Source organism: Paenibacillus periandrae (assembly GCF_022458865.1).
GTDB classification, from domain to species: domain Bacteria; phylum Bacillota; class Bacilli; order Paenibacillales; family NBRC-103111; genus Paenibacillus_S; species Paenibacillus_S periandrae.
Window position 1 is genome coordinate 57,672 of the sequence record NZ_JAJNMU010000005.1, and the last position, 230,686, is coordinate 288,357.

Annotated in this window: 208 protein-coding genes and 1 riboswitch (2 of these 209 only partly in view); of the genes, 69 read left to right on the forward strand and 139 right to left on the reverse strand. The window is 47.7% G+C overall.

Going from position 1 to position 230,686, the window contains the following annotated elements; all coding sequences use genetic code 11:
• The 8 genes from LRL21_RS09305 to LRL21_RS09340 form a co-directional block, all read right to left on the reverse strand.
• Positions 1–844, reverse strand: the 5' portion of a protein-coding gene (locus LRL21_RS09305; protein ID WP_240415500.1) for an EAL domain-containing protein. The gene continues 347 nt to the left of window position 1, outside the view; the window shows 844 of its 1,191 coding nt (coding positions 1–844); its start codon is at positions 842–844; its stop codon lies beyond the left edge, outside the window.
• Between the two features lie 231 nt (positions 845–1,075).
• Positions 1,076–1,939 (reverse strand): transglutaminase family protein, encoded by an 864-nt coding sequence (locus LRL21_RS09310; protein ID WP_240415501.1) that lies wholly within the window; start codon positions 1,937–1,939, stop codon positions 1,076–1,078.
• The gene (locus LRL21_RS09315; protein ID WP_240415502.1) at positions 1,936–2,895 is read right to left on the reverse strand and encodes an alpha-E domain-containing protein; all 960 of its coding nucleotides are present in this window, start codon (positions 2,893–2,895) and stop codon (positions 1,936–1,938) included. Before LRL21_RS09315 ends, LRL21_RS09310 begins: the two co-directional genes overlap by 4 nt.
• A 63-nt stretch (positions 2,896–2,958) precedes the next feature.
• Positions 2,959–4,416, reverse strand: coding sequence for a circularly permuted type 2 ATP-grasp protein (locus LRL21_RS09320; protein WP_240415503.1), 1,458 nt, complete (start codon positions 4,414–4,416; stop codon positions 2,959–2,961).
• A 317-nt stretch (positions 4,417–4,733) separates the two neighbouring features.
• Positions 4,734–6,944, reverse strand: a complete 2,211-nt coding sequence (locus LRL21_RS09325) for a methyl-accepting chemotaxis protein (RefSeq protein ID WP_240415504.1) — start codon at positions 6,942–6,944, stop codon at positions 4,734–4,736.
• A 250-nt stretch (positions 6,945–7,194) separates the two neighbouring features.
• Positions 7,195–8,790 (reverse strand): UDP-glucose--hexose-1-phosphate uridylyltransferase, encoded by a 1,596-nt coding sequence (locus LRL21_RS09330; RefSeq protein ID WP_240415505.1) that lies wholly within the window; start codon positions 8,788–8,790, stop codon positions 7,195–7,197.
• A gap of 32 nt (positions 8,791–8,822) precedes the next feature.
• Positions 8,823–9,809 carry a UDP-glucose 4-epimerase GalE gene (gene galE / locus LRL21_RS09335; protein WP_240415506.1) on the reverse strand — a complete coding sequence of 329 codons (987 nt, stop codon included), beginning with the start codon at positions 9,807–9,809 and terminating at the stop codon, positions 8,823–8,825.
• 248 nt (positions 9,810–10,057) lie between these two features.
• Positions 10,058–11,230, reverse strand: coding sequence for a galactokinase (locus LRL21_RS09340; protein ID WP_240415803.1), 1,173 nt, complete (start codon positions 11,228–11,230; stop codon positions 10,058–10,060).
• 304 nt (positions 11,231–11,534) lie between these two features.
• On the opposite strand from LRL21_RS09340, the gene LRL21_RS09345 reads away from it, so the two are divergent.
• Entirely contained in the window at positions 11,535–12,404 is an 870-nt protein-coding gene (locus LRL21_RS09345) for an AraC family transcriptional regulator (RefSeq protein WP_240415507.1), read from the forward strand.
• A 41-nt stretch (positions 12,405–12,445) separates the two neighbouring features.
• On the opposite strand, the gene LRL21_RS09350 is transcribed toward LRL21_RS09345, so the two are convergent.
• Entirely contained in the window at positions 12,446–14,512 is a 2,067-nt protein-coding gene (locus tag LRL21_RS09350) for a sensor histidine kinase (protein ID WP_240415508.1), read from the reverse strand.
• A gap of 148 nt (positions 14,513–14,660) precedes the next feature.
• Between LRL21_RS09350 and LRL21_RS09355 the strand changes: the two genes are divergently transcribed.
• The gene (locus LRL21_RS09355; protein WP_240415509.1) at positions 14,661–15,359 is read left to right on the forward strand and encodes a response regulator transcription factor; all 699 of its coding nucleotides are present in this window, start codon (positions 14,661–14,663) and stop codon (positions 15,357–15,359) included.
• A gap of 64 nt (positions 15,360–15,423) precedes the next feature.
• Here the strand turns inward: LRL21_RS09355 and rluF are convergent, their stop codons facing one another.
• Positions 15,424–16,125: a 23S rRNA pseudouridine(2604) synthase RluF gene (gene rluF, locus LRL21_RS09360; protein ID WP_240415510.1), complete on the reverse strand. Its 702-nt coding sequence runs from the start codon at positions 16,123–16,125 to the stop codon at positions 15,424–15,426.
• Positions 16,126–16,349: 224 nt separating this feature from the next.
• On the opposite strand from rluF, the gene LRL21_RS09365 reads away from it, so the two are divergent.
• The gene (locus LRL21_RS09365) at positions 16,350–18,308 is read left to right on the forward strand and encodes a transglycosylase domain-containing protein (protein ID WP_240415511.1); all 1,959 of its coding nucleotides are present in this window, start codon (positions 16,350–16,352) and stop codon (positions 18,306–18,308) included.
• On the opposite strand, the gene LRL21_RS09370 is transcribed toward LRL21_RS09365, so the two are convergent.
• Complete coding sequence (locus tag LRL21_RS09370; RefSeq protein WP_240415512.1) at positions 18,241–19,590, reverse strand: histidine--tRNA ligase; 1,350 nt, start codon at positions 19,588–19,590, stop codon at positions 18,241–18,243. The genes LRL21_RS09365 and LRL21_RS09370 overlap by 68 nt on opposite strands.
• A gap of 27 nt (positions 19,591–19,617) precedes the next feature.
• On the opposite strand from LRL21_RS09370, the gene LRL21_RS09375 reads away from it, so the two are divergent.
• Positions 19,618–19,758 (forward strand): hypothetical protein, encoded by a 141-nt coding sequence (locus LRL21_RS09375; RefSeq protein ID WP_240415513.1) that lies wholly within the window; start codon positions 19,618–19,620, stop codon positions 19,756–19,758.
• Between the two features lie 223 nt (positions 19,759–19,981).
• Here LRL21_RS09375 and LRL21_RS09380 read toward each other — a convergent pair whose 3' ends face one another.
• The 8 genes from LRL21_RS09380 to LRL21_RS09415 form a co-directional block, all read right to left on the reverse strand.
• Positions 19,982–20,941 carry a YitT family protein gene (locus LRL21_RS09380; RefSeq protein WP_240415514.1) on the reverse strand — a complete coding sequence of 320 codons (960 nt, stop codon included), beginning with the start codon at positions 20,939–20,941 and terminating at the stop codon, positions 19,982–19,984.
• Between the two features lie 84 nt (positions 20,942–21,025).
• Positions 21,026–22,252, reverse strand: a complete 1,227-nt coding sequence (locus tag LRL21_RS09385) for a cation:proton antiporter (protein WP_240415515.1) — start codon at positions 22,250–22,252, stop codon at positions 21,026–21,028.
• Positions 22,253–22,255: 3 nt separating this feature from the next.
• Positions 22,256–22,750, reverse strand: a complete 495-nt coding sequence (locus tag LRL21_RS09390; RefSeq protein ID WP_240415516.1) for a cation:proton antiporter regulatory subunit — start codon at positions 22,748–22,750, stop codon at positions 22,256–22,258.
• Positions 22,751–23,530: 780 nt separating this feature from the next.
• The gene (locus LRL21_RS09395) at positions 23,531–24,592 is read right to left on the reverse strand and encodes a hypothetical protein (protein WP_240415517.1); all 1,062 of its coding nucleotides are present in this window, start codon (positions 24,590–24,592) and stop codon (positions 23,531–23,533) included.
• A 202-nt stretch (positions 24,593–24,794) separates the two neighbouring features.
• Positions 24,795–25,817: a hypothetical protein gene (locus LRL21_RS09400; RefSeq protein WP_240415518.1), complete on the reverse strand. Its 1,023-nt coding sequence runs from the start codon at positions 25,815–25,817 to the stop codon at positions 24,795–24,797.
• Positions 25,818–25,964: 147 nt separating this feature from the next.
• Positions 25,965–26,507 (reverse strand): hypothetical protein, encoded by a 543-nt coding sequence (locus LRL21_RS09405; protein WP_240415519.1) that lies wholly within the window; start codon positions 26,505–26,507, stop codon positions 25,965–25,967.
• Between the two features lie 86 nt (positions 26,508–26,593).
• Positions 26,594–27,124 (reverse strand): DNA-deoxyinosine glycosylase, encoded by a 531-nt coding sequence (locus tag LRL21_RS09410; protein WP_240415520.1) that lies wholly within the window; start codon positions 27,122–27,124, stop codon positions 26,594–26,596.
• A gap of 70 nt (positions 27,125–27,194) precedes the next feature.
• Complete coding sequence (locus LRL21_RS09415; RefSeq protein WP_240415521.1) at positions 27,195–28,076, reverse strand: DMT family transporter; 882 nt, start codon at positions 28,074–28,076, stop codon at positions 27,195–27,197.
• 210 nt (positions 28,077–28,286) lie between these two features.
• Between LRL21_RS09415 and LRL21_RS09420 the strand changes: the two genes are divergently transcribed.
• Positions 28,287–28,490: a hypothetical protein gene (locus tag LRL21_RS09420; protein WP_240415522.1), complete on the forward strand. Its 204-nt coding sequence runs from the start codon at positions 28,287–28,289 to the stop codon at positions 28,488–28,490.
• Positions 28,491–28,613: 123 nt separating this feature from the next.
• Here the strand turns inward: LRL21_RS09420 and LRL21_RS09425 are convergent, their stop codons facing one another.
• The 4 genes from LRL21_RS09425 to LRL21_RS09440 all read right to left on the reverse strand — a co-directional run bounded on the left by LRL21_RS09425 (position 28,614) and on the right by LRL21_RS09440 (position 33,597).
• On the reverse strand, positions 28,614–29,432 hold the full coding sequence (locus LRL21_RS09425; protein WP_240415804.1) for an SDR family oxidoreductase: 819 nt from the start codon (positions 29,430–29,432) through the stop codon (positions 28,614–28,616).
• Between the two features lie 21 nt (positions 29,433–29,453).
• Positions 29,454–30,638, reverse strand: coding sequence for a glucose-1-phosphate adenylyltransferase (locus LRL21_RS09430; protein ID WP_275900673.1), 1,185 nt, complete (start codon positions 30,636–30,638; stop codon positions 29,454–29,456).
• 86 nt (positions 30,639–30,724) lie between these two features.
• Complete coding sequence (locus tag LRL21_RS09435) at positions 30,725–31,795, reverse strand: AI-2E family transporter (protein WP_240415524.1); 1,071 nt, start codon at positions 31,793–31,795, stop codon at positions 30,725–30,727.
• 53 nt (positions 31,796–31,848) lie between these two features.
• Entirely contained in the window at positions 31,849–33,597 is a 1,749-nt protein-coding gene (locus LRL21_RS09440; protein ID WP_240415525.1) for an alpha-glycosidase, read from the reverse strand.
• 300 nt (positions 33,598–33,897) lie between these two features.
• Here LRL21_RS09440 and LRL21_RS09445 point away from each other — a divergent pair, with 300 nt between their 5' ends.
• Positions 33,898–34,581 (forward strand): endonuclease domain-containing protein, encoded by a 684-nt coding sequence (locus LRL21_RS09445; protein WP_240415526.1) that lies wholly within the window; start codon positions 33,898–33,900, stop codon positions 34,579–34,581.
• Positions 34,582–34,944: 363 nt separating this feature from the next.
• Here the strand turns inward: LRL21_RS09445 and LRL21_RS46205 are convergent, their stop codons facing one another.
• The 7 genes from LRL21_RS46205 to cls form a co-directional block, all read right to left on the reverse strand.
• Entirely contained in the window at positions 34,945–36,927 is a 1,983-nt protein-coding gene (locus tag LRL21_RS46205) for a methyl-accepting chemotaxis protein (RefSeq protein WP_240415527.1), read from the reverse strand.
• 226 nt (positions 36,928–37,153) lie between these two features.
• On the reverse strand, positions 37,154–38,359 hold the full coding sequence (locus LRL21_RS09455) for a class I SAM-dependent methyltransferase (RefSeq protein ID WP_240415805.1): 1,206 nt from the start codon (positions 38,357–38,359) through the stop codon (positions 37,154–37,156).
• A 126-nt stretch (positions 38,360–38,485) separates the two neighbouring features.
• Entirely contained in the window at positions 38,486–39,760 is a 1,275-nt protein-coding gene (locus LRL21_RS09460; RefSeq protein ID WP_240415529.1) for a PQQ-dependent sugar dehydrogenase, read from the reverse strand.
• A gap of 77 nt (positions 39,761–39,837) precedes the next feature.
• Complete coding sequence (locus tag LRL21_RS09465; protein WP_240415531.1) at positions 39,838–40,977, reverse strand: glycoside hydrolase family 88 protein; 1,140 nt, start codon at positions 40,975–40,977, stop codon at positions 39,838–39,840.
• A 153-nt stretch (positions 40,978–41,130) separates the two neighbouring features.
• Complete coding sequence (locus tag LRL21_RS09470) at positions 41,131–41,595, reverse strand: Dps family protein (protein ID WP_240415533.1); 465 nt, start codon at positions 41,593–41,595, stop codon at positions 41,131–41,133.
• Positions 41,596–41,713: 118 nt separating this feature from the next.
• Complete coding sequence (locus tag LRL21_RS09475) at positions 41,714–42,373, reverse strand: serine/threonine protein kinase (RefSeq protein WP_240415535.1); 660 nt, start codon at positions 42,371–42,373, stop codon at positions 41,714–41,716.
• Between the two features lie 35 nt (positions 42,374–42,408).
• Positions 42,409–43,881, reverse strand: a complete 1,473-nt coding sequence (gene cls, locus LRL21_RS09480) for a cardiolipin synthase (protein WP_240415536.1) — start codon at positions 43,879–43,881, stop codon at positions 42,409–42,411.
• A gap of 268 nt (positions 43,882–44,149) precedes the next feature.
• Between cls and LRL21_RS09485 the strand changes: the two genes are divergently transcribed.
• Positions 44,150–47,995 carry a S8 family serine peptidase gene (locus LRL21_RS09485; protein WP_240415538.1) on the forward strand — a complete coding sequence of 1,282 codons (3,846 nt, stop codon included), beginning with the start codon at positions 44,150–44,152 and terminating at the stop codon, positions 47,993–47,995.
• A 134-nt stretch (positions 47,996–48,129) separates the two neighbouring features.
• Here LRL21_RS09485 and LRL21_RS09490 read toward each other — a convergent pair whose 3' ends face one another.
• The gene (locus tag LRL21_RS09490) at positions 48,130–49,272 is read right to left on the reverse strand and encodes a glycerate kinase family protein (RefSeq protein ID WP_240415540.1); all 1,143 of its coding nucleotides are present in this window, start codon (positions 49,270–49,272) and stop codon (positions 48,130–48,132) included.
• Positions 49,273–49,451: 179 nt separating this feature from the next.
• Between LRL21_RS09490 and LRL21_RS09495 the strand changes: the two genes are divergently transcribed.
• Positions 49,452–50,549 carry a CdaR family transcriptional regulator gene (locus LRL21_RS09495; protein ID WP_240415542.1) on the forward strand — a complete coding sequence of 366 codons (1,098 nt, stop codon included), beginning with the start codon at positions 49,452–49,454 and terminating at the stop codon, positions 50,547–50,549.
• A gap of 167 nt (positions 50,550–50,716) precedes the next feature.
• Here the strand turns inward: LRL21_RS09495 and LRL21_RS09500 are convergent, their stop codons facing one another.
• Both LRL21_RS09500 and LRL21_RS09505 read right to left on the reverse strand, forming a co-directional pair.
• Positions 50,717–52,369 (reverse strand): glutamine--tRNA ligase/YqeY domain fusion protein, encoded by a 1,653-nt coding sequence (locus LRL21_RS09500; RefSeq protein WP_240415806.1) that lies wholly within the window; start codon positions 52,367–52,369, stop codon positions 50,717–50,719.
• Between the two features lie 88 nt (positions 52,370–52,457).
• Complete coding sequence (locus LRL21_RS09505) at positions 52,458–53,063, reverse strand: histidine phosphatase family protein (protein WP_240415544.1); 606 nt, start codon at positions 53,061–53,063, stop codon at positions 52,458–52,460.
• Between the two features lie 204 nt (positions 53,064–53,267).
• On the opposite strand from LRL21_RS09505, the gene LRL21_RS09510 reads away from it, so the two are divergent.
• The 5 genes from LRL21_RS09510 to LRL21_RS09530 all read left to right on the forward strand — a co-directional run bounded on the left by LRL21_RS09510 (position 53,268) and on the right by LRL21_RS09530 (position 60,476).
• Entirely contained in the window at positions 53,268–54,221 is a 954-nt protein-coding gene (locus tag LRL21_RS09510; RefSeq protein ID WP_240415545.1) for a carbohydrate ABC transporter permease, read from the forward strand.
• Between the two features lie 4 nt (positions 54,222–54,225).
• Entirely contained in the window at positions 54,226–55,056 is an 831-nt protein-coding gene (locus LRL21_RS09515; protein WP_240415546.1) for a carbohydrate ABC transporter permease, read from the forward strand.
• Positions 55,057–55,121: 65 nt separating this feature from the next.
• The gene (locus LRL21_RS09520) at positions 55,122–56,501 is read left to right on the forward strand and encodes an ABC transporter substrate-binding protein (RefSeq protein WP_240415547.1); all 1,380 of its coding nucleotides are present in this window, start codon (positions 55,122–55,124) and stop codon (positions 56,499–56,501) included.
• 209 nt (positions 56,502–56,710) lie between these two features.
• Complete coding sequence (locus LRL21_RS09525) at positions 56,711–58,495, forward strand: cache domain-containing sensor histidine kinase (RefSeq protein WP_240415548.1); 1,785 nt, start codon at positions 56,711–56,713, stop codon at positions 58,493–58,495.
• A gap of 400 nt (positions 58,496–58,895) precedes the next feature.
• Positions 58,896–60,476 carry a response regulator gene (locus LRL21_RS09530; RefSeq protein ID WP_240415550.1) on the forward strand — a complete coding sequence of 527 codons (1,581 nt, stop codon included), beginning with the start codon at positions 58,896–58,898 and terminating at the stop codon, positions 60,474–60,476.
• A gap of 133 nt (positions 60,477–60,609) precedes the next feature.
• Here the strand turns inward: LRL21_RS09530 and murI are convergent, their stop codons facing one another.
• Complete coding sequence (murI, locus tag LRL21_RS09535; protein WP_240415552.1) at positions 60,610–61,389, reverse strand: glutamate racemase; 780 nt, start codon at positions 61,387–61,389, stop codon at positions 60,610–60,612.
• Positions 61,390–61,535: 146 nt separating this feature from the next.
• On the reverse strand, positions 61,536–62,261 hold the full coding sequence (locus LRL21_RS09540; RefSeq protein ID WP_240415554.1) for a 3D domain-containing protein: 726 nt from the start codon (positions 62,259–62,261) through the stop codon (positions 61,536–61,538).
• 489 nt (positions 62,262–62,750) lie between these two features.
• On the opposite strand from LRL21_RS09540, the gene LRL21_RS09545 reads away from it, so the two are divergent.
• On the forward strand, positions 62,751–64,223 hold the full coding sequence (locus LRL21_RS09545; protein ID WP_240415556.1) for a PAS domain-containing sensor histidine kinase: 1,473 nt from the start codon (positions 62,751–62,753) through the stop codon (positions 64,221–64,223).
• Positions 64,224–64,392: 169 nt separating this feature from the next.
• Here LRL21_RS09545 and LRL21_RS09550 read toward each other — a convergent pair whose 3' ends face one another.
• Both LRL21_RS09550 and LRL21_RS09555 read right to left on the reverse strand, forming a co-directional pair.
• The gene (locus tag LRL21_RS09550) at positions 64,393–65,295 is read right to left on the reverse strand and encodes an aldo/keto reductase (RefSeq protein WP_240415557.1); all 903 of its coding nucleotides are present in this window, start codon (positions 65,293–65,295) and stop codon (positions 64,393–64,395) included.
• 24 nt (positions 65,296–65,319) lie between these two features.
• Complete coding sequence (locus tag LRL21_RS09555) at positions 65,320–66,522, reverse strand: MFS transporter (RefSeq protein WP_240415558.1); 1,203 nt, start codon at positions 66,520–66,522, stop codon at positions 65,320–65,322.
• A gap of 419 nt (positions 66,523–66,941) precedes the next feature.
• On the opposite strand from LRL21_RS09555, the gene LRL21_RS09560 reads away from it, so the two are divergent.
• The gene (locus tag LRL21_RS09560) at positions 66,942–68,492 is read left to right on the forward strand and encodes an MDR family MFS transporter (RefSeq protein WP_240415559.1); all 1,551 of its coding nucleotides are present in this window, start codon (positions 66,942–66,944) and stop codon (positions 68,490–68,492) included.
• 27 nt (positions 68,493–68,519) lie between these two features.
• On the opposite strand, the gene LRL21_RS45590 is transcribed toward LRL21_RS09560, so the two are convergent.
• Positions 68,520–69,941 (reverse strand): M23 family metallopeptidase, encoded by a 1,422-nt coding sequence (locus tag LRL21_RS45590; protein WP_275900674.1) that lies wholly within the window; start codon positions 69,939–69,941, stop codon positions 68,520–68,522.
• Positions 69,942–70,217: 276 nt separating this feature from the next.
• On the opposite strand from LRL21_RS45590, the gene LRL21_RS09570 reads away from it, so the two are divergent.
• Complete coding sequence (locus LRL21_RS09570) at positions 70,218–71,474, forward strand: NAD(P)/FAD-dependent oxidoreductase (RefSeq protein WP_240415560.1); 1,257 nt, start codon at positions 70,218–70,220, stop codon at positions 71,472–71,474.
• A 262-nt stretch (positions 71,475–71,736) separates the two neighbouring features.
• Here the strand turns inward: LRL21_RS09570 and LRL21_RS09575 are convergent, their stop codons facing one another.
• Entirely contained in the window at positions 71,737–73,068 is a 1,332-nt protein-coding gene (locus LRL21_RS09575; RefSeq protein ID WP_240415561.1) for a sensor histidine kinase, read from the reverse strand.
• Position 73,069: 1 nt separating this feature from the next.
• Positions 73,070–73,756 carry a response regulator transcription factor gene (locus LRL21_RS09580; protein WP_240415562.1) on the reverse strand — a complete coding sequence of 229 codons (687 nt, stop codon included), beginning with the start codon at positions 73,754–73,756 and terminating at the stop codon, positions 73,070–73,072.
• A 358-nt stretch (positions 73,757–74,114) separates the two neighbouring features.
• On the opposite strand from LRL21_RS09580, the gene LRL21_RS09585 reads away from it, so the two are divergent.
• The 4 genes from LRL21_RS09585 (at position 74,115) to LRL21_RS09600 (ending at position 78,645) form a co-directional block, all read left to right on the forward strand.
• Positions 74,115–75,155 carry a DJ-1/PfpI family protein gene (locus LRL21_RS09585; RefSeq protein WP_240415563.1) on the forward strand — a complete coding sequence of 347 codons (1,041 nt, stop codon included), beginning with the start codon at positions 74,115–74,117 and terminating at the stop codon, positions 75,153–75,155.
• Between the two features lie 46 nt (positions 75,156–75,201).
• A complete protein-coding gene (locus tag LRL21_RS09590; RefSeq protein ID WP_240415564.1) occupies positions 75,202–75,834 on the forward strand; it encodes a DUF2306 domain-containing protein in 633 nt (210 codons plus the stop codon).
• A gap of 98 nt (positions 75,835–75,932) precedes the next feature.
• Positions 75,933–76,745 carry a DJ-1/PfpI family protein gene (locus LRL21_RS09595; RefSeq protein WP_338044602.1) on the forward strand — a complete coding sequence of 271 codons (813 nt, stop codon included), beginning with the start codon at positions 75,933–75,935 and terminating at the stop codon, positions 76,743–76,745.
• A gap of 346 nt (positions 76,746–77,091) precedes the next feature.
• Complete coding sequence (locus LRL21_RS09600; RefSeq protein ID WP_240415565.1) at positions 77,092–78,645, forward strand: diguanylate cyclase; 1,554 nt, start codon at positions 77,092–77,094, stop codon at positions 78,643–78,645.
• Between the two features lie 19 nt (positions 78,646–78,664).
• Here the strand turns inward: LRL21_RS09600 and LRL21_RS09605 are convergent, their stop codons facing one another.
• The 3 genes from LRL21_RS09605 to LRL21_RS09615 all read right to left on the reverse strand — a co-directional run bounded on the left by LRL21_RS09605 (position 78,665) and on the right by LRL21_RS09615 (position 82,320).
• On the reverse strand, positions 78,665–79,744 hold the full coding sequence (locus tag LRL21_RS09605) for a HAMP domain-containing sensor histidine kinase (protein WP_240415566.1): 1,080 nt from the start codon (positions 79,742–79,744) through the stop codon (positions 78,665–78,667).
• Complete coding sequence (locus LRL21_RS09610) at positions 79,741–80,418, reverse strand: response regulator transcription factor (RefSeq protein ID WP_240415567.1); 678 nt, start codon at positions 80,416–80,418, stop codon at positions 79,741–79,743. The genes LRL21_RS09605 and LRL21_RS09610 overlap by 4 nt, the downstream gene beginning before the upstream one ends.
• Before the next feature lie 153 nt (positions 80,419–80,571).
• The gene (locus LRL21_RS09615) at positions 80,572–82,320 is read right to left on the reverse strand and encodes an ABC transporter ATP-binding protein (protein ID WP_240415808.1); all 1,749 of its coding nucleotides are present in this window, start codon (positions 82,318–82,320) and stop codon (positions 80,572–80,574) included.
• A 197-nt stretch (positions 82,321–82,517) separates the two neighbouring features.
• On the opposite strand from LRL21_RS09615, the gene LRL21_RS09620 reads away from it, so the two are divergent.
• Positions 82,518–82,733: a CsbD family protein gene (locus tag LRL21_RS09620; protein ID WP_240415568.1), complete on the forward strand. Its 216-nt coding sequence runs from the start codon at positions 82,518–82,520 to the stop codon at positions 82,731–82,733.
• 120 nt (positions 82,734–82,853) lie between these two features.
• Here the strand turns inward: LRL21_RS09620 and LRL21_RS09625 are convergent, their stop codons facing one another.
• The 5 genes from LRL21_RS09625 to LRL21_RS09645 all read right to left on the reverse strand — a co-directional run bounded on the left by LRL21_RS09625 (position 82,854) and on the right by LRL21_RS09645 (position 90,437).
• Positions 82,854–83,084 carry a cold-shock protein gene (locus LRL21_RS09625; protein ID WP_240415569.1) on the reverse strand — a complete coding sequence of 77 codons (231 nt, stop codon included), beginning with the start codon at positions 83,082–83,084 and terminating at the stop codon, positions 82,854–82,856.
• A 75-nt stretch (positions 83,085–83,159) separates the two neighbouring features.
• Positions 83,160–83,363, reverse strand: a complete 204-nt coding sequence (locus LRL21_RS09630; protein ID WP_076235817.1) for a cold-shock protein — start codon at positions 83,361–83,363, stop codon at positions 83,160–83,162.
• A 351-nt stretch (positions 83,364–83,714) separates the two neighbouring features.
• Positions 83,715–85,964: an ABC transporter ATP-binding protein gene (locus tag LRL21_RS09635; protein WP_240415570.1), complete on the reverse strand. Its 2,250-nt coding sequence runs from the start codon at positions 85,962–85,964 to the stop codon at positions 83,715–83,717.
• Between the two features lie 5 nt (positions 85,965–85,969).
• The gene (locus LRL21_RS09640) at positions 85,970–87,724 is read right to left on the reverse strand and encodes an ABC transporter ATP-binding protein (protein ID WP_240415571.1); all 1,755 of its coding nucleotides are present in this window, start codon (positions 87,722–87,724) and stop codon (positions 85,970–85,972) included.
• Positions 87,725–88,124: 400 nt separating this feature from the next.
• On the reverse strand, positions 88,125–90,437 hold the full coding sequence (locus tag LRL21_RS09645; protein WP_240415809.1) for an ATP-dependent DNA helicase: 2,313 nt from the start codon (positions 90,435–90,437) through the stop codon (positions 88,125–88,127).
• A gap of 271 nt (positions 90,438–90,708) precedes the next feature.
• Here LRL21_RS09645 and LRL21_RS09650 point away from each other — a divergent pair, with 271 nt between their 5' ends.
• A complete protein-coding gene (locus LRL21_RS09650) occupies positions 90,709–91,059 on the forward strand; it encodes a hypothetical protein (RefSeq protein ID WP_240415572.1) in 351 nt (116 codons plus the stop codon).
• Between the two features lie 28 nt (positions 91,060–91,087).
• A complete protein-coding gene (secD, locus tag LRL21_RS09655) occupies positions 91,088–93,241 on the forward strand; it encodes a protein translocase subunit SecD (RefSeq protein ID WP_240415573.1) in 2,154 nt (717 codons plus the stop codon).
• A 172-nt stretch (positions 93,242–93,413) separates the two neighbouring features.
• On the opposite strand, the gene LRL21_RS09660 is transcribed toward secD, so the two are convergent.
• The 6 genes from LRL21_RS09660 to LRL21_RS09685 all read right to left on the reverse strand — a co-directional run bounded on the left by LRL21_RS09660 (position 93,414) and on the right by LRL21_RS09685 (position 97,938).
• Positions 93,414–93,986: a peroxiredoxin gene (locus LRL21_RS09660; protein ID WP_240415574.1), complete on the reverse strand. Its 573-nt coding sequence runs from the start codon at positions 93,984–93,986 to the stop codon at positions 93,414–93,416.
• Positions 93,987–94,051: 65 nt separating this feature from the next.
• Positions 94,052–94,297, reverse strand: a complete 246-nt coding sequence (locus tag LRL21_RS09665; RefSeq protein ID WP_240415575.1) for a glutaredoxin family protein — start codon at positions 94,295–94,297, stop codon at positions 94,052–94,054.
• A gap of 145 nt (positions 94,298–94,442) precedes the next feature.
• Positions 94,443–95,198 (reverse strand): winged helix-turn-helix domain-containing protein, encoded by a 756-nt coding sequence (locus LRL21_RS09670; RefSeq protein ID WP_240415576.1) that lies wholly within the window; start codon positions 95,196–95,198, stop codon positions 94,443–94,445.
• Entirely contained in the window at positions 95,168–95,572 is a 405-nt protein-coding gene (locus LRL21_RS09675) for a Fur family transcriptional regulator (protein WP_240415577.1), read from the reverse strand. The genes LRL21_RS09670 and LRL21_RS09675 overlap by 31 nt, the downstream gene beginning before the upstream one ends.
• A 224-nt stretch (positions 95,573–95,796) precedes the next feature.
• Positions 95,797–96,639 (reverse strand): aldo/keto reductase, encoded by an 843-nt coding sequence (locus LRL21_RS09680; RefSeq protein ID WP_240415578.1) that lies wholly within the window; start codon positions 96,637–96,639, stop codon positions 95,797–95,799.
• A 78-nt stretch (positions 96,640–96,717) separates the two neighbouring features.
• Positions 96,718–97,938: an MFS transporter gene (locus LRL21_RS09685; RefSeq protein WP_240415579.1), complete on the reverse strand. Its 1,221-nt coding sequence runs from the start codon at positions 97,936–97,938 to the stop codon at positions 96,718–96,720.
• A gap of 158 nt (positions 97,939–98,096) precedes the next feature.
• Here LRL21_RS09685 and LRL21_RS09690 point away from each other — a divergent pair, with 158 nt between their 5' ends.
• Positions 98,097–98,459 carry a winged helix-turn-helix transcriptional regulator gene (locus LRL21_RS09690; protein WP_076235835.1) on the forward strand — a complete coding sequence of 121 codons (363 nt, stop codon included), beginning with the start codon at positions 98,097–98,099 and terminating at the stop codon, positions 98,457–98,459.
• A gap of 81 nt (positions 98,460–98,540) precedes the next feature.
• Here LRL21_RS09690 and LRL21_RS09695 read toward each other — a convergent pair whose 3' ends face one another.
• The 4 genes from LRL21_RS09695 to LRL21_RS09710 form a co-directional block, all read right to left on the reverse strand.
• Positions 98,541–99,305, reverse strand: coding sequence for a TPM domain-containing protein (locus LRL21_RS09695; RefSeq protein WP_240415580.1), 765 nt, complete (start codon positions 99,303–99,305; stop codon positions 98,541–98,543).
• Between the two features lie 155 nt (positions 99,306–99,460).
• Positions 99,461–100,273 carry a hydroxyethylthiazole kinase gene (gene thiM, locus LRL21_RS09700; protein ID WP_240415810.1) on the reverse strand — a complete coding sequence of 271 codons (813 nt, stop codon included), beginning with the start codon at positions 100,271–100,273 and terminating at the stop codon, positions 99,461–99,463.
• Between the two features lie 22 nt (positions 100,274–100,295).
• Positions 100,296–101,597, reverse strand: a complete 1,302-nt coding sequence (locus tag LRL21_RS09705; protein WP_240415581.1) for a DUF3999 domain-containing protein — start codon at positions 101,595–101,597, stop codon at positions 100,296–100,298.
• Positions 101,560–104,136 (reverse strand): DUF2339 domain-containing protein, encoded by a 2,577-nt coding sequence (locus LRL21_RS09710; RefSeq protein WP_240415582.1) that lies wholly within the window; start codon positions 104,134–104,136, stop codon positions 101,560–101,562. The genes LRL21_RS09705 and LRL21_RS09710 overlap by 38 nt, the downstream gene beginning before the upstream one ends.
• Positions 104,137–104,500: 364 nt before the next feature.
• On the opposite strand from LRL21_RS09710, the gene LRL21_RS09715 reads away from it, so the two are divergent.
• From LRL21_RS09715 to LRL21_RS09725, 3 genes are all read left to right on the forward strand, one after another.
• Positions 104,501–105,127 (forward strand): IS607 family transposase, encoded by a 627-nt coding sequence (locus LRL21_RS09715; RefSeq protein ID WP_338044604.1) that lies wholly within the window; start codon positions 104,501–104,503, stop codon positions 105,125–105,127.
• Positions 105,105–106,220 (forward strand): RNA-guided endonuclease InsQ/TnpB family protein, encoded by a 1,116-nt coding sequence (locus tag LRL21_RS09720; protein WP_240415583.1) that lies wholly within the window; start codon positions 105,105–105,107, stop codon positions 106,218–106,220. Before LRL21_RS09715 ends, LRL21_RS09720 begins: the two co-directional genes overlap by 23 nt.
• A 181-nt stretch (positions 106,221–106,401) precedes the next feature.
• Positions 106,402–106,713: a hypothetical protein gene (locus LRL21_RS09725; protein ID WP_240415584.1), complete on the forward strand. Its 312-nt coding sequence runs from the start codon at positions 106,402–106,404 to the stop codon at positions 106,711–106,713.
• Positions 106,714–106,733: 20 nt separating this feature from the next.
• Here the strand turns inward: LRL21_RS09725 and LRL21_RS09730 are convergent, their stop codons facing one another.
• Genes LRL21_RS09730 through LRL21_RS09740 form a run of 3 tightly spaced genes read right to left on the reverse strand, consistent with a single transcriptional unit; the run spans position 106,734 to position 110,433 of the window.
• Entirely contained in the window at positions 106,734–107,468 is a 735-nt protein-coding gene (locus LRL21_RS09730) for an SDR family NAD(P)-dependent oxidoreductase (protein ID WP_240415585.1), read from the reverse strand.
• A complete protein-coding gene (locus LRL21_RS09735) occupies positions 107,468–108,382 on the reverse strand; it encodes a DMT family transporter (RefSeq protein WP_240415586.1) in 915 nt (304 codons plus the stop codon). Before LRL21_RS09735 ends, LRL21_RS09730 begins: the two co-directional genes overlap by 1 nt.
• Positions 108,383–108,435: 53 nt before the next feature.
• Positions 108,436–110,433: a GTP-binding protein gene (locus LRL21_RS09740; protein WP_240415587.1), complete on the reverse strand. Its 1,998-nt coding sequence runs from the start codon at positions 110,431–110,433 to the stop codon at positions 108,436–108,438.
• A 188-nt stretch (positions 110,434–110,621) separates the two neighbouring features.
• Here LRL21_RS09740 and LRL21_RS09745 point away from each other — a divergent pair, with 188 nt between their 5' ends.
• The gene (locus LRL21_RS09745; RefSeq protein WP_240415588.1) at positions 110,622–111,437 is read left to right on the forward strand and encodes a DUF6492 family protein; all 816 of its coding nucleotides are present in this window, start codon (positions 110,622–110,624) and stop codon (positions 111,435–111,437) included.
• Positions 111,438–112,050: 613 nt separating this feature from the next.
• On the opposite strand, the gene LRL21_RS09750 is transcribed toward LRL21_RS09745, so the two are convergent.
• On the reverse strand, positions 112,051–112,254 hold the full coding sequence (locus LRL21_RS09750; RefSeq protein WP_076235850.1) for a sporulation protein Cse60: 204 nt from the start codon (positions 112,252–112,254) through the stop codon (positions 112,051–112,053).
• 380 nt (positions 112,255–112,634) lie between these two features.
• Here LRL21_RS09750 and LRL21_RS09755 point away from each other — a divergent pair, with 380 nt between their 5' ends.
• Entirely contained in the window at positions 112,635–113,081 is a 447-nt protein-coding gene (locus tag LRL21_RS09755; RefSeq protein ID WP_240415589.1) for a GreA/GreB family elongation factor, read from the forward strand.
• A gap of 60 nt (positions 113,082–113,141) precedes the next feature.
• Here LRL21_RS09755 and LRL21_RS09760 read toward each other — a convergent pair whose 3' ends face one another.
• The 3 genes from LRL21_RS09760 to LRL21_RS09770 form a co-directional block, all read right to left on the reverse strand.
• Positions 113,142–114,032 (reverse strand): GNAT family N-acetyltransferase, encoded by an 891-nt coding sequence (locus tag LRL21_RS09760; RefSeq protein WP_240415590.1) that lies wholly within the window; start codon positions 114,030–114,032, stop codon positions 113,142–113,144.
• Positions 114,033–114,388: 356 nt separating this feature from the next.
• Complete coding sequence (locus LRL21_RS09765; RefSeq protein ID WP_240415812.1) at positions 114,389–115,066, reverse strand: LrgB family protein; 678 nt, start codon at positions 115,064–115,066, stop codon at positions 114,389–114,391.
• 5 nt (positions 115,067–115,071) lie between these two features.
• A complete protein-coding gene (locus LRL21_RS09770; RefSeq protein WP_240415591.1) occupies positions 115,072–115,440 on the reverse strand; it encodes a CidA/LrgA family holin-like protein in 369 nt (122 codons plus the stop codon).
• A gap of 143 nt (positions 115,441–115,583) precedes the next feature.
• Between LRL21_RS09770 and cidR the strand changes: the two genes are divergently transcribed.
• Positions 115,584–116,462: a cidABC operon transcriptional activator CidR gene (gene cidR / locus LRL21_RS09775; protein ID WP_240415592.1), complete on the forward strand. Its 879-nt coding sequence runs from the start codon at positions 115,584–115,586 to the stop codon at positions 116,460–116,462.
• Between the two features lie 120 nt (positions 116,463–116,582).
• Positions 116,583–118,043 carry an alpha-amylase gene (locus LRL21_RS09780; RefSeq protein WP_240415593.1) on the forward strand — a complete coding sequence of 487 codons (1,461 nt, stop codon included), beginning with the start codon at positions 116,583–116,585 and terminating at the stop codon, positions 118,041–118,043.
• Positions 118,044–118,136: 93 nt separating this feature from the next.
• Here the strand turns inward: LRL21_RS09780 and desA are convergent, their stop codons facing one another.
• The gene (gene desA, locus LRL21_RS09785; RefSeq protein WP_240415594.1) at positions 118,137–119,159 is read right to left on the reverse strand and encodes a Delta(5) desaturase DesA; all 1,023 of its coding nucleotides are present in this window, start codon (positions 119,157–119,159) and stop codon (positions 118,137–118,139) included.
• A 401-nt stretch (positions 119,160–119,560) separates the two neighbouring features.
• The gene (locus tag LRL21_RS09790; protein ID WP_240415595.1) at positions 119,561–119,722 is read right to left on the reverse strand and encodes a hypothetical protein; all 162 of its coding nucleotides are present in this window, start codon (positions 119,720–119,722) and stop codon (positions 119,561–119,563) included.
• A 110-nt stretch (positions 119,723–119,832) separates the two neighbouring features.
• Between LRL21_RS09790 and gdhA the strand changes: the two genes are divergently transcribed.
• Positions 119,833–121,209 carry an NADP-specific glutamate dehydrogenase gene (gene gdhA, locus LRL21_RS09795; RefSeq protein ID WP_420832435.1) on the forward strand — a complete coding sequence of 459 codons (1,377 nt, stop codon included), beginning with the start codon at positions 119,833–119,835 and terminating at the stop codon, positions 121,207–121,209.
• A 94-nt stretch (positions 121,210–121,303) separates the two neighbouring features.
• Here gdhA and LRL21_RS09800 read toward each other — a convergent pair whose 3' ends face one another.
• The 15 genes from LRL21_RS09800 to LRL21_RS09870 form a co-directional block, all read right to left on the reverse strand.
• The gene (locus LRL21_RS09800; protein ID WP_240415597.1) at positions 121,304–123,082 is read right to left on the reverse strand and encodes a CotH kinase family protein; all 1,779 of its coding nucleotides are present in this window, start codon (positions 123,080–123,082) and stop codon (positions 121,304–121,306) included.
• Positions 123,083–123,107: 25 nt separating this feature from the next.
• A complete protein-coding gene (locus LRL21_RS09805; RefSeq protein ID WP_240415598.1) occupies positions 123,108–123,848 on the reverse strand; it encodes a DUF4956 domain-containing protein in 741 nt (246 codons plus the stop codon).
• A gap of 2 nt (positions 123,849–123,850) precedes the next feature.
• The gene (locus LRL21_RS09810) at positions 123,851–124,564 is read right to left on the reverse strand and encodes a polyphosphate polymerase domain-containing protein (RefSeq protein WP_240415599.1); all 714 of its coding nucleotides are present in this window, start codon (positions 124,562–124,564) and stop codon (positions 123,851–123,853) included.
• Between the two features lie 215 nt (positions 124,565–124,779).
• Positions 124,780–125,949 (reverse strand): enolase C-terminal domain-like protein, encoded by a 1,170-nt coding sequence (locus tag LRL21_RS09815; protein ID WP_240415600.1) that lies wholly within the window; start codon positions 125,947–125,949, stop codon positions 124,780–124,782.
• A 58-nt stretch (positions 125,950–126,007) separates the two neighbouring features.
• Positions 126,008–128,314, reverse strand: coding sequence for a helix-turn-helix domain-containing protein (locus tag LRL21_RS09820; RefSeq protein WP_240415601.1), 2,307 nt, complete (start codon positions 128,312–128,314; stop codon positions 126,008–126,010).
• 117 nt (positions 128,315–128,431) lie between these two features.
• Positions 128,432–129,955, reverse strand: a complete 1,524-nt coding sequence (locus tag LRL21_RS09825) for an extracellular solute-binding protein (RefSeq protein ID WP_240415602.1) — start codon at positions 129,953–129,955, stop codon at positions 128,432–128,434.
• Positions 129,956–129,987: 32 nt separating this feature from the next.
• Entirely contained in the window at positions 129,988–130,866 is an 879-nt protein-coding gene (locus LRL21_RS09830; protein ID WP_240415603.1) for a carbohydrate ABC transporter permease, read from the reverse strand.
• Positions 130,867–130,914: 48 nt separating this feature from the next.
• Positions 130,915–131,832 carry an ABC transporter permease gene (locus LRL21_RS09835; protein ID WP_240415813.1) on the reverse strand — a complete coding sequence of 306 codons (918 nt, stop codon included), beginning with the start codon at positions 131,830–131,832 and terminating at the stop codon, positions 130,915–130,917.
• 249 nt (positions 131,833–132,081) lie between these two features.
• On the reverse strand, positions 132,082–132,621 hold the full coding sequence (locus LRL21_RS09840; RefSeq protein ID WP_240415604.1) for an NAD(P)H-dependent oxidoreductase: 540 nt from the start codon (positions 132,619–132,621) through the stop codon (positions 132,082–132,084).
• Positions 132,622–132,827: 206 nt separating this feature from the next.
• On the reverse strand, positions 132,828–133,235 hold the full coding sequence (locus LRL21_RS09845) for a winged helix-turn-helix transcriptional regulator (protein ID WP_240415605.1): 408 nt from the start codon (positions 133,233–133,235) through the stop codon (positions 132,828–132,830).
• A gap of 166 nt (positions 133,236–133,401) precedes the next feature.
• A complete protein-coding gene (locus tag LRL21_RS09850; protein ID WP_240415606.1) occupies positions 133,402–134,013 on the reverse strand; it encodes an alpha/beta hydrolase in 612 nt (203 codons plus the stop codon).
• Complete coding sequence (locus LRL21_RS09855) at positions 134,013–134,960, reverse strand: ring-cleaving dioxygenase (protein WP_240415607.1); 948 nt, start codon at positions 134,958–134,960, stop codon at positions 134,013–134,015. Before LRL21_RS09855 ends, LRL21_RS09850 begins: the two co-directional genes overlap by 1 nt.
• 57 nt (positions 134,961–135,017) lie before the next feature.
• Positions 135,018–135,644 carry a nitroreductase family protein gene (locus LRL21_RS09860; RefSeq protein WP_240415608.1) on the reverse strand — a complete coding sequence of 209 codons (627 nt, stop codon included), beginning with the start codon at positions 135,642–135,644 and terminating at the stop codon, positions 135,018–135,020.
• A gap of 160 nt (positions 135,645–135,804) precedes the next feature.
• Positions 135,805–136,248 carry a MarR family winged helix-turn-helix transcriptional regulator gene (locus LRL21_RS09865; RefSeq protein ID WP_275900677.1) on the reverse strand — a complete coding sequence of 148 codons (444 nt, stop codon included), beginning with the start codon at positions 136,246–136,248 and terminating at the stop codon, positions 135,805–135,807.
• A 183-nt stretch (positions 136,249–136,431) separates the two neighbouring features.
• The gene (locus LRL21_RS09870) at positions 136,432–136,887 is read right to left on the reverse strand and encodes a GNAT family N-acetyltransferase (protein WP_240415609.1); all 456 of its coding nucleotides are present in this window, start codon (positions 136,885–136,887) and stop codon (positions 136,432–136,434) included.
• A gap of 189 nt (positions 136,888–137,076) precedes the next feature.
• Here LRL21_RS09870 and LRL21_RS09875 point away from each other — a divergent pair, with 189 nt between their 5' ends.
• From LRL21_RS09875 to LRL21_RS09885, 3 genes are all read left to right on the forward strand, one after another.
• Positions 137,077–137,529, forward strand: coding sequence for a MarR family winged helix-turn-helix transcriptional regulator (locus LRL21_RS09875; protein ID WP_240415610.1), 453 nt, complete (start codon positions 137,077–137,079; stop codon positions 137,527–137,529).
• A 78-nt stretch (positions 137,530–137,607) separates the two neighbouring features.
• Positions 137,608–138,030 (forward strand): Rrf2 family transcriptional regulator, encoded by a 423-nt coding sequence (locus tag LRL21_RS09880; protein ID WP_240415611.1) that lies wholly within the window; start codon positions 137,608–137,610, stop codon positions 138,028–138,030.
• Between the two features lie 104 nt (positions 138,031–138,134).
• Entirely contained in the window at positions 138,135–139,031 is an 897-nt protein-coding gene (locus LRL21_RS09885) for an SDR family oxidoreductase (RefSeq protein WP_240415612.1), read from the forward strand.
• Between the two features lie 156 nt (positions 139,032–139,187).
• Here the strand turns inward: LRL21_RS09885 and LRL21_RS09890 are convergent, their stop codons facing one another.
• The 5 genes from LRL21_RS09890 to LRL21_RS09910 form a co-directional block, all read right to left on the reverse strand.
• Entirely contained in the window at positions 139,188–140,168 is a 981-nt protein-coding gene (locus LRL21_RS09890) for an ABC transporter permease (RefSeq protein ID WP_240415613.1), read from the reverse strand.
• Positions 140,161–141,072 carry an ABC transporter ATP-binding protein gene (locus LRL21_RS09895; protein WP_240415614.1) on the reverse strand — a complete coding sequence of 304 codons (912 nt, stop codon included), beginning with the start codon at positions 141,070–141,072 and terminating at the stop codon, positions 140,161–140,163. The genes LRL21_RS09890 and LRL21_RS09895 overlap by 8 nt, the downstream gene beginning before the upstream one ends.
• A gap of 11 nt (positions 141,073–141,083) precedes the next feature.
• Positions 141,084–141,890, reverse strand: coding sequence for a GDSL-type esterase/lipase family protein (locus LRL21_RS09900; RefSeq protein ID WP_240415615.1), 807 nt, complete (start codon positions 141,888–141,890; stop codon positions 141,084–141,086).
• Positions 141,891–141,995: 105 nt separating this feature from the next.
• Positions 141,996–142,472, reverse strand: a complete 477-nt coding sequence (locus LRL21_RS09905; protein ID WP_240415616.1) for an NUDIX domain-containing protein — start codon at positions 142,470–142,472, stop codon at positions 141,996–141,998.
• An 87-nt stretch (positions 142,473–142,559) separates the two neighbouring features.
• Positions 142,560–142,668, reverse strand: a riboswitch (SAM riboswitch).
• An 81-nt stretch (positions 142,669–142,749) separates the two neighbouring features.
• The gene (locus LRL21_RS09910; RefSeq protein WP_240415617.1) at positions 142,750–143,289 is read right to left on the reverse strand and encodes a class I SAM-dependent methyltransferase; all 540 of its coding nucleotides are present in this window, start codon (positions 143,287–143,289) and stop codon (positions 142,750–142,752) included.
• A gap of 224 nt (positions 143,290–143,513) precedes the next feature.
• Between LRL21_RS09910 and blaI the strand changes: the two genes are divergently transcribed.
• Together blaI and LRL21_RS09920 are read left to right on the forward strand one after the other, a co-directional pair.
• Positions 143,514–143,888, forward strand: a complete 375-nt coding sequence (blaI, locus tag LRL21_RS09915; protein WP_240415618.1) for a penicillinase repressor BlaI — start codon at positions 143,514–143,516, stop codon at positions 143,886–143,888.
• Between the two features lie 75 nt (positions 143,889–143,963).
• Positions 143,964–145,538, forward strand: a complete 1,575-nt coding sequence (locus tag LRL21_RS09920) for a M56 family metallopeptidase (RefSeq protein ID WP_240415619.1) — start codon at positions 143,964–143,966, stop codon at positions 145,536–145,538.
• Between the two features lie 208 nt (positions 145,539–145,746).
• Here LRL21_RS09920 and LRL21_RS09925 read toward each other — a convergent pair whose 3' ends face one another.
• The 7 genes from LRL21_RS09925 to LRL21_RS09955 form a co-directional block, all read right to left on the reverse strand.
• Entirely contained in the window at positions 145,747–146,793 is a 1,047-nt protein-coding gene (locus LRL21_RS09925) for an alpha/beta hydrolase family protein (protein ID WP_240415620.1), read from the reverse strand.
• Positions 146,790–148,418: a response regulator transcription factor gene (locus LRL21_RS09930; RefSeq protein ID WP_240415621.1), complete on the reverse strand. Its 1,629-nt coding sequence runs from the start codon at positions 148,416–148,418 to the stop codon at positions 146,790–146,792. The genes LRL21_RS09925 and LRL21_RS09930 overlap by 4 nt, the downstream gene beginning before the upstream one ends.
• On the reverse strand, positions 148,411–150,225 hold the full coding sequence (locus LRL21_RS09935; RefSeq protein ID WP_240415622.1) for a sensor histidine kinase: 1,815 nt from the start codon (positions 150,223–150,225) through the stop codon (positions 148,411–148,413). Before LRL21_RS09935 ends, LRL21_RS09930 begins: the two co-directional genes overlap by 8 nt.
• Before the next feature lie 73 nt (positions 150,226–150,298).
• Complete coding sequence (locus LRL21_RS09940; protein ID WP_240415623.1) at positions 150,299–151,639, reverse strand: ABC transporter substrate-binding protein; 1,341 nt, start codon at positions 151,637–151,639, stop codon at positions 150,299–150,301.
• A 27-nt stretch (positions 151,640–151,666) separates the two neighbouring features.
• The gene (locus LRL21_RS09945; protein WP_240415624.1) at positions 151,667–152,497 is read right to left on the reverse strand and encodes a carbohydrate ABC transporter permease; all 831 of its coding nucleotides are present in this window, start codon (positions 152,495–152,497) and stop codon (positions 151,667–151,669) included.
• Positions 152,498–152,509: 12 nt separating this feature from the next.
• A complete protein-coding gene (locus LRL21_RS09950) occupies positions 152,510–153,367 on the reverse strand; it encodes a carbohydrate ABC transporter permease (RefSeq protein ID WP_240415815.1) in 858 nt (285 codons plus the stop codon).
• A 279-nt stretch (positions 153,368–153,646) separates the two neighbouring features.
• Positions 153,647–155,092 (reverse strand): DEAD/DEAH box helicase, encoded by a 1,446-nt coding sequence (locus LRL21_RS09955; RefSeq protein ID WP_240415625.1) that lies wholly within the window; start codon positions 155,090–155,092, stop codon positions 153,647–153,649.
• Between the two features lie 258 nt (positions 155,093–155,350).
• On the opposite strand from LRL21_RS09955, the gene LRL21_RS09960 reads away from it, so the two are divergent.
• From LRL21_RS09960 to LRL21_RS09970, 3 genes are all read left to right on the forward strand, one after another.
• The gene (locus LRL21_RS09960) at positions 155,351–155,590 is read left to right on the forward strand and encodes an AbrB/MazE/SpoVT family DNA-binding domain-containing protein (protein WP_240415626.1); all 240 of its coding nucleotides are present in this window, start codon (positions 155,351–155,353) and stop codon (positions 155,588–155,590) included.
• Positions 155,584–155,919: an endoribonuclease MazF gene (gene mazF / locus LRL21_RS09965; protein WP_240415627.1), complete on the forward strand. Its 336-nt coding sequence runs from the start codon at positions 155,584–155,586 to the stop codon at positions 155,917–155,919. The genes LRL21_RS09960 and mazF overlap by 7 nt, the downstream gene beginning before the upstream one ends.
• Before the next feature lie 139 nt (positions 155,920–156,058).
• Positions 156,059–156,820 (forward strand): DeoR/GlpR family DNA-binding transcription regulator, encoded by a 762-nt coding sequence (locus LRL21_RS09970; protein WP_240415628.1) that lies wholly within the window; start codon positions 156,059–156,061, stop codon positions 156,818–156,820.
• A gap of 135 nt (positions 156,821–156,955) precedes the next feature.
• Here LRL21_RS09970 and LRL21_RS09975 read toward each other — a convergent pair whose 3' ends face one another.
• From LRL21_RS09975 to LRL21_RS10005, 7 genes are all read right to left on the reverse strand, one after another.
• The gene (locus LRL21_RS09975; RefSeq protein ID WP_240415629.1) at positions 156,956–157,807 is read right to left on the reverse strand and encodes a glycerophosphodiester phosphodiesterase; all 852 of its coding nucleotides are present in this window, start codon (positions 157,805–157,807) and stop codon (positions 156,956–156,958) included.
• A gap of 150 nt (positions 157,808–157,957) precedes the next feature.
• Positions 157,958–159,286: an ABC transporter substrate-binding protein gene (locus LRL21_RS09980; protein ID WP_240415630.1), complete on the reverse strand. Its 1,329-nt coding sequence runs from the start codon at positions 159,284–159,286 to the stop codon at positions 157,958–157,960.
• Positions 159,287–159,348: 62 nt separating this feature from the next.
• Positions 159,349–160,179, reverse strand: coding sequence for a carbohydrate ABC transporter permease (locus tag LRL21_RS09985; protein WP_240415631.1), 831 nt, complete (start codon positions 160,177–160,179; stop codon positions 159,349–159,351).
• Positions 160,180–160,218: 39 nt separating this feature from the next.
• A complete protein-coding gene (locus tag LRL21_RS09990; protein WP_240415632.1) occupies positions 160,219–161,097 on the reverse strand; it encodes a carbohydrate ABC transporter permease in 879 nt (292 codons plus the stop codon).
• Positions 161,090–162,142 carry an ABC transporter ATP-binding protein gene (locus tag LRL21_RS09995; RefSeq protein WP_240415633.1) on the reverse strand — a complete coding sequence of 351 codons (1,053 nt, stop codon included), beginning with the start codon at positions 162,140–162,142 and terminating at the stop codon, positions 161,090–161,092. The genes LRL21_RS09990 and LRL21_RS09995 overlap by 8 nt, the downstream gene beginning before the upstream one ends.
• Before the next feature lie 31 nt (positions 162,143–162,173).
• Positions 162,174–162,935 carry a DeoR/GlpR family DNA-binding transcription regulator gene (locus LRL21_RS10000; protein WP_240415634.1) on the reverse strand — a complete coding sequence of 254 codons (762 nt, stop codon included), beginning with the start codon at positions 162,933–162,935 and terminating at the stop codon, positions 162,174–162,176.
• Positions 162,936–163,159: 224 nt separating this feature from the next.
• Positions 163,160–164,371 (reverse strand): sn-glycerol-1-phosphate dehydrogenase, encoded by a 1,212-nt coding sequence (locus LRL21_RS10005; RefSeq protein ID WP_240415635.1) that lies wholly within the window; start codon positions 164,369–164,371, stop codon positions 163,160–163,162.
• 411 nt (positions 164,372–164,782) lie between these two features.
• On the opposite strand from LRL21_RS10005, the gene LRL21_RS10010 reads away from it, so the two are divergent.
• The 6 genes from LRL21_RS10010 (at position 164,783) to LRL21_RS10035 (ending at position 170,892) form a co-directional block, all read left to right on the forward strand.
• Positions 164,783–165,799, forward strand: coding sequence for an LLM class flavin-dependent oxidoreductase (locus tag LRL21_RS10010; protein WP_240415636.1), 1,017 nt, complete (start codon positions 164,783–164,785; stop codon positions 165,797–165,799).
• Between the two features lie 50 nt (positions 165,800–165,849).
• Complete coding sequence (locus LRL21_RS10015; protein ID WP_240415637.1) at positions 165,850–166,872, forward strand: helix-turn-helix transcriptional regulator; 1,023 nt, start codon at positions 165,850–165,852, stop codon at positions 166,870–166,872.
• A gap of 93 nt (positions 166,873–166,965) precedes the next feature.
• Positions 166,966–167,958 carry an ABC transporter substrate-binding protein gene (locus LRL21_RS10020; RefSeq protein WP_240415638.1) on the forward strand — a complete coding sequence of 331 codons (993 nt, stop codon included), beginning with the start codon at positions 166,966–166,968 and terminating at the stop codon, positions 167,956–167,958.
• A gap of 3 nt (positions 167,959–167,961) precedes the next feature.
• Positions 167,962–168,981, forward strand: coding sequence for a FecCD family ABC transporter permease (locus LRL21_RS10025; protein WP_240415639.1), 1,020 nt, complete (start codon positions 167,962–167,964; stop codon positions 168,979–168,981).
• On the forward strand, positions 168,981–169,961 hold the full coding sequence (locus tag LRL21_RS10030; RefSeq protein WP_240415640.1) for a FecCD family ABC transporter permease: 981 nt from the start codon (positions 168,981–168,983) through the stop codon (positions 169,959–169,961). Before LRL21_RS10025 ends, LRL21_RS10030 begins: the two co-directional genes overlap by 1 nt.
• A 205-nt stretch (positions 169,962–170,166) precedes the next feature.
• Positions 170,167–170,892 (forward strand): DsbA family oxidoreductase, encoded by a 726-nt coding sequence (locus LRL21_RS10035; RefSeq protein ID WP_240415641.1) that lies wholly within the window; start codon positions 170,167–170,169, stop codon positions 170,890–170,892.
• A gap of 247 nt (positions 170,893–171,139) precedes the next feature.
• Here LRL21_RS10035 and LRL21_RS10040 read toward each other — a convergent pair whose 3' ends face one another.
• On the reverse strand, positions 171,140–171,466 hold the full coding sequence (locus LRL21_RS10040) for an MGMT family protein (RefSeq protein ID WP_240415642.1): 327 nt from the start codon (positions 171,464–171,466) through the stop codon (positions 171,140–171,142).
• 177 nt (positions 171,467–171,643) lie between these two features.
• On the opposite strand from LRL21_RS10040, the gene LRL21_RS10045 reads away from it, so the two are divergent.
• A complete protein-coding gene (locus LRL21_RS10045; protein ID WP_240415643.1) occupies positions 171,644–172,321 on the forward strand; it encodes a class I SAM-dependent methyltransferase in 678 nt (225 codons plus the stop codon).
• Between the two features lie 102 nt (positions 172,322–172,423).
• On the opposite strand, the gene LRL21_RS10050 is transcribed toward LRL21_RS10045, so the two are convergent.
• From LRL21_RS10050 to LRL21_RS10095, 10 genes are all read right to left on the reverse strand, one after another.
• Positions 172,424–174,775 carry a glycosyl hydrolase family 95 catalytic domain-containing protein gene (locus tag LRL21_RS10050; protein ID WP_240415644.1) on the reverse strand — a complete coding sequence of 784 codons (2,352 nt, stop codon included), beginning with the start codon at positions 174,773–174,775 and terminating at the stop codon, positions 172,424–172,426.
• Positions 174,776–174,805: 30 nt separating this feature from the next.
• Positions 174,806–176,419 (reverse strand): extracellular solute-binding protein, encoded by a 1,614-nt coding sequence (locus LRL21_RS10055; RefSeq protein WP_240415645.1) that lies wholly within the window; start codon positions 176,417–176,419, stop codon positions 174,806–174,808.
• 166 nt (positions 176,420–176,585) lie between these two features.
• Positions 176,586–177,554 carry a helix-turn-helix transcriptional regulator gene (locus LRL21_RS46210; RefSeq protein WP_240415646.1) on the reverse strand — a complete coding sequence of 323 codons (969 nt, stop codon included), beginning with the start codon at positions 177,552–177,554 and terminating at the stop codon, positions 176,586–176,588.
• A 14-nt stretch (positions 177,555–177,568) separates the two neighbouring features.
• Complete coding sequence (locus LRL21_RS10065) at positions 177,569–178,897, reverse strand: cache domain-containing protein (protein ID WP_240415647.1); 1,329 nt, start codon at positions 178,895–178,897, stop codon at positions 177,569–177,571.
• 229 nt (positions 178,898–179,126) lie between these two features.
• The gene (locus tag LRL21_RS10070; protein WP_240415648.1) at positions 179,127–180,782 is read right to left on the reverse strand and encodes an ABC transporter substrate-binding protein; all 1,656 of its coding nucleotides are present in this window, start codon (positions 180,780–180,782) and stop codon (positions 179,127–179,129) included.
• Between the two features lie 17 nt (positions 180,783–180,799).
• Positions 180,800–181,693 (reverse strand): carbohydrate ABC transporter permease, encoded by an 894-nt coding sequence (locus LRL21_RS10075; RefSeq protein WP_240415649.1) that lies wholly within the window; start codon positions 181,691–181,693, stop codon positions 180,800–180,802.
• Positions 181,694–181,708: 15 nt separating this feature from the next.
• A complete protein-coding gene (locus tag LRL21_RS10080) occupies positions 181,709–182,683 on the reverse strand; it encodes an ABC transporter permease (protein WP_240415650.1) in 975 nt (324 codons plus the stop codon).
• A 125-nt stretch (positions 182,684–182,808) separates the two neighbouring features.
• Positions 182,809–184,614: a cache domain-containing sensor histidine kinase gene (locus LRL21_RS10085; RefSeq protein WP_240415651.1), complete on the reverse strand. Its 1,806-nt coding sequence runs from the start codon at positions 184,612–184,614 to the stop codon at positions 182,809–182,811.
• The gene (locus LRL21_RS10090) at positions 184,614–185,636 is read right to left on the reverse strand and encodes a response regulator transcription factor (protein WP_240415652.1); all 1,023 of its coding nucleotides are present in this window, start codon (positions 185,634–185,636) and stop codon (positions 184,614–184,616) included. The genes LRL21_RS10085 and LRL21_RS10090 overlap by 1 nt, the downstream gene beginning before the upstream one ends.
• A 152-nt stretch (positions 185,637–185,788) precedes the next feature.
• A complete protein-coding gene (locus LRL21_RS10095) occupies positions 185,789–188,116 on the reverse strand; it encodes a chondroitinase-B domain-containing protein (RefSeq protein WP_240415653.1) in 2,328 nt (775 codons plus the stop codon).
• A gap of 285 nt (positions 188,117–188,401) precedes the next feature.
• On the opposite strand from LRL21_RS10095, the gene LRL21_RS10100 reads away from it, so the two are divergent.
• Together LRL21_RS10100 and LRL21_RS10105 are read left to right on the forward strand one after the other, a co-directional pair.
• Positions 188,402–189,358, forward strand: a complete 957-nt coding sequence (locus tag LRL21_RS10100; RefSeq protein WP_240415654.1) for an ATP-binding protein — start codon at positions 188,402–188,404, stop codon at positions 189,356–189,358.
• 14 nt (positions 189,359–189,372) lie between these two features.
• Entirely contained in the window at positions 189,373–190,263 is an 891-nt protein-coding gene (locus tag LRL21_RS10105) for a tetratricopeptide repeat protein (RefSeq protein ID WP_240415655.1), read from the forward strand.
• A 185-nt stretch (positions 190,264–190,448) separates the two neighbouring features.
• Here the strand turns inward: LRL21_RS10105 and LRL21_RS10110 are convergent, their stop codons facing one another.
• The 18 genes from LRL21_RS10110 to LRL21_RS10190 form a co-directional block, all read right to left on the reverse strand.
• A complete protein-coding gene (locus LRL21_RS10110; RefSeq protein WP_240415656.1) occupies positions 190,449–190,655 on the reverse strand; it encodes a hypothetical protein in 207 nt (68 codons plus the stop codon).
• A 32-nt stretch (positions 190,656–190,687) separates the two neighbouring features.
• On the reverse strand, positions 190,688–190,819 hold the full coding sequence (locus tag LRL21_RS45600; protein WP_275900678.1) for a hypothetical protein: 132 nt from the start codon (positions 190,817–190,819) through the stop codon (positions 190,688–190,690).
• Between the two features lie 17 nt (positions 190,820–190,836).
• Positions 190,837–191,532 carry a hypothetical protein gene (locus tag LRL21_RS10115; protein ID WP_240415657.1) on the reverse strand — a complete coding sequence of 232 codons (696 nt, stop codon included), beginning with the start codon at positions 191,530–191,532 and terminating at the stop codon, positions 190,837–190,839.
• A gap of 16 nt (positions 191,533–191,548) precedes the next feature.
• Positions 191,549–192,157 carry a hypothetical protein gene (locus tag LRL21_RS10120; RefSeq protein ID WP_240415658.1) on the reverse strand — a complete coding sequence of 203 codons (609 nt, stop codon included), beginning with the start codon at positions 192,155–192,157 and terminating at the stop codon, positions 191,549–191,551.
• 39 nt (positions 192,158–192,196) lie between these two features.
• On the reverse strand, positions 192,197–194,533 hold the full coding sequence (locus LRL21_RS10125) for a hypothetical protein (protein WP_240415659.1): 2,337 nt from the start codon (positions 194,531–194,533) through the stop codon (positions 192,197–192,199).
• 18 nt (positions 194,534–194,551) lie between these two features.
• Positions 194,552–195,115: a YmfQ family protein gene (locus tag LRL21_RS10130; RefSeq protein ID WP_240415660.1), complete on the reverse strand. Its 564-nt coding sequence runs from the start codon at positions 195,113–195,115 to the stop codon at positions 194,552–194,554.
• Positions 195,108–196,169, reverse strand: coding sequence for a baseplate J/gp47 family protein (locus tag LRL21_RS10135; RefSeq protein ID WP_240415661.1), 1,062 nt, complete (start codon positions 196,167–196,169; stop codon positions 195,108–195,110). The genes LRL21_RS10130 and LRL21_RS10135 overlap by 8 nt, the downstream gene beginning before the upstream one ends.
• A complete protein-coding gene (locus LRL21_RS10140) occupies positions 196,162–196,572 on the reverse strand; it encodes a DUF2634 domain-containing protein (protein ID WP_240415662.1) in 411 nt (136 codons plus the stop codon). Before LRL21_RS10140 ends, LRL21_RS10135 begins: the two co-directional genes overlap by 8 nt.
• Complete coding sequence (locus LRL21_RS10145) at positions 196,569–196,937, reverse strand: DUF2577 domain-containing protein (RefSeq protein WP_240415663.1); 369 nt, start codon at positions 196,935–196,937, stop codon at positions 196,569–196,571. Before LRL21_RS10145 ends, LRL21_RS10140 begins: the two co-directional genes overlap by 4 nt.
• Positions 196,937–197,890 (reverse strand): XkdQ/YqbQ family protein, encoded by a 954-nt coding sequence (locus LRL21_RS10150; protein ID WP_338044605.1) that lies wholly within the window; start codon positions 197,888–197,890, stop codon positions 196,937–196,939. The genes LRL21_RS10145 and LRL21_RS10150 overlap by 1 nt, the downstream gene beginning before the upstream one ends.
• A gap of 4 nt (positions 197,891–197,894) precedes the next feature.
• The gene (locus tag LRL21_RS10155) at positions 197,895–198,620 is read right to left on the reverse strand and encodes a LysM peptidoglycan-binding domain-containing protein (RefSeq protein WP_240415665.1); all 726 of its coding nucleotides are present in this window, start codon (positions 198,618–198,620) and stop codon (positions 197,895–197,897) included.
• Positions 198,617–201,118 (reverse strand): hypothetical protein, encoded by a 2,502-nt coding sequence (locus LRL21_RS10160; protein ID WP_240415666.1) that lies wholly within the window; start codon positions 201,116–201,118, stop codon positions 198,617–198,619. The genes LRL21_RS10155 and LRL21_RS10160 overlap by 4 nt, the downstream gene beginning before the upstream one ends.
• A 242-nt stretch (positions 201,119–201,360) precedes the next feature.
• Positions 201,361–201,783, reverse strand: coding sequence for a phage tail assembly chaperone (locus LRL21_RS10165; protein ID WP_240415667.1), 423 nt, complete (start codon positions 201,781–201,783; stop codon positions 201,361–201,363).
• An 18-nt stretch (positions 201,784–201,801) separates the two neighbouring features.
• A complete protein-coding gene (locus LRL21_RS10170) occupies positions 201,802–202,278 on the reverse strand; it encodes a phage tail tube protein (protein ID WP_240415668.1) in 477 nt (158 codons plus the stop codon).
• 1 nt (position 202,279) lies between these two features.
• Positions 202,280–203,596, reverse strand: coding sequence for a phage tail sheath family protein (locus LRL21_RS10175; RefSeq protein WP_240415669.1), 1,317 nt, complete (start codon positions 203,594–203,596; stop codon positions 202,280–202,282).
• Positions 203,597–203,806, reverse strand: coding sequence for a hypothetical protein (locus LRL21_RS10180; RefSeq protein ID WP_240415670.1), 210 nt, complete (start codon positions 203,804–203,806; stop codon positions 203,597–203,599). It lies immediately after the preceding gene.
• Complete coding sequence (locus tag LRL21_RS10185) at positions 203,803–204,243, reverse strand: phage tail terminator family protein (RefSeq protein WP_240415671.1); 441 nt, start codon at positions 204,241–204,243, stop codon at positions 203,803–203,805. Before LRL21_RS10185 ends, LRL21_RS10180 begins: the two co-directional genes overlap by 4 nt.
• Entirely contained in the window at positions 204,240–204,641 is a 402-nt protein-coding gene (locus tag LRL21_RS10190) for an HK97 gp10 family phage protein (protein ID WP_240415672.1), read from the reverse strand. Before LRL21_RS10190 ends, LRL21_RS10185 begins: the two co-directional genes overlap by 4 nt.
• Before the next feature lie 565 nt (positions 204,642–205,206).
• Between LRL21_RS10190 and LRL21_RS10195 the strand changes: the two genes are divergently transcribed.
• Positions 205,207–205,650 carry a DUF1641 domain-containing protein gene (locus tag LRL21_RS10195; RefSeq protein WP_240415673.1) on the forward strand — a complete coding sequence of 148 codons (444 nt, stop codon included), beginning with the start codon at positions 205,207–205,209 and terminating at the stop codon, positions 205,648–205,650.
• A gap of 27 nt (positions 205,651–205,677) precedes the next feature.
• Positions 205,678–206,856: an NAD(P)/FAD-dependent oxidoreductase gene (locus LRL21_RS10200; protein WP_240415674.1), complete on the forward strand. Its 1,179-nt coding sequence runs from the start codon at positions 205,678–205,680 to the stop codon at positions 206,854–206,856.
• A 56-nt stretch (positions 206,857–206,912) separates the two neighbouring features.
• On the opposite strand, the gene LRL21_RS10205 is transcribed toward LRL21_RS10200, so the two are convergent.
• On the reverse strand, positions 206,913–207,812 hold the full coding sequence (locus tag LRL21_RS10205; RefSeq protein WP_240415675.1) for an NAD(P)-dependent oxidoreductase: 900 nt from the start codon (positions 207,810–207,812) through the stop codon (positions 206,913–206,915).
• Between the two features lie 21 nt (positions 207,813–207,833).
• Entirely contained in the window at positions 207,834–208,274 is a 441-nt protein-coding gene (locus LRL21_RS10210; RefSeq protein ID WP_240415676.1) for a DUF3052 domain-containing protein, read from the reverse strand.
• Between the two features lie 208 nt (positions 208,275–208,482).
• Between LRL21_RS10210 and LRL21_RS10215 the strand changes: the two genes are divergently transcribed.
• From LRL21_RS10215 to LRL21_RS10240, 6 genes are all read left to right on the forward strand, one after another.
• Positions 208,483–210,228 (forward strand): cache domain-containing sensor histidine kinase, encoded by a 1,746-nt coding sequence (locus LRL21_RS10215; RefSeq protein WP_240415677.1) that lies wholly within the window; start codon positions 208,483–208,485, stop codon positions 210,226–210,228.
• 1 nt (position 210,229) lies between these two features.
• The gene (locus LRL21_RS10220; RefSeq protein WP_240415678.1) at positions 210,230–210,988 is read left to right on the forward strand and encodes a response regulator transcription factor; all 759 of its coding nucleotides are present in this window, start codon (positions 210,230–210,232) and stop codon (positions 210,986–210,988) included.
• A 123-nt stretch (positions 210,989–211,111) separates the two neighbouring features.
• Positions 211,112–212,461, forward strand: coding sequence for an ABC transporter substrate-binding protein (locus LRL21_RS10225; protein ID WP_240415679.1), 1,350 nt, complete (start codon positions 211,112–211,114; stop codon positions 212,459–212,461).
• 119 nt (positions 212,462–212,580) lie between these two features.
• Complete coding sequence (locus LRL21_RS10230; protein WP_240415680.1) at positions 212,581–213,453, forward strand: carbohydrate ABC transporter permease; 873 nt, start codon at positions 212,581–212,583, stop codon at positions 213,451–213,453.
• Positions 213,443–214,285 (forward strand): carbohydrate ABC transporter permease, encoded by an 843-nt coding sequence (locus LRL21_RS10235; RefSeq protein ID WP_240415681.1) that lies wholly within the window; start codon positions 213,443–213,445, stop codon positions 214,283–214,285. Before LRL21_RS10230 ends, LRL21_RS10235 begins: the two co-directional genes overlap by 11 nt.
• 90 nt (positions 214,286–214,375) lie before the next feature.
• Complete coding sequence (locus LRL21_RS10240; RefSeq protein ID WP_240415682.1) at positions 214,376–214,660, forward strand: hypothetical protein; 285 nt, start codon at positions 214,376–214,378, stop codon at positions 214,658–214,660.
• A gap of 40 nt (positions 214,661–214,700) precedes the next feature.
• Here LRL21_RS10240 and LRL21_RS10245 read toward each other — a convergent pair whose 3' ends face one another.
• Positions 214,701–215,903, reverse strand: coding sequence for an MFS transporter (locus tag LRL21_RS10245; protein WP_240415683.1), 1,203 nt, complete (start codon positions 215,901–215,903; stop codon positions 214,701–214,703).
• A gap of 229 nt (positions 215,904–216,132) precedes the next feature.
• Here LRL21_RS10245 and LRL21_RS10250 point away from each other — a divergent pair, with 229 nt between their 5' ends.
• The 4 genes from LRL21_RS10250 (at position 216,133) to LRL21_RS10265 (ending at position 218,690) form a co-directional block, all read left to right on the forward strand.
• Complete coding sequence (locus tag LRL21_RS10250) at positions 216,133–216,711, forward strand: TetR/AcrR family transcriptional regulator (protein WP_240415684.1); 579 nt, start codon at positions 216,133–216,135, stop codon at positions 216,709–216,711.
• Between the two features lie 391 nt (positions 216,712–217,102).
• Positions 217,103–217,741 (forward strand): NAD(P)H-dependent oxidoreductase, encoded by a 639-nt coding sequence (locus LRL21_RS10255; protein WP_240415685.1) that lies wholly within the window; start codon positions 217,103–217,105, stop codon positions 217,739–217,741.
• Positions 217,742–217,851: 110 nt separating this feature from the next.
• Positions 217,852–218,226 carry an ArsR/SmtB family transcription factor gene (locus tag LRL21_RS10260; protein ID WP_275900680.1) on the forward strand — a complete coding sequence of 125 codons (375 nt, stop codon included), beginning with the start codon at positions 217,852–217,854 and terminating at the stop codon, positions 218,224–218,226.
• A gap of 14 nt (positions 218,227–218,240) precedes the next feature.
• On the forward strand, positions 218,241–218,690 hold the full coding sequence (locus tag LRL21_RS10265) for an SRPBCC family protein (RefSeq protein WP_240415686.1): 450 nt from the start codon (positions 218,241–218,243) through the stop codon (positions 218,688–218,690).
• Between the two features lie 170 nt (positions 218,691–218,860).
• Here LRL21_RS10265 and LRL21_RS10270 read toward each other — a convergent pair whose 3' ends face one another.
• The 3 genes from LRL21_RS10270 to LRL21_RS10280 are packed head-to-tail and all read right to left on the reverse strand — an operon-like array spanning position 218,861 to position 220,736.
• Positions 218,861–219,634, reverse strand: a complete 774-nt coding sequence (locus tag LRL21_RS10270; RefSeq protein WP_240415687.1) for a DODA-type extradiol aromatic ring-opening family dioxygenase — start codon at positions 219,632–219,634, stop codon at positions 218,861–218,863.
• Complete coding sequence (locus LRL21_RS10275) at positions 219,631–220,302, reverse strand: alpha/beta hydrolase (RefSeq protein ID WP_240415688.1); 672 nt, start codon at positions 220,300–220,302, stop codon at positions 219,631–219,633. The genes LRL21_RS10270 and LRL21_RS10275 overlap by 4 nt, the downstream gene beginning before the upstream one ends.
• Before the next feature lie 47 nt (positions 220,303–220,349).
• Positions 220,350–220,736: a DoxX family protein gene (locus LRL21_RS10280; protein ID WP_240415817.1), complete on the reverse strand. Its 387-nt coding sequence runs from the start codon at positions 220,734–220,736 to the stop codon at positions 220,350–220,352.
• 305 nt (positions 220,737–221,041) lie between these two features.
• Between LRL21_RS10280 and LRL21_RS10285 the strand changes: the two genes are divergently transcribed.
• Both LRL21_RS10285 and LRL21_RS10290 read left to right on the forward strand, forming a co-directional pair.
• Complete coding sequence (locus LRL21_RS10285) at positions 221,042–221,578, forward strand: helix-turn-helix domain-containing protein (RefSeq protein ID WP_240415689.1); 537 nt, start codon at positions 221,042–221,044, stop codon at positions 221,576–221,578.
• Positions 221,579–221,657: 79 nt separating this feature from the next.
• Positions 221,658–222,194 (forward strand): hypothetical protein, encoded by a 537-nt coding sequence (locus tag LRL21_RS10290; RefSeq protein WP_240415690.1) that lies wholly within the window; start codon positions 221,658–221,660, stop codon positions 222,192–222,194.
• 52 nt (positions 222,195–222,246) lie between these two features.
• On the opposite strand, the gene LRL21_RS10295 is transcribed toward LRL21_RS10290, so the two are convergent.
• Positions 222,247–222,756 (reverse strand): GNAT family N-acetyltransferase, encoded by a 510-nt coding sequence (locus tag LRL21_RS10295; RefSeq protein WP_240415691.1) that lies wholly within the window; start codon positions 222,754–222,756, stop codon positions 222,247–222,249.
• 169 nt (positions 222,757–222,925) lie between these two features.
• Here LRL21_RS10295 and LRL21_RS10300 point away from each other — a divergent pair, with 169 nt between their 5' ends.
• From LRL21_RS10300 to LRL21_RS10325, 6 genes are all read left to right on the forward strand, one after another.
• A complete protein-coding gene (locus tag LRL21_RS10300) occupies positions 222,926–223,498 on the forward strand; it encodes a dihydrofolate reductase family protein (protein WP_240415692.1) in 573 nt (190 codons plus the stop codon).
• Between the two features lie 334 nt (positions 223,499–223,832).
• The gene (locus LRL21_RS10305) at positions 223,833–224,423 is read left to right on the forward strand and encodes a CD3073 family putative ECF transporter S component (RefSeq protein WP_240415693.1); all 591 of its coding nucleotides are present in this window, start codon (positions 223,833–223,835) and stop codon (positions 224,421–224,423) included.
• On the forward strand, positions 224,410–224,940 hold the full coding sequence (locus LRL21_RS10310) for a CD3072 family TudS-related putative desulfidase (RefSeq protein ID WP_240415694.1): 531 nt from the start codon (positions 224,410–224,412) through the stop codon (positions 224,938–224,940). The genes LRL21_RS10305 and LRL21_RS10310 overlap by 14 nt, the downstream gene beginning before the upstream one ends.
• Before the next feature lie 19 nt (positions 224,941–224,959).
• On the forward strand, positions 224,960–225,772 hold the full coding sequence (locus LRL21_RS10315) for an ATP-binding cassette domain-containing protein (RefSeq protein WP_240415818.1): 813 nt from the start codon (positions 224,960–224,962) through the stop codon (positions 225,770–225,772).
• The gene (locus LRL21_RS10320; RefSeq protein ID WP_240415695.1) at positions 225,769–226,668 is read left to right on the forward strand and encodes an ATP-binding cassette domain-containing protein; all 900 of its coding nucleotides are present in this window, start codon (positions 225,769–225,771) and stop codon (positions 226,666–226,668) included. The genes LRL21_RS10315 and LRL21_RS10320 overlap by 4 nt, the downstream gene beginning before the upstream one ends.
• Positions 226,656–227,450 (forward strand): energy-coupling factor transporter transmembrane component T family protein, encoded by a 795-nt coding sequence (locus LRL21_RS10325; protein WP_240415696.1) that lies wholly within the window; start codon positions 226,656–226,658, stop codon positions 227,448–227,450. The genes LRL21_RS10320 and LRL21_RS10325 overlap by 13 nt, the downstream gene beginning before the upstream one ends.
• A gap of 96 nt (positions 227,451–227,546) precedes the next feature.
• On the opposite strand, the gene LRL21_RS10330 is transcribed toward LRL21_RS10325, so the two are convergent.
• Positions 227,547–230,222: a YhgE/Pip domain-containing protein gene (locus LRL21_RS10330; RefSeq protein ID WP_240415697.1), complete on the reverse strand. Its 2,676-nt coding sequence runs from the start codon at positions 230,220–230,222 to the stop codon at positions 227,547–227,549.
• 282 nt (positions 230,223–230,504) lie between these two features.
• Positions 230,505–230,686, reverse strand: the end of a protein-coding gene (locus LRL21_RS10335; RefSeq protein ID WP_240415698.1) for a DinB family protein. It continues 364 nt past the right edge of the window; only the last 182 of its 546 coding nucleotides appear in the window; its start codon lies beyond the right edge, outside the window; the stop codon is at positions 230,505–230,507.

Genomic DNA, 230,686 nt, shown 5'->3' on the forward strand with positions numbered 1-230,686 from the left:
AATTCACCAGATCGTTCAGACTTTCCTGTACGGCAAACAGCTCGCGATATCGGGTGATTTCGTGCTCCGTATAGATCCTTATTTCTTCCTTCAGCAGCATCTCGTAAGCATCAGCAGACTGAAAATCGGCACGGGCTTCAGAAAACAAAAAGCCTTGTACGTATCTGGCGCCTGCCTTTAATGAATGGTATAAATCCTGCTTCGTTTCCACACCCTCAATAAGCAGCGAAGAACCCATTTGTGAAGACAAAATGGAGAATGAGTTCAATAACGCTTTATATCCGTCATGAAGACCGCTTTTTTTTAACAGCTTTAAATCAATCTTCAGTATGTTCGGTTTAAAGGACGCTATTCTGTCATAGTTGCTGTAACCGCTACCGATATCATCAATGGCAATCCGACAGCCCTGCTTACGGTACACATCAATAATTTCCGATAATTCATCGAGCTTTCCGTGAAATTCTTCCTCCGTCACCTCGATTACCACACGCGAAGGATCCAGGCCGTACTTTTCGACCAGCTGCAGCGTAGGAAGTATACCTGACTTCTTATATATTTTATAAATCCAGGATGGCTTCAAATTGATAAATAACAAAGATTCCCCTTCCGATTGGGCTAATGTCGATATTGCTTTTTCCCGCAGCATCCGATCTATCTGTAAATGGGTTGCGTCGTCGACATTCGGGTTTTGAAAAAAAGGCCCTAAGCTATGTACTTTACCTGCTTGAACTCTACGCCCGAGCGCCTCGTAGCCTATAATTTTTCTGGTTTGCAAGGAAAGAATGGGCTGAAAAAAAGGTCTCAGTTCATCTTCTTCTATTAAAAAGGAATTGGTTTGCAGCAACGCCATTCACCTCCTGCTGCCTCATGCGTTAGTTAAATGATACCATTCCTGACATCATTATAAAGCTATTGTAAGACAGATTGGACAAAGTGGCAATTCTTTATTGATATTCGTGATATATAATTACATAGCTACCAATAAACCGCCCTGGACCAAATCGTCTGGGCGGCTTTTATCGAGTTTCTATGCGATTGGCTTGCTGCACCTGGAGTCATTGGGCTATATGAACTCCTACCCTTCCAGTAGACGCACATCGACCGTAACCTTCAGCTTTTGCTTAGCTGTACCGCGGTACACACCCTTCACAGGAACAATATCCTTGTAATCGCGTCCATGCCCAAGCTTCACATACCGCCAATCGACTTCCGCATTATTGGTCGGATCAAAGCCCAACCATCCCGTCCCCGGCACATGTACCTCGACCCATGCATGGGAAGCCTGCTCAAAATCAGCACTGCCTCCCTGCAGGTCACCCACAAAATGATAGCCGCTCACATAGCGGGCCGGCACCCCGATACTGCGGCATACCGCAATCATCAGATGTGTGTAATCCTGACATACCCCACGACGCAGCCGTAGCGTATCGCTGATCTGTGTATTAACATTGGTCGCATCAGGATCGTAAATGAAGTCACCATACATACCCGACATGAGAGCTAGCGCCCATGCGTAGAAGCCTTCCTCGTCAACGGGATATTTAGCTGCATAAGCGAGAAGATCCTCGTTAATTTCCGTATAGGAGGTCGGCTGTAAAAACTCAATGTAGCGGTTTTGCAGATGATCACTTTGCAGCAGCTCCAGCTGTCCCTTATACGGCAGCCCAAACTTGGCAATCGAGCTTTGATCCTGTGTCACCACAACCGCCTTTGTCTTGATCACCATTTCCCGATGAGGCTTGTTGATCGAGAACGAATGCACCCGATTACCAAAGTAATCCTCATACGTAAACAAGGAAGCGCTCGGTTCCGTGCTGACCTCATGATGATAACAGGATTGTCGATAATTGGTCCGCGGCGTTAACCGCAGCTCATTGACACTGTCCATGACCGGCTCCAGGTAGGAATAGCGGGTGACATGGTTGATTTCGATCTTCATGCACCAACCTCCTCCAGTTGAAAAAAGGCAGCCGCCATCGTCCCTCCCAGTCCCAGACAGGAGCTCGTTAAATGGCTCAAAATAGCGGATACCCGCTCAGGCACAAAATCCTCATCATCCAAACAAGCCAACTCCGCCTTCAGCTTGCCAACCTGACGGATCGCTTTCTCATGAGGAAGATGCTGTCCGTAGCCTTCCAGCTGGATGCCCTTCAAGTGCTTCTCCAGCTCCGTAAAAGAAAATTGAATCGATCGCGGAAAGCTGATGCTGTTAATCATAAACTCCATAATATGCCGCTCCGACATGCCGTCTGCATAAAATCGCCGAAAGGCCTGATAGCCGCTAACCGATTTCAGCACTGCGAGCATGCTGGGGTATGGAGCAGCCGCTTCAACCGACAGGGTGCCTGTCACCGATTGCAGAATACGAACCGTATTCTCCGTACGTTCTAGCAGCCGCCCGCTCTCGATGAAATGCCATTCATTTTGCCGCTGCATGACGGAATGCTCAACACCTTGAAACATCGCCATGCGCTCTTTAATTTGTCTATAAAAAACATGGGGTGAATCTTTCATAATATCGTCCACCTGCTTCTCGCCGAGCCACAAGTAAAATGCATTAAGCACATCCCACATCTCGCTTGGCAGCTTTTCCCTCAGAGTTCGCAAATTATTTCTCGAATGGGCAACACAAGAAAATAAAGAATTCGGGTACCCTCGATCCAAGGTAATAAAGGAAAGCACATCTCTTTCGGTGAAGGCCTCAAATTGCTGCTCATACGCATAACGCGCACCGAGTGCATCAATAAGCCTTGCCCACTTATGCTCCTCGTCCTGAAAGTCTGCAGTTTGTTGAATGTGATAATGCACGTCGATCAACCGAGCGTGGTTCTCCGCCCTTTCCACATAACGGCCTACCCAAAATAAAGCTTCTGCATTACGATTGAGCATAGACATCACCCTTCATCCTTGTCTATTTTTTTAGAGATGTTGTTCAAAAAGTCCCCTTATGATCTTACACTAAGAGAGTACCCAGGTATCCTTGCAGCCTCCGCCTTGAGATGAGTTTACGACCAATGAGCCTTCCTTTAATGCAACTCTAGTCAGTCCACCAGGAATAATATGGGTGCCGTCGCTGCCCACCAGCACAAATGCACGTAAATCGATATGGCGCGGTACCATCTTGCCGTCGAGCATGACAGGTGCACGGGAGAGCTGCATCGTCGGCTGTGCAATGTAACGACCGGGGTCACGTTGGATTTGTTCGGTAAATGCGGCAAGCTCCTGCTCGCTGGCAGAAGGCCCAATCAGCATCCCATAGCCGCCGGACAGCGACGTCTCCTTCACCACCATCTCATGCAGCCGATCAAGCACATAAGCCCTCTCATCAGGACGATCCAGCAAATACGTAGGCACATTGGATAAAATCGGTTCTTCATTTAAATAGTAGCGAATCATATCCGGCACATAAATATAGATCGCCTTGTCATCTGCTATGCCCGTTCCAGGAGCATTGGCAATAGCGATATTACCCGCGCGATAGGCATTCATAATACCAGCGACACCCAGCACGGAATCAGCCTGAAAAGCTAGCGGATCGAGATAATCGTCATCAATACGCCGGTACAGCACATCCACCTGTTGCAAGCCCTTCATGCTGCGAATGTAAATTTTGTGATCAATCGAAACCAGATCACGCCCCTCTACCAGATGAATCCCCATTTGCTGTGCAAGGAAGGTGTGCTCGTAGTAAGCAGAATTAAATTCACCAGGCGTTAATAAGGCAATAACCGGATCCGACTTGTGGGACGGAGCCAAGCTTCGCAAGGAGGACAGAAAATGATTCAGACTGTGCTCGACATCGCGGATTGACGAAGAAAAAGCTAATTCAGGAAACAGCTGGTTCATCACGGAACGGCTTTTGTATAAATAAGAAAAGCCCGAGGGTGAACGTAAATTATCCTCCAGCACGTAATAGCCGCCATCAGCGTTCCGAATCAGATCAATCCCGGATGTGGTGATATATACACCTCCAGGCACATCCACATTCATCATTTCCGGCCGGAAATATCGATTCGTCACGATCATTTTCCTTGGAATGATGCCGTCTGCTATAATCTCCTGCTTATGGTACATATCATAAAGGAACATGTTCAGCGCTTTGACTCTTTGCAGTAGCCCTGCTTCCAGAACGGCCCATTCATCGCTCGGGATAATCCGCGGAATCATATCAAACGGAATCGTTCGTTCGAGCGGAAGTGTTTGCTCTGGCTGATACAGCGTAAATGTGATTCCTTCCTCCAGCATGCGCCGATCCATCGCCTTCTGTCTGGAAGCAAGCTCATCCTCTTTCATACGCGAAAAACAATTAAACGCTTGTGAGTAGTGGGAACGCACTGCAGATTCATGCTGAAACATCTCATCGTAAAAGGATTCCAGCGGATACGGAGTATGGTGAGACCGATTGGCTAGCGTCATGCGATGTCCCGGTTTTGCTCAGCCATGAATTGACCTACAAAACCAGTCCCCCCTCTCAAATTTTTAATAAATGACAGTATAAATAACATATAAAGATAGATTAATCACTAATTTCCGAATATTTAACAGGTTTATACAGTTTATCATACGCTTAGAGCTAAATTATGTCAATATACATAACATTAAATTAACAGATTTTTTACCTTGATTTGTATTACTTTACATGTGCCTTCGCAGAAAAAAAGCATGCCCGCTTATCCCGATTGTCAGGAATAAGCGGCATGCCCGCGTATCTTACACATGTAGCCAATGCTACCCTATTTACGTCGAGTCTCTGTAAGACGAAATTGATTAACCAGCTGCTGGAGGAAATCGGTAATGACCTCCACATAGTTAGAGGTATGGCGAACGTTAACAATATCCATCAACAGCTCCTGTACCTTACCTTCCACCTCTGTCGATATTTTGCGATTTTCCATGCTGACGTTGGCGATTTTCTCCATTAGCCCTACCACTTCATCAACTACCTGTGTTTTTTGCTCATCTTCAGCATTGGCACCACTCAATATTTGCGAAGCCGCCGCAACAAGCTGCGTACCTTCTTGCACTACCAGCGTACCTTCCTCCATCGAGGCAAAGGCTTCCTTCGCATTTTTGTATATGAGCTGAACCGTTTCATTAATCTCCTCTGTAGATTGGCGTGTCCGATCGGCCAGCTTACGAATTTCCCCGGCCACAACCGCGAAGCCCTTGCCATGCTCCCCTACTCGCGCCGCTTCAATAGAAGCATTCAGCGATAGCAGATTGGTTTGGCTGGAAATTTCCTCAATGACCTGCAGAACGCTGCGAATTTGCTGAGTCGTTTCCATGAACGTCACGATAGTTCGGTTCGTTTCCGCTACTTTATTGGAAATTTGCCCCATCTTCTCGCCAATTCGCTCTACTTCCGTATGAGCAACAGTAATTTGCTCAGAGGCTTTGATTTCCAGAGCCCGCAAGGTTCCCTGCATATCCCCGACAACATCCTTGGCAATATCGATATCCTTCAGCTGGCGGCGAATACTTCGAATCATGTCATGAATAATCCCGCTCATACGCTCGGTAGAGCCTTCCGTACTGACGGTCGATTGATGCAATACTTGCTGACTCGACAGCACTTCTGTGGCCGCGCGCTTCACCTGCAGCATGATCCCCTCCAGAGAGTCGATCATGTTATTGATCCACATAGCCAGCTCCTTGGTCTCATCATGCGCAAATTGCCCGTGATCAAGCCGTTGTGTCAGATCACCCTTGCCTTCAGCGTTGATGCGAATAAATTGGCTGATTTTTTGCAAATTATCCACGACTGGACTGGCCGCCTTCTTGTGCAGTGTAGCCATGACGATACAGCCGTACAATAAGTTAAACACAGCCATAATACCAGCAGCTGCGAGCGTCGGCAGCTGTCCAAATAACACGGTTATCAGCACTGTCGACAGAGCTGCATATCCAATAAGCAGCGGAACCTGCAGCCGGATCATTTTCCAGCGAACACTGCGAATCCGGTAAACTTCCTCCAAATCCCCTTCGCACATCATTCCCCACACATCCGGACAATGCGGAAGCTGAAAGGTCACGCCTTTTCCTATGACAGGGATGTGCCTATAATCGGAGTATCCAGGGAACGCCACAAACAAATTGCTGCCATTGGCGATTGTGTTGGCTACGCCGGGATGCAGCTTGCCCGTGGCCGGGTCCGTGAACATTATTTCCAGCTCCGTATGCTCCTTAACTGAAACCGTACCCCAATTCGTTGTAACACCATCCTTCAAATTCTCTCCATGGGTAAATGTGCGATCTTCAAAGCGACTTCGAGACAGCGCTGTACCCGGTGCAATCCGTTTATTCAAACCTGGACGCGCCATAAATATGTAATTATCTCCGGAATCCGGGTAGACATGTCCTGATTCCCGCTGTATCAGGTCGCCGATTACATCATTGGGAACTCTGCCACATAACGCCCCCATCCAAATCCCCCCTTTGATGATGGGGACGATATACAAGAGCGTCATTTTGTCATGGAAAGCAGAGGTGCTTGGACCGATCTCCAAGGTCAACGGATCAGCAAACGGTCCATATAGACATTTACTGCCTGTTTGCGTATATTCAAGACCTGCCGAAATCACGCTGCCCGCACCATATCGGACACCTGTATGTGCAGAATGTGATGAAAATACCACTGTTGCTTGCTCATCCAGCAAAAAGATTTCGGATAAATCCATTGCTCTGCTGCGAGCTGCCGCAAACAGCTTGTCCATCGACAAAGCCCATCGCTCCACAGATTGGGTCCGATCTTCATCTATAAGCTTCATTTGCTCCAGCAGCCGTTCCAGATGAGACCAATATTCGACTGTCCAGCTTGTTAACAGCTCTTTACGCGTGTGAGCTATGCCTTCAAATATATCCTCCACATCCGCTTTTAACTCCCGATTCAATCGATAGGACCACCAGAGCGGCAAACCATTTTTAAATCCCAGCCAATCAAACATAAGCCTCTCCCCCGTCCTTTGAAATCTACGCGACTTAAGTGTTAACAATTATAACACATAGGCTGGATAGATGTGAGACCTATTTCCTATTTTCAACCATTTTTATATGTATTTTCGTGTAATTTGTGAGGTATAATACCGTGATCGGAGTCAAAAAATGCTCAAAACACGTACAATATGCAGAAACATGCAAAAAAAGCACCCTCCCTATACAGGAAGAGTGCTTCTACTATCATTGTAACTTCTAATATCATTGAAAACCTAACGTCGCAAGGAAGGCTTTAAAGCCCTTTAGTCCTGCTTCGTCACGCTTATATACCCCTGCATCCCTCAGCACTGCGGCGAACTTGTCACCTACAGCTGTTTGCAGCACCTGCTTGGCCGTATCTGCAGGCATCGCCGTTCCATGAGTCTCCAGCAATTCACGAATCCAAGCACAGTGCTTATACAGCAAATGCTCTGGATATTCGGTTATCTGTTCATCAAAGGCAAGCTCACCGGTCAATATGTGTTCCAACAGTGCGAGCTCCTCCTGTAGCCGTCCCGGCAGTACTGCGAGTCCCATCACTTCGATTAACCCGATATTTTCTTTTTTGACATGATGAAGCTCCTTGTGAGGATGGAAGATTCCGTCCGGATGCTCGTCACTGGTTCTGTTATTGCGGAGCACCAGGTCAAGCTCATATTCGTTACGCTCATTATTTCGTGCGATAGGCGTCACCGTATTATGGGGAATCGGGTTGTCTTGTTCAGTCTCAGTAAAGGCGATAATGTCATGATTCGGATCGCTGTAACCCTTCCATTCGTTCAGAATTGTATCTGCAAGCTTAAGGAGCAGCAGCTTGTTATGACCCGATATGCGAATCACTGACATTGGCCATTTCACGATTCCGAGCCGCACGTTAGGGTATTCAGGATGGGTGAAGCTGTGCTCGACCGGCGCCTTTTCCATCGCAAACCGATGTCTGCCTCCCTGAAAATGATCATGGTTCAGAATAGAGCCGCCAACGATAGGCAAGTCCGCATTGGAACCAATAAAGTAATGAGGAAATTGATCAATAAAATCGAACAGTCGGTAAAAGGTCGCCATCGACATTTTCATAGGCCGATGCTCTTGATCAAAAATAATGCTGTGCTCATTGTAATACACATATGGCGAGTACTGAAAGTACCAAGGGTCTCCGTCGAGCTTGAGCGGAATCACACGCAAATTTTGACGGGCCGGATGATTCAGCCTTCCGGGATAACCGACATTATCGATACAAAGCAGGCACTTCGGGTAATCACTTTGCGGCACATTTTTGAGCATTGCAATTTCCTTCGGATCCTTCTCCGGTTTTGACAAGTTAATTGTAATTTCCAGATCTCCATATTCGGTTGGCGATAGCCAATATTGATTACGGGCAATACGGTCCACACGAATATAGTTGGAATCGATACATTGTTTGTAAAAAGCGGCTGTTGCCTGCGTGGCGCCATTCAGCTTGGCTGTCTTCCAGAAGGCACTTGCCACCTGCGATTGGCGTGGCATCAGAAAACCCATGATGCGGGCGTCCAGCAGATCGCGCAGCGTTGTGTTGTTATCCGCTATAATTCCGGCAGCAGCAGCATAATCCAGCAGCGGCTCCAGCAGCTCCACGACTTTGGTAGTCGTCGTCGGCTCTACTTCGCCACTGTAAGGCTCATCCAGACGCAGCAGCTCCAGCAGTGAATTACGCGCAGCGTAGCAATCGAGCGGCTCCAGTAGCTCCTCCCTGACAGCAAAGCCCAGCAGCTGCTCCACTGCATAAGCCACCGCTTGAAGATCTTGTTTAGTTCCTTGCTTTACTTGAATCTGTTCTTCCACAGTCTATTTCCTCCTGTTTCTCTATGCCGACTTTATTTCGCGTAGCCGCCAGGATGGTTTTGATGCCAGGTCCATGCTGTTTCTATGATCTGCTTGAGTTGATCGTGCTTCGGCTTCCAACCGAGCTCAGCACGAGCGCGCTCCGATGAGGCTACAAGCGCAGCCGGATCACCGGAACGACGCGCTTCGACAACAGCCGGAATCGGATGACCGGTCACTTCACGAGCAATATCGATGACTTCCTTAACCGAGAACCCTGTACCATTACCGAGATTATATACACTGCTCTCTCCGCCATTGCGCAGCTTTTCTACCGCCAATATGTGGGCGTCAGCCAAGTCTGTTACATGAATATAATCACGGATACACGTACCATCAGAGGTAGCGTAATCATCACCAAATATCGAAATATGTGGACGTTGGCCCAGAGCCACCTGCAAAATAATCGGAATCAGATGTGTCTCCGGCGTGTGGTCCTCGCCAATACGGCCGCTCGCATGAGCACCAGCCGCGTTAAAGTAGCGCAGGGACACAAATTTAATTTGATGAGCTGTGTCAAACCATCGCATCATTTTTTCCATAGCCAGCTTCGTCTCGCCGTACGTATTCGTCGGAAGGGTACGGTCGCTTTCGAGGATAGGTACATTTTCCGGCTCTCCGTAGGTTGCCGCAGTCGAGGAAAAGACGATTTTTTTGACGCCGTATTCGTTCATTTTCTCAAGCAGACATAATGTACCGAATACATTGTTTTGATAATATTTTGCCGGGTTCTGCATGCTTTCGCCCACTAAAGAATGAGCGGCGAAATGGATGACGGCCTCGATCTGATTGTCCCGGAACACAGTGTCCATAAACGCTGCGTCACGAATATCTCCTTCATACAGCTTGCCACCCAAAACCGCTTCCCGGTGTCCCTGCTGCAAATTGTCGACCACGACTACTTCTTCGTTACGTGCAAGCAGCTCGGCTACGGCATGGGATCCGATGTAGCCGGCTCCGCCTGTTACTAATATCGCCATTATAGTTCCTCCTTAAAATTAAGTGAAAAAAATTATCCTATAAGGGCAGATGAATTCGAGCCGCTGTGCGGACGAAGTATGCCTACGATCGCTGTTGTTCATGGATTTCTTGATTGTATAAGATATTTAGAGGGAGAAATCCATGAACAATGGCGAACGCTTCGCTTATCCAGAACAGATCGTCCGCTCCGCTTTTGATTCATCTGCTGCGCAAGTGTTACTACAAAGAAATAACTAACTACGAGTCATCACTCCGTAATTTCTTTTACGCCATCGCCAATCGTACATACGTAGAAATCGGCAATCAAGCCGGTTTTTTCCTTATAATTCTTGCCTACCTGGTCAATAAAGGTATCCACGCTATCCTCATGCACAAGAGAAACTGTACAACCGCCGAAGCCCGCCCCGGTCATTCTTGAACCGAGCACACCTGGCACCTTCAACGCTTCCTCGACCATCGTATCCAGCTCCAGGCCAGTCACTTCATACAGATCGCGAAGCGAATTGTGGGAGCCAATCATCAGCTGCCCAAAGGCTTCCAGATCACCCTTCTCCAGCACTTTCATCGATTCCAGTACACGATGAATTTCTTCAACTACATGCTGCGCACGTCTGCGTACGGTTTCATCGGTAATCAGGTGCTGGTACTCATTAAATTGCTCCAGCGTCAGTTGACCCAGCAGCGTCAGCTGAGGGAACTGGCCTTGCAAATCAGCAACCGCCTGCTCGCATTGAGAGCGCCTTTCGTTATACGCTGAATCGACAAGCCCACGTTTTTTGTTCGTGTTTCCGATAACCAGCTTATAGGCACCACTGTCAAACGGCACATGCTTGTACTCCAACGTATCGCACATTAACAGAATGGCGTGATCCTGCTTACCCATAGCTACGGCAAATTGATCCATAATCCCGCAGTTTACACCCATAAATTGATTTTCCGCTCTCTGGGACAGCAGCGCGATCTTCACTTTATCCGTCGGTTGGCCTTCCAGTGTTAACAAGGCATACGCGGTAACAACCTCAATCGAGGCGGATGAGGATAGGCCAGAGCCATTCGGGATTGCACCGCTATATAAAATATCATAGCCGCCAATCTCAATTCCCTGCTGCTGCAATTGGTCAATAATCCCCTTTGGATAGTTGATCCAGTCGTCTGCCTTGTCGAATACAATACCTTGAATGGAAATATGTTTGTGTTCAGGGAAATTCGTTGACGCAAAACCGAGCTGTCCATCCTGTCTTTTGCGAACCAGCATCGTCGTTCCGAAAGTAAGTGCAGCAGGAAATACGTAACCGCCGTTATAATCCGTATGCTCGCCTATGAGATTAACTCTGCCAGGAGCACGGAATACTCGGATAGCTTCATCGTCTTCACCGAATTTTTCAACAAATATACGTTTCAATGCTTGTAAGTCTGCCATCATTACACCGCCTGTATCATATTGAGTACTTGTTGGTTCACTGCTGTCTGCTACCTCTTTAGTATACGTCTGCGCTTTCTTTTTCACTATGGAGGGATGTTAGTAGGGCATGGAAAAATGTTAGATTATTGCGCGTGTGCTAATGCTTTGGATGAGCAACTATTGTAAAATGAAAATAAAGCAGATATTCTCAGCAGCAGATCGGTACCGACCTGGACGTACTGTGCACATCGACATATCGATCAGAGCCATCCACCCTATCCTATATTGCTGTGTCCTAATCCATGAAGCGAGGGGTAACCAAATGACCAGTCCAATCAAACGTACGGAAAGCTACTATGTTGTTTCCAATCCGCAGCCTTCCGAGCAGGAAAATTTGGCGGTGCTGTTTACTGGCAGCAGTCAAACCAAGCCTGGACATAAGCCAGGACCCAAGGTCGTGGACTATTACCTGCTGCATTACATTCAATCAGGCTGCGGTACCTATACCTGTCAGGGACATACGTACCAGCTTGGACAGGGCGACAGCTTCCTGATTGAGCCCGGCAAGCTGATCAGCTACGTGGCAGATGAAGCAGAGCCTTGGCATTACCGCTGGCTGGCTTTTGAAGGGAGTCAAGCAGCCCCCTTGCTCGAGAGCATTGGGCTATCCTCACAGCAGCCTGTTGTCCATACCGGCGGTAAGCGCCATATCGCGGTGATCTATCATCAAGTACAGGCTGCCTTCCAAGCCAGAGTAGCTCACGCCGGACTGAAGGCGGTTGGGTATCTTCATCTGCTATTGGCCGAATATGCACAGGCACTGCAGCCCAAGCAGCAAAGCGATCTTCATTTAACCGGCAGTGGCGAGCAGATCGCCCAGCAGGCGCTGCACTACTTATCCAGCCAATATGCAGAGCCCATAACGATTGAACTGATGGCAGAGACGCTTGGCTACAATCGCGCTTATTTGTCGACATTGTTCAAGAAGCATACGGGTCTGACACCGGTCACCTTTTTACTGCGGCTGCGAATTGACAAGGCTCGTTTGCTGCTGCGCGAGCGCAAGGAGCTCACTGTCGAGCAGATTGCATCCTCTGTCGGCTTCCAGGACCCGCTCTATTTCTCCAAGCAATTCAAGCGGCTGTATGGGATGTCGCCAACCGATTACCGGGATGCGATGAATCGGCTGTAATCCGCGAAGGCATTGGAACCTGCTCCAAACAGCCTTATCGGCTAGTAGGTCTCATCTGGAGAGAGGGCGCTCGCGGGATCAGCTTCTCTCAGAGGCAGCACCAGGCATATTTGCGCTCCTTGTCCAGGCAGGCTCTCCGCCCAGATGCTGCCCCCATGAAACTCAACGATTTCCTTGGCAATCGCAAGCCCCAGGCCACTGCCGCCTGCCGCAGAATTGCGTGACTTGTCTTTTTTATAAAATCGATCAAATACATAAGGCAAATCATCCTGTGCGATTCCGCTTCCCGTATCCTGAACCATCAGCAGAAGGTCATGCTCATTCTCCTGCAGCAGCAGCTGAATGAGACCTCCGGCCGAGGTGTGCTTAATAGCGTTATGCACCAGATTTGTAAACACCTGGTCCATTCGATTCACATCGAGCATCATCACCCTCGACGATAGTTCTGGCGCATTCGTACTGGTGGACCGGAACTCGAACTGCAAACCCGCGTTATGAACCTCCACGATATAACGTTCACTATAATAAGAAATAAACTGCGCAATAGTCAGCTCCTGCATAAAAAAGTCAATTTGCCGCGCTTCCAGCTTGGACAGCTGGAACAAATCGCCAATCAATCGATTCAAGCCCAGAATCCGACCCAAAATGAGCTTCAAGTATTTGTCCTGCTGCTCGGCTCCAACCACGACACGATCAATCAATGCCTCTACATAGCCTTGAATCAGCGTCATCGGCGTGCCCAGATCATGGGAAATGTTGCTTAAGAGATGGCGGCGTGACGTTTCGAGCCGTGCCAGATCTTCATTCGTCCGGGCCAAGGTGAGATTCGACTGCTCCAGCTCCGCAGTACGCTCCTTAATCCGATATTCCAGCCTCATGTTCAGGTCACGAAGCTCACGGGACAAGGTTTCCACAGAAGCAAATGCCTGAACCGACTTCATGCTGATGACAAAGGAGGCCATAAAAATGACACAGAACAGACCCACCGGTGATACGCCACCGAAATCAATCCATTGATCATACTTAGCTGCATCTATAGCTGCCATGACCATATAGACGATGACACCTGATAAAATAAGGCGAGCACCCTCTCTTTTTGCCGCAAAAGCTCTAATTAAAGTAACGACCAGACAAATGATCACTGCAGCATTCAACCACTGATAGACCATGACCATGGAGGTAAACACATGTGGAGGTGCCAGAAGTGTAGCTGCAGTAAAGATCGCACAGCTGTAGAGGGTAAATTGAACAATAGCTCTGCTGGTTTCCTTACGATATAATGAATAACAGAATACGAGTGCGGCAGCTGTGCTCAAATAAAAGCATACATATTCCAAACGCATGCTCATCACCCAATCCAGACGGGGAAACAGCTTGAACATGGCGCCTTCTCCCACCAGCATCGTGTGAACACCTACCAGCAGACAAAACAAACCCAGATATAAGGGGCTTTTTTCCTTCACACGGATCAAAAATAGACCCAAATTATAAAATCCCATTAAGAGCAGGCTGCCAACCAGCAGCATATCGATTCCCATCAGCCGATCATGACGGGCTACCATTTGTTTGGCTTCACCTAATATGAGCTCGCTCTCAATGCCTCCATACCGATGATCAAAATTCGATACCTGAATCACGATATCCAGCTTATCTGCACCTGCCTGTGGAAAAAGCACAAGCTGCGGGTAATTCACCGGGGTTGAGGCATCCCGATTGACGCCAACCCTTCCGCCATAAGCAACGAATTTCCCATTTATCCACATTCGATAAGCTGTGCGGATCATCGGCAGCTCCACGGCAAGCACGCGGGATGACGGGTTCAGCTGTACCTGAAGGCGGAAAGTAGCATACCCCATTCCCGATATCCGTTCTCCATCCACCTCCTGACCGTTCCATGCTTGTGGAAGCTCGATCCATTGAATCGGACGTTCCTGATCTTGGAGTGCAGCGATCTGGTTAGGATTTAGAAGCTGATCCCAATAAAATTCCCATTGCCCATTTAACGAAGCTACACGGTTGCTGTCAAAATTCCACTCTCGTAAATTTTGTACACCTTGAACAGCCTCCCACCCACTGATATTGCTTGGAGACGATGAAGGCTTATCCACTTCGCAGCCGCTAGTACATAATAAAAGGATGGCACAAAGGACAAGAGTCCATATATAATAAAGATAATATTTAGGAATCCATACCACTTACTTTCCGTAAAATTTGAAATCACAGAAGGGCAGCTACGGTATATACAAGGAGGAGCTAATGGCAGGAGAAAAAATTTTACTCGTCGATGACGAGCCTGAAATCGTTGAGTTGATACAAATGTATCTGGTCAAAGAAGGCTATAAAGTGCAAAGCACACACAATGGTCCAAGCGTATTTGAGTATATGGATCAATTTGCTCCGGACCTGGTTATATTGGATATTTTGCTTCCAGGCATGGATGGTATCGAGATTTGTCGACAGCTCCGCCAGACCAGCAACGTTCCGATTTTATTCATTTCCTGTAAAAAAGAAGATGCTGACATTATTCTTGGTCTCGGCACCGGTGGCGACGATTATATGACCAAGCCCTTCAGTCCCAGCCAGCTGGTAGCCCGTGTCAAAGCCCATCTGCGACGCAAGCAGCTTTCGGATCAGCAAAAAGAGGATTCACAACAGCTAAGCTTTCCCGGCCTCGAAATTGATCTGCTCACCCGCAATGTATGGACAAGCGGGACGCTCGCACCCATATCATCCAAGGAATTTGATCTGCTGGCGCTTCTAGCCAAAAAGCCGAATAAAGTCATCCCGATTGAGCATCTCTACAAAAAAACATGGGGTATGGACAGCAACGGCGATACCCGAACACTGCTTGTACATATCAGCAACCTTCGCAAGAAAATTGAACCCAATCCTGCCGAGCCTACTTACGTTCAAACCGTGCGCGGCGTTGGCTATAAATTCAACAGCAATTTGTAAATGCTGCGGCTATATAAACGATTAGCTCTATACATACCAGAACTGCTTATAGCTGCATACAAATTTATTTTCGGTCATAGGCAATACGCTGCAGCAGTTCATCCATTTCCTGCTTCGTTAGGTCACGCCACTGCCCTACCCCGATCCCTTCAAGTAGGATGTTCATAATCCGAACCCGTTTCAATTTTCTAACCTCATAACCCAACGCCGAGCACATCCGACGAATTTGCCGATTCAAGCCCTGCTTCAATATAATCCGGAAGGTTCTTGTCTCCAACTGGTTTATGGTACAAGGATTCGTCATGGTGCCCAGTATCCTCACGCCACCAGCCATTCCTTGTAAGAACATCGTGCTGATCGGCTTGTCTACTGTCACGATATACTCTTTTTCGTGGTCGTTTTCTGCACGCAAAATTTTATTGACGATATCTCCGTCATTCGTAAGCAGAATCAGGCCCTCTGAATCCTTATCCAACCGACCGATTGGGAAAATCCGTTCCGGGTGCCCGACAAAATCGACGATATTGCCCTTGATATGCAGTTCTGTCGTACATGTAATCCCTACCGGCTTGTTCAAGGCGATATACACAGGCGGCTTCTTGGCAAGCACTGGACGCCCGTCCACACATACCTGATCACCCTCCTGGACCTGACTGCCCAGCTCGGCCAGCTTGCCGTTGATCGTAACACGCTGCTCTTCAACCAGCTTATCTACGGCACGACGCGAGCAAAAGCCTGTTTCACTAATAAATTTATTAATTCTCATCTATGTCACTCCACTTGTTAATAAACTCCATCCATTATACCACGTCCCCCTCTCCGAGCAATAAACTCCTAAGGCTAAGAGATCTTTGACTTGCATCGATTGTGTCCAGCGAAATGAAACGTGCTAAAAAATCGTCGTTGCTGCGAATAACTTAGTAATGGAGCTAACAGCCGTAAAACTATACAGAATTCGACAATGCTTTAAACAGAATGCGGGGGAATACTATGCAATCATTGTCGACACACGAGCAGAAGAAGCCACGGTCTGGCCTTCAACGTTCACGATGGCGGCGAATCAGCTTATGGATCACAGGCTCTATATTATTGGGAGGGCTGCTGTTAACAGGCGCAGGTATGTTATGGGTGAATCAGCTCGATATTAGCAAGCTGGAGCATCCGCTCCCTGAGCCGACACTGATCATGGACCGAAATGCCCAGCCTGCTTCTCAGCTATCCTCATCGCGTATTGAACCCGTGCCATTGAAGCAAATACCGTTAGAGCTGCGTAATGCAGTGATTGCGGTTGAAGACCGACGCTTCTATGAGCATTCCGGTGTTGATCTATGGTCAATTACCCGAGCGCTATGGCGGGACCTGATATCCGGGTCGATGAAGGAGGGCGGCAGCACGCTGACTCAGCAGCTGGCCAAAAATCTGTTCCTGCAATCGGATAAAACGATCAGCCGCAAGCTGAAGGAAGCCGCCTATGCGCTCAAAATCAATATGACCTACAGCAAGGATGAAATCTTGGAACTGTATTTGAATAGCATTTATTTCGGCGAGGGGCGTTGGGGCGTTCAGGGTGCCGCTCAGGAATATTTCGCCAAGCCGGTCAGCCAGCTGAATCTGGTGGAATCGGCTCTGTTGGCGGCACTGCCAAAAGCACCCACAACCTATTCACCTGCCAAAAACAAAGATAAGGCGCTCGAACGCCGCAATCTGGTGCTGCTTCTCATGAAGGAACAGCAATTTATTACGACTGCCACTTACAACCAAGCGATCGTTAAGCCCATTACACTTCAACAGCAAAATGAAGAATCCTTGAAGGGAAAATATCCCTCATATGTGGATTACGTCATCGAAGAGGCCGCTGAGCTGTATGGATTTACAGAAGAACAAGTTCTAACATCGGGCTTGCGGATTTACACGGATCTCGATCCAGTGATCCAGCAAACGACTGAAGAGATTTATGGGCAGCATTCCCTGTTCCCTGAAAGCAGGACAGACCAAATGATACAGAGCGGCGCCGTTATTATGGATCATCGGACAGGCGGCATACGTGCACTGATCGGCACACGCGGACCGCAGGTATACCGCGGCTTCAATCATGCCACCCAGCTGCGCCGCCAGCCAGGCTCGTCCTTCAAGCCGTTGGCCGTATACGGACCTGCCCTCGAACGCGGCTACACCTCGAGCTCCGTCCTGTATGACGGTAAGCTGGATATTGGCGGTTACCGACCACGAGACTGGGACGGACAGACACGCGGACAGGTTACCTTGAAGGAGGCTATTCTACGTTCATGGAACATTCCCGCTGTCTGGCTGCTGAACCAAATCGGTATTGAAGCCGGCTTGGACTTCGTACAAAGGGCAGGCATTCCGCTGACGGCGGCCGACCGCAGCTTAAGCTTGGCCCTCGGCGGCTTGTCCGAGGGCGTATCACCCCTGCAGATGGCGCAGGCCTACGGCGGCATCGCCAATCTCGGCGTGATGCAGAAGGCTCACGCCATCTTGAAAATTACGACCAAGGATGGGCATACCTTGGTCGAGGCCGTGCCACAGTCGGTCGTATTGACGCGGCCGACTGTGGCTTATGACCTGACTTTACTGCTGCAGGAAGCAGTCAAGTCAGGAACCGGTTCGGCCGCCGCGATCGGGCGGCCCGCCGCAGGCAAGACGGGCACCACACAGCTGCCCGACACGCCGGAGTTCAGCGGCATCGGCGCCAATGGCGCCAAGGACGCTTGGTTTGTTGGCTTCACGCCGGAGCTGACAACGGCGATCTGGCTTGGCTATGATCAGACAGACCGCGATCATTATCTGGTCACCTCGGGAGGGGCCGTGCCTGCCGCGCTGTTCAATCGGATCATGAGCAGAGTGCTGCGCGACGCGCCGGTTACTCCTTTTCCGATTCCGGGCGTCTCGCGTAATCCGTCTGCTGAACCGGCATTACGATCACGGTAGATGTCTCCCGAATCGTCAGGACAGCCGTTTCAATCGGCATGGCACTCTCGGTCATTTCATTCATATCCTTTAAACGAACCTGACCTTGGACTGCCTCAGCTTCACCTATCAAAATGACGTACCGGATTCCTTTGGACGCTGCGGAGGTTAGCGACTTTTTCAGCTTACGCCCGCTGGCGTCCACACGTGTACGAATCTCTGCGGAACGCAGCTTCGTGGCTGCTTGCAGGGCAAGAGGTGTTTGCTCACTTCCTATAGGCAGGACGAGCACATAACTGGGTGCGACAGGCATTTCCTTTTCCAGCAGCAACTCCATAATCGATTCCATACCAAAGGAAAGACCTACAGCCGGATAACGAAGATCTTCCCGGCCGACAAGGTGTCCGATAATATCATCATAACGCCCGCCACCACCGAGGCTGGAGCCATACAAACCGGTTTTATCAAAAATCTCATACACTGTGCCTGTATAAAACGATAAGCCCCGTGATAAAAAAGGGTCAAATCTGCAGCTGAGTCCTAATCCGGTCTGATCAATAAGCGCTTGAAGCGCAGCAGCCTCCTCAGCGCCACGACTAGCCCCGAGGTCAAATTGTGCGATTAGCTGCCCCAAGGTGGGGTTATCCATACTGATCAATCCGATGATGTTGCTTGTGACACCGTCATCCAAGCCCTTCGTGCTCAACTCTGCCTGAACGCCTTCTCGACCAATCTTGGCGATTTTATCCAATGTCAGCATCACGGATAATCGTTCATCGCCAGAAGCCACGCCCAAACAAGCCAGCAGCTCACTCAGAAACTGCCGATTGTTCCAGGTAATCACCACATCCATGCCCAATTGCCTAAAAACCGTTGCCGCAAGCTGCATCAGCTCCGCCTCTGCCTCCGGACCCTGAATACCAACTACGTCTGCATCACACTGAATAAACTCTCGCAAGCGCCCTCGTTTAACGGGACCATCCCGGAATACTTTGCCGATCTCATACCTTTTAAAAGGGTATTCAAGTCCTGGGTTCAAAGCGACTACCTTGGCAAATGGAATCGTGAGATCATAGCGGAGTCCCAGCTGCCGATTGCCCTGATCACTCAATTGATACATTTCTTTGAGAATTTCATCGCCTCCCGCATATTTGGATGTTAGCAGCTCCTGCTCATTCAAAACGGGGGTTTCCATGGAATCAAAGTCATACAGCTCAAAGTTGGTTTCAATCACCGACTGCACCTTTTTGCGAAGTGCCTGCTCCGCACCTACATAATCAAACGTTCCTTTTACATTTTGCATACAGAAATCACGTCTCCTTCATTCGTTATGGAAAAGAAAACAAAAAAACGCGCAGGACCTCTGGTCCCGCGCGCCTTGTATGTCGCAGGGAGGCCAACGCGATTAGCGTTAGCCCTCCCTGTTATCGTAACAGGTGTGCTAACGCTGCTTGTGATGATGAAGTTTTGAGATCCGGCATGTATACATAGACATAGGTATTCTCTCCTTCAACGTATTGAGATTGATTATAGCGGAGTCGCTTATTTTATGCAACTGTAAGCAAATAGGTGTGCTGCAATGAATGCAGGAATACCTTTTCTGGCTTCAGCCATTTGTCTGGGGCCAGAAAAAGTGCTCCTGCTCGATTTACCTGGTTTTCTATCCAAGCTATCCTGATGAGCATGTGCTTTGTTTACTGTTTATTGTCCAATTTCTTCATTACATTACCCGCTTGGCTTACTCGGCCAGCACCCACCGCGATACTGGCAGCTGGATCTATATTTTTAATAATCGCCTTCAGCCTCATCACATCCAGGAAATGGACGGTATACATCAGAAATTGGGGAGGTCGCGTGGTTGGCTCCCACATCGGCTTTGCGCCAATCCCTTGAGCCGGGCTTACACTACTTACCTTCAGCTCTACAGGATCATCGAGCTTATGGAAACGGAGCTGGATTGCCCTTTCAATTTCTTCACCGCAGCTGCTCATGATGCATAGTGTTCGGTAAGGAAGCAGCCCATGGTTGCCACGAATCGAGACATGCAGCATTTCAAACGCCAGTATATAGGCAATAATGGAGTACATCGCCTGCTGCCAACCAAATATGAAGCCCGCTGCTGTTAAGATGCTGCAATTCATCATCATGATCACATTTTCCGGGGATAACAATCCACGATGTCTTGCCAAATATCTTTCATTCATTTCAAGGGTATCCAAGGTGCCCCCGTAGCGGACAACCATGCCGATCCCCAGCCCCAAACACACACCTCCACATACCGCAGCCGACAGACTGTTATCCAACAATGCCGGTACAGGATGAAGAAAGATCGAGCTTAGTGAAAGCACGATGATCCCAAGAAGAGTCATGATCGTAAACTCCAATCGGATATGACGGTAAGCCAGAACAATGAATGGCAAATTAAACAGGAACAACAGTAAGCCAATCCGCATTTCCGTCATATGGGACATTAGCGCCGAAATTCCAGTCATGCCGCCAACGACGATTTTATTAGGTATGAGGAAAAGCTCCAGCCCAACAGAGGCCAGAATACCTCCCAGGATCACAATCAGGATATGACTCCCCCGGTGGCGAGATTTCGCCGACTTGCCTCTAGCAGCAAACTGTACCTGGTTGATCGCAGCACGTAACATGTTTAGTTCCTCCTCTTTCACTTTGAAATCCAGGCCATGACAGCCGGTTCCGAGCTAGCGTTTCAGAACATCAATTTACATAGCTTAATCCTGGACTGCCTTGCTGATTTTCTTTTTGGGCCTCTCCTTGAACTTAAATATTTTGTCGAGAAATTTATAGATATGCTTGCTCTCTTTGGACAATAACGGCCCTAAAATCGCCATAATGAGAACGTAAAGTGCGGCGAAGGATTGGAGAACCGGCATTAATCCGCCTGCTTTGGCCAAATTAGCCATGATGATCGAGAATTCTCCACGTCCCATAATCGTGAATCCAATATTCAGCGAGGATTTAACGGATAACCCGGCATTCATCCCAGCCAGCATCCCCGCAGTGAAATTACCAATCAGGGTGATCAGCACCGCGGCAAGCGACAGCCAGCTGGCCCCGCCTAATGCCATAGGATCGATCGTTAATCCGAAGCTGAAGAAGAAAATGGCACCGAAGAAATCCCTGAAGGGCATGATCAGGTGTTCAATCCGTTTGGCATGGTCGGTCTCTGCCATAACAAGGCCAATTAATAGCGCTCCGATGGCTTCAGCGACGTGAATCGTCTCAGAAAAGCCGGCGACCAGAAACAGCATGGAAAAGATCACCAAACCGAACAACTCATTGGACCTAATGTTCAGCACCCGATTCAAAAGCGGAACCGCCTTGCGTCCGACAAACAGGACAAGAAGCATGAAGCCCAGTGCAATTGCAGCAGTCAGCAGTACCCCTCCAAAGCTGGAGGAATTGCTCAGCACCAGACCTGACAGGATGGAAATGTAGACGGCAAGGAATACATCCTCGAACATCGTAATGCCCAGTACCATCTCCGTCTCAGGGTTAGCGGTCCGCTTCAGATCAACCAGTACCTTGGCCACAATCGCGCTCGACGAAATCGTCGTAATCCCGGCTATGACAAGCACCTCGGCCCACGGGTATCCAGCAATCCAACCGAGCATCAGGCCTAACATAAAATTGATCCCGATATAAATCGATCCGCCCTTCACAATCGATTTTCCAGATTTGATCAGACGCCCCACTGAAAACTCAAGGCCCAGATAAAAGAGCAGAAACAGCACGCCAATCCGGCCCATGAATTCAATTAACGGTGTGCTTTGAATAAAGCGGAAGTCAAAATGCCACAGCTCCAGCGCATGGGGGCCCACCGCCATCCCGATCAGAATGTAAAAGGGGATAACCGAAAAGCGCAAACGGGCTGATAATAGACCAGCCATCGCTATGAGTGCAATCGCAAGACCTACCTCGAGTATCATATGATCCATATATCAACCACTTCCATTCAATAAAATTTGTTTGATCAATCTTTGCTGCTGTCTTTCTCCGACCACCACAAGCGTAGCTTCATTCTGAATAACGAGCTCTGGACCCGGGCTTACGTGTTTCGTATGATTTTTCTCAATGACTGCAATAATCATTGCACCTGATTTTTGGCGCACATCCAGGCCTCCAATAGATTGGCCAATACTTTTGTAATGAGATTCGATTTTGTACCATTCAATTATCAGCTCGTCAAACGCCATTTCAACCGTCTCCAGCATTTTTGGGATATACGTCATACCTCCTACAATAGCGGCGACTTGCCTGGCTTCGTCATCATCTAACGTGATTGTGGAAATCGTTTCATCGGGATCATCGTGTTCAAAATGATACATTTCCCGTCTGCCGTCATCATGAATAATAATGACCAGCTTTTCCCCACCACGTGTATGGATTTCAAATTTTCTACCTATCCCTGGTAAATTGGATTCTTTAACGTTCATGCTTGAATAACCTCCTGTTTTTCATACCTGTTGATACACAAACCAAATAACCTCCGAGAAACCTTTCTTTTTTCGGAATACCTGAACTTCATTCATTTTTAGCAATAGCAAATAGAGCTCGGAAATATAGAACGTACGTTCTTATTTAAGCGTGACAAATACACTATGCACAAAGGTGAAATTTTCAGACGGCAAGTGAGGTATTTACTGACACGAAAGTGGAGGTGAATCTAATGGGGGTCATAAACAAACGTTTCAGTAATATAAAAATACAGGGTTTAAAGTTCAAGCGGGGTAAAGGAATACGATTTAAAATAAGGTGAAGAACAACAAATAAAATCGGGAGGGATTGCGATGTAACCATAAGCTTATGCAAAAGCGAAGAATGCTTTCGGGTGGCCAACTTGGGTTTATTTCCCTGATTGGCAGCTGCGGTTTCGGGAATGGACTCATACGTTGTATATTCTTCATGCAGACTTGTTGGAGGGGACAGCATCAATGCAATAGCCAATACTATATATCTCAATAATCGTGCTGCTCTATAAACATTGATCATCATATCCCCCCTTAAATTTATATACTGTTACAATTCCGATTACTATTAGTGTACCATATTTCGCTGATGATCTCAAACCGCTGACAGAAAAAATAACTGACCAAAGGCCGATACTTGTCCCATTGTATATATTCTTGAACAGCGGTTGTATAGCATGTTGTTCAGCAATTATGTATATTTAAATGCAAGAAAAAGGGCGGAATTCCGCCCTTGTCCTTTTCATGTTATTCCTGCGTTTTTGCTTCAACGGGAGTGCGGTTTCCGTGTCCCTTCTCCATTTGCGCTTTAAGCTCATCTACAGTTATGCCTTTCTCTGCTGCCAGTTTTTCCAGCTTCGCCTGACGCTCCTGCTCGATTTGAGCTTTCAGCTCATCAACAGTAATACCTTTCTCTGCAGCCTGCTTTTCCAGCTGTGCCTGGCGCTCCTGCTCGAATTGTGCCTTCAAGGCTTCGACGGTTATTCCTTTATCAGCCGCTAGCTTCTCTAAATTCTGGCCGCCTCCAAATCCGCCTTTGCCTCCGTCCTTATTACCGCCTCTGGTCCCACGCTCTTGCTCCAGCTGTGCTTTCAATTCATCCACCGTGATGCCTTTTTCAGCTGCTTGCTTTTCCAGCTTCGTCTGACGCTCCTGCTCGAATTGTGCCTTCAAGGCTTCGACCGTAATGCCTTTTTCAGCTGCTAGCTTCTCCAGATCCTGACCGCCAAAACCACCAGGGAATCCACCTTTATTATCGCCTCTGGCAGCACGCTCCTGCTCCTGCTGAGCCTTAAGCTCATCCACCGTGATGCCTTTTTCTGCCGCCAGCTTTTCCAGCTTCGTCTGACGCTCCTGCTCGAATTGTGCCTTCAAGGCTTCGACCGTAATGCCTTTTTCAGCTGCCAGCTTCTCCAGATCCTGACCGCCACCAAAGCCATCAGGGAATCCGCCTTTGCCTCCGTCTTTATTACCGCCTCTGGTTCCACGCTCCTGCTCCAGCTGTGCTTTCAGTTCATCGACAGTAATGCCTTTTTCAGCTGCTTGCTTTTCCAGCTTGGCCTGACGCTCCTGCTCCAATTGTGTCTTCAAGGCTTCAACCGTGATCCCTTTCTCTGCCGCCTGCTTCTCCAAGCTTGCGCCACCTCGGAACCCGCCTTTACCGACATCATCTTTGTTTACTGTATAGGGCTTGGCTACTCCCGGATTCGGATTCGTTGTAGTAAGGTCAGCGGCAAAAGCCGATCCCATTGCGCTCAATGCCAGCATAGCTCCAAGTGTGGTTGCAACCAATTTTTTGTTAAGTTTCATCGTATATTCCTCCATAAGTTTGTATTTGTTGTTTACAAGATCATCTTACCGCGCCTACCTGAATTCACCCTGAGTGAAAACTGTGAGTATCCTGAAATTGCATAAAATGAATATAATCGTTTTGTCCCATATGAAAAGCCCCCAATCGCACATCGCAGAAACTGCGCAGGATTGGAGGCGTTGTATGACCGCTTATTGTTATCTAATCTCGTTCAAAGTGCTTACCATGATCTTTGCCTTTATTAAAATCCTTACCTTTCGCTTTATCTTTATCCTTAAATTTTTCGTTATCTTTATTCTTTTCGTTGTCCTTGTCGTCCTCTTTATCCTGGTTCGAAAGGATTGGCTTCGACTTGTCAGCAGCAGAGCTTTGCTTCCACTTCACATCCAGCTTCCAATCCACCTTGTCATCCTTCACCTGAAACTGCTCGGCAATTTTTTTCTTCAAAAGCGCTTCAAAAGCTGGCTGCTGCTGCGGCAGTCCTTTGACTAGCTGTTGTATAAACGCCTCCGCCGAAGTACCCGTCAAATGTATGCCTGAAAGATCCTTGCCCTGGATAATAACATCGTTTGCTTTTGCAGACGGATCTCCACCCTGACGTTTAACTCGGAGAATCAAATCGCGACTTTTCCATTCGATTGATAGTTTGTCCAGATAAGCTTCATTGCCCTTCGACGTTACCGCAGCATTAGCTGCCCCTGGCGTCGCTGCCACGCCCGACGGTGTCGGACTCCCGCTTGCCGCACCTGCCGCTGGGGACGATGCCCCACTACTCGAATCCGGCTTGAAAGCTGCGTCTGGGGGCACAGTCGATTCAGCAGCAGGCGGAGGTGCCACACCCGCATTCCCATCTGCCCCCGTCCCAGCACCAACTGTTCCTGCAGATGGCTGCGAGGCTGCAAATTGAGGTGAGGTTGCTTTGATATACGCCGCCTGCTCCTTTGCATTCAATATGATTTCTAGCCCATCGCCGGCCTGAAGCTGCTCTGGTGCTGACTTTTCCATATTCCGATATACCCAGACCGTGGATGATAACGGATATACTGACTCATTTCCCCCTGCAGTGACTACCAGCTTTTTGCCCCCAGGCTCCAACCGAACAAAGCTGCCCTTCGTTTCTTGTGATACCTCTGCCGATACCTCTTGTCCGCCCCAAGCCGTGAATCCATAAATGACCAGTGTTATGCCTAAACAGGCAGCTAAGACCCATGCTAGTTTTCTCATCGTTATCCTCCTTAGGAGTGTCGCATCATTTTACGACGTAAGCTTCATCTTGTATCCCCTGTTAAGGTGTACTATAAGATTCGCAGCGCGATGGGAAATTAAGGGCCAAAACTTAGACAAAACGCTCGGTTGTTCAGCAGCGGGTCCCTAATCTACAGCTTCCCAGCGGTGGGCAAAAGCTTGCAGCTTGGGGTGTAGGGACTCCGATGAAGCGAGCTTGAAATCGATGCAGAGCCGCAGCCTTTTAATCCAGAATTCAAAGCTATCAAAGCTCGCTGCCGTATTCGCCATGTCCACCGTCATATACACAAAGTAAGGTCCCGCATACTTCTCTTCCAAAAATCGGAAGGCCGTGTCCATCGGAGTGTATTTTTTGCGGCGCCCCTCCCAGCGATCAATCGCCGTATCAACGGGCAGCTCCATATGATCCAGAAGCTCCTCCAGCTCATCTGCCCTACGGTAAAAGGGTGCAGCCCCCGGTTCGCCCATACGTCGCAAGGTTTCTTCATGCAGCGGATAGAATACCAGCTTTTTCATTTCTATTCGTGACGCCAAGCTTACAATTCGCACAAGCTGTTGAGTGCCACAATCTGCAAAGCTATCGTATACCCACATGGTCCCTCGTGGACCTTGCCGCTCCTTCTCTGGCTCATACCCGAATGGCACGATACTTGGCTGTTTGACCATCATGACTCCTCCTGAGCGTGTTCCCTTCAAGGAACGATTATTCATAAGCATTCGTTCAAGAAAAAAAACCGTGTAATGAAGCTTATATCTTAAGCATCCCCCAATCTACGCCAATCCACCAGCTTGTCCTGCAAAGACATGGCTCTGGCCGGACTTGATGAGGGTAAAGTATCATACTTTATGTTGGTGCCGATCTCTCGCTTCAACAGCTGTGGGAGCACCTGCTTGCGATATAGCTGCTCAGCCGTCTTGCCATTAAAGAACACCCACTCTATGGTCGGGTATTCGTTCAGCAGCAGGACAAAATCATTGGCCTCCGGCTTCCGTATATCCGCATCAAGACTGCCCTCCCGCTCACAGCCCGCCAGAACATCCCACAGTCCTACACCCTGCTCCAGCGCAAAATCCAACCGATCCCTGTATGCAGCTGCTGCCGGTCTGCCCCCACCCCAAATGGCGTAGAGCAGCGGCCAAAAGTGATTGCGAGGATGCCCATAATACTCCTGCTTGCTCAAGGATACTTCACCTGGCATCGAGCCCAGTATCAGTGTGCGACTCGATGCATGAATTACTGGCGGCAGCCCCTGCAGCCGATACTCCGCATGACCTGCAGTTTCCATGCTATGACCTCCTTACTTTGATCGCTATGAGCTGTACGGCACCGACAGGCGCCTACTGCATCTGGCTTTTTTAAGCTTCCAGCTCTTTGATCCGCGCCCGCTTCATCGGCCAATTAAGCAGCACAATTCCGCCAATAAACATCCCGGCTCCGCTCAAAATATACAATGTAATCCGATCGTGGAAAAATAAATAGGACCATGCAATCGTAAATAGTATACTGCTATTGCTTACAAGGATAGCGATAGTAAAGCTCACCCTTTTCAAGGCCTGTGCAAACCAGTTAAAGCTTAAGCCTGTGATTAAGCCTAAACCGATCAATGCTATGATCCCCCAACCGTTAACCGGTCCCGTCATATGCGCTTGAAAAGGCAGCGGTAACGCCATGAGCACAGAACACCAGAAAAAGACGGAAAAATTCATTTTTCCTGTATCCATGGACTGGATCAGCATCTTTTGACTGAGCACATGCAAGGCGCTTCCGACGGCTGATAGCATGTACAATACCGTGACCAGTCCGTTACTTGTCAGCACCTCGCCTATCGGCAAGCCATTCCAGCTAATCGTCACCACCCCGGCTACACATAAGCCTGCAGCCATCCAACCGCGCCCGGACACGTATTCCTTGAACACCAAGGCCGATATGATTAGCAGCAGCACTGTTTGCAGTGGACCAACCAATATATTGCCGTAAGAGGAACCCATCGATAATGCCATATTTTCAAAAAAATAATTGCAGCATTTGCCGATAACGCCTATCCAAATCCATTTCATTCCGATATCCAGACTAAGCCTGCGATGTCTCAGCAGCAGCCATATCCCCAAAAAGACAATCCCAATCCCGAAGCGGGCAAACGTAATCGTCGTGCTGTCTACCATCGAAGCTGCTGTTTTTACCAAAATCCCTACAAAACTCCATGACAGTGTAGCCAATATAAGCAGAAAATACCCCATGATGACATCCGATCCTTTAATATTTAACTACAAGCCCCATCCCATGAGGCTTATATATTGTAGCATAGCTGTATTTGAGGTTAAACGGCTTCGTCATCTTTGGTTTTCAAAAAAATTTCAAAAAATTCATAAATGGAGTGATCCAAATCCCGACTTTATACGAATACCAATCAAAGCCAGCATGAGCAACGCGACCAACGGGGGGAAGATATGAATAAATATTACATCGTTTATCGAAAAAAAATTTTAGCGGGACCCTTAAGCAAGGAAGATGCCATCAACAAGCTATTTGAAATGAGCGCAACCTTTAAAGGTCTGAGGGTCCGTTCCTTTTTTGGAAAAAACCAGCCATTGTCGCAAACAGAGGACTCGATGGTGGATGTCACAGACGAGCTTCTAAACCGTATGGAATAGACTACAACCATCGAAAACAAGGATATAGAAACAAAAAACAACCCCCCTGATGACCGACAGCGCACTTGGTGTGCCGCTTGCCTGATCATCAGGGGGATTTCTGTTTATTCGACTCGCCGCCGCTTATCCGTGGATCAATGATTCCGCTCCATCAATATAAATCTCGGTACCGGTAATATGTGAGGAGTCGTGGGATGCCAGGAACAACGCCAGCTGCGCTACTTGCTCGGCTGACCCCGATTTATGGGCTAAGGGCTGGTCGCCTTCGGGATATTGCACAGGAATTTGGACTTCCTTTAGTTCCGGCTTTTTAAATGTATTATCGTCAATCGAAGTTTCAATGGCACCCGGGCAGATGGCGTTGACACGGATTTTATAACGCGCCAGCTCCAATGCAGCCATTTTCATAAAAGCTACCTGTCCCGCCTTACTGGAAGCATAAGCGCTGAATCCAATATTCGAAAATACACGATTACCATTGATCGAACTGTTAATCAGAATACTGCCGCCGCTTTCTTTCAAATAAGGTATCGCATATTTGACAGTCAGAAATGTACCTCTGAGATTGATATCGATGGTTTGCTGCCAATCCTCAACCTCCATATGCTCAATCGAAGTCATAGCGCCGTTAATTCCCGCGTTCGCAAACACAATATCCAAACGACCGTACGTATGCAAAGCCTCCTTATAGGACGCCTCAACATTGTTGGCCTGGGACACATCCGTATGTATAACGGCAGCTTCACCGCCTGCCGCTATGATCTCATCACGGACTTTATTGGCGTTGTCCAACGTGCGATCGAACAGGCATATTTTGGCACCATGACGTGCCATCAATAAGGCACTGCCCTTACCGATCCCGGATCCGCCTCCCGTTATTACAGCTACCTTGCCCTGCAGCCTCTGCTGTATGCTTTGCTCTAGTGCGTCGTTCGCATTCATCATGCACAAATCCCTCCACTATTAGGTTTGTTGAATGTTAAGAACCGTTGAAGGGGCGAACGCACTCCCTTCGATAACGGCATGTGGTGCAATGACTTCGATTTTACCTATACTGCCTTCGATTCGAGTCCCATCCTTGATAATGGCTCCTTCTCCAATAATAGCATAAGCTATATGGACATCACGGCCTATTTTCACATTAGGCATTAGCACGCTATTCGCGACCACACTGCTTTCAGCCACCTGGACGCCATAGAACACGACTGTGCGCTGTACGTCGCCAAGCACCGCATTGTTCCAATGGGAAAGTGAGGAATCGTGCTCGTCTGTCCGTGATATCGGAGAACGTCCGCTTCCCATATATTGGTCGCGGCTGTAGGTCTGCCATGCATGAGGATCAGGCTCGAGATGCGGCTCCATATCCTGCTCCAATAGATCCATGTGGGCTTCCCACAAACTATCTACCGTACCCACGTCACGCCAATAGCCTTCAAAAGGATAGGCATATAACTTGCCTCCCAGACGAAGCATATGCGGAATAATATCCTTGCCAAAATCATGACTCGACTTCGGATTTTCCGAATCCTCAATAAGCATCTTTCGCAAATACGACCATTTGAATATATAAATACCCATCGAAGCAAGAGTGCTCTGAGGCTTGGTCGGCTTCTCAACAAAATTCACGATACGCTTACTCTCATCTACCCCGACGATACCGAAGCGATGGGCTTCAGCGAGAGGCACCTCCATGACCGACACCGTAGCATCAGCCCCACTAGCAATATGGACGTCTCTTAGCTTGCGATAATCCATCGAATAAATATGGTCGCCGGATAAAATCAATACATCGTCCGGGTTGTGATCGTCGATAAAGCTCAGGTTTTTGTAAATAGCATCGGCTGTTCCCAGATAACCGCACGGGTCCTCCGGAGACGCCGCCAGCAAAGAAACACCATCCGCATCGGAGCCGTATAAGCCCCAAGGCTCGCCACCGCCTATATGCGTATGCAGTGATTCGGACGCATATTGCGTTAGAACCCCAACGGTATGAATGCCGGAATTGGCACAGTTGCTTAAAGGGAAATCGATAATGCGATATTCACCCCCAAAGGGAACGGCAGGCTTAGCCAAATTATTCGTCAAAGGAGAAAGTCTGCGCCCTTCACCTCCTGCAAGAAGCATGGCAATGCAATCTTTTTTAGACATCAATAATCCCTCCCTGTCATAGGTTGTATGTTCTATTAAACGCTCCTGCGCCTAATTGAAACCGCCGACAGCCTTAAACCGACTTGTTATTCATAGCGAAAAACGAATAGACGATTGATCCTGAGCAAGACAATTTTCACCACCATGTAAACCGGAATTGCTAGTAGCATACCCAGAATACCTGCCAAATTCTCACCAACCAGCAGTAATAATACAATCGTCAACGGATGCACATCCATCCGTTTCCCAAATACATGTGGAGCCAGCAGTGTATCGTCCAGCTGTTGGGCGACAATAATGAGCAGAGCTACCCACATCATCATCGGATACGATTGCGTAAAGGCCACGATCAATGCAGGTACCGCGCCAATAATCGGGCCAATGAACGGAATCAGATTGGTGACAGCCACGATGATTGCGAGAAGCAGCGGATACGGCAGTCCTATGACCAGAAAGCCCACATAAATCACAGCACCGAGACAGACACTGATAATAATACGCCCCATAATATAACCGCTCAGCACGCCGTCGATTTCCTCAAGCGTTTCCCGAGCTACATGTGTATACCCCTTGGGCAGCATGGCTATTACGTTCTCCATCGCTTTGTGTCCACCAATCAACAAATAATACAAAATAATCGGAATCGTTGTTATCAGCAGTAAAATGCTGGTCATAAAGCTCATCATATTGCTTAAATAGTTAGTTGCATACGTAATCGCATTGTTGACATATTCCGCAATTTTGGTAGAGAGATCGCCATGATCTTTTGTGAAGTAAGCGGCAAGCAGCCGATTTTGCTGCAGTTTTTCAATCTGCGCTTTGGTGCTCTCGACCAATTCAGGCACATTCATAATAAAATTTTGGATCTGGGCTTGCAGCATCGGGCCGAATGCAACAACAAACAGCACGGTCAGGCTCGTAATGACAAAATAAATCAACAAGGTGCCTACCGCGCGATTAATGCCTTTTTTCTCCAAAAAGTTAACGAGCGGCCGGATCATATAGTACAAAAATCCCGAGATCAAAATCGGCACAAACAAAGTTTGGAACATCATCAGCAGCGGACTAAACAGATAACCGACCCGATCCATCAAATTAAAGATGATTAAAACCAGAATAATACCGATACACAACCGAAAAAATTTATTTTGCAGCATGATGACCACTCCCGTGCAGTTGTTAAAAAAAGTAACCGATCCTACTGTCAGCATTACTGCAGGGAGCGATATAAAATTCGGTAGCCGAATTCCTCAAGCTGAATAAACATCCGCCCATCCTTTGTCCGCACAGGCTCGCCCGTCAGCCCATCAACCCAATCGTTCGTTTCCATCGGGTGACTCAATATCGTCTTGTCTCCTGTATTGTTCATCCATACCGTAAAATGCACCCGATGGTTTAAGCGTTCATAAATAATGCGACGATCACCATGCTCCGCTCTCAAAAACCGGAAGCTTCCGGATACGAGCACCTCATGCTTACGGCGCAGCGCAATCAGCAGCTTATAAAAGTCGAACAGCTCGCGATCCTGCTTGGCCTCATCCCATTCCATACATTTGCGGCAATCCGGATCCTCTCCGCCAGTTAGTCCAATCTCATCTCCATAAAAAATGCACGGTGTCCCCATAAATGTCAGCAAAAATACGACGCACAGCTTTAATCTTCGCTTATTGAATCCGACACGGTCCATCACCCGAGGGGTATCGTGGCTGCACAGTAAATTGAAAATCACCTCGTTTGTCTGCTGCGGGTAACGAATCAACAGTCCGCTGATACTGGTTGCGAAGTCAAAACCATCCATTCGCGAATCAGAGAAAAATTCCAGCAGCTTATTGGAAAACGGATAATTCATCACCGAATCAAATTGGTCGCCGAGCAGCCATTTCAGAGAATCGTTCCACACCTCGCCAACAATATAGGCGTTCGGATTAGCAGCCTTCACGACATCACGAAACTCCCTCCAAAAATAATGGTCGATTTCATTCGCCACATCCAGACGCCATCCGTCGATACCGACCTCCTTGACCCAATATTCAGCGACCTCCAGCAAATACTTTTTTACAGCAGGATTGGACGTATTCAGCTTAGGCATATGTCCATAAAAGCCGAATGTGTCATAGCTCGGAATGCCGTCCTTTGTAGCAAGCGGATAGCTGTTAATGTGAAACCAGCTGGCATATTGCGATTTCATCCCTTTTTTCAATACATCCTGAAAAGGAGGGAACTGTTCACTGCAGTGATTGAACACGGCGTCCAGCATGACCTTGATCCCTTTAAGGTGGCAGGCTTGGACCAGCTCACGGAGCAGCGCATTGGTTCCAAAATGGGGGTCTACCTTTTTGTAATCCACAATATCGTATTTATGATTAGAGGGCGCTTCAAATACAGGCGTCAAATACAGTGCTGTAATACCCAAATCCTGCAAATAATCGAGATGGTCCATGATTCCCTGAAGATCACCGCCAAATGAGTTCTCATAAGTCGGTTTACCCCCCCACCGTTCGGTGTGAGCCGGATTAATCGATGGGTTTCCGTTTGCAAATCGCTCCGGAAAGATCTGATAAAATACTGCTCTCTTCGCCCATTCCGGAACGGTATGCAGGTCGATTTCATGGATATAGGGGATATCATAGTAGCCTCCGGTCGGCATAGGCCTGTAGCTCAATACACCATTTTCCGTCAGCCACACCGTCTCAGACCCCGCCCGGATGCGAAAACAATAGGAAACGCGCTTGTTATAAGGCTTGATACTAGCCTCCCAGTAATCAAACATTTTGTCTGCCCCCGTTTTCTTAAGGGGATATTCCCGATAAAACCGGTTCCAGTTATACTTATCGCCCGTCTCCGCTGTCACTTCCTCCACATCATCCCGTTTCGTTCGAACTCGAACGTGGATGGTATCCTTGTCATAAGCGTAGGCCCAGTTATTTTGGGCAATGTGGTAAAAGCCTTCAAGCAGCATCCAACCATCTCCCCATTTTCCCCATTAGCTTGCAGCTATGCATTTACCTTCTCCTTAACCATTTCGGAATTCGCTTAAACAAGCGGCTTTTTCTGACATGGGGACAAGAGGAAGGATGGAAATATGAGTTCATTTAACGTTATCGAAATATTTTGGGCGACAATTATAAAATCTGGTAAAATAATAATCATGAATATGGTTGTGAAGCACACGCCGCTTATCAGGTCAGCATTGGCTGCTTGAAAAGCGGTTTTTATTTTGGGTATTGAATAGAACCAATAGGGAAAGGGGCCGAAAGCTATGAATCCGGATTTTATCGAAGCTTACCATGCTTTTTTGAGAGAACATGCGGGATCCCGACAGGGTGAAAGATTACGTCGACTTACTGAAGGACATGGATTCGCAGAGAAACTTTTTGTCGAGCAGGTTTGGTGGCCTGCATTTGGTAATTTTGATAACCTTCATCCCGAATATGAAATCAGTGATTTTCGCGATGGTTCCCGTTTCCTAGACTTTGCACTGCTTCGCAATAGCGTTCGTCTAGCTATTGAAATTGATGGGTTTGGCCCCCATTCGCAAAAAATAAGCCGTTCCCAATTTTCTGATCAGTGGATGCGTCAAAATCATCTGATTATCGACGGCTGGAAGGTATTGCGATTTTCTTATGATGATGTCAAGGATCGACCACGAATGTGTGAGCAACTGATCCAGCAATTTATGGGTAAGTGGTTTGGGCTCAAGCCTGTGTACCACAAACGCATTTCCAGTGAAGAAAAGGAAATTATTCGGCTGGCAGTGCGCCTTCATCGTTTGCTTACACCTAAAGATGTATGTATAGAGCTCGATATCGAACAACAAAAAGCAAGAAAACTATTGCACGGACTTATAGAAAAGGGGCTGCTGCTGCCGGGTGGAATGGGACGTAAACGGATTGCCTGCTATCAACTGTCAAAGACTTTACATATGGAGGAGTTGGGCTTATAAACTCATGAATGCTGAGGATGAAGCTCTTGTGATTGAAAGTCTCTAAAGCTAGTGTTTTGGTACGATGTTTTTCATCATTAGACAGGTCTATTTGCTGCTTCGAGTGACTAATACGATGTTTTTCATCGCAACAGCCCTGTAAATCGGAGTTTTGCTACTTTTTAATGCTTGATACGATGTTTTTCATCTTTAGAAATATCTATTTGCTGCTTTGAGTGACTAATACGATGTTTTTCATCGTTAAAGGTTCAAAACATGAAACAAGAGGACATGACGATGTTTGACATCGTTATATCCTCTTTGCTGGAAACAAATATCACTTCATTTACGCTTCTACCAATGCTTATCGCTATTTATTCCAACTTACACTTTGAATCGATCCGCTGTCCCTTTCAGCTGACCAGCAGCCTCCATAAGTGTTACGGAACGGTCGCTCGTTTCTTCTGAATCCTTCAATTGATGTACGGACGCATCCGCAAGCTGCTGCGCCTGATCTGCTGCCGATCCTGCAATACGCGCTATTTCTTCGATCCCAGCCGTAACTTCCTCCGTGCCCGCCGACATCTGCTCGGCCGCCGCTGATACTTCCTCCATCTGCGTCGATACCAGGTGCACCGAATTCAGCATGCGCAACAATGCCTGCTGCAGCTGCCTAACCTCGTTAACACCGTCCTCAACGTCCGCTCCACCCCGCTGCATCGCTTGTACGGCTGCTGTCATCGAGGCCTGGATATCCGTGATACGTTCGTTAATTTGCTGTGCAGATGCTTCCGATTGATCCGCCAGCTTTCTAACCTCACTGGCTACAACTGCAAAGCCCTTGCCCTGCTCACCTGCCCTCGCCGCTTCGATAGCCGCATTTAGCGCCAGTAAACCGGTCTGTGAAGCGATCCCGGAGATGACCTGCGCCATGCCTCCCACCGCCTGCATATCTTGCTCCAGCTTTTCAATCGAAAAGCCCACTTCCTGCGCGGATTGGCTCAAAGTCATCATCTGGTTGACGGCTTGCTCGGCCGCGCGGCTGCCCTGCTCCGCTTCTCGTACCAATTCCTGCGTCGCCTCCGTCACATCGGCCGAAGCCTCGGCAATACGCTGGATCCCGATAGCCATCTCTTCCATCGCACGAGCGCTGTCCTCCGCACTGGTCGCTTGATGCCCAGCACCCATTGTGAGCTCCTGGACTGTCTGAGACATTAGCTGTGCATTGGTGTTCGAGCGTTCGGCACTGCTCGTCAAGTCACTGGAGATCGTGCCGACCTGGTTAGACATCCTGCCTATCGTTCTCATCATCATCTGCAAATGAAAAATAAAGCGGTTAATTTCCTCAGCCAGCCTGTCCATTTCATCTTTACCACGAACCGGAATGCGATAGGTCAAATCCGCCTCCTGGGAGTTCAGATTGATCGCAGCCCGTAGCATAAACTTTAACTTCCGGGATACGATGGCTCCCGATAAGATGAATAATAGGATCAATACGCCTATGTATAATGCTGCCAGCTCGAGCCCTGATTTTAAACGCTGCTTGTTAATAAATGCGTCAGAGCCTTCCTTGGATAAGTCAACACGAACCGCTCCCCAGTGCTTGCCGTCAATGGTTAACGGATAAGCCAGGTCCCATCGTTCAAAAACCTTCTGTTCGACGACCTGCGAATATTTTTGCAGCAGCGGTTTGGTTGTATCTTGATAGGAAGCCGCCGAGTAGCCGACAATATCGTTGAATACGCGATTGCCCCGATATTTTTGACTTGTAAGTCCTGTAGCTCCCCATGCATCCTTAGAATCCTCACCTGTAAGACTCAGCTTCGTATTATGAGTCGCCACATAGCCATTAAAGTCGGGATTGGCTGAATAGGCTATCGGTACCACAAAAACCACACTTTCATCGACCAAAAAGCCATCGATAACCCGCTTCCAATGATCATCTGTATATTCATCGTATGCGCTTGTATACTTAAGCTCATATTGAGCGAGCGGAATCATCCGTCCGTCAAAAAGCTTTTGCTTCACGTCGCCGTAGGCGGGATCCTTGGAGCGCTTCTCAGCTTCCTTTTGACTTTCCGGCACGACCTGAAGCTTGTCATTAAACAAATTTTTCTTCAATTCCTCGCCAGTGAGCTTTTTGCCGCTTTTTAAAATTACCCCGTCCCTGATATCATCCTCAGCAATACTTTGCAATGCTTTGGAGAGAGAAATCACCATGGCGCTCCCTTTTTCAAAAAGCTGTGCTTCTGAATCGACACGAATCTTATTCCACTCATAAGCATAAATAGCCCCAATCAATATAAGCAGAATCACACCTGTAAATAACATAAATCGTGCAGTTAATGAATGAGTCCACTTGAGCACAGTAACACCTCCACAATGAGCTATAATATTTAATATTATACAATGATATATGCTAAAAGACCTAATACAAGGAATAACTATGTGTTTTTTAGATGAACATTCGACAAATTATTTTTTAATGGACATAGAGTCACACTTCAAACATTGCAAAAAGAGACTCCTTACATAACTAGAGCCTCTTTGTCTTATATTTTCAAATACGCGTTCCTATAGGATTGGCTATAAGCTACTCCCCAATTATACCTGAGACAGCTAACAACGGCTGCAGCTCCTTGCTCATCGCTTTTTCCAGATAAGGCTCTGCGCTTAGCAGGCTGCGAAATTCCATATAGCTGCGGGCTGCTGCAGCCAGTTCACCAGCCTTTGGTGAGGCTGCTTTGACTGCCCGGATCAATATATTTTTGGGCGTATGCTCCATATCGATAAACTCAAGCAGCTGTGTTTTATAACCCAGCAGATCAAGCAGGCTGGCACGAATCGCGTCGGTTGCGAGCGCCGAGAATCGTTCCTTCAGGATGCCATGCTGCAGCAGTGGAGCCAATACTGGAGCCTCCACCTGTCGAAACAATTCATGCTGACAGCAAGGCACTGACATAATAACACCTGCTTGCCAGCGGATGGCTTTCTCCAGCGCAGCATCGGTAGCCGTATCGCAGGCATGCAAGGTGACGACCATATCCACTTGCTCCAACCCGTCATACTGGGCGATATCTCCAACGAGAAACTGGAGGCCCTCATAGCCGAAGCGTTCTGCCAAATCGCTGCAATGACGGATGACATCCTCCTTGAGATCCAGTCCGATCACGCGAAGATCGAAGCCCTGTATCTCCTTCAAGTAGTGGTACAGGGCAAAGGTCAAATAGGATTTCCCGCAGCCAAAATCAATAATGTTCAATGTTCGGTCTGTTGGCAGATGCGGAACAATATCAGCGATCAGCTCAACAAATCGATTAATTTGCCGAAATTTATCGTACTTGGGCGCAAGTACCTTGCCTGAGGCATTCATGATCCCAAGCTCAACTAGAAATGGCACAGGTGTGCCTTCCTCAAGCAAATAATTTTTTTTGCGATTGTGGGTAAGCTCGGTTGCCTGCTTCTTCGTGGGCGGCTTGGTCAAGATACCCAGCTTCCCCTTCTTGCTGATCAGCACCTGATAATCGGCATCCTTAGTCTGAAGCAGCCCCTGCCGAAATGCCTCTGACAGCAATCGCTGAATCTGAGAGGCTGCAGCGGCGGGCAGCACGTTGTCATGCAGCACTTTATTGCCACAATACGAGCTGAACTGATAATGCAGCTCTCCTTTTAAGATGAGCGGCTTCACCGTCACCTTGCTGCAATCGGAGGGGTTATTAGGGCGTGGCTGACTAAAGGTGCCTTGAATCAGCGATTGCTTGGTTATGACCTCGTCAACAAGTGTTTCCATGGATAACATATATATCAATTCTCCGTTCATTCTCGTCTTCCATTACTTCCATATATATCCGTTCTTTCCGTTCTTCAGTGCTTCACTTCACTCGCTGTGTCCGACCGTCTATTCAAACTTAACCGCTAATGAATCCTATTGGAAGTTGGGCTTCAACCGGATAATTTGGTCATCCTCAGCACCTGGGGTACCGCGACCGTCGCGATTGTTCGTCATGATATAGATCGAGCCATCAGGCCCCTCCATCACATTGCGAATACGACCCAGCACATTCTTGAGCAGTGGCTCCAGCTGTTGAATCGATTGCTGGTCATTGCCTAGTACGACCCGCAGCAATTGAGTCCCACGCAGGTTGGCTGCAAGCAGATTTCCTTTCCAGGGTCCCTTGGTAACAAAAGTAATACCAGATGGCGCCCACGTTTCATTTCCACTGTGAACAAGCGGCGACTTGAGTGTTCCCGGACCGAGCTTGCTCTTGTCCTTGGCCGCAATCTCAGACTCGTCGCCCTCGATAAGCGGCCAGCCGTAATTCGCTCCGGGCTCAATCAAGTTAAACTCGTCATGAGCTGACTGTCCATGCTCTGTACTGAACAGCTTGCCTGTCACCGCATGCCAAGCCAGACCTTGCGGGTTGCGATGTCCCAATGAATACACGGGAGAATCGGGGAACGGATTATCCCTGGGGATCGTGCCGTCCGGGCCGATGCGCAATATTTTTCCGCCCAACTGGCTTAGATCCTGGGCAATCGAGGATTGACCGGCATCCCCGCTGGTGATGTACAGCATACCGTCCGGGCCTATTTTGACTCGCCCACCATCGTGCGTTCTGGCACCAGGCAGCTTGTCGATAATAACTTTATCGAGCTGCAGTTGATTGCTGCCTTCGACCATGCGCAGCACCTGATTGCGGGTTTCTCCGCCTTCCTCGTAGGTGTGGTAGACGTACATAGCATGATTAGTCGCAAAGTCCTTGTCCAGAACCAGTCCGAGCAGTCCCGATTCGCCTTCCTGAAGAAAAGGCTTTTCGAACCGATAAACAGGCTGCTCCACGAGCTTGCCCTTATCAATGACACGGATAACGCCTCCGCGTTCGGTAAAAAAGATCCGGCCATCCGGTGCGATATCCATATCCCAAGGCACATTCAGCTTGGAAGCCACTACCTCCTGCGTGTAAGGAATTGCCGTATTGACAGCTCCAGCTTGCTGCTGCGACCCTTGTTTGGGTTGCGATGTAGTGGAACCTGCACTACCACCCGTTCCTGCTGCAGGCACCGACGTCGATGGGGCTGTCACGGCAGGCGGATTGGATTGCGTGTCGATGGAGGCTCCACTGCAGCCCGTTATCAATGTAATGACCGTAGACATCGCAGCGGTGATCATCCATTCGTTCAAGCTATTAAGTCCACTCATGATTCGTCATTCCTCCCTTTAAGCCAGGAATAAAAACGTTGGAATCAGCAATGTCCATGCTGTCCTCTGTCTCCCATTTACCAGAAAAGGTCACGCTGCCCTGCCAGCCGCGCTACACCCTCGGCAAAATAATAGTCGCCGTAGATAAGCGGCACGTTGATATTTTTCCCTTCCGGGAAATGTGAGGTGCCTTGAACAATAAGTCCTTCCTCGGTTTCCGAATCCCATGCTCCGTAATTCACATATAAGGAGTGAAGGATGCGCTCCCCAGCCTTACGGTAAAGTGCCGATTCCTGACCGCCTACTTGATCACCAAGCAGCAGCAAACCGCAGGCCGCGCAAGCGCCAGCAGAAGTATCGCGGTAAGCAGGTACACCCTCCGGCAAGCGGAAATCCCAATGAGGCACATGGTCTTCCGGCAAGTTGGCCAAAAAGAAATGCGCCGCACGTTTGGCCGCATTCAAATAATTCTCATCAGACGTATACTGATAGCTCAAGCTCATACCGTAGATCGCCCAAGCCGTGCCGCGCGACCACCCTGAATCTGGTGCATAACCTTGCCCACCTTTTACTTCCAGCTTCTCTCCGGTTTCCGGATCAAATATGACGATATGATTCACGGATCCATCCGGGCGAATGAAATGCTCTAGCGCCGTATTGGCGTGACGTACCGCTACATGCTTATAGCGGGGGTCACCACTGACTGCTGCCGCCCAATGCAGCAGCGGCAGGTTCATCATGCAGTCGATAATCGCCCACCCGGCATTCTGCTCACCTTCACGCCATGGATTCCAGGCACGTATGTAGTTACCTTGTACGTTAAAACGGGCTGCGAGCAGATTGGCTGCAAGCAGGGCACGGCGTTTGGAATCCTCCGCACCAAGCAGCTTATAGCGGGCCAGACTTGTAAGTGTCCACATGAAACCGATATCATGATCGAGCTTGTAATAATCTGTGACCACCTGATCCAATTGCCACTCGCAGGACTCGGCCAGCTGTTTTAGAGCCTCATCCTTCGTATCGCGGTATACAAGCCACAGCAGTCCCGGCCAGAATCCAGCCGTCCACCAGGAAGCGGGCTCCAGCTTATACACACCATCCACACTAGCATGCGGAAATCCGTCACCAATCCGGCTGCTTGTTCGCTTCACCTTATTAACGGTCTGATTCCAGGCTTCCTGTACCCATTCCGTTTGCTGGTGTTCCGTTGCTGTCATCTTCCTTCAACTCCCTGTTCATCTATCATTTAGTTCCATTGTAATCGCTGCTCCGGTCAATCGCAAACACATCACTTACTTATCGTTAGCGTATGTACAGCAAAAGGAGCACTGCCACAGCAGTGCTCCTTCCTTTCGTAAATAATGTCATTGTTAGGAATTACCCAGAAAAGCCTCCAGCATCCACGTATGCTTCTCCAGACTGGCATGAATCGAGAGCAGTAAATCTCCGGTCGTTTCGTCGCCGGCCTTCTCTGCGATTTCCATTCCTTCCTTCAACTGGTTGTTGATCAAATTGAAATCCGCTACAACTGCACGAACCATATCTTCAGCCTTCTCATTGCCCTGTGCCTCTTTGATATCGGATTCCTTCAAGAATCCCGCCATTGTAGCCAGCGGCTGACCGTGTAAAGTTAGCAAACGCTCAGCAATCGCATCAAAATGCAGCGTCGTTTCATTATATAGCTCTTCGAGTTTAATATGCAGAGTGAAAAAGTTAGGTCCTTTAACGTACCAATGGAAATTGTGCAATTTGATATACAGCACACCAAAGTTCGCCACCTGATGATTCAATACTTTTTCCAATTGACTAGCTGGAGCTTTTACTGCATTAGCCATAATTGCCACTCTCCTCTAATAGTTTATGTACATTTCTGAACTGAACTCTCTCTTTCTATATAACCTTGAAAAGCCCAAATGAAACGCCTGTTGCTAGTATCCCCTATTTTCTAGTATGTTATGTGCCTTTTCCCGAGCCTGTTCCAAAGCGGCTGCTTTTACCCAGCCAGCGATAGCTTTTTCTGATCATATTGAGGACATGCTCAGGTATAGGCAGCTTATGAAAGACAGGAAAATAAAACCGGTTATAGGCCGTTTTGACATCATCCCACATCCTGCAGGGGTCCTCCTTCAGAAAATCCGATACATCGACGACTTTACCGCGGCCATGGTCCAGCATCACGTTTTTACCATGCACATCATGTGGATGTAAGCCACGTTCACGGGCATAATCGAGTGCCGAATCGATATCCCTGATGGCCTGCTTCGGAATATGAATACCGCGCAGCAGACAATTATAAAAGGTAAAGCCCCTCAAACGCTTCAATACCAAATAACGCTCACCCGTATGCAGACACTCCGAGTAAGCAGGATGCGAGCCCAGCCTGCGGTACACCTCTGCCTCTTCTTCAATCCCCGGACGACCCGGTGCATACACCTTGACTACCCATTCCTCATAATCTGGATGTCTGACAACAGCTGCATAATTACCTGCACCCAACAGTACCCAAGGAGGCGGGACCTGACGGACAACGATAGGATTCAACGGGTCCACACTTTCAATATTCAGGTGCGGTACTAGCCTGCGCTCCACCTGCTCAAGCAAATCCTCTAACATGGGCGACGATTCCTCCCTCTTCGTGTATCCAAATTTCATAAAATTGGCGACAACAATCTGGCTACCGATTCAGCGGCACGGAGCAGCTTATTTCGGCAATCATAGCTTTCGCAGGTCATCAAGGTGCAGTCCTGCATATCCCGTTCGAACGTTACCTCGAGCCTTGAGGCCACATCTGTTCCGTACAGGAAAGCCGTTATTTCGAAATTGAGCTCAAAGCTGCGATTGTCCATATTGGCTGTTCCCACTGCGGCTGCTTCTCCATCCACAACGATCGTTTTGGCATGCAAAAAGCCCTTTTCGTACATATAGCATTTGGCGCCCGCTCTCAGCAAGTCACCAATATGCGCATAGGATGCCCACTGGACCAGCCGATGGTCTCCTTTTTTGGGAATCATAATCCGCACATCAATACCCGACAGTGCTGCAATTCGCAGCGCATTCAGCATACCCTCATCAGGAACAAAATAAGGGGTTTGCACATAAATTCGTTTTTTTGCCTGAAAGATCATCTTGATATAGCCATTTTTGATCTGCTGCTTATCTGAATTGGGACCGCTGGACACAACCTGAACCGCAGTACGTGCCACGTCCCTCATCTCCGGGAACAGCACCGGCTCGAAGGAGAGCGTCTGATTGGAAGCGACATCCCAATCGCGCATGAATTGAATTTGCAGACGATGCACCGCGTCCCCGTATATCATCAAATGGGTGTCCCGCCAGTAACCAATCTTTGTGTTCAAGCCCAAATATTCATCTCCAATATTAAAACCGCCGATAAAACCGATCTTCCCGTCCACAATGGCAATTTTACGATGGTTCCGGTAATTGAATCGAAAGTTCAGGTACGGAATTTTAGATGGAAAAAAAGAATATACACTCCCGCCTGCTTCCCTCAGCGGCAACAGCAGCTTGCGACTGATGTCTAGCGATCCGATATCATCATACAGCAGCCGTACCTCCACGCCTTCCTTCGCTTTGCGTGTTAATGCTTCAATCAGCCTTCGTCCGGTATCGTCATTGCCAACCTTGTAATAAAGCAGATGGATATGCTGCTGTGCCTGATCAATTTTGTCCAACAGCATCTCAAACTTGCGTTTGCCATCAGTCAGCAGTGTGACCTCATTGTTCTGGGTCAATGGCGAAACACTGCTTAGCAGGTTCATATAAATTAAATGACGGAAGTTCGACACCACAGGATCGTGGTACAAATAGGTTTCATTTTCAATGGCTGCCCTCTGGTCCTCCAATTCCTCGCGAACCCAGCGCTCCATTCTCGGTTTCAGCCTGTACACCTTTTGCCGCGCAAGGTTCTGTCCAATAAAAATATAAATAATACAGCCAATCAAAGGCAGCAGCAGCAATAGCATAAGCCACGCCCAGGTAACGCCCACGTTGCGTCTTTCCAGAAAAATAATGACCGCAGCAAATAACAGGTTAATGACAGGAATCCAGTTGTTAATAAATTTCCATACAGGAACGACCCAATCCTCTATATTTGGCAACATCGCACCCCCATCATTGGTCTAATCCAACTATATACTTCTAAAGATACCATACCTAGTGTAGGAAAACGAAAGCTGACGATCTGGTCAGACGCACAAAGATTTTAAGCATGCATAGCTACCTCTTCCGAACTGCAACGAGCAGCCACGATCCGACAATTTTCAGCTTATTTAAACACAAAGGCAGGATTCTATTGTCATCTATAGAAATTACCTATATATACCTTTATTTGTAAGGTAAAACTTACAGTTCAGCCGAGGAGGCGTTATTTTGAAGAAGATATTAAATGTCGCGTTATCGGCACTCCTGCTATTGGGCATTTGGAGTATCCCACCTGCTCATGCTCAATCGTATGATACAGAGACGACTTCCAGCTTGGCATGGGCTGCAGACAGCACGACAGCACAATCATCCCTGCGATCATCAAGCGATTTGAATGCCAGCTCCATGTATACGGCCTTCACCGATAAAGCAGCAATGCTGCCAGACCAAGTAATCGTGAAGTATAAAAAAGGAAGCGCATCTGCCCATTCCCAGGTATCACAGCAGATTTCGACTCAATCCATGGAAACCGATGTCAGTATCGGTGCGGTCAGGTTGGAATTGCCTGCCGGCTCTGATGTATGGCAGACGATCAAAGAGCTGCATGGCAATCCTGATGTGGAATATGCGCAGCCCGTGTATGTGTACAGGCTATCAGCACCCAGCGTCTCTGCTGTTGTGTATGCCAATGATCTGCTGCCCCAGCAGTGGGGCATCAAGGCAGCCCATCTTGACCCGCTGTGGGAAAAGGTATCAGCAGAGAAACGCAAGAACATAATAATTGCCATTGTCGACTCCGGAGTAGATGTGAACCACCCCGATCTTAAAGACAGCCTTGAGCGGGGAGCTAACTTCGTTAACCCGTCCCTCCCGACAGCGAACGCGAATGATGATAACGGTCATGGCACTCATGTAGCAGGAATTGCTGCTGCCATAACGAATAATGGCATTGGAATTGCAGGAGTTGCGGGTGGTGTCCGCATCCTTCCGATTAAAGTAACCAATGCCAACGGTACAGGCAACTCCCGTTCGATTGGACTCGGCATTATCGAAGCTGCCGATCGCGGAGCGAGTGTTATTAATTTAAGCCTGGGCGGCGATAGCATCGATCCTTATTTGCAGGATGCCATTCAGTACGCACAGAAAAAAGGTGCGATTGTCGTAGCTGCCTCCGGTAATGAAAGTAATCATGCAACTGGCGTTCATGCTCCAGTCGCTTATCCGGCTGCTTATCCCGGTGTAATCAGTGTCGGTGCGATTGATGAACCTGACTCTGACGATATTACGAATAACAACACAGGAGCCTATAGGTATGCATACTTCACCAATACAGGTCCCGAGCTTAAGGTTGTCGCACCAGGCGTAAACATATACAGCACAGTACCCGGTGGAGCCTACGATATGAAAAGCGGTACCTCCATGGCAACTCCCTATGTCACCGGCTTAGCAGCTATGCTGAAGGCGGCTAATCCAATGTTGAATGCTGATCAAATTCAAACCATTATTATAAATACCGCAACCGACTTGGGTGTGCCTGGCAGGGATGATATTTATGGTAATGGATTGATTGATGGTATGCGTGCGTTCACTGCACCCAGACTTGAACTGAAGTACCTTCAGCCATCACAGCCAACTGTGGCCACCAACACCTATACGTACATGCCCGTTACCATCAATGCTATCGATTACAATGGTAATGTGAATGCCACGATTCAATCTGCCTCAGCAGGCAGCGTACTGTTGAAAGTAAACCAGTACGATTCAAGCACCGGGCAATGGACTCCAGCTATACCTTCGCTTGACCGCGAGGTTTCACTATCTGGAGGCACCGCCTTCATCGGGCTAGAGCTGCCACTGAATAACCAGTTGTACAGCGTGAGCGCCGTGCAGCAATCAGCAGCAAGCAATCAGCTGTATGTGCCATCGAGTCCGCTTTATTCCAAGGCCATGCTGCCTTCCGGAGATAGCAGCCTTAAAGCGCTCAGCTTGAATCAGGGACAATTTGCTTTATCCCCTGCATTTCAGGCAGAACGTAGCTATTATGAAATACCTGATCAGGAAAATGCAGTAACGTCCGTACAGATCAGTGCAGCCGCAAACTCAACTGCCGCCAAAATCAGCATCAACGGTCAAGCATTAGGTGCAGCAGAGGGCTCAAGCACCGTAACTCTTAAGGAGGGCTACAACACGATTACGATTACGGTGACAGCGGAAAATCTCACGACCCAAAACTACACCGTGTCCATTTACCGGAAATACTTGCCTTCAAATAACTATATCAGCTCCATCTATTATGATTCTGGGTCTATGACTCCACAGTTCAGCAGAGATACTCTTAATTACACACTTTATGTCGATAACTCGGTTACGAGCATCGGCTTTGGAGCTCTTTTGGAAAATAAGGCCGCCAGCATGGTCATCGACAGCACGCCAGTTGCCAGTGGTCTCATCGTCAGGAACACCAAACCGTTCCAGGTCGGAAGCAATTCACGTCAAGTTAAAGTGACAGCTCCTGACGGTACGACACGTACTTATACGTTCAATATTATCCGATTGAGCGGAACCTTGGGCAGTATGCTGAAACGTGTCGTGCTGGACGGCGGGATTCCGATCAGCCCTACATTTAATCCGGAGCAAACCAGCTACCAGGCTGCGGTCAGCTCAACCGCAACCCAAGCTACTGTCGTGCTGGAGCCGATGGTGTCTACCGCTACGGTGAAATTGAACGATACCGTTATGGCTGCAGGCAATTCTGGAGTTGTACAGTTGAACTCTGGTGATACGACATTCACAATTACCGTATCTGCGGTGACAGGCGAGAACAAAACCTATACGTTCTCCCTGATTCGTCCTGTATCAACAAGCACAGGCATCCCAGGTGGTGGTTCAAGCGGGGGTCCTAGCGGTTTTGGCACCATCCCTACAATGGGTGGAACAACTACCACTACCGACACGAGTGCGTCTGCTGTCGTCGTAGTGAAGGCTCACAATGAACAATTGAAAAAGGAGCTTGAGTCTTCATCGTCAACCCAAATCACGATTGATGCCAAAACATCTAATACGGGTACTGGGCTGCAGATTGAATTCGATGCCTCTATCCTGATGCTCGCCGCCGAAAAAAATAAATCGATCTTTATCGATATCGGACGCCAGGTGTTCGAGCTTCCGGCCGGAGCTGTTCCTGCGACTGACGGCAGTGCTGTCGTTACATTCAGTGTACTCCCGACCTCGGGGACGACTGCTTTAAGCAAGAAACCGAATCAGGCGAGAGACATTTCTTCGGTCTATGATTTCAGCCTGACTCTTGGCGCTCTGCCGATTCATGTCTTTGCCAAACCACTCTCCATCCAATGGAAGGTTGATCTTCCTCAGGACGTACAGCTGCCCAAGCTTGGGGTGTTCACCTTTATTGAAGCCAAGCAAAGCTGGGATTACGTAGGCGGGAAGGCTGCAGCTGATGGGAGCTTAACTTTCTCTACGAATCATTTTTCACAATATGTGGTATTGGAAAACAATAAAACGTTCACAGACATGACCACACATTGGGCGAAAAGCGAGGTTGAGCTGCTGGCTTCAAAAACTATTGTAACGGGAATTACCGACCAAACATTCGGCCCGGAGCATAAGCTGACCCGTGCCGAATTCGCAGCGCTGCTCGTCAGAACGCTTGGCCTCCAAACGTCAAAGAGCGCGGGGACGTTTCAGGATGTGAAGTCTGGTGACTGGTTCAACGATGTGGTTTATCAGGCTTATGACGCCGGAATCATTGAAGGCTTGGATGCCACGACCTTTGCACCTAATCAGCTCATTTCCCGCGAGCAGATGGCGGTGATGATCATCAGAGCCTACAGCAAAGGGACGGGTAAACCGGTGAGTGAAATCACTTCTACACAGGAGGTCAAGTTCACCGACGACAACCAAACTGGCAGTTGGGCGCGGAGCAGTGTTCAACTTGCTAGTGGGGTGGGTCTTTTGAGTGGATTTCCAGATGGAACGTTTAAACCTTCAGACACAGCCAGTCGTGCTGAAGCCGCAGTTGTTATCAAGCGTCTGCTTGATTTAACAGGCAAATAGTCTGTAAATAAGCCCCCACTATGCACATCGTAATAGGGTGATATAAAATGACCTCCAAATCCCATTATCACAGTGGTTTTGGAGGTCGTTTTTACTTATTACGGAAATTATATGAGGTATGATACGTAGGGCTGCTAATCCTTTTGTGCAGATGCATGGAAGGTACGAACCACCTGCTCCGCAGTTAGCTCCAGCAACTCTGACGCACGGCCCATGGCTTCCTGCAGGGTCATCGGTCCGGTCACGATACTGTGAACGCTCATAATACCTACCTCATACAAAGCCTCGATCCCCCGGCCTACCGAGCCCGCCAGACAAATGGTCGGAACACCTAATTTGTGCGCTTCCTGCGCGATACCCATGGGTGTTTTCCCGGAAGCTGTCTGAAAATCAATTTGCCCCTCGCCGGTAATAACCAAATCAGCAGCCTGTAAATGGTCTCGCAGATGCGAGTATTCGATGACAATATCGATACCCCGTTTGATCGAGGCAGGAAAAAACGCGAGGAATGCGCCGCTAATGCCGCCAGCCGCTCCGGCTCCAGGTAATTGATGCACACGCTTGCCCGTTTTGATTGCAATGATATCGGCCCATGCCGTCAGATTCAGCTCCAGCTGCTCCACCATTTCAGGGCTGGCGCCTTTTTGTGGCCCGAATACACGCGAGGCACCGTTCGGCCCGATAAACGGATTTTGCACATCGGATGCGATCAAAAAACGAGATTCAGCTATTCTGGGGTCCCAATTGCTATCATCGATCGAGGCAATCCGGTCCAGAGCACCGCCGCCATAGCCTACAGAATTGCCTTCTGAGTCCAACAGCCGCATGCCAAGAGCCTGCAGCATTCCGGCACCACCATCATTTGTAGCACTGCCTCCAAGCGCAAGCAGAAAGCTGCGGCATCCGGCATCTAGGGCATGACGAATCAGCTCGCCGGTACCATAAGTTGTCGCCAGAAGCGGGTTACGCTCCTCTGATGGGATCAGATAAAGCCCGGAGGCTGTCGCCATTTCGATAACGGCGGTCTGATCCGGCTCCAATAATCCATACTCGGCTGACACCGGAGCTCCGAGAGGTCCTGTAACCGTGGCTGGCATTTTGACGCCTCCGGCTGCGGCAATAAGGCAATCCAGCGTACCCTCCCCACCATCAGCTACAGGTACCAGAATGGTTTGTGCATGCGGCATATATCTTTTGATGCCACGTTCTATCGCCTGGGCCGCGTTACTCGCACTAATGCTGCCTTTGAACGAATCAGGGGCAATAATAATTTTCATCGGATGATCCACCTTCCTACAGATTTAAGTCTATAATACATATATGGAATACTACAATTCGAATTTCAGCTGCCTGCTTTCATTCTCATTATAAAGGATGGGAAATTAGAAATATTCAGTTACAAACGATAAAAAAAGTTTCATATCCAGGCTTTTTTTTGTGCATAGGAGGTTGGACGTTGCTAACTCGTGAAATGGCTGAGCATATTGTCCGGGAGACAATGGAACGGCTGCATCGAAACATCAATATTATGGATACGGATGGACGAATTATCGCCTCTGGCGACCTGTCAAGGCTGGGAGAACGGCATATGGGAGCTATTGAGGCCATTCGCTCCGGCAAACCGTTATTGATTAATGAAGCGAATAAAGAGCTATGGAAGGGCAGCCAGTGCGGGATTAATATACCGGTTTGGTTTCACCAGCATATCGTTGGAGTTATCGGCATTACAGGACAAGCGGATGAGGTTTCCGAGCTTGGAGCATTGGTCAAAATGACGACAGAGCTGATGCTGAATCAAGCCTTCCTGTTGTCCGAGAAGGAATGGCGCAACCGCACGAAGGAAATCGTAATTGAGGCGTTAATCCAGGCGGATTTTGATGCCCATAAAGTGGACGAGCGCTTACAGCTGCTGCGCCTACAGCTGCAACCACCGTTTACTGTGATTATCGTGCGAACGGAGCTGACCTTGTCCTATAATGACCCACTTGCCGCAGCCATCGAGGATCGGCTTGGTAGTGCACAAACTCTGGTTGGCGTATTGGACACGCATCGGCTGTTTATTCTGCTCTCTGCGATGAATGAAACCCGCTTGAATGCCATGCTGGAAAGGCTCTCTACCGAATTGAAGCCGTCCAGACAGCAAATTCAAATCGGCTGTTCCTTACAGGTATCCAAGCTCGCTGCTGTTCACATCGCTTATCAGGAAGCAGAGGCGGCTCTGAGGCATGGCAGTCCTGCGGCTCCATGGAATAGCTATGCGGGAATGGAGCCGCAAACCATTGTTCACACTTCTGATGCTGACGTGAAGCAAAGGTTCGTGGACCGGATTTTCCCCGATATATCCGAGCAATCGGTACGAACGCTCCAGGTTTTTTTTGATTGCAATTTGAATATCCAGGAAGCCGCACAAGCCTTATTCGTACACCGAAACACCTTGATCTATCGACTCAAACGGATCAAAGAGCTGACCGGATACGACCCGCAGAACTTTCAGGACGCCACGGCGCTCCAGATGGCGATATGGATCTATGATGCAAAGAAAACAAAGGAATAGACTCGTTTGTGTGAACGGCATCATTGTGCCCCATTACGACACCGAGCGCCACACAACCTTTGTTAATCCGCGGCTGCACGATTACAATAAAAACCGACGATCATCCGTTAAGGGACCGTCGGTTCATATCCATACCTATACGCCAGCTAAATCTGGCTTCACTCAACCTAAACGACAAACGAACTTTTGAGCGATACAATCCGGTTAAACACAGGCTTGCCCGGTTCCGAGCGTTTCGTATCGACGTTGAAGTATCCATGCCGGAAAAATTGGAATTTGTCCTGCGGCTGCGCTGAGCTCATATTGGACTCTACAAAGCCTTGGAGCACTTCCAGAGAGTTGGGGTTGATATGCTCCATGAACGAATCGCTGTCGCCTTTTTCCTCATCCAAAATAAGCGGCTCATACAGACGGAATTCAGCAGGCAGCGCCTGACTGGCTTCGACCCAATGAATCGTCCCCTTGACCTTGCGTCCGGTAAACCCGCTGCCGCTCTTCGTCTCGATATCGTAGGTGCAGTGAATTTCTGTCACATTGCCCTGCTCATCCTTAACAAAATCGTGGCATTTGATAAAATATGCATTTTTCAGGCGCACTTCATTGCCGGGAAACAGCCGGAAATATTTGTTCGGCGGTGTCTCCATAAAATCGTCCTGCTCGATATAGATTTCCCGTGAGAACGGAACCTCGCGATTGCCCATCTCCGGATTCTCCGAATTGTTTTCCGCCTCCAGCATCTCGACCTGACCTTCCGGGTAGTTCGTGATGATCACCTTCAGAGGACGCAGCACCGCCATCGTTCTTGGCGATTTGAGCTTCAAATCCTCACGTATAAAATGCTCCAGCATCCGCTCATCTACCGTGCTGTTGCTTTTGGCTACGCCCGCTTCGCGTACAAAGCTGCGAATCGCCTCCGGTGTATAGCCCTTGCGGCGCAAACCGCTAATGGTAGGCATCCGCGGATCGTCCCAGCCGTCCACAATCTTTTCATCGACCAGCTGCTTCAGGAATCTTTTGCTCATGACCGTATTTGTAATATTGAGCCGCGCGAATTCATACTGCTTCGGTTGATGCTCCATTTCGCATTCCGCAATGACCCAATCATAGAACGGACGTTGATCCTCAAATTCCAGCGTACAGATTGAATGGGTCACACCCTCTATCGCATCCTCAAGTGGATGAGCAAAAGCATACATCGGGTAAATACACCAGGTATCCCCCGTATTGTGATGGGTTGTGTGGGAAATACGATATAGCGCAGGGTCTCGCAAATTGATGTTAGGCGAGCTCATGTCGATTTTGGCACGCAAAATTTTATCGCCGTCCTTAAACTCACCGCTCCGCATACGGGCAAACAGATCAAGGTTCTCTTCCACGCTGCGGTCACGATGCGGACTGTTTTGCCCCGGCTGTGTCAAGCTTCCGCGGGTTAAACGGATTTCCTCCGCCGATTGGTCATCGATATATGCCTTTCCTTTACGGATCAGCAGCACAGCCCGCTCATACATCTCTTCAAAATAATCGGAAGCAAAAAACAACCCGTCCCACTCAAAGCCGAGCCAGCGGACATCCTCCTTGATCGCTTCCACATATTCAGTATCCTCTTTAAGAGGATTCGTATCGTCAAAACGAAGGTTCGTGCGACCCTTGAAATCGTCAGCCAGCTCAAAATTAAGGCAGATCGATTTGGCATGTCCTATGTGCAAATAACCGTTCGGCTCCGGCGGAAAACGTGTCACGACATGGTTGACTTTACCGGATTGCAAGTCGTCAATGACAATGTTTTTAATAAAATGGGATGAAACAGACGGATTCTCCAATACAATCAACCTTTCTCATGCAGTAGTTTAGTTTTATACCCTATCATACACAAAAACGCCGAGAAATATAATGCTTGAATCTATGAATCTATGAATTTATTGGGGAAATCTGTGGATTGACAGGCCATAAGCGACTTACGGCCACCAGCTGCTGCTGTTCATCCAAGACCATTTTATAAATATCAGGCTTCGAGATCTGCTTCCAAAACGCCAAGCCATAAGCTTCTTTGTCCCAATAACTCAGCAGAATCGTCATGATATTTCCGTGGGTACCGATGGCAATTCGCTTCCCTTGATGACGATCCAGCACACGCTGCAAGGCTTCCATTCCCCGCCGCTGTGCCTCATGATTCGATTCCCCGCCAGGCAGCGCATAATCATGATCGGAAAAGGCACGCTCTATGGCAGCCATAAAATCGTGATCCTCAATAACGTGATCCAAACTCGCCAGCGGTCGCTCACGCAAATTTTCTTCCAGCTCAATCGTCAAGCCAAGCTTCGCCGCAGCACCCTCCACTGTTTGAACCGCGCGGGTGTATGGGCTGGACACTACAGCCTCCAGCTGTTCCTGCGCCAATATTTCAGCCACTGCTGCCGCATTCGTGAAGCCTTCGGGTGACAATCCCCGCAGCCGTTCATTTTCCAGAGAAAAGGGGGACTCTGCATGCCGTACCCAGTAGATCGTCGTGTTCATAAGGGTGTTCTCCTCTCGTATCGCTATTTTGGTTTCAACCTCCGCTGAAATAAGTGCTTTTGATTACTATTCATTATAAAGATGAAAAGATATTTAACAAAGCGAAAAAGATTTTGGATTCCAGATAAAGGGAATTGCCTCTATAGTTACTACATACCCCAACTGTTCATCACACATCAAAGCTTACTGAAAGAGAGGAACCTGATGAGTACCGATTCCACCTACACTGACAAGCTGCCGACCACCGCGGCAAACCAGCGCTTGCGGCATCGAAAGAAACGGCCTCGCACCTATTGGATGCCCTATTTGCTGATTGCCCCCGCTGTACTGCTCATTATGGGCTTTCTGTTTTACCCGATGGCGAATGTATTCTATTACAGCTTTCAGAATTTTAACCCCGCCAAGCCTTACTATAATGGCTTTATCGGCTTGGACAATTTCAAGGCCATCTTCACCACCGATGAGCTGTTCGCTTCGAGCCTGCTCATATCTTTCAAATGGGTGACCATCGAGGTCGTATTTCAACTCCTGTTCGGATTGCTGATTGCCCTGCTGCTGACACAGACCTTTGCCATGCGCGGACTGTTCCGTTCCATCGCAATCATGCCTTGGGCAGTCTCCGGGGTCATTACCTCCACCATGTGGTCGCTGCTGTTCAACGAGCATATGGGACTGATCAACAGCCTGTTTATCAAGCTGGGGTTCATTGATAAGAACTTTGCCTGGCTGGCCGATATCAATACCGTGTTCCCGGCGATTATTATTACCGAGCTATGGCGGGGAATCCCCTTCTTCACGATCACGATGCTGGCCGCACTGCAAACAATTCCTCAGGATTTGTACGAGTCGGCAACTGTCGATGGGGCAGGGAGATGGAAGTCGTTCATTCACATTACGATTCCTTTTCTCAAAAATTCAATTATCCTCTCCACGCTCCTGCGTGCGGTTTGGGAATTTAACAATGTCGATTTGATCTTCACGATGACAGGCGGCGGTCCGGCTAATGCAACAACAACACTGACCATGTATGTGGCCAATCAAGCGATTGTTGCGCAAAACTTCGGATACGGCTCTGCACTGACCGTCATCAGCTTTCTAATCCTGCTTGTGTTTGCTATGGGTTATTTGAAATTGAGTCGTTTTGGCAAGGAGGGCTAGACAGATGCTAAAAAGCTTGGACCGTTTATTCGTATTAAGACTGCCTCTGCTCGCAGCGATGGCATTCACCTTATTCCCCCTCTATTGGGCTGTAGTCACCTCCCTGAAACAGGAAGGCGAAATCACCCGTTTGCCGATTCGTTATTGGCCCGAGCATATAACCTTTGAAAATTACTTGGTGGCGTGGAACAACGTTGGCTTCTCGGTTTTTTTCAAAAACAGCGTGTTCGTCTCAGCCATGACCGTCATCGTCGTGCTGATCTGCTCGGTACTGGTAGGCTACGCAATCAGCCGTTTTACGTTCAAGGGCAAGGGTGCTTTTATGATCATGCTGCTCTGTACACAATTTGTACCGGGCGCGATGCTGCTCATTCCATTATTCATGATTTTTAAGCAGTTGGGGCTGACAAGCAGCCTGTTCGCTCTCATTATTACGTACAGCACGTTCCAGCTTCCGTTCAATTCGCTGCTCATGAGCGGGTTTATCAGCAATATTCCTGAGGCGCTGGAGGAAGCGGCAATGGTCGATGGCTGCAGCCGGTTGAAAGCGATCTTCCTCGTGATCTTCCCTATCCTGCTGCCGGGTATTGTAGCCACAACCGTGTTCACCTTCATCAGTGCCTGGAACGAGTTTCTGTTCGCTCTGATGTTTATCAGCAAGCCTGCCTTGTTCACACTGCCTGTCGGTTTGCGGTATATGCAGGGCGAATTCGATATCCACTACGGCGCACTTGCAGCCGGAAGCTTGATTTCTTTACTGCCTGCCGTCATTTTGTTCGCTTTTGTACAAAAATATCTCGTTCAGGGCATGGGCTCTGGTGCCGTCAAAGGTTAAGCTTGAACTAATTTCCCTCGGGGATTAGCATACATGTAGGAGATTGAAAGGGAGATGTGGATCGCATGTTAAAAAAAATGACTTCGATGCTTACTTTGGGGGCAATTGGTTTCTCCGTTTTGACAGGCTGCGGGAGTGGCGATACGGCGGCGAATAGTGGCACTGCCAGTACTCCAGCCAGCAGCAAGCCTGCGGACACCGCCAAACCGGCCGCTCCGGCCAAGCCCGCTGAAAATGTGAAGATCACCTTCTGGGATGAGAACGCCGGACCGGACCGAACGCCTTATTTGCAAGAAATTATTAAGCGCTTTCAAGCTAAAAACCCCAACATCACCGTCGAATACGTCGGGATTCCCAGCACCTCAGCCAAACAGAAATATGATGTCGCTATCGCCTCCAACGATACGCCGGATATCGCTGGCGTCAATAATATCTGGATTTCTGACTTTGCTGCCAAGGGAGTACTGCTTGCCCTCGACCCTTACTTCGATAAATGGAGCGATAAGGATAAAATCACCAAGAGCTTGATCGACTACAACCGTACACTGGTGCCCGACAAGAAGCTGTATCAAATTCCCGGCACGATGTATATGGATGTGTTCTGGTACCGGAGTGACTGGATTAAAGAAGCCGGACTGAACCCGCCAACGACCTGGGATGACTATTTTAAGGATGTCGAGAAGCTGACCGATGCCAGCAAGAACCGGTTTGGTTATACGATTCGCGGCGGTGTAGGCAGTATTAACCAGCTGACAACCGCGATGTACGCCTATTCCGGTGTGGAGCGTTATTTTAACGATAAGGGTAAAGCAACGGTCAACGATCCGAAGAACCTGGAGTTCCTCAAAAAATATGTGGGCATGTATAAGAAATATACACCAACAAGCGATATTACGAACGCCTACAAGGAGATGGTCGCTACGTTCGATACCGGAACAGCTGCCATTGTTCAGCACAATTTTGGTTCCTACAACAACCATGTGCAATCGATCGGTGAAGGCAAATTCGCCGCAACGATCCTGCCCAAATCCAGCACCGGCAAAACTATTGTAGCCCCAAGCGCTAACGGCTACGGCATTTTCAAAAACAGCAAGCACCCAGAAGAAACGTGGGAATTCTTCAAATTCATCCTTTCCAGTGAATCGCAAGCGTATTGGAATGAAAAAATCGGACAAATGCCAATCCATGCAGACGCCTTGCAAAGCGACTATGTGAAGAAGTCACAGCATATCCAGGACGGTGCCAAGGTCATGGCCGATAAAGATACGGTCGTGCTGGACGTACCGATCTACTTACCGGATTACAGCAGCATCCTGGCTCAGACATTGGAGCCTAACTTCCAGAAGGTGATGTCCGGGTCCATGACGGCGGAAGCCTTCCTCGATGGATGGGCCAGCGCGATGGAGAAGGCCAAGGCGGAATACGATAAGAGTATTAAAAAGTAGTCTGTTCTTTTCCGGCCATGCACAGCAATTAATAGGATGCGTGTAAAAAAATAAGCTGAATGCTGCCAAGCCAGCCTTTTGGAACAGCGCTGCAACTGCCTCCTCGTGGGTAGATGTCGACGCTGTTTCATGGCTTGGTTGTTTTTTCCATTTTAAACCCTCTATTTAATCAGGCCTTATGCTATCATGAAACCATGGGGGGATTAGTCTTGTCGTTCATCCGCAACCGTTCGCTGAAATCATCCATTTTACGATTATTTATCCCGGTAATGACATTGTTCGTCTTTATTACCGGATTGTTCTCCTACCTGCTCGCTTCCGACCAGCTGCAGCAAAATGCATTTACGAGTATTTCCGATACCGTATCGCAAACCCAAAGCTTTTTGAACGATAAATTAACCGATGTGGTCACCAGTCTGACTATTCTTGACAGCGATTCCGATTTGTCCGATATAACGATACGTACACAAAATCCCGAATACCAGCTGCACTCCGATGATTACTTACTGTTGAACAAAGCACTGAACCGGGCTTTCCCCGACCGGGCCTTGATCGACTCGACTTTGCTTTATTACAATTATGACCGCCCTGCGTTTTACCGAAAGGATGATCTGACCGTACAGGTCAGAATTTCTCTTGAGCCTTACAAGCTTCGGCAGGCAACCGATCCCACCTCCGTAATCCATTGGCTGACCCTGCACACCGATCCGGTTGCAGCATCGTTAAATAAAAATTACAACGGCAAGGTCGTCAGCCTGTATAAGCTGCTCGGTAAAGACGTAGATCACAGCAAAGGCATTATTCTTTTTAATATTAAGGACTCCTTTTTCAAAACGATCCTGACTACGCCAACTATCAGTAATAATGGCTATCTCTGTCTCGTGAGCGAGGACGGTCTGATCTCCTACAAAAAAATTGCCGACAAATACGATATCAAGGATGCCGATCTGCAGCCCCAAATTCTGCAAACGAAGCAGCCGTCCGGACAAATGACGATAACCAACGAATACGGCAAGGAAATGCTGGTCGTCTATGATACGCTCCGAATCAACAGATGGAAAATCGCTGCTGTCATTCCGAAGGAAGAACTGCTGGACAAGGTCAGCTATATCAAATACCTCAGTTTGGCGGTTTTGTCGATTCTGTTCGTGATCGTGGTTATTTTCTCCAATGTTATGGCCAACTATATAACGAAGCCGATTATTCAATTGACCCGCAAAATCAATACAATCGAAGAAGGGCACCTCGATATCGAATTCAAGGAATATCCGAACAATGAAATTGGCGTGCTGAACCGCGGCATGCGCGATATGTTGAAGCGGATCCAGCAGCTGCTTGTCCAGGTTGAGGAAGAACAGGAAAAGAAACGCTCAGCTGAGCTGGCAGCGCTGCAATTTCAGATTCGTCCGCATTTTTTATATAACACGCTTTATTCCATCAAACATTTGATCGAAATGGACGAAAAAAAAGAAGCCAGTCAAATGGTGTCTGCACTTGCCGATTTTTTCCGTATCTCGATCAGCAAAGGCAGTGAAATTATTCCCGTATCTCAGGAAATCGAGCATATCAACCATTATTTTACGATACAGCAAATGCGCTATGGCGACAGCTTTACGTACAGCATTGAGATCGATCCCGAGCTACTGGATTTTAAAATGGTCAAGCTGACACTGCAGCCGCTCGTTGAAAACGCGATCTATCACGGTATGAAGCAGATTCGCAAGAAAGGCCACATTCGTATTGTCGGTACGATCCTGGGCGAGAATGGTGTCATTCGTGTAGAGGACAACGGACCTGGAATGTCGGCTGAGCAGCTGGCGCACATCAAGCGTGCGCTGCAGGAAGTCATGATGAAGGGCGAAGAAGCTGTCGGCTTTGGCGTGTGCAACGTACACAAGCGGCTGCAGCTGAATTACGGCATGTCCTATGGCCTCAGCTACGAGAGCAGCCCCGAGACGGGGACCGTAGCTATCGTCACATTTAGAAAGCAGTAGCTTTCCTATAGGAAATCTCACCTGGAAGTCCGGTGAATACGTCCCGCTGCTCGGTCAAATATCCCTCCGATCACTGTTGTTTCCGTATTTTTGATTTTATAAGATATTTAGCGGTAAAAGTACAGAAACAGCCTATGCTTTCGTAGTCGCTTTCTTACAGAAAGCGTGTAGGCGAACGCTGACGCTTCTACAGGATCATTCGGCCGCTCCGCTCATGATTCACCGAACTTCTGGTTTATGCTCACGACGCCAGCTTTCCTACGGAAAGCTCGGTAACGCTTACGAAGCAGTTTTCTAACGAAAACTCAGTTTATGCTTACGATGCCAGCTTTCCTACGGAAAACTCGGTAACGCTTACGAAGCAGTTTTCTAACGAAAACTTTTAAGAGGTGAACCCCAAATGCACAAAGTAGCCATCATCGATGACGAAGTCATCATTATTCGCGGTTTAAGCAAAAATATCGATTGGCAGGGGAACGGCTTCGAATTGGTCGGTTCCGCATCCGATGGGGAGGAAGGCTTGAGGCTAATCGCCGAGCAGCAACCTCAGCTCATTATTACCGATATCCGTATGCCCTTCGTCGACGGCTTTGAGCTGACCGAGCAGGTTGTGAAGCATTACCCGGATACCAAAATAATTATGCTGACCAGCTATGACGATTTTGAATTTGCCAAGCGCGCACTGCAGCTCAAGGTATTCGACTATTTGCTGAAGCCCGTTGACAGTGATAAATTGCTGGAGACCGCCAAGCGCGCAATGATGGAGCGTGAATATGAGTGCACCATGAAGAAAAAAGTTGTCGAGGGCATGCCGCTGCTGAAGCAGCGCTTTCTCGAGAAGCTAATCGACGGAAAGCTCACACCTGTAGAGATCAGTTCCGGAAGCGATTTTCTCGATCTCCAGCTAGCGGCCTCGAACTACGCAGTGATCCTGCTGAAGGCTGATGACTACAGTTATCCTGAATACCAGAACCGGTTCGGCAAAGAGGTGCTCAAATATTGTGTGCTCAACGTCTCCGAGGAAACGCTGGCCACCTTGGGCAGAGGTCTTGTGTTTAACTCCTTTGAGGATGAAGTTGTACTCATTATTTGTGCCGAGGGTGAACAAAAGCAAGCTGAGCAGCAGGCCTATGAGATTGCAGAGACTATTCGAGGGAATGTCGAGAAGTTTTTAAAAACTACCGTAACCGCAGGTATAGGGTCCGCTTATGAGCAGGCCGCAAACATAGCGTTTTCTTATCAAGGCGCACGCTCTGCATTGGAGTTTCGGCATATAGTAGGAACCAATCGCGTCCTGACCGTAGCCGATACCGGCGAGACCCCACGTAAGGAATCCGTTGATTTGAATGTTCTGGAGAAGGAGCTGGCTGTGAAGGTCAAGCTTGGTTTGGAGGACGAGGCACTTGCCTTATTGAGCAGCATGGAGCAGGCGATTATTGAAAGCCACACCGTTTCCTTATCCCGTATGCGGCTGATTGGCGTCGAGATTACTGTTCTGCTGTATAAAGAATTAGAGGAACAGGCCAAGCAATTGGATGATTTCTATGCCGTCTACACCAAGCAGCAGCAGATGCAAACGGTCTATGAAATCTTTGCCTCTATACGCCAGCTTGTTATTCAGCTCGTCAACATCGTCAACGATCAACGCGACCACCAGATGAAGAAGGTTATCCATCGGGCCGTTGCCTACATGGAGCTTCATTATGATCAAGAAGGGCTGTCTCTACAGGATGTGTCCAGTGTTGTACACATCAGCCCTACCTATTTAAGCATCATTTTCAAAAAGGAAAAGAACATTAATTTCAGTGATTTCCTTTACCAGCTGCGGATGAATAAAGCGATGGAGCTGCTGCGGATATCCGATCTCAAGTCGTATGAGGTCGCCGAGAAGGTTGGATACCGCAACCCGCAATATTTTAGCGTCTGCTTTAAGAAATATACTGGTGTATCCCCTTCGGAATTTAAGCAGGTGAAGAGTTAAAACTCCCCCCTGCCAGATAGAATAACTGACACTCGTAAACTGCCTAACGGGTTAATCAAGGACCGATGCAAGCTTGGGTCTTTCCATTGAAAAAGCCACCCGTACCTTACGTCCGGGCGGCCTCGGCTTTATTTCAGCCGTGATGTTTCTTATAAATGTCGAGCGCCTGCTCCATTTTTTGCAAGTAGGACGGGCTATCGTCGGAACAAATAAATTGTACATCGGCACAGCCGGTATTCTCTAGCAAGGAATGGCTGACTAACAGCTCAGCCAGATGGTTCACCGTTCCGCTGCTGCCATCGATAATTTCAATATGCCTGGGGAGCAGCTTCTGCAAAATCGGTCTATAGAACGGATAATGCGTACAGCCCAAAACTAGCGTTCCATAGTTGTTCAGATCATAGGGTGCAAACTTGGCAGAGAAATAATCTGTCATCACGGCCTCATCAAACTGCAGCGACTCGCAATATTGGACAAGTTCAGGCATCGGCAATGAATCTACGATACTGAGGTCGTCTATACGATTGACCAACTCGATATATTTGGACTCCCGCAGCGTCAGCGGCGTCGCCAGCACCAGCACACGCCTGCCGTTCACACGGCTCAGCTGTACAGCTGGCTTAACGGCAGGCTCCATGCCAATAATGGGCATCGTGGTGTAGACGCTTCTGAGCTCTGATATCGCAATGCTGGTCGCGGTGTTACAGGCGATAACCAATGCTTTAATGTCCAGTTGCATCATCCTGTCAACCGCTTCAAAAATATACTGCTTAACCTCATGCTTCGGCTTCGTTCCGTACGGAACGTGAAGTGTATCTGCGTAATAGTAAAAATTCTCTTGGGGAAAGCGTCTCATGCCTTCATGCAGAACCGTGATACCGCCTAATCCCGAATCAAAAAAAGCTACTCTCATCTCTCCACCTGATTCGCTTAAGAATATAATTGTTTTTGGAACACTAAATTACATTATACCCCTATTGTCAGGAAAGCCAATAGACACTGCGCAAATCAAACAGTTGATTCAGTCATGAGGACTCTAACCTCCGCTTCAGCCTGTGCTTAACGGCTTGCGGACAGCACATACACCTTCACATTCCGTTTCACGCCAAAATCGACAGCTTCTCCCAAATCGTTCATATACACATCAATTCGGGCGCCGCGTACGGCTGATCCCGTATCCTCAGCCGTACGAATACCGATGCCATCGATGAATACCTCCGTACCAATCGGGATAACAGCCGGATCAACCGCTATGGTTCGTCCCTCCTCCGCTTTACTTCCGCTAAAGGTAATCCCGTATTCGGGATGGCCCTTCGATTTACCCGTCGATTCCTTACCAGCCGTATAGGCTGTTAAGGTGGAATTCATCACCTGACTGATTACCTTGGGCTGATCATCCGGTAATGGAATCACAGCTTCAGCAGCAGGTATATGCAGTTGTTGACCCACAACGAGAAGCTGTGAAGGCTCCAGCTGATTTTCCAGTGCCAGAGTTTCCACCGAGTTACCAAACTGCTGGGCAATATGCTCAAGGGTATCTCCCTCATTGACCTGATACATGATTCGTTTCGGTGCTATGGGCTGCTTACCTCCATTCGACTCGGACTCTGGGCTTGGCTCCCAAGCGGGACCTTGAACGGCTAGATCACGTTTGGAATCATCCGCCGTCATCGAGGCAGCGTTGAGCTCCCAGACTCCGCGTGCTTGTGAATGGAAATCTGATTTCCATCCCAGGATGAAAAATAATATGAGAACATACAACGATTTAATATGCCTTTGATACATATGAAAGGTTCCTCCTTAGGCAAAGAAAATAGTAAATCATAAAAATCAGACTTACTAGACTACAGTTACCCCAATTCATCACCGTTAAACCTTCCTAATTATGTAAATTGAATATTATGCACATATAAAATCGTTAATTGTCAGACTTTTCCACAGTTATCCACAAAATTATCCACAACTTGTACACATCCTTTTAATCGCACTTCCCTAATATCACAGGATCAGCTATTTGTTTACTAACCATGACAAGACGTTTTTTAAATGGTAAAATAGTCCTAAAACAAAGAAGTGCAACGAATAATAAACACGGGTTTAAGGGCATAAATCTAAGACATAGCTGTTAATATCGTTAATTGGTCAAGTAATTATTAAGAGAGGTAGACTCTCCAGTATGGCTTTGTTCGTATATACCAAATAATCCTGTAAGCGTATTCGCAACCACCATCAGTATCGAATTGGCTTTCAACCAGACGTGGAGGAATAGTAAACATGGAACCAAATCCTATAGACGGCATTAGACATACAAGCACCGAATCAAGACTGCATGAAATTGAGGAATTATTTAGACTGATCACCGAAAATACCTTGGATGTCATCTCTTATAGCACGCCGGATGGATTATGCCGATATGTGTCTCCTATGGTTCATACTTTGCTTGGCTATGAGAATTCGGAGATGATAGGAACAACAACATTTGATTATATTCACCCTGAGGATAGGAAAGCGCTGCAGACCTATGAGGCGAATAAAGAAAGCGGCGTCGTATGCTTCAGGTTTCTTCATAAGCACGGCCATTATGTGTGGTTTGAGGCTACTTTTAAAAACATAAAAAATGAGGAAGGCGAGCTGCAGTATATCATAAGCATCGCGAGGGATATCACGGATCGTAAGCAGGCTGAAGAGTGCCTCCGACAAAGCGAGCAGCGCTTTCGAGGTGCTTTCGATCATGCACTTATCGGGATGGCCCTTGTTAATTTAAATGGACAGTTTATTAAAGTAAATCGAGCCCTGTGCAGCCTCATTGGTTATTCCGAGCAGGAGCTGCTGCAATTAGGTTACAAGGATATTACAAGCCCGGACGATCTGGACAAGCATATGCATGATTTAGATAGGCTCTTGAACCGGTCCACCAGTCATTATTTTTTGGAAAAAAGATACATACATAAGCAAGGATCGATCATCTGGGCATTACTTGGCGTATCTCTGGTCCGTGATGATGCAGGAAACCCGTTATATTTTATTGCACAAATTGAAGACATTATGGACAAAAAGAAATTGGAACAACTCAAAGAGCAGCAGAGTGAATTGTTGGACAGAACGGACAAGCTATCTACAATCGGTCAGTTCGCAGCGAGTATTGCGCATGAAATCAGAAATCCGCTAACGACTATTCGCGGATTTATTCAGCTGCTCAGTGAAAAACACACATCCGATCCACAAGGCTATTACCCTATCATTTTGGATGAGCTGGACAGAGCTAATGAGATCATCAGCGACTTCCTGGCACTGTCCAAAAATCGCACGATTGAGAAAAAAATGTGCAATCTTAACGATATTATCCATACACTCCATCCGATCCTGTCAGCAGAGGCCAATCTGCAGGGGCATACGATGATTCTTGATCTGGACGAAACGATAGGCGACCTGCTTCTCGACGACAAGGAGATCAAACAACTGCTTCTGAATATCATACGAAACGGAATGGAAGCCATGAACGAGAGTGGAATCCTTACTATCATGACCAAGGAGAGCGGGGGGAAGGTGGATTTACGAATCTCCGATACGGGCTGCGGCATTCCGGAAGCCAGGATAGCGCAGTTATTTGAACCCTTTTATACGACTAAGGAAAAAGGTACAGGACTTGGGCTGGTGGTTTGTTTAAACATTGTGGAAAAGCACGGCGGCACCCTGACTGTACTGTCCGAAGAGAATCACGGGACCGTGGTTGTCGTTACCTTGTAGTCGATGAGATATCCTGATCTGAAACCGATAGCCTGCTTCTGGACAAGGTAAAAGGGTCTCATTCAATCAATCCCCCTGTAATCGCGCAAAAGACCATGTATTCTACATTGTAGAAGGCATGGTCTTAAGGTGTATCTATGTCATGCACGCTTCCATAGCTTAAGCTTGATTACCCCTGGCCTACCCATTCCTTACCGGCAGCGACCTCGTTCCAGCGAGCGCGAATCGCTAGCAGCTCAGCATTCGTAAGCGCACCTTTGTTAGCAAGAGCGGCATTTTGCAGCCAACGGTCAGGCTTGGTCGTCCCAACAATCGCAGTAGCGACTGCTGGCTGGCTCAATGTGAACCGCAGTGCCTGTTCGATCCCCTCTGCTGCGTCCTGTTTCAGGAAATCGTAATTCAGCTGCTGCAGCCGCTCCCAATACGTATGGTGATAGGCCTCCTTGGGCTTCTCGCTACCGGACATCCATGCCGCATTCGCTATCGGCCGCTTCGCCACAACGCCTACCTGTCTGACCACGGCTTCTGACAGCGTGAGCTCAATAGCCTGCTGATCCGCGATATTCACTGAGGTTTGCAGACTATCGAAGGCTCCGCACTGGAGCGCATACAATGCCGCCTGTCCATCACCACTGTAGCCAATGTACCGGGTTTTCCCTGCTTCCTGTGCACGCTGTAAAACGGTGATGACTTCACCATCGCGTAATATCGCCTCAGAGCAGCTGTGCAAATGAATCAGATCCACATAATCCGTTTGCAGCCGCTGTAAGCTGCGGTCGATGCTGTCGGCCAGCATCTTGGGGTCCCAATCCTTGGCGTTGAGGCCTGAGGCATGCCCGCATTTGGTGAACAAATAGTAATCATTTCTGCGATGCTTAACCGCTTGGCCGATGAGCTCCTCACTGGATTTATAGCATTCTGCGGTGTCGATTACATTCAAGCCTGCGTCCAACGCGCTGCCGAGCAGCCGCTCAACTGTGGATAAGGACGCCTGCTGATAGCCGATTTCTGCACCGCCAAAGCCCAACACGCTAACAAACATATCTGTTTTGCCGAATCTTCTTTTTTCCATAGAAGTCATCTCTCCCATTTCAAATTAGTTAGATATTGATTTGCTGTCGGTACTTTTCAGTACAGGCTTTTGCCTTAATAAATAGTGAGTCAGCACCGCAGATGCACAACCAAGCGCCCCTATGATAACGAAGCCTTCCTTTAACGTCAGCCAATCACCCGCAGCCCCCATAAAAAACGGCCCGATGAACATCCCGAAGCCATAAATCGCCTGATAAAATCCCATAGCCGTCGCGCGCTTATCCGGGTGCATATGCTTGATGCTGAGTGACATCAAAATGGGTGTCGCCAAACCTCTGCCAAATCCGGCAATCGCTTGTGTGAATATCAGCCACCCCAAATCCGACGTAAACGGAATCATCATGCTGAATACCCCGTTAAGCACGAAGCCGAAAATAATAATCGAGCGGTCCCCGAACTTTTGCGCCAGATGCCGTCCTCCTACCCATGCAGCCACAGCCGTTGGAAACGTAGAAAAGAACGTCAGCAGCCCCATATCGAGCTTCGTTGCATGAAGCGACTGGGCGTACACCGGTGTAAAACCGAAAACGGTTGCAAAGGTCAAAATTTGAAATAAAATGGCGAGCGACGAAACGACCAGCAGTGTGCGGTCACTGGCGACCTCCATGACGCCACGGGCGGTAATCTTTTGTGCGTTATCATCAAACTTCTCAATGAGAAAGAACGATCCGGCCATCCCGATCATTCCGACAACCGCACCGATCAGGAATGACGATTCCCAGCCGTACATATCGGCAAACCAGCCACCGCACAGGATGCCGAGCATTTGCCCTAAGGTGTTGTAGACGCTGATCGTACCAATCGCCTTGGTCGTTTCATCCTTCTTGTAGTAGCTGGTAAACAGGATTGTAAAATCAACCCAGGTCGCAGCCGCTGCACCTGCCAATGCACGCAGGATCAAGATCCAGGTCACACTGTTAGTCACCAGTATACCCGCCCCGGCCAGCACCGAGAATAAAAGCCCGAATGTAATAAACAGCTTTCTTTTGTGAAATCGGTCGGACATGATCCCTACTGGGATACGCAGCAGCATTTGGCTGAAGCCGTACATCCCGACAATCAGGCCGGCCATTTTATGCGAAGCACCTAGCTCCTCCACATAGGCTGTCAATATCGGCACACAGGTGTACATCGAAAACCAGAATAATAACGTCACGGCACAAAACAAGGGAATACGGTAAGAGCGTGGGGCAGCTGCCGAAGTCATGCGGTCTCCTTTCGGTAAAGCTATGATCTATTACCTCGAATCATACCTAATATAACCGATGGAAGGAAGAGCTGAAATAATGATCAGTTGGTATGGATAATATTGCAAGTTACGCACGGGTAACTACGAAATGACTACATCATACACTTGGGCAATTACGTATCGGCTGTGAGGGGAATTGGAAAGGATTTGATACAGGAGGCGTGGTATTACGGCGGTGAGATTGCAGAGGACTTTTTCAAATAAGCATCTGTAACCATAGCTGAAAGCAAATTGAATATGGAAATATTTGTAAAATATGTTTAGGGGCGTACTATACCTATACAATAACTCAAAGGAAAGAATAAGTCTATTCTTTTCTCCCATTTTCACGTATATTTTTGAAGTCCGAAAACCACCAAACAAGGAGTGAATCTATTATGCAAACCGACAAGCGTACTAAGGCTCTAATTACGACCAGCTTATTAATAGGGTTGATTTTATCCTCTCTAGACCAGACGATTGTATCCACGGCGATGCCCACGATTGTCCAGCAATTAGGAGGCCTTTCCTTATACAGCTGGGTGTTCGCTGTCTACATGCTAGCTTCTACCACAATGATGCCTATATACGGAAAGCTGGCTGATGTAATGGGGCGTAAAAAGATATACTTAAGCGGCATGACGCTCTTCCTTCTCGGTTCAGCCTTATGCGGACTTGCAGACACGATGACGAAATTGATCCTATTCAGAGGCATACAGGGACTCGGGGCAGGTGCATTGCTGCCTATTGCCTTCACCATTATCGCAGATGTATATCCACCTGAACGACGCGGAAAATTCATGGGATTGTTTGGCACCGTATTTGCTATGTCCAGCATTGTCGGTCCTACTGTAGGTGGATTGATCGTGGATTTCTTCCACTGGGGCTGGATCTTTTATTTGAATGTGCCGTTCGGCGCCGCTGCCATGCTCATCCTGTTATTTTCCTTGAAGGAAACGATAAGTACAGAGAAACGGTCTATTGACTGGTGGGGGGCGCTTACGCTAAGTGGTGCGGTCATATCCTTATTGCTAATCCCTGTGCTTAGCAGCAATCACCAGAGCCAAGGTTCTATTTCAACAGAATTGACCTTCACCATGATCTGGTTATTCGGAATCGGCGCTGTTCTGCTCGCGCTGTTCATATGGATCGAAAGCCGCGCAAAAGAACCTATCATTCCACTCCATCTATTTCATATTCGCGCCATCAGCTTCAGTCATATTGCCGGATTTTGCATGAGTGCGGGGATGTTCGGAGCGATTGCCTATATTCCATTGTTTGTACAAGGAGTCGTAGGCGTAAGCCCATCCATAGCCGGGTATATTTTAACACCGCTAATGCTGTCAGCTGCCATTACCTCCACCTTAAGCGGAAGGTTGATGAGCAAGGCTTCGTATCGAGCGATTCTCGTTCCCAGTCTGATCCTGATGGCAATCGGCTTCCTGCTGCTGAGTCATATGCATCTGGAAACGACCCGATGGGAGATCGTACTGTATATGATTGTAACCGGGCTTGGCATGGGAGCTGTATATCCGGTGCTTGGAACAGCTGCACAAAATGCCGTTGTACCCGCACTGCGCGGAGTTGCAACATCATCCTCGCAATTTTTCAGATCCATTGGAGGAACCATCGGTGTCAGCGTGCTCGGAGTCCTGCTTACTCAGCAAATGGCTGCAGGATTGAGCACATCAAGCACGGCCATGACTGGCACTACTGCGGAACAGCTTCAACATTTTACTGATCCGCAGGTGCTTCTTGACTCCAACTCACGAGCTGCATTACCTGCTGAAATCCTGCACACACTTCAACAAATATTCAGTGATGCCTTGAGCCTCGTATTTCTTGTTGGTGCCATTATGATCGTTGTCAGCCTCATTGCAAGCATTCTGATCGGTCCGGCCAGATTGGTTCCGAAGTCGTCCACAACTAAGCACAATTTATCGCAATAGCAGCTGCAATTCATCCCACTATCCGTTTCACTGCGGAGGGTTAGCACCCGGGGCTGGCAGCCAGTGAAATGGAGTTGTATCGAAAAACAAATCCGGATTGACCGGCACATTATGAGCCCAAAATGTGAAATGCAGATGCGGACCCGTGGAGAAACCCGTAGTGCCTACAAGTCCGATGATATCCCCTTGCTTTACATGATCTCCAGCCTTCACGCGGAGCTCGGACAAATGCGCATATTGCGAAAACAAGCCCATCCCATGGTCGATGTAAATCGAGTTCCCTGTCAAATAGAGCAGCTCCGACAAGGCAACTATGCCATCATTCGTCGCCTTGATCGGAGTACCCTCTTTGGCTGCGAGATCAAGCGCGCGATGACTGCTATCAAATTTCCCATTCACATAGCGGGTATAGCCATAGGGTGTTGTTAAAATCCCCTCTATCGGCTTAATAAAGTTCGTGCTGAACAAGAACTCTCCTTGAGACTCACTCCGTGCTTTATCGATTTTCTTCTGATCCTCATCAATACGTTTGGTTTCCTGCTTCATGGTTTCCATTTGCTTGGTGACCTGCAGGTATTGAGTCTGGAACTTTTTGGCCTTGATGGTTAGCATGCTGTCACCAATCGGATAGCTGCCCGGCTTGATCGCAAGCGACATCGGCAAATAAGTGAAATAGCCTGCACCGAAGGGCTCCAGCTTATAGGTCTTCCCTTCCCATGTGATTTCTCCCGGCTGTCCATGCCGTACGAGCACCACATCCCCTGGAGATGCTGTTTCTGGCAGCACTGCCCACTCGGCCTCCATGGCCTTTTGTGCGGTTTCCTGCTCCTTATAGAAGGCTGACTCTTTCACGGCTGCCTGTATGCGCACGCGCTCCGCCTCCATTTCCTTGGCAATATCCGCTGTCACCTTAGGATGCCAGGTCACACCGCCATCAACCGTTACCCACAGCGGCGCCTCTGCATTAGACCCATTCTCCAGCTGCACCCAGCCTACATTGCGGGTCAGGAACTGCGATTTGAACACCTTATAATCTGCAGCCTGTACATGTATGACAGACGGATTCTGCTCCTTGCCACTCATCCAGCTTACCGTCTCATCACTAACAACAGCGGACTCTGAAGACAACACAGCAAGAGTAGAAGAATCGGACGCAGACGCCAGCCAATGGACACCGCCATCCTTTGTAGTTACCAGACCATCGGAGTAAAGGGCCCAGCCCTGTGTCAAGTTATCCATGTGAAAGTCGAGCAATTCCCGTTTTTTAACCTCAGCTTTGGGGCTGGCCGCCGTAACGGAGCCGCTTGCATCTGGTGCCATGACCGGGAACTGAAACCATACTATGACAGCCGCACATACCAATACACTTAATACCCCCAAACCTATTCGATATCGGATCGAGGGCTTCCCGGCGGCACGCTTGTGTACGGCTTTTCTCTCAAGCTTCATCTTCGTTATCTCTCCTCACCTGCGGGGAAGGCTATTCACCCGCTGTTTCCGTCTTCTCTTCCTCTATATTACGATATTCCCAATTCGGTTGCCATGACTTCTTGTACAATCCTCATGAAGAAACAAGCATATGGAAGTCGATTTTGTCAAGTGTTTTTCGCAAAAGCAGTTTCAGCAAGTAAGAAAAATGGTTAAAAGTTGTATGTATCCAATACAATTCCTACCACTTGACAGCTATTATAGATGATGACAATAAAGAAGAGGGGGGGACTTACGATGAAAATCAATAATTCCCACATATGGCACAGCGGCAGCCTCTACTGGCCGACAACTTTAACTCATATACCCAGCTATCCGGCTTTACAAGGGCATATCACAACCGAGGTTGCTATTATTGGGGGCGGCATTACAGGTGCATTATGTGCAGCCGTCCTGGCGAGATCGGGCATTCCGACCGTATTGGTCGAGGGTCAGCGTGTAGCGTCAGGAAGTACGGCCGCAAATACAGGGCTGCTGCAGTTTTCGAATGATACCATGTTAAGTGAGCTTGCCGATAAAATTGGTGAAACGGACGCTGTCCAGTTTTATGGAGAATGCCGCAAAACTTTAACCCGTCTGTACAAGCTCGCGAATGAAATCCCCTACGATACAGGATTTCATGTACGCAGCAGCTTGTACTGTGCCAGTACATCCAGCGATGTTCCGCGATTGTTCAAGGAATATTCGATGCTGCGAAAGCACGGCTTTCCTGTCGAATGGGGCTCACCGCATAATACAGGCCACCACCTGCCGATCCGCAAGCCCGCCGCACTCGTGACACATGGGGATGCAGAAATCAATCCAATCCGATTTGCTCACGGTTTAATTGCCGAGGCTGCACATAAAGGCGCAAATATCTATGAAAACACCGTAGTAGAGGGCGTCCAACGAATGGGTGACAAGTTCGTGATTACGACTGATTTTGGCGAAATTATCGCCAGTCGTGTTGTACGCGCCGTCAGCGATGTCCCGGGAATTGAAAGCCCCTCACGCATCAAGCCGATCCTCAAACGCTCCTATGCTCTGGTCACCCCTGCAAATTCACTACCCGCTTCGTGGCCTTACGATTGTATGATGTGGGAAACTGCCCGTCCCTACTTTTATTTTCGAACCACGCCCGATCGAAGAATTATTGCAGGCGGTATAGATGAGAATCAAGCCGATGCGACCAATGATACAGACTACCTGTTTAATCGCACGCTTCGGCTGCTTGAAGAGCTTGGCAGTTTATTCCCTGAGAAACAATGGGAGGCTGAGCACGCCTGGTACGGGGCCTTCAGCGAATCGGTGGAGGATCTTCCCTTTCTCGGAGAAACTGCCAAGCAGCCTGGAATATTCCATGCCTTCTCTAGTGGAGGTAATAGCACGGTGTACAGCATGATCGCTGCAGAGATGCTGCGTAACCGCATATTGGGGCAGGAGCATCCCATGCATGCTCTGCTTTCACCGGAGCGTCCTGCTCAGCCAGACAGCTCAGCCGTCAAAACCGTTTAAGCACAGATATGATTTTAACCAAATGTTTGCCGTTTATTCAACCATACATTTGCCGAAAATCATTTATTAATCATATTACGTTGCGCATGATTAGCAAAGACGGTGGTTCAGCCACAGGGTAAGCCCGAAGGGAGACGACCGCGATAGCGAGTGCAGCAGCGCCATTCCAACAGATCACTAGTATCGACGGTCCGCCAATGGCAATTCCCCGACAGTCGCACCTGCAGCAAAGCCGAGGACGGCTGACTAAAAAGGTCAATCTTTAATCTGAAGCTGCTGCAGGAATCCAACCAGTTAACAGTGCTCCATGCTCCGAATGGTTATCTGCGGCAAGTTCGCCTCCGTGTCGTCTTACAATTTTTTGCGATATGGTTAACCCCAGTCCACTGCCGCCAGTTGAACGATTTCTGGATTCTTCACCACGATAGAGAGGTTCAAAACCTCGTTGCAGCTCTTCCGGGGAGAAGCCCGGTCCTGTATCACGAATCGAAAACCTTACTTTGTCACCATCTTTATAACATTGAACAACAATTTCACCATAGGAGGGGGTATGCCTGACGGCATTTTCCAAGAGGTTGTTGATGGATCGCTCCAATAAATGCATGTCACCGCAAATGAAGCAACCGTCCGCAGCAGGGTTCGAGATCGAGATGTGCTTTTGCCGGGCTAGCGGAATGAGACTGTCAATCGACTTTTGGAGTAAAAGTTTAAAGTCAACCGTCTGGTTGTGTAGATTCATCTCCACATAGTCCATCTTTGTAAATGTAAAAAGGTCCTCTACCAGCCGGTCCAATTGCGCCGATTTTTCCTTACAAACCGCCAGATACTTAGTTATTTTTTCCGGAGATTGTGCAATGCCTTGCTCCAGACCATCCAAATAACCTCGTAAGGCAAACAACGGGGTCCGTAAATCATGCGCAACAGCGGCGATGACAAATCGACGTTCTTCCTCTAATTCCGCTTGTTTTTGAAAAGATTTTTGAAGCCCCTTCACCATCACTTCGAATCCATCGCGTACTTCTGAGATTTCGGTGATCCTGGACAAAGGCAGCTTTACATCCCAATCTCCTGCGGCGATTTGTCTTGCTGCCAAGCTCATCTTTTCGAGAGGCTTAAGAAGGAACCTTCGCATTTCAATACCGATAATAAAGAAAGCTAGCAATAGTCCAGCAAACATCGAAATCATCTGAATCGTATTTAACTTCGGCAGGTAAATGACGACCTTTCCGATTAAATGACCGTTCTCTATGATGGAGAACCTTTCGGTTGACGACAAAGCGCCATGGCGCTCCGGATTAGACCGGAAAATATCCTGATCGGACGCAGATAGAATAGCCGCCTCCATCTTCGCTTGCTGCAACGCTTTATGCAATTGGTTTTGCCAATTCGGATCCCTCCATTGGTCCGGGTTCGTTTCGATCAGATGAATAATTTCGGTCAAATGCCTTTGAAGCATCGCATCTTGCAACCCACTATTTGCAAAGCTGAGCGTTTTTGTCTCCATGAAGTGAGCTGTAAGGAAAAAGATCCACGGCACCGTCAGTATGAAGAAAAAGCTCAGCGCAGTAAACGTACGAATGCGTAATGTTCTCATTTTACCCTCCCTCGAAGCGATACCCTACTCCCCAAACGTTGACCAGGAATTGCGGGCGGTTCGGATCGGATTCGATTTTTTCTCGAAGTCGACCGAGATGCACCCTGATCGTATGCTTATCGCCCACTCCATCCCAAAATTTTGCAAGGATCTGTTCATATGAAAAAACATGTCTGGGATGTTCGGCAAACAATCGAAACAACTCATATTCCCTCGGCGTGAGCACGACATTCTTCCCCTCCACCATCACTTCTCTTGTGGACAGATTTAGTTTGAGGCGGCCAAAATCCAAGATCCTTTCATCCATTTGCTGCTGAGAAGTGGAACGCCGCAATACAGCTTTGACCCTGGCTATGATCTCACCAGGCGAAGCGGTTTTGACGATATAATCATCACCGCCGAGCGTCAGCCCTCGAATCTTATCCACATCATCGCTGCGTGCGCTCAAGAATAGGATAGGGACGTTGCTCACCGCCCGGATCCGGCGACATAACTCAAATCCGTTTTGTCCCGGCATCATGATATCAAGAACAATACAATGAACAGAACTGTGCTCAAACAAGGCCCAGGCTTGAACGGTATCGCAAGCGGTTACAACGTGGAAATTTTCGTATTCTAAAAAGTCTCTCAATAATTCAACGATACTTTGGTCATCGTCTACAACCAGTATCGTACTTACTTCGCTCATGAACTATCCCACCTTTGCGTCCTAGTTTATCATTTTTTCTGCAAGGGCGAACGTAATCTCATATTTTGTGATGAAATGTTTATTTTTTTGTTACCTTTTTACATCTTCGTTTGAGAGATTCATTTGTTATGATTCTTCTTGAGTACACACGGAGGGCAAATATCGCGGGTAGTGACTTGTCCCGCGCAGTAACTGATGAAGGGGGTTTTCAATGGGATTGAAACACGGCAGTTTCCCATTTTTTCCATTCGACAATTCCCTGACCCACCCGCAGGCTCAAGGTTCATTTCTTTTTCGTCATGATACGATCGACCCAGGTTAAGCAACGAGCTGACTTTGGATACGAGGAGGTTTATGGATGTTAATGGTTCAAATCGTACTTTTTGACGGCTTCGACCTTCTGGATGCCATTGCACCTTACGAGGTTTTTTGCGCCGCTGCCATGTATGCTGAGAACGCGATAAACGTAGAGTTCGTCACCGCGGAAGGGCCGAGGTCCGTGGCTAGCGGCATCAACGGATTAAAAATTGAAGCGAGCGGCAGACTGAACCCGGAACGTGCGGACATCATTCTCGTGCCTGGCGCGTCAGGGGATATAGAAGGAGATGGCCCCGATTCGATCCCGGCTATTCTAACGCGAGCAATGAATACAGAATTGACCGGAATAATCAAACAGGCAATCGGGCAAAAGGACATCGTCGTCGCCACGGTTTGCGGCGGTTCCCTGTTGCTGGCCATGGGAGGGCTCATGGAAGGCAGACCTGCGGTAACACATCGTATGGGCATGGATTTACTAGGAGCAACCGGTGCCATTCCCATTCCCGCACGCGTAGTGGACGACGGCAACCTGGTAAGCGGCGGCGGCGTCACTTCGGGACTCGATGTTGCGCTGTATCTGGTGAAACGCAAGCTTGGACCGCGTATCGCACACGCTGTAGAGCAGTTGTTCGAATATGAACGAAGGGGAACGGTTTGGCGGAAAAAAGGAATTGCACCTAGCTCTCATCAGGCAATGACAGGTGAAGAGACGAACATCGCGAAGAAACAAGCGGTAATAACTTACGACACTCCACATGACAAAATCACGCAGGCATCTATCTTCAACGGAGATTGGGACACGACAATGGCTACCCCAGTCGGGAAACTGCAGGTCAAGCTCGCTATCTCCACAAGTAATGGGATGATCCAAGGCCAGGCAACACAAGGGGGTGAGACCGTCGAATTTATGAACCCGCTACTTCAGGGCAACAAGCTGATCTGGTCGCTACATATAACGAAGCCCATGCGCTTAAATCTGAAATTCGAAGTTACCGCGGGCGGAAATTACATGACCGGGACCGCCAGGGCCGGCATACTGCCAGCATCCAAATTAACAGGCAAGCGGGTTTCCTTGCCCTGAAATGTGTATTGGTAATTAAAGTAAAGTCGCGGGGGTTTTGTATTGCATGAAGAAGCGGAAAATATTATATGGACTTTTAGCCTGTGTCAGTATTTTATTTATCCTTTACACCTTGGTAACTAATTATAGGATCGATCCCGGAGCCGAGGTGTTTTTAAGCTATAAAACCGGGCTGAAGCGCCAGCTAAATCTTCCTGTCTGGTTAAACGTTATGCACGTTCATGTTGCGTTTGCCTGCATTTCCATGGCGGCGGGACTGCTCAACTTTTCCAATCGAATCTTTGAAAAAAACCGCAAGTTTCATCGTATTAACGGCTATGTTTATTTAGTGTCCGTGCTTGTTGTCGTGATTACTTCCGGGTACATGGCGCCTTACGCCACCGGAGGGAAAATAAGCAGTATGGGGTTCAATGTCCTTAATATTCTATGGATGCTTATCACCATTATGGCGCTCGTACAAATCAAAAAGAAACGGATTATCCGGCATCGGAACTGGATGGTCCGAAGTTACGCCTTTTGTTTTACGAACATGTCGATTCATCTCATCACCTCCCTTTTTCATCAGGGATTCGGTTTCGCTTACTCTACCGGATATACAATTGGCGTTTACGGTTCCATTGGGCTGCTGTTAGTCATTCCTAATGTCATCATTAGAACGATCGGTCAATCAGAGAGGTAACGGTTACCCCTAGCTATATGTAGGAAAAAAAATCCCTTGAGGCTAACGAACTTTATTCCGTTTATGCCTTAAGCTATACGAAAGGAATTGGTATAAAGATGAAAAAAATTTGGGGAATACTTATGACGCTGGCACTAGTTTTAAGTCTAGTCGGCCCTGCTGCAAGCGCGGAAACACAATCCAAGAACAAAAGTAAACATGTTCAGATCGTATTATTCGATGGTTTCGATCTGATGGACGCATTAGCGCCATATGAAGTATTCGCTGCCGCGGGAATGTACTCAAAAGGCGCTGTTACTGTGGAATTGGTATCCGCAGAAGGTAAGCGTTCTGTCCCGAGCGGTCTGAATGGGCCTGCCCTCGAAGCGCAAGCCGCATTAGACCCGAATCGTCCGGGAATTATTTTGGTGCCTGGGGCTTCTGGCAAGCCGGGAGGAAATTCGGAAGATGCCATTCCGAATATATTAAGACAGGCCATGAAGACAGGCTTACCGGGTATGCTGGAACAAGCTTTTAATAATAAGGAAGTCACTGTGGCTACCGTATGTGGAGGTACATTGCTGCCTGCAATGCAAGGTTTGTTGAAAGATAGACATGCGGTTACCAATCATATAGGTATGGATGCGTTAGGAGCTCTCGGTGCAATTCCAGTTGAAGCAAGAGTCGTTGAGGATGGTCCTCGCTTTGTGAGCGGGGGAGGCGTGACTTCGGGACTTGACGTGGCCTTGTATTTGGTCGATCGTGAGTTAGGGCCCCAAATCGCAAATGCCGTAGAAAAGTTATTCGAATACGAGAAAAGAGGCACGGTGTGGAAAGCAGAAGGCATTGCTCCGATCGACTTTAATACGAGTCCTAAAGAGTCAGAAGAAAAACAACCAACTGCTAATGCTGTGAGTACTTCCGATAGGTGAGGGGAAAAGGTTCGAATACCATATAAAGATTCGACGGCTCGCTAAAAATGATGAAGTGATTCAAATGACTGCCGCGAGTTTCTTAAAGCATATGCTTGCCGCAGCGGCAAAGATATGCTTTAACTCTCAACAGATCACAGAAAGCAGACGCTTATAATCAATCCGAGACATGCCGCAGCCGGCATTGTCTTTTTTTTATGTTATGTAATAAACACTTTGCAGCACTTTCTGCCATTATTAATTTATTTGAGAAAACAGAAAAATAACAGAGGATATAAGCGAAATATGTCGAATAAGTTCCAATATATGTGAAATTGACTTACATCAACGATAGGTGGCTGCAGCTATGATCCAGACATTGTTATCCAATTTGGCGCTTCTGACAACATTTCTTTTTTTCTCCAGCCGATTATTCAAACTCCAGCCGACAGCCCGAACCTCTTCATTGTCCAATAAAGTTAAGGTGGGTATTCTTCATGGACTGTTCGGCGTTGTGCTTATGTATTTTAGTGTGAGTGTTTCACCCCAGACATTTTTTGATTTCAGGAACAATACGATCGTCGTTTCAGCCTATTTTGGCGGCCTTTATTCTTCCCTGATAACGACGCTTATCATATCGATTGGACGCTTACTGCTTTTTGGAGGCATCAATCCTTCCTCCTTGATGGGTGCATTCAACGCCCTAGTGGTTTCCCTCGTATCTGTACTTATTTTTCGAAAAGTAACCCACTATTGGAAGGCATGGTTAGGCTCGATTTCCTTGAATATGCTGCTTGCGATATCATCTGTCACTATCCTGTTACCCGCACAAAGCGCTGAAATATTGCCCTATTATTTGCCTATGGTGTTAGCCAGCGGTCTGTTGGCGGCTTATTTGATCCGCTTTCTTGAAAAGTCTGATCAATTGCTCATTACGGTTGAACAGAACGAACAACGCTACCGCAGCCTGTTTACGCTGTATGATACGCTTCTCCATGCTGCACAAGATGTCGCCATTATCGCAACGGATACCAAAGGTATTATTCATTTGTATAACACAGGCGCACAGCGACTTTTTGGCTATCAGGCGGAGGAGCTGATTGGCAAGCATACCCCCTATCTGCTGCACCTGCCATCGGAAATACAGGAGTACGGTGAGCAATTAAGCCGTCTGCATAAGCGTCAGATTGATGGTTTCGATGTGCTCGTCCATTTTTCCCAACATTCAGACTCTCAACAAAAGGAATGGACCTACGTACGCAAAGACGGGAGCCACCTGCATGTTAATATGATTACCAGCTCCATTAAAGACCAAAATCAGCAAATCACTGGTTATCTGGGCATAGGTACGGATATTACGGAAAAGAAGCAAGCCGAGGAAAAACTGTTGGAGGCCAACCGCATTTTACATCAGCTTTCCATGATTGACGGGTTAACCGAGATTGCCAACCGACGGTCCTTCGAGGAAAATCTGGAGCGTGAGTGGAAAAGAGCGGAGCGGAGCTCGGAGGCGTTATCCTTGATTATGTTTGATATTGATTGTTTCAAGCTGTATAACGATACCTATGGTCATTTGGGCGGTGACTTATGCTTGAAGCGGGTAGCTTCCATAACCCAGAAATCACTTTACCGGAAGCCTGATTTTGTCGCTCGCTATGGCGGAGAAGAATTTGGAGTTATTTTACCGCAAACGAATGGACAGGATGCCTATTTGATTGCAGAAAGAATTAGAGAAGCGGTTGAAGCGGAAGCCATTCAGCATAAAGGCTCATCGGTAAAGAGCGTCGTGACGATTAGTGTTGGAGTTGCCACGATGATTCCTTCTCCACAGATGGACAAGGAGACGCTGATCAGCAAGGCGGACAAGGCTCTGTACCAGGCTAAGCAGGAAGGGCGAAATCAGGTCAGAAGCTTCACTTAAGGCCTGATCTTGACCTCCCTTATTCCGGGGATTGTGGTTGTTCAGCTGTCTCCGGCAATTTAACAGTAAGGGTCGTTCCTATCCCCAGCTTGCTCTCTACCCTGATAGCTCCTTGATGCATCTCTATGATCCTGTGTACGATGGACAAGCCCAGACCACTGCCGCTGACCGACCGATTCCTCGATACATCCGCCTTGAAAAAACGTTCAAAGATTCGTGCCTGATCCTCTTCGGCAATCCCGATACCGGTATCGGAAATACTTACCAAAACTTGATCCTGCTCCTTTTCCATGCGAACCGTTATCGTGCCGCCTTCCGGTGTGAACTTGATACTGTTATACAATAAATTAACCCATACCTGGCTCAACAGCTCCTCATCTGCGACAATCTCCATATCAACCAGCGATACGTCCATGTCGATGTTTTTGCTGAGCCATTGCGGTTCGCAGGCTAATACCAAACTGCGCAGCTGCTTATCCAGTCTATATCGCTCAGGGTTGTAAGGATAATGCTCAGATTCCAGCGAGGTCAGTTTCAGCAGGTTGTCGCTTAACCGTGATAAACGCCTGCTCTCTGTTTCGATAATATGCAAATAATGCCTTCTCTCGTCCTCGCTAAGATGATCCTGCTGCAGCGCCTGCGCAAAGCCATTGATGCTCGTGAGCGGCGATTGGATTTCGTGCGATACATTGGAAATAAACTCCTGACGCATAGCCTCCATATGCTTTAATTGCTGTGCCATATGGTTGATGCTGTCGACGAACACTTCGAAGTGCCCTTGATGGCGGCTCGTCTTGTCCAGACTGACATTAAAGTTCCCTTGGCTTATTTGTCTCATAGCCTCCATTACTACATGAATAAAGTGCATCTGCTTGGGCCTTGAGATGAAGCCGATGATGAGTATGATGGATATGGCGAACATCGATCCCAGCGCCACGTTAATAAGCTGACTGATCAGGTCCGGCACCTCTATACCCTTATACGTATAAAACCAGGAGGTAATCACATACGCCAGAGCACAGCAGGTTACCTCAACTGACAGAGCCACAAGCGTACCCAGCACGCCCTTTGCAAAATGCCGCAGCCTTTCCTTCTTCACCTTTCCCCCTCCAGCCTGTAGCCCAGACCGCGAATTGTGCTGATTTTAAATGAGAGTGCATCCCCATCCGTGAATCGCTCTCTGATGCGGTTAATATGCACATCCAGTGTACGTTCGTTTCCTTGAAAATCGTAACCCCAAATGTCCTCGATCAGCTGCTCCCGTGACAAGGTTCGTCCAGGATAGCTGGCCAGCTTGAATAACAGCTCAAACTCCTTTAAGGGCAGCGTCAATGCCTGATCTCCAAGCCTTACCTCGAACGTATGACGATTCATATACAGCGTACCAATCTGCACCTCCTGAGAGGCCGCTACCCGATACCGCTTCAAGAGCGCCTTCACCCTCGCAACAAGCTCTGCCGGCTCAAACGGCTTAACCAAATAATCGTCGGTTCCAAGCTCGAAGCCTTTGACCTTATGAGTCGTTTCACCTTTGGCGGTCAGCATCAAAAGCGGCTTATCGTAGTGCTCCCTCAGCTCACTGCACAGCTCCCAGCCGTCCATATTCGGCATCATAATATCGAGAATCACCATATCTACTTTGGATCCTTCCAGCTTGAGGAGGGCATCCTGTCCATCAACGGCCTCCAGCACATCGAACCCTGCCCGCTGCAAAAACAACCCCACCAGCTCGCGGATATGCGGATCATCATCAACAACTAATATCGCAGGCATCTTGATACTCCTCCCTTATCATCAGGCTTATCAATCTTTGATCGATATAACCTTACCCGCCCATACCGACGATGGTACAGGCAATAACACCGCTGGAACAAACTGCTCAAGCCCTGATTTTCCGCGACCAGCTCTCCCAAGCTTTCCAGCGCTTTAAGCCAATGGCTGCATACGCAGCTGCTGATCGGCAAAGTCGCGATACAGCGAATGGGACTGATACAGCTCTTCATGTGTGCCACTGCCCGTCACTTTGCCCTTCTCGATAAATACGATCTGATCGGCATCCACCACGGTCGATAACCGATGGGCAATCACAATGGTGGTTCGGCCCTGCATCACGTTTTTCAAGGCCTTCTGCACAACAACCTCCGACATGCTGTCCAGGCTGGACGTCGCCTCATCCAGCATCAAAATCTGCGGGTCACGCAGCAGTGCCCTTGCGATCGCAATTCGCTGCCGCTGTCCGCCGGACAGCTTGATCCCCCGCTCCCCAACCTCAGTTTCGTACTGCTTGGGCAGCTCATCTATGAATACATCGGCGTAGGCCAGCCGCGCCGCCTGCTGCAATTCCTGCTCGCTGATTTCCCGCTCCGTACCGTACGTAATATTATCGCGGATGGTGCCGGCTATCAACGGACTTTCCTGAGATACATAACCGATCTGGCTTCGCCATGACTTCAGGGACATCTCATTGATGGATTCCGTGCCCATCCGAATTATCCCGCTCTGCGGCTCATAGAATCGCTCCAGCAGGGAAAATAGCGTCGTTTTTCCTCCGCCGCTCGGTCCAACAATCGCTGTTACCTTGCCCGGCTCGACCGTCAGACTGACATCCTTGAGCACAGGCTCCCCGGACTCGTAGGCATACGATACCTTCTCCAGCCGAATCGCCCGCTGGCTATCCTCCAAGGTAATGCCGCTGTCCAACACTTCTTCATTTACCTTCAAGGTCGCAATAATCCGTTCGGTAGCACCCATCGCTTTCTGAAACTGCGTAAAGAAGTTCGATACCTGCGTAATCGGCATAATGATCTGAAACAAATACAACAGAAAGGCTACCAAATCTCCGGACGTCAGCTCGCCTGAGGATACCCGCAGCCCCCCATAGCCAATGATGGTCACGAACAGCAGCATCAGCACAAAATACATCAGCGGTGCAATGAACGCCTGAATCCTGCCCTCACGCAAGCCATATCGGAATAAATGATCGATCCCCTGCTTGCCGTTGTCGTATTCAACCCGTTCTGCGTTGGATACCTTCACCAATCGAATCTCGGTCAATACCCGCCCCAGCACGGCATTGAACTTGCCCGTTTCCTCCTGCAAGCCTTTCGATATCTTGTACATACGGCGTCCCAAGGGCATCAGGAACAGCATGGAGAGCGGAATGACCATGATAATCAGCAGCGTCATTTTCCAATCAAGATACAGCAGCACCCCTATTGCGCCAATGATCGAGATCGTGCCGGTTATGAGGTTGGTCAAATTCTCCGTGATCAACCCTTTGACGATGCCTGTATCATTAATGATCCGGCTGATCATTTCTCCGGTTTGATTCTTATCATAGTAGGCGATCGGCAAATGCAAATGCTTTTTCCACAGCCGATCCCGCAGTGATGCAACTACCGTCTGCCCTGCACGGTTCAACAAGTAAATCGAGATACCCGCAGCAACCGCCTGCATGATAAAAGCCGCAGCCAATCCAATGATATGAATTCGATCTAGTGAGGCTAGCGAAAAGCTATCGACCAAATTTTTGGTGAATAATGGAATACTTAATCCAACCAAGGTAGAGCCCATGCTCATTGCGAGCGCAATACCCATCAGCAGGAGCGGAGGCTTCGTCTGCCAGATCAGCTGGATGAATTCTCTCCAGCCGCTGGTCCCGTTTGCTTGCTTCATCATATATCAACCTTTCCTTATCCATCTGGATTCGTTAAGAAGAACATACCCTATTTATATAAACACAATGTAAACAACAATTCCACATCTGGCCCATCTGGCCCAGCTACCCCATCATGATTAATAAAAGCTGCTTACGGGTAATAGTATCTTGAGCAGAATGATGATCCATTCAAACTATAAAAGGAGTGATTACGATGGACAGCAACGTATTTAAAGGCAAATGGAAGCAAATCAAGGGTGAAACCCAGAAGCAATGGGGGAAGCTGACGAATGATGATATGGATGTTATTGACGGCGAGCGTGAAAAGCTGATCGGCAAAATTCAGGAACGCTACGGTTATGATAAAGCCCGTGCTGAGAAGGAATACCATGAGTGGTCCTCCAGCTATGATTCCAAAACTACCGTGTAAAACACGATTTTCGATACCTCTTTACTTTTGCTTTTGCAATACAAACAAGGATCGCCCCATTGGAGCGATCCTTGTTTGTATTATGAGCAAGCGTCAAGAATGACACCATCTGATCGAAGACTACGAGATCTGAACACCTTTTTTGAGCGATTTGAAATTACTGTTCGTATTGGACAGCATAGGCAGCATTCTCATGCCACTGACCATAGGGGCTTGACACGAGCTGCAGACCGGCGCCGATTCGAACGCAAAATTATCTCGCATCCATCCCATGCAGGATTCATTCTCGCATGACCAAATCGCGGTATTTTCCAAAGGGATATCCTCAGTCGATTTTTTTCGAAAATACATGATGCGCCTCCTCGATGATCTCAAAAAAAATCTGCCCCCAACGTAAGTTAAGGGCAGCCTGTAAAGCTTTTTAAATTACAATTTTACAACGTTCTCAGCTTGTGGTCCACGGTTGCCTTGAACAACGTTGAATTCTACTTGTTGACCTTCGTCCAAAGACTTGAAGCCTTCGCCAGTGATTGCGGAGAAATGTACGAATACATCGTTTCCACCTTCAACTTCGATAAAACCAAATCCTTTTTCTGCGTTAAACCATTTAACTGTACCTGTTTGTGCCATGTGTAATGACCTCCAAAATTTTATTAACATGCTGTTTTTATTGTTTACCACAAATAAAAAATTCACACATTGCGAAAGGTTCCATCGTACATGATAACCCTTTGCAATATGTGAATATTGGTTACGGATTCTTTATTAAGTTCATCTTACCACACATAATTAAGGATAGCAAGTTGTGGGTGGCGATTTAACAAATATAAATGTTTTCCATCTTTTCCAGTCTTGCTGCAATCAGCATTTCTGGTAATGTGTTCTTGTCAAATGCGTCGAAATCGATAGGCAAAGGGGCGGTAATTGGCCCCTCTGCTCTTCTTCGAAACTAACAACTCATGGATTGGATTTATCCTAAATTTAAATTGAGGGCAGCAGCTCGCCCTGCTGAATGCGGTACATCTGATAATATTTGCCGCGTTCACTCATCAGGCTTTCATGAGACCCCCGCTCGACGATTTGTCCCCGGTCCAGCACCAGAATCAAATCGGCGCTTTTGATCGTTGACAACCGATGGGCAATTACGAAGGTCGTGCGTCCTTTTTTCACGACTTCCAGGGCTTCTTGAATGACGGTCTCCGTCTCCGTATCAATGTTCGATGTCGCTTCATCCAGAATCAGAATCGCCGGATTGAAGGCAAGTGCGCGTGCAAACGAGATTAGCTGCCGCTGCCCCGAGGAAAGCGTACTGCCTTTTTCAATAACAGGCTCGTCAATGCCTTGCGGCAAATGCTCAAGCAGACGATTGGCGCCAACAGCTTCCAGGGCTGCTTCCACCTGCTGTCTGGATATGGAGGGATCATCCAAGGACACATTGGAGGCTATCGTACCGGTAAACAAATACGGATCCTGCAGCACAATCCCCATATGCTCACGCAGCGTCTGCTGCGGCAGGCGGTTTACGTCCATCCCATCTATCGTGATGACACCCTTCTCTGCGTTATAGAATCGGAACAGCAGGTTCATGATCGAGCTTTTCCCAGAGCCGGTATGCCCGACGAATGCCACCGTCTGCCCCTTCATCGCCTCGAACGATATGCCCTTCAGTACGTATTCACCCTCTTTGTAGGCGAACCATACATCGTCAAATCGCACATGACCTTGATAGCGGTCCATCTTGCCGTCTGCTACGTCGGTTCCTTCTACATCCAGCAGCTCGAACACCCGCTCAGCGGAGACGAGAGCCGTCTCCAGATTAGGCAGCTGGTTCACGATATTGACGATCGGGTTGAACAATCGATTCAAATAATCCACGAAGGCATACATCACCCCAAGCGTGATCACATGCTCCGGTCCACTTAAAGACATCCCGCCAAAATACCAAATGAGTGAGAGGAACGCCAAATTACGGAGCACCCCGACCAGATTATGTCCGGTTAATGAGTTTAGGCTCAGCAGCTTGTTTTGATACTTATACAGCTCGGTGTTGAACGCTTCAAACTCATTGCTCATCTTTTTTTCCTTGCGAAAAGCTTTAATAATCGGCATCCCCTGAATCGATTCATTCACGATCCCGTTAATCTCACTGACCGCCGCACGGATAATCCGGTTGTAACGCTTGGCAAATTTACCGTACACGTAAATCCACAGCACGAGCAGTGGAAGAATAAACAGACAAATCGCCGCCAGCCGCACGTCCAGCAGGAACAATGCCAGAAAAATTCCCGCCATATAAATCGTTCCTGTAAAAAAGTTCGCCAGCACTGTCACATACAGCTCGCGAATCGCTTCGGTATCATTTGTGACGCGCGATACGACCTTGCCTGCAGGCAGGTTATCGAAATAACGAATCGGCAGCCGATTAATTTGACCGAACACATCCGTCCGCATGCGGCGAATAATCCGGTTAGCTGAAGCTTGCAGGAAATAACGCTGTCCATAAGAGAACAGAGCCGATACCACAAGCAAACCAAGATAAAACCCGCACAAGCGTATCAATCCGCCGAATTCCGGCTCGAAGAAGCGGAAAAGCTCCCCGGTATTCAGTCTTCTTGCGGGATAGGTGCTGACATTCGTGCCGCTGTCAATGGAAATCCTCCCTTCACTGGTCATGCTTCGCAAACCATCCGCCTTGACCGGCTCTGGGATAAAGTAATAATCCTTGCCGACCTGAAGCACACGCACCTCGCCGCCATGAGCTTCATTCGCTGCAAAGTGATCGGATCTTTTATAGAAGGCACCTTCATAAGCAACCGTGTACGGTCCTTCCACTCCCGTCGTATACCATGGCTTGCTGATTCCGGAAATATGCACATCGATAATCCGTTTCGCTATGAACGGCCCTGCCAGATCCGTGCCTACGGCGACAGACAGCATAATCAGCGCCACCAGCAGCTGTTTTTTATAATGAAAGGCATAGGCGATAAGCCTTCGGATCGTTGCCGTTTTACTGCCCTTGGGCGGTTCCTTATCCAGCTCCAGCAAGAGATCAGTCCCTTCCGGCTGCGGTTTGTCCTTGACAGAGGACTGTGTGGAAGGCTGCTCAGAGCTGTAGGTCGCCGCTCCCTGAGCCTTTTTGTCAGCTGAATCGGCTTCTTGGGCTGCCGCTTTTCCCTCTGTATCGTTAGTGCTGTTCATTTTCTTCGCATTACGTTCCTTGTCCAAGCTCATTTTGATCACCCGCCTTCGGTTCCTTCGGCTTCGAACTGCTGCCGTTCATACTGCTCCTGATACCAGCCCTGCAGCTGCATCAGTTGTTCATGTGTGCCTTGCTCGATAATTCGTCCTGCATCCAATACGATGATCCATTCGGCATGTCGAATGACCGACAATCGATGGGTCGCAATTATCGTCGTCTGATCAGCTCGCAGTGAACGGACGTTGGATATAATCTCTGCTTCCGTCCTCGCATCTACGGCAGACAATGCATCATCCAGCATCAGAATAGGCGGATTATTAATCAGCGCTCGGGCAATGGATACACGCTGCTTTTGTCCACCAGACAAAGCAACACCCTTTTCCCCAACCAACGTCTCCAGTCCATTCGGCAAATAAGCCAAATCCTTACTGAGTGCCGCTGCATGGAGGGCGCGATCCAATTCTTCTTCTGCGATATCGTTACCAAAGCAAATATTGTTTCGAATCGTTCTGGAAAATAAAAAGGGCTCCTGCGGCACATACCCGTACCACGATTTCAACTGGTCCATATCCAATTGCTCAATGGGTATATCCGAGATGGAGATTAACCCCTGTCCTGCTGGATACTCCCGCAGCAGCTGCTTGATGAGCGTGGTTTTGCCGCTGCCCGTGCGACCCGCAATGCCAAGCGTATGGCCCTGCTGCAACATAAATGAGATATCACTCAGATTGTCCGTTAAGGAAGACGGATAACGAAAGGTCACATGGTTGAACTCAATTTGCCCTGGCTGCTCGACTCCTGTTGTCTCACTCGCCATAGGCTCCGGAACATCCGGCTTATAACCCAATGTTTCATGCACACGATCAAGGGAGGCGTTGCCCCGCTGCATCACATTAATGAGCTCACCGATGGCAAACATCGGCCAGATCAGCATCCCGAGATAGACGTTAAAGGAGACCAGGCCACCAATCGTCAGCTCATTATGGTAAACCAGATAGGCGCCATAGCCCAGACCAATGAGGTAGCTGGCTCCTACCAATATTTTGATTGTCGGTTCAAATAAAGCATCGATTCGGGCAACTGCCAAATTTTTATCCAGCACATCCTGTGTAATATTGGCAAAATCACGCTCTGCCTCACGCTCCTGGGTGTAGGCGCGGATTACGCGGATACCGGAGATGGTTTCCAGCACCTCATCGTTCATATGTCCAAAAGCATTTTGCGCGTCCATAAAGCGCTGATGAATCCATTTCCCGTACAGGCTGACCAGAATCGCCATAATCGGCAGCGGGATAATCGAGGCCAGCGTCAGCTTCCATGATACAAACACGGTCATCGTGACAAGCAGGGTAGCCATCCACAAGGTGGAATCAATAAACGTCAATATCCCGAAGCCGGCCGTTTGTGCGACAGCTTTCAAGTCATTGGTCGTGCGTGCCATCAAGTCCCCTGTCCGGTTCCGTTCATAGAACGTTGGTGTCATTTTCAGAAAGTGACTCATCAGCCTTGACCTCATCAAACGTTCAACTACAAAGGAGCCCCCAAATAATTGATAATGCCAAAAATACGCCAGCACATAGACACCTACCAGAATACTCGCCAGCTGAAGCAGCGTCATCGTAATGCTTTGCCATGTCACTTGTCCGAGCTGAATCAGGTCCACCGTACGCCCGACCAGCATCGGCGGGATAATTTCCAGAATACCTGCCAGGGTGAGCAGGATAATCGCCACGGTATACCGCTTGCGCTCCAGCTTAAAAAACCATCCCAGCTTGTGCAGCACATCAATCATAAGTCACTCTCCTATCTCTAAATACAAAAAAGCACACCGCTCGTATGCGATGCGCCTTATATAATAAAGGCCCATGCCACGAAAAACGTGGCAGGAGCCTTGGATTCACCAGCAATACCCATGTTGGGTTAACTGCATCTCTTGCGTCCAAAGGTCAGGAAGGCCACGCCATCAACTATGAAATTAAGGGCAAATCTGTGATCGCCAAAATGTAGATGGACTGTGCTTGTATTCATGTTATTCATCGTAGACTCCTCCTTTTCCTGAACGATTAGGGATACCTGGGTTGATTGGTTAATAAGATCGATTGGATATAGTGTAAGTTAACATGGCGCGTAAAGTGCTGTCAATCCTTTTATATGGAAATATTAACTATAATTGTTCTTTCTCATAAGGATATTTATTGCGGACCTGCTGTATCGCCATCTAATCGCAGAACCGTATAATGCCTCCACTCCTCGGGCAGCAGGCGTTGATATTGAGGCTGGAGATAACGGTCATCCACCAGCATCAGTAGTCCGCGGTCCTGCTCCGAGCGAATCAGTCTCCCCCCGGCTTGCAGCACCTTGTTCATTCCCGGAAATACATAAGCATAATCATAGCCATGAAGACCCGCTGCATGGAAATAATCCTTGATGATATTACGCTCCAGACCCAGCTGCGGCAATCCTACACCTACGACCACAACACCTGTTAGACGATCTCCGACCAAATCGATCCCTTCCGAGAAAATCCCGCCCATCACGGCAAACCCTGCAAAGGCTTCCCGATTGTCTGCATCAAATGCGCCCAGAAAGCTATCGCGATCTTCCTCCGTCATGTCCGCCTGCTGCAAAATTGTTTTTCTATGGGGCGCTAAGGCTGTAAAAGCCTCATACACCTCGTTCATATAGGCATAGGAAGGGAAAAAGAACAAATAATTGCCTGGCTTTGTATCCAGCAATTGGCTTAGCAGCTGTGTGAGTGGCACTTTCGTACGTTCACGATCCTGATATCGGGTCGAGAGCGGTTGAATGTAGACGTCGAGCTGTTCTTTGGAAAACGGAGATGGGATCGATACCGTGTAATCTTCCTCGCCCGCTCCCAGCATTCTCATAAAATAAGCGAAGGGGGCCAGTGTTGCCGAGAAAAAGATATGAGAACGGTAGCCTTTGCCCATCTGCTGCAGCAGGTAGGAAGGGTCAAGGCAGAACAGTTTGATCTCTACCTCGCTTTTCGTGTATTCGGCGTAGGTTACAAAGCGTTCATCATATAGCTTGGCAATCCTTACAAAGCTCTGAGCGGCAAAATACGTATCCAGCAGCAGCGAATGGTCAGCCGTCCCTCCGTGGGAGGCGAGCTCCTTTTCCGCGTGGACAATAAAATGTTCCAACTCATCGAGCAGTGCCTGCGGAGGCTCCTGAGTAATTCGAACGGGTTCCGTGCTTTGTTTTCTGAGTGAAATGAACTGCTCATTAACGGCTTTTGCCGCTTTGCTGACGCTCGGACTAAGTGCCTTGAATTCCCTTTGAACGTTCAAAAAGTCCGATTTATGCAGCACACCTGAAAACATTTCCCGCGCCCGATCAACCAAATTGTGAGCTTCGTCGACAAGGATTGCCGTCTGCTTCTTCTGCTCGGCGAGCAGCCTTTTCAAGGATACACGTGGATCAAACACATAATTATAATCACAGATGATGACATCTGCGGCATAAGCAGCATCCAGTGACATTTCAAATGGACATACCCGATGCTTACGGGCATACTGCTCGATGATGGGCCGATTAATCAGTGTTTCGTGGGTTAACATATCGAGCAGCGCGCCATTAATCCGATCATAGTAGCCATCCGCGAACTCGCAATGCTCCTTCGTACACCTGACCTCATCCTTGAAGCATATTTTATCCTTGGCAGTCAGTGTCACCGTATGCATATGCAGCCCTGCTGTCTGCATAAGTGTAAAGGATTCCTCCGCTGCCGTTCTTGTCGTCGTTCTGGCGGTCACATAAAAAACACGCTGCAATAGTCCCATGCCCATCGCCTTGACAGCAGGAAAGATCGTCGAGATCGTCTTCCCTGTACCTGTGGGAGCTTTGGCGAACAGCTTGCTTCCCGTTTCTATCGATTGATACACAGCACCTGCCAGCTTGCGCTGCCCTTCGCGGTAAGCCTTAAAAGGGAATGGCAGCTCACGGATACTGCTATCCCTTTGCCGTACGTGCCGTTGCAGCATTTGTGCATAGGGGGCATACTGCCGGATCATCTCCTGCATATGCTGCTCAAGCTCCTCAAATGCTGCCTCCTTGACGAATCTTTTCTGCTGCTCGGTATCCACCTGTACATAGGTAAGCTGAACGCGCATCCGTTCCAGCCCCTGCGCACGCGCATACATGTAGGCGTAACATTTGGCCTGCGCCCAGTGGACCGGGAACATGTCCTCGGTTATGAGTGCGATGGACATCGCAGTCGATTTAATCTCATCAATCGTGTATGCAGCCTCGGACAGCAGCAGCCCGTCGCAGCGACCATCAATGACAAACAGGAGATCGCCATAAGGGATCTCCGTTGTCAGGTATACTTCCTTCAAGTCATGCTCGCCATACTGCCTTTGTATATGCTGATGGGCCTTCGTGCCTTCGGTCAGCGTGCTGACCGTCCGAAATCCGGAATCGATGCTTCCGCTGCGGCACACATATTCCACCAAGGCTCGTACCGCTATTTGTATGATCGGCAATGGAGGCTTAGTAGATATGCCCGGTGTAGGTACATCTTCAGAAATTGCTGGGTTCACGGGTGTTGTGGGCTGGGTCGGTTCGTTCCCTTGCATCGTATCACCTGTCCATTAATCAGGAATAGCAGTTCGAGGTAAATATCTATTCCGACTATACCACACATATGTTCGTATGGATAGCGGTGCTGGTTGCGCTTAACTTGTTCCCAGTGATTGACTTGTCCGTATAATTCGACTACCATAACTATAATCTTGGTAAGAAGGAGGTGAGCTCATGGGAAGATTCACTAAATTATTGCTGACTGCTATTATGCTTTGTCTGTGCTGCGTCGTGCCTTTTGGCTTGTCATTGGATCAGAGCGTTCAGTCCGAACAAGCACTGCTTGCAAGTATCGATCACAGTCTGCATTACGATGCCGTACTCAAAGAAAGTTCAAACCTCGTTTCTTCCCCTATGTCGATTTTTATATTCTTTTGCCTGTTGTTTATGATGATATATCCCTTGTTTCCCTCCCAATTGTTAATGCCTCATTTGTATGCATTCGCCGCTATGCTCAAGCGACTTCTACTTCTATTCCCCATTAAATATAAGTCCCGGTATGTAGGTGTGCTCCTTTTCTTCTAATCAAACTTAGAAAAAAGGAGAATTGTATATGAAAAAATGGGCCCGATTGTGTGGGTTATTTCTGTTTCTGGTTTGCATAGGTTCCCTCGTTGCTTCGACTACCTCTACGGTTGTCAGCCATATCAAGCTCGGATCGGATTTAAAAGGCGGCTTTGAGATCTTGTATCAGGTGGAACCGATCGATTCGCAGCAAGCCGTGAATGCAGATCTATTAATCGCAATGGAGCAAATGATAGATAAGCGCGTCAATATCAGCAAGGTAGCCGAGCCGGAGATTACGATTGAAGGTACAGATCGAATCAGAGTGAAAATTGCCGGAGCCGCCAATGAAGAGGAGCTTCGACAATTAATCGGAAAACCTGCTCACCTCACCTTTAAAAGTTCGTCGGGAGAACTGCTTATGGACGGACGGGATTTGGCCCCCGTTGGTGCGAGACTGAACTACGATAATCTCAACAGACCGGTTATTTCAGTGACTTTTGCCGACCCTGATAAGCTGGTACGAGCAACACAGGCCCATGTAGGGCAGCCGCTGATTATCGCCATGGATAATGAGGTTATCTCTTCTCCCCGCATTATGCAGCCTATTTCTGGCGGAACTGCGACCATCGAAGGTAACTTTACGACAGAATCTGCCAATGAGCTGAAGGAGCTGATCAACGCAGGCTCACTGCCTGCCAAATTGATCGAAAAACAGGTCGTATCCGTTAACGCTTCCCTTGGTGAAATGGCCTTACAGCATACGTTGTTTGCCGGTTTTCTCGCTTTTTTATTCATATGCATCTTTATGCTGGTCGTTTATCGGCTGCCGGGTTTTGTAGCCATCCTATCATTAGTCGGATTTATTTATCTATGTTTGGTTGTACTTGACTTCATGAATGCTGCTTTGACACTGCCCGGCATCGCGGGCTTTATTCTAGCTGTCGGTATGGCTGTTGATGCCAATATTATTACTTCCGAACGGATACAAGAAGAATTGCATGACGGAAAAAGTGTATTGTCGGCATTTCGCAAGGGACAGAAGGATTCGTTTGTAACGATTCTGGATGCTCATATGACTACGCTGATTGCAGCTGTTGTTTTGCTAAACGCAGGAAGCAGCTCGGTGCAAGGTTTTTCGCTGATTTTGATCATGACCCTTATTGCAAGCATGATTACCAACGTATTCGGCACGCGTTTTATTCTCTGGATCGTGCTGGGCACCGGATGGTTCAATCATATGGCATGGTATGGAATCCGAAGCAGCAACACCCGAAAAGCTGCAGCTACAATCTCTTGGGATATTGTAAAGGTGAAAAAATGGTTTTTGTATGTATCCCTGTTTATTCTGCTCTGCGGCACGGGGACCACTCTGGCTAAAGGGCTCACGCTTGGTGTGGATTTCAAATCGGGGACCCGGCTGGATGTCTATGTTGGTAAGCCTTTCGAGGTGCAGGCAGTAGCTGATATACTTCATACAAATGCTCCTGAATCGGAAATGAAACCCGTTACAAAATACGGTGATAGCAATCTATACGCCACAACTACGTTTGATCGGCCGGTTGCAGCAGACCGCTTAAAGGCGATGGAAGCCGATCTAAAAGCCAAATACGGGGATCAGGTCAGTAAACAGGATGTTACGGTGGACCCGGTGATCGCACAAGAAATGGTCAAAAAAGCAGGCTTGGCTTTACTCATAGCTTCGGGAGGCGTTGTTATCTACATGGCGATTCGCTTTCAATTGTCATTTGGTATTGCTTGTGTGGTCGCTCTGCTTCATGACGTACTCATTCCTGTCAGTCTATTCGCCTTCTTCCGGATTGAAATCGATCCTACCTTCGTTGCGGCCATCCTGACGATCGTCGGTTATTCGATTAACGATACCATCGTTATTTTCGACCGGATTCGAACGAATTTAAGAAGAACTCCGTCGTGGACCGTTGCAGATTTGGACGAGCTCGTCAATCGAAGCTTGTGGCAGACGATGCGTCGTTCGATCTATACGGTTTTGACTGTCTTTATTTGCGCCATGTCGCTCCAATGGTTCGCGGGAGAGGGGCTGCATTCTTTTTCCCTCGCTCTGATTCTTGGTTTAATAAGTGGAGCTTATTCTTCGATTTTCATTGCTGCACAGCTGTGGCTTGTCATTGTGCAACGGTACCCACGTTTATTAGATCCATTACGGCGTTCGAGTGTGAGTTAATAGGAGGCTAATTGTTAGGATTATGAATATGGACATGCTCGGATATGTGTATATTCATAGCGAATAGAATCATTGTGTACGAGCAAAAGGAGCTGCCGCGGCAGCTCCTTTTCGTGTATATGTGCATTGCTGCTCATAGCTACTTGCTTCATCCTCGGAGCACAGCCGCCTTTTACCCGAGCAGCTTTTGTCCTGGCTTCCAGTTGGCAGGGCATAAGCCACCGGCTTGCAGAGCTTGCAGGATACGAAGCGTTTCCTCGACACTGCGGCCCACGTTCATATCGGTGACGACTTGATAACGCAGCACACCCTCTGGATCAATGATGAACAGCCCACGGTGCGCAGAGCCTGTAGCTTCGTCCAGAATACCATAAGCGCGTGCGGTTTCCTTCGTAAAGTCGGAGGCGATTGGATATTGGATGCTGCCGATACCGCTTTGATCACGCGGCGTTTGTATCCAGGCACGGTGCGTATACACGCTGTCGACAGATGCACCTACGATCTCGCAATCCAGCTCGCGGAATGCCGCTGCATGATCACTGAAGGCGATAATTTCGGTCGGACATACGTAAGTGAAATCATAAGGCCAGAAAAAGAACAGCAGCCATTTGCCTGCATAATCCTCTAAAGCGACATTCTCCTCTAGAGTCGTTAAATTTTTGGTGGAGGGCAAATTAAAGCTTGGAGCTTTTTCCCCTATTTTGGCTTGCGATACGACTGGAAATTGCTGTGTTTGTATTGTCATTTGATGTTCCTCCTGATCGTTAATTTGGGTTATTTATTTGGTTGTATAGATGGTCGTGCACAAGCTTATTCTCCGGCTAATGCTTTTTTGATTCGTGTCGTGTTCATGCCGAGAATGGTGTGCTCACCGATGACGGTTACCGGTATGGAGCTCATCCCCATATTTTGCAACTCGTCAGCATATTGGTCGTTGGTTTCGACATTACGTTCTTCGAACGCGATATTTTGCTCGTTTAAATATTTCTTGAGCTGATTGCAATAAGGACAATGGTTACCGGTATAGACGATGACGTTCGCTGCAGCTGTGGACATAGTGTTTCACTCCTTGTATGGGGTCTCGTTTGACCCTTTATTAAATTTAGACTAAGTTTAAAAACTTGCTAAAAAAAGAATACCATTCAAGCAAGATAGCTGCATGAAGGTATAATGAAGGTATCGTGAAGGTTTCATGAAGAGCTTAATCGGTCAATCTGTAACCCACACCACGAACGGTAACAATGTATTGCGGCTGCCTCGGATCGTCCCCCAGCTTGTGCCGCAGGCTTTTGATATGCGCATCTACAGTGTTGCTGCCTCCAAAATATTGATCTCCCCACACCAGATCCATCATCGTCTGCCGTGACAGCACGCTGCCATCAGCACTGAGCAGCACCTTCAGCAAATCAAACTCGGTTTTGGTCAAATCAATACGCACCTCTCCACGGGATACAACCATCCGTTTCAAGTCCATCCTGATATCTTTGTGCTGCAATTGATCATTGCCACCGAATACGGGACGGCTGCTTGGGGCATCGAACGATTGGATACGCTCCACGAGAGCCTCCATCGATGAAGGCCACACAATGAAATCACTCCCAACCTGATTCGGTGGCGTTCCTTCACTGATCAGGGACAGCATCGGAATACCGCGCGCACGCAAATGCTGAATCTCTTCACCCGACATACTGCCCCGTGTCTGATCTATCAGCAGCAGATCGCCCTGCAGCAGATTGAGTGCGGAATCATCGGCATGGTGAAATAAGAGAACATCGTAGCATTTGACTGTCAGTTCCCCAACCAGGCTGTGCAGTGAGGCCGGCCATGGACTGATGATCATAATTCTTCGTGTGGTGACGCAAAAGTCTCCATCCATCGGGTAGTCTGCTGCTACCGATTGCTGTGGAATCGACTGCGAACTCGGACTCAATGGATAGGTTTGGTTGATATTTTGCATGCCGCACACACTCCTTTAAACAAATATTGCTGCTCTTGTATATCATAGCCGGTCTCTTCCGCTACACGGTGCAGCCACTCCTGCGGTGCATCGGTGAATACCTCATCGACCCGGCCACAGGAAACACAGACGATATGCTGATGATCTTCTGTTCGTGCGTCGTAGCGGCTGGAGTCTCCATCGAGCTTCAGCTCGCGAATCATCCCTTCGTCTGTCAAATAGCGAAGTGAGTTGTACACGGTCGCATAGGCGAACTGACAGCCGCGTTCCTTTAGCCTCTCCATCACATCGGCAGCAGTCGGATGATCTGTTGCCATCGTTACAATTTCCAGAATCGTCTTGCGCTGTATGGTCAGTGTTCCTTTTCGTGTCATCGCAAGCTCACCCTTTACCACTTATATTTAGATTAAGTTTAAATATAAATAGGGAAGAAGTCAATACATCGTTCCACATCCAGGCTGCTTACATAGAAAAAGCAATAACCCTCAACTACTCAGGATTATTACTTGGAGGTGCGAGCTATATAAGGAGGCTACTACAGGGTTGAGGGTATTATCAGAGGCTTATCCCCGCAGTACCGCCGTCCTTGTATCCCTTTTTAGAAATCAAAATTGTCAGGGTCGGGGCCTACTCGCTGGTTGAGATTCAATCCATCTATTCGCTGTATATCGGCATCTGTTAATTGAAAATCGAACACCGCGGCGTTTTCAACAATCCGATGAGCTTTGGTAGATTTGGGGATCGTCACAACACCGTTTTGCAGATCCCATCTGATCATAATCTGAGCGACGGATTTACCATATCGCGTGGCGATCTCCTGAAGATCAGGATCATCCAGCAGCTGCCCTTGCATTAAAGGAGACCAAGCTGCCAGTTGAATATCGTGCTGTCTGCAAAATGCTTGAAGCTCCTTTTGGGTTAACCGCGGATGGTATTCTACTTGATTCACCATCGGTTTGATGACTGCATCCTTCATCAAGTCCTCCAAATGATGGATCTGGAAATTACTTACACCAATAGCTTTCACTCGCCCTGCTTGGTACAACGTCTCCAGCGCTCTCCATGCCTCTTTATATTTACCTTGAACAGGCCAATGAATGAGGTATAAATCCAAATAGTCCAAACCGAGTTTATTCAGGCTATCTTCATAGGCAGCTATTGTTGCTTCATAGCCTAAATCAGCATTCCATACCTTCGAGGTGACGAATAACGCCTCTCTGGCAATACCGGATTTCTCAATCCCTTCCCTGATGCCTTGTCCCACACCAGCCTCATTGCCATAAATGGCCGCTGTGTCTATGCTGCGGTAGCCGTGCGCAATCGCTGTTTGCACAGCTTGAACCAGCTCCGGCCCTTCTTCTACCTTAAATACTCCAATCCCCAACCACGGCATTTCTGTACCGTTATGCAAAGTAATTGTATCCTGTAAGTTGTTCGTCATCTGGATAAACCTCCTAAGAGTTTTCGATAGAAAACTTACTTCGTAAGCATCTACTGAGTTGTGTGCTTAAATGATGGGTTATTCGATTACGGTTTGAGCCGCTTGAGCTTGTTGAACCTGCTGATCCTTTCGTTCCAGTGAACGACTCCACCCTGTCAGAAGCATAGCTGCAAAAACCATCACACCGCCTATCCATGCCGTATGGATAAGTCCTATAGAATCAGCGATCATCCCGCCGAGAAAGGAACCGAGGGCAATTCCAACATTAAACGCGGCGATATTGATAGCAGAAGCCACATCAACCACACTCGGTACAAAACGTTGGGCCAGCGTCACGACATACACCTGAAGTCCCGGCACGTTCATAAAAGCGAACAGTCCCATCACAAAAAGCGTAATTAAACCTGCTACCTTAAAGGGGGCCGTGAACGTCAGGATCACAAGCACCACTGCCTGTACAAGAAACATATAAAATAAAGCCTGAATCGGATTGCGGTTAGCCAGCTTGCCGCCAATCGTGTTCCCAATAGCTATCGCAATACCATAGACAAGCAAAATAATCGCAACCGTTTTTGCCTGAAAACCGGTTATCTCTTGCAGCAATGGAGACAGATAGGTAAACACTACAAAGGTTCCACCGTAACCAAGTGCCGTAATAATAAAGACAAGCAGTAACCGGCCATTCGTAACCAGCTTGACCTGATCGCGCAAGGTGGTACGCGCACCTTTTCTAATATCCGACGGAACCAGAATGCTGTTGGCCACCAAGGCTATAATGCCAATGACAACAATAATGAGGAAGGCAAAGCGCCAGCCAAATTGTTGTCCGATGAACGTTCCGAAGGGAACCCCTGTCACCGTCGCTACAGTAAGCCCTGTGAACATAATCGCGATCGCGCTGGCTCTGCGGTTTTCCGGTACCAAATCAGCAGCAATTGTAGCGCCAATCGACATAAAAATACCATGGGCCAACGCAGAAACGACACGCGCTGTTAGTAACACACCAATACTGCTAGCACCGACTGCTATACCATTTCCTATAATAAAAACGATCATAATCCATAACAATAACGATTTACGTGACATACTAGAGGTAAGTGCCGTCAATACCGGCGCTCCAAAGGTGACCCCTAACGCATATATCGAAACGGTTAATCCTGCTGTTGTCATAGATATCTGTAAATCTTCGGCTATGAGTGGCAGCAAGCCAACACTAATAAATTCAGTGGTTCCAATCGCAAATGCACTGACCGCCAAAGCCAGCAGCGCTAACGTGCTTCTTCTTTTATCCAGGACCATTTCATAACCCCCTATTCTTGTTGGATGTTGTAGCAGCAAGTCGACAAATGTTATTATGATTTATATGGACAATAATTAAAAGTACGTACTTTTAAGTTCTATAGGTACTAATAAGTACTATAGGTACTTTTAAGTACCTATAAATAAGGAGGATCACCATGCTGAAAAAGAAATATAATATTTCAGTCGAAGCGACCTTGGAGGTCATTGGCGGAAAATGGAAGTGCGTCATTCTGTGCCATCTCACTCATGGTAAAAAGCGCACCAGTGAATTGAAACGCCTGATGCCCGAAATTACACAAAAAATGCTCACCCAGCAGTTACGGGAACTAGAGGATGATGGGGTCATTACGCGAATTATTTATCATCAAATTCCGCCGAAGGTCGAATATGAGCTGAGTGAATACGGATGGAGTCTGGACAGTATATTAAGCGCACTGTGCAATTGGGGAGAAATTCATATTACAAAGGTTTACGGGGATAAATCGGCTGTATTGGAGGATAATATATTAAATAAATAACGGTTCAATTGAAATAGAAAACAAAAAACCACCCATCAGATCATGGTGTGGTTATCATTGTACAGTTTGTATAATAGTTTATTACGTCCTCCGGGAACGTTTCATCATATACACGACAGCACCGATTACAATCAATATGCTCACAATAATGGTAACTATTGAGGCTGTCCATGAAGAATTCGGGTTCGCCACATTCGCTGCCCCTGTTCCCCCAACACCCGATGGGGAAGATGTAACTGGCGCTGTTGGTGTTTCTCCTTTTGGTGGGACCGGCTTCCCCGACCCAGATGCCCCTTCTGATGCCGAAGGCTGAACAGGAGGTGTCACCCCTACCCCACTCGGGACAGGCTGTGGAGAAGGTTCCTTGGTAACCGGCACATTCAGACCATTCACATAGCTGCTGACACTTTTGATACCTTCGATCATGCTTCCTTTTGCCGCCATCGGTTTATATTGAAGATCAATAATCCCTTGTGCGTTACCTGCATCCGTGCTCGATACTGCCTTCGCTATCTGTTCATTATCATAAACCAGCTGGGCCGTGCCAGGCTTGTCAGTGACAACTAGCAGCAGCTGGTTGGCTCCCAGCTTCCATGTGTTATACACATCATTGCCAAATTGCTGAATCGCTTCCTCATCCAGACCTTTTGCTGTAACAACAACCAGCTCAAAGCTTTGATCCTGCAAGGTTTCACGCAATTGTTTGACCTGTTCGACAGTAAACAGTCCGGCAGGGTCTGTCACCGCTCCCGAGCGTTCAGGTACATTGACTGCGTACACCGTCTGGATGGATGAATTGAAAATAAAGACGAGCAGCAGCAGCACCAACAGTTGAATTGTTCTCATTCGGATTCCCTCCCCCATGGATTGCACAGCTTGAAATGTCTGTATATCCATTATTACCACAAACGGGATGCACACAAACAACAGCCCCACCATCCATGATGGCAGGGCTGTTGTTCGTACTGCTCGTGCTGCGCTTCCGCATCGTTATTCACCAGCTACACCAGCTGCTGAATCACAGCACCTTGCTGCAATGCCTCTTGACCTGTGCGATGCAAAGCATCAATCAGCTCGATTTGAAAAGCTCCCGGACGATCCGCACCGGACACAGCGACTGCTGCTTCTGCAGCAACTCCATAATAGGCCAGCGCTGCTGCTGAGGCTAGAACCAAATCGGGCTCAACCGCGGCAAAAGCACCAATAATCGAGCTTAAGAGGCAGCCTGTGCCTGTCACCTTCGTCAGCAGCGGTGTGCCATTGCTCACCTTATAGCTGATCTCTCCATCACTAACATAATCGTCTTTACCGGTTACAACAACGACACAGCCCAAAGTACGAGCCGCATGGGCAGCAAGCTCGGCTGCATTACCGTTGTCTGAACCTGCCGCATCTACACCTTTGATTGTCGATGCTTCCCCGATCACATTAGCGACTTCTGCCGCATTGCCTCTGAGTACAGAGACCTTCAGCTCCTTCATAATCAGCCGTGCAGATTCCGTACGGTAAGGTGTCGCTCCCGCCCCAACCGGGTCAAAAACTACAGGAACTCGATGCGCATTCGCTGATTTGCCTGCAATGAGCATAGCGCGAATCACCTTTTTATCCAATGTGCCCATATTTAACACAAGTGCTCCAGCGATCTTGGCCATATCCGCCACCTCCTGCTTGGCATAGGCCATAACCGGGGAAGCTCCAAGAGCCAACAGCCCATTGGCGGTAAAATTGGTGACAACCACATTCGTAATATTGTGAACAAGCGGATTGTTTGCCCTCACCTTGTCCAAAACTTCAATGACCTGCTCGATATGAATGCTCAATTCCCTGTTCCTCCTCCTATCTTTTGGACCTGCTTAGCTTCATACCCAGTATAACAGCCAGCAGCACGGATACGGCAATAATAATCATATTAAATCCTACTTTGGTCTGGAACCATGATGAATTCGCTTGCCCTCCACGAGCTACCTCAGGGGCTTCGGTCTGTACCCCCAGCTTGGCAAGCGTCGGATTTTCCTGCTCGATCTGTGTTCGGAAGCTGGAAATATCATAGCTTGGTTTAATTGCACCGCTATTACCATACACCAACTGGTACGTTCGTCCCTCTTGGCGCTCGAATACCAGCTTATCGAGCACATAGTCTACCTTCAAGCCGGTGAGCTGGATTGGCGCATTATCCTGATTATTGATTTTGATCGTAAATGCTGGACTCGTGATCGGTACAGCCCCGACGATCATCGTATTTTGCAGTTGTACATCCTTGAAGTCAAGACGATAAAGCTCCCGCTTTCCCTCGATGGAAACATCCTGCCCATCTGCTGTCTGTACCGTATAAGAACGTCGAAAGCTTCCTTGCGCTTCCAGCTGTACCTTCGTAATCCGCAGTCGGTTATCGTTACGCACCCGCAATAAGGTCTGTCCCTGTTCCTGCTTCGTGTCATAGGGCAGCGAGGTTGTCTTGGCAAATTCCTGCCAGCTCGTTGCACGCGTACGGTGGATCAGCTGCAGCTGCGGGAATGCCAGATTTTCCACATTATCGATAATCTTTACACGATAATAAGTGAACTTCACCGTCTTGTCGAGCACCACTGTATTTTTCTCCAATTGCTCGGTCCGATACACATAATCTTTGTGCAGCAGCTCCCACTGATTGCCGTCATAGCTGCCATGAAGCTCCAGATGCTTGAGAAAGGCTTGCTCGGGCAGGCTAAGTACTACCCCATTACCTTGTATATCCTTGGTTGCATCTATCGGAGAAATTCGAAAATCGATCAAGGTATCGTTATTCTTCTTGACCGTGTCGGTCACATTCGATTTATAGACAACCTGCGTATCCACAGCCTTGGCAGCACCACTGTCCACATAATAAGGGACGAATTGTCCCTTATCATCCATAATTCGCAGGTCGCCCAGATCCTCACGTGCGCCTTTGTACACTTCGTCATCCAGAAACAGCGCCCCATATTTACCGCTCCCCTGCAGCTCAATCGGTTTCGCATACCGCCAATTGCTAGGGTTGGCAGCTTCCGCGGCGAACCCGGTACTGCTGAGGCCGGGCAGCAGGCTGATCACCAAAGTTGTGATGACCATGACCTTGATGAGACTACTCTTTGGGAGCCAGCTGTGATGGATTGTGATCATTAGGCGGCACCTCCAGCTTACTCGATACCTTTTGATAGCCATAGGAAATACCCAGCAGTACAAGACCGAAGCAGAAGTAGCCTACCATTTTGCCGCCGGACGACATGAAGCTGAGATCGTAGAAGACCAGCTTGGCAGTTGCAAACAGCGTCAACCCGAGGCCGAGCCTGCGAATATATACATATTTGTAACGGAATCCATATACGATATAGCTGATAGCCAGCAGCAGGTACAGGAAGCTGAACATCAGGCTGATGTCGCCTAAACGAAGCTGGACGTCAAGGAACGCCGTCGTAATCCCGAGCAAATATACACCGAGTATAACCGGATAGAGCTCCGAATTGGTATACGTGCGGCGAAGTGCGGCAAGCAGGAAATCTCGTGCACTGAAAAATACAAGCACATGAAACCCGATTAGCAGTATTAAGGCAAAATAGTCGGCTGCCGTATTATCCATATAGCTTGGCTGCAGCACAGGTTCTCCTACTGTAATAACCAGACACAGGATGTAACCGATCATGTATAGGAACCAGCTGAAATATTTGACGATCCTGTCATAAAGCACAGCCGTTCGACTCAGCCCGTAAGCTAACCCTATCGTGATCATCGCCGCCATAAGCAGCTCGTAAAAGTCATATTGAACCCATGTATAGGGCACCCAATGCTCATACAGCTTATTGCTCTCGATCAACAGGAATACCCACAGATTGGCGAGCGTGAAATATTTAAAGCCTGTTAAACCATGACGGACGATAGGTCGCGCCGACCGCAAAGATTCTTGCATAGTGCCTTGCCCCCGATGGATACCTACAGCATAGAACAGCATAACCAGCAGCATGCCGACCATAACAGAGCTGTATTTGATATCGAAATAGCGGCCTTTGGACAGCAGTACTTCAAGCAGCGCCGCATCCCATAAGTAAAAGGAACCCAGACATAGCAGGAATATACCCCAGCCCGCTCCTTCCAGCTTATTCAAACCGTTAATGCGGCCGAACATGATCAGAATGACACCTTCGATAAGCCAGCCCATTGCCAGCCATTGAACACCCAGTTGAAACGGAATCATCAGGACGGCGAACGTCAGCGAGGTCGCATAGAACAGCATCATCGTCGCTTTTTCCTGCTGCATGACCTTCTCGATAAATCGGCCCAAGCCCATGTAGATCAAGCAGAAGATCAGCGCCAGCAAGCCCATGTAATCCTGCAATCCAGCTTTGCCCATCAGGCCATACAGAATGCCACAGCTGATTAATGTATTAAGCGCCAGCAGACATACGTCTCCGATCGACAGCTTTGCTTGATATCGAAACGGATAAGCCAAGGTGACACCCACGTACATCGCAAAGGTCAGCACGGAGTAGAGCATTCCGATAGCTTCACTTGGTGCGTACAGCACCAGAGCGATCATCGAGGGGGCATTAAACACAAAGCTGATATAGCTGATGATCGTCCACCGCTTACGGAATGAAACCAGCAGAATAACGAGGTTCAGCAGGAACAAATAACCCATCGCGGCATAGATGGCGTTCCCTTCCAAGCCAATCGCACCAGCGTAAGAAAACAGCGGCAAAAAGCCGCCAACCAGACCTAATGCACATACCGTTTGCGATTGATAACGCAGCGATAAGAGAACGGCCGTTAATGAAACGAGCACAGACAGCGTTAATCCGGCGTAAAGGTCTATAATATGAAGTAAAAAATAGCTGTAAAAGATCGAGCCATACAAAATCGAAATCCCGCCACCCAGCAATCCGAGCGCAAACGTTTGCTTTTGCTTGCGAAACAGCCATTCTCCACCTACCAGCAGCAGCGCTCCCAGCAGGAAAAATACACTGCCCTTCATATAGTCATTAAACCAAGTGGAATAGGTGTATCGAAAAGCAGCGCCCACTCCGAGAATAATTAACAGAATACCGAGCTTATTGATCCAGTTCAAGCCAATTTTCATTTCAAACTGGTTCTGCTTGATTCGCTTCTGCATTACCTCTTCGCTGACCCCTTCAGACTCCAGGCGGTCAAATCCGCCCTTAACGTCATGATGCCGATGCCGCTCCTGCTCAGCCAGCCGCTCGCGATGGGCAGTGATTTGCTCATTAAGCTCGCTGGAAAGCAACACAATCCTGTTGAGGATTTCCTGCTTCTCCTCACCCAGCTCTGTGTTAGCCCTCTGCATCATTTGGTCGATATTTTTCTTGACCTCGGCTTCAAAGGCTGTCAGTCGATTCATATGAGCATGATCGGCGCCAGCAAAATAGGTATTGAGCTTTTCACGGGACACTTTGATCAGGTTCAGCTTTTCATCCAGCATTTGCTCGTTCAGGGAAACCCGCAATTTGGCATTTTCTTCATCCTTATGCCTGTACTTCTCCTGCAGCTCAGATAAACGGCTTTTGTAATCCTCGTATTGCTGACGAAGCATCTGGTTTTCATGAATCAAATCATGAGATTCGTATTCATTGATTAAAGCTTGATACTCCTTCATCAACGCAGACTGGTTATCTTTGATCGAAACCAACCGGGCTTTAAATTCGTCCATGAATTCCCCTCCGTTTCTCAGTGATATTCGATTGATTTCCATTTTACTACAATACATCCATAAAAAAAGTACTAAATTCATCTAGTACCCTTCGCAACACAGCTCTATGAGCTCTTACCCACGTAGATCACTCGTCTAACAAAAATAAAAAAAGCTGATGCTTGCTATCCCTTTTGTCATAAAAAAACAGCCTGTCCTGCCAAGCTGTGAACTGTAGCTTTGCATTCAGGCTGCTCTATGATAATTTAGTGTAACGCAGGTACAATGTCAGGAGGGGATTAACTGTTTCTGATAAATTATAAAAATACAAAATAGTTTATCAATTCTACCAAGTAGGATAGAATTAAAATCGAGGTGGTAGATTGTGGAAGAAAAGCTGTATCCCATACATCAGTTTGCCAAGATGATTCGAGTAACGCCGCAAACTTTAAGGAATTGGGAGAAGAAAGGAACACTAATTCCGCATTGCAAGAGTGGAAATGGGTATCGGTATTATACCGAAACTCAATACCGAGCTTTCTTAGGCGGGGGAAGTGACATCAAAAAGATTGTTATTGGTTATTGCCGCGTTTCAAGCGTGAAACACAAGGATTATTTAGAACGCCAGATCGAGCATGTGCGTACTTATATGATTGCGAAGGGCTATTCATTTGAGGTGATAACTGATATTGGCAGTGGCATTAATTACAATAAAAAAGGGCTGCTTGAAGTCGTCGAGCGACTTGCACGTCAAGAAGTATCCAAAGTTGTAATTCTTTATAAAGATAGGCTGTTACGGTTTGGGTTTGAACGAATCGAAAATTTTGCAAAAATGTTTGGCGCTGAAATTGAGATTATTGACAACACAGAGAAAACAGAAGAGCTGGAACTTGAAGAGGATTTAATTCAGATCGTAACGGTGTTTAGCTGCCGTCTACAAGGCAAAAGTGCGAACAAAGCCAAGCGGATGATAAAGGAGCTGTTAGCCGATGATTCTTGCATCGAGGGTTAGGCTTAAACCAACTCTAGAACAAGAGAAGCAGCTTTGGAAATCCGCAGGGACAGCACGGTGGGCGTATAACTGGACATTGGCCAAACAACAAGAGCGCGGTGGCAAATTCATTTCACACGAAGATTTGCGGAAAGAATTGACGATTCTGAAACAGACAGAAGATTACGCGTGGCTGTTTGAAGTATCGAACAATATAGTCAAACAAGCAGTTAAGGATGCTTGTGAAGCGTTCAAAAGATTCTTCAAAAAGCAAGCAAAGTGTCCAAGATTTAAGAGTAGAAAGAAGTCAAAGCCAGCATTCTACAACGATACGGAAAAGCTGAAAGTCAAAGACGGTATTGTTTTGATCGAGAAAGTCGGATGGATAGCAACTGCTGAACTACTGCCAATGAACGTCAAGTACAGCAATCCTCGCGTTAGCTTCGACGGGAAGTACTGGTATCTGGCAGTTGGGATCGAACGAGAAGTGCCAAAAGTTGAGTTGACAAACGTAACCCTAGGTATTGACATTGGTGTTAAAGAATTAGCCGTTCGTTCGGACGGAGAAAGACATAAAAACATCAACAAAATAAAAGCAGTACGCAAAACGAAGAAACGCCTTCGCAGGTTGCAGCGAAGCGTCTCCCGTAAATATGAGATGAATAAGGAGGGAAGCCGTTTTGCCAAAACAAGCAACATGATAAAACAAGAAAAACAAATACGTTTGCTTCACCGGAGGTTAGCGAACATCCGTAACAATCACATTCATCAAGTGACAAATTCGATTGTGAAAACCAAACCGTCGAAAATCGTTATCGAAGATTTGAATGTGAGGGGAATGATGAAGAACAGGCATCTATCCAAAGCGATTGCAGAGCAAAAATTACACGATTTTAAGATAAAGCTTAGGTATAAGTGCGAAAAGTACGGCATTGCACTTGTAGAAGCTGACAGGTGGTATCCGTCTTCTAAAATGTGCTCACGTTGTGGGGACATAAAAAAAGACTTGAAACTATCTGATCGAGTGTATACATGTTCTTGCGGATTACAGATAGATAGGGACTTGAACGCTTCGATCAATCTTGCGAATTACGGGTTACAATTAACGATGTAACACCTTAACGTTACCGCTGATATGTAGGATTCGTTGCATCCGAATTTACGCCTGCAGAGTGTCATACCAAACGAGAGTAGCCCTTGGGCAAAATCGAACACGTCTAAGCAGGAAGCAAACAAAACTTATAATCTAGTATTTGTTTATCATAGTTTTATAAGATTTTGGCAACGGACTCACAATGAATGAGAAGATCAAGCAAGCGCTAGCTGCCGTTATTAGAAACTGGAACTCGATGGCTGGATCGGAAGCGCAAGAAGCCGAGTCAACAGCAGATCAATTTCAAGCTTCTTTTTATGTATGGATCGAGACTGTCCGTGATTGGATTAACGAGCTGAAGCAGCGTCCCCAAACACTGGAGGAAGCTATGGCGCTGCCTGCTGTTAAGGAAATCCTCGAAGTGCTGCCCGATCCGCTGCTGCTCAATTTTGAAACCGAACTGGAGTTCATCCTGGAGAACACGGACAGAATAGATGACGAGAAGTACGACTAGCAAGCAATAGGACCTGTCTCCTAGATGTACATACCGCCATCGACTTTAATAATTTCACCCGTGACAAAATGAGAGTGCGCAATGACCGCATACACCACATCAGCCACGTCCTCAGGAGCGGCAACTCTGCCGAGCGGTGTTCCTTCACCCAAGCGCTTCACATGCTCCTCCTGACCTTCGACCCATCTTGTCTGCACAATGCCAGGCGCTATGCTGTTCACACGCACCTCAGGTGCCATCACACGTGCCAATGATTTGGTCACACTATTGGCCGCCGCTTTGGAAGCCGCATACGCAATGGAGCTGCCAAGCCCAGTAAGCCCTGCAACCGATGTGATATTGATGATACAGCCTCTGTTCTTCTTTAACTCAGCCGATGCAGCACGTGAGCAGAAAAACATCCCCTTCACATTAACATCCATCACCCGATCCCAATATTCTTCCTTAAGACCTTCCAGATCATCGTGGCTGACAAAGTCCGTCACTCCGGCATTATTCACCAATATGTCCAATCTCCCGAAAGCGTCGATCGTGGCCTGCACCATCTGCCTTACCTGCGAATCATCCGATACTGTACCCTTAAATAACAGACATTTTACGCCCAGCGCTTCAATTTCCTGCCGCGTTTCTTCGGCTTCCTTGTCCGATTTGGAATAATTGATCATAATATGGACACCCTCCCGGGCAAGACGAAGTGCGACGGCTTTACCTATTCCGGTTGCAGAGCCTGTAATTAATGCTGCTTGATTTTTCATTATTTGATCTCCTTTATTGTGATTGTGCCTATGGGTTCTACAAGTCCATTATCCTTTGCTTTTCTCTGTAAAGTCGCCAGCACCACTCCACCCACAATGAGCAGCGCACCAACAACCTGGACGATAGACACCGCAGTGCCAAGGAGCAGGAATCCCACAAGCATAGCGACAAACGGTTGTAAATTCAAAAACACCGATGCCTTACCCGCCCCTACCCGTGTTAACTGGATATTCCAAATGACCGAGCAAACCCCCTGCATCACAATGCCTGTTGCAAACAACAGCACCCAAGCCCACAAATGCGTGCTCACCTGATGAAGCGGTTCTTTGATCAGAGCAACCGGTATGACCAGGCTCGAGCCGATAACCGTCGAATACACGGTAGCGGTAAATGCCCCCATTCGCTCAGTCAGCTTGCGCATAATAATGACAGACACGGAGAAGGTGAACATCGCAATAAAAACGTACAGCATCCCTATAGAAATCTGAAGACCATCTGATCTGCCTACCACAAAGAAAATACCAGTAATCGCAATCACAGAGCCTACCAGCATTTGCTTGGTAATCAATTCCTTCAAAAAGATTCTGGCCAATAGAGCAATCGTCAGCGGAGCCAACGATAAAATCAACGAAGCTGTCGTCGCATCAACGGTTTGAAGACCGGTAAAAAACGCCGTTTGGTTGAGCAGTGTTCCGAAAATCGCGAGCGGAACCAGCAGCTTCCAATCCCGAAGGGTCAGCTTACCCAGCTTCCGTGTGCCCCAAGCATAGCTTAGCAGGCAAATCGAAGTCGCCGTTAATCGAAAAGCCGACAGCAATAGCGGCGGAAACTCATGAACCAGCATCGAGCCAAATACGAAATTACTGCCCCAACAGATCACGCACAAAATCAGCAGTACATAGGACTGTATCATGCAAAAAGCGCCTCGTTCCTTCATCTTGAATGGATGTCATTCTCTTGGCTTCTTTACAGCTGTGTAAGCGCATTCCGAACAGCAAGAATATACTTGGATTGATCGAGCGGGTTAACCCCTCTTCGTTGACGTTCCATCTCTACCTCCGGCGGACAATCCTGATAACCTGCAAAAAACACGGATAACGTCCCTCGCCCCTTGGTCAGTGAACCAAGCCGTGAAGGAAAATCGAGCGATGTCGCGACAGGAAGTATGCCTTCTATGTCCATCCGTCCATTCCGCAGCAAGGGAGTATCAAACTGACCGCGCATCAGCACGAGCTCATTCATCAGCTTGCCGCCGTATTCCTCCGGTGTGGACAAGCGAAACCGCAGCATCGGCTCCAGCAGCTTCGTGCCGGTGTTGGCTAATCCGTCCATAATCGCCATCGGGGTCGCAATAACAAAATCCAGCGGATGCGTATGCCATACATGATGCTCGCCTTCGACCAGCGTGATGATTAAATCCGTGACCTCCCATCCCCTCAATCCTTGTTCAAGAGCAATCGGCACCCGCCGTGCCACTTCATTCTGATACCGTTCCAGCAGATGCTCATTTCTGACTATCGAGCTGTACCTCAGCCCGCTACCTCTTGCTCCAGGCTCGATCCGAAATCGCAAAATGGCCCAGCAGGGCTTAGGCATCGTATAAGCCATAAAACCTTCCCCCGCATGAACGGGTGTTTCTTTATAGATCACCGATGGTTCGCCCAGCGTGACAACGAGTCCGAACCGGCTGCTTATCAGATGTGTAATGATCTCCATCTGAATGCGTCCCATAACCTTGAGATGCAGCTCCCGCTCATCCTGCAGCCACTGCAGATCCAACAAAGGATCTTCATCAGCCAGCTCCTGCATCGCAGCTACGACTGCCGGATACTCGGCTTCATTACGCCAATGCACCTGCACGGTGAGCAGCGGAACCGCCAACCGCTGCTCTCCCGGCACACCATTCGGAGAACCAATGATGTCGCCAATTCTTGCCCGGCTCCAACCGTATACAGAAGCGATATCGCCCGCTTGTAAAATCCCTGTATCTATCGTCTTCTGTCCCTCTACTTTACGAATCTGTGTAACCTTTTCCTCAATGCCAAGCGTATGATTAAGCACTGTATCGCGATTGCGGATCACTCCGTTATAGAGTCGCACGTGAGCGATACGTCCCATCGTCGCGTCCTTTTCCAGCTTGAAGACGATTCCGGAAAGCTCCGCCTCATTGACACCTGCGGGTGCTGGCAGCTGCTGCACCATCATGTCCATCAGCTGTGCTACACCCATGCCCCGATTCGAAGCCCCAAAGCATATAGGCACACAGTGCGAACGCTGTACCGAATCAAGAAGGACGGGCAGCAGCTCTGCGGTACGCACATCCTCCGTATCCATATACTGCAGCATCAATGTATCATCCTGCTCAGCTGCGTACTCGACAAGCAGCTTCCTGTAAGGGGCTGCCCATGCCTCATATTCGGTCCCGCTCACATCCAGCAGATCAACCGGACCGACAAAGGTATCCTCAACTCCATTTGGAGCTTGAATCGGTACTGCACCGGAAGTGAGCAGACGTCGAATTTGCTCCATAACAGCCAGCGGATCTGCACCTACCCGATCCATTTTGTTCATATATATAATCGTTGGCATTCGCATATCACGCAGAGCCTGCCAGATGACCTCCGTCTGCGACTGCACACCCTCCACGGCTGAAATAATCAAAACCGCACCATCCATCACACGCAGCGACCGTTCGACCTCGGATAGAAAATCGACATGCCCCGGCGTATCCACCAGATTGATCGAAACCCCCTCCCAGGATAGTCGTGTAACGGAAGCCCTTACAGAAATACCCCGCTCCCGCTCTACATCCAGCGAATCGGTCTGTGCCGTTCCTGTATCTACGCTGCCCAGCGTGCGAATGCGACCGCTCTGATACAGCATCTGCTCCGTCGTCGTTGTTTTCCCTGCATCCACATGAGCGAATATCCCAATATTACGTCTCGACTCTTGTTCCTCACACATAGATATTTGGCTCCTTAACAGCTTTGATTTCATTTTAGCGCAATTGGGCCAAAGTTGCATGACTTATTCGGAACGCCAACTGCTGCATCCACATACTCTTAATTCATAGAGGGCTGTGGCGTGGAGTCCAATAATTATCAGCTCCCAAGCGCTTTCGCCCAAAACCACTAGCCGATGGAGTTGACCAAATGTCCAGTACAACCCGGATTCAGAGGCGCAGCAGCACGAAGATCGATGTGCTCATCCCTGCCATTGATAAGGATTTAGCGACGCTGCCTTACGTTATTGACAGTGTAAGAAAATATGTGATGCATCCGATCGGGAAAATTATGATTGTATCCCCGGACAGCGAACGGATCAAAAGCCTTTGCGCACGGAAAAATTGTACCTTTGTTCATGAAAATACCGTCCTGCCCATAACCAAAAAAAACATCCACTACAGCTCCCGTAAATGGGACCGCTCCGGATGGCTGTTCCAGCAGCTGTTAAAATTCGGGGGCAGCTCGAAGGTTTCGCAAAAATTTTATCTCGTTATCGACGCAGACACCGTGCTTATACGACCACATTTGTTTAGATCAGGCGGCAAACAAATATTTTATTGCCGTAACTGGAGTCAGCCTGAATACTTTAATACGTATCGAAAGCTGCTGGGGAAGCGTGCACCGAGACCGTCCTCCTTCGTCACCCACTATATGCTGTTTGAAAAAGCGAAGCTGTCCCGACTCAAAAAGAAGATCGCCGCCCGTCATAACACCAGCTGGCATTCCGCGATCATCCGCAGCATTAACAAATCCAAGCAGTTTGGTTTTTCCGAATTCGAGACGTACGGTAATTTCCTGTATGCCAGCTCCCCCAAACGTGTCATTTTAAGGAAAGCACTGAACAAGAGCCTAAGCATGAATCCAGCGGGAATTCCCCAGAAACGGATCAAGAAGCTGGCAAGGACTTATCGGTCCATCTCCTTTCACAAGCGAAAGTGTTATACGAAAAAGTCGAAGCGTTAAGGTCAAGCTGACTGGCCTGTAATCATGAACACGTGATGCAGGCATCGTCTCTTCATGAGTGTAACCTTGCGCTTTGAATATCTACAGAGTCTGATTGACACAGGAAGGCACCCAGGCCGCCCATAGAGGGTAGTCCAAGTGCCTTCTGGTCCAGCCTATTTCCAGGCTCTTGTTGGGCAGCGAGATGGCAGCCACATGAAAAAAGAGACCATCTCCCTTCAACAACAGGGCATGATCTCCTTGAATCAAGGTATGTCTATGTGAGTGATAATGCTAAATTTGTGCAGAGGAGCCGCGTGTAGAATCGACTCAGCGTTACATAGATCCTGCAACTTTCGATGATTCACTACGGTTCGTTGTAGATCACTCTCGATGCAAGTACACCATGCGATAACACTAAGGGTTCCATTTAAACCAGCCTCCTGTTGATAAACTATTTATTGAAAATAATTGTAAGGACAACATAAATAGCGATAACTACAAGAACCACGGTAGAGCATACGGATATTAACAGTAAAAATGAACGTGTTTTGTCTTTGCTTAATTTGTTGAAATCAAGCAATGGTTTCTTTTTCAATGCGCAGCCCACCTCATCATTCGGCGAGTGGCTTTTCTATGTCACTCGCTTTTTTTCGTTCGTCTTGTAAACGACCAGTATGGCACTTCTTTGGTGCTCTACACCAGAAAGTGTTGATTTGATGACCGAACCGTAACATACGTTAATCAATTGATCATCTTTTAAACCGGCCAAAAACTCGTTCGCTTTGTTCTCGGCATAAGAGTTATCCGTATCGAGAAATTCCTTAACTTGGATCATTGCAGCAGCTCCTTTTTCAAATGGTTTTACAGCCATGCAGCACAAGAAGTGACTCCATGACGCACACCCCTGTATTCGGTTACATTTAATGTAAGAGGGGTGTGAAAAGACAATGAGGCATTCCGCAATACTTGCGGAATGCCTTCACTTTAAGCTATCTTAGCACCCTACGGGGCGGCTGTCAAACTAAGTTATTGAATGTCGAAATAAATAATTGTTCTTTTGCAAAAAGGAATCGATTGGATTTACATATAATACTTGGTATACTGTTCTCAAGGTCTCCGTAAGGGAGACCTCTATTTATATAGGAGGGATTTGTGTGAAAATGGATTGTAACCATCCAAGAGAGTTCGTGAGTCGTGAAGGAGGCGAGATCTACTATGAGCCGTAGTCCGCTGCTCGTTGGTTCTCGATTACAGCTGATCAATCAGCTTGTTTATTTTGATGAAGAAAAGACCAATTTCTTGAATCATTATTTTCCGGAAAACAATCACAAGCGCAGTGCGTTTGAGCGGATATTATCAGATTATACTTCAACTCTCGAAAAAATCGTCGCTGATCTTAACGAAGACCGTCTAAACTCCGTTGCTTTGATCGGAAGCCGATTGGAGCTGCGGTATGTAAACGAGGATTGGATCGAATCCTTCACCATTGTTTTCCCCCAACATGCCGACCCTAACCACAACCTGATATCGTTTTTGTCTCCCATGGGGATTCAATTACTCATGTCTCAAATCAATGAGACGTATCAGCTAGCCGTACCCTCTGGGGTCATTTCGGTAAAAGTCGAAGGCATCAAGTATGTGAACAGTGGTGACATCACTTAAATAACAAGACACAATCAATCAGGCAGCCTTGCTATTCCAGAAGGCTGCTTTACCCTTTACTCAGGCCTGTGCCACAAGAGGAAATCGCAGAGGGCTTGGCAATGATAAACGAGCTGAATTTGCCCGAATGAAAAGTGTCGTGTCCGGCTCGACAAGGGAAGGCGCAGCTGCAACCTCGATATCGTTAAACTGCGGCGTGAAATGAAAGTGAACGCTGCTGATCTCCCTGCTAACGATCGCGGCCAGCAAAGCTGTCAGTTCAACCGGCTCCTGACTGATCACATCGAATACATGCAGCTCCTTGTCCTCATATTGAGCAATAACAAGGGTTTGTGTGTCCTCAATCAGATAAATATCTTCACCAAAAACATTCAGACAATACCACAAAAAGATTCCTGTCGCCCCCATCACTCCGCACTGCTGCGAGATCGGCTGGCGTTCTGCCGCAAGGGTCTGAATCAGCTTCCAATCCGCGGCAGCATTGACATCCAGCTGTCGCAGACTTGAGCACTTAGGCTCCTGATTAGAAGCAGGCATTGTAAAACTGGCTTCCCTTACAGGTGTGAAACCAAATTTCGGATAAAAATCGAGCACGCTTTTGTTCGCAAACAAATACATCAAATCGCATTTTGCTTCATATTCGGCCAGCACAAATTCCAAGAGCTTTCTGGAAAGGCCTCTGCTGCGATAATCGGGATGCGTCATGACAGTGCCGATTTGAATCCCCTTGTAGTGCTGACCGTTCAAAACAAGCTTCATCCTGCTCACAGATAAATTGGCAACAACGGTATTTCCGTCAATATAAGAATAACACGTATAGGTATCATCCCAGCAGCCCCGCTTATACCATTGCTCAAAATCTATATGAAAGACCTGAGCAGCCAGCTCGTTAAAGCTTAGCCGATATTCGGGCAGATGCTTGTAATCTTGTATTAGCTTTAAATCGTTCATGGGCTCCTCCGCGCAAATGCCTCGGTTGGGGCATTCACCTTTCATTCATTTAATCATTAAAATCTAGATTTAATTGACGAACTTCATATTTATTTCCGTTAATCGGTAATAACCAGCCGTTCAAATCAGCGAGGACTATCCAATTGTTGGCGAATCGATATTCGCTCTGACCACATTTCGGACATGAGCCATACTTATATCCTTTCACTTTCCATAGTTCAGCATCATGAGCATAGCTGCAATTTGCACACCATAGCAATTGTATAGCGAACGCCTCCTCCGAGTGAACTTATACCCTTCTATGATATCACAAAATCAGGAACATATGTTTGTTTTTATGAGCTATAATCAAGGTGTCACAACAGCCACAACAATACCAAGGGTGCAGTGCCGAGTGTAAAGAAAGCTGTCACCATCATCGCTACACTGGAGATGGAGCCTGAGACCACACTGAATTCGAACGCTTTGGAGGTACCTGCCGTATGTGCGCTTGTCCCAAATAGCACACCACGAGCAATCTCATGCTCAATCCGGCATAGCCGGATAATCAGCGGCCCTACGATCATGCCAAACAAGCCTGTCATCAGGACGAATATAGCCGTGATTGCCGGTGTACCACCCAGCATCTCCGTCACAGCCATTGCAATAGGTGTTGTCGTGGAGCGTACAGCCAGACTGTCGATAATTTGATTCTGAAGATGCAGCTCCTTGGCCAGCCACACCGAGGATACAATAGCCAGGCTCGAACCAAAGCAGACACTTACCATAATCGTAAGCGCATGTTTTTTTAGTATTGCTAAATGCTTGTACAGCGGTACCGCCATAGCTACTGTCGCCGGACCGATCATCTCACTCAGCCATTCCGTTCCGATATGATACGTTTCGTAAGGAATCCCTGTGAGCAGCAGCACCAGCATAACAACAGTCGGAGTGAGCAGGAGCGGTGACAAATACACTTTGGGAACAGCGCGATACAGCCGTTTGGCCAACCCGTATACAGCTATCGTTATGATCAGACATCCTAGCGCCAGTATAAGCATCATGGGTTTCTCCTCTTGTCCTTGACCATCCATTGTGCCAGGAAGCCTGCCCCTGCCATAACCGCTATGGAGCTAACCAGCATAACGAGCAGAATCCGCAGTCCGCTGGACATGATCAGATCTTCATATTGAATCAGGCTGACGGCAGGCGGAATGAAAAAAAGCAGCATCTCTGCCAACAGCCAGCTCGCACCTGCATCAATCCACTCCAGCTTGATCAGCTTCGTTTGCAAACCTATAAAAATGACCACAATCCCTAAAATACTGCCGGGAATCGGCCAATGCATCAGTACTACCAGTTGATTCATAGCTAGCGAAACCAGCACAAAAAAACCAATTTGAAGCACGCTTTTCAGGAGTTTGTTCATTGTGAATCCATCCTTTCATCAAAGTGCTGTGAATTGATCTCGCTTCACTGCATCTATAAAGTGTACTTCAGCATCTATCATTGGTAAAATGAATATATCGAATTGTTATCATTCCATTTATCTATAATAAGGAGAATACACCGATGGATATCAGGCAGCTGCAATATGTGCTGGAACTGGCTCGGTACAACAGCTTCACCAAAGCCGCTCAGGCACTGCATATTACACAACCCACATTGAGCAAAATGATTAAAAGTCTGGAGGAAGAGCTCGGTCTCACCCTCTTCTCCCGAGTCGGCAAGCGAGTCGAATTGACAGACGCGGGTCAAGCTATCCTCTCCCAGGCGCAGCATATCGTAAGCTCGTTCAAAAACCTGACATCAGAGCTGAGTGACCTGACGAATTTACATAAAGGTCATATTCGTATCGGACTGCCGCCTATGGTCGGATCGAGCTTTTTTCCTCAAGTGATGAGCCGTTTTCGCGAGCTTTACCCGGGCGTGACGATCGAAATGGTCGAAGAGGGCTCCAAGAAGCTGCAGATCGAAATTGCTAATGGCCATCTCGATATGGGTGTCGTGCTGCTGCCGACGAACGAGGAGCTGTTCGATTCCCACTTGATTATTCAGGAAAATTTGAAGCTGATCGTCCACCCTTCCCATCGGCTCGCACAGCATAGTGAGGTGGCTCTCTCGGAATTGGCCCAGGAAACATTCATCCTTTTTCATAAGGATTTTGCCCTGCATGATCAGATTATCGCTGAATGTGTCCGAAGCGGCTTTCACCCTCATGTGCTGTATGAAAGCTCACAGTGGGATTTTATTCATGAAATGACCGCGGCTAATCTCGGTATTGCCTTGCTGCCGGAAACCATTTGCAAACGGCTTGATCCTGCCCACGTCAAAGCAATTCCCTTGATTGAGCCCTCCATTCCTTGGCATTTGGTGATGATTTGGCGCAAAAACAGCTACCTCTCATTAGCCGCACGGGAATGGATTCGTTTCACCCAAAGTCTTTTTTGAGCAGCATTCATAGAAGAAGTTCGATTCCTTGGCTGTATCGTGTTTATCTGAACAACCGGATGGGTAATCTCTTAAAAGATCGATTTATCGATATGTACGTAGCTTAGGGAGGAAACCTGGATGGAGCGTAATCACACAATGATGCAATTTTTTGAGTGGCACTTGGCATCCGACGGAAACCATTGGAACAACCTGGCCAAGCTGGCCCCGGAATTGAAGGAAAGAGGGATCGATTCCGTATGGATTCCACCCGTCACCAAAGGCCAATCAGTCGAGGATACGGGATACAGCGTGTACGATCTATACGATCTGGGGGAATTTGACCAAAAGGGTACGGTCCGTACCAAATACGGGTCAAAAGCAGAGCTTGAAGCAGCGATCAAAGCCTGTCAGGAGCATGGTGTTGCCGTATACGTCGATCTTGTGATGAATCATAAAGCCGGTGCTGACGAAAAGGAAGTTTTTAAAGTAATTCAGGTTGATGGCGATAATCGGACTGAGGAAATTTCCCAGCCCTTTGATATCGAAGGCTGGACCAAGTTTACATTTCCCGGCCGCGGCAATCAATATTCCGATTTCAAATGGACCTTTGAGCATTTTAACGGAACCGACTTTGACGCCAAACAAAATAAAAGTGGAATTTTCCGGATTCTCGGCGAAAATAAAAAGTGGAACGAGCACGTGGACGATGCCTACGGAAATTATGATTATTTAATGTTCGCGAATATCGACTACAACCACGCGAAGGTCAAGGAAGAAATGATCAAGTGGGGCCGATGGCTGGCTAATACGCTGCAATGCAACGGATTCCGGCTCGATGCGATTAAACATATTAGCCGCGAGTTTATTAAGGATTTTGTGATCGAGATCATGAAGGCACGCGGTGACGACTTTTACATAGTGGGTGAGTTTTGGAATTCGGATCCTGGCGCATGCCAGGAATTTATGGATACGGTAGATTGCAGGCTATCCTTATTCGATGTATGTCTCCATTATAATTTTAATGAAGCTGCACAAGCTGGCAAGGCCTTTAATCTGACTACGATTTTTAAAAACTCCTTGGTGGCTACACATCCTCAAAATGCGGTCACATTCGTCGATAACCATGACTCACAGCCGGGCCAGGCGCTGGAATCGTGGGTAGGTGACTGGTTTAAGCAAAGCGCTTATGCGATCATTTTGCTTCGTAAGGACGGTTATCCGTGTGTATTTTATGGCGATTATTATGGTATAGGCGGTGAACCGTCGATTGCAGGCAAAAAAGCTGCCATCGATCCCCTGCTGTATGCCCGATACCATAAAGCGTATGGCGACCAGGAGGACTACTTCGATCATCCGAATACCATTGGCTGGGTACGCCGGGGCGTGCCGGATATTGAGCGCTCAGGCTGTGCTGTGGTCATCTCCAACGGAGACAACGGCGAGAAACGAATGTGTGTTGGGCCCGAGCGTGCAGGTCAAGTATGGATTGACTTCACCAACACGCGGAGTGATAAAATCACGATCGGAGCGGATGGATTTGCCAGCTTTCCGGTTAATGGAGGCAGTGTCTCGGTGTGGGCGCTTGCTGACAAGGGTTAATTCATGGGATGCAGCCCATATGCAAAAGGCACCCCGATGGGTGCCTTTTGTTCCTATCTATAAGCGTTATAAGAGTAATAATAGCTGTATGATTTACATTTCCTCTACTACTTTTCGACTGATAGCCAGATGTTTAATGTCCTTGAAAGTAATAAACTTTTTATCCCGCTCATCCCAGATTCGGAAGCGAAGCAATTGCAGGCTTGTGCGCAGTGTAATCGTCTCAACATCCCGCAATACCGGATTCACGTTGTGAACCTTTTCCAAATAGTAGTTTGGCACACGCGGACTCAAATGGTGAATATGATGGAAGCCGATGTTTCCGGTGATCCAATGCAGCACTTTAGGTAAATTATAGAAAGAGCTTCCTTGCATAGCCGCTTTTACATAATCCCATTTATCGTTATTCTCAAAGTAGGTTTCCTCGAACTGATGCTGAACGTAGAACATCCAGATACCCGCAGTACCGGAAACCAGAAAGATCGGAACCTGTATGAGCAGGAATGCTTCCCAGCCCAGTGTCCAGCACAGCAGCGCGGCTGAACCGAATATACCGATGTTAGTTATATAAGTGTTGATTCGTTCTTTCATGTTAATATTTCTACGATTGAAGCGATAGTCAATCAGAAAAATATAAGTTGGACCGATACCAAGAATTACGAACGGATTGCGGTAAATACGATAAATGATCCGCTTCATCAACGATGCAGCCAAATACTCATCTACGGTCATCGTCCAAATATCTCCCGTTCCCCGCTTGTCCAGATTACCACTGGTCGCATGATGTACGGAGTGAGTGTGTCTCCATTGGCGAAAAGGAACACTGGTCAAAATACCCGTTATCGTTCCGACTATCTCATTGGCATGTTTATTTTTGAAGAAAGATTTATGGCAGCAATCATGAAAAATAATGAAAATCCGTACGAGAAAACCGCCTGCAACGATCGTGATCGGTAAAGTAAGAAAATAAGATACCGATAAGCTTAAATAGGCAAGATACCAAAGAATGAAAAAAGGAATAACGGTATTCACGAGTTGCCATATACTATGCTTCAGATGCGATCTTTCGTAGGGTGCGATGTCTTTGCGCCAGCTGCCTTGTTCCTTATGAAGCATTGTAATAAATCTTCCTCTCGTGGTAGATACATATGTGCCTGTTGACGTATACGTTAAAGCTTAGGTTTTAGTTTCAAACTTCTTTATCGAATCAAACAGCCATACATGGTTAAATTACTGTCAAATGATAATGATTATCATTTTCATCTTGATTATACGCATTATTATTAGGGATTGCAAGCATCTGTCGATGCCTCAGGCTCTGCCTGCTGTACGCTTTCAATTTCTGCTGCTTTTCATTCCAATACCAGTGGGTAGTTAAAAGAGTTTCATCTTTGAGTGGCATATTACCATCATAGAGGGGGACCTTCGGAGTTGGCATCTCATTAGCAAGCATTTCTAATTATAACCTAACTGTAGGTTAGCGCAATATATAATCCTCCAAAATTATTAGTCAGAACCTACTCCCCAGAGCACAATAGTTCAATTTTTGTCACATTTTGCAGAAGCTTGTCTCCGCCTGTATTTATGGCAATCATCTCTCTATTATGCTTTAATTCTGCAGTTTTTCTGCGTTTTTCAAATAATCCGAGTGGCACAATCCGTTGGTTTGTTCCATGCATACATAACATCCTTTGTAAATAATTGTTGCCGACGAACTCAAATTATGTGAAAATATATTCTGTAGACTTTGGAATACGAAATTACTCGACGAAGGTGGTTAGACCCTGTGATTACTGTTCAATCCACGAACGAAGCTGATGTAAGAGCACGCAATTATGTGCAAAGCGTCTTTGAAACTGTTGTAAGCCGCAACCCAAATGAGAGTGAATTTCATCAAGCGGTTAAAGAAATTCTCGAATCCCTCATTCCTGTCATCGCTAAGCATCCGAAATATATGGAACATGGTGTGCTCGAAAGAATCGTCGAGCCGGAACGCATGATTTCCTTCCGCGTACCTTGGGTAGATGACAATGGTAAAGTACAAGTAAACCGTGGTTTCCGCGTACAATTTAACAGTGCAATTGGACCTTTCAAAGGTGGACTGAGATTTCACCCCTCCGTTAATGCCAGCATTATCAAATTCCTCGGCTTTGAGCAAACCTTCAAAAACTCCTTGACCGGTCAGCCTATCGGTGGCGGTAAAGGCGGTTCCGACTTTGATCCAAAAGGCAAATCCGACGGCGAAGTTATGCGTTTTACCCAAAGCTTTATGACAGAGCTGAACAAATATATCGGACCTGACACCGACGTACCTGCGGGAGATATTGGTGTAGGCGGCCGGGAAATCGGCTTTTTGTTTGGACAATACAAACGTATTCGCGGTGGCAATGAAGCTGGCGTACTTACAGGGAAAGGCCTTACTTACGGAGGCAGCCTGGCACGTACAGAAGCTACCGGCTATGGCGCGGTATACTTTGTTAATGAAATGCTGAAATCCAAGGGCTTAAGCTTTGAAGATAGCACAGTAGTCGTTTCCGGTTCCGGTAACGTAGCGATTTATGCGATCCAAAAAGCTACACAATTAGGCGCCAAGGTTGTAGCTTGCAGCGATTCCAATGGATATATCTACGATAAGGATGGCATTAAGCTTGACACCGTTCGCAGATTGAAAGAAGTCGAGAGAAAGCGTATCTCCGATTATGTACTGGAGCACCCAACAGCTTCTTATTTCGAAGGCTGCCAAAATATTTGGTCCATCGCGTGTGATATCGCCCTTCCTTCTGCAACGCAAAATGAAATTGATGAAGCTGCGGCGAAATTGATGGTTGCCAACGGTGTTAAAGCGATTGGTGAAGGTGCCAATATGCCTTGTACACTTGAAGCGATCGACGTATTCCTGGAAGCTGATGTGCTGTTCGGACCTGCTAAAGCAGCCAATGCTGGCGGCGTAGCGGTATCTGCACTTGAAATGGCGCAAAACAGCATGAGATATTCATGGAGCTTCCACGAAGTGGATGACAAGCTTCATGTGATCATGAAAAACATTTACAAAAATTCCGTAGAAGCATCTGAAGAATACGGATATCCCGGCAACCTTGTTGTTGGTGCTAATATCGCCGGATTCATTAAAGTTGCAGACACCATGATTGCACAAGGTATTATTTAATTTATATCGCCTGCTGTTGCGGCACATACCGAACAAGGACAAACCCATAGCGGTTGTCCTTGTTTTTTGTTGTTAATGTGTATGCATCGATAATTCATAGCCTCTTGCGTTTATAACGAGCAACGAAGACACAGGATAATAAAAGAATAACGAATGCGGTGCCTGCAGCTACAGCCTCACGTACCGTGCCTTGCTGTTCGTTGGCTTGCCCGCCTGGGCCGCCACCCATACCTCCGGGTCCTCCAGGTCCCCCTTGTCCACCTCGACCCATACCCATACCGCCAGGAGGACCTCCTTGGCCTCCTGCTTCCATACCACCTGGTGCGCCTTGACGATCAGCCATTTGCCCTGCCTGGCCATTTGGATTGGCTGGGTTAGTTGCTCCTTGACCCGCTGGCTGTGATTGAGTAGTCTGACTCGTTTGGCCATTTCCTGCCATCTGCGCGGGCTGTACCGCTGCTGTAGATTGCCCGGAAGACACAGCGCTCTGTCCCGTCCGAGCGGTCTGTGAAGCGAGAACGGCATCCTGCACATTTGCTGCACCTGCACCAGGCTTGCCGCCCATGCCACCACGCATACCGCCGCCTCCCATACCACCGCCGCTGCCACTTCCATCACCCGAGGAAGGCGAGGTGCCATCCAGCTGCTTGGCAATCGTAGCAACCTGCTGAGCTGCAAAGGTGGTCAGCTGAGTGACGCCTTTTAGATATTCATCATAGGTGTAAAAAGCGGTAGGGTCTTGTTCCACATAGCCTGAAATCAGCTGGGACAGCTCCTGCACACGGGCTGCAAATACTTCACCCGATAAGTAGCCTTCGATGCTTTCCGTCAAATACTTATGATACTTCTGCTTGTAAGCATCCACCTTAAGCAGCTTATCGATCAGAGGCCTCTCCGAAAGCGTGCCTTGGGTCGGCTCGTCAATGAGAATACCCGATCCTCCAAGACCACCAAACGCCATATTGTAATCCCATGGCAATACCGAGAATATTCCTTTGTTCTCATACAAATAATAATTATGCTTGTTGGTACCGAGATAGCTGTCCATATTCGCAGTCAGTACATTTAGCGCGATGAATTTGAGTGCTTCATCGACATCCAGCACCTTACTGTAATCCGTACCTGTGTTCAGCTCCTTGAGCATGTCGAGAATAACATTATCGTTCGAGGATTTCGATTTCAAATCCAGTCCTTTATAGGCATCCATCGTTTCCAGCCATGTTAATTCGCTGCCGTTGCCACCATTAGCTTTATACAACGCACCATAAGCGTTGCCAAAATTACGTTCCAGATACGACTCGCCGATTTGCTCCACTGCCAAATAAAAGCCTTTGAGCTCACCATTTACATATACATTCACAAAGGAATATCCGGGAGTCGGCAAGCCTAATCGTTCCGCCAGCTCATAGGTTAGAAATTCGCGCATATAAGAGGCATCGCTGTAATTGTTGTTCAGATTGATTTTACTGATGCCGTACAGCTGCTGGCTCGATATATATTCGTCGAACGAGATTTTGAAGCTGTATCGGTCGGAATCGGAGCTTACTACACTTCTCAAGCTGAGATTTCCTTTGGTTCGGATCGCTACATGGTCAAAGTGCTGTCCGTTGTAGTCCACAGAGGCCGTTTTAAACTCCTCCTGACTGGCATTTTCCAGCATATCCTGAAAATCGGCTGCAGCCATCGTAATCTTTACATCAACCACATGGTCCTTGGGAAATACTTGCGTCGCTTGGTTCTGCTGATTGCTGACCGCTGCCGAAGATACGGCGCTGCTGCTCACAGCTGAAATGCTGTCTGTTACCGTGCAGCCCGCTAATCCGAATACAAGACTGATACCTAGCAGCAGCTCTATCCACTTGGCTTTCATCATACAACCTCCTTTCCAGTCATTCCGTTTAAGACACGTAGTCGCCGCTGTAGCTAATCAGCACGGCATTTCTGACGCCGTCCAATCCCGAAACTTTATTGACAAAAGCACCTTCGTTGTCATTCAAACGCAGCTCAAGCGTGATTTCGATATTGCCGTGAGTTACGGTTTTTTGCTTCACGTTGTATCTTTTCACCAATTTCTCTACAACAGTATGAACCTGCTTCTCTGCATCATCTCCATCGCAGTTGATCACCAGCAAGTATGGAGTTTCGAAGGATGTTTTTTTGATAAACAGAAACATCATGACACCAATGATGGCTGAACCGACAAAAGCTAGGGTATAGAAGCCGGCTCCAGATACTATTCCCGCTGCAGCTGCCCAGAACAGGAAGATCAGATCAGTAGGGTCCTTGATCGGTGTACGGAAACGAACGATGGACAAGGCACCAACCATCCCAAGTGACAGCACCAGATTGGAATTGACCGCGATAATCACCATTGCCGTAACCATGGTCATCCCGATCAGTGAAATGTTGAAGCTCTTGGAATACAGAACACCACTGAAAACCCGTTTGTAGAGCAGGTAAATAAAGAACCCGATAAAAAAGGCAACCGCCAAAGTAAGCAGCATTTTGGTAAGATCGATATCAGAAACAAAGTTTTTGACGACCGACTTTTTAAGTAAATCGGTAAAGGTAGCAGCCGTCGCACCTGTAGAAGTAGTGGCAGCAGCAGTTTCCGTTATTGCAGCAATTGCAGTATCCATAATTAATAATCCTCCCACGTATTAAATTTCAGAAACTTGCGGCACATCACATATTTGGAAGCGGACTGCCGATTCAACCCTTCAAGCTGAATGGCTGCCCGGATATACTCGGGAATATATTCATCGTATTTGACCTCCAGGATGATCAGATTCTCATCGATGGCACGAACCGCTTGCAGATCCTTATTGAATATGTCAGTAGCGTGCAGACCGGTCCTTAGCTCTTTATCGAATGTAATGCGCACATTGCCGCTCGGACAGACGTAAGGTTCCCGCACATAATCGACTATCACTTTGGGGCGCAGCAGCTTGTGCTTCATCTCCTGATACAATTCCAACAATAAAGGCTTGTCGGGCTCATTCAATACTTCAAAATTTCCTGCAACAACAGCTTCATACGTTGCTCTGCTGATCGGTTCCTTCACTTTAGCGATGTAATCATTGAATTTGATTTTTTTCTCAAAATGAATCACATTGTCCTGCACATTATAGATCCGAATCCGGTATTTGACCCGGTCCCGGATACCGCCAAGCTTCTCATGCAGCGCTTTATTGCTCACATCATCAAAGTACAGGCTGCGGATGTGATACTCTCCTGTTGCACCCACATTGTTGTCCTGGCTCATCAGGCTTTTAAGTCGCTGGCGGATCAAATAAAATTGATGCTGATTGATGAAGAACTTCAGTTCATGGCGATATTTCAGCTGCTTATTCATATGGCACCCCTTTCTATCCAAGCCTGCGCAGCACTCTTGCTTACAAACACATCTTAACCTGCTTACCTGAACTGTTTCTAAGCAGTGCCTGAATACGAACTGAATATTTACAATTCCTTAATAAATTAAGATCATATAGAACTGAATGCACAAAAAACGCGGCCCCTCCAAGGAGGTGACCACGCTTCGCTTCGTTACATACTGGTATATTACTGCTACACCGTTAACTCTTGAGAAATTCGATAGTAATCCTTACATACTGCCAACAGCCGCTCCTGGTCGATATACAAACCGAAGCCCGCCGCAGGCTCTGTTACGCACACTTGACCATCGGCACTGCGCGAGGTAGCCTGTGTCAGAACGCAGGACTCGAAGCCCTCAGACTCACCAGGCTTTTCCAAGGCTTCGACCCAATCGGCGCCTAATCCTATCGCCAGCTGCTGCCACACGGTGCATGCAGGTCCGACCAGACTGTCATCGCCGATCATCAGCTTGGCGCCGAAGCCCTGAATCGTTCTTGCCAATTCCACGGCGTGAATTAATGAGCCTGCGCAGCCTGGGTGGATGTTGTAGATGCCGCCCATACCCGGAGCAGCCGTTTGAATCGCTTTGACAGCAGGACGCAGCGGCGCATCTGGAAGCAGCTGCAGCCCACCGACCCGATTTTGCAGCTCTATCCACTGTTCAGTCGTCAGGCTCCCCGGGTCCTCACAAGCGTTCAATCCAACCGCATAAAGCTGAAGCAGCACAGCCGTAAGACCATCCAGGCTGTCAGCGCTTTGCTTCTTGCGGTAGCCATCATTAACATCGCCCACGATAAACACCTCTGGACCAACGACCTCACGAGCTGCCTGAACAACCGCCTTATCCAGCTCGATATCTCCGAACAGCTTCACCTTGAGATGTGTCCGATAGCCTTGCTCAAGCGACAGCCGCGCCTTATCCTTCACGACTGCGGTATCGTTCTCCAAAATACAATACAAGCCAGGAACAGCCTCGGTCCCTTCCAGACCCAATAAGACAGCGGCTGGCACACCCAGCAGCTTTCCGGCCAGATCGACCAAAGCCGTCTCCAGCATTTCGGTCGCTTTGGACCCATTCTGCTGCAAATGGCTCATTAGCCATGCAATGCCATCTGAAATGCGCAGGCCGATTAAGGGTTGAAACGAATCCAGCCACGCTTGCAAATCCAGCTGATCCTGATTCACGGCAATTATATTTTCTCCCCAACCTGATTGACCTGCAGCCGTGACTCGGATAAAACCGTGGATGCGATTGCTCCATGAACCGTGACTAAAATTACGCTGCACATCCACATCATAACGGTAAACCTCGATCGACTCTATGTGATGCTGTATCTGACTTAGCTGCTCTATAACCTTCAATGTCAAAAAGCTCCCTTCCCTGCACTTCTCATAGGATGTATTAACATGTCATTCAGCTTTAAACTTTGTGAAGCTCGCGGAAGTCCTTTGGGGTCATCCCTTCCATCTTCTTGAAGATCCGGTTGAAATAAGCCGGCTGGTAGCCGATCCGCACGGCAATTTCCTGCATTTTCAGATCGGAATGCATCAGGAAGTGCTTGGCATGATCCAATCGAACCTTGGTAATATAATCAACAAAGTGCAGGCCGGTCACCTGGAAAAACATTTTACTCAAGCTGGACGCAGCAATTCCGAGGCGATCCGCGCACAGATCAAGTGAAATATCCGTATCGTACTCGGCACGTATCATACCGATCGCAATTTCGATCAACTGTCGGGCTTTATGGTTCTGGTTATGCGCAAGCTCAGTAATGAGCGGCTGGATGATTTTGTCGTCAAACCAGGCGCACATCGCATCAATATCCTTCAGCGCCAACAGCTCCGCGTACAGCTGGCCCCAATCATATAAGGAGCCTGCCTGAATAATTCCCGACTGCATTATCGAGGATTGAATAGAGCCAAGCAGCTTGAGACTGCCCTGCTGCAGGAACAGCTCCAGCTCCGAATTTTTTTTCAGTTCCTGAAAAAAGACGTTCAGCAGCCTCCGGCTGTCATCGCCAAGGCCGATAAACAGCGAATGAATCAGGTCATTTTCAACCGTAAACGGGTATTTGGCCGCGCTTTTGTCCTCATTCATCGGTTCATTTAAATCTATAATTTGATTCGATTCATGCAGCTTTCTGTGCCGTAGTGCCTGCTGCACCTCTGCCCACGCATTCGGGACCTGACTGATCGAGGACATCGTTTTACCTAACCCTACAACCGTATCCATCTTTAGAATCCGATGCAGGCTTTGACCGATTTCAGCAGCCATTTCATTCAACCGATTCGATATTTCCGAAGAGGAGATACGGTCAGGAAACATAATAAACAAGCCCACGGACAGATCGTGCAAATTCATTACACACACATCGTCGTGCTGGGTCAGCTCTTCAATAATGTTCGCTGCCGCAAAAGTAACCAGAGGCTGCTCATCATCACGAAATGCCCCTTTGAGTTGTTGAAACCCAAGCAGCTGCACGACAACAACGACAAATCGCTTATTTTCCGTTTCCCAGCCATACTGCTCCAGCCGTTGTCTGATTTCATCCTCGTTGAGCAGTAATAAGTGGCCCTGCACCAGCTGCAGCAGGAAGCCGATCTTCAAGGTCGAATAATGCGCCTCCAGCCGCGATTGCAGCATATGGCTTTCACTGTTCAGATGACGCCATTGATCCTCAATGTAGGTAATCTCATCCTTGGGAACGAGCAGCGGCTCGAAGCCTGAAGGCGAAATGAAGGTACGGACCAGTCGATGAATCGGCTGATAAAGTCGAACCGAAGCATACCACGAGCTGAATAATATCAAAATAAACCCAACAATCCCGACTCCCAGTATGAGTCTGGAGACGATCACAATCGGTTTAACGAATTCAGATAACGGGACCGCCGAAACCAGCTGCCAGGAGGTTAATGGTATCGTAGAGGTCGACACAAAAAAAGGCTCGTTGTTCCAGCTCCAGCGAAAGGATGAAAGCTCCGTCCTCGTATGAATCTCCTGCTCGATCGCTTCATTCAAGCTTTTGATTCTGGGGGAGAAATCGTCGCGGGATAACAAATAACCATCCAAATTGCGGATAAAAATCGTCCCGCCCAGACTTTCATCGAAACCTGCGATGTTCATAAGCTGCTTTTCGTTCAGACGGACCAGGATTGCACCGAAGGGCTCCCCGATAACCGGAAGCTTGTGAATAACAAACATGCCCGGTTTTCCCGCAGCATCCAGGCTTCGCCAGAAAAGACGTTCCTTGCTCGTCATCAAATTATGGTACAGCTCCGCTTCCTCCGTACTGAGCTTGCGAATGCCTTGACTGTCGGAGACGAGTCTGGACGGATTGTCCAGATACACATAAACCTGATCAATCAATGCACTGCTGTTGTTCATAACAGTCAGTGACTGATAGAATTCCATCGTCAGCGCGTAATTGTCCTTAAAATCGATGCCTCGCAGCTTTTCGCTCATAATCGGATTAAGCGCCCACTGATTCATACTGACCTGAAGATGACTCAACGCATCATTAACCTGTTTGATGGTGTATTCCTGCTGCAGGCTGTGGGTTCTTTCAACCTCACGTTCAATATACCGAACCCCAATATAGTAGCTGCTGACGGATATGAGTATGGTTGGAATGATCGTAACCAGCAAAATCAGGACCAAACTCCGCTGGAAGACGTGACCTCGGTAGGTTCGGGTATCTGTTCGTTTACGCCACTTGAATCGTATCATCCATTCACCTGTATTCTAGTAGGGGTAAGGCCCATGAGAGATGCCTCCCATGAGCCTGGTCATATCATATGACAATAAATAGTCCAGCACGCTAATAATGATGATACGATACTTATCCTATTTATTGGCCATTCTCGATTGATAAGAATCGTTGGTTTCTTTAATAATTTTTTGGAAATCTGCGTCCTTGGACAGCTTCTGCGCCCATTCATCCCAAGCGGTAAGCGGTTCTTTGCCCATAATGATCTTAACCTTCAGATCGTCGGTTTTCTTGTCGAATTCCGCACCCAGCTTGATCGCGGTTTCCGAGTACAGACCATAGCCGATATCCGGAATCGCGTATTTGGCGCGCTCGTCGATAATTTTTTTGTTGCGCTCAAAGATATCGTTTGGCATGCCCGTACGGTACGCCCACAAATATTTCTCGTCGCGGCTGAAGATTTTGCCAAGTGCGCTTTGCGAGACGATATCCTTTTTTGCTTGCTCGGTTGCTGTCTTGATGCCGTCTTTTTCGGTATAATGCACATCTTTAAGTCCGTACCAGGCCAGGTTCGCACCTTCCTCGGAGGAGCCGTAATCCATCAGCTGCAAAATCGTTTTAAGCTTCGTTTCGGACACTTTTTTGGGGATGACATAAATCCCGTTCAGACCGCGGAACTGGTACACCATCTTTTTGCCGCTCGGGCTGATCAGATACGTAATCGGCATCATATCGGCGTTCGGAATCGTCTTCCTCAGCTCTTCCGTTGGACGCCATGAGGCTTCTACCGTATCGGTCCAGATGCCCGCTTTGTTGGCCTTCGCCATATCCTCAAACTGGCTTGTTTTCAGAACTGCAAAATCCTCAGGAATGACCTTCTCGTCATACAGCTTTTTCTGAAAAGCAATCGCATCGCGTGTTTCCGTTTCCAGATAAATGTGGGTCAGCTTGCCGTCCTTCATCTTCCATTTGCCTTGTGTTGAGTTGAACAGCGGCTCAAACAGGAACGTTCCAACATTGCCGGCCAGTCCGTACGTATCCTGCTTGCCGTTGCCGTCCGGATCGTTAAAGGTAAATGCTTTCATCGTCTGGAACAGCTCATCAATGGTTTCTGGCACTTTGAGTCCCAGCTTATCGAGCCAATCCTTACGAATATTCGGGTACGACCAGCCACCTAAAGGACGCACGGCCGGAATACCGTAATTTTTGCCATCCTGCAGCTTGGAGTTGGTCCATACCTCCTTAGGATAGGCCGCAAGGTTCGGATAGCTTTTGATCATATCAGGCGTAATTTCCCAGAATGCCCCGTCTCTGGCCATTTGCAGCACCAGCGGATCGAACGGATCGACAAACATCAAATCGGGAATATCACCGGAGGCCAGCGTTACCTTCGTTTTCTCTGTATAGTTGTTGGGAGACACCCATTGAATATTCAATTTTGTATTCGTGCGCTTGCCAATTTCCTGAACGATCACGTTATCGGGACCCGGTGGCTCCGGCGTGCTGAAGTTGGTCATAATCGACACTTCTGTCGGCTTGCTTGGTGTGGCCGCTCCCTGAGATTCGGTTTTGCCGCCCTCTACACCGCAGCCCGTCAAGGCAATACTTGCTGCCAGAAGCAGCGTCGATCCTTTAACTATAACATGCTGTTGTTGTTTCACTCTATAAACCCTCCCATATATGTTTGGCTATCTTATCCCTTAACCGAACCTACCATAACACCCTTGGCAAAATGCTTTTGTAAAAAAGGATAAACGAGCAGGATCGGTACCGTTGCAATCACGACCGCTGCCATTTTCAAAGTTTCCGGAGGAATCGTCTGCTCATTCATCATTTCCTGAGCTGCCGCACCACCCGCTGCTGTTGAGGAATCAATCAGCATATTTTGCAGCAGCACCTGAAGCGGCCATTTGGACGCATCGCTCATATACAATACCGCCGAGAAAAACGTATTCCAATACCCGACCGCATAAAAGAGACCGAATGCCGCCATCGCCGGAAGCGACAACGGTAAAATAATTTTGAACCAGACGCCGATATCATTGCAGCCGTCCATCAGTGCAGCTTCCTCCAGACTGTCCGGGATGCTGTCGAAGAAGCCCTTCATCAGCAAAATATACCATCCGCTGGTCAATACCGGAATAATCAACGACCACAGGCTATTGATTAAATGCATGTCCCGTACCAGCAAGTAAGGAGGGATCAGTCCCGGATTGAACAGGGTCGTGAATAACACAAGCAGCATAATGAGCCGTCGTGCCAGCATTCTTTTGCGAGATAGCGTATACGCCAGAGCCGCTGTCACAATGAGACTGCATGCTGTGCCTACGGTTGCTAGAAAGCCGCTGACCAACGTTGCATTCATAAAGGCTGGTGTGGATAGCAAATATTTGTAGGAAACCAGCGTCCATTTGCTTGGGAAAAACTGCATCCCGCCCTTTACATATTCAGAAGGATCAGTGAACGAAACGACAAATACATAATAAAGCGGAAAGATCGTAATCAGACTAATCACTGATAACAAGAAATAATTAAAAATCGGAAAAAGGAGATCTTCCTTGCTTTTCCTCATAGTATCCCCCTGCCTTACTGGATAAGCGCCCACTTCTAAATGAAAAACCTAGTAAACGCCCTCTTCACCGAACCGCCGCGTCAGACTGTTCGCGATTAATACGAGCACAAGCCCTATGACCGACTTGAACAAACCAACCGCCGTACTAAAGCTGAACTGCCCCTGCTGAATTCCGAGACGATACACATACGTATCAAATACATCCCCCACCTCGGACACGGCCCCATTTTTCATCAAATACACCTGCTCAAATCCAACATCCATAATATTGCCGATACGCAGGATCAGCAGGATCAAGATGACATTGCGAATACCTGGCAGCGTAATATGCCACATTTGACGCAGCCGCTTGGCACCGTCCATACGTGCCGCTTCGTACAGCTGAGGGTCAAGCCCCGCCATTGCCGCCAAAAATATAATGGTTCCCCAGCCCGCTTCCTTCCAGATCGACTGCACCGTTAACAATCCCCAGAACAGATTAGGATTCGTCAGGAAATCTACCTTGGGAAATCCGAGCGCTACGATCATATTATTAATAACACCGTCGCTTCTGGACAGCATCAGGATGGTAATCCCGACTATAATAACCCATGACAGGAAATGCGGCAGATAAACGATCGATTGTACCGTCTTTTTGAATTTATTACCTACCACCTCATTGAGCAGCAGAGCCACCAGTATCGGCAGCGGGAAGTAAAACACCAAATTCAACATATTAATCGCCATCGTATTACGAAACAGCAGCATAAAATCCGGGTTGGAGAAAAACCGGTTGAAATGCTCGAATCCCACCCACGCGCTGTTCATCACACCCCGATACGGAGAATAATCCTGGAAAGCGATAACGATTCCCCACATGGGGACATATTTAAAAATAATGATATACAGGATACCTGGCAGCGCCAGCAAATATAAATACTTATCCCGCATCAGAATAGCCAACACTCGTGAACGACTTTTCCTCATCGTCTTTGGGGCAGCCGATCTCATGTCAGACGTCATATCTTGATTCATTTCCTTACTACACCCCCTCTCTTGTCAGCTTTGTGCACCAGCAGTAATCACATCCTAGTGGAACGTCAACATTTCCGCAATTAGACTTTTTTTCAATCCAAAAAAGCCCGTCGCACCGCGGAAAATTAGAAAAAAACAAAAAATCCGCTCCCTGTTCGGAACGGATTATTGCAGCGGTTATCGATGATTCCAGACTGAATATTATGCTTTCAAAGCCGCTGATTCGGCTGTAATATGGTTAACATACTCAACCTGGCTTTGCGCCAGCTGCTCATCGGTTACGTTCGTAACATCGCTAAGCGTGAAAGGCGGCACGTAGTTGGCACCGACAAAATGTACCAGCGCTTCGATGGGTCTGACGATCTCACGCAGCGTGAAACGATTAGAGCCATCCGGCTGATACGATTCACTCGTGCCGTAGGTGGACAACGCTGCTCCGATTTCCTTGCCCTGCAAATGGTCGCCGCCCGGACCGTAAGCCCAGCCGTATTGGAGCACAGCATCAAACCATTTTTTCAACAACGGTGGCGTGCTGTACCAATAGAGTGGATATTGAAAAATAATACGATCATGTGCCTTCAGAAGCTCCTGCTCACGAGCTGTATCTATGGCTTCATCGGGATAGACCTCATATAAGGAGTGAACGGTCACATTGTCGTGCTTTTGCAGTTCTTCGATCCACGCCTTATTAATACGGGAAGAAGCAAGGTTAGGATGTGCTGCTATAACTAAAGTTTTCATTGGGATTCGCTCCAATTCATCTGTATTTTTCAACAAGCTAATCATATATTATCTGCTTTAAATTAGTAAGTACGCACTTTTTGGGTTAATACTTACCAAACGGGAAGAACGGAACTTATTGAGCGCAACAAAAAAATGGCAATCCGAGCATGAAGTTCATGCTTAGACTGCCGTTATCGTGTAATTAAGCCCCTGTGTGGGACCGATTATGCACGTATAGAAACGATTGTTGGCTCTTCCTGGTCAGGTGACTCTTCGCGTATAGCTGTCGCTTCCAACCGGAACTGCTCGCCCCATTGCATTAAAGAGATAATAGCCGTTCTTAAGCCTTCGCCAAGAGCGGTCAATTCGTATTCCACCTTGGGAGGAACAACCGGGTAAACATGTCTGCTAATGAGGCCTGCCTCCTCTAAATCGCGCAGCTGTTCGGCTAGCATTTTATGATTTATGCCCTCAATCAGTTTTTTCAGCTCTCCATATCGCTTCTTTCCATCCAACAGCTTGAATAAGATCGATGGTTTCCATCTGCCGGCAATGACGGATACTGAAAGCTCTATCGGACATTGAAAGTTTTTGCCATTCAGTTCGTATCTTCTGGCATTTGAAGCCTCCATGTATGACACTTCCCTTCTAATGAACACCTAATCAAAGTTAGACAGTGTACGCTCTTATTGAGTATTATGCTATCGGAATTATGTGATTTTGTAAAGAAATTGCTGTTGCCAATCGCTTCAAAAAAAATCCGCTCCCTGAACGGAGCGGATTTCACCGATTTATTGTTCATCCTGCAAAATTCGAGTTGTACCACACCGCAGCAGCGGCTACCTCTGTTTTGGTGAGCTGATGACCTGCGTTCTCCCAATGAAGCGTTACAGGAGCGCCTGCGCCGCTAAGCAGCCCTTCCAGCTCTTCGGTTTCTTGTGGCGTGCATAGCGGATCATTCCTGCCCGCACCGATGAAGCAGGGAATTGCCGATAAATCAGGCAGCTGCAGTCCACGCAGCGGCACCATTGGATGATGCAGAATCGCTCCACGGAAAACATCCTGAACATGGAACAGCAGGCTGCCTGCAATATTGGCACCATTGGAATAACCGATAGCGACGAAATTTCGGCGATCCAGTGCATAATCTGCAGCGGCAAGATCAAGAAAATCTTTGACCTCCTGCGTACGCAATATTAAGTCCTCTTCATCAAACACGCCCTCGGCCAGTCTGCGGAAATACCGATTCATACCATTCTCCGACACATTGCCCCTGATGCCAAGTACGGAAGAGGTCGGTGCGATGCTTTGCGCTAACGGCAGCAGGTCGTGCTCCGTACCACCCGTACCATGAAACAAAATCATCACGGGTGCGTTCGGGTCTGAACCCTGTCGAAATACATGCTTCATTAGATATTCCCCTCCAACGCCCGTACCTGAATAGGGGGCAAATTAGTTTCAATTTGTGAACGACGGGCTTCGAGCCATTCGGGCAGCATCAGCTTCTCACCAAGTGCCTCCGGCACCTCATCTCGTGTAAAGCCCGGTGGATCTGTAGCAATCTCAAACAATATACCGCCGGTTTCCCGGAAATAAATCGCATTAAAGTATTGTCGGTCTATAATGGGTGTTGGATGAAGCCCGTGCTGCTCAACATGGCTTCTCCACAGTCCGTGATCCACATCGTCCTTCGCGCGCCAAGCGATGTGATGAACGGTTCCTGCACCTCCCGCACCCAGCTCCATCGGATGGATGTTAACGTCGATAAGGTTGCCCAAATCACCTGTCGCTGCATAACGGGTATACGTCTCGTTTTGTGCGATTTTTGTGAGTCCCATCACCTCTACCAGCAGATTCCCGGTTTGCTCAGGCGCCATGCTGTACAGAATCGCTCCACCGAATCCTTTGATCGCCTTATCCGACGGAACGCCGCCAATCGACCATTGGCTTAATGGTCCGGCTTCCCGCTCCACGATTTCAAGGCGCAGCCCATCTTTATCGGCAAACTGCACATACATCTCGCCAAACCGCTCCGTTTTCGTGACCGAGATCTGAAAGCTTTTCAGCCGTGCTTCCCAATAATCCAACGTACCTGTCGGTACCACATAGGTTGTGTAACCAACCTGTCCTCCGCCAATTCGCCCTTTACGCGAGCCTGCATACGGAAAGAATGTGATAATTGTGCCCGGGTTTCCCAGCTCGTTGCCAAAATACAAATGATATACCTCTGGCGCATCAAAATTAATTGTCTTCTTAATCAAGCGTAGTCCAAGCACTCCTGCGTAAAAATCAACGGTTTGCTGTGCATCCCTAACAAATGCGGTAACGTGATGAATACCTTTCGTTTGTTGACTCATCTTCTCCAGCTCCTTATTTTCATTTAGATTATCATTCTATAACCTGCTTATTTCGATTCAAAACTTGTTGAAGCTGACAAATTCACCGACGGGCTTACGATAGCCGCGCGGCCGCAGCTTCGAGGTATCTTCTTTTCCAATCGTAATCAACAAAACCGGAACATGTGTATCGGGAATATCGAGCACTTCACTTACAGCCTTCGGGTCAAAACCGATCATCGGGCAGGTGTCCCAGCCCTTCTCCTTGGCAGCCAGCATCATCAGCATCGCGGAAATACCGGCATTGCGAATCGCTTCCTCACGCTTGAACGTTTCGCCTCCTCCTTCATAAAAGCTGTGAACCGACTCCACGGTCATATCGTATTCCTGTTGATTAATGACACCAAGATGCAGCAATCCTTCATTGATCTTTCCGGCATCCTTGTAAGCTTCCTTATTGCCCAGAACTACAATGGCTGCGGAGGCGCTTTGCACTTTATATTGTTTGTAGGCGGCTTCGTACACCTTATTTTTAACCTCGGGATCCTTCACGACTACATAGTGAGCATGCTGCAAGTTAAAAGCGGAGGGTGCGAATTTTACGAGACTAAAAATTTCCTCCAGCTCCTGATCCGTAATCTCGACCCCTGGTATAAATTTAGTAGCTGATCTTCGTGCTTTTAATAAATTAATAAAATCGCTCATGATAATGCCTCCTCGGTATGATTGGTTATTATTGACTATGTAAATCATAAAATCTAAGATTCTTAATTTAAAGATATTGAAGCGGCAGATAAACAATGAAGCCTGTTATGCTGCTATCTGCCACCCCTGATCATATCGCGATTGCTGACCGTGTAAGACACTATTTAAAGCCTTCCTGCGCATACTTGCCGAGTTTTTTGAGCAATTGGGCGGCAGCCTGCTTTTCCTCAGCGGATAATCCGTTCATCGCCCGTTCGATAACCTCAGTGTGTCCGGGGAATGCTTCTTCTATCCACTGCTTGCCTGTCTCGGTTATTTCCGCAAAAATAAGACGTCGGTCTTCGGTGCAAGCTCTTCGTGAAACCAATTTCTTTTGCTCAAGCTTATCGACAACGTAAGTAATATTACCGCTGCTCATCAGCACCTTACTGCCAATTTGTTGAATAGCCTGCGCTCCCTTATGGTACAAGAGCTCCAGAACACCGAACTCGGTCCTGTTCAGACCCCGCTGACGAATATCCCGGTCCGCATGAGCATTTACCCACTGGCTGGCTCTGGAAAGTGCTATAAAAAGATCGAGCGAATCATTCCTCATATTGTCCATAATTCTCACCTCTTGAATGTTCGGTGGTTGGCTTCAGTTATTATCTTAATTTAAAGATACTTTATTTGCATGTAATTGTCAAGCATCTATTTTTAAATCAAAGTGATCATCATGGCAGTATTTGAAAAGCAGGTTCCAGACTGCAGTGTTAGAGTCCCCCTCACGGATTTTTGTTTTACTTGCTTACAATTTTTTCGTCATAAAAACACTGTTGGGGTCTTCAGTGTAATCTGCAAACGGACTGCCGTATTCAAATCCAAATTGTTCATATAATTTTCTAGCCGGCTCGAAAGCTTCCATAGATCCGGTCTCCAAGCTCAGTCGTCGATAACCTCGCTGCTTAGCTTCCTCGATGATATAGGCAAGCATTTGTGATGCAATGCCCTTTCTAAGATGCTGGGTAGAAGTACGCATGGACTTGATTTCACCATGATCGCGCTCCAGTTCTTTAAGAGCACCACAACCTAAGAGGTTGCCCTGTTCCCAGGCACTCCAGAGGGTGATTTCCGGTGCTTTCAATCCATCCAAATTTAAAACATGCACACTTTCCGGTGGGGAATGTTCAAACATGCTCTGTACATGCTCACTGATCAATGCGATTATTTCGGTTCCGGTTAAATCATCGATTTTAAACTCCAAACGATTCACTCCCAATGATCAGATAATGGTTGGTAAGTTAGTTGTTATACATGCAGTTAGCAACCCTTCACTCCTTTCTGTGTTTATTTATTTTGCAAAAATCGTCATAATGAACTCATCGACAATTACAAGCATATATAAAATCATTATTGTTGTAAATACAATAAAAATTGACGGGCAGGTGATCAAATGAGGGAGATACTACGTGAAGTAGGAATGATCGCGAGAGCATTGGATTCCATAAGTAATGTAGAGTTCAAGGAAATAGATCTTACAAAAGGGCAATATTTATATTTGGTTCGAATCTATGAGAACCCGGGAATTATTCAAGAAAAGCTGGCAGAAATGATAAAGGTGGACCGAACAACAGCAGCACGTGCGATTCAAAAGCTTGAAATCGAAGGCTTTATTGAAAAGAAAGACGATGAAACGAACAGAAAAAATAAAAGGCTGTTTACAACTGAAAAAGGTAAGCAAGCGTACTCTTTTCTGAAGAGAGAAGGAGATCATACCGACTCGGTTGCATTAGCAGGATTTTCTGAAAAAGAATCAGAAACATTGTTTCATCTTCTGCAAAGAGTTAGAAAAAATATTGAGATCGATTGGGAATTCGTAAAAAAAGGAAATAAAAGAGAGTACTGATCTCCGTATCGTTTATCAAGACTCTTGACTTTTTAAATTAGTTGTAACTATAATGATTACAACAAGAGGGTGAACCTAATGAAAAAAATTAGCTCACGATTTTCGATAGCCGTGCATATTATATCGCTCGTTTCGGTCATGCCTTCGATTACAGGCGATTTCATAGCGGGAAGCGTGAACACAAATCCGGCCATTATCCGTAAAATTATGGGGCAGCTTAAAAAGGCCGGTCTGATCACAGTTCGAGCTGGAACAGGTGGGGCGACGCTTCGTGTGGATGCGGCGCAAATTACATTGTTGGATATTTACAGGGCAGTTGAGGTCGTGGATCATAACGAATTGTTCAACTTTCACGAGCATCCGAATCCCGATTGTCCGGTCGGCGCCAACATCGAAACCGCTCTTCGTGCCACAATGGTCACAGCCCAACTGGCCTTGGAGCGCGAACTTGCTGAGGTTACCGTTCAACAACTGGCTCGTCAGCTTGTCAACGAGAAATAAGCTCTTCATTGGGCTATTTTTTTTCAATTAGTTGTAATCAAATCGGTTACATCACTCTTGCAGGATAACTGTTAAAGAACGAATATTATGAGGAGGAATTCACAATGAGCACGAACCAACAAACTCTTTTAGTTACAGGCGCAAGTGGACATCTCGGAAGTATCGCTATCGACTGGCTGCTTGCCAATTATGAGGGACCGATTATCGCGACTACGCGCGACCCCGAGAAGCTCTCTGCGCTATCAGCACGTGGTGTTATCGTCCGTAAAGCTGATTTCGATCAACCGGAAACTTTAAGCGAGGCCTTTGCCGGGGCACAGCGTTTGTTGTTAATTAGCACGGACGCTATTGCGGTTCCGGGCCAACGCGTTAAGCAGCATAAGGATGCCCTAAACGCTGCTGTACAGGCAGGTGTCAAACACATCGTATATACATCGATTCCTAATGCCGAACCAGGCTCGGCCTGCCTGATTGCACCCGATCATTACGCCACAGAGGAGCTGATCAAGAATAGCGGTCTCTCCTACACGATCCTGCGCAATAATTTATACAGCGAGAATCTGATCCCAACGCTGCAGCAGGCAGTCGCAAGCGGTATTCTTGGTACAGCAACAGGTGACGGCGCAACCGCTTATGTGACCCGCCATGATTGTGCGTGGAGCGCAGCCGCGGCACTTGCTTCCACTACCACTGACAATCAGATTGTGGACGTAACAGGACCCGAAGCCATTTCTGGCAGCGAGCTCGCACAAATTGCCAGCGATATCAGCGGAAAGAGCATTCAATTTGTTCCGTTGGAAACGGCTAAATTAGTTGAAGTGTTAGAAGCTATCGGCCTTCCAAAAGGGTTAGCTCAGGCGTATGCTTCCTTTGATACTGCCTCCGCCCGAGGTGAGTATGCACAAACATCTGCAACAGTTCAACAGCTGACAGGCAAGTCTCCAACAAGCCTTAAACAGTTTTTAACCGATAATAAGTCAACCTTTGCAGGTGCTGAATAAGCTCCTTATCCGACGCGACAATCCCATCAGAAATAACCCTGCAATCCCACATGACTCGTGGTGCTGCAGGGTTATTTGCCTAATGGTTAGTAGTTATCAGGACATCAATCATACTCTCTCACGATACTTAGTAGCTTGCTTTGGACCGACTGATTACTAATAAACATCCCGCCTCGTAAACGAAACGAATGAAATGATCAAAGCAGCTGTGCCCCAGACCAAGAGCACGAGCAGTGAGAAGCCCAGTGACATCCCCTCAACCGGAGGAGCAGCATCCTCCAGATAGCTGATCAATTGCAAATTAACCATAAACAAATATTTAGCCGATTCCCATGAGGCAACCATCGTACTCAGGATCGTCCCTGCAATGAGACAGGCCAGCATGATGCCCATGACCGCCGCGGTGCTGCGCACCAGAACGGAGAACATGAACGTAATTGTAGCTACCACAGCCGATACGAACCACGCCAATCCCAATTCCATCAAAATATACTGCCATTGCGGCACTAAATGCATTCCTGATGCATCCAGCTGCCCGCCACTTACCTTGAAGCCGGTAAGTACCGGCGCTCCCCACCCCTGGAAGCCAAACACGAGCCCGGAGATGACGGCTGACAGCAAGCCGAACAGCGTAATGATCAAGGACACAGACAGCAGGAGTGCCAAATATTTGCTGAGCAATATGCGCCATCTGCGTACCGAGTGCGTCAGCAGCACCTTCATCGTGCCTGCGCTATGCTCCGCGGAAACCAGATCAGCGGCAATGATCATCATCATCAAAGGCAGAAGCAGATTTATACCACTCTTTACAAAACCCCGGACAAACGTCGGGGCACCCGGCTCAGAAGGGTTCACATTGTATTCCAAATAATATTTTTGCTGATTCATGCGAATCTCCAGCTCTTTGCGTGTAGCCTCTGGCGTTCGACTGCTCGTAATGCGATTTTGCCAGCTCGCAATACGCTGCTCCATCGCCACGCGCCAATTGACATCTCCGAACCTCTTGCGGTTTTCCTCAGCTTGCCGATATTGTGCATACGTAAATACAGAGATCAGAATCCCCAAAATGAGCGCGATGACCAGCAGCCTTCTTTTGCCGGTAAGCTTTAACATCTCGTTAAATACCAGATTAGTCAATGCCTTGTCCCCCCGTCAGCTCAATGAACAGATCCTCAAGCGACGGCAGCTTGCGGCTGATCTCGGTTACGGTCACTCCCGCTGCCACGAGAATCTGATTCCAGCGACCGATCTCCTGCTCCATATAGGGAGTGATCAAGAGCGCCCCACGCGTTTCTACCGAATCGGTTAACCCGCTCAACACCTGATAGCCCTTATCGATAGGCTGCAGCCTCCAGCTTACCCGCTCCTGCTGGGCCAACAGGCTCTGTACCTTGTCCACCCGGACAATCCGACCCTTGGATATAATCGCGACACGATCGCACATCAGCTGAATTTCGCTCAGCAGATGGCTAGAAACGAGCACGCTCAAGCCTTCCTTCTCCGCCAGATAACGAATGAATTCACGCATTTCTCTGATGCCTGAAGGATCCAGACCATTGGTTGGCTCATCCAGAATGAGCACCTTCGGATTCCCAAGCAAGGCTTGAGCAATCCCGAGCCGTTGGCGCATCCCGAGCGAGTAGGTTTTCACTTTATCGTGAATTCTGGCACTCAAACCGACCAGCTTCACCACATCCGCTATCCGGGCATCGTCAATTCCTTCCATCATCCGCGCGAAATACTGCAGGTTGCTCCATCCGCTCAAATACGTATACAGCTCAGGGTTTTCAACGATACAGCCCAGATTCCGCATGGCCTCCGGAAATTGGGTATGCAGATCGTAGCCGCACACCTGAATCGACCCGGATGTGGGACGGATCAGACCGACAAGCATTCTAATCGTGGTCGTTTTGCCAGCACCGTTGGGTCCCAGGAAACCGAACACTTCGCCTCGCCTCAGGTCAAAGTCCAGACTCTGAATAATTTCCCGCTTGCCTATCACCTTTCTCAGACCCTTTACCGACAATGTGATTTCGTCCATATCCCCACCCCCTACCACGTAATTAGCGAAGCCAATCGGTCCCCGATTAATCGGTAGCCGGCTGCATTCGGATGGAACAGGTCTTTGGCCAAATAATCCTGTACCTTCAATTGAAATAAATCAAAGGTCGGCACCAGCACAGTTAACGTATATTTGCCAGCAATTTCTGATGATTTATAATTCCAGTCCCTCACGACTTTGTTCGTTGTGGCGCTATCCTTCAATTCACTGAATGGGTTGTACAAACCAATGATGAAAATTCTCGCTGTAGGATTGTGCTCCCGCAGCTGCTGCAAAATACCATCGAGCTGAGGCAAATACGCGTCCTCGGTTTCTTTGATTCGGTTCTCCGATAAATCCCCCATTGCCTGTCCGCCGCGGAACAGATCATTCCCGCCTATGCTGACGAGAATAATATCAGCCGCCTTAACCTGAGCCTGAACGGGTGCTTGTCCAAGATACGCCGCCAATTGTGTAGAGGTTTGTCCATCTATCCCGAGATTTTCCAACACAATCTCTTTGCCTGACTTGGCCTTCATATCCGCTACAGCATGTCCGACATATCCCTTCCGCTCCGGGTCCCCCGTCCCTTTGGTCAAGGAGTCGCCAAGTGCCAGCACCCGGAAGGTGCCCTCCTTAACTGCAACGGGAGCTAATACCGGAATCGCTGCTGCTGGCTGCTCTATAGGTGCTGGTGGAGGCTGCACGACCGCTGCACCTGTGAAGTAATCCTGCATCGCAAATACAAGCCCGCCTACCCACAACAGCCCCGATACCAAGCCCATGATCATCGTCCATCGAATCACCTTTTCTCTCATATGAGCCCCGCTCCCACCCTCCGCTGCTTACGATTATATGCTGCTTTGAACATACCATATGAAGCTGAAAGCTGGCTGAAAGTTGGTGGGTTTTGCCCAGCAGCATCACATAATCGTCCATGTAAACTTGTCAGTCGTGCCGGGTTTATTCCACTCGAATCTCGCATTAAGAAATGTTTGCTCCGCTACCAGAATACGAATACATTCCTTGTAGTAATCAGGCACCTTCTCGTTAAGCTTAAGATCGCTTAGCGCCACCCAGTGCGGAATATGCTTTTCAGGCTCCTTCGTCATCAGCTCTCCAAGAACATGATGTGTTACAAAAAAAGCAGTCACAGCATGATCCTGATTTGCATGATTGATATAAGAAACAATGCCTCTTAACATTGGCCTTTCCATACATAGACCGGTTTCCTCATCCATTTCTCTGATGCAAGCATCCTCCAAAGTTTCATGCAATTCGACACCACCGCCAGGAGGGGTTAATTGCTGGTAATTAAAATAGCTCGGAATCTTTTTTTCCATGAGTACTATGCTACTATTCCTGACAGCCACACAAGCAACTCTAGTTCGTATTGCCACATAAATCCCTCCTAAAATTGTTCAAAATCAACAAAAAACCCCCTATGAAAGGGGGCTCTACAGTCAAGACTCTTACCGTGCTTCTCCCTCTCATCTTCGCAAAGAATGAACTTTGCAGGAATTTGCACCGTGCTTGTAGCAAGTCGGTTGCCGCGGTTTCATAGGGCCAGTCCCTCCACCGAACTCTGGATAAGAGCTATATGCAATTGTTATTTTTACATTATCAGCTTATCTCAGGTATTTCAAGACCAACTATTGATGCTTTTTTATAATACCTCTACTTACGGCTGTACACATAAACCTTGGTTCGATATAGGTCCTTACAGGTGATCATCCGATCAGGCTCCCAGCCTGGCATCGCAAAGCAGACGCTAATCACCAGCGCTCCCGGTGCCAGCCGCTCCTGAAGGATTGTACTCAGACGTCTCATGGCGCCGGGGTATAAATAGCAGACCACGATATCCGTATGATCATAGGAATATCCATATATATTTCCATAGCTAAAAGTCAATCTGTCTCTATTCAGGTCTCGGGCTGTCAGGCGACCGATCAACCGCGAGCTCCATAGCGGAATGAGCGAATTTTCAATGCCAATCAGCCGCCAACCGGGACAATGCTTGACCAGATGCAGTGCGAGCGTTCCCCAACCCGAGCCAGCTTCAACAATCGAACCTTGTCCGGAACATCGGTTGATTTCGGCGGCTACCGTGCGGCGGACCTGAAGCGATGAAGGCATCGGCGTAATTCCATTCAACAGGCTGGAGGTTACAATTAACAGCATTGCTAGCAGCATGACGGCTATGCATACAACTGACATGATTTGATAAAATGAGACCGTCACGCTTCTCCACCTTTCCTCATTGCTTATTCAGACAGCGACTGTGTCTCCTGAGGCTCTATTTTATCACGTCTTCCCAATTTAAAATACCTGCGAGGCTGATTCCTTCAAGTATTTGAATTTATAGTTGACAACTGTGGATTACATCTGTAATATGATTATTGTATTACACATGTAATCCACAATAGTCAGGAGGTAAGCCTATGGCAAATGTCCCCCAAATATCCGATGCGGAATGGGAAGTCATGAAAGTACTCTGGGCCAAGACACCGCGTACGGCCAACGAGGTCATCGAGGCTCTGGAAGATCAAACCGATTGGAAACCAAAGACGGTAAGAACGCTGTTAAACAGACTGGCCCAAAAACAAGCTATTTCGTATTCGCAGGAAAATAAGGTGTACGCCTATTTCCCGCTCGTAACCGAGGACGAATGTGTAAGGTACGAAACGGAGTCTTTTCTGAAAAGGATTTACGGCGGTGCCTTTAAACCGATGCTGGTTAACTTTTTGAAAGAAGACAAGCTCTCTGCCGAAGATATTAAAGAATTGAAAAGCATCCTTGATGATAAAACAAAATGAACAAGCTGCAGGCAAGCATCAAGCCCGCCATTATCGCATTAGAAGTGAGTACAAAAGAGAAAGGGAAGGGTGAATGTGAATCAAATAACGGAGCAGCTTATCAAGCTGTTCGATTGGGTATGGTCGGTCTCGATCATGGCAAGTGTCTTGGTTGTACTGATTATTGTGATGCAGCGTGTGCTCAAGAATCGGTTGAAACCAAGATGGCATTACTTGATGTGGCTGCTCGTAATAGTCCGATTAATGCTGCCATGGGGCCCAGAGAGCGAATTCAGTATTTATAATTGGATCGGTTATACGGATTCCGTTCACTCTAACGTCCATGTCAATCAGGAAGAAAGATCTGCAGAAGCTGCACTACCGGAAAAAACCGCTGTCCAAACGATGTACCGAAATGTTTTCGTGGTATGGCTGATTGGTGTGTGTGTATTGGGGGCGTACACAATTCGGATCAATAGAAGCTTTGCCCAACAGATGAGCAAAGAGACGGTTACGATAACCAATGCAAGAATACTGGAGCTTTTTGATCAATGTAAACAAATGATGTCGATTCATAAACCGATTGCTCTGGTGGAATCCCCCAGTACGTCTACACCGACCCTTTTTGGTATGATCAAACCGCAATTGATCATGCCTCAAGCTACAATAAATCATTTGAATGACGAGCAATTGCAGCATGTGTTCCTGCATGAATTGGCCCATAGCAAGCGAAATGATATTGCGGTTAATTGGTTCATGCATATTTTGCTAATTATTCATTGGTTCAATCCCGTCCTGTGGTATGCCTATCGTCGAATGCGGGAAGATCAGGAAATCGCCAGCGACGCGCTTGCGCTCAGTTACCTTGCTCCTGACAAAAGCCAGGATTATGGACATACCCTCATCAAATTATTAGAAAATTTCTCGCAGCCGGCAAGAGTCGCAGGGAACGTCAATCTTACAGGCAGCAAAGCACAGCTGCAAAGGAGAATTACGATGATCAAACAGTTTAAATCCAATTCGTACCGCTGGTCTTTCCTTGGGATAGCGGCCATAATCTTCATTAGTGGCTGTACGCTAACCAATCCCAAGACAAGCGAGACAGCCTCACAATCGGTGAGTACAACAATCTCCGAAGAAAAAGTCAAACAGTCGGCTGCAACGGATTCGAAGCCGCCAGCTAACGAAGAGAAGCTAGGAGGATCTGCTTCGATAGGGACACCACCAACGGCGCTGGACGACAAGCCAACACCAACGCTTACCGCTCCCAGTGAAGCGCAGCCTACCATAGTGGACGATAAGCCACGAACGGCCGCCCCTGCAAGACAGCAGCCAACGGGATCGGAAGAGAAGCCGATGCTGTTCGCATCCACAAGTCAGGAACCAGCGGTTCAGGAAGACAAGCCAAAACCTGTCGCATCTGTAAGGCAGCCAGCGGTGTTGGATGATAAACCGAGGCAAGCAGCTGTTGCTGTACCGGAGCCAGCCGTGTCCGGCGAGAAGTCGAGACCGGCTCCAGCACCTGCCGCAGCACAGAAGCCAATGCTGTTAGAAGACACACCAAGATCAGCCCCTGCCGTTGCACCACTACCACCCGTGTCGGACGACAAGTCGAAGCCTGCTCCTGTCCCTCAAGTCGTAGTGGAACCAGCGACCTTACCTAGCAGCTAATCGCTCTGCAGTGGAGCTGGCAGTGGTATACCGCTAGCTATTTAGATACGATACAGAGAATCCAAAGCTGGGGTAATGCCTTACCGCTTCCGATGCAGCCGATGCTTGCTCCAAGAAACTCTTTCTACCAGACTGCCGGGAAAATACCGGCAGTCTTATTGCAGCTTCTGCACAAGCAGGAGCTGCCAGGACGCGAGATAGCTTCAGCTCAAGCACCCCAGTGCTCTCTGACAAAATCCCATACACGGTCTTTAAAGTAACGGTGTCCCCCGTCTCCTACAAACAGCTCGCATCGGTCAGCTGCACCGAATTGCTCATATATGCTTTGAACATGCTCGAAGGAAATATGTACACCCTCTATTGGAAACAGCGGGTCGGATTCGCCGTTGATCATCAGCACAGGACGGGGAGCAATCAACCCTATCACATCGTACATCTCTCCGACCTGCATCATACCGGGAACGGCATTGCAGATACAATGATGGACCGAAACCACCGAATGCTCAAACGTACAAAAATAACAGCCAGGTGCTACCAAGCGAATACGTTCATCCAGAGCTGCTGTAAATACGCACACCGCACCTCCACTGGAATTGCCCGTTATCATAACCTTGTCCATATCCAGCTCCGTGCGAGTCGCCGCATAATCCAGCACCTTGCTGAAGTCATGAACCCGCTCCCCAATTAAGGAACGGCCAAACATGAGTGATATCCGCTGCAGATCATCACAGGATTTGCTTTTCCCTTCGTCCATATCCTCCTGCCGGGCCATCTCCCAGAACCCGCGCACTTCCGGTACAATAGCCGCATAGCCCCGCGCAACCGCTTGCTCCGCTAAATCCCGATCCTGGTGTACGGCCTCTTCCCGAGCCTCCGGGCTCTCAAAGTTACCCGCATAGTCCTCCTTGCCGCGTCTCCCATGCCCATGCGCACAAATCGCTAAGGGCACCGGCTTTACCATATTCTTCGGCAGCAGAAGATAGAATGGTACTTCGATATCCGTTTCACTTGTGATATAGATCTTCTCCCGTACATAATCAGGAAACTCGACGATTTCCGTTACTCGCGGCGATAACGGGACGCCGGCTGATTGTCGTCTGATTTGCTCAAGGCCTGTGATCTCAGCCAGTTTATTGCGAAAAGCCTGCTGCCATTCCAGCCACTTCCCTGTGTCCAACACCTGATGATAATCAAACTCACGTGTAGTTTTTGCCAGAACCGACTGAATATATCTCTTCTCGTCAAAGTAAATCATGGTTTGCTCCTCCTCGTATCGCAGCCCCGGCTATAGATCAGTGGGGGCACACCGATTTCATTTTTGAATAGCTGAATAAAGTAACGCTTATTGTCGTAGCCCAACGTATAAGAGATTTCTTCCACCGTTTTGTCCGTGTTATCCAACAGCTCTTTGGCCTTATTCATCTTGGTTTGGATCACATATTCAATAAAGGTCAAGCCCGTTTCCTTCTTATACAATCTGCTGAAGTAGGAGGAATTCAAGTGCAGGTAATCGGCTACCTCCTCTAGCGTTATTTTGTGATGCAGATGATCCTGAACGTATCGCTGCGCTTCACTGATTTCCCCCCGCTTGGATTGTTGGAATATAGTACCCATTTGCGAAAGCATCTCTTCCAAATGCACTAACATCCAGCTTTTCAATTGTTTCGTATGATCGATCTCGCTCATCGTGCTGTGGAGAACCTCAACGGAATAGTTGGTTTGGAATTTTTGCAGTGATTTGAATTTAACTCGCATATCCAGAAGCAGCTTCAATGCCCATTCTTTGACCATATCCGGGGGGAACCGTTCTTTCTCTACAAAGGACATCCATCTGGAAGCCGCCTCCTCCATGCCCTGGACATCCTCCTGCAAAATTAGCTGTTTGATTTCCTCAAGCGCCTCGGAAAAGCAGGTAAACAAATCTGCTTTTGAAAACTCCTCTTCCTTAATAACACCTATATACCCTTGCGGCAAATAAAAACGATGATCGAGCATATGTAATAGCTTGAGCAGGCTAGCTTTGAGCTGATGCGGTTGTCCTGATCGTTCACCTAGATAAAATGAGACCTGGACCCTTAAATATTTGGCAAGTGAATCCTGAACCTGCTTGAGAGTATCGTGCACCAAGCTGTATCCGTTTTCCTTCACCGTCAGGCGGCAGGGGATGAATAAGAATCCTGACTTGATACTGTAGCGAAAGCTGATCGCTCCCTCCACCTTCTCCAACATTTCATCCATCACATTGTCCACCGCATACATCAGCATGTCATCACACATATTCAAATTCTTTTTCGTTTGCGCATGCTGTTCGATGTGGTAAAGCACAAGCAAGTAAGGGTGAGCTTCATAGTTAATGCCATACTGCCTGAGCGTATCCAACCACTCTTCCTGATGCCATATCTGATTATTCATAGTGCCTAACAAAAATTTTTGCTTCAGCTCCGCCTTATTGTCATGTAGAATATGCTGCAGCTGTTTTCTCTGTTTCCGACTTTCCCTTACCGCATCCAGGCGCCCACAAAGCTGCTGCAGCTGGATCGTTATCGAGTCGGGAGATATGCTTTCCTTCAGCATGTAATCCTGAACGTTCAGCTTCACAGCCTGTTGTGCGTAATGAAAGTCGTTGTAGCAGGAGAGGATGATGGTGCAGAGCTCTCCGTTCAGCTCCTTTAGCTGTCTGATTAACTCGATACCCGATATTTGCGGCATACCGATGTCCGTAATCAGAATGTCGGGCATTTCTGCCTTTGCATGTTCAAGTGCTTCAAGGGGGTTATCATACATGCCCTGCATGAGCAAGCCAAGCTCATCCCATGGTATGATTTGCTCCAAATATTCCAGTACGGGGTAATCATCATCAACCAACATGACCTTATACATACGATTTCCCCTCCCTTCGATGGCTTCCTGGAATATAAATGCTGATCTTGGTTCCGAAACCTTCCTCACTTTCTATAGCTAAAGTGCTGCTACAACCGTATATGAGCTGCAGACGTTCATATGCATTTTTTAATCCGATTCCCGAGATATCCGTGTGACTAGAACCGCTCTCTTCCGCATCCATACCGGAATACAATTTCTTCCGCAGCCTACCCAGCACCTCCCGCCCCATTCCATCCCCATTGTCCTCTACGGTTATAGCTAATCCTTTGGAATCCTTCCAGCTCGCGACCCGAACGGTACCACCTTTATGCCTTAGCCCGTGAAGGATAGCATTTTCTACAAAAGGCTGAATGGAGAAACGCGGAATTTCCTCCAATAATGTCTCCGAGGCAGGACTAAGCTCCAAGACAATAGGCTCCTTATGCCGGAAATTGACCAGCAGGACGTAGTTGGAGATCAGCTCAAGCTCGTCATGCAAGGAAATATACTCATTGTTGCGATTGATCGTCATCCGCATAAACGAGGATAAGGAGCTGAGCAGTTCAGCATTTTCCCGGTCACCCTTCATCCAGATTTTCATTCGCACGGAATTAATCGTATTGAACAGGATATGAGGATTCACCTGAGCCTGGAGCATTTCGAGCTCTGCTGTCCGCTTGCGTGTCTGCTCCAACGTAATTTGTCCGATCATGAGCTGGATACGATCGAGCATATGGTCGAAGGATTGGGCGAATTCTCCAATTTCATCCTGTGTTAAAATATTCGACCTTACCGTTAAATTCCCGGAACGCACCTTGGCTGCCACCTTACCCAACAGCTTGATGGGCTTGGTCAACTGGTTCATCAGATACAGCAAAATGATAAGAAATACGGCAAAACAGGTGATCGTCAGCAGCAAAACATTTTGATGGACACGACTGATCGTATCGATCGCTTCTTTATAAGGCACCATGCTGACCAAATACCAATCCGAAAAAGACAGCTTATGCTTGACCAGCAAAAAATCCTTGTCCTGTTCCTTAACGATGACGGGTCCCTCGCCCTCATCCCCGATCTGGTTCATATACGGAAACGTTGTACCGATTCGTGCAGGGTTGGTATGTGATAGCACGGCTCCCTTACTATTCACCAGCATAATCTCTTGTGAGCTGCTGTAATTCTGAAATATATGATGAATATCCGTTTCGAACATGCTGGCGATAATATAGCCGCTCGTTCTGGAGGAATTTCGAATCGTACGGGCAATCGTGATCAGATATGGACTTTTGCCAGCACTGGAAACAATATAGTTGGGCTGTGTCCCCACCCAATACGTTTCCAACGCATCTCTATTCTCCAATTGGCGAAACCAATCCAGGCGAGTGAAATTCAATGGATCGTAATCCTGAAATTCAGAATAGTTGGAGTAAGCGGTTCCAGATGTATCTATAACGGCCAAATAGATGGGATTGCTCGCAGCCGTCTCCACGTTGGCGAATTTCTCATTCATCCTCTTGAGCTGAAAAAATCGGGCTGCAGATCCCTTGTCTGTCATCGTGTCATTCAAAATCGTTGTAACCTCATTATCGAACTGTATGACATTCGTGGTGTAGATCAGGTTGTTGATCAGATTCGTAACATAAATATCCAATGTATATAAGGTTTGCTCCGTATTGGCAACCGCTTGCTCCTTCAGCACATCCTTCGTAATATAGTTGGAAATGAGCACTGCGATGACCATCGGGACAATCAAACAAAGGATCGAGGAAACGAGCAATTTTTGCCTAAATGACTTGACGTTAAGGATGTGTGCCCAACCGTTCATATATTCACTTCTTTTCCGTTGTTAAGAAAAGGACCGAGGAGCCATCATCTCCTTGATCCTCATCTATCATCCATTACTTTTTGTTTGCTGCTGCAATTTTGTTCAGCGCTTCGGTCCCCTGGGAAATCGTCGTGTTGAGATCCTGAACACCGAGCAGGAACTTTTCCGTTTCCCCATTGAAGGCTTTCGCTGCTTCCGCACTATAGGTAGGAGGCATATCCAGCTCAGCAAATTTAAATGTATTCATTACATGCAGCAGCGATTCCTTATCCATAAATTGTGGCTGGGCCACATTGCTCATAACCGTATCGACAAGCTTGGATTTGTCCGCTTTCTTCCAGGCGGGAAACTCCTTGCCTTGCAGAACCAGCCCTTCCGTCGATAAAAAGCGCGCTGCCTTATAAGCTTCTTCTTTATGCTTCGACTTGGAGGATATAGCGATGAAATCTCCGTTAACTCCTGTATATCCACTCGTATCATCCTTGGAAAACTTCGGATAAGGGGCGTATACCGTTTTGAAGGTTGCAGGCAATTGAGCCGTACCTCCGGATTCCTTCACCAGCCAGGACCCGTCAAACACCATAGCAATGTTGCCTTTCATGAAAGCCGCACGGTTATCCAGCTTTTGTGCGATAATGTCCGCATAAGGCATTGCTGTTTTATCGATTTGCTGCGCCTTCCACATCAACTCCAGCGATTTCCTCGTCCGGGCGTTATCCACATTGGGCGTCCCGTCTTTTTTGTACATCCCGTTTTCCTGCGGCTGATTCGATAGCACAGGGTTCAGCAATGTATTATGGAAATGGCCCCCGTATACCTTTTTCACACCCTCGCCCTTCGTCAGCTTCTTGGCGTAATCCATGTACTCATCCCAGGTCCAATCCTTCGGCACGGGGAGTCCGGCCGCATCCAGGTAATCTTTATTCAACAGTACCAGCTTTGCACTGTATTTTCCAGGAATGGCATAATATTTCCCATTAAACTTCATGTCCAGCATATACTCGTCGTCGTAGTTAAGGCCTTCCTTTTTCATATATTCATCAAGCGGCTCGAGCATTCCCATGCCAATACGCTGTGAATAAGCACTTGAGCTATTGAGTACAAAAATATCTAATTGCTCACCTGAAGCAGCCAATAAATCGAGCTTTTTCATAGCATCAATCGCACTTTCAGTAAGAAATTCGTACTCCAGCTTAATGTCGGGATTCTTGGCATTAAAAGCGTCAACCGCTTTGTTAATCGCTTCCCTCTCATTAGTGTACCAGCTGTGCAGCTTAATGACGACTGGCTTTTTTTCAGACGGGTTGTCTGTCTTTTTATTCGGATCCTGTGCACTTGGTCCGGAAGAACAGCCCAGCATAGAGCCACAAGCAAGTATTACGGTTAATGGTATCGTTAGCCATTTTATTGTCATGATATTTCCCCCATATCGTTCGAATGTTTACCCTTTAACGCCACCAAGAGATATGCCTTCAATAACCTGCTTCTGTCCAATAACGAAAATAACGAGCAGTGGAATAATCGCTGAAACGGTACCCGCCATAATGAGTGAATAAAATTGTCCATTTTCGTCGGCAAACGACTGAATGCCTAATTGCAGCGTATACAAATGCTGAGAGCGAAGAAAAATAAGCGGGTTCTGATAGTCATTCCAACTCCATATAAACCGCAAAATCGCATAGGTCGCGATCGCTGGACGAACAAGCGGTATCCCAATATAAACAAATGTCCGATAATGCCCTGCACCGTCAAGCTTGGCTGACTCCATAAGCTCCTTGTTGATTCCCAGAAAAAACTGCCTTAGCAAAAATGTTCCGAGCACGCTAAAGCTGCCAAGCAGAATAAGTCCCGTATGGCTGTCAAACAATTGCAACCAGCGGTAAAAGATGAACTGGGGAACCAGAATGGCTTCGTGCGGAATCATGTAGGTGCATAGCAGCATGAGGAAAACCGCACCTTTGCCTTTAAAATCGATTTTGGAAAAACCGTAGCCTGCCATGCAGGAAACTACAATGGAAACACATGTCGTGATGCAGGTTATTTTCAGAGAGTTCCAGTAAAAAAGCGGAAAGGGGGATTTCCCCAGCCACACGGCTTTATAATTGTTTATCGCATTCCAGTGGCGGGGAATCCATTCAACCGGATAATTGAACACATCCGCTTCCGGCTTTAATGAAGCTGAAAGCATCCATATAAACGGCAGCATAAATGCGATTCCTAAACAAGACATGATCACGGTGATCATCAATTTCGTTGGATTGAGCTTTGTCATGCCTTCACTCCCTTAATAGTAAACCCACTTCTTTTGCCCGTACCACTGGATAAGCGTGATAAGCAGGACAAACACGAAGAGCACCAATGCCATTGCCGATGCATATCCGATATTCAAATTAATGAAAGCGGTTTCGTACAAGTAATATACGAGAACCGAGGTTGACCGCGCCGGCCCTCCCTGCGTCAAAACACTAATAATATTAAACACCTTGAAGGAACCGATAATACCCGTCACAAGTAAAAAGAACGATGTCGGCGAGAGCATAGGAATTGTAATACGAGTCAGCTGTACCCACGGGCTGGCACCATCCATCTCCGCTGCTTCGTAAAGATCCTTGGGGATCGACTGCAGTCCGGCCATATAAATAATCAAGTTAAACCCGATTCCTGCCCAAGTCATAATTCCCATGAGAGAAGGAAGCGCATAATTCACATCGGCCAGCCATTTGGGAGGATTGGAAACACCCATCGCAATCAGCATTTGGTTAACCGGACCGTGGCTCGGATGAAATAATACTTGCCAGACGATACCAATAGCGACAATACTCGAAATATAAGGCATAAAATAAATGATTTTAAATAAGTCCTTGCCATAAACCGATTTATTGATCACAACTGCCAGCAGCAGAGCAAGGATCATTGTCAAGGGAACGATCAGGATAAAAAGCATATTATTCATAATCGATTTCCAAAAAATCGGATCGGCCTCTAATCTTTTAAAGTTGCCTAATCCTACAAATTTCATTTGATCGATGCCCGCTACAAAATTCCAGTCGGCAAAGCTTAATAACAGTGAGGCGATAACTGGCACCATAACCAGTACGAGAACACCGAGAAGCATCGGTCCCACAAATACATAACCCGTCATCGTTTCAATCCGGCGAAGCCGATTGTTGCTGGCTTTTGATTTTCTTGCCTGCAGATCGATAGCCGTGTTGGAATACAATGAAACATCTCCTTTCCATAAGCAGCTTTTTTTTAGTTGATCAACTAAGTTATCTTCATTATGGAGGATCCCATTTCACTAAAACATGCAGAGGTTTGACCGAATTGTAATTATTTTGACTAAAATAACCGGTGAATACAAGAAAAGCAGGGGCAAGGGAATTCCCTGACCTCCTGCTTGCCGGCTGAATATATGTGCCTCTTACTTAAAAGCTTCATGTACCTTAAGCTGCTTCCCTTTAATCGTCGTATTCTTCATCGTTCTGAGTACGAGCGGGCCCTTTCCATTCAATATATCGACATACGTCACATTATCCTGAATCGTAATAATGCCGATATCCGCCACAGTAACCCCTTCAATTTTGGCAAGCGTTCCGACAAAATCGACCGCTCTGAGCTTTTTCTTCTTGCCTCCATTAAAGTACAGCTTCAAAATCCCCTTGTTCAGCTGCTCGTTTCGATCCGCCTTAAGCTCAGGCTGGGTCTGCATTTTCGCTTCAAAGGCTTCGCGGGCAAGGTCGACTTCTTCTGCCGAAGGAGCTTCCCTTTGCGGTATCTCGAATCCAATGTAGCCCTGGATATCTGCAAGAAACCGCTCCTCATGAGGCGTGACCAGACTGATCGCTTTACCGGTTTTGCCTGCGCGGCCGGTTCTTCCTGTCCGATGCACATAGCTGGCTTTTTCCATAGGCAGGTCATAGTTGATGACGTGTGTGATATTATCGACGTCGATGCCTCTCGCCGCTACGTCGGTCGCGACCAAATAACGGAATTCGCCTCTTTTGAACGCATTCATTACCTTGAAGCGATCATCCTGCAGCATCCCGCCATGAATTTTATCACACGTATAATCAGCCCGCTCCAGCTGCTCGCACACCTCGTCCACATGCACCTGAGTACGGCAGAAGATCATACAGCTATCGGGATTTTCCACGATAATCACGTTTTTCAACAGCTTAAACTTATGCTCCTCTTTCACCATAAACAGTGAATGCTCGATCTGATCTGCTGTCGTTACCGCAGTCTGAATCTCGATGTCGATGGGATTTTTCATATATTGGTGACACAGCTTCTCCACGTCTTTAGGTAAAGTAGCCGAAAATAACAGTGTGATCCGATACTCTGGCAGCTCATCAATAATCGCTTCCACCTGATCGATAAAACCCATTCTGAGCATCTCATCCGCTTCGTCAATGACCAAAAATTCAAGCCGCTCCAGATCGAGCGTTCCTCTTTTGATATGATCCATCACTCGTCCCGGGGTACCGACAACCACGTGACACTTTTGATTTAATTCAAGCTGCTGCTTGGCAAAGGGCTGCTTGCCGTATAACGCGGCCGCTTTAATCCGTTTGAACCGGCCGATATTGGTTATATCCTGCTTCACCTGATCGGCAAGCTCCCGCGTCGGTGTCAAAATTAACGCCTGCGGCCTGTTCTCCTCCCACTCTACCATTTCACAGATCGGAATCCCGAATGCTGCCGTTTTCCCACTGCCCGTCTGGGACTTCACAGCAAGATCCTGCTTCGTCAACGCAATCGGGATCACCTGGCTTTGAACATCAGTTGGCTCCTCATAACCAAGGCTTTCCAATGCCCGTACAATATCTTCACTTAATGTATAGTCTCTAAAGCTTCGTTTACTCATCGGTGAACTCCTTTTATATGCCTCTATTGCCTCACACAACGCAAGTGCTTGCCTCAAATTATATATCAGCAGCTAGAACAAGTCACCCATTCTCGGTGACGCAGCACTTTTTGTTGGTATAAAGGGCCTGAATGTTATTATGATCTGGCCAGGTATGATGTGCTGTTTGAGTGTATGTCCTTTCCATATCGGATATACTATGTATACACAGCCGAGCAGAAAGGTGTTATAATAGAGTAAGCTAATGAAAAGAGGACGATGAATATGAAGGTTCAAAAATGGGGAAATAGTTTAGGTATACGAATTCCCGGTCCTTTTGCAGAACAGTTAAATATTACTGAAGGATCTGAAGTTGAACTGTTTTTACTTGATAAGGAACTTATTATAAGACCAACACGCCAAAAACTGAAGCTTGAAGATCTTCTGGCTGGGGTTACACCTGAGAATCGACATCATGAAATCGATTTTGGTAAACCAAAGGGGAATGAAACGTGGTGAATCCTGTAATTCCAGAGCGGGGTGACCTTGTCTACCTCGACTTCAATCCGCAATCGGGCCACGAACAGGCTGGGAGAAGACCTGGAATTGTTTTATCACCTCAGGCATTTAATCTTGTGACCGGTTTTGCTGCAGTCTGCCCAATAACGAGCCAAGAGAAAGGGTATCCCTTTGAAGTTAGACTACCCGCTGGATTAGAAATAAAAGGTGTTATATTGTCCGATCAAGTTAAAAGCTTGGATTGGAGAGCTAGAAATATTGAAATAAAAGATAGAGTCTCGCAAGAAATCATAGATGAAGTACTCGAAAAAATTCATACGTTCTTATAAAGCTAAAAGTAAAGGGCTTGTCGCAGCAGGCCGAAGCCCGAGAGCAGCCGCTACTCGTATCCATGTTTGAAATGGAGTTTATATATGAACAAAGATATAACGGGAATGTGCGAAGCATTCGTCAAAATGGGGGATATCCTTGCTAGCTGCTGAAAGAAAACTGAGGATCGTAGAATATGTAAGACAAAGTCGGGTCGCTACGGTTGCAGCCTTGGCCCGTGAATTTGGTGTTCATGAGGCTACCATTCGGCGGGATCTCGGGGAGATTGAACAGGAGGGTTTACTGAAGAGGACCCATGGTGGCGTTATTGTAGAACAATGGACACATGATGAGCCACCCTTCATAGAAAGATCGAATCAACGTTTGGAACAAAAAATGCGAATTGGTAAAATGGCGGCCAGCATGGTCGAGGATGGGGAACACATCATCATCGATTCCGGGACGACCACCTTGCATATCGCCAAAAACCTGGTTCACCGCTCCAACATTACCGTAGTAACAAATGATATGAACATTGCCGCTGAATTGAAGGATGCATCCGGTATTAAAGTTATTGTAACGGGTGGCGAGCTCTACCCTTCCAGTTATATGCTAAATGGCATGTTTACAGATCACGTCCTGAGATCACTGCATGTTGAAAAAGCATTTATGGGTATACCGGCAATACATCCCAAGCACGGCTTGATGCACCCGGAGGCTCAGCTGGTGACGGCTAAGCAGGGGATGATTCAGGCCGCTCAAGAAATTATTGTCGTAGCTGACGATAGTAAAATCGGTAAGCTTTCCCTTCATTCCGTGGCCCCTAACAGCTCTATACACAGCTTGATCACAGGGAAAGAAGTCCAGGAATATGATATCAAAGAATTCCGCGATAGCGGTGTTAACGTAATCATGGTTTGATCCTTATATGAGCTTCTAGTTGTCGTTTAGGGAATAGCAGCAGTTAACAAACAAGAGGGAGGGGCGTTAAGCACCCTCCCTCTTGTTTGTTAACGATGAGTATGATGATTGCGATGTTTGTGATGTTATGTTGGGTCAGGCAAAGCTGTACCGTTCAAGCGTCTGGACAAAAACCCTTGGCTCATCTACTGCAAATCTCCGGATCCCGATATCCAGCAAGGCAAATAAGGAATCCTGACTGAAATGAAACGGCAGCACCTCAAGCTCCAATCCCTTATCAGCGAGCTGCTCCAGAGCCATCTGCAAATACTCGCGCTGTACCTTGTATGCCCACGGTCGATTCGTGGTTTCTCCTGAGTTATCCGCATCAACCAGATGAATTTGCACAATATCCAGAGCGTCAAAGCCGCTATCGGCAGCTGCTGCGAACTTGCGCGCAACCTCTGCTTCGGGATTCGATCCGCCCGATATCCATAACATCGTACGAATACCGGGGACAAGCCGCTTCATGATTCTGCAGTTATCATGGTCCCGATGACAAAATATGATTTGCCGCGCAACACCACAGCGTTCAATCAGCGCCGCCAGCTTATCCAGATCAACCTGCTTGTAATCCAGATACAGCTCCCGATCAGAATGAAGCGCCAAGACAGCTAGTACCTGCTCAAGCGAAGGCACCTTTTCTCCCCGATATTTATCGCTGAATCGGACACCCGCATCCCAGGCTTGCGTTTGCTCAAATGTACATTCCGATATGAGCCGGTAACGATCTGCTTCTGAAGCCGTTGTTGTACGGCGCGGTGTTTCATCGTGCATACCGATGATGATGCCATCAGCAGTTTGCCGGATATCAATCTCCGGAATGCCGCCAAGCTCCCACGCATACTCCATCGCCGCCATCGTATTCTCTGGAAATTCCGCTGCCGTGCTTTGATGAGCCTGCCAATGGACCCGCTGTGCGGCTGCTTTCTTGTTCGTAACGGACATAGTGATGTTAAACACCTCTCTAAATTAGATAGACGAGCTTGAGATTAATCATTCATATTTTGTTTGTTTATGCTCATTTATGTTTATTTAGATTATCACCCGAAAATATTTCTGTCAATATAAAGCAACCAGCTCCGTTACCCAACAAACCTACTTTTTCATAAGTTTTTCAGCTGAATTTTTGAATGTAGTCAGTGTCGTCTGAATATCCTTGTTGTCATACATGATTGCTTGCATAGCAGAACGAAACTCCTGTACAATTGGCGTCCATGCCAAGTGCTTATTCGTGTCAATAGCGTATTGAAGCTGATCATAAGCGACCTTACGATTCGGTTCTTTTGCATACAGCTCTTTAATTTCTTTGGACTCTACCATTTTCTTCGTGAAAGGCAGATAACCTGTGTCGATTACGAACTGTTGTGCGCCTTTAGGGTCCGTCATCAACCAGTACATAAACTCCCACGCAGCTGCTTTGTTTTTGGAGGAGGCCAGCATGGTAACGTTCGCTCCTCCAGTTGGTGTGGCGTACACATCATTTTTGGGCAGGAAGGAGGTTACATACTCAAACTTCGCATTTTGCGCCATACCCCCGATACTTCCTGTCGATTGAAGCAGCATGCCGATTTTTCCATCCACAAACATTTGATTTGCAATATTTCCCGAATCCTGTGTCGGCGGGTAGAACAATGCTCCTGTGTTCTGAAGGTCCTTCAGGTAACTGAACACTTTAAGCCCTACGCCGTTGTCGTAAAACCCGACCGAGGTGCCTTCATCATTAAAGAATTTACCTTTGGACTGAGTCATCATCGCAATGATATACCAATCATCAAAAGGCATGGATAAGCCCTGACGTTTATAAGCACCGTTTTCTTTAATAACCAGCGCATTGGCGACGGTTTTCATTTCTTCCCAGGTTGTAGGTACCTTGAGTCCCAGCTCATCCAGCATCGTTTTGTTAACATGAAGAATCGGTGTGGAACGGTTCAAAGGCAAGGTGACTAATTTTTTATTAAAAATAGAGTGGCCCATCAGTCCTTGAACAAATTCATCTGTGCTTAAATTCGATTTCTTCATATAAGGTGTGAGATCCTCCAGCACGTCTGCATCTGCAAACAGCTGTACAAAAGAACGTTCCAGCATACTGACATCAGGCGCCGTATTCGCTGCTGCTGCCTGCTGAAGCTTCGTAACCACTTCATCGTAGCCGCCCTGGAAGGTACCTACAACCTCAATATCCGGATGAGAATCATTGAAGCGTTTAATCATTGCATCCGTATATTCACCGTTTTTCCCACCCATGGAATGCCAATACTGAATCGTCGTCTTGCCGGCCTTTGTTGGCGCTGCCGCCGGTGCTGCTGTTGGTGCTGGAGTAGCTCCAGTTGCTCCGCCGTCATTGGCTTGAGGTGCTTGACTACAACCTGCAAGTACACCAAGCAGCATCGTTGATGCCATAATCATAGATACATTTTTACTCATTTTCATCTTCCTCCCGTTTCTGCGTGCATATTGATGAACCTTATTCGAAAGCTATTAAACGATCATTTAATCCCTGAATAAACAAATGCTTTTACAATTTGCTTCGAGCAAATCACATACACGAGCAAAATTGGAACGACCAGAGCCACATTACCAGCCATAATAATATGCCAGTTGCTGATACCTTCCGTTTCTCTAAGCATGGCGATTCCGAGCGTCAGCGGACGAACCGGGTTCGAATCTGTCATCACGAGTGGCCAAAAGTAATCATTCCAATGACTGACAAAGCTGAATAAAGCGATCGTTGCCAATGCCGGCATGGACATGGGCGTCATGATTTTCCAAATAATTTTGAACTCACTGGCGTTATCCAGCTTGGCTGCTTCAATAATTTCTTCAGGAATTTGCATGAAATATTGGCGTAATAGGAAGATGCCGAAGGCGTTAGACATAAAAGGAATAATTTGCGGCCATAAGGTTTTGATCAATCCCCAATCAGCGAGCATCAGGTAGACAGGGATAAAGGTGATTTGACCGGGAATCATAAAAGCCAGCAGTACCATGCCAAACAAGATTTTTTTCCCTGCAAAATGGTATTTGGCAAAAGCGTAAGCAGCCGGAATCATCACAGCAAACTGCAACACGATGATGGACAGCGTGACAACTATCGAATTTTGGGCATAGGTCAAGAACGGACCGGAACGCATAGCAGTCGCAAAATTATTCCATTGGGGCGATGCCGGGATTAAAGTCGGAGGAAACGTCAAGGTTTCCTGAATGGTCTGCAGCGACGTGGAAATCATCCAAAAAAACGGAAAAACAAAGATGATGAGAAGCAGCACTTTTAATAAATTGCTTAATACCGACCAGATGTGCCTGGATTCAAATGTCATGTATGTACGAACCCCCTTTCTTTCCGTCGTTTGGATCACCTATTGATAATGCACCTTTTTGGACAGCAGCCGGAAGTAGACGAATGTCAGCAGGCTAATAATAATGAGCAGCACGACTCCGGTAGCAGCCGAGTAACCGATACTCGTGGTTCGAAAACCATAGATATAGTAAACAAGTGTATTGGTTGCATTATTAGGGCCTCCGCCCGTCATGATTTTGACCGTATCAAACACCTTAAACGAGCCGATGGTCATGATAATCAAGATGAAAAACAGCTGCGGTGATATCATGGGCAGTGTAATTTTGGTAAACACCTTAAATCTGCTTGCATTATCAAGTGCTGCCGCTTCGTATATCGTAGGCGGTATACTTTGTAGTGCAGCCACAATAATAAGCGTGTAGTAGCCGACGCTCTGCCATACAGATACGATGATGACCGATAATAATGCCGTATCCGAGCTTTGCAGCCACTGGGAAGTGGGCAGTCCCATCGCTCTCAGAGCAAAATTGAGCAAGCCCTGATTCGGTTCCATCAACCACAGCCACACGAGCGATACCGACACAATCGATACGATATGCGGGGTAAAAATGCCTGCCTGCACAATCGCATTGAAGCGAATTTTTTTGTTCAACCAAATCGCCATCAGCAGCGAAATGACCAGGGTGAGCACGACAACGCCAACGGTATAAGTCACTGTGTTCCCCAAAGCCTTGTAAAAGTCACCCCGGGTAAAAATTTGCTCAAAATTTTCCAAGCCGATAAATTTGCTTTTCGATTTATTCATCAGATTGTATTTATAAAAGCTTAAGTAGATCAGATACGCAATCGGGTAGATGACAAAGGTCAATATCCCGAGCATTGCAGGGGCGATCATCAGATAGGGACGCACCGTTTCCCAAACTGTTTTTTTAACCATGGGAAAATCCTCGCAGCTTCCGCATATAGTCATCCCATTGTTTGTGATCCTTGCCAATCCGGTTATTGTCGGCCCCGAAGAAATCCAGCTTCGCTTCCGGTACACCGAGGTAAACCTCCTGGTCGACGGCAAACAGATCCTCTGTGCATTTCACCATAAAAGCATCCGGTCCTGATCTAACCTGATAAATCGTTTCCGATCCCAGCATTTCTCTCGTCACAACCACACCACGCAGCGATAGGTGGTGCTCAGCAGGCTTGTCCGACAAAATGGCACTCTCCGGACGGAATCCATACTTCACCCCGCCCACTCCCAAATCGGCTACGTTCATCGGAGGAACTCCGATAAATTGTGCGGCAAACAAATTGTTGGGCTGACGATACATCACATCCGGCGGAGCCTCCTGCTGAATTTGACCCTTATTCATCAAGACGATTGTATCCGCCATTGACATCGCCTCCACCTGATCATGAGTGACGTAGACGAACGTCGTACCGAGCTTTTTGTGCAGCTCGATCAACTCAATCCGCATCTGTACTCTGAGCTTTGCATCCAGATTGGATAAAGGCTCATCCATCAGAAACACCGAAGGCTGCTTGACCATAGCACGGGCCAATGCAACACGCTGGCGCTGACCACCTGACAAGGTGGACGGTTTACGATCCAGATACTCATACAGTCCAACCGTAGCGCTGATGGTCTCCACCAGACGGGTACGCTCTGCTTTGGGAACCTTGTTATTTTTCAAACCGAACTCAATATTTTCCCGCACCGACATCGTCGGGTAGATGGCATAGTTCTGAAACACCATCGCAACCCCTCTTTTGCCAGGCGCAATGCTCGTTACATCTTTTCCGTTAATGAGCACCTGACCTGACGTTTGTGGATCGATGCCAGCGATCATGCGCAGCAAGGTCGTTTTCCCACAGCCGGACGGACCGACCAGTACCGTGAATTTGCCGTCTTCGATCGTCAGATCGAGATCCTTGATGACCGTATGTTTCTCAAATGTTTTGGTAACTTGTCTGAACTCAATGGAAGCCATAAGCAATCCCCCTTTCCCTATGCATTTACATTTATACCCTGTACACCGTCATACCCCAGTCCTGAAAAGGCTTGATATCGTAATCACTCACCTCTTTACCTGTAATCAAGGTGTGAATGGCCGAGTTCGGGGCTACGGTATGGAGCGATAGCTTGCCGATCTTGCTGTCGTCGGTCACGACTACGATTTCCCTGGCCGACTTGATCATCCCCTGCTTCGCCGTGACCAGTTGGGCTTCCGGATGCATAAGTCCGTGCTGCGGGTGCAGCGCAGGCGTTCCGATGAATGCCTTCTCCACATGCAGCGACCCCAGTACATGATCCGTGAACATGCCATTTAGCATATAACTGGAAGGATACAGCTCTCCTCCGGTTAAAATCACTTTAATTCGCGGGGCATCTCGCAGCTCGGCAGCAACGTTCATATCGTTCGTGACGACTGTTATATGGGAGCGGTGAACGAGATTTTTGGCAATGTGCAGTGTCGTGGTGCCGGAGTCGATAATAATGTTCTCCCCGTCTTCCACCAGGCTTGCTGCCATCTGACCGATTCTTTCCTTTTGATCCACACGCTGGTGCGTTCTTTCGTTAAAGGATGGCTCATCGTGAGTCCACTGCTCAATGATGACACCGCCGTGAGTCCGCTTCAGTATGCCCTCCTGCTCAATTTCCGTTAGATCCCGGCGGATCGTAGCCTCATGCACGTTAAACTCATTGGCAAGCACAGTAATGGTCGCTGTCCGATACTGCCTCACATATTCCACAATACGCAGCTTTCTCTCTGCCGCCAGCATTCGTCAATTCCCCCTTGATCAACTCTGTTCATTACTGCAATATAAACATTCGTTTTGTTCATTCATGTTCAATTGTATTGTAATCATGAAGCATCAAGCGGGTGTTAAGCCGATATGAAGAATACGTAAATCGATTGAAGTCCGATTGAACTGCAATGCATGTCGAATTTTTGTTCCACGAGCAACATTTTATGACGAAAATTAGCCTGAATCCCTTGTCAGTGCTAGTAATTCAGCCTTTCGTTGTAAGCTCTTAACAGCGTAAATCGATTAAGCCTAACCTGGTGCGCCTCCCGCAGACTGCTTTCCAGCAGTTCTTCGCTTACACCCAGCTCCTGTATCGAAGTCGGTCCGCCAATTTTCTCCAAGAGTACACTCAATGTTGCAGGGTCAGGGATATTCGCGATTTCAAGGCACAGCTCTTCCCAATGCTCGGCAATCCTTGCTCCCGGCCCCCACGACTCCTTCTCAGCTGCGCTCTTCCATACCTCACTGCCCTCACTAGCGATCTGATGATACAGTCTGGATATCTGGACACAGGCCACGCCCACCTTCGCCCCATGCAGCAGCTGTCTTTTACCAAGCCGGATATACGCCATCTCCCAATAGTGAGAAAGATGATGCTCCGCACCCGAAGCTGGATGGGAATGACCGAGCAGCAGCATCGCAAGACCGGATTCGATCAGCGCTCCGGTTAGTGTGCGAATGCCCTCCTTCTGCCTGAGCGCGATCAAGTCGATCTGATTCACACATTGCAGTAGTGCCGTCCGGGTTATATCCGCAGCTGCCTGAAGGTAAGGCTCTGCGCCTACAATCGAACCGAATTTCCAGTCAAACAGGGACGTATATTTGCCCAGCATATCTGCAAACCCCGCTGCTATCATCGCTTTGGGAGCCTTAACCAAAATGTCCAGATCGGCAAATATCGCATCCGGTCCAACCGCCGCAATCGTCTGCTTATCTCCCCTAATCAGAATAGGGGCTCCCTTGGAATTAAAACCGTCTACAGAAGGAGCTGTAGGTACAGAGACAAAAGGAATCCTCGTGCTGTAGGCGGAATATCTGGCAATATCGTGAATCGTTCCTCCACCCACCGCAATCACTACATCGGCTGTATAACGCTGTATATCGATGATGTGCTGAATAAGAGCAGGCTCGTCAGCAATGACATCACCTTGAGCATTTGGCTTAATCATTGTGGTATGTACGCACAAATCAGCACTTGTTAGCATTGCCTCTAATTGAGCCCCCGCCACCTGATAAGTAATGGAATCCGCCACAATACTGACTTGTCGATAAGACTTGCCGACCAAATAAGAAGCCACTTCCTGGATCGCACCCGATTCAATTTGGATCAGATCCAGATCTATGGCTTGTCTTGCACTTGCCTCACAGCCTGCTGCCGCTTTCTTGATTTTCGCTAATAGATCTACCATAATTCACTTCACTACCTCATCCTGTTTCTTTTCTTTGCATTGGATTGTATATACCGAAATCACACATATGCATATGCACATGCAAATCCAATCAAATCGCGCATAATATTGCTCATTATGTTCATTTGTGCTCAAATTGATTATAAGAGTCGTTTATTAGGGGAGTGTCAACGGGATATGAATAATATGTAAAGCCTTGGAGGGGAATTACTGTTCAACATACAGGATGGGACCTTGAATTTCTGCAATAAATCAGGCTTCGTGTCCCTTGTTTGAGGGTGCTCTGTTTTATTCGATGCATTTTTTATATAATACATAGAGATACTGCGTTTAGTAGTAGCCTGTGACAAGGTGTTCGGATTGTCGCAGCAGCTTTTTATATCGAGGTAACAGACAGGGGGCAACTATACGATGCTTACTAGAGATATTCCGATTTCCGTGCTGGATCTGGCCCCTATTGTTGTGGGCGGCACAGCCGCAGATTCCTTTAGAAACACCCTGGATCTCGCGCGTCATGCCGAGCAGTGGGGTTATCATCGCTACTGGCTCGCTGAGCATCACAATATGCCGGGGATTGCCAGCTCTGCAACTTCGCTTGTTATTGGTTATGTTGCTTCAGGCACCCAAAAGATACGCGTCGGGTCGGGCGGCATCATGCTGCCTAATCATGCTCCATTAGTCATTGCCGAGCAGTTCGGCACGCTGGAATCCATGTATCCCGGTCGCATTGATCTTGGACTCGGCAGAGCGCCAGGCTCGGACCAGCCCGCTGCACGAGCGCTGCGTCGCGGCCTGGGCAGTGACGGCAATGATTTCCCCGAGCTGCTTAGCGAGCTTCGTGCTTATCTGGACAATACGCCGGAGGCCCGGCCCGTTGGGGTAAGGGCCATTCCAGGTGAGGGACTTAGCATCCCGATCTGGCTGTTAGGCTCAAGCGGCTTCAGTGCGCAGCTCGCCGGACATCTGGGTCTGCCCTTTGCCTTTGCAAGCCATTTTGCTCCCGATTATTTGCTGCCCGCATTGGATCTATATCGCAGCAGCTTCCGTCCTTCGGAGTCGCTGGACAAGCCTTATGCGATGATCGGCCTGAACATTATTGCTGCCGATACCGACGAAGAAGCCCGCAAGCTGGCAACCTCTCAGGAGCAGCAATTCCTTAACCTCATTCGTGGTCGTACCGGCCCGCTTAATCCGCCTGTTGACAGCATGGATGCACTGTGGAATCCTCAGGAAGAAGCCCATATCCGCAAGCAGCTGAGCTATACGATTACGGGCAATAAAGCAACGGTTCACAAGAAGCTCCAGCAGGTCCTGCAGGATACAGGAGCCGACGAAATCATTGTAAGTGCGCAAATCTATGAGCATGAGGCCCGTTTGCGTTCTTATCAATATTTGGCAGAGCTCGTGAAAGCCGGAGATCACGCTTAACAGGTGCTCCGTTGCTCTCCCGCGTCGGTCCCCCCCTCATCCTCCATCCTATGCAGCAAGCATATAAGGAAGAGAGGTCCATCGAGGTGGCAGCGTTGTCCACAGCTTCGCTGCCTTTTTCTTCGGGCAAAGCATCACGGAATCCGTCACTCAGCCAGTTGTCCGGATTTTCCACCATTCCTACTGAAGCCACCAAATGCTTATATTTTGCTTATCCATCAACATGCAAAGAAGGCCAGGCCGCCATGTACTTCCAACAGCTCGTACAGCTCATTCCCACGCTCGACGCGATCACTCCAAGTCACAGCTCCCAAACCGTTATCACCCCTGGTCAAAGCCACCAGTTAATCATTGTCCAACGCGGGCATCTTCTCATCTCTGCCAAAGATCAGGAGCCTGTCGTTTGTACTCAAGGCTTTGCATGTCATCCAGACCATAGTCCTTACTACATTCAGGTTCCCAAAACCAAAGAAGCCGAATACGTAGTTATCACCTACCACGTGCAGCCGGAGACTAGCACCTGGACTCTCTATGGGCCGCTCCATACGATGAGTGAAATTAAAATCCACTATATGATTGAAGAATTGCTGCGCACCATGCATGAGATCGATACGCATTCCCCAGACGAAGAGGCAGCGCAGCAGTTTCGAAAACGGTTGATGCTGGAGCGAATCCTGTTCATTTATTTGTACGAATCGCGGATGCGAGAGGAATTCAAGTCTTCTGTGAATTCAATTGAGGAGACCATTTCTTATATCAATGAACATTACATGTTAAAGCTGACACTGCCTATGCTGTCGCGTCGCGCTGGTATGAGTGAAGGCCATTACACCGTGCTGTTCAAAAAACATACCGGTGAAACCTTAATGACGTATATCAACAATCTGCGTATTGAAAAAGCCAAGCTCCTATTCCAGCAAACCGAACTGCTAGCCAAAGAAATTGCACAAAAAGTAGGTTACGTCGATTATTTTCATTTTAGCAGGGTATTCAAAAAGATAACCGGAGCTTCCCCCTCCCTCTTTCAGCAAAACCATGCTCCCACAAATACGAATCGAACATCTAAAGATTAGACATGCCCGATCTAATGATTAGATATGTTACTTTCAAAAAGAATCGGCTATAATCCAAATGATAATAATAATCATTTTCAGGGGGATATACAGATGAATCTTTGGATGAAACGCCCACTCAGTATTGCACTGGTGAGCTTATTTACAGCATTAAGCCTTGCCGCTTGCGGAACTTCCACTACGACTCCATCCGGGACAGCTCCACAATCCAGCTCGACACCGGCAGCATCTACAACAACACCAGCAGCAGCAGGTACAGATGGTAAGATCACCGTTCAGGATGCACAAGGTACCGTCGAGCTTGCCAAAAAACCTGTAAAAATCGTCACAATGGATTTCAGCTTCACGGATGCACTGGTTACTTTAGGGACCTTACCCATTGGGGTTGCTGACGATTCCAGCCCAGACCTGTTCATGGATAGCGTCAAAAGCCAATTGAAAAACTATACATCGGTCGGTTCCCGCTACGAGCCGAATATCGAATTGATCAGCTCGCTGCAGCCAGACCTGATTATCGCAGATCTGAATAAGCACAAAAACGCAATTCCTCAATTAAAGGCGATCGCTCCTTTGCTCGTTCTGGACGATTCGCAGGCAGACTATAATCAAATGCTCAAAAACTATGCAATCATCGCAAAAGCGCTTGGTAAGGAAGAAGAAGGCAAGAAACGCCTTGCTGAGCACCAAACGAAAATCGACGCTGTGAAAAAGAAGCTGACCAACACCAATCTGCGTGTACTGCCAGCCGTTACGAATTCCAAGGGCTTCTATGCGCATTCGGACCACTCCTTTGGCGGCTCCTTCCTGATGCTGCTTGGATTTACAGATCCGGTGAAAAACACAGCAGCTAATCCGCAGCTTACCCTAGAGCAGCTTGTTGAAGCCAATCCGCAAGCCATGTTCCTACTGCCGTCTGAGAAAGAAACGATCGTTAATCAATGGGAAACCAACCCGCTGTGGAAGCAAATCGATGCCGTTGCCAACAAGAAAGTATTTACAGTAGAAAGACGTGACTGGTCACTATCACGCGGATTGCTTGGGTCCGAGAAAATCGCCGAGGATATCCTCAAAAACCTGGGAGCCTAGCCGATGATAAACAAGGTCCAATTGGAAAAGCAGAACCGAACCAGGTCTCTGCTCTTTCTTTTTTCTGTTTCCTTTCTGTTACTGGTCATTGGATTTCTGTGCAGTGTCAAATGGGGCCAGGCGCAAATATCATGGCGTGTCTTGTATGAAGCCTTAACGTATCAAGGACATGATAAAAATCATCTCTATATCCAGACGCTGCGTCTGCCGCGCACTTTAACAGCAGGCATAGTAGGCATTCAACTGGCACTCGCCGGATTACTGACCCAGCTCACAACCAAAAACCCGCTGGCCTCTCCCCACGTATTCGGCATCAATGCCGGGGCAGCCATTGCCGTTGTGTTTGGTTTGGTGGTGATCAAGAATGTTTCGCTTACAGGCTCTGTCTACCTTGGTTTTATTGGGGCCGCACTTGGAGCACTCCTCGTCTGGACACTTGCGGGAACTGGCTCGAAGCAATATGTCCGTTTGGCTCTGGCAGGGATTACGATCCATTTTCTGCTCTCTTCACTGACGGAGGGGCTCATTATATTGAATCAGCAAACTACCGACAGCATGATGTTTTGGCTCGTCGGCTCTGTCAGTCAAGCTGCTTGGAAGGAGATCGGTACGATCCTTCCGTTCTTTATCGGCGGATTGCTCGCCTTTGGTCTGATGCTGCCTTCCTTCCGCCTCCTGCTGCTGGACGATGAAGTAGCGGCGGGACTCGGACAGCGGGTATTGGTCATTCGTGCTATCAGCGTGCTGCTTGTTATTGTACTGGCCGGCTCTGCAGTTGCAATATGCGGACCGATCGGTTTCATTTGCCTGATTGTCCCTCATATCGCGCGAGCCTTGGTTGGGAATCAGCTTCTTGTGCTGGCACCGCTCACAGCATTGCTTGGAGGAACACTGCTTGTATATGCCGACTTTTTCAGCAGGTTTATCGCGTTTCCTTATGACTCTCCCGTTGGCATTGTGACAGCAGCAATTGGCGCTCCCTTCTTCATTTATTTGGCCCGTAAAAAGGGAGGTGCCCGCTAATGAAAAAATCTGCTGCTCTGATTGTGGCGTTTGTGCTGATGCTGGTGCTAGCGGTAGTCTCACTCCGTCTGGGAGCTGTGCCCGTTTCCTTTCAGGACGTTTGGTCCAGCATTTTGCATGAAAATAATAAATACTTTTTTATCATTTACGAGGTGCGCCTGCCGCGTGTTCTTGTCGCCATTCTGGCGGGCTTTGGCTTGGCTGTCGGCGGTGTCATCCTGCAAAGCGTTGTGCGTAATCCGCTTGCTAGCCCCGACGTGATCGGCATTACCAAAGGTGCCGGACTGGCTGCTTCCGCTGTTATTTTTCTGTTTCCCAAAGCGCCGAGCTATTTTCTCCCGATAGCTGCTTTTATCGGCGCCTTTGCCGCCTTTGGCATTTTACTGCTGCTCAGCAAACGCTTGACCATGACGCCGGCCTCGCTTGCGCTGATCGGTATTGCGATTGGAGCTGTCTTTCAGGCGGGCACGCAATACTTAATTGTGATGCATCCGACCGACATTAATATGGCACTGCTCTGGTTGGCGGGAAGCTTGTGGAGCAAGCGGTGGGATGCCGTCTACTCGCTGCTGCCCTGGATCGCGGTGCTGCTGCCTGTGGTATGGCTCCATTATTCCAAGCTGAATGTGTTTCAGCTTGGCGATGAAACGACAACCTCGCTCGGCCTGAGCATTGTACGGCAGCGCTTTTGGCTGCTGCTGCTCGCTGTAGCCCTCGCCGGCATATCGGTATCGGCAGTTGGCGCTATCGGCTTTATCGGCCTGATCGCACCGCACATCGCCCGCAGTATTGTTGGCGCCCGGCACCAATGGCTGATTCCGCTCGCTGCGCTGATCGGGGCCGACCTGATGCTGCTTGGCGATTGCCTGGGACGCATCCTGATCATCCCGCGGGAGATTCCGGTCGGCATTATGACCGCTGTCATCGGAGCACCATATTTTGTATATTTACTCAGAAAAGCACGCAGCAAGCCTGCTTGAACGAATGTAATTCGAGCCTTCTGATATTCACAGCATCCAGCTAATCCAGAGCAGTGGCCGCTTCATCGATTCTGTTTTGCCCAGCTAGACCACTTGCTCTAGCAGCGCTGGATTTATGCTTCGCCATCAAGTACACTTCTATAGTAAGCATGAATCGATGGAATCGCGAGCTTCCATCAAATCCCAACTTACCCGGAGGTTAACTATGAACATTGAAATATGGTCCGATTTTATGTGCCCCTTTTGCTATATTGGTAAACGTCGTTTTGAGGCAGCCCTTGAACAGTTCCCGAACAAAAATCACGTCGAGGTGATTTACCGCAGCTTTGAGCTGGATGCCAATTCGGAACGCGATGTGCCTCATGGCGTAGATGAAATGCTGGCTTCCAAGTATGGAATGAGCCTGGAGAAAGCCAAGGAAATGAATGCCGGTGTGGCCGCTCAGGCACAATCCGTTGGACTGACCTTTAAATTTGACACGATGATCTTGACAAATACGTTTGATGCGCATCGTTTGGCGCATTTCGCTGCCCAGCATGGTCTTATGCGCGAAATGACCGAGCGCCTGCTGCATGCGTATTTCACTGAGTCCAAGCATATTGGTGATTATCAGACCTTAGCCGCGTTAGCCGCAGAGGTCGGACTTGACAAGGAGGAGGCTCTGCAGATGCTTGCTGGCCAGGCATTCACAGCTGAAGTCCGTAATGATGAGGAGGAAGCAGGCAAATTAGGTGTGCGCGGGGTTCCTTTTTTCGTGATCAACCGTAAATATGCGATTTCAGGCGCACAATCGAGCGAAGTGTTCTTAGGTGCATTGCAGAGGGCATGGGAAGAGGAGCAGCCGCTGACCCTACTTCATACTCCCGACAGCACAGCAGAGGGTGAGGCGTGTGTCGACGGGGTTTGCGCTCCTTCACAGCAGAAGCCTTAACCTATCCTCTGATTCGAATGCTGAGCTCGTTCCTCACCGGACCTCTAGCGGTGATTCATTAAGTTGATAACGTCATAAAAAAGTCTTCAATCAGTCCTGCCTGAACTGTGACCTGTAAGATGGACACCTTGAAAAAGGCGCTCTATTACTACGGGACATAAGCTTAGTCAGCCACTGATTAAGAAGACTTTTTTGTTTGAATAAATGAGACGGATCAAGAATATTCAGAAGTCACTGCAAGTGGACCTCATTCCGGCAATCCTTCCGGGTCCGGCATGTAACGGTACTGCTCCAGATCAATGCGTCCTTCGTCGCTCACAGCTACACCTTCACTATTCAAATGGAACGTCTGCATAAAGCGCGACTCCTCATTATTAAAAGCGATTTCTCCCTTTGCATTCACAACACGATACCAGGGAAGCTGATGGACCCGACTTTGCGAATGCAGGATGCGTACAACCTGCCTTGCCCCTCTCGGACTGCCTGCAAGCTCGGCAATTTGCCCATAGGTCATCACATACCCTTCTGGGATACTTTTAATAATTGCGATAACGTTCAACGTGAACGGCTTCATACGGTTCCCCTCCCTGTCTTCGATAGTAAAAGCACTTACCGAGTGTTATTGTGCTTTTCTTATTTAAGCCTTTGACAACATATAGGATTCCCCTATAGTCACCATTCATTTTATATATTTCCTCAATTATACATCTCTCGCTACAATGAAGGAAACCCATACCAAGGAGGTTTTCATATGAACCCATCAGTCAAAACATTGTTCGATGCCGTCGCTAATGAATATGACCAGCAGCGGAGACAGCTGATTCCCTGTTTTGATGAGTTTTATGGGATGGCACTATCTCTAACGGAAAGTCATAAACAGACCCCGCGTATACTCGATCTGGGTGCGGGAACGGGACTATTTTCCCGAATGGTATTGCAAAAGCACCCCAGCGCGCACCTTACTCTGATGGACCTCAGCGATCAAATGCTGGAGGGAGCACGCCGTCGCTTCCGCGAGGAGGATCACGTGCAATACATCGTCGGTGACTATTCCAGCTACGAATTTCCTGAATCGTATGATATTATCGTCTCTTCCCTGTCGATCCACCACCTGACCCATCCTGCCAAGAGACAGCTGTTCGCAACCGTTTATCAGCTGCTGAATCCAGGCGGTATTTTTGTCAATGCTGATCAGGTTCAGGGCAACACCCCAGCGATCGATCAATACCACAAGCAGCGCTGGTTAGCCCATATTAATAACAGTGGCCTTTCCCAAGAGTCTATCGACGCCTCGGTGGAACGAAGAAAGCTCGACATCAACGCCAAGCTCGGCGAGCAAATAAAGTGGCTGGAGCAAGCTGGTTTCACTGACGTGGATTGCATATATAAATATCTCGATTTTGCTGTTTTTTTCGGCAAAAAGAGCTAAGCTCGGCTGCTCAGGGGGAAGGCTTGACCTGATTTCCCGCTGCACAGTCCTTCCCTGATGCTGCCTTATGAGTCTGCCGCGCTTTATATCCGTGAAGCTATCTTATCTTGCTGCATGTACACGCCAAGGCTTATGTCCACCGAAATAGCGGATGGGCTGCTGCTTTATTTGAGCGGCAGCATGGATAACCAGATCAGGGACAGTATCCCCCTGGTACAGAACGACTTCATCACCCTTCACCAAGGACAATTCCACCACTCCGCGTTCGTCAGGCTGCAGCTCCACCACGCCAGCAGCATGAGATTCTGACCCACTCCGCGCAGGCGCGGGCCCGATGGCCATCATTTTAACGGCGCCGCTCCAGCCTGTCTTGACCTTGCAGGGCTCGCCCGCCAAGCTTTTCACGCGGATAAACCGTGTGCTCCCATCCTCACGCTGCGCGCTGACCAGAAAAGCACCTTCCGTGCGCAGATCATGGAAAGCCGCTTCTCGCCATGCAGTCGGCACAGCCGGAAATATGCGAATCGTGTCTCCCCAGCTTTGCAGCAGCATATCCTGAAGCGACTCCGCTCCAGCTAGCGGCGTTTCCATAACAGGCCCAGCTTCCTTGTACATCGTATTCGGCTTGATGATATGCAGCAGCGTCTGCAAATAGCCAAGCGCTTCGTCACCACGTCCAAGCGTGGCGGCAATCGAAGCTGCTCCCGTAAAGCTGAAGCCGCGCAGATCACCTTCTTTTCCAATCCAGTGCGCAAGCGACCTGGCGATTAGCGCTCTATCCTCAGAGCTGTCGCTGCCGATCAAGTGAAGCGGGAACACCGCAAGCAGATGGCTAAAATGACGATGACCATACGCAAGCGGCGTATCGCGCCCAACCATGAGCCCGGTTCCATCCATCGGGAATGGCGTGAGCCGTTCCAGCACGTCCACCCATTGATCGCGCAGCGGGTCCGTTACCTCCAGTCGATCACACATCCACAGCAGCGTCTCGCAGCCCCACCTCAGCAGCGCCAGATCATAATGACAGTCTCGGACTTTCGTTTTCATAAAAGAGCCGTATTCCGGGGAAATGGTTGGCGGCAGGTGCAGCTTGCCATCCTCCGCTTCCTCCAGCAGATGAAAATAAAAATTAATGCTTCTACGCAGCAATGGGAACAGCATCTCTCGCAGCAGGGTTTCATCCATCGAGTAGCGATACTGCCGCCATACGTTATGGCAAATCCAGGTCAGATTCCCGACCTCGTCACCAACCTCACTGCGCAGATCGTAGCTGCAGCTGCGCCCGAGTCCGGCCGAATCGTCTCTATAAGGCTCAGAGACATTCGCAATCAGCTGCTCCTTGCAGGCAGCCAGCGCCCGCACCAGTGATTCCCCAATATCGAGGCGGTTCGCGGTATATACAGGCGAATAGCTCAACTGCACGTTCATATTAAACCAGACGCCCGCCCAAGGTGTCGGGGCCAACCACGGCCCTTGATTGTCGATCAGCGGTCGGTCAGCTCTAGTAGCCGAAGCGAGCTTGTACATTTGAATCCAGTAAAAGCTCTCCAGTCGGGCATCGGGGATCGTGATCAGACTTCGTTGATAATAGCGGTGCCACCAATCGCGGTGTGCAGCTACCCATTCATCAAAGCTCTGAGAAACTGCATTCATCACATGCTGGACAACCTGCTCCTGTGCCTGTTCGTCGTGTCCCTTCTCAATGGATAGGTAGTAGATTCTTTGGTTCGGTGATAGTTGCACTTCATTCCACGCACTAACACAGCCTTCTGACTGCGGGACAGAAGCTCCTTGCGAGTAACGCTGGATGTTGACCTCAACGACGGCTGCTGCATGCCCCGGCACCGCTCTGCCTTCCGTCTCTATTTTGATTTTCGTATCTGATGATTCGTTTCTTTGGACAACCTGCTTCCGTTCCACTTCAATCTTCGGTATATACTGATTGAGATTGATGCCATCGGCATTTATCAATACGGGATCAACCTCAGGGTACGGATACCAGACAAAATTGGCACCGTGCTCTCCTTCGGATGTCTCGATTTCAACAGCCATAATCGTCTCTTCACTATGGGCCAATGCCCGCAGACGTACTTCACCCCGAGTGGTGGTTAGAACCGCAGATGCCTCTGCATTCCACAAATCGACTCGGATACAGGTCGGATGGTAGATCATCCCCTCCAGCTCCAAATGAAGCTCTCCTATTGGCACACGTGGACTAAAGCCTGTACTGTCGGTTCGGGTTGCCGTGATGTCGGTGCGCCCCACGACGAAGCGCAGCACCCGCCGCTTGGACGAATGCTCCTCTCCATAGATCATCGCGCCGATATTACCATTGCCAATGAATGCCCCTTCGTCCCACGAGACTGGCTTCACGACCCATTCCATATCATGATTGCCCATATAGGACTCCCAATCGAGATCAAGCTTGATACCTTCTAAAGGTTGATTATGCATAGGCTCCTCCTTTTATCCATTTATACAGACCTATCGCTTGTTATAACGTTCCCAAGCATCCTGATAAATTCTTGCTACCTTATCCACGCCCATCTCTTGAATCCGCCTCGTATAGTCATCGAATCGGTCCAGCGGCTCTACGCCTGTGATGAATTTGAGGAACATCTCCTCCTTATAGCTGGTAATCGCCGTGTTCAGCTTTGCCATTTCCTTGCTTTCTTCTATTGTAGGCGTTAGAAATAATGGCATAACATGCTTGGCGGCATCCGTTTGTTCCCAAATCCGGATCGTCCCTTCCTGCTCGGGGAACGTGTTGAAGCTCTTGCGTCCGTCTCCAAGAAAGGGACCGTTAGGCTTGGTGTACTGTGAAATCATTTGCTGGAAATTGTACTTCCCGCTCCTCGACATCTTATCGGTGTACTGCGGCACTCCATTCTTAACCTCATAGCTCTCGCCTTTAATGCCGAAGTTGAACAATTGACTTCCCTGTTCGCTGAAAGCATAGTCAAGCCACTGAACGGCTAGCTCAGGGTTTTTGGCGGTGGCTGAGACGGCCTTGCTGCCTACTGGTGCATATTGAAAATCACGCTGCCCAATGAACGCCCGCTCCCCTTTCTTCAACGTTGGATAGGGAGCACCCACCAGCTGAAATTGGGGATTCTTTTTCCTGCCCGTCTCCATCCAGCGCCCCATGCCACCACTGACCAAATAAACGGTTGCTCCCGAGCTGTCGCTGAGCATCCTGTTATCCAATGCCTTCGAATCATTATTCAATGCAAAATCCTTATCGATCAGCCCTTCTGCGTACCACGTTCTCAGTAGTGTGAGCGCTTCCTTGAACTGGGGATCGATAGGCCCGTATTTTACTTTTCCTTGGTCATCGATATAATAGCGATTGGCCGTCCGGTAAGCCCCGATAAAAGCGTCCTGAATCATCAGTTCATTACTATACATCGCAGTAAGCGGTGCCGAAGCACCCTTGTGCTCCTTAAATGCCTTCAATACGGTATACCATTCATCGATCGTCGTCGGTACTGCAAGCCCCAGCTCATCAAGCCAATCCTTGCGGACCATCGGCCCCCGGAATACAAGCCCGTTATCCGGTCGAACCATCGGAAATATATAATATTTGCCGCTGTCGGTTTTGACCATTTTGTCGAGCTCCTTATTGCTTTGAAGCAGCTTTTTTAAGTTCGGTGCCTTCTTGTCGATCCAATCATTCAATGGAATAATGACCTGATCAGCGATCGCCTTCTCTGGTCCTCCCGGATAAGCGCTATTCCAATCATACTCAATCACATCCGGCAAATGGTTGGAGGCAATCAGCAGGTTAAACTGTTCCTTCGCCTGCCCGTCAGCGGGGTGCATATATTTCACCTTAATGCCCGTGTCCTTCTCCAGCTGTTTGCCAAACGGCGTTTCCGCCATATTATTGACGATAGTAAACAGATTCGTGTTGATAGGCTCCCATGAGGTTAAAGTCCCTTGCGTTTGACCCCGATTCAGCTCCCCGGGAGCTTCCACTGTTGAATTGGCCGCATCCTGCTGTGGTGCCGTCTCCAAGCTGCAGGATGAAAGAAGGCTTATCGCTGCCAGCAAGCACACTGAAATATAGCGCGGGTTGACGTTCCTTCGTATGGGCATGGTAGTTCCCTCATTCCCCTAAGTATGCTGCATCTGTCTACCCTACAAGCTATTATGCAGGGAGCCCCCGGTTAAGGGAACCCCTCAAAATCGGAAATCGATCATTAAAATCGCAAATCCATAAACCATTCAAGCCCCTGACCCTAGTAACCCGGAACAGCAGCGGCTACTGCAGATCCTTATATTTGCCCGGCGTAATGCCCTCGAGCTTTTTAAAAATCCGGTTGAACGTATTGATGTCCGCATATCCCACTCTTCCGGCGATTTCTGTAACTGTCAGATTTTGCAGCGCGAGCAGCCTCTTGGCTTCCTCCATACGGGTTTTATTGATGTAATCCAACAGTGCCTCACCTGTATACGTCTTGAACTGTTTGGATACATAGGATGGTGTCAGGCTGAACGCCTCACCGATCATCGAGATATTCAGATTGCTGTTGCAGAAATTCGCCTGGACATATTCAATAATTTGCCCGGCAAGCGGGTTATGCATGTGTCTGTGATCATTGGCAACCGAGCTGCATACCTGCTCCAGTACCTCGACAATCTGTGCCTGCATATCTTTGATCGTTTCGCAGCCAATCAGACGTTCGATAGGATCGGCATGCTCCAGTACCTTGGACCTATCGATCGTATGAAGCTCACTCATTGTCTTCAATAATGTGCTGATCAAATCGAACATCAGACATTTGGCGAAGGAGACGGAAATCGTAATTTCCCCTACATTGCTGCGAATGATCTCTTCGATCAATTCCCGTGAACGTTCAAAATCACCGATTTTCACAAAGTTAATCAGCTGCTGCTCAACATGGAGCGGATAATAATAGCTTCCCGGTTCACCAGACGCACGAGGGATCGGCAGCTCCGCATAGCGAATAATTCCACCGCTCCCCATAACCATACGGTATTCCATCGCTTCCAGCGTTTCCTGATAGGCAGTTGGTATCGCATATAAATCATGATGAATACCGGAGAGGGACACCGTGAGATGGACGTGAAAATGGTCGAACAGGAATGATTGCACCCGCTCTGCCATTAATTTCAGCTCCAGCTCATCGGGTTGTGCAGCAAAATTAACGATGCACACCGACATATTATCCATTTCCGTCGTGAACGCCTGATGCTGCTCACCCGCCACATCCTCGGCAACATTCAGAATGATGAAATGCAGCAGCTTGATTTACGTGGATCGGCAGTCCCTTCCGCTTGAAATTTGCCGTACGTTTCAATATGGAACAGCAGAACGGCAAAATCGGTCGAAACGATTCGCAGATCATGCGCTGCGAGTGACTCATGCAGTGGAATATTATGATCCAGCCTTCCCTTAAGCAGACCTTGAAGGAAGCTCGCACGAATCACATCGCTATGCTGCATCAGCCTGCCATCGATTTTCTCCTTTTCGTCAAAGGTGTTGTTAAGCGCAGCCTGCAAATATAAATATTCGTTCGAGCCTTCATCGAAGGATACACCCGACTTGAGCGAAAAGCTGCGGATCAGCAGACTGATCGGTGTATAATTCCGTCTCAGGTAAATGTAGGCGACAAGTCCGCCAATCAGGATACACAATACGAGACTTATGACGATCAGCTTCTTCAAATACAGCATCTTGTCGTCAAACAGCTCGGCCGGAATGATCGAAACGTATTTCCAGCCCGTAATCTCCGAGGTCGTATAGGACAACGCCAGACGGTTCCCCTTGTCCTCTTCATAGAACAGGCCTTTATCGTCAACCAGTCGGTTATAGGTTAAAAAGGCAGGACTCTGTACAATTCCCTTGGATGCAATGAGGCGATTCTGCGAATCCAGAATTGCGAGGGAAGCGTTAGAAGCCGGCGTCATGCTGCCCAACAGCTTGGACTCCTTGATCACGATCAGGATTACGGCCCCAGACTGGTCTGAATTGTCCAGTGTGGCCGATTTGGCGTACACGATAGCCTTCTCGACCTGCTCACCGTCCCCATATTGCATAGGTACATATTCTTTCATATAACGCTTATCGAAAAAGGCCTTCCACTGCTCATAGCTCTTATCTTCGCTTCCGCGAACAGCTCTGTACAGCGCACGGCTGTCCATATGATCCCGGGTCGATAACACCGTATCGCTGTTCTTGTAATATACAAAGATTTGCTCTATATAATCGTTCGCCACCTTGTACACGCGCAAATCGTTGACAATATTGAACAGATCATATCGGTCACTGTCCGTTAGCGGCAGCGTCGTATTCATGAAACCGGCCACACGCTTGTTAAGGGCGATCTCTATGCTGAGCCTTTCGATACCGAGGAGACTGTTGTCGATAGCCTGCTCTGTCTGGCCCAGAATCGATTCGTTGGAGCGATTGACCTCTGCCTCCACCACATGCCAGGTTGCTGTATAAATTAGTCCGCTGATCATCACCGGGACGAGCAGAACAGATACATAGGAAACGAACCATGTGACCAACACGCTGCGTTTATTGAATGGATTACGGGTCAAGCCCATAGACACGACTCCCTTTGTCGCGCACTCTGGATGCGTTCGATTTATGCTTCTCCTTTCAGTGTACCATACCTCGAATAGTCAGCTGTAGCTATCAGCAGCGCAGCTTTTACTTTTAACCCTTAACCTGTATCTCCAGCTATTCGCATTGGTAGTAATAAAGAGCCTTTGCTGATTGCGGCACCTGGCTCTACCGCCTCTCAACAAAAGCTCTCCTGTTATGGCTCTAATCTTACTTTTTGGACTTGAACTGTGTGTAGGCCTGCTGGTAAATGTCCAGGTAGCGCTTCAGGTTCATTTTATCGAGTGTGGCTAAATAATTGCTCCATTCCTTGTCGATGTCCAGAGCGCCCGTAACCGTTTTGGCAAAAAATTCGGTCCTGTAGTCCGTTATCGTCTTCTCCAGATTGGCCAGCTCCTCAGCCTGCTCATTGGTGAAAAAGATCGGTGGCACGATTTTACTCACATCGATTTTGTAAGGAAAATAATTGTCCTTCGTTTCGTTATACAGTATGATTTCAAGCGGGTTCTTAGGATCTGCAGCAACGCTTAAACGCCATTCATTCGTTCGCAGCGACGGCCCCGACTGTGCCCAATGAATATTTTGCAGCTTGCCAAACGTCGCAATCGGCTTCCAGACCGCCTGCTTCCCGTTAAGTCCAAGCTCACCCTGAGCTGGCCGTATCCATTCCTGATCGGGGCGGCCTTGCGTGCTGCGAAGCGTCGCTTCCTCGGAGAGCAGCAGGTCAGCCAGACGATAGGCGGCAGCCGGATTTTTCGTCTTATTGGTAATAACGAATTGACCTGTGGACACGGCATAAGGGTTATACGAGGTTGAACGTACACCAGCAGGACCCTTGAGCGGTGGTATCGACACGTAGTCCTTGAACCGCGGGCTGTCAACATCGACAAATACGGTCTGATTTTGCGAAGCAATGACTCCCGCTATTGGAATTTCCGGGTTCAAGCCCATTTGCTTCAGCTGGTTCCGATCCTGTGTGAACGATTGCGGGGCAATAAGGCCCTCCGCATACAGCTTGTTCATATATTTCAAGGCTTCCTTCCACTCCGGTTGGTTATAGGCCACCTGCACCTTGCCATCCTTAACGAAGCGCAGGTTGAAGTCCTTCTCCAGAAACGACCCGGTCAAAAATAAATCGAGCGTCGAGGACGGTCCGTTCGTAGCGCCTACAAGCGCAATTTCGTCCGGCTTGCCGTTACCATTCGGATCCTTTTCCTTAAATGCCTTGAGCACCTGATAAAACTCATCGGTTGTGGTTGGCATCTTCAATCCAAGCTTATCCAGCCATGGCTTGTAGATCCACATTTTTTGACCAAGCGAACAGTGGTAGCATTCATTGACTTGAGGGACCGAATATATGTTGCCGTCTGGCATCGTCATAAGATCCTTGGCGTAGTCAACCTGCTGGAACATCTTTTTCATTTCGACGCCGTATTTATCAATGTAAGGATTCAGCGCAACAAACACGCCGTCTTTTCCGTAAATCGACTGTTGAATCGGAGACACGCTCATATTGAGCAGTACATCCGGGTAATCACCGCTGGCCAGCGATACGTTGAGCTTTTCCTGGAACGTTTTTTCCGGAGCAACCTCCCAGTCGATGTGAATGTTCGTTTTATCCTCCAGCCACTTCGTAAATTCATTGGTGGCAAAGTTTTCGACGATACTGGAGCCCTTGACCATGACTTTGAGTGTTGTCTTTTCCTTCGTGATCGGGAATACACCCGCTTCTGTCACCTGATCGCTACCGCCCACCTCCTTATTGCCAGCTGCATTGCCTTCCGGCTTATTCGGAGCTGAGCAAGCGCTTGCAAGCAGAGCCAATGAGGTTGTTACAGAAAGTAACACGGTTAATCTTTTTTTCATGTACCTATCTCCCCTTTTTAACCTTTTAGCGATCCGATCATCATCCCTTTAACAAAATGCCGTTGAATGAATGGATAAATAATTAAAACAGGCAGCGTTGAAACCACGATCAATGAAAATTTCAGCAGCTCCCGCAAGCCTTCCTTCGCCGCCTGATCGGCAAGATCGGTAATCATGGACGCATCCACCTCGTTTTGCACAAGAATGTCACGCAGCACCAGCTGTATCGGGTACAGCTCCTGATGCTTCAAATACAACAGCGCATTAAAATATTGATTCCAGTGGCCCACCGCATAAAATAAGGAAATCACCGCAATGATCGGACCGGACACCGGAATCACAATTTTACGTACAAAGGTGAGATCACTGCAGCCGTCCATTTGGGCCGCTTCAAGCAGCTCGTCAGGTATCGTAGTTTGAAAATACGTACGGGCAATAACCATATTCCATACAGCGAGAGCTCCCGGAATGATCAATGACCAGCGGGTGTCTATCATGCCGAGCCCCTTCACAACCAGATACGATGGAATCAAGCCGCCGGAAAACATCATCGTGAATACGAACAGGGCCATAATCACATTGCGCGGCATAAAATCCTTGCGGGATAGCGGATAGGCTGCGATTAACGTAATGAGCACATTGATCACTGTACCGACTACCGTATAAAATACCGAGTTCAAGAAGCTCGAACCGATCAGTCGGTGCTTGAACACTGCCTCATACCCCGCAAGTGTTGGTTCCACCGGATACAGCCAAACCTTGCCGGAAACAACCGCCGAGGATGAGCTGAAGGAAGCACTAACAATATAGACAAGCGGATATAAAATCGTAATTGTAAAAATAAACAGAATGATGTAATTGACGATCGTAAATATTCGGTCATCTGTACTCTCTCTTATCGTTCCAGTCATGTATAACGCTCCTTTCTACCAGAGACTGGTTTGTCCCGCTTTTTTGGCTATTCGGTTGACCAGCACGAGCAGAACCAGATTGATCACTGATTTAAACAATCCGATTGCAGCCGAATAGGAGTAATTAATCGCTGTAGATGCCAAGCCCACCTTGTATACGAACGTATCGATGACCTCGGAGGCGCTCGTGTTCAGCGGATTTTGCAGCAGCAGGATTTTCTCGAAGCCGACATCCAGCACATGGCCGGTGTTCATAATCAGCAAAATAACGGCTACCGGCATTATGCCTGGCAGATCGATATGCCACATCCGTTGTATTTTGTTCGCTCCATCCACGACGGATGCCTCATGCAGTGCAGGATCAACGGCCGCAAGCGCAGCCAGATAGACGATGCAGGAAAACCCGACGTTCTGCCAAATACCGGACCAGACAAAGATATGCGAAAACCACTCCGGTATGCCCATAAAGTTGATGGTCGGCAGCCCGATATATCTCATCAGCGTGTTAATGAGTCCGATACGCGGGTCCATCATCTGCAGCACGATCCCGACCATGACGACGACGGAAATAAAATGCGGCGCATACGTGATCATCTGTACGGACTTTTTAAAAAATCTGGAATTCACATAATTCAGGCTTAGCGCCAAAATGATTGGAAACGGGAACCCGGCAACCAAGCTGTAAAAGCTCAGCAGCAATGTGTTTTGCATAATCCGTACAAATTCATAGGACTCAAAAAAACGATAAAAATATTTGAGACCCACCCATTCGCTGGCCCAGATTCCTTTGGTTGGAATGTAATTTTTGAAGGCAATAATAGCCCCGTACATCGGAACATACTTGAAAATGATTAAATAAATAATCGGAAGCAGCATGAGCAGATACAATTGCCAGCGGCTGGACATGTTCTTGCGCAATCTGGTCATGAGACTGTCCTTTTTCAAGAAAGCAACTGGTCGGGTGTTGGTTCGATTGGCTGATGCTTCCATAAATCCCTCCTTCTTTCGATAACGAATGCTTTTGTTTGAGCTGGTCTTTCTTATACACAGCATACGAAATTGCGTATCCAGGAGCATGCTCATAATTTGTGCTGCTATGACTTTTTTTGCGATGGCTATGCTCGGGAGCTTGCGATGGTTGGAGCATTGGAGGCGGGCATGCGGATGGTCACCGTAGTACCCTCGCCTTTCGTGCTTTGCACGGTAAGCCCGTACTGCGCTCCGAACACCATCTGTATCCGGTTGTGTACATTTATAAGTCCAATGCTTCCTTCGGAGGCAGTCTGAGATCCCGACTTCTCTTCATGGCTGCGCAGCAACCGTTCGTTCAGCCTGAACAATGTGTCCGGCTCCATGCCGCAGCCATTATCCGTTACCGTCACACAAAAATCCACGGAATCCTGCCAAGCGTCGATCACAATCGTATGAGAATCGTCGATACCCTCCTGAAACGCATGCTTGAACACATTTTCAATCAAGGGCTGCAGCGTTAGCCGAACCATATTGTTCAGCAGCCAATCCGGGTGTATGCGAACGTCAATTTCAAAATCGCGCTGAATCCGGTATTTCATAATCGCCATAAAATAAAGCACATGCTTCAGCTCATTGGCGACTGTAATTTGCTCCAGATCGGTGCGGATCGAATACCGCAGCATATAGGATAGGGAACGGACGATGTCCTTGATTTCCCCTGACTTCTGGATAACGGCATAGCAAATAATAATTTCCAGCGTGTTGTACAAAAAGTGCGGGTTGATTTGCAGCTGCAGCGACTGAAATTCAGCAAGCTGGCGCTTTAATAAATTTTCCTGATTATGCAGCTCCGTTTCATACACGCGTTCCACCAGCTCCTCCAGTCGGGCTACCATCGTGTTATAGCTGGATATGAGCTGATCCATCTCATCTCGACTTCCTGTCAGCGGCACTCTCGTCCACTGCCCTCTTTCTGTCTGCCGCATCCCGCTTTCCAGCAAACGGACCGGACGGATGATCGATTGTCCGAATCGATACGCTAGCAGCGAAGCTAATGCCAGGGTCAGGATACCCACGATAATCGTCGTCTGGCGCAGATCGGAGATCGGCTGGCGCTGCTCATCAAGTGACATGCTGGCTACAAGCGTCCACCCCGAATACTCCGATTTGCGACTGAAAAACACACGTCCTGGCTCTCCTGGCAGCTCGAAGGTCTGATCCATATTGGCCTCCACCGCTTGGTATTGATTTCCGTCCAGCTGCTTGCCGATACGCTGCGAATCAGGATGATATAAGATTTTGCCTCGCTCATTGACGATGAAGAAGTATCCCGATTTTCCGAGCTTGATGCCCTTCCAAAGTGTATTCAGCTCTCCAATCCGCAGCTCGAAGCCCATCATGCCCTTGAACGATTTGGAGGAGGTTCTGTCGCCCAACTGACGCACAAGTGTGAGATGGCCATCCAGAAATCCAGAATCCCGAATCATCAGCTTTCCATTTAACGCTGTGTCCTCCTTAAGCTGATCCACGTATTCTTCAAAGCCTTTATAATTAAACGAGACGATGTGAATATTGAAATCCGTTGCCCGAAAGCCGTTATAGCCCACGATGTAGGTCATCGAAATTTCCGGATTGTTGATCAGAACCGATTGGAACACACCTGTTTTGATCGCATTTTCGGCTGTATAGAAGTTGGAGCCCCTTGGAAGATCCAACGTTTCCTTCACTAACGGAGAAGTAAGAATCGAAACTGTGGCTCGCTCATAATTTTTCAAAAACAGATCCGTTTCGTGAACCACATTATCAACAATTTGCGTGAGCAGTCCTTCGTATTGGTTCTCCAGCTCGCTCGCCGAGCGCCAATATCCGGTGAATGCCACACTGATCAAGGTGAATGCAATAATAATGACAAAATAAATATAAATTTTACGCCCCAAACTTTTTTTCATTACTGGATCCCCAGCAAAGCGCGATATTCGGTAGGTGAATAACCGGTTGATTTCTTAAAGGTTCTGGAAAAATGGGGATAGCTGTCATAGCCGATCTCGCCGACAATATCAATGATCTTGTGATGCGGAACAGCAAGCAGCTGCTTCGCCTTCTCCATTCGTTTGCGCAAGCGATATTGAACAAAGGTTTCATTCGTTTTTTTCTTGAAATAGTGGCTGAAATAGGTTGGCGTAATACCCAATCGCTCGGCAACCCGGTCAAGCGTAAGGTTCTCATCGAACAGATTCGCATCGATATAACAGAGAGCCGCTTCAAGTACATTGATCGTTTCGTGATTACGTTGTGAGCCCAATTGCTGAAGCCAAGCGGCTATCTCCGATTGGAACCGCTCGTAAGTCAACGCAGGCTCGGCATTGGTTGCCATCCATGATTCCGTTTCAAATTGATACACGCCACGGGCATTCAGCTTTCTGGCGAGCAGCATCATACCGTCAAACACCCTCTGGCGCAGATGAGCACCTGTAACGCCCACCAATAGCTCATCCTTGCCCTGCGCGAGCAGCTCTTGTACGCGTATCCGATCCAGCATCCATATGGATTGTTCCAATTGATCGATCCATCGCTCCAAATCGGCATAAGAAAATACCGGGGCCTCCCGTTCTGCAAGCAGCTTATCCAGCACTGGAAAAAGCTCGATTTCGGTGATCGGCTTCAGCAAATATTCCTTGGCTCCATAGGACATGCTTTTTTGAGCATAAGCAAAGTCCCCATGGCCCGACAAAACCACAATTTGTGTGGACAGCTTATGCAGCTGGACTTGTCTGCACAGCTCCAAACCGTCCATTCGAGGCATCCGAATATCGGTTAGCAGTACATCGGGCGGATTCGATACCATCTGCGATAGTGCCTTCACACTATCCGTAAACGTCTGAATATCGTGTAATTGCTTGTATTCTCCAATTAACGCTTTCAATCCGATTCCGATAATCGGCTCGTCATCAACGACAAAGATAGTAGCCATTTGTGTTCCCTCCATCCTTATCGTCATTATCCGATGAATGGCTGTCATTTGGGTATCGTCAAAACCTCAAAAGGGTCATCAAAATCGAAAGTCCGTTCACGGAGGAACGGACCTTCAGTTCACATCTCTATACTCGGCTTACACACCTAGCCCTATGGGGCGTTCGTTCCTACCTCGGAAGGCGATAGCTGATGAACGACAGGAATAGCGGTTGAGGCGGAATATTCGTCCGCACCCACATCGTTTATGGAACGGGTTTCTCCATCCATGTCCGTGGTGACGTACGTATAGCTGCCAACTGCAGAGTTAATCGCGGCTGTGCTGGTGGATGATAGCTTTTGCAGCCCGTTAAAAGTTCTGAACAACGGGTCAGCAAGACGGATTTCACCAGTCGTTCTTGATTTATTGTTCAAGGTGCTGCCATAACCGATATTGCCTTCGAACACGGTATTCGTCGTAGCCGCTTCATTATAGAGCGTTCCTGTTGAATTTTTCACAATATTGTTAGCCACCTTGACGTCCTCTGGAGCATAGGTTTTACCCGATCCGACGATGATTCCCGAGGTGCTGTTCACTATCGTATTGTTGACGACCTGTGCGCGATAAACCTTCCATTGTGCCGTTAACTGTGTCGGTGTCGGATTCGGCGGATAACCACCCGTTCCGCCATCAAAGCTACCGCTGTCGATGATGATTGCGCTTTGTGTCAGATTTTCCATGTAATTGTTGTAGATCTTATGATCGTTGCCGTAAATTCGGATTCCTGCCTCCTCGGTTTCAACCCCGTCTCCAAGAAAGAAGTTGCCGTAGAAGCTGTTGCTGTGGCCGTGTCTGGACGTCAGCCCACCCTTAGAGGTTTTAAACGTATTATACCGGACTATGTTGTTGCTGCTTTTGACCGATACGATTTCCGGCTCACCGTCACAGTTCTCAAACAGATTGTACTGGATCGTGTTATACCCGTTGGACAACGAAATTCCGGACAATCCCAAACGTATCGTTTCCTTGCCGTTCGCTACCCAGGGACCGACATCGTGGAAATAGTTGTATTCGATCGTATCATACTGCGAAATATTGCCGTTGCCATCGCCCTCATACGCAATGAGCGGAGCCGTATCCTTCTTTCCGCCAAAATCATTGTGGTCGATCCGGTTATGATGGCTGTTCACACCCCTGACCTGAACCCACATCGAATTGGTACCACTCTCTGATAAAGCAAACAAATTGCGTGTCAGCCTTATATTGTTCGATCCGTCCAAAATAACAGCCGATTTGTCAAACGATGCGTTCGTTGAGCTGCCTGGCTGCGTAAATTTCAGTCCTTCGAGGGTCACATAAGACGAGTTCTGCACATAAAAAAATGCACCGCCATTAATAATTGCTTGACCCTGATTCGCCGCAATAAGCTTGATCGGGCTGCTGGCTGTACCGTTTTTACCAGCAATCTGGATCGGGCCTGAAGCCGAGTAGTTGCCATTCGCCAGTACAATCGTTGTGCCTGCAGACGCATTACTAATCGCGGTCGCCAATTGGACCGCCGTCGACACGTTCACCACACCTGTACTCGCTTCACTGTGCCCATATATTTCAACCTCGCTGTAGCTGTTCCATGTGCTGCTCGAATTACCATGGCCAACAATTCGCACATAACGGGCATTCGACACATCGGGGAAATCAAATGTCTGCAGGGCATCACTCAAGCTGCTGGTCACATTGGACCGCGCCGTTGTAAACGTCACATTATCTGCAGATGTCTGTATATCGAAGGTAAAGGTTCTTGCAGCGCCGTTAAAAGGAGCCAGCTTGATATAAGCTACCGTCTTGTTGGACCCCAAATCGTATTGGATCCATTGACCATCACCGTTGCTCGACCAACGGGTCGCTGTATTCCCGTCCACTGTATTAGCCGGAATGTTGCCGTCATTGCCGCTATCGCTGATCGAAGCTGCAGGGACCGTCAATTTGACGTCTACTGCTGCATTGTTTGCCGATGCGTCTCCGTAAATCTCCACTTCCGTGTAGCTGTTCCACGCATTCACAGAGTTGCCGTGCCCGATAATTTTCACATAACGAACCGGATCTACATCCGTAAAATCAAAGGTTTGCAGGCTTGCACTCAAGCTGCTCGTGACGTTAGAGCGCACTGTCGTAAAGGTTACATTGTCCGTGGAGGTTTGAATATCAAAGGTCGATGTGCGTGTATCACCGTTCAAAAAGGCCATTTTTACATAAGCCAGCTTCTTGAGGTCTGTCCCCAAATCAAACTGAATCCATTGCCCATCGCCACTAGCCGACCAGCGGGTAGTCAAATTGCCGTCCAGTACATTTTTCGGTTCGTTGCCATCATTGCCGCTTGCCGTTACGTTGGTTATCGGGATGATAAACTTCGCATCTGCGGCATAAGCGGCGGAGATCGGGAGCATCGTTACCAATAAATAAATGAACACCACCAACGCACAAACTTGTTTACGCTTTACCATTGCACACGCCCTTTTCATTTTTTAAAACGCTTTCAAATGGTTAGAGTGCACTCTATTGCCATTGTTGCTACAAGCCTATGGAAAAGTAAACCTTCAAAATCGAAACAGATCATCAAAATCGATACTGAGGCGTTTATTTTACCAATCACATCGTTATTTTCAGAACAACAACCCGTTGCCATGAAGTCAAGAAACTTGAAACCGCCGTGGCTTTGCTGATAAAATCATATTAAATTCAAGTTCGAATGGATGATGTTCTTCTTACCCTTTAAGGAGTTGAAGCTAATGTCCGATGATACCCAAGGTAAAGACGAAAGAAGGAACAAATTAAAGGTAATTTCATTTAATAAAGAGCGGAATCATCTGGTTGAAGTGGAACAACCCCGTATTACGTTTGAGCAGGTTGGCGGCATGGAGCAGATCAAGAAGAAAATTCGTATGAACTTTATACTACCGCTCAAGCAGCCGGAAATGTTCCAGGCATTCGGTAAAACCGCTGGCGGCAGCTTACTGCTCTATGGCCCTCCCGGCTGCGGCAAAACCTTTCTCGCCCGTGCTATCGCTGGTGAGATTAATGCCAATTTCCTTCATATTGAGCTGCAGGCTATTTTATCGATGTATGCGGGGCAGAGCGAGCACAATTTACATGATTTTTTCGAAAAGGCTCGCGCCGAAAAACCGTGTGTCATTTTTATTGATGAGCTTGACGCAATGGGCGGGAGTCGTCATCACATGCATCAGCACCACGATCGTATGCTCGTCAATCAGCTGCTAACGGAGCTGGATGGCCTGCAATCGTACAATCATGAGGTGCTCGTGGTTGGTGCTACCAACACGCCATGGTATCTGGATTCTGCGCTGCGCCGCCCAGGACGCTTTAATCATCTGGTATTTGTACCACCGCCGGAAGCTGCCGAGAGGGAATTAATTCTGGGGTTGAAGCTGGAGGGCAAGCCGCAGGAGCCTTTGAATCTGAAGAAGTGGGCTGAGCAAACTACACACTTCTCAGGTGCCGACCTTGAGCAGGTGGTCCGGGATGCAATTGAGCAAGCTCTGGAGCGATCCTTGGAGAGCGGAGACATCCAGCCCATTACGGACCACGATCTGAAAAAGAGTGTAACGGGCCGCAAGGCGACCACTCTGGATTGGTTTTCAACAGCCAAAAATTATGCAACCTTCAGCGATATTAACAAAGACTATGAGCATGTGCTGGAGTATATCAAAACCTATCGAATCAAATAAGCAGAAGGCTGCAGGTGATTGCGGTGTCCTTGCGTTATGAGCAATCTGATCATATGACCCGGGTGTTTCAGCTGACAAATTGGAGACGCTTTGACGAAGCGATTTCTGAGGCCGAGCAGTGGCTCAGGGAGGAGCCCGAAAATGCCAATGCTTATGGGATGCTTGCTCAAATCTATATGAAATCCGGTAAGTATGACAAAGCCCTGCATTGGTCGGCGGAATCTCTGAAATATGACCCCGAGAATAAAATTGGCTGGTTCGTGCGTGTCATTGTTTTATATTCCCAAGGTAAGGAAAAGGAGTATTTGCAGGCGGTCAAGGAAGCGCAGCGTATCGATCCCTATGAAAGCCATTATTTGTTCCTCAGCTTTAATTTGTATCATAAAAAGGGCAAGCTTCAGCAAGCAAGAGTAGAACTCGACCAAGCGCTGCAGTTGGCTCCCGACAACTCCTTGTACTTGGCTGGAGATAGCTATCTGCATGCCAATGCCCGCAATTTCCAGGCTTCGCTGGCATCTGAGCAAGCCGCCTTGTTCCAGAATCCGGATCACGATCAAACCTTTCTCTATCTGGCCTGGGCCGCCGAAAAAAGAGGCGACTACGATAAGGAACAGGAGTATTTGAAAAATGCAATAAGACTCGATCCCACAGATGCACAGATCCGCCAGGAATACCTGAAAAGCCTGCAAAAAAGCTATTGGTTTTACCGCTTGCTTCTTTTGCCCTCATTTATCAAAAGGATGAAGCCGTGGCAAATCTTCCTCACCTGGGTCGTCGCCTGGCTTCTATTCAAGCCGTTGATAATCCTATTTATTGTGCTGCATGTTCTCTCTCATTGGACGAGCAAGCTCCTGGTTAAAGCCAAGGTGTTCGGCTGGCGATCGATTTTTAGAAAACAATCATAAAACGCGAGTATTTATGACGTGAAAAAGGAGATGTCCCTCACCAGCAGCTTGGCTGCTGAGGGACATCTCCTTTTGATAAAAACTGAAAGGATATTGGTGGATCTACTCATACTGCTGAATCAGAATCGTTTCGATTCAAGTATCGCATCAAGATAAGGCTTGATGGAGTCAAAACCGGACCATCTCTATACAACCGGTATTGTCGGTTCTTCTTGCTCGGATGACTTCTCCAGCTCCTGCAAGCGTCCACCAATAGCTTGCATAAGGCCCGTAAGGATCTCTACTTCTTTACTGGGATGATACGCTGATAGGGCAGTAATCACTTCGCAAACCTCCTGTACCGGAGCTGCAGGGTTTACTACGATTTCTAATTTAGGTTGGATAATTGCCATTTTAAGTTCCTTCTCTCAATTGGATTGGTATTTTAAGCTTGCTGTGGTACTGTTATAATCTTGCTGGCTTCCGTCTGCGTAATAAATCCCTTTGAAATGTAAGTTTGGACCTTTTCTTCTGTAACTCGGTTCATAATCCACATGTTGAGCACAAATTCATACATAGCTGTTTCCTCCCACTCTATGCCAAGTCCATAAGAAATAAAATAGCGCTCTCTGATGCCTGGAGGCGCTGTTTCAACTGTTCATTTTCAGATCGTATAGATTGCAGTACGTCGGCAAAATCAGGAACTGGGGGAGCCGGATTGCTTTCAGGCACGACCAGCAATTTTTTTTCATTGGAGCTACCAAATTCATGGCAAGTAAATTCTAAGCGATACGTATTGGGCAATCCGAAGTTGAATACTTTGGTACCTTCTCCGTTTGTCAATGGAATATCCAAAGCTGTATTCGAAAGCCATCCTTCTGTCAATGCAGCGTGTACAACTACGTAAATGGTTGAAATAAATGGCGGGGCTACAATCGTATAGGCAACCTCAGATTTGCTCTCCACTTCTTCTGCGCTAGCATCGATACGTACCAAACAATTCAGGATAGCTGCCTCATCGGCGAAGGTTGCTCCATTGCTATACGCATCTCCATATATCATGGTGTGTATAGCCGCATCCCACGTTAAAGGCTCGACACTATAAGTGATCTCTAAATCATCCGCTAAATCGGTAATCTCGCGTTGCTCTGTTTCGGTAAAGCAGCCAACTTTATTTCCTTTTATTTGATAACTTGCGAATGCTTCAGGCAAATCATCAAAAATATTCAGTTTGATGAGCGTTTTGGCAAGTTGCGCATGTCCATTCGCCAATAATTTTACATACAGCATTGTAATCCTCCCCTCTTTAGTGAACGACCCATTGATTAATTTTATAGTCCCAATACTGACAAAATACATACCATGACCAACTTGCGCCACCCAACGATCCTACAGGAGCAAAAAGAAATTTGTTGATCGTCATTTCACCAAAGCTGGTTTCAACTGCATAATCCACACTAGTAGTCGTCACATAAGTACCTAAACCTGTATTGTAAAATCCATTCCCATTATCAACCCATAAGTACCAGGTCCGATTCAACACTGCGCTACTAGCTCCTGCAGCAAAGTTCAATACAAATCTTCCTGAGTAGGTACGGGCACGCGGTGTAGTCATTACATTTGGACTCGTATCCATCCAATAGCCACCGCCATAATAAATTCGCTCCGTACCGCCGAAACTATAACCCGGATAATTGTCACGATAGGATACATCCTCATAAGCAGCATACAAGTAGCTTTTGATTTCACGTACTCCAGCCGCCGTCATAACCCGTATTCCGGTATCACCGGTACCAGGAGCAACCAAATTAAAAGCAGCTGCTGTAGTAGCAGTCTGAATGCGCAATGAAGATTGTGCTACATCAGCGACATCATATACGCGAACAAAACCTTCATGCAATTGGTTTTTTACCATGATCATTCCCCGGCGAGCCATATGTTTTCGCTCCTTCCTTTACAAATCGGATCTCATCCACATTTCACCAACGGCAGCAGTGGGATCGGAGCCAGAATAAACGCGCAAGCCTTCTGCCTGCCGCGCGCGATCTACTTTGACGCCGTAGGTACTCCCTCCGTTGTAACCCACAAGGAGTCCGTAACTAACCTGCCAAGCGCTAGCGGAATTGACATTACCTCCGCCATAGCCACCGTCACTATTATCGACGAGCTTATGATTTGTTCCAAAATTCCGCCAAGGAATACCGATTGCTAACCCCACTGCATTGCTGTGTGTAGTTGAGTCAAAAATGTTTTTACTATTTATCAGCGGCGTAACAACATTCGTTGATTGCAACTCACCCAAAGCAACGGTTGCATAACTCCCTGCAGTATTATAAAATTGGAATCCATTAAACCCAGAGTACCCCAACACAATTGATCCACCAAAATTAGCATTGTACATGCCTATAGTTGAGGGATTAGCCGTGGAGTTGTATACCGAAAAGGTTGCGTTGTTATAAGCCCAATTGTTATCTGCTCTTTGGGCCAATGCTCCATTATAGCCTATAGAAAAAGTTTTGGTAGGCGCAGAGCCTACATAGAATTCGAATGAACCGATAGAACCAGCTCCGCTAGATTTAAACCACATATTACTACCTTGGCCTACACCGATTCTGCCATCATAATTAGCACCAACGCTATCGAATAATATAACTTTATCCCCGTTGGAATTGACGTGAAAGCCTCCAGGTGGAGCGAATCCGCCGTTTTGAAATGTGATAACTTTCCTAGTGGAAGAATCAGCATCATTCACAGATGGCTTCCCGAGCCAGAGACCGTTGGATTGGAAATTGGCATATTGCATATATGCACCTGTAGCATCAACTCTGCCGCCGATCGAAACTCTGGCATCATTGTCATAATTTGCATTCGAAGCTGCAGCGAACAAAGCTAACTCTCTGCCTGCTATCCCAGACATGTCGATACCAAGTCCAAGTCTGACACCCGCACTTTTATATATATAGAGCCTTTGTCCGCTTCCTGCACCTAAATCTAAAGTTGCCTGCGGATCCGTCGTTCCGATACCTATTCGGCCACTCATATCAATTCGCATTTTTTCCGTATACGTTCCGCCAGTTCCATCACTCCGGGTGTAAAAGGAGATAGCTCCACCACGGGCATTGGCTGTAGCGGAGTTACTATCTGTATAACCCACAATACCGCTTAACCTTTTTTCACTCGCTGTATTGCTGGAATCAGAAAAATATACTTGGCCAGCCATTACATTGGCGGCGTCGGCCACTGTCCCCTGCGCAAGCTCGATAATAGCGGAATCTGTAATACCTTTCACCGAGAAGATACGTCGAGCTGTTGGCGATGTTCCAGCAGTACTGATCCCATCTATGGATCCGAGGAACATGTTAGAATTGCTGTCAATTGTCAAACCTAAACCAGCTATACTAAATACAGTTCCAACATTAATTCGGAATTTATTGGCGGCATTAACCCCCCATGCCCACCACTGATCAGTACTCGCGGCGCTTTTGGAAGCCACAATATTCAGAGCATCTTTCGAAGAACCTTTCGGACTCATTTGGGTAAGTCTAGCTTGTCCGCCAGTCGAATCTTTGATGTGGAGCGTAGCATCATTGGGAGTATTGTCATCAGCTAAAGAGAGCGAGTTATAAAAACGACCATGACCACCACTATCGATGACGAATCTCCTCCCGGCGACGTCATCCCAAATACCAAAGTTTCCAGCACCAAGACCGGATGAGCCTGATCCCGAAGATAATAAATAGGTCCTCCCGCCAGCTCCTGTATTGGCGAACCTCACCGCAGCATCATCACCACTTTTGTTGACGTTTACTCCTGCAAACGTTGGACTATCCGTTGTTTTAACGCTTTGATTCAAACGGTATCCATTCACCATGTCCGCATTCAGGTTATCCACCTGCGTGGTGCTTGCCACCACGAACGGTGCTGCACCCGTCGCTACGGTAGAAATCAGTTTGGGCACCGTCAATGTGCCCGTCATCGTATCGCCGTCACGCTTAACTGCATTCTCCAGTGTGGTGCGTGGTGCCGTTAGCGCGCTTGGTTTGCCTGTGACACCCTTAACCAGTGTGAATAGGCTGGACAACAAGGGCGTGATTTTTCCTGTAAACGCAGGCGTAACGTTATCTGTTGCCGTCCGGTTGCCGATCAAGTCATCGTTCAACATACCGGAACCAAACCTTGCATCAATCTTGTCCCAGTTTTCATTTAACATGGTTTCTATGTTAAATGTATCTCCACCATCGGTCGTGGGATTCTTTTTATATAAATCAATATTAGGTGTATTGCTTGGCATAAGTCACCGTCCTCTCTATTAAATAAATGGGGCAAAATCAGTTAACCGATGTACCTCAATTTCCGAAAGAGTCATGGCTTCCACTTCATTGCTGAACAAATAACGGAATAGGTACACAACGTCCATATGTGCCGGCTTGATTCTCTCGATTGCCGCTTTCAGGTCATTGAGATTAGCAGGAATACCCAACGTAGAGACGAACTTGACTGTAAACTGGTGCATGGCTGGCTGCTGGGTAACTTCAATTTCCCCATTAATATAAGCTGCCGCTACTTTTCCCATCAATTGCTCCGTTACCGTCCCTGTCCCGCGTATTCGAGCACGTATGACAGATCTGCGCTGATCGTCAGGCTGTCCAGATTGTGGAACGATGTCGAACTCCGACTCCCACCGATCCAACCCCCACGTTGCCGTTTCCACAAAAAACTGATTGAGAACATCGCCCACATCAGCTGTTAGGTGATCGAATTCTTTCCCTTCTGATTCCATCACAACGCGTGTTTCACGAACCTTTTCATAATAAGAAGGAAGAAGATCAAGCATTCGCTGGCCAGCTGCCGAGACAATCGTAAACTCACTCATCCAGCATCACCGTACCTTTTACGGCTACTTCACCCAGATGTATAGAGATGTTAGATGTCCCGCCATTAACCAGAAGGTTTGAATAGTCCTGCACACCGGCTGTATCCAGCAGCAGTGCACCAATACGCACATATTTAACAGAAGGGTCAATCCCAAAGGTTAGACTCTTCAGGTAAGCTGTTAAATCAGCTCCAAAATCAGCGGCCACCTGCGAAAGTGTACGGGTGCCGTTGAGTACAACCTCGGCCGTTACATCAATATCAATGCCGGTTGCTGCTACTACCGTCACCGCAGCTCCGATCGGTGCCTTGCCCTCCCCCATCCCTGCTTCCGGCGAGATGTAGTTCTGGACCTCCTCAACCAGCTGAATAGAGGCAGGCTGCTGATCGGCATCAATCACATACAGCTTAACCGTACCCGGACCATCCCATAAGGGCTTAACCGCAGCATCTCCTACACCAGCTACCTGCAACGCCCAATTCCGGTAATCAGCCTTATTGCCGCTTGTTGACGGTTCCCGAACGGTAGTCAAATATTCCTTGCGCAGCTCTTCATCTGTTTGAATGTCTGTACCCGGAATAAGGAGCTCTGTAATGGTAACGGCAGCCAAACCGGATATATAATCAATTGGCAGCAGCGCACCTGTAACCGCATTTCCGACGGAGCCCGCCAATTCACATTGCAATTGGAATTGTCCTGCCGTGATTTTTTCGGTTACAACAAAATTCAGCTTGCCAGCCGAGTATCGACTCCCTAAAGGGACATCAAAAGGACTCCCATTACCATTAACAAATAAACCCTTATGAACCGCCTTCGCCGCTGGTCTTCGGGTAACACCATAGTCGGCAGTTCTTAGATCAAGGTACATACCGGTAGCCGTTTGTGCAGAAGCCTGACGTAGATTGATATCCAGCTCGATATACATATTAGCCAGCTCCACAGCAGCCGGTGCCAATGCGGTATACACAATACTTCCCTCGCGCTTATCTACATCAGAGGGCACAACCGCGAGCATACGCGCCATAATTGCAGGGAAAGATTGATTTTCATACAAGTGCATTCACCTCTTTCGAAACACGAAAATTGCCTTGCTTGCTGACTACTGTGAAGGTTACTACAGCCTCATCGCCCTTAATTAACACCTGCCAGTCCTGAACATCGCGTATTCGATCATCCTGCATGAGTGCCTCCCGAATCAGGCGAGTGATCCTCGACTCAAAAAATAGAGAGTCGTTATCTGTCCTATTGCTATTTTCAAAGCCATAATTTGTACTATAGATCAGATGCTCGAATCTCTCCGTCTGCAGAATTTGATAGACTGTCTGCTGGATCGACTCTAATCCATCGATCATACCCATGATGCGGCCTGTCGCCACATCAAGCCTGTAGGTTCGGCTCGGCTGCTGTACGACCTTCGTAACCTTTGCTGTGGGCAACTGACCGCCCTGTGGAATCATGGCTGCACCACCCGATCCAGGACAATAAATTGCTGTCCTCCCTGCATCCTGACCAGCAGCACCTTATCCCCTGCTTCCAAACCACGTCGAATAACAATGGGCTCCATCAGTGCCGTGTCTGTACTTCGCGTTCCATCGCCACCAGCGCCTGCATCCTGATAGCTATGCTGATGATTCAATTCAATCGTGAACGCCGTCAGACTTTCCGGGATAATTAAAAAATCCTCCGATAACGTGAAACGCTGGTCCACGTTCACTTCAAGAGGATTAGAGCTCGTAACATTTCCGAACAGAATATTGACCGGATTGCCTGCCTCAACCGCACCCGATCCCGCCTGCTTAATAATATTCAGTATTCGATCCATCAAAACACCTTCATTTCCAGCGACATGGTGTGATCATCACCATCAAATTTGTGTACACATTCCTCTACCAACATAAACTGCGATAAGCCTAGTGATTCAATAAATACAGGAGCCAGACAGCCTGCGCGAACGCGGACATTTCCGATTTCCTCAATACTAAGCGTTTTCTGCTCACGGTTCTTAAGCTTCAGCAAATTGGACAGACGTTCATTGATCTGCGCCTCGTTCAAGCCATCATCGACTTTTTGATGAAGCTGCAGGCGCCCCCATTTGGCAATGTTTCCGGGATCTTCCAATCCACGCACGCGGTCCTCCGGATCTTTGCCAGCCCGTACCAGCTCGATCCGATTGTACGTTTCGTTATCAATGGAGCGGCTGAAGGAATAGTCCGTCATTAGGCCCCCCTCGCCAAGCGAAAAATCAAGCAGCATCGTCGTCACATCCCGCAGAGCCACTTGGCCAAAATCATCAAACAAGACATAGATACGACCTGTGGAGATCAGGGTTAAATCCAATGCCTTACAAATCATATCCATCAGCTTGGTGTTATCCTCCGCCATTGTAGGAATGACATAAGCGGACTCATCCAGTTGCCCTGTCTTCAGGTTATATTTTCGTGCGATCATTTGAACAATTTCCGTGGCAGTCCTGGCTGAAAAAATAAGGGTATCATTAAACAGCAAATATCGGAGCTGGTCATAGGCTGTGACCTTCACATCCTCATCCTGCCCGCTATCGATTTTAAAAACGTATCCGTAGAATACGTTCATGCCATCTTTACGAACGCGGACGATATCCCCGTTTTCTATATGAAAGTCTTCATTCTGGTAAAGGCCTCCCTTAACAAAGGTAAAGTCAAGACTGCCCGCTTTACCGATTCGGCTTGTTTTCCAGGTGACATTCGAGACCAGATCGGCAATATCCCATATGTTTCCGTTTTTATTATCAATCATCACCTCAAGCATCGGCTTCTCCTCCAGGTATTTTAAGTACGAGTCCTATCGGCAGCCTCCTTAAATCGGCATCGGGAATACCGTTATATTCCTGTATCTCCGGATATCTCGAACCATCGCCCCATACTCGTTGTGCAGCACTCCATAACCCTTCACCTTTCCTTAATGCATATGTGTCGGGGATTTCCCGTTCATCCGGACGCGGAGGGTCATCACTCTGCAGTTGAACACTATCCTCCTGCTCTGAAGATGTACCCGTGCTATCCGCTTTCGGGACAATCGTGACCTTCTTGGCTGCATAAAAGGTGTACTTTTTGAGTGATAGCTCGTATTGTATATCTCCTGGAGAGCCTGCTTCTTCCTTCCACTCGAAGCGTTCAATACTCATCGGCATATCAATGACATAGGTACTGCTGACAGCATGAAACCGGATAGGTCGCTTTCTTTCTCGCCATTGCCTGATTTTCTCCAGATAATGCTGCGGCTCCAGACGCTCGTCCTCTTTTACAATCACAAATGGATAACGATGCGCGGGGAATATCCCAGAGAAGCTTATTTCAGTCAGCTTGGGCGCTTTAATCACATTAATTTCGCCCAATCCCGCTACTGTATAAGACTTGCCATCACCGCTTTCCTTAATCTCAATCGTATCGGGATTAACTGGGATCAAAAAAGAGTCGGCGTAGTTGCTAAAGCTGAGTTCAATCCCATATCCTCCAGCCGTTATCATGTATAGGTCCCCTTCGCTGATGAAGTAAACTGCTCCTCCAGATGATCCCCGATACGCTTGATAATGTCGTGTACGTCGGCACCATTGTTGATATCTCCAGTCTGCACCTGAACCGTAGGGGTCAAGGAGACAAAGTTCTGGATGCTCTGCATTTCTGCGATGTCCCGCATTACCTTCAAATCCTCTGACGAAATATCGACCGTATCCTCGATGTTTCCGACCGTATCCACCTTGCCAATGTTTCCTTTGTGATTCATATTCCAGCCGCTCAACAAGTTCGAATCTGCCTTGGGCATTTCCAATGTCTTCATATTGCCAACGAAATCGACGCCCACACTATATCCCTGTTTGGCCATAGCTATCGGATCCAACATATCCATACGTGTAAGCTTCAGCACGTCCTTGGTGGTTGTCGGCTTTTGTAAGCTGGACATAAGTCCTTTAACCACACTATTAGCACCTTTAATATTTTCAATATCAAAAGGGGTAACCGGATGAAATGTTTGTGTGCCAAAAAATTCATTGAATGCCCCACCCAGATTATTCCAGACCCCAATGACTGCATTGGCTGTTTTAGCCATCAATCGATAAAAATACTGCGTGAATTCCTCCACACTGCGTGTCATCACATCCAAATAATTAAGGACAACCATAGCCAATTCATAGAATAAGCTTTGGACGGCATACAAGGGATCAATTAAAAAATTGAATAAAAATTCTGCAAAGCTCGCAAACACATTCCATAACAAAGCGATGTAATTATATATTCCTGCATATAAAGCATAAAAGAAACCGATAATTGCGCCTATAATCTGCTCAGTTGTGACTCCGAATTGCTGTAATACCAGCATTAGACCAACAACAACCGCAGCAATCAGTAAAATTGGCCAGGCCGCGGTTAGCCACGCTACCGCCATATCGATAAGTGCTGCCACAACCACGCCGCTGATGACCATCGCTATCCCCAAAAGAATACTGCGCACAATCGGCCAATTATCCTGCATCACTCCCCAGAGCCACATGGCTTGGTTGACAAGAAAAGCAACGCCTTGGGCAACCATGTTCAACCCGATAGATAAACCATCAAATAATGGTTGAAATTTCTTGTCTTCAAAAGCTTTGTTCAGCATCTCAATAACAGGTGCTATCGTATTCAATGCCTGCGTGCCAGAATTGGCAATTCCTGTCGTCGCGTTGGTTTTTAAATCCTCGAACTGTTTACCGGGGCTTGCACCTATTTTATCGTAGGCAGCCTTGCCCATATTTTGACTGTCCATCGCTTTTTCGAGAGCCGTCAAAAACTCAGGCATTTTATTCTGTTTGGCCAAATCCTCAATTTTAAATTTCTTAAGGACTGCTTCCGGAATATTAAAGTCATCGCTTAATGCGCCGGTATCACCTTTCATTGCACTCTTTAAGGCATCAACCGCATCTTCACTGGTTTTACCTTTCGCATTCGTGTCCCCAAGATATAAGGTAAGATCATGCAGCTTGTCCAATTGATCCGTATTCTGTGTCATAGGAAAGAAGGCGAGCGTATTTTTTAAAGATTCGTTAACGTCTTCGCCAGCCTGCATAGCACGTTCCTTGAAATGCTGGAACATCGCGGAGCCAACCTGATCATTGCCTGTCCGCGCCTTAAACATTGCCTCCATATCTCCCTGCTTCATCGCCGCTCCAAGTGTCGCCTCAAGCAGCTTCTGGGCATTGGCAATGTTCAGATACTCTGCAGCAATACCGCGCAGTCTGCCAAGCAGTCCTTCTGATTTCCCCCCATCTGTCCCGGGTGGTGGTCCTGGCGGTGGTGGTGGCGGACCCGGAGGCGAGCCGCCTTTAATCAATTTGCGGATACCCAAAAGAAGCAGCAGCACCAGCTTCCTAATATTCTGAAGCAGGTCTGTAAGTGCAGTAGGCAGCGTGACCTGAATATCAGCCTGAATCGTGCCAATTGCAGTAATAATCCGCTGCCGCAGATGCACGGCTTCCGCAATGACCTCTGCCGAGTTCAAACCGATTTCTATCTTCAGAAGACCCCCTGTTACTCCTTCAAGAAGTGTCTTCAGTGAAGCGATTTTCCCCACTACAGCTGAAACATTCATGTCTACTTTGATCTTGGGTAGCTTCAGATGACCTTCCAGACGTGAACTAAGCCTCTTAGCATCTTCTATTGCATCGAAGCTATCCAGCACTACCTTAGCCAAAATGTGGGATAACCCCCTTTCCACATTGCCTTTAATTAAAGGTATTTGCCAAGCCACATCGGAGTCGTCTAGAATGATCAGAATAGGAGCTGTACTATTTATCGTATGGATCTGATGCTTCACTTTGTTGATTTCCGTCAATGCATCTGCTGCGTTCATATTGAGCGTGATCGTTGCCGATAACTCTCTTTTCAGACGTTCTGCAGCCGTGATGACTGAATTGATACCACGCTCGGCCTTATCCAATGTGGTAGTGAATTGGTCAAACAATTGCAAGCTAGCACTAATGGTAGCCATCTTCATTCCTCCTTTCCTCAAAACGTAAATAGAAAAAAGCACCCGACTGCAGGCGCTTTTTCCTTCCACACTTTACCGTTTTCATTTTTTGGAGCGACTCTTTTCAGCTTCGATCCGCACATCAATCATCGCGTAGATGGCCGCTTTTTCACGGCGCTCCATCTTGACCAGATGATGCGGCAAAATGTTAAGCTCATGAAGGGCGTAGTAAGCATAATTAGCCTCGCCATCGCCCTCCTTGATTAGTTTTTTACGTCTTCAACCAGCTCATTCATATCCTTGTCAAAGCCGTTGATTTGCTGTACCTTCTCGGCTAGAGAGCTGTATTCACCAGGCAAGAGCATCTTCCGCAGCAGATCCTCCGCCCCGCGTACGCCATACGACTCCTGCAGGCTGGCATCCTTCAGGTTAGGGAATGCCACACTTGCAACAACAAGCTTGGCCATGTATTCATTCGGATTGGTTTCCGGAATTGTTACTCCCTTTTTAACCTGAACACGCTTGGTAGCTGCTGCGCGAATTTCTTCGTTCTGCGCTTCCGTCATGCCACAAAGCTGCCAAGCTAGAGGACTTCCATCCTTATCCTGAAATCGAGTCGAAACCACAAAGTCCTCTATTGTCACGGTTCCGGCATTTTGTGCGTAAAATGCGCTTAAATCACTCATGGTTAACCTCCGTTGATGTTATTTTTTCAATACAGTAAATGGATCTTTAATTTCTACACCATCAAAGGTAAAAGAAACCTCTTCCTCCAAAGCCGTAGAATCTGTATCCAGGGATGCCATGATCACACTGTCCAGATTAACGTTCTTGAGTACGACTGTTTGTTTGCCAGCAGTCGATGCTGGATCATCATTGGTCACCTTAATGTCAAAATAAATGTCTTTACCTGAATCGATATACTCGTACATCATCTGGCGAAAAACCGATGTCACATAATAAATCGTCATCGATCCGGTACCCTTCCAGCCATTGGCCTTATGCTGGGTTCCACGACGGCCAAGTGTCTTGATATCGGTTTTTTCCTTCTCAACCTTCGCTTCAAGCTTTTTCACGTAGAACATTTCTTCGGAGTCCAATTTACCAGATGCGTTCGGAATCATTGCATATGCCGTTCCTTCTTGACCTGAGATCGTATCGCGCGCATTTAAAAATGCCATATTAGCTCACGCTCACTTTCATATATACTTTTTCAATGCTGTCCACAGGTTGAACAGCTACTTCCACATATACACTGTCAGCATCCGTACCTTGAATAATTTTTACATCGGTCGCCGAATTGACGTTTTGCAGAGCATTAAGACCTTCCAAAGTTTTGAGGTACGTAATGTACTCATTCCATAGCAAATCCCGTCCGTCCGCGTTGTTATCGACCTTACCGCCGTAATATAGATCAAATATTTTTTTGAAATCGTTCGCGATGCCGTCCAGTACACGAATCACTCGATTTTTGGAGAACGGTTTACCTTTGTCCGGTGTAAAGCCTGTGAACGTATTCAGATCGACCTCAACCTTGGTTTTACCCTGATTCGGGGTGAACAGGAATTCTCCCGCAATGATCGCCGCTTCAATCTGGGCGTTCGTATATCGAGTGCCGACATCCACCGCATCATCGTATGCATCGTAAGTAAGTGATTGGCTCATCTGTGCCGCTGCAGTTGCCGCCGCTACCCACACGGAAGCCTGGGCTGCCGTAAGGCTTGTACCATCGGAGAGCTTAACCCCATTTTTGACGCTAATTACACCCTCATGATTTGCTGATGCATAGTTTTCAGTAACAAATTGAACTTTTTTACCTTCAACATCGCGCAGGCGTTTGATGAATGCCGTGTATAAAGCTTTCAGGTCATTCGCTGTTCCCGGGTAAGCCACAGTATTAAAATCCTGCAGTTCAACCGCAGCCATATAATCGATATGATCAGCATTGGTTACTGTTCCATCTGTGCCACCGACCAACGGGGCACCTGCAGTAGCAGCCAACATACCTGTTCCGCTAAATACGATCCAATCATTGCTGACGAGCCCTGCGATACTGGACACCGTCTGGATATTTTTCTCCACACCTGCAAGCAATGTTTTCACATCGAACTTGTCATTGTCATCGACATTAGTCTGGATAACCACCGTCAAGTCATTACCACGCAGCCCACCGTGCTTCGCCGTCGCCGTCAGGTTCCCTGATGTGACAGCAGCTTTGGTACCATTGTTCAACCGATACAGCAGCACGGTTCTGGCTCTCTTGAATGCTTCACGAAGCAGCAGCATTTGCGATGAAGAGATATCATAGCCCAGCAGGGCGGATACATCATCCCCATTAGTAATACTCAAAATTTGCTTGGATGGGCCCCAGCCGAGCGATAGCGCCATCGTCATAATACCGCGCTCCCCCACTGCTCCTACTGGCGTACCTTGACCGACGAAATTGATATAAGTGCCTGGTCTTACTTTATTTTGTGTAACCCATGTGCCTCCAGCCATTTACTCCACCACCTTCAATAAGAATGTATTTACAATATGATCTACCTCAGCCTCGGTATACAACTGATCCTCTTCCAGCAGCGCACTCAGCATATCCTTTTGTTGTGCGGTATATTTTTTGGCCGCATGGAGCTGCTGCTTGGTAAACGTAGGCGACACTGCTGTGTTTACCAGTTCTTTTACTTCCTCGTAAGCTGGTTCTGTATTCATCGTATGTGTCCCTCCTGCTCAATGGTTTCCATTAAAGATGGAACGGTTTCCTGCTCTTGGATCAGGCGAATGCTAAAGCTGATATAAAACTGAAGCACCTCGTCAACGACCTCATATTTCATGCCGCTTCCCCGATACAGGACGTTATCCGATACGACGCATTCCATCTGGCTATACAATCGTTCACCCATCCTTAGGCAATCCGCTCTCTGCGTCAAACTGCCTGGGTCGGGGAAAAATTGAATTGCGTATGTCATACTGCGCCGATATCTCCGGTTGATTTCCTTTTGCTGCGCGCTTTCCACAAGACTAACCAAAAAAGCTGGCTTCTGTGCGTCTCCAGCCATTTGCTCACTGTACCTTCCATAGCCGGGCTCAAGCACTTCCAGCCTTGCTAGCATGCCGCTTTTGATATCCTCACTGATCACAAGCTTCACCTCCAATACCGATCTATGAACTTCTGCAGCTTTTGCTCCAGCATATTCGGCAGCTCGCGTTCCAATTGCTCCACGGAAACAGCCAGCATGTGCTTGCCTGGTACCCACTCATGAAGATTTGGCGTATGATATCCATATTCGACATTCGAAGCGTTGGGATCCGTGTTGCTGACCTCGATCCGAACGTCTGATCCTGTTCTCCGAACGGGTCCAACAGTCCAGCTCTTTCGAAGATTTCCCGCATCCGTCGGTGTCAGGGCTACCGCTTTGGTCCGAAGCTCTGCTGCCAATTCCTTCATACACTTTTCCTCAAAGCCTGAAAAGGACTGCTTCAGCTTCTGTAACTCCTGCTGCTTCTTTTTCCATTTCCTGAAATCAAAATCACCAAGTCGGCTCATAGATTGTCCATCTTCATCTTCGTATTCGCCAATCTGATCTCTGTGATGCGGTTAACACACCTTTCATCGATCCTCTCTCCTTCAAGCCCCGTAGGTAACCCGAAGACCGTAGGAAGTGATGTCCTGTTCTTTAACGACGACAGTACCCAAACGTCTGAAGCCTCCACTATACCCTCACCTCATCCTGATAAATGAACGACGAAAAATAAGAACGTTTGTTCCCATCTTACTTATAGGTGGCAATCGTAAGGGGCGGTTTTAACATCATAATGGACCAGAAATCACATCATAATTCCCCCTACAGCAATAACTCCAGGAACACTGAATAATTTGTAATTAAATGATGAAAAAACTATTGTCTCGCGGCGCTATAAGGTATACAATATAGCTTAGCAATTACTTGGTTCGCAGCAGCTTAGACACGGAAACCTTCTAACTTCTATGTGATTTTTTTCACAAGTGAATGGATAATATAATAATAACCTATATTATATTTCATATAGATCGCGGAATATCGTTTTTTGCTACTTGCGAACAATTCAGATGAATAAAGGAGGAACAAAGAATGGCACAAACCACTGCTCAAGTATCAGAACAAGAAGTTTCTGCAGCCCCGGCAACCGTTAAAGCAGACGTATTGGATCAATTGTTAAAACCTGAGGTACAAGAGGCATTGACCGTATTGGTCGATCAACTGCCACGACTTACGGAAATGATGACTCTGCTTACCAAAACATATGATTTGGCTAATAAAGTAGCCAACGACCGTGTATTGATTCAAGACATGGTAGGAGGCATTCAAGAAGTCGTTAAACCAATCGAGGAAAAAGTAAAAGGTTACGCATCGGCTGCTATTGAAGCCAACGATCGCGCTGATCAAAGCGATGCCACAATCGGCCTATTTGGCATGTTAAAGCTGCTTAAAGATCCGGAACTGCAAAAAATGCTTCGTTTTAGTCAAGCTTACCTTGATATTTTAAGCGAAAGAAAAAAGCAAGATCACCTATAAAACCTATTGCCAGAATGGAGGATAAACGTGAGTAAACAAATTTTGATCTTGGGTGGCGGCTACGGCGGCTTGTTAAGCGCTCTTTCCGCTCGTGCCCATCTAACGCATGAAGAAGCAGAAATTACTGTTATTAACCGTGTGGGCTCGCACCAAATTATTACTGAGCTGCACCGTCTTGCTGCAGGCAATGTCGCCGAGAAGGCAGTAGCTTTGCCATTGGAAAAGCTGCTTAAAGGAAAACAGATCAATGTGGTGGTTGGTACGGTTGATGAAATTAATGTGGAAGAACGCAGAGTGCTTCTTTTGGGTGGCAAAACGTTCAGCTATGACGCTTTGGTGCTCGCTCTGGGCAGTGAAACCAACTATTTCGGTATTCCAGGTCTGCAGGAAAACAGCTTCACGCTGAAATCCGTTGCCGATGCCAACCGTTTATTTGCACATGTGGAGCAAAGCATTCGCAATTACAGCAGCACCAACAACAAAGCAGACGCTACTTTCGTTATCGGTGGCGGAGGCTTGACAGGCGTTGAGCTGGTCGGTGAGCTTGCTGATGAGCTGCCGGGCATTTGCCGTAAATATGGCGTCGATTTCGCAGACGTTTCACTGTATCTGGTTGAGGCTATGCCAAGCATTCTGCCAATCTTTTCTGCTGAGCTTATCGAGCGTGCAACGGTCAGCCTTCAAAATCGCGGTGTTGAATTCTTGACGGGCCTTGCGATTACCGAAGTGAACGGACCAACCGTAAGCCTCAAAGACGGCAGAACGATTGATACCAGTACATTGGTTTGGACTGGCGGCGTACAAGGCAGCTCGCTGGTAGCAAATTGTGGAGTTGAAGTGAATCGTGGTCGTGCAACGGTTAACGAAGCGCTGCAATCCGTTTCCCATCCTGATGTATTCCTCGCTGGCGACTGCGCAGTCGTATTTGGACCTGAAGGACGTCCGTTCCCGCCAACTGCACAATTGGCTTGGCAAATGGGTGAGCTTGCTGGCGCTAATATCGCTGCTCATTTCAAAGGCACAACTATGGATAGCTTCAACCCTGTATTCTCAGGAACATTGGCAAGCCTTGGCCGTAAAGATGGTATCGGCTCCGTAGGTGGAAGCGGTATTGAATTAAAAGGTACTCCGGCATCCTTGATGAAAAAAGCGAGCAACGCCCGTTACTTGTCCCACATTAACGGATTGTTTGCCCTTGCTTATTAATAAGCTGGCTATGCACTCAAGCCCCTCCACAGCATATTTGTTGTGAAGGGGCTTTTCTACTTTCTTTCCACCTTGGTCCCCGTTAGCAGCTCCAGAGACAAGATCACAGCAGACATGTCCAGCTCCCCAAGCTGCTGCTCCACAGCCTTATGCAGAACAGCTTCCACATGATTGCCCGTAGCTTCTTCTATTCCAGCTTCCACGACGAGTCGGTTAGCTAACCCGACATCCTTAAGCAGGTACTTCAGAGCGCCCCCGGGTTGAAAGCTGCGATCCAGAATATGCTGCTCAACATGGCGTCGCAGCATACGGCTATCCCCGTAGCTTGTGGAGAGAATTTGATACAGCTGCTCGGGGTTGATTCCATAGGCACTGCCTGCTGCCATAGCTTCTGCAGCTGCTAAAGTATGTGTGGCAACCAAATATTGATTCATCAGCTTGGCTACGCTGCCCAAGCCCGAGCTTCCCAAATACTGCACATTGGAGCCTAATTGTTGAAGCACAGGCAAGCATTGCTCATAGGCATCCGCTTGTCCACCCACCATGATCGTTAAGGTACCTCGCTCTGCACCTTCCGGGCCGCCGCTCACAGGTGTGTCCAAATAAACCAACTTATACGATGCCGCCTCCGCACCTAACTGCACACTCAGCTCGCGACCGACGGTTGTAAAGTCCATACAGATGGCTCCGGGTTTCGCTTGTTTAAAAATACCCTGCTCAGCCATATACAATGCCTGAACATCCTGCGGCATCGATAGACAGGTACATATCATGTCAGCCCGCTCTACAGCTTCCCCAATTGTCGCCGCACGGCTCGCCCCGAGCTGTATCAGCGGTTCTACCTTTTCCGCCGAACGGTTATATACAGTGACCTCGTATCTGGCTTTAACCAGTCGTGCCGCCATTCGGGAGCCCATGACCCCCACCCCAATAAAGCTAATCCGTTGCAGTTTCATCACCCTCCAGCTTGGTATGTTCTATGTATGGTTTTCCTGGATCCGCTGCTTGCCCTTATCGGTTACAGCAGACGTTCTAACCATATTCTTAATTCGATCCACATGCCGAAAGCGCAGTGCAGACCAGTCCTCATCAATCGCGATCTGACGTACCGGCTCAAATCCCTCATCGGCGAGCAGTACAGCTACAGTCTCCCTGCTGCAATCCGAGCCTTTATAAGCTTTGGATGTTTTTTTCGGATAACACAGCCATAGGAGGCCGTCATCCGCCAGGACCGCGACTCCCAGTCGAGCGGATGTTTGAAGCGAATCATTGCTGATTCCGAATACCTGTACGAGCGGATACGAATCGCGAAGAGCCTCCCGGTCGACCTCACCTTTAAAATGTGTGATCACTTCCTCCTCATACACCTGAGGGGCATTCATAACAAGAACGGCCTCCCCCTGGTCTTTGTATTGCATTTTCTGAAATAGCGGATGTACACTCAAATCTGTCACCTTCTCATGGAATGATTCGTAACAAGCGGCCTTACCCAACCAATGGTTTTGTCCACCCATTTATCATACCATATTACGGAAAAATTACTTATGTGATACGATAGCAGCAAAACACCGGGGTCCCAAGCCTGCAGCCTTCCAAATAAGAAACCTTTAGGGGACGTGATCGATCTTGCTGGTACATCTTAACCGTACATTTCTTTCGCTCCGCACGAAATTTATGATCTTGTTCATGGCTCTGATTACAATACCGTTCATGATCAGCGGTGCTTTCACGTATACGAAATACGCGGCGAATGTCGAGCAAAGCACCAAAAATTACACACTGCAGATCGTCGATCAAATTCGGATTAATCTGGACCGGTATGTGAAGGAGATCGATAGATTGACCCTGTCTCCGCTGTATGATCCCAACGTCCTTGCCATTCTGAAAAACCACAGCAGCTCCTATCAGAAAGGGGTCTATTTGACTGCTGAGGAACAGTTTAAAATGAATTTGTTTATCTCCTCAATGGCATTTGAGCGGTCAGAAATTGAAAGCATTCTCATCTTCACCGACGACGGCAGCCTGTTCAGCAATTCGGATACGAGCGTCATGAACTATTGGTCGCAGGATACGAATAACTGGATGGCAGACGACATCCTGGAGGACGGCGGGCTGACGATTAATCCCCCGCATACGGTCTCCTATTACACCTCTGGACCAAAAACGGTCGTATCCTTGTCACGCCTGATTCGTGAGCCCTATACCCATAGCAAAATTGGCTATATCAAGGTCGATCTCAAAACGGAAGGCTTTGAAAACATCTTTTCCTCGGTTCAATTCGGCAATAACAGCAAGCTGTACATTTATGATCAAAAAGGGACGATCCTGTATCCCCAGGCTTCGACATCGGAGCCTGACCTGAACGATCCAGGATTATTAAGCGCCTCCACCCGCTCCAAATATACAGGGCTGCAAATATGGGGCCAGATTCCACTCGCGGAGCTGCGAAAGGAAGCCAAGGAAATCACCAGCTACACCTTGATGATTTCCCTGATATCGCTCGCGGCGGCTCTGCTGCTGGCTGTCCTTTCCTCCGATCGTTTGGTCAAGCCTATCCGGCATTTGCAGAGTAAGATGGAGCTGGTCAAAAAAGGTTTTTTCAAAGAGCGGGCCATCGTGTCCACTCATGATGAGATCGGGCAATTGACCGAAGTGTTTAACCGGATGGTGGGAGAAATTGAGCGCCTCGTGCGCGAAGTGTATGAAACCAAATTGCGCGAACGGGATGCAGAAATATCGGCGCTGCAGAGCCAGATGAATCCCCATTTTCTGTACAACACCTTAGAATCGATCAATATGATGGCAGTCAGGCATCATCATCTGGCGCTCTCGGACGTCGTAACCAATCTGGGCAAATTGCTGAGATATACCGTTGATAAACGCCAAACCTTTGTATATTTTCGTGACGAGGTTCGATTTGCAGAAGCTTATATGCAAATTCAGGAGCTGCGCAGCGGTGATCGTTTGCGTGCGGAAATCTTCATCGATCCTTCACTGCAAACCGTGCTTGTGCTCAAGCTGATCCTGCAGCCGCTCGTAGAAAACGTTATTGAGCATGGCATGGGCAGCGAGCCGGTGACCATCAGGATCAGAGCGGTAACGGAAAACGACGACCTGATCGTATCCGTGGAGGATGATGGTTTGGGGATGGACGAAGCAGAGATGGAACAGGTGCTGCGGCGCATCGACTATGCCGGGGAAGCTCCGCACATCAAGCAGCAATTCGGGCACAAGAGCAGCGGTTACGCGCTTCGCAACGTCCATCAGCGAATCCGGCTTTTATATGGAAAGCCTTACGGGCTCGTCCTGCGTAAAAATGCACATAAAGGAATGACGGTGCTCATTCGATTACCGTTCCAATGGGAGGAATAACATGTATAGCATTATGCTTGTTGAGGATGAGGATCTGATCAGACAAGGCTTGAAGACGCTGATTGAGGACGTTATCGGTGGATTTAAGGTTACACAGGAGGCTAAGAATGGCCGGGAGGCTCTGGAAGCGATGAAACGCTGTCTTCCTGATTGCATTATTACCGATATTCGTATGCGGAATATGAATGGTCTTGAAATGATTGAGCAGGTGCGGCACAATTTTCCCGATATCGCGATTCTGGTAATTAGCGGCTATGGGGATTTTGAATACGTAAAAAAAGCACTCCGTTTCAAGGTCGATGATTATTTGTTGAAGCCGGTCGATAGAGTGGAATTGACGCAATATTTAACCAACCTCAAGGTACGACTGGATGAAAAGAGCAGCAGCGTAGGCCACAAACATTCGCTTGCACCTGACGCTCCCGTGGAGGAGAACGAGAAGAAAATTATCCGTGAGGTCCGGGAAATTATCCATGCCCATCTGGGGCAGGACATCTCTCTTCAATTCATTGCCAACAAAGTACATATGAATACTCAATATTTATCGTATTTATTCAAGCTGGAAACCGGACAAAACTTTGTCGATTATGTAATTCAATGCCGTATGGAACGGGCCAAGCAGCTGCTGCAGGATACGAATTTAAAGGTTTACGAAATCGCCAAGCTGTCGGGATATGACAATGCCAAATATTTTATGACCGTGTTCAAGCAGCTGACCGGTACTACCCCTTCGTATTTTCGGGAAAGCCACCCACGCTAGCCTACGCATAACACTCGAAATTTTGAACCATAACTCGAATCTTTTGGATTTTTCCGGGTACGGTTTTTCACTATTATAGAGGTGTAAGCGCTTATAAAAGTGATCCATAAAGGGGAATCGAACATGAAAAGAAGGTTGTCGATGGTTTTATTATCTGTATTCGCCCTAAGCTCCATCATCGGGTGTTCAGCAGGAGTGGACACAGCCAAGGAAACGACGGCTGCGCCGAAGCCGGGAGAAGTCAAAACGGCGGACAAGGATACGGCTAAACCCAAGGAAGAGATCCTGCTAAAGGTCGGAATGTGGGGAGAAAACGATTCACGCAAAAAAATACTGGAGGCGTACGTCCAGCAATTCACCGCCAAAAATCCGCATATCAAGGTAGAGTTCATGCTTGTTCCGTTTGCCGATTACCAGCAAAAGCTTTCCATTATGGTCGCCTCCAGAACGGCACCGGATCTCGTATGGATGTCGGATAAAATGATTCCGCAGTTTATCGAAGCCAAGCAGCTGGCAGATATCTCCGAGATTCAGAACGATAAGGTCTATGATTTTAACGATAACATCCCTTCGAGCTTTCAACGCTTGAAAAAAGACGGCAAGCTCTACGGTGTACCCTTTCTGAACCCGCCGAAGGTCATCTTCTATAACAAGACGCTGTTTAAGGAAAAAGGACTCAAAACCCCGTTGGAGCAGTACAAGGATGGCAAATGGACCTACGATGAATACATCCAGGCGGCCAAGGCGATCAGCGACCCTTCCAAGGGCATTTACGGAAACTTCCTGATCACAGCCAACGGCTGGAAGGCTTGGGAGGATGCATTCCTGGATACCTTCTGGGCTTACGGAGCTGACTTCATGAATGAGGAAAGCACCAAGTTTATGTTGAATAGTCCTGAGGGTGAAAAAGCCTTTCAGCTCATATCGGATATGATGTTCAAGGATCAAACTCATCCGAAGCCAGGGGATCAGATCACCTTCGAAGGCGGGAAAATCGGGATGTCCCGGCAAAATTACGCTTATGTGAATACAGCCAGAAATATTAAAAATTTCGAATGGGATATCGCTCCGATGCCCAAAGGTCCGAACACCGATGCACCGGCAGCAACAGGACTCGCCGCTTATTCCGTCATGCAGGAATCCAAGCATAAACCGGAGGCTCTCGAGCTGTTGAAGTTTATGACAAGTAAAGAGGCTATGACCGAGTTCGCCTTCATGTACGTGCCGAACCGCAGCTCCGTCCTGGCTTCAGATGCGCTGACCAAGGGCTTCGAATCCCCAACCAAGGAAGGCATTAAAGCGGCGCTGATCGATCCGATGAATGGAAAGCTCAGAGCGCAAAACGCTCATAAAAACTGGCAGCAAATCGATGTGAAGGTTCAGACGATCATTGACCTGCTGTATACCCGCAATATGACGCCGAAAGAAATGCTCAAAAAAATGGAGGAAGAAGTCACCCCGTTGATGAAATAAGCAGCACGTAATGTCAGCTTAATGACATCCCCCTTCGCCAAGCCCGCGCTTGGCGATATTTCTTGAACCTATTTTACCGAAGGAAGGAACCGTCTCCCTTGTTAAACAGTGCGAAATTCATGCAGCGCGAGAAATGGTACGGTTATCTGTTCATTTTACCGATGGTGATCGGTTATGCGCTATTTTTGTTAGGTCCTATCATTGCGGCATTTACGATGAGCTTTACCGATTGGTCGTTAATTAAGGAAGAGCAGTTCATTGGCCTGGGCAATTATATCAAGGCGTTTACCAAGGACCCTGTTTTCTGGAGCACCGTATGGAATTCGCTATACTTCACGCTTGTATTTGTACCGCTTAATATCGTGCTGACATTGGCCTTGGCCTTATTGCTCAAGGATAAGATTTTGGGTCTCGGCTTTTTTAGAACCGCTATTTTCACGCCAGTCGTCACCTCGATTATAGTATGGGCAACCGTCTGGAAATATATTTTCCAAACTGATAACGGACTCGTCAATTCCATATTGCGCATAGTAGGCGTGACGGGACCTGCTTGGCTCTATGATCTTTCCCTGGCGATGCCGACGGTTATTATCGTGACACTGCTCAAGGGGCTTGGGATCAACATGGTGATCTTTTTGGCGGCGCTGAACGATGTCCCCCACATGTACTATGAGGCAGCCAGGATTGACGGGGCCAGCAGGTGGGCAACCTTTCGCAACGTGACGCTTCCGCTGATCACGCCCTCCGTGTTCATGGTCGTCATGATTACGATGATCGGATCCTTGAAGGTATTCGGGCAAATTTACGTGCTGACCGGAGGCGGACCGGGAACAAGCACCTATGTGTTCGTCTATTATATTTATGAGCAGGCGTTCAAAATGTACGAATTTGGTTATGCCTCGGCGGTAGCGTTTATCCTGTTTTTCATTATTTTCGTATTGACGATCCTGCAATGGAGCTTGAGGAGAAGGTGGGTGCATCATGAGCAATAAAAAGTGGTCAAAAGCTGCAAAAGTCATTCCGAAATACACAGTGCTGCTGGTGATTACCAGCTTTATTCTGATTCCGTTTTATTGGATGGTCAGCACATCGCTGAAGGATTTCCAGCAAGCCTTATCGTTTCCACCGCAGTGGATACCGAGCCCTATCCATTGGAGCAATTACTTTGACCTGTTTGCCAAGCAGCCCTTTCATTTGTATGTATTCAACAGCTTGTATATCGCCGCTCTGGTCACAGTCGGAACCTGCCTGTTTGCCGCGCTGGCCGGTTATGCCTTTGCCAAGATCGCCTTCCCATGGAAAAATGCTACTTTTCTGATTCTTCTGAGCAGTATGATGATTCCTACAGAAATCACTACGATCCCCTTGTTTATATGGTTGTCCAAAATCGGATTGGTGGACACGCATTTTCCGCTTATTGTCCCTCCGATGCTTGGAGCTGGCGGGATGTTCGGTGTTTTCCTGTACCGTCAGTTTTTTATCACGATTCCGAATGATCTCGATGAAGCCGCCAAAATTGACGGCTGCACGCCATGGACCACTTTTCGCAAAATCATGCTGCCACTGGCCTCGCCTGCGATAGCTACCTTGTCGATTTTGACTTTTTTGCACAGCTGGAATGAGTTTTTTGAGCCATTGGTGTATTTGAACAGTAGTAAGCTGTTCACCATTCCGCTTGCGCTTTCTTTATTCACCTCGGATAGCGGAACCGAATGGCATCTGGTGATGGCTGCTTCGGTTGTGGCCACCCTCCCGCTGCTCACGGTATTTTTCTTTGCACAAAAAAAATTTATCGAGGGAGTAGCCATGACAGGCTTAAAGTAAGCATGCTGTTTACCATGCATAAAATCCAGTTATTTTGCCATAGTAAAGAAGTAGTTCTCTTGCCTATTACGATACCTGGAGGTTATGGATATGGCCAAACATACAGAAACGAGCTGGAAGCCGGACAAACCGATCAATCAGCTGTTCAATTCCGTCAATAAAGTAACGAGTGCTGTAGAGCAAGCGGCCTCGCATCCCAGTGAGCAGATGATTGAGCAAGCACATAATGCGTTGGAGCGGGCAGATAATGGACTGACAAACACACTTAAAATCGAAGATAATGAAGAGGCGCTTCAGCAGCTGCAGGAACAATTGGATGACAATCGTGAGCTCTTGCAGCAGGCGGAAGCTCAAGCTATCAAGAACGAACAGTAGGATTACTAACAAAGGGTCTGTCCATTTGGGACAGCCTTTTTCAGTTTGATGTTGCCGTTCTTTTCTCAGTGAAAAAGTAAAGCAAGGCAATAATCGGCATAAAGAATCCGATAAGAGAGGTAAAGCTCCAGCCCCCGTAGGCATAAGCCCAACCGCCCAATGACGAGCCTATAGCTCCGCCAATGAAAAAAACAGCCATGAATAGTCCATTAAGACGCCCTCTCGCCTCGCTCCCCAATGAATAAATCACACGTTGCCCAAGAACAATATTTCCTGATACGGCCATATCCAGTGTGATTGCTGAAATATAGAGCAGAATAAGAGCTGTAGTTGAATGGCTATTGAAAAGATGGATCAATAAAAAGGACAAGGCGGCAATGACCATAGCGAGCCCGGTTAACCATTTGCTCCACCCTTTATCCGCCAACCTCCCGGCAATCGGAGCTGCGATAGCGCCTCCTACACCAACTAAGGCAAACCACGCAATACCCGTTTGAGACATTCCGAAATCATCGGCCAATCGTAAAGGAACGACGGTCCAAAAGAGACTGAAGGCTCCAAACAAATAGGCTTGATAAAAGGCACGGCGGCGTAATGCAGGTGTTTGTTTGAATAAGGTGCCCAAGGAGATCATTAATTTACCGTAGGAAACCGATGGCGATGGTTTGCGTTTTGGAAGAACAAACGCTAGCAGAACAGCCAATAACGTGATCAAAGTTGCCGATAAAACAAACACAGCCTGCCAGCCCCATATGCTGGTTATAAAGCTTGCTGCCGGCCTGGCAAACATAATTCCAAGCAATAGACCGCTCATCACATTGCCAACTACACGGCCGCGCTTTTCTTCAGACGCTAAATAGGTCGCATACGGCACCAGAATTTGAGCAACAACAGATCCAATACCGATAAATAAAGACGCTGTCAGGAATACCATTGCATTGGGTGCGATTGCGGCTACCAGCAGTGCACCGACCGCTACCATTAGCGATACAACTGTAAGTCGGCGATTTTCAACAATATCGCTGAGTGGTACGAGAAACAGGAGTCCTACAACATACCCGATTTGAGTTAAGGTGACGATCAGCCCTGCCGCTGTGGAAGAAAGGCCCGTAGATACACGGATAGGACCTACTAGGGTCTGAGCATAATACAGATTGGCAACGATAAGTCCACACGCGGCCGCCAACAAAAACATCATCCAGCTTGATAGGTCGATATTTTCTTTCATTTGTTCCTCTTTCATGATAATCCTCCTCATAATTGTTTTCTGAGCGTGCGTCAGCACCATTAGTCATAGAACTACTACATTCACTTAATAAATACTGAACGTACAGTTTGCTAATTGATAATCAAATCATATACTGAACGTATCGTTTTGTAAATAGGTGTTTTTATTTTTCTTTTGAGATGAATCTTAGTATACTGAACGTATAGTTTATTTTAGGGACAATTTATTAAAGGGGAGATTAAGCTTGCAGGGCAAAAAAGGGCGGCCTCGAAATGTTGAAACGCAAAATGCTATTCTTTCCGCTTCTTATTCTTTATTGTTGGAAAATGGATTTGGTGGGGTCACGGTTGAAAAAATCGCTGATCGCGCGAAGGTGAGCAAAGCTACGATTTATAAATGGTGGCCTAACAAGGCAGCCGTAGTTATGGATGGTTTTATGTCTACGGCCACAGCAAGATTGCCGGTGCCTGACACCGGATTAGTATTCGATGATATACTCAACCATGCCACAAATTTATTGAAGTTCTTAACTAGTCGGGAAGGTATCATCATTACGGAGCTATTAGGCGAAGGACAATTTGATCCGGCATTGGCGGAGGCCTATCGGACCCGATATTTCCATCCTCGCCGGATGGAGGCCAGGAAGCTGCTTGAACAGGGTATAGAGCGCGGGGAGTTGAAAAATAATCTCGATATTGAATTAAGCACGGATCTCATATATGGGCCGATTTTTTATCGTCTGCTGGTAACAGGTGATCAACTGGATGAGTCCTTTGTGCAGCAATTGGTCAAAACCGCATTTGCTGGCATCCGCTCGTCATGAACCGAGCCCACCGGGACTGCATAACTAGATGAAAGTATATACAAAATAGGACGGCATTTCATTCTCGAGTTTTCAAATGAAATGCCGTCTTTTTGCTTACCGTTTACAGTGAGTGAGTCTTCTAATGCCATAGGTCAAGATCTGTTTCTCAAAAATGGGAAACTGTCTCGTTTTAGGTTTTAGGAACTTTTTCAGTACCCCCTCGTAAGATGCAGGTGTTTCTGCTTGATATTAGATAAAAACCGGCCTATATTTAAACATGTAGTTAAATAACCAAATGGTTAAATATTGATTTGAAATCTTTAATAATGTTTTCACCTGGGATCGAATGGAAAGCTATCGTTTGCATGGGAGCACGACCAAAACTAAATCGAAGGTAGGGTATTTAATTATGGCAACCGTATTGTATATCACAGCAAATCCGAACGATCAAGAAGTATCTTATAGCTTAGCTGTAGGAAAAGAATTTATACAGGCTTACCGCTCAGCCAATCCGCATGATGAAGTTATACATCTTGATCTATATAAAAATAATATTCCGCAGCTTGATGCCGATATTTTTAGCGGTTGGGGCAAACTGGGAGCAGGCGCTGCTTTTGAACAATTGACCGATGCAGAGAAAACGAAATTAAGTCGTCTTGGTGAACTGGTTGATCAATTTGTTGCTGCCAATAAATATGTATTTGTAAATCCGATATGGAATTATTCATTTCCGCCCGTTATGAAAGCATACATCGACTCCGTCTGCGTTGCAGGCAAAACTTTTAAATATACGGATAAAGGTCCGGTTGGCTTGCTAAGTGATAAAAAGGCGGTTCACATTCAAGCAAGCGGAAGCGCATTGTCTTCAGGCTCAGCTTTAGCAGACTTTGAAATGGGTCACCGCCACCTGGACGCCATTATGAAGTTCTTTGGAGTTCCTAGTTTTGAAGGCATCTTTGTTGAAGGTATGGCTAAAGCCCCTGACCAAGCGCCAGCAATTAAAGAAAAGGCAGTTCAAAGAGCGCGCGCAGTCGCCCGGAGCTTCTAACAATCCTGCGTACACGAGCCGAGCTGGATTCAGGCCAACCCTGAGCCTTTCGGCTCTTTTTTGTGCGTTCTCCGGCTGTCTGCCTGGTCAAAATTTGCAGGTGTCTCTGCTTGACAATAAATAAGAATCGGCATAAACTTAAACACATGGTTAAATATAACAATGAAATCCTGGATGATGTTTTCCACGTGCTTTCTGATCCGACGAGAAGAGAAATTATAAAACGACTAGCCGTTGGAGAGATGACGGTTATGAATTTGGCTAAGCCTTTTGAAATGTCATTACCAGCTATCTCTAAACATCTGAGGGTTTTGGAAAAGGCTGGTATCGTTTCGATTCGAAGGGAAGGAACTTATCGATATTATTATTTAAATCCGCAGACAGTGGACAGTGCCCACGAGTGGCTAATGGACTTGAGGAAGTTCTGGACTTCGCAATTGGTTAACCTTGAACATTTTTTGGACAATCAATCCAATGAAGACTAACGGAGGCTCCATCAATGATAACAATGCTGAATGGGAAATATTCGCTTGCACTTCATCACGTTTACAACGCGAGCAAGGAACGAGTATTTCTAGCTTGGACGAAGAAAGAACAGTTACAGCAATGGTGGGGGCTGGCAGGCTTTACGACGACTGTTGAACAAATGGATGTTACAATAGGTGGGAAATACCTATTCCATATGCAAGCTCCCAACGGTAAGGTTTATACTTTAGAAGGCTCGTATGTTGACATTGTTCCGAATGAAAAGCTATCGTTTACCTGGAAGTGGTTGAATGATGGAGTCGATTCAGAGGAAACGCTTGTTACGATTGATTTTGTCGAAAAGGACAATAAAACGGAGCTTGTTATTACGCATTCCGATTTCTCCACGATGCAAATAGCGAAAAAACACAATAACAACTGGACCCATTCTTTAGAAGGCGGCTTGTCTAACTACTTTAATTAAGAAGGTAATTTCATTGGAGGGCACAAGCCCTCCTTTTACTTTTCCACTTCCAATTTCATCAAACCGGACGTGAGATTTTCTCTCATCCGGTTTTTCGCTGTTCTTCTTTCTTCCGCGTTACGGTACTTTCCTTGAGAATATCCTCGCTAGTTATCATCACTATGCTAATATCAGTCAAACTTCCAGCAGCTTAAGCTCAGGTTTCCATATTGGTAACTGCGGTGGACCAGCGAAGCGGACCGATTAGCATCTCCGGTGCCCATCGCCAGCAGCAATGGAATAAAATGCTCAGGAGTAGGCACCGCTTCCTTGGCGTGAGGAGCCAACTGCTCATACCGAAACAACGAATCCAGGTCCCATGCCTTCAGCTTCTCTTCCAGCCACCCGTCAAATTGTGCTGCCCAATCGGTCGTCCGTGATGCTCCCCAATCCAGTCTCCGCAAATTATGAACCGTGCCGCCGCTGCCGATGACCAGTATATCCTTTTCCCGGAGTGAAGCTAGTGCTTTGCCGATCCGATACTGCTCCGCGTTCGACAAATGCCGATTTACGGATAATGCGATTACCGGGATATTTGCCGCTGGATACATCAAATGCAGAAGAACCCAGGCGCCATGATCCAATCCGCGCACGCTGTCGAGGCTCGCAGGGATTTGCTCCTGTTGAAACAAGACTTGAATCTCCTTAGCAAGCTCAGGTTCGCCAGAAGCCGGATATTGGACTTGATACAGCTCAGGCTGAAATCCGGAAAAATCATAGATCGTTTCGTATGGTGCTGAAGAAGCCGACACCTGTTGCTGTCTGCTTTCCCAATGCGCGGAAAAAAGCACGATCGCTTTGGGCTTAGGATAATCTGCAGCAAAATTGTTGAGGAGTGCTGTGTAGTCGTTATGTTCGAGTGCTAGCGATGGTGCACCATGAGCAATAAAAAAAGAAGGTATCATTGTAAGGCTCCTTTACCGGATATTTGAGCTGCTGCATCCTGCCTGATCCAGCGTGTAAAGTCTTGTTGGTTCTCCAGAGACACACCGTGTGCTGAAGGATACGTTATATACGTAACATAATGAGATAGCTGCCGGAAAAACTCATGATTATTATCACCCAGCTGCTTCGGAAAAATCGGGTCATGCTCGCCATGGGATATGAAAACGGACAAATTAGTTATCGATTGAATCTGATATTCATCCTTGACGAAGGTCGGGATGTATCCATTTAAAGCTACGATCCCTTTTATTCGTTCGCCCATGGTCAAAGCCAAACACATGGAAAGCACAGCACCCTGGCTGAAACCAAGCAAATAGCGGCGGGCAGGATCAATCGCATATTGGGTAGTTGCCATTTCAATAAACTGCTCCAATTGCTGCATCGATTGGTCAAAGTGTTCACGTATGGGATTGCCGATGCTTTTGATATGGAAGTACGCAAAGCCGCTGCCTTGAGGAAGATGTCCCCGAATGCCAATCACAATAAAATCATTGCTTAAATTGCTTAGTAAACCAAGCATATCGTGCTCATTCGAACCGAGTCCATGGAGAGCAAAAATAACCGGATATTTCGTTTCAGGATTGTACTCATCAGGCAATTTGACATCGTAGATATAATCGATAGACATAGGATCATTCCTCTAACTGGTTTATTTTCATGTCATTGAAGATGCTGTTATTGGTTTTTTGTTTTGAACAGCAGCCGATCCAGTCCCACCCCGCGCTCATCTGCAATAGCCAAATAACCGGCCATAACCAGCAGCGCCAGATCCAGCTCATACCCAGCCATCTGACCGTTCCCCAGCAGCCCTACCGGAAGCTTCACCGTTACGATCGCCCCGACAAGCATAACCATAAAGCCGATTGCGAAATAGCGGGTTGCGAATCCGATGATCAAGGCAATTCCACCAATGAGCTCCAGGTAGGCAACCACATAAGCAACAAATTCAGGAAGACCGATACTGCCAAACCACCCTGCCGTATTGCCAAGCCCCATCTGGAATTTGGAGATACCGTGTGCCATAAACAAAATACCTAATAAGACTCTCATGATCGTTACCATTGTTGTTGTCTTCAAGTGAATAACACTCCTTTGGGATTTATATTCAAGTTATCGGATATAAAAAGCTGCTTCATAGCTATGAAACAGTCGATATAAGTAGTTTACTGTATATATTTTATTCATATTACAAAACCTTTATCTACCAAGATTGAAATTCCATCTCTAATCCTCCTTGTTAGTATTCTAATACGATACTTATATCTGTAACAACAAAATAAATCTATCATTACATCATTGGATTGTCAATAAAAATTTGCTATTATGAATAATATATATGTATTACAAAACCAAAGGAGTATACGACTATGGATATCGGATCTACGATTCGGGCGATACGCAAGCGAAAGAAACTAACCATTCCACAGCTGTGCGAAGGAACCGGACTTTCCAAAGGCTTTATCAGCAATGTAGAAAATAATAAAACGTCCCCTTCCATTGCTACTCTAGAAAGCATTGCCTCCTTTCTCAAGGTTCCCCTTCCTTATCTGCTGCTGCAAAAAGAACAGCGGATGCAGGTCGTGCGGCAGGCAGAACGACAGCACACCACGACCGGCATAGAAAAATTAAAGGTCGAGCATCTCTCTACACAAGGGAATCTGCGCATGCGGATCGTCGAATTTCCTCCAGGCGCATCGACAGGGGATCATCCACATGCTCATGAAGGAGAGGAATGTCATTTTGTCTTGAACGGAACCGTCGTAGCTGAACAAGGAGAGGACAGCGCCGTGCTGGAGCAGGGGGATTCCTTTAGCTGGAATGCGAGTGTCCCTCATAAAGTAACCAACACCCGGGACCAACCCGCGTTAGTGCTGATTGCTGTTTACAGGGAACTGGATTCTTGAACCATAGAAATCGACCTCTATCGTCTTGTATGCTAAAATTTAATAGCAGCTTATTCCAAATTCGAGGGAGACAATGACCATGATGCCGACTGAGAAGGATTTAGCTTTTCTTTTTGAGAGAGATGAATCTCAACTCCAACACTTTCTGCACAATCATAAGAACGTTTTCGAGCGTTATGGGATGACGGAGACAGATTTCAAGGAGCTTGCGTCCGAACCGTTAGACCAGCAGGTGATTCAGGCTTTTGCACTTGTATTCGCGAAAGCGATTGATTGGCGGGAATATGATGACGAAATTGTTCGCTTGCTTGGGGAATCGATCCCGGAGGAGGTAGAAGTCGAAAATACGGATGATGGATTGCAGGTGACCTACGATGGGCAGGTTTATCCCATTAAGCTGAGCTTCTCTCCTCAGGACCGGTATATAACCATTAGAGGCTTCGCCGCTATTCTTAAAGACAAATATGAGCCACGTCTTATTACGGAATCTTATATGTCTGACACGCATGAAATCCTGGTGCTTCCGAACGAAGTCTGGCAGCGGATGCAGCAGCAATATCCAGCTCAATTAGAGTCCATGTTTATGATTATCCACGATACATTGGATTTTCCTTAATACAATTACACTATTATTCCCGTTAGATCGCGCTTTCTTCAGCCGCGCAGACTTAACTAAAGCTTTTATAATAATATATCGTTGCGTGTAATTCCCCAGTGGCAGACCTCGCATATTCCGGAATCCGTCCAGCTTGAATATAACCTATGGAAGCATACAGGAGATTGGACGGATCTCCTTCTCTTGTATCGAGAACCAATATCGACCTGCCTTCCTGCCTGGCCCTTTCTTCGGCCTTGTTCATGAGCGAACGACCAATACCATGACGTCGATACTCGGGGTGAGTCATCAATTTGGCAATTTCCGCTCTATGGTCGCCATTCTGCTTCGTGCATAAATGCAGCTGGACACTTCCGACTACCCGCTTGTTAGTTACAGCGATAAATAGGATCACCTCAGGACTTAATACACGTTCCCAATAGCGAGTCGCCTCAGAAAGCTCCAATGGAGGCAAAAAACCAATCGATGCTCCCTCTTCTACTACCCGGATCAGCAGCTCCGAAAGCTCACTTTTATGCTCTTCTATCGAAAGCACTTGTTCGATTCGCACTTCATTAGCCAATACAATCACCTCTAATTAGCAGAATATTATCTTACTTATTTTAACATAATAAGCAGCAATCTATAAGAAACCTCGTCCTCTTGTACATGCTACAATATGATTAGACAGCTTCTACAGCTATCAGACTGATCCTAACCGACAGGATAGTGAGCATAAGGAGGCAAATAGCATGAGAAAGGTTATCGTGTTCAATAGTATCTCTATCGATGGCCATTTTGCGGGTCCAAACGGTGAAGTGAATTGGTTCATTCATGACCCTGCAGTCGATAAAGCCGCTCATGAGATGATGAACCCGGATACAATCCTCTTTGGCAGGGTCACTTATCAAATGTTTGAAAATTATTGGCCTCATGTAGCGAGGGACCCTCATGCATCTGAGGGAGCTCAGATCATGGCGAATGAATTAAATCAAATGACCAAAGTGGTTTTTTCAAAAACTTTGAGAGAGGTTACCTGGGAGAATTCGAGGCTGTTCCACGGTCATTTGACCGCGGAAGTAAGGAAGTTAAAGCAAGAAAAAGGCGCTGATATGACTATATTTGGCAGTGGCACGATTGTACAGCAGCTTGCCAATGAAGGATTGATTGATGAGCTCTTGATCGTGGCAACGCCGGTTGTTATAGGAACGGGAAAACCGCTATTTAAAGATGTCAAAGAAATGAAGCTCGAATTACTAGAATCCAGGCATTTTGATTCCGGAATCGTATTGCTTCACTATAGAATTGCTACAAAGGGTCCTTGAACAATTAAATCTACAAAAACGAAAAAGGAGCTTTGCCACTCAAGTCGGGGCAGGTTCCTTTTTTGCGTTGTACGTAATCGTTGTAAATCTGAATTTTATTAAATTATTTTTTGAAAAGCATATTGACTTATCGAAAATAAAACATACAATGAATACTTATAGTAATACTATAAGCTAACTTGGTTTTATTCGTCGGTAGGTAACATTCGTAAGGCGCCAAAATGTTGTCTCGTTTATGTACAAAGGGGGAATCTGGATTCACTATTAAAGCGTGACGTTCTACTTAATAGAAAGTTCTGTTTTTATTAATTGAATCCTTGGAGGTAGTTCTTGTATGAATCAGAAAACATTAATTATTACTTTAGGTGCGTTGGCGGTTGCTATCAATGTGATCGCAGGCACTGTTATTGGCAGCCTGAAAATTCCGTTCCTTTTTCTCGATACCGTCGGTACGATCTTTATTGCAGCTATCTTTGGCCCCTTCTGGGGAGCACTTGTAGGTATTCTTACTAACTTGGTGCTGGGTGTTACCAAGTCTTATACATCGATTCCTTTTGCCCTCGTTAATGCATTTGTCGGGCTTATAGTCGGCTTCATCGCCGTCAAACGCGGATTTAATTTCTTTAATTCCATTATCTCGGGTATTATTCTTGGCATCGTATGCCCGGTTGTAGGAACAGTGATTGCGGTAGGCCTATTCGGCGGATTGACGGGCGGAATTCAGGATATTGCCGTGTTGTGGCTTAAAAACGCAGGCTCCAGCGTGTTCGCCTCTGCCTTTTTGCCGAGATTATTCGATAACCTGATTGATAAGATTCTATCCGCTGTCCTGATTTATTACGTTATCAAAAGCATTCCCCAATCATTGTTGAAACGCCCGGATTTCAAATCAAGAAACAAAGGTGTCTCTCATGAAGCGAAATAAGAAAATTATCGTAACTTCTCACTGCGTGCTGAATCAAAACGCCGTCGTTGCCGAGTTGGCGCGGAGCAATGGGGTCATGACAAGTGTCATTGAATGGTCCCATGAACAAGGCTATGGAATTATTCAGCTTCCATGCCCCGAGTTCACTTTTCTCGGACCTGAGCGTCCACCGATGACAGTCGAGCAGTATGACACCCCTGAATTTCATGCGCATAACCGTAAAATACTGGCTCCCGTCATTGAACAATTACAGGTTTATCAAAACCATGGCTATACAATCGTAGGGGGGCTGGGCATTGCAGGAAGCCCTTCCTGCGATCCGGGTAAAGGCGTATTTATGCAGGACCTGCTCGATATGGCTAACGAAGCAGATGTCCATATTGATTTCTTTTGGCAAATTCCTAACACGGTAGAAGGACACTTTGATCCTACAGATGACAAAAGCATTTTCGGTCCTATCGCAGCCGATCGGAAAACATCTGCCACTTCGCGGCAAGCAAATGATCTGAACAACTAGAAAAGGCGGTGTGGAAACGATGATTTCTATTCGCGATGTTTCCTTCTCCTACTATGGGAGTGAAACCGATCGATGGGCTTTGCGGAATATCCATCTGGACATCGCACCCGATGAATTCGTTGCTTTTTTGGGTCCTAATGGTTCAGGAAAATCGTCTTTATCCAAGCTTCTTAACGGCATCGAATGGCCAACGGAAGGTACCATCACCGTGGATGGACGATCTACGATGGACGCTTCGCAGCTTCCTGCGATTCGTAGAGCGGTACAGATTGTATTTCAAAACCCTGAAAACCAACAGGTGGGAATAACCGTTGGGGAGGATATCGCCTTCGGATTATCCAACATAGGATGGCCGCAGCACGATATTCAGAACCGAATTCAATGGGCGTTGGAGCTGGTTCAACTAAACGCGGGGGAGGATCGATTGGTCAGCCAATTATCGGGTGGGGAAAAGCAAAAATTGGCGCTGGCTTCCGTGCTTGCGCTGTCCCCGCGGTATCTGATTTTGGATGAGTCTACGTCCATGCTCGATCCTATTGCAAGAAGACAGTTTGTCGATACGCTGCATACAGCGCGTAAGGCACATCCTTTTGCCATCATTTATATCACCCATCACCTGGAGGAGGTTCTGGATGCGGATCGCCTCGTCTTGTTTCAGCAAGGTTGGGTCCGTCAAATTGGCAAGCCTGATGATATTTTGACCGATGAAGATCTTTTGACTTCTTGCGGTTTAGAGCTTCCATTCGAAAGAAGTCTTGCTCTATCGCTTCGCAAAGCGGGCGTCCCTGTATCGGTTTCTTCAAGCATTGAGGAATTGAGGAAATGGTTATGAATATTGAACTGTCGGAGGTCTCATTTACTTACGAGAAGCGCAGCAGGAAAACAAAAGTTACGGACATTTCCTGCATATTACAACAGGTGAACATTGATATTCAAAGCGGCGAAATGCTGGCGGTCGCTGGCAAATCGGGATCAGGCAAATCGACCTTCATGCAATTGATCAAAGGGTTTTTAAAACCGTCCTTCGGAGATGTGCTGTTGGACCAAACCAACCCATTTACCTCAAAGCGCCCCGAGCTCTTTGACCGGATCGGATTCATTTTCCAGTACCCGGAGCATCAGCTCTTTTCGATAACGGTCGCGGAGGATATAGCCTTCGGTCTGCGTCACAGCGGGCATACGCCTGAGGAAAGGCAAGCGAAAGTAAGGCGTGCGATGGAAGCGGTCGGGCTGGATTATGATGCTTTCGCAGAGCGAAGCCCCTTTGAGCTAAGCGGTGGAGAGAAACGACGAGTCGCGATTGCCGGTGTCGTGGTCCTTGAGCCGGAGTTGATCATTCTGGATGAGCCTACAGCAGGGCTGGATTATCCATCCAGAACCTCTTTGTTTGACATGCTGCACCGTCTCAATAAAGAGCTGGGCACAACAATTATATGGGTAAGCCATCAGCTTGAGGAAATGCTTGGGCACGCTTCTAGGCTGTTGATTATCAAGGACGGTACAATTGTTGCGGACGGTTTGCCGCAAGCGCTGCTTTCAGACCAGACGCTGCTTGCGTCACTGGGCTGGGAGAAACCTCCTGCCTTGGTGCTGCGTGAATTAGTACTGGAAGCCTGCGGTATTGAACTCAATCATCCGTACAACATCAGTGAAGTCACTACAATACTGATTAGTCTGTTTAAGAAGCAGCAGCGCTCATTGGAGGAGGATCGTCTATGTCTTCCGTAGCCAGCTTTCTCATTTATCAAAAGAAGGATTCCTGGTTGGAGCGCTGGGATCCGAGAATGAAAATAATCGCCGCATTGTTGTTTGGAGTCGGCCTTTTATTGTCAAGCAATTTGGAGCTGAAAAGCATTCAAATTGTTCTGCTGATCGTCTTGTGGGCTGTCGCCAAGCTGTCTTGGCGGATGTTGGCTTTCACGATCCTATCACTCCTGTTATTTTTTGCTACTACGATGATTTATCAATCGATACTGCTCACAGTACCAGGCGAAACGCTGATTCAATGGGGCTATATTGAGTTTTCTTACAACGGGGCGATCAAAGGCATTATGATGTGCGAGCAAATATTCGGAATCGTCATCGTATTGTCTCTCGTTGTGAGAACGACATCACCTATTATTTTGGCGGAAGGCATGGAACTACTGCTGAATGTGTTTAAAAGGTGGAAGGTACCCGTTCATGAAGCTGTCATGATGTTTTCCATCGCTTTGAGATTCCTTCCGCTGCTGCTGGAGGAATTTGATAAAATCCAAAAGGCGCAGACAGCGCGCGGAGGCGGTTTTCACCGTAAAGGCGTGTTATCCCGATTTCGCGGAGTGCTCCCGATGCTGGTACCTCTGTTCGTTCTCGCGATTCTTCGCGCCAAGGATCTGGCAACAGCGATGGAATCCCGTTGTTACCTTGGTGATCAGGGGCGAACGCCGATTCGATTATACCGATTCGAGCTTAGGGATTATCTCGTTTTGACAGCCTCCGTTGTGCTGCTCACACTTACTATTTTTAAATAATTCAATGTCTGTGGTCACAAGAAAGAGGTATACTGCCTGTGCAGTGCACCTCTTTCTTGTCGTAGACAACTTGTTTATCGCATTCGTTAGCCTTCATCAATCAATGATTTTCGTTTTCTTGGCATTCTCCATCGATTTCTTGATAATACCACTGAGCGGACGCTTCAGAACCAGAGCCACGAACAGGCTGAGACCAATAATAACGATCAGACAAACGATATCCTTGAGCGCCGTTGTCCATAGAATCCCGCCAACCCCTTCTCGCAGCAGGCTGATTGCATAAGTAAAGGGCATGAATGGATTCAGAGCCTGGAAAAAAGGCGTCGTCATACTGATCGGAAACGTGCCGCCCGAGCTGGAGAATTGGAATACCATGAAGATGATCGCGATGCCTTTCCCTACATTGCCAAAGACGGACAAGAGTGTAAAGGTTATCGTAACGAATACGGTACTGACCAGCATAGCGAACAGAACGAACCAAATTTTATCTGCTACATAGGCGTGTAGAATAAAGAAATCACCGAGCGTGATGCATAACGCCTGGAACAGCCCGATCGTCACGAAGGTTGCCAATCGGCCCAAATATAGTTGATAGGGCTTATAGCGCCCTTCCGGATTGTCGGCTTCCGACTTTAATAACGAAATCAACAAAGTCGCGCCCACCCATAAGGATAATACACAATAAAAGGGTGACATCGCCGATCCATAGTTCGGTATCGGGTATTTCCGATTCTCATTGATCTGTACGGGACTGGCCAGGAACTCACTTTCCTTCTTAATGTCCCCACGCAGCAGCTTGGCCAGATCAGCGAAGTGATTGTTCGCCTCGACCTCTCTGAGCTTGTCCGCTGCCTGACTGATTGCACGCTCAAGCTGAGGCAGATCCTCACGAACCAAGCCCGCAACCTTATGGACGCCGGACTCCACCTCGGGCAGCTTGTTACGCACAAAATCGGCCAGCTTGACGAGCTCCTCCTCCGTCTGAGGCAGATCGTTATTGATGAAAGCTGCTGCCTTGTCCAGCTTCTCTCCGATTTCAGGGAGCTTATCCTGAACAAAAGGTGCGGCGATATTAATCGCCTTCTCGAACGCTTCTGCCTTGCTCTGCAGCGCTTGTGCCATTTCATGGACCTTCGCGCGGATCTGAGGCAGCTGATCCTGGATCTTATTGAGCTCTGCTTGCCCAAATTCAAGTCCACTCTTCACGTCCTCAAGAATCACTTTAATATCGGGGAGCCTGCCTTTGGCCGTCTGAAGAATATCAGCGGCCGTACCGTTAGCGGTTTTCAGTATTTCGATCCCCTTGGTCAGGATGGGAGCAATCTCGCTATCGTACTTGGAGAGAATGATCCCTAATGTGGCACTCGTATTCCGGGATAGCTCGTTCAAGCGTTTAACCGCATCCTTCAGGGGCGTTTTCCCATTCTCCAGATCGGTTGCAATCGCACCCAAAATTGCGATTTGCAGATTCATATTTTTCTCAATGGTTTGCAGCCGCGCTATTTGATCATTCAATGGCTGACCCGGAATATAGCTGTTGATTCGGCTAAGCAGCGACGAGGTATGTCCCAGCAATCGTGCAACTGTAGTGAGCCTGTCCTTCACAGCTGTTACCTCTGCTGCAGTAGGCAGCAAAGCCGGATTAATATTCAACAATCTCTCTGTGAGCAGCGTAGTTGCATCCGCCGCTTGCTGCGCCATCGTTAAATTTTGCTTAACCAGCGGAGCAATCAGCTTGAACGTCTCCTCGTTTGCTGTCAGGAACTTGTTCAATTCATTGGCGATTGCGGTGCCTTCATCTGCGATTTCAGCAACTCGCGGCAATGCATTCTGGGCAGCCGTCACGATCTCGATAGCCTTGCCCGCTTTGTCTGAGGCAAGAGCAATCGTATTGGCTACCTTGTCAAAGTTATCATCCAGCTCCTGAATTCGGGCGACGACCTGTTTGATCTCAGGTAGTTTATTCTGAATGACGACGATTTCCGAGAGCGCCTCATTGATTTTCGGCCAATTTTGCTGGATTTTCAGAACATATTGAGCGGCTTGATTGATCTCGGGAATTTTTTGCTCCACTTCAAGTATGATCTGCGCCTTGTCATGAATTTCAGGCAGCTTCTGTTCCAGTTCCAATACCTTTTGTCCCGCGGCCTGAATCTCGGGTAGCTTGCCTTCCAGTTCAAAGATGCCGGTCTCGATCTTACGAATTGTGGGCAGCTGCTCCTCGATCTGAATGCCGATCTCTGTAAGCTTCGTAAGTAAAGCTTCACTGACGGCTTCCGTGAAATTCTCGTTAATCTGCTTGGTAATCGCCGAAACACCTGATGAAGTGATCTTGGGTGCGACTGCATTCACTTTTTCGTTAACACTGTAGATCACTTCGGGCCGCTCCAGATTGCCGTTGACAATCCCGGTGATTTTGCTGGAAAAGTCGGACGGTATCAAGATGCTGGCATAATAGGTGCCACGGTCCAGACCTTTCTCCGCCTCTTCCTTGGTAACGAAGGTCCATCCAAGCTTCTTGTTATTGTGTAAGCTGTCCAGCAGCTCCTTACCGATATTAATGCTCTTGCCGGCAACAGTCGTTCCCAGGTCCTCGCTCGTGACCGCTACTTTGAGTCCTTCCGTATTGGCATACGGATCCCAAACCGATTTAATATTTACCCAATCATATAAACATGGAAGCAAAATAATGGCTATGATCAGAAAAATCCCGGTAGGCACCTTGAAAATATGTAACCAATCTGTTTTGTATATTTGCCATATGGAACGCATGTATGGACCACCTGTACTGTTGGAATGAAATAACGCGCGAATCGATCTCGACACTTAAGTGACATCTTATCATGAAAGGAAATGATTGAGAAGAAACCTTATGAGTTATAGATTGGCTTTATTCGTCGTAAAATACCCGCTATAGCATGAAATAAAACAACCATAAGAGCTTCCAGAACTTGACCCCACCTGTAGCCGTAATAAATAAGACTGCACAAAAAGCCCAGAGCTATGAGCTCAAGGCTTTTAATGAACGATCCTGATGGGTAAAGAGTGATAGCTTTATTCAGATACGCTGCTTGCCAATTCATTTTTCAAACGGTCCTTCTGTCTTAGATGGTGACGGTAGTGCATCTCGACGAGCCTAAACCATTCCTTGGCATTTAACATACCAAAACGTGGATGAGCGACGGTGTGCTGCAAGGCTTCCTGCTCAAGCATCGGTCCAACCTCGTTCATTCGGC

Coding starts and splice junctions, on each gene's coding strand:
- LRL21_RS09405 (WP_240415519.1), bottom strand. CDS start 26,507: ATGATGGTCAAACAGCCAAGTATCGTGCCATTCGGGTATGAGCCAGAG.
- LRL21_RS09985 (WP_240415631.1), bottom strand. CDS start 160,179: ATGACATTTGAATCCAGGCACATCTGGTCGGTATTAAGCAATTTATTA.
- LRL21_RS09580 (WP_240415562.1), bottom strand. CDS start 73,756: ATGAGCGAAGTAAGTACGATACTGGTTGTAGACGATGACCAAAGTATC.
- LRL21_RS09895 (WP_240415614.1), bottom strand. CDS start 141,072: ATGGACGAAATCACATTGTCGGTAAAGGGTCTGAGAAAGGTGATAGGC.
- LRL21_RS10015 (WP_240415637.1), top strand. CDS start 165,850: ATGCAGCAAGCATATAAGGAAGAGAGGTCCATCGAGGTGGCAGCGTTG.
- LRL21_RS09830 (WP_240415603.1), bottom strand. CDS start 130,866: ATGAGGAAAAGCAAGGAAGATCTCCTTTTTCCGATTTTTAATTATTTC.
- LRL21_RS10005 (WP_240415635.1), bottom strand. CDS start 164,371: ATGGTAGATCTATTAGCGAAAATCAAGAAAGCGGCAGCAGGCTGTGAG.
- LRL21_RS10210 (WP_240415676.1), bottom strand. CDS start 208,274: ATGCAATACAAAGACCAGGGGGAGGCCGTTCTTGTTATGAATGCCCCT.
- LRL21_RS09910 (WP_240415617.1), bottom strand. CDS start 143,289: ATGTCAGTTGTATGCATAGCCGTCATGCTGCTAGCAATGCTGTTAATT.
- LRL21_RS09960 (WP_240415626.1), top strand. CDS start 155,351: ATGAATATGAAGGTTCAAAAATGGGGAAATAGTTTAGGTATACGAATT.
- LRL21_RS09685 (WP_240415579.1), bottom strand. CDS start 97,938: ATGGTCCTGGATAAAAGAAGAAGCACGTTAGCGCTGCTGGCTTTGGCG.
- LRL21_RS09950 (WP_240415815.1), bottom strand. CDS start 153,367: ATGACGGGTTATGTATTTGTGGGACCGATGCTTCTCGGTGTTCTCGTA.
- LRL21_RS09595 (WP_338044602.1), top strand. CDS start 75,933: ATGAAAAAAATTTGGGGAATACTTATGACGCTGGCACTAGTTTTAAGT.
- LRL21_RS10160 (WP_240415666.1), bottom strand. CDS start 201,118: ATGGCTACCATTAGTGCTAGCTTGCAATTGTTTGACCAATTCACTACC.
- LRL21_RS09460 (WP_240415529.1), bottom strand. CDS start 39,760: ATGAGTGGACTTAATAGCTTGAACGAATGGATGATCACCGCTGCGATG.
- LRL21_RS10325 (WP_240415696.1), top strand. CDS start 226,656: ATGTCTTCCGTAGCCAGCTTTCTCATTTATCAAAAGAAGGATTCCTGG.
- LRL21_RS09590 (WP_240415564.1), top strand. CDS start 75,202: ATGAAGAAGCGGAAAATATTATATGGACTTTTAGCCTGTGTCAGTATT.
- LRL21_RS09520 (WP_240415547.1), top strand. CDS start 55,122: ATGTTAAAAAAAATGACTTCGATGCTTACTTTGGGGGCAATTGGTTTC.
- LRL21_RS09995 (WP_240415633.1), bottom strand. CDS start 162,142: ATGGCTTCCATTGAGTTCAGACAAGTTACCAAAACATTTGAGAAACAT.
- LRL21_RS09940 (WP_240415623.1), bottom strand. CDS start 151,639: ATGACAATAAAATGGCTAACGATACCATTAACCGTAATACTTGCTTGT.
- LRL21_RS09750 (WP_076235850.1), bottom strand. CDS start 112,254: ATGATCCAAGTTAAGGAATTTCTCGATACGGATAACTCTTATGCCGAG.
- LRL21_RS09885 (WP_240415612.1), top strand. CDS start 138,135: ATGAGCACGAACCAACAAACTCTTTTAGTTACAGGCGCAAGTGGACAT.
- LRL21_RS09385 (WP_240415515.1), bottom strand. CDS start 22,252: ATGGATCATATGATACTCGAGGTAGGTCTTGCGATTGCACTCATAGCG.
- LRL21_RS09625 (WP_240415569.1), bottom strand. CDS start 83,084: ATGTATTTTCGAAAAAAATCGACTGAGGATATCCCTTTGGAAAATACC.
- LRL21_RS09560 (WP_240415559.1), top strand. CDS start 66,942: ATGCAAACCGACAAGCGTACTAAGGCTCTAATTACGACCAGCTTATTA.
- LRL21_RS09420 (WP_240415522.1), top strand. CDS start 28,287: ATGAATAAATATTACATCGTTTATCGAAAAAAAATTTTAGCGGGACCC.
- LRL21_RS09745 (WP_240415588.1), top strand. CDS start 110,622: ATGTCCAGTACAACCCGGATTCAGAGGCGCAGCAGCACGAAGATCGAT.
- LRL21_RS09845 (WP_240415605.1), bottom strand. CDS start 133,235: ATGGAGGCTTCAAATGCCAGAAGATACGAACTGAATGGCAAAAACTTT.
- LRL21_RS10000 (WP_240415634.1), bottom strand. CDS start 162,935: ATGCTGGCGGCAGAGAGAAAGCTGCGTATTGTGGAATATGTGAGGCAG.
- LRL21_RS10225 (WP_240415679.1), top strand. CDS start 211,112: ATGAAAAGAAGGTTGTCGATGGTTTTATTATCTGTATTCGCCCTAAGC.
- LRL21_RS09720 (WP_240415583.1), top strand. CDS start 105,105: ATGATTCTTGCATCGAGGGTTAGGCTTAAACCAACTCTAGAACAAGAG.
- secD (WP_240415573.1), top strand. CDS start 91,088: ATGAAAAAATGGGCCCGATTGTGTGGGTTATTTCTGTTTCTGGTTTGC.
- LRL21_RS10270 (WP_240415687.1), bottom strand. CDS start 219,634: ATGATACCTTCTTTTTTTATTGCTCATGGTGCACCATCGCTAGCACTC.
- LRL21_RS09980 (WP_240415630.1), bottom strand. CDS start 159,286: ATGAGTAAAAATGTATCTATGATTATGGCATCAACGATGCTGCTTGGT.
- LRL21_RS09540 (WP_240415554.1), bottom strand. CDS start 62,261: ATGTATCAAAGGCATATTAAATCGTTGTATGTTCTCATATTATTTTTC.
- LRL21_RS10170 (WP_240415668.1), bottom strand. CDS start 202,278: ATGGCATTTTTAAATGCGCGCGATACGATCTCAGGTCAAGAAGGAACG.
- LRL21_RS10175 (WP_240415669.1), bottom strand. CDS start 203,596: ATGGCTGGAGGCACATGGGTTACACAAAATAAAGTAAGACCAGGCACT.
- LRL21_RS10285 (WP_240415689.1), top strand. CDS start 221,042: ATGGATATCGGATCTACGATTCGGGCGATACGCAAGCGAAAGAAACTA.
- murI (WP_240415552.1), bottom strand. CDS start 61,389: ATGAGAGTAGCTTTTTTTGATTCGGGATTAGGCGGTATCACGGTTCTG.
- LRL21_RS09430 (WP_275900673.1), bottom strand. CDS start 30,638: ATGTCTAAAAAAGATTGCATTGCCATGCTTCTTGCAGGAGGTGAAGGG.
- LRL21_RS09660 (WP_240415574.1), bottom strand. CDS start 93,986: ATGACAATACAAACACAGCAATTTCCAGTCGTATCGCAAGCCAAAATA.
- LRL21_RS10150 (WP_338044605.1), bottom strand. CDS start 197,890: ATGATTGATAATAAAAACGGAAACATATGGGATATTGCCGATCTGGTC.
- LRL21_RS09640 (WP_240415571.1), bottom strand. CDS start 87,724: ATGATTGATGTGCTGCACAAGCTGGGATGGTTTTTTAAGCTGGAGCGC.
- LRL21_RS10050 (WP_240415644.1), bottom strand. CDS start 174,775: ATGCATAATCAACCTTTAGAAGGTATCAAGCTTGATCTCGATTGGGAG.
- LRL21_RS09380 (WP_240415514.1), bottom strand. CDS start 20,941: ATGTTACGTGCTGCGATCAACCAGGTACAGTTTGCTGCTAGAGGCAAG.
- LRL21_RS10035 (WP_240415641.1), top strand. CDS start 170,167: ATGAACATTGAAATATGGTCCGATTTTATGTGCCCCTTTTGCTATATT.
- LRL21_RS45590 (WP_275900674.1), bottom strand. CDS start 69,941: ATGAAGCTTGAGAGAAAAGCCGTACACAAGCGTGCCGCCGGGAAGCCC.
- LRL21_RS10320 (WP_240415695.1), top strand. CDS start 225,769: ATGAATATTGAACTGTCGGAGGTCTCATTTACTTACGAGAAGCGCAGC.
- LRL21_RS09935 (WP_240415622.1), bottom strand. CDS start 150,225: ATGAACGGTTGGGCACACATCCTTAACGTCAAGTCATTTAGGCAAAAA.
- LRL21_RS09725 (WP_240415584.1), top strand. CDS start 106,402: ATGAATGAGAAGATCAAGCAAGCGCTAGCTGCCGTTATTAGAAACTGG.
- LRL21_RS10265 (WP_240415686.1), top strand. CDS start 218,241: ATGATAACAATGCTGAATGGGAAATATTCGCTTGCACTTCATCACGTT.
- LRL21_RS09695 (WP_240415580.1), bottom strand. CDS start 99,305: ATGAGAACAATTCAACTGTTGGTGCTGCTGCTGCTCGTCTTTATTTTC.
- LRL21_RS09550 (WP_240415557.1), bottom strand. CDS start 65,295: ATGGAAAAAAGAAGATTCGGCAAAACAGATATGTTTGTTAGCGTGTTG.
- LRL21_RS10245 (WP_240415683.1), bottom strand. CDS start 215,903: ATGAAAGAGGAACAAATGAAAGAAAATATCGACCTATCAAGCTGGATG.
- LRL21_RS10110 (WP_240415656.1), bottom strand. CDS start 190,655: ATGGCAATTATCCAACCTAAATTAGAAATCGTAGTAAACCCTGCAGCT.
- LRL21_RS10255 (WP_240415685.1), top strand. CDS start 217,103: ATGGCAACCGTATTGTATATCACAGCAAATCCGAACGATCAAGAAGTA.
- LRL21_RS09740 (WP_240415587.1), bottom strand. CDS start 110,433: ATGTGTGAGGAACAAGAGTCGAGACGTAATATTGGGATATTCGCTCAT.
- LRL21_RS09875 (WP_240415610.1), top strand. CDS start 137,077: ATGAGGGAGATACTACGTGAAGTAGGAATGATCGCGAGAGCATTGGAT.
- LRL21_RS10080 (WP_240415650.1), bottom strand. CDS start 182,683: ATGGAAGCATCAGCCAATCGAACCAACACCCGACCAGTTGCTTTCTTG.
- LRL21_RS09390 (WP_240415516.1), bottom strand. CDS start 22,750: ATGAACGTTAAAGAATCCAATTTACCAGGGATAGGTAGAAAATTTGAA.
- LRL21_RS09860 (WP_240415608.1), bottom strand. CDS start 135,644: ATGAGCGATTTTATTAATTTATTAAAAGCACGAAGATCAGCTACTAAA.
- LRL21_RS09975 (WP_240415629.1), bottom strand. CDS start 157,807: ATGTCCGTTACGAACAAGAAAGCAGCCGCACAGCGGGTCCATTGGCAG.
- LRL21_RS09530 (WP_240415550.1), top strand. CDS start 58,896: ATGCACAAAGTAGCCATCATCGATGACGAAGTCATCATTATTCGCGGT.
- LRL21_RS09925 (WP_240415620.1), bottom strand. CDS start 146,793: ATGATTTACTTTGACGAGAAGAGATATATTCAGTCGGTTCTGGCAAAA.
- LRL21_RS10040 (WP_240415642.1), bottom strand. CDS start 171,466: ATGAAGCCGTTCACGTTGAACGTTATCGCAATTATTAAAAGTATCCCA.
- LRL21_RS10330 (WP_240415697.1), bottom strand. CDS start 230,222: ATGCGTTCCATATGGCAAATATACAAAACAGATTGGTTACATATTTTC.
- LRL21_RS09760 (WP_240415590.1), bottom strand. CDS start 114,032: ATGAACGATTTAAAGCTAATACAAGATTACAAGCATCTGCCCGAATAT.
- LRL21_RS10280 (WP_240415817.1), bottom strand. CDS start 220,736: ATGGTAACGATCATGAGAGTCTTATTAGGTATTTTGTTTATGGCACAC.
- LRL21_RS10220 (WP_240415678.1), top strand. CDS start 210,230: ATGTATAGCATTATGCTTGTTGAGGATGAGGATCTGATCAGACAAGGC.
- LRL21_RS09400 (WP_240415518.1), bottom strand. CDS start 25,817: ATGAGAAAACTAGCATGGGTCTTAGCTGCCTGTTTAGGCATAACACTG.
- rluF (WP_240415510.1), bottom strand. CDS start 16,125: ATGAGAATTAATAAATTTATTAGTGAAACAGGCTTTTGCTCGCGTCGT.
- LRL21_RS10090 (WP_240415652.1), bottom strand. CDS start 185,636: ATGGCTACTATCTTTGTCGTTGATGACGAGCCGATTATCGGAATCGGA.
- LRL21_RS09570 (WP_240415560.1), top strand. CDS start 70,218: ATGAAAATCAATAATTCCCACATATGGCACAGCGGCAGCCTCTACTGG.
- LRL21_RS09345 (WP_240415507.1), top strand. CDS start 11,535: ATGACCAGTCCAATCAAACGTACGGAAAGCTACTATGTTGTTTCCAAT.
- LRL21_RS09435 (WP_240415524.1), bottom strand. CDS start 31,795: ATGCTGCAAAATAAATTTTTTCGGTTGTGTATCGGTATTATTCTGGTT.
- LRL21_RS10055 (WP_240415645.1), bottom strand. CDS start 176,419: ATGCCCATACGAAGGAACGTCAACCCGCGCTATATTTCAGTGTGCTTG.
- LRL21_RS10165 (WP_240415667.1), bottom strand. CDS start 201,783: ATGAGTGATTTAAGCGCATTTTACGCACAAAATGCCGGAACCGTGACA.
- LRL21_RS09770 (WP_240415591.1), bottom strand. CDS start 115,440: ATGAACAAACTCCTGAAAAGCGTGCTTCAAATTGGTTTTTTTGTGCTG.
- LRL21_RS09670 (WP_240415576.1), bottom strand. CDS start 95,198: ATGCAAAATATCAACCAAACCTATCCATTGAGTCCGAGTTCGCAGTCG.
- LRL21_RS09735 (WP_240415586.1), bottom strand. CDS start 108,382: ATGATACAGTCCTATGTACTGCTGATTTTGTGCGTGATCTGTTGGGGC.
- LRL21_RS09600 (WP_240415565.1), top strand. CDS start 77,092: ATGATCCAGACATTGTTATCCAATTTGGCGCTTCTGACAACATTTCTT.
- LRL21_RS09755 (WP_240415589.1), top strand. CDS start 112,635: ATGAGCCGTAGTCCGCTGCTCGTTGGTTCTCGATTACAGCTGATCAAT.
- LRL21_RS09835 (WP_240415813.1), bottom strand. CDS start 131,832: ATGAGGAAAAGTCGTTCACGAGTGTTGGCTATTCTGATGCGGGATAAG.
- LRL21_RS09945 (WP_240415624.1), bottom strand. CDS start 152,497: ATGACAAAGCTCAATCCAACGAAATTGATGATCACCGTGATCATGTCT.
- LRL21_RS09355 (WP_240415509.1), top strand. CDS start 14,661: ATGGCAGGAGAAAAAATTTTACTCGTCGATGACGAGCCTGAAATCGTT.
- LRL21_RS09475 (WP_240415535.1), bottom strand. CDS start 42,373: ATGTTAGAGGATTTGCTTGAGCAGGTGGAGCGCAGGCTAGTACCGCAC.
- LRL21_RS10010 (WP_240415636.1), top strand. CDS start 164,783: ATGCTTACTAGAGATATTCCGATTTCCGTGCTGGATCTGGCCCCTATT.
- LRL21_RS09790 (WP_240415595.1), bottom strand. CDS start 119,722: ATGCATGGAACAAACCAACGGATTGTGCCACTCGGATTATTTGAAAAA.
- LRL21_RS09415 (WP_240415521.1), bottom strand. CDS start 28,076: ATGGGGTATTTTCTGCTTATATTGGCTACACTGTCATGGAGTTTTGTA.
- LRL21_RS10315 (WP_240415818.1), top strand. CDS start 224,960: ATGATTTCTATTCGCGATGTTTCCTTCTCCTACTATGGGAGTGAAACC.
- LRL21_RS09650 (WP_240415572.1), top strand. CDS start 90,709: ATGGGAAGATTCACTAAATTATTGCTGACTGCTATTATGCTTTGTCTG.
- LRL21_RS09855 (WP_240415607.1), bottom strand. CDS start 134,960: ATGAGTCAACAAACGAAAGGTATTCATCACGTTACCGCATTTGTTAGG.
- LRL21_RS09365 (WP_240415511.1), top strand. CDS start 16,350: ATGCAATCATTGTCGACACACGAGCAGAAGAAGCCACGGTCTGGCCTT.
- LRL21_RS10075 (WP_240415649.1), bottom strand. CDS start 181,693: ATGACTGGAACGATAAGAGAGAGTACAGATGACCGAATATTTACGATC.
- LRL21_RS10065 (WP_240415647.1), bottom strand. CDS start 178,897: ATGGGCTTGACCCGTAATCCATTCAATAAACGCAGCGTGTTGGTCACA.
- LRL21_RS09880 (WP_240415611.1), top strand. CDS start 137,608: ATGAAAAAAATTAGCTCACGATTTTCGATAGCCGTGCATATTATATCG.
- LRL21_RS10205 (WP_240415675.1), bottom strand. CDS start 207,812: ATGAAACTGCAACGGATTAGCTTTATTGGGGTGGGGGTCATGGGCTCC.
- LRL21_RS10125 (WP_240415659.1), bottom strand. CDS start 194,533: ATGCCAAGCAATACACCTAATATTGATTTATATAAAAAGAATCCCACG.
- LRL21_RS09630 (WP_076235817.1), bottom strand. CDS start 83,363: ATGGCACAAACAGGTACAGTTAAATGGTTTAACGCAGAAAAAGGATTT.
- LRL21_RS09665 (WP_240415575.1), bottom strand. CDS start 94,297: ATGTCCACAGCTGCAGCGAACGTCATCGTCTATACCGGTAACCATTGT.
- LRL21_RS09575 (WP_240415561.1), bottom strand. CDS start 73,068: ATGAGAACATTACGCATTCGTACGTTTACTGCGCTGAGCTTTTTCTTC.
- LRL21_RS45600 (WP_275900678.1), bottom strand. CDS start 190,819: ATGTATGAATTTGTGCTCAACATGTGGATTATGAACCGAGTTACAGAA.
- LRL21_RS09425 (WP_240415804.1), bottom strand. CDS start 29,432: ATGAATGCGAACGACGCACTAGAGCAAAGCATACAGCAGAGGCTGCAG.
- LRL21_RS10070 (WP_240415648.1), bottom strand. CDS start 180,782: ATGAAAAAAAGATTAACCGTGTTACTTTCTGTAACAACCTCATTGGCT.
- LRL21_RS09515 (WP_240415546.1), top strand. CDS start 54,226: ATGCTAAAAAGCTTGGACCGTTTATTCGTATTAAGACTGCCTCTGCTC.
- LRL21_RS09340 (WP_240415803.1), bottom strand. CDS start 11,230: ATGGCAGACTTACAAGCATTGAAACGTATATTTGTTGAAAAATTCGGT.
- LRL21_RS10020 (WP_240415638.1), top strand. CDS start 166,966: ATGAATCTTTGGATGAAACGCCCACTCAGTATTGCACTGGTGAGCTTA.
- LRL21_RS09820 (WP_240415601.1), bottom strand. CDS start 128,314: ATGATACGATTCAAGTGGCGTAAACGAACAGATACCCGAACCTACCGA.
- LRL21_RS09680 (WP_240415578.1), bottom strand. CDS start 96,639: ATGACGAACAACTTACAGGATACAATTACTTTGCATAACGGTACAGAA.
- LRL21_RS10275 (WP_240415688.1), bottom strand. CDS start 220,302: ATGTCTATCGATTATATCTACGATGTCAAATTGCCTGATGAGTACAAT.
- cls (WP_240415536.1), bottom strand. CDS start 43,881: ATGTTGCCAAATATAGAGGATTGGGTCGTTCCTGTATGGAAATTTATT.
- LRL21_RS09410 (WP_240415520.1), bottom strand. CDS start 27,124: ATGGAAACTGCAGGTCATGCGGAGTATCGGCTGCAGGGGCTGCCGCCA.
- LRL21_RS10305 (WP_240415693.1), top strand. CDS start 223,833: ATGAATCAGAAAACATTAATTATTACTTTAGGTGCGTTGGCGGTTGCT.
- LRL21_RS10310 (WP_240415694.1), top strand. CDS start 224,410: ATGAAGCGAAATAAGAAAATTATCGTAACTTCTCACTGCGTGCTGAAT.
- LRL21_RS09445 (WP_240415526.1), top strand. CDS start 33,898: ATGAATCCGGATTTTATCGAAGCTTACCATGCTTTTTTGAGAGAACAT.
- LRL21_RS09900 (WP_240415615.1), bottom strand. CDS start 141,890: ATGAGAGAAAAGGTGATTCGATGGACGATGATCATGGGCTTGGTATCG.
- LRL21_RS09850 (WP_240415606.1), bottom strand. CDS start 134,013: ATGAAGCATGTATTTCGACAGGGTTCAGACCCGAACGCACCCGTGATG.
- LRL21_RS09545 (WP_240415556.1), top strand. CDS start 62,751: ATGGAACCAAATCCTATAGACGGCATTAGACATACAAGCACCGAATCA.
- LRL21_RS10085 (WP_240415651.1), bottom strand. CDS start 184,614: ATGAAAAAAAGTTTGGGGCGTAAAATTTATATTTATTTTGTCATTATT.
- LRL21_RS09370 (WP_240415512.1), bottom strand. CDS start 19,590: ATGCAAAATGTAAAAGGAACGTTTGATTATGTAGGTGCGGAGCAGGCA.
- LRL21_RS10230 (WP_240415680.1), top strand. CDS start 212,581: ATGCAGCGCGAGAAATGGTACGGTTATCTGTTCATTTTACCGATGGTG.
- LRL21_RS10130 (WP_240415660.1), bottom strand. CDS start 195,115: ATGAGTGAGTTTACGATTGTCTCGGCAGCTGGCCAGCGAATGCTTGAT.
- LRL21_RS10300 (WP_240415692.1), top strand. CDS start 222,926: ATGAGAAAGGTTATCGTGTTCAATAGTATCTCTATCGATGGCCATTTT.
- LRL21_RS09325 (WP_240415504.1), bottom strand. CDS start 6,944: ATGTTTGATTGGCTGGGATTTAAAAATGGTTTGCCGCTCTGGTGGTCC.
- LRL21_RS09690 (WP_076235835.1), top strand. CDS start 98,097: ATGCTGAAAAAGAAATATAATATTTCAGTCGAAGCGACCTTGGAGGTC.
- LRL21_RS10195 (WP_240415673.1), top strand. CDS start 205,207: ATGGCACAAACCACTGCTCAAGTATCAGAACAAGAAGTTTCTGCAGCC.
- LRL21_RS09615 (WP_240415808.1), bottom strand. CDS start 82,320: ATGAAGCAAGCAAACGGGACCAGCGGCTGGAGAGAATTCATCCAGCTG.
- LRL21_RS10180 (WP_240415670.1), bottom strand. CDS start 203,806: ATGAATACAGAACCAGCTTACGAGGAAGTAAAAGAACTGGTAAACACA.
- LRL21_RS09310 (WP_240415501.1), bottom strand. CDS start 1,939: ATGAAGATCGAAATCAACCATGTCACCCGCTATTCCTACCTGGAGCCG.
- LRL21_RS09955 (WP_240415625.1), bottom strand. CDS start 155,092: ATGAGTAAACGAAGCTTTAGAGACTATACATTAAGTGAAGATATTGTA.
- LRL21_RS09840 (WP_240415604.1), bottom strand. CDS start 132,621: ATGAAAACTTTAGTTATAGCAGCACATCCTAACCTTGCTTCTTCCCGT.
- LRL21_RS09395 (WP_240415517.1), bottom strand. CDS start 24,592: ATGAAACTTAACAAAAAATTGGTTGCAACCACACTTGGAGCTATGCTG.
- LRL21_RS10045 (WP_240415643.1), top strand. CDS start 171,644: ATGAACCCATCAGTCAAAACATTGTTCGATGCCGTCGCTAATGAATAT.
- LRL21_RS09375 (WP_240415513.1), top strand. CDS start 19,618: ATGGAAAAGAAAACAAAAAAACGCGCAGGACCTCTGGTCCCGCGCGCC.
- LRL21_RS09710 (WP_240415582.1), bottom strand. CDS start 104,136: ATGGACGAATTTAAAGCCCGGTTGGTTTCGATCAAAGATAACCAGTCT.
- LRL21_RS09555 (WP_240415558.1), bottom strand. CDS start 66,522: ATGACTTCGGCAGCTGCCCCACGCTCTTACCGTATTCCCTTGTTTTGT.
- LRL21_RS10100 (WP_240415654.1), top strand. CDS start 188,402: ATGTCCGATGATACCCAAGGTAAAGACGAAAGAAGGAACAAATTAAAG.
- LRL21_RS09490 (WP_240415540.1), bottom strand. CDS start 49,272: ATGAAAATTATTATTGCCCCTGATTCGTTCAAAGGCAGCATTAGTGCG.
- desA (WP_240415594.1), bottom strand. CDS start 119,159: ATGCTTCATAAGGAACAAGGCAGCTGGCGCAAAGACATCGCACCCTAC.
- LRL21_RS09440 (WP_240415525.1), bottom strand. CDS start 33,597: ATGCTGCTTGAAGGCTTTTACCACATTGCCCAAAATAACTGGGCCTAC.
- cidR (WP_240415592.1), top strand. CDS start 115,584: ATGGATATCAGGCAGCTGCAATATGTGCTGGAACTGGCTCGGTACAAC.
- LRL21_RS10030 (WP_240415640.1), top strand. CDS start 168,981: ATGAAAAAATCTGCTGCTCTGATTGTGGCGTTTGTGCTGATGCTGGTG.
- LRL21_RS10190 (WP_240415672.1), bottom strand. CDS start 204,641: ATGAGCCGACTTGGTGATTTTGATTTCAGGAAATGGAAAAAGAAGCAG.
- LRL21_RS10290 (WP_240415690.1), top strand. CDS start 221,658: ATGATGCCGACTGAGAAGGATTTAGCTTTTCTTTTTGAGAGAGATGAA.
- LRL21_RS09620 (WP_240415568.1), top strand. CDS start 82,518: ATGGACAGCAACGTATTTAAAGGCAAATGGAAGCAAATCAAGGGTGAA.
- LRL21_RS10155 (WP_240415665.1), bottom strand. CDS start 198,620: ATGATAACGGCTGGAGGATATGGGATTGAACTCAGCTTTAGCAACTAC.
- LRL21_RS10235 (WP_240415681.1), top strand. CDS start 213,443: ATGAGCAATAAAAAGTGGTCAAAAGCTGCAAAAGTCATTCCGAAATAC.
- LRL21_RS09805 (WP_240415598.1), bottom strand. CDS start 123,848: ATGGATACTGCAATTGCTGCAATAACGGAAACTGCTGCTGCCACTACT.
- blaI (WP_240415618.1), top strand. CDS start 143,514: ATGGCAAATGTCCCCCAAATATCCGATGCGGAATGGGAAGTCATGAAA.
- LRL21_RS09705 (WP_240415581.1), bottom strand. CDS start 101,597: ATGATCACAATCCATCACAGCTGGCTCCCAAAGAGTAGTCTCATCAAG.
- LRL21_RS10025 (WP_240415639.1), top strand. CDS start 167,962: ATGATAAACAAGGTCCAATTGGAAAAGCAGAACCGAACCAGGTCTCTG.
- LRL21_RS09635 (WP_240415570.1), bottom strand. CDS start 85,964: ATGAGCTTGGACAAGGAACGTAATGCGAAGAAAATGAACAGCACTAAC.
- LRL21_RS09730 (WP_240415585.1), bottom strand. CDS start 107,468: ATGAAAAATCAAGCAGCATTAATTACAGGCTCTGCAACCGGAATAGGT.
- LRL21_RS09470 (WP_240415533.1), bottom strand. CDS start 41,595: ATGGCTAATGCAGTAAAAGCTCCAGCTAGTCAATTGGAAAAAGTATTG.
- LRL21_RS10145 (WP_240415663.1), bottom strand. CDS start 196,937: ATGGATCGAATACTGAATATTATTAAGCAGGCGGGATCGGGTGCGGTT.
- LRL21_RS09780 (WP_240415593.1), top strand. CDS start 116,583: ATGGAGCGTAATCACACAATGATGCAATTTTTTGAGTGGCACTTGGCA.
- LRL21_RS10095 (WP_240415653.1), bottom strand. CDS start 188,116: ATGGTAAAGCGTAAACAAGTTTGTGCGTTGGTGGTGTTCATTTATTTA.
- LRL21_RS09675 (WP_240415577.1), bottom strand. CDS start 95,572: ATGACACGAAAAGGAACACTGACCATACAGCGCAAGACGATTCTGGAA.
- galE (WP_240415506.1), bottom strand. CDS start 9,809: ATGGCGATATTAGTAACAGGCGGAGCCGGCTACATCGGATCCCATGCC.
- LRL21_RS09610 (WP_240415567.1), bottom strand. CDS start 80,418: ATGCCTGCGATATTAGTTGTTGATGATGATCCGCATATCCGCGAGCTG.
- LRL21_RS09315 (WP_240415502.1), bottom strand. CDS start 2,895: ATGTCTATGCTCAATCGTAATGCAGAAGCTTTATTTTGGGTAGGCCGT.
- LRL21_RS10140 (WP_240415662.1), bottom strand. CDS start 196,572: ATGATTCCACAGGGCGGTCAGTTGCCCACAGCAAAGGTTACGAAGGTC.
- LRL21_RS09510 (WP_240415545.1), top strand. CDS start 53,268: ATGAGTACCGATTCCACCTACACTGACAAGCTGCCGACCACCGCGGCA.
- LRL21_RS10115 (WP_240415657.1), bottom strand. CDS start 191,532: ATGCTGTATGTAAAATTATTGGCGAATGGACATGCGCAACTTGCCAAA.
- LRL21_RS09320 (WP_240415503.1), bottom strand. CDS start 4,416: ATGACGCTAGCCAATCGGTCTCACCATACTCCGTATCCGCTGGAATCC.
- LRL21_RS10120 (WP_240415658.1), bottom strand. CDS start 192,157: ATGGTAAAAAACCAATTGCATGAAGGTTTTGTTCGCGTATATGATGTC.
- LRL21_RS09810 (WP_240415599.1), bottom strand. CDS start 124,564: ATGAATAAGCAGCTGAAATATCGCCATGAACTGAAGTTCTTCATCAAT.
- LRL21_RS09800 (WP_240415597.1), bottom strand. CDS start 123,082: ATGATGAAAGCCAAGTGGATAGAGCTGCTGCTAGGTATCAGTCTTGTA.
- LRL21_RS09505 (WP_240415544.1), bottom strand. CDS start 53,063: ATGAACACGACGATCTACTGGGTACGGCATGCAGAGTCCCCCTTTTCT.
- LRL21_RS10240 (WP_240415682.1), top strand. CDS start 214,376: ATGGCCAAACATACAGAAACGAGCTGGAAGCCGGACAAACCGATCAAT.
- LRL21_RS09455 (WP_240415805.1), bottom strand. CDS start 38,359: ATGTTATCCATGGAAACACTTGTTGACGAGGTCATAACCAAGCAATCG.
- LRL21_RS09465 (WP_240415531.1), bottom strand. CDS start 40,977: ATGACAGCAACGGAACACCAGCAAACGGAATGGGTACAGGAAGCCTGG.
- LRL21_RS09930 (WP_240415621.1), bottom strand. CDS start 148,418: ATGTATAAGGTCATGTTGGTTGATGATGATTACCCCGTACTGGAATAT.
- LRL21_RS09990 (WP_240415632.1), bottom strand. CDS start 161,097: ATGGTTAAAAAAACAGTTTGGGAAACGGTGCGTCCCTATCTGATGATC.
- LRL21_RS09585 (WP_240415563.1), top strand. CDS start 74,115: ATGTTAATGGTTCAAATCGTACTTTTTGACGGCTTCGACCTTCTGGAT.
- LRL21_RS09865 (WP_275900677.1), bottom strand. CDS start 136,248: ATGGACAATATGAGGAATGATTCGCTCGATCTTTTTATAGCACTTTCC.